This window comes from Paludibacterium flexuosum (assembly GCF_037076605.1).
Taxonomy (GTDB): Bacteria; Pseudomonadota; Gammaproteobacteria; order Burkholderiales; family Chromobacteriaceae; genus Paludibacterium.
Genome location: NZ_AP029060.1, coordinates 1 through 230,686, shown reverse-complemented (window position 1 = coordinate 230,686; position 230,686 = coordinate 1). Strand labels below are relative to the sequence as shown.

The following is a 230,686-nucleotide window of genomic DNA, read 5'->3' as shown; positions in this document are numbered from 1 at the left end:
AAAAAGAATACGAGGCCATCGGTGCCTGGCGGCCGGAACTGACCTTGCCCATGGTCTACCGCAGTCGCCTGCAGGAGGCCGAGGGCCACTTTCGCATGATCGAAGTAGCGGGCGAAGCCAACAGCGAAACCCATATTGCGCTGATCGAGCGGCGCGGGATGCTGGCGCGCTACCACCTGCAACCGCGCAGCGGCAAGAAACACCAGCTGCGCGCCCACCTGGCCGCACTGGGCATCGGCATCTGCGGTGATCCTTGGTACCCGGACTTATTACCCGACAAGGCCGCCGATGACTTCAGCGCACCGCTGTGCCTGCTGGCACGCGCCATTCACTTCACCGACCCGATCGACGGTCAGGCACGCAGCTTCTATAGCCAACGCACGCTCGACTGGCCGGGCGAGGATTAAACACCCATCCAGAAAGACGGGGTCAGGTCTTGTTTTTTGCGTCTCGATGCAAAAAACAAGACCTGACCCCGTCTTTCTCCGTCTTTCGCTACCCTTGACCGCCAAAATTTTGCTGCAGGAAATCCAGCATGGCCGTCAGTTTGGCCTGATGTTGCCGGCCGGGCGGAAACAGTGCCGTCAGTGGCATGGGGTCGTCGACACGCCAGGGCTTCAGCACTTCGACCAGCCGCCCTGACTGCAGGGCTGGCTCGAGCATGAAGGCCGACTGGCGAATGATGCCGCCGCCAGCCAGGGCCAGACTCAGCAGGGACTCGGCACTATCCACGCGCAGGCGGGCGCCGACGTCGATCATCCTTTGCTGTCCGTCGACCCGGAACGGCCATTGATCGGCCTGTGCCACATCGGCCACCACCAGACACTGATGCTGTGCCAGCTCTGCCGGATGTCGCGGCTCACCAGCCTGCTGCAGATAGGCCGGCGCGGCACACACTTTGCGCGGCAACGCGGTAATGGGCCGGGCCACCAGATCATCCACCGGGCCCAGCGGCCCCAGCCGCAAGCCCAGATCAAATCCGTCGGCCGCAATATCCACCAGATGATCCGTGACCGAGACCTCCAGACTGACCTGAGGATACATCGCCAGAAAGCGCGGAAGCGCCGGCAGCAGTTGATGGTTACCAAAGGCGGTCCCCACGGTCAGCCGCAAGGTGCCTTGCGGTATGCGGCGGCCCAGGCGCAGATCAGCTTCGGCCGCCGCCAGATCATCCACAATGCGCCGCGCATGCGCGATAAAGCGTTCGCCCTCGGCGGTGGGCACCACTCGCCGGGTACTGCGGGCAAACAACCGGCTGCCGAGGCGTTTTTCCAGCCGGTCTATCGCTTTGGACAAGGCTGAAGCGGTCAGTCCCAGGCGCTCGGCGGCGCGCGTAAAGCTGCCGGTTTCGGCGAGCTGCACGACCGCCAGCAGTTCGATTGTCTGTGTGCCGATCATATTAATGAAATCCATTCATCAATGAGTTTCCAGATGAACTGATTATAAATTCACGAATAAGGAATACGCTGAAGCTTTGACGGAGGACATCGGATGCAGCAGACATTGCAGACCCTGTTTCAATACAAGGCATGGGCCCATGAACAGCTTCACGCCCTGCTGGCGGTGCACCTGAGCAGCCTGTCGGCGCAGGACCAGACCACAGTCCTGCGTCTCCTGAATCATGTCTGGGTGGTCGAGCAGATCTTTCAGGCCAATCTGCAGGGACTGCCGCACGGCTGGGCTGCCCTCAATACCACGGACACACCGACACTGGCGACGCTGCTTACCCGCCAGCAAGACAGTGACCGCTGGTTCCAGCACTACCTCCACACGCTGGATAACACCGACCTGGCACAACAGCTGGATTTCCGTTTTGTCGATGGCCAGGCCGGCAGCATGCAACGCGATCAAATGCTGATGCACCTGCTGACGCATGGCAATTATCACCGTGGCATGGTGGGCAATGTGCTGGCACGCGCCGGCATCCAGCCACCCAAGGACAGCCTGACGGTCTTTCTGCATCGCCACACTTGAGAAAATGAGAGGCAAACCATGGCGTCATTTGTCGTCGAAGTCTTGTGGCAGCGCGGCGAGCAGCCGTTTCTCGACCGCCGCTACAGCCGGCAGCATTGGCTGCGTTTTGATGGGGGCACCATCGTGCCCGGCTCGTCCTCACCAGCGGTGGTACCGCCGCCCATGTCCGATGCCGCCGCGGTCGATCCGGAGGAGGCCTTTGTCGCGGCCCTGTCCAGCTGCCATATGCTGTGGTTTCTGGATATCGCCGCGGGCCGGCAATACTGCGTGGATCATTATCAGGACAAGGCGCAGGGCTTCATGGGCAAGAACGCCGAAGGCAGGCTGGCCATGACGCGGGTAACTTTGCGCCCGGCGGTGCAGTTTGCCGGCCCCCAATGCCCGGACAGAGAGGAGATTGTCGCCATGCATCAGTTGGCCCACGAGGCATGCTTCATCGCCAACTCGGTTAAAAGCGAAGTCCGTTGCGAACCGGTGCTGCCGGGCATGTAAGACCCAATGGGTGCAATGCCGTCGGCGATTGCACCCTACAGGTTATCCGGGGTGGCGTGGGGGTGCTGCGCATGGGTGATGACCCGTGACATCTCGTCTTTGCCCAGTCGTTGCATCTGTCCGGCGACTGATTCGCGGTCATGTGCCTCTTTGTTCTGACTGGCCTTGGAGATGCCGACGATCTCGGTGATGTCGATTTCGATCACCACGATTTGCTTCAGCAGTGCATCGATATAATCAGGCGCCGAGTCCGTCATTTTCCACGGTCTGGCTTCCTGTACCCGTGCCTCGTGGGTGCGCGTCAGGCGGGCCACAATGCCCCTTGCCGCCTTCTCGTCATCGATCGCGCGAAAGCGACCACGCACATGCACGGCCTGGTAATTCCAGGTCGGGACCTGACGATGGAGCGCGTGTTTGCTGGGGTACCAGTTGGGCGAGACATAGGCATCCTCGCCGCGGAACAACACCAGCACCTCGGCACCGGTGGTCAGCTCGGTCCAGAGCGGGTTGGCACGGGCGATATGGGCCCGCAGCACGCCCCCCTGCGGCGAAGGCTCGAATTCGAACGGCACATGAATGGCATCGAGCCGCCCGTCGACACAATACGACAGGCTGCCCAGCGGGAACTGACGAATCAGTCGCGCCAGCTCTGCCGGGCGCTGTTCAGTGAATTTTTCCGGGATATACATCCAGACTCCATCAACCATGCTTGCGTGATTCGGATAACCTGTCCGCCCGAGCCGCATGCGGCGTGCGAACGACATCATGGTACCGCCGACAAGCACGTGTCCCCAGAGCCACTTCCCTGTTTCTCCGCCGGACCACTTCCCCGGCTATCAATAGCGATATAGCGCCAGCGTGGTCCGCTGCTCATCGGCCAGTTGACGCACCTGCAGAGCGGCGCTGGCAAGTTGTTGCGCCACTTGGTGTCCTTGTCCGGACAGCGTTGCCGTATGCGCAATTTCACGGGTCACTTCGTCATACAGTCCCTGCTGATCACTCAGCGCATTGGTCATGCTGCCGACCATGCCGGCGGCTTCGGCAATGGCATGGCGAATCTTTTCAATCGCAATGCCGGCCTCATCGGCTTGTCCCTTGCTCACCGCCATCATGTCTTCCACGCTCGCCATCTGGCTGGTGGCCTGGGTCGCGCTCTGAATCATCGTCTCGATGGTCCGGGTGATTTCGTGCGTTGACTGGGTGGTGCGCTCGGCCAGTTTGCGAACCTCATCGGCGACCACGGCAAAACCACGCCCGGCCTCACCGGCCCGGGCTGCCTCAATGGCGGCATTCAAGGCCAGCAGATTGGTCTGGTCGGCAATCGCGCCGATCAGGCCAATGACAGTCTGAATTTCGCTGCTGTGTGACTCAACCTCGCGAATGCGGTGCGAGGCTTCGGTGATGGTCGAAAGAATGCCGTGGATATGCTTGAGTGTCTGGCTGATGACTTCGTGACCTTCGTCTGCATGACTCTCGGCCGAGGTGGACAAGGTCAGCGTCTCTTCGGCCTGATGGACGACGCGGAAGATATTGTTGGAAAGCGCCTGCTGACGGTCTGCCATCAGTGTCGATGCCGAGCCCTGCTCATGCGCGGTTTGGCTGACCGCTGCCGCGGTACTGGTCAGTTGCTCTGCGGCTGCCGCGAGAGAAACTGCACGTTGCTGCAACTGGTTGAAATCCTGCTGCAACGCAGTCATCAATCCATTGAACGCGGCAGCCGTCTGCCCGATTTCATCATGCCCCAGGGCAGGGAGCCGCAGTGACAGATTCTTTTCTTGTGCCGTCTGGATGATGCGCTGCTGGACCTGGGCGAGAGAGACGTGAATCTGCTGGCCCAGCCGCAGCAGGGCCGCACTCAGCAATACCGCCAGAGCCATTGCCAGACTGGTCGTCCACCACAGTGTGCGCACTTGCTCCTGATCCGCACGATGCTTGCTCGCCAGCGCATCTTCCTGCAGCGTTTTCACCAGGGATTCGATACTGGCCTGCAGGGGTAAAAAACGGCTGTGATACAGCGCCACGACTTTCTCGTTGGCCACCTTGCTGTCCCTGGACGCCTCGGCAATGATCGACGCCGACTCGCTGCTGTATTGCTGCCACTGCGACAACACCAGCCGGATCTTGTCCTGGTAGGGAACGGCAGTATCGCTGTGATTCAACTGATCGGCCATGCGACCGATGTTGCCATTGGCATCAGCAAAAACCTTGACCGTATCCTGAGAAGCGGGATCGAGGATGATGGTGGACAGGGCGCTGGCCTTGACCTCGATGATGGCCTGGGCATCCAGTGCCTGGTGATAGACCTTGGCATCGCTTGCCGACACCGATTGCATGCCAAAGAAAATGACGCCGGCCAATAAAGCCAGCAGGGTAAACACCGAAAGCACCAGAAGCTGAAGCTTGCTGCGAATCGTCACAATGGCCCCTTTGAACGATGTCAGGTCCTCGCTGCAGGCTGCGTTTTTTATTTGGATGACCAAGCTGACACGCTGTCAGCAAGGCCTGCACAATATGACTTATAGCTTTTTATTCGGCTGATTCAATGACAAATTAAAGACACGTGCGACACAAGGCTCCCGTCAATGGCCGTATGACACATTTGGGTAAGGCGTCCCTACAACAGCTCACCTCAACGCCGATAGCGCAACGCTTCGACCAGCAAGGCAAACGCCGGAGAAGACTGCCGACGGCTGGGATAGTACAGGTGGTATCCGGTCAGGGTGGGCCACCAGTCCTCCAGCACCGTCACCAGTTCGCCTCGCGCAAGATAGGGCGCAAGCAGATCTTCGGGCACATAGGCCATGCCATAACCGGCCAAGGCGGCGCGCAGCATCTGTGGCGTGGTATTGAACACGAACTGGCCATCGATACGCACCTCCAGCGCCTTGCCGTCTTTCTCGAACTCCCAGGCATACAGGCCGCCGTGGGTCGGCAAACGCAGGCCAATGCACGCATGCGTGGCCAGATCCTGCGGGATGAGCGGCCTGGACCGGCCGGCCAGATAATCGGGGGAGCAGGCAACGGCGAGACGATAGTCCGGTCCGATCCGAACGGCGACCATGTCCTTGGCCACCTGGTCTCCACTGCGCACCCCGGCATCGAAGCGCTCGGCAACGATGTCGATCAGCCCATAGTGGATATTGATCTCGACCTTGATCTCAGGGTAATCGTGCAGCAGGTCTTTTAACCTGGGCCACAGGACGGTATCCACCGCATGATCGTGCGAGGTGATGCGCACCGTGCCGGCCGGTTTCTCTTTCAGCTCGCTCAGCGCCGCCAGCTCAAACTCAATCCCTTCGTAATAGGGACCGATATTGGACAACAAGCGCTCCCCCGCCTCGGTGGGAGAGACACCGCGGGTGGTGCGCGTGAGTAGTCGAAGGCCAAGGCGCTCTTCCAGGCCACGAATTGCATGGCTCAGTGCCGACTGCGAGACCCCAAGCTGCGCCGCCGCCCGGGTAAAGCTGCGCTCGCGCGCCACGACGACGAAAGTTTGCAAGGTGTTGAAGTCCATACGCGCCATCATGAATTTTCCTCATATCACTATCTCAATGATAGCGACTACTGGCATGACTGTGGGACTGATAAAGTTCAACCATCGCCATGGCAATGTGCTCGCAGCCCAGGTAAACCCGGGCGTGCAGGCCTTTCCCGGCGTCCCGCACCATGAATCAACCTTGCAGGAAGTACGCCATGAACCAACCCAAAGTAACGGCCGGCCGGGATCAACTGGGTGATTTTGCCCCCCAGTTTGCCGCGCTCAACGACGATGTGCTGTTCGGTCAGATCTGGTCACGAGACACCGAGCTTTCAGCCCGAGACCGCAGCCTGATCACCGTGACTGCGCTGATGGCCAGCGGCATGCTCGACAGCGCACTTGACTTCCATTTGCAGACCGCCAGGCGCAACGGGATCACCCGGGAAGAAATCGTGGCGGTGATCACTCACCTGGCTTTTTACGCGGGCTGGCCCAAAGCCTGGGCCGCCTTCCGTATGGCCCAGGCGATTTGGCAGCAAGACTGACAGGCCTCGCGACAAGAGCGCTTTCTCTGGTACAGAAAGGAATCTGAAATCATGAAATACACAGATCAGAACGAATTTGAAAAAGCCAATGTGTTTGGCACCGGCATGCCCAATGAGGCCTATGCGCAATACTTCTCCGGTGCGTCCTTCCTGAATGCACTGGTTCCGCCGGGAGAGGCCCCGCTGTTTCTGGCCAATGTCACTTTTGCCCCTGGCTGCCGGAATCACTGGCATATCCATCACGCCAGGCAGGGGGGCGGCCAGATGCTGATCTGTACCGCGGGGGAAGGCTGGTATCAACAGGAAGGGGAAGACGCCATCAACCTGAAGGAAGGCATCTGTGTCTATATCCCGGCAGGCGTGAAGCATTGGCACGGGGCCAAAGCCGATAGCTGGTTCAGCCACATTGCGGTCGAGATTCCGGGGCTTGAAGGCCGCAATGAGTGGCTGGAGCCGGTCAGCGACGCGGTCTACGACGCCCTGTGAGACGCGGCGGGCATCAGCCCGGCCGGGCGCCAGACAGCAGGGCTTGCGCTTCACCGACCAACTCTGCCAGAAGATCGGCAAGCAGCCGTACCCGTGGCGAGCGTTTGACGTCAGGATGCATCGCCAGCCAGATCTGACGAACCGTCGGGCAGGCCGGGTTGACGAGCAACGCCAGAGCCTCATCGCCGGCAGCCAGAAAATGCGGCAGCACGGCAATGCCCAATCCGGCGCGAGCAGCATTGAGCAATGCCGCCAGATCGTTGCTTCTGAAGACGAAAGGCCGCGAGCCGGCAAACTGAGCCAGCCATCGCTGCTGCGGCACCTGGACAAGGTGATCGTCGTAACCGAGAAACGCCCACGCTTCTGCGGGTCTGCTGGTATAACCATGGGCAGCATACAGTCCGTATCCCATGTCCCCGATGCAACGGGCAGCCAGGCCCGGCGCCGTGGGGCGCGACATCCTGATGGCCAGGTCGGCCTCCCCCCGTGCCAGATTGGCCTCGCGCGATTCACCAATCACTTCCAGTTCGATGTTCTGCCAGCGTGAGCGGATGGCGGCCAGGCGAGGCACCAGAAAATGCCCGGCCAGCACCGGGGGCGCGGAGATGCGGACTGTTCCCTGCAGGGATGAAACGCCGAGGGCAATCCGCGAGAATGCCTGCGCCTCCTCATCGAGCCGACCGGCCTGGGCGACCAGGGTTTCGCCTTCCGTCGTCAATGTCCACGCTTTGGGCAAGCGGTCAAAGAGCCGGATACCCAGAGACTGCTCCAGCGCCTCGACCCGTCTCGCGACGGTCGAGTGTTCGACCTTGAGCCGCCGGGCGGCACCCGACAGGCTGCCAGTGCGCGCAAGCTCGAGGAAGTAGCGGATGTCATCCCATTGCAGGCCACGCTTCTCAGCACCAGGATTTTTTGTGTTTTTTTGCACAGTAAATGTCAATGTTTTGCGAATTGATGAGCTATTTTGCGCAACGTATGCTGCGCTGGCAAGCTGATTCATCAGGAGCCAAACATGAGCAAGTACGCATCTTTTCCAGCATCCTCCACAACGACGCAGATCGTCATCGGCCAGTATGGCGACGCTGCCACACTGACCACGACCGAGACCGTCCTTCCTCCGCCGGCGGCCGGTGAAATCCGTGTCCGCCATACGGCAATCGGCGTGAATTATGTCGACATCTACCATCGCACCGGCCTTTACCCGTTACCCTCGCTGCCGGCGGTTCTGGGGGTCGAGGCAGCCGGGGTGGTCGAGGCGCTCGGCCCGGATGTCGATACGGTACAGATTGGCCAGCGCATCGCCTACGCCGGGCCACCCACCGGCAGCTATGCCGGGGCACGCAACCTGCCGGCCGCAAGGGCTATCCCCTTGCCTGACGATGTCACCGATGACGCAGTCGCCAGCCTGTTGTTGCGCGGCATCACCACCCACATGCTGCTGAACGATGTTCGCCCCCTGAAAGCCGGCGAGACCGTCCTCGTTCACGCGGCCGCCGGCGGTCTGGGGCTGGTCATCGTGCAATGGGCAAAAACCATGGGGGCCCGCGTCATTGGCACGGTCAGTTCGCCGGCCAAGGCGGCGCTCGCCACCGCACATGGACTGGACCACGCGATCCATTACCGAGAGGAGGACTTCGTGGCGGCGGTCATGCGCCTGACCGATGGCCAAGGGGTCGATTACGCGATTGATGGTATTGGCGGAAAGACGCTGCTCGACACGCTCGGCTGCGTCCGCCCCTACGGCATGGTCGCCAGCGTCGGGCAGGTCGCTGGCGACAGCGGTCCACTGGATCTGTCACTGCTCGGCCCGGCACGTTCGGTCGCACTCATCCGCCCCGGCGTCTTCCGCTTCATGACGGATCTGGCCCGCTACCGCGAAGGTGCCAGGGCGACCATCCGGCAGTTGCAAATGGGCTTGCGGCCGAGCATTGGTGCCGTTCTGCCCCTGAACCAGGCGGCAGAAGCGCATCGCCGTCTCGAGTCGGGCGCCACGGTCGGCGCCACACTCCTGCAACCTTAAGCACATACCGAAGGGGGATTGGCTGATGACAGCCCAGCGGCGTGATCGACTCTCCGGATCCCTTGCAGCAAACGAGAAAGAGAAACTCGACATGAGCAATTCACAAAAAGCCGTTGCCATCATTACCGGTGGCGGCACAGGTATCGGCCGGGCCACCAGCGAGATGCTGGGCGCCGCCGGATGTATGGTGGTGATTGTCTACTCACGCAGTAGTGCAGCAGCACTGGACACCGTTGACACGATCCGCGCGGCCGGCGGGGAAGCCATCGCCATCCAGGCGGATGTCGCTGACGATGACCAGGTAAGGCGAATGATGACCAAGATCGCCGAAGCCTTCGGCAACATCACCTATCTGGTGAATAATGCCGGCATCACCCGACAATTGCCGTTCGCTGAACTGGAAGCCATCAGCGACAACACCTGGGACGAACTCTTTGCGGTCAATGTCAAAGGGGCATTCCATTGCAGCCGGGCTGCCGCCCCATATCTGCGCACCACACCCGGCAGCGCCATCGTCAATGTAGGCAGCATCGCCGGAGAAACAGGCTATGGTTCATCCCTGCCTTATGCTGTCTCCAAGGCCGCCCTGCACGGCATGACCAAATCCCTCGCACGGGCCCTGGCGCCGGACATCCGCGTCAATTGCATTGCCCCTGGGGCTGTCGATACCCGCTGGTGGTCAGGCAATGAGGCCAAGATGCGCCAACTCTCGGGCCACCTTCCCCTGCAACGCATTTCGACAGCGGAAGACATCGCACACACCATCTGGCTTCTGCTCACTTCGCGCTCCATGACCGGACAAGTCATCCGCGCCGAGAATGGACAGACCCTGTGATGGTATGGGTAACGGTGCACCTGAAGCGAGTGCACCGCCGGCATTCGCGCACCACCTTTCTCCGGGCCCTGAAGGCGTATGCCCCCTTCCGCTCCTTGCCTCGTCTGACCGCGCTGATTTGCTGGTCTGTCACCTCCTTCGCTAGGGTATGTGGCGCGGCAGGTTTGCCGTGTTAAAGGGCCCGGGGGTGTGCAACCACCCCCGGACCCGCTGACCACACCAAGGCAGCCGAGGAGTCAGTATGGCTGACAGGCATGGTTAATCACCCCCTGTATGTCACAACTCGCCGTCTGCATCCGTCGCCGTTGCTGCCGTTGTTTGACCTGGTGGCACGGCGGTGTCTGCCGCGGGATGTGTCGGCTGACGGCTGGCCGCAGGCAGGTTGCACGATGTTGCTGGCGAAGTAGGCAATCACTCTGGAGGCCGGGGGCGAAAGCCCTCCGGGGGGGATCCTCCCCGATGAGGCATGGCGGGAGCCATGCATGGACAAACATCGCGAAAGGACGACAGCGCAACATGCAGAAAACCCGCAGAGCCCATGCTCGCAGCCATGCGCATAGCCATTTCCCACCTCACACGGAGGACTTGCACGGCATTCGCATGGCGACTCGCCGTCAATTCGCCGTTGCCAGCGGACATCTCGATGCCTGCCTGGGGGTGATTGAGCAACGGATGCACGGTCGGATCCAACGGGTAGACCATCGCATCACGGCACTGCAAGAGCAGGTCCGGCAATCCGCCGAACAGAGCAAAATCACCACCACCACCCTGGGGGACAGTGTCAGACAGCAATTGAAGCAGCAGGCGTCAGAACAGGTTTCATTGCGTCGAAGCATCGAGCAGTTGCAGGACAGCATCAGCACTTTATGCGAGGGGCAACGGGCTGACGACGATAAACAGCTGAACACCATCATGCAGCTTCGCGAGATGCAGCACGCTGACTACACAGCGTTACGTGAGGCTCAGCGCATCGACTTCAACAAGCTGCAGGACGCCATGACACAACAACGTGAATTGCAGCGTTCGGATTACGCTGCGTTGCGCGAAGCCCAGCGCATCGATTTTGACAAACTGCTCGAAACCATCATCCAGTTGCGCGAGATGCAGCGTGCTGACTGCGCAGCGTTACGAGAGGCTCAGCGCATCGATTTCGACAAGCTGCAGGACACCATGACACAACAACGCGAGATGCAGCGTTCGGATTACGCAGCCTTGCATGAAACTCAGCGCATCGACTTCGACAGGCTGCAAGACGTCATCATCCAGCAACGCGAGATGCAGCGCGCAGACCATCACAGCCTGATGACTGCCCTGGCGCAGCAGTCTCAGGCGTTCAACATCAAGCTCGAGCAGCAGCGCGAATCACAGCACAAGGAAGTCTCCTCCCTGCGCAACAATCTCATCCTGACGGCCATCAGCTGTGGGCTGGCGATTGTGGGTGCCATCGCTGCGATGAATGCCAACCTGATTTCGGCATTCGAGTCTGGCAAAGGACTGGCAGCACAGTCTGGCAAGACCACGCAGGCCATGCAGATTCAGCAGCACCCTCCCATCGCCCTCCCCTGAGTCAACATAAGGAACAAGGTCAATGAGCGCTCAACGCCCTGCCAGTGTCTGGGACATTTTTATGCAAACCACCGAAACGCCCGCCAATATGCAATTGCGCGCCGAGTTGATTCTGGCTTTAAAAACCTTCATCAGCGACAACCACATGAATCAGAGTCAGGCAGCCCGCTTCTTCGGCATCACGACCACGCGTATCTCGGACCTGGTAAACGACAAAGTCGAAGCATTTGGTCTCGATGTGCTGGTGAAATTGGCCACCAAAGCCAACTTGAAGATCGATATGAAAATTCGTGCGCGGCGTACGGCATCAACTGAACGTTAAGCTCTCCGGAACAAGAAAAAGCCCGCCTTGCGGGCTTTTTGCGCTTACAAAGCGGAGTCGGCCACCCGTTCATGAACGATTTACCTGCACCCACCCCTCGCAACAGATCCGCAGCCAGCCATGATTGGCCGGTCCTGACATGCGTCCCGGTCAAACTAAGATCCATCTGCCACCCCCCTGTTCAAGGGGACGACATCTTTCAACCGCAGATAATCAACATGATCATTACCGTTTTCGTCGGCGTAGATCAGATCGACGAAGGCATGATCCCAGCGGATGTCCTGATGCGAAAAAACCTGCCGGGCAATCACTGACTGAACAGTGGTTTCATCAATACCGCTGATGGTCAGGACAAGCTGGGCTTTTTTCTCGGCCAGTGAGGCGGCATCTCGCCCGAACAGCGGACTGTTTTCATCCAGTTTGTGGATCATGGTCCAACCGAGCAGAAACATCGGATGCTCATGCCGAATCAGCGGCAAATCGTAGAACTTGCGAAATGACACCCCCTCGTCGGTCAGCTCATGCTGCAGCAAACGCAGGCGGGCACTGGCATCAATAATGAAATTGGTTCTGGCATTGCCGGCCCGGAACATCAGCACCCGCTCGCCGTTGAAAGTGCGCACAATCGGATGGGGCGTAAAGACAATACGGGAGTGCGGACGGGAGAAGCGGGCAAAGGTCACCCCGGTAATCAGCGCCAGGCTCATCATGCCGATGAAGATTTCCAGCATGGAAATCCAGTGGGTATAAAGAGTCTGCGGGTGCATGTCGCCATAACCCACCGTGGCCAGCGTTTCCACACTGAAGAAAAAAGCGCCGAGAAAACCTTGCGGATATTGATTGGCAATGCCGCCAGACTGAAGCTGATAGAGCGCGGCAAACACCAGGTTCAACACGACAAACGCCAGCGCAATGAACCAATAAAACCGTGGCCAGCTGATCGTCATACAGTAGTGATACAGGTCTTGCGGTGAATGTGCCGGCAGGTTGTGAATGAACAGGTCGCGCCCGCCCACTGAGATGCGCCGCTGGCGCTTGCCCTGGTGAAAGAACATTTCACATCCCTTTTATCATCGTCGGCGAGCTCTCGATTGTGGAGAGAATAGCCCCCCTGGTCAACGACGGCGCCTGCCGGCTCTCGGCAGCGTCGCCCCAGCCTGCTGCAGATTCTCAATTTGATAGCAAATGGTATTGCTTTGATACGGCAATCACCGTTTATCGCTTCAAAAACCCCCTCTTCCCCATGGCGCGTTAATTGCTCTGTCATAGAAAACTCAGATCCAGGCACCGCAAGGTGGCCGGATCCATCTTGCCGTTTTCCTCCTTTGATGGATTCTTATCATGTTCAGAACAATGTCGGTTCGTTCAAAAATGCTGATCAGCGTCGTGGGCATTCTGGCCGCCGCGCTGCTGGTCACCGGCCTGTTGACAGCCCGTCTGGTGCATCGGGCGCTGGCCGATCGCCTGGAGCAATATGAATTGGTACGCACGGTCGAGGCTATCCGCAATGGTCTGGATACGGCGGTATCGGTGCCCATGGCACAAACCCGGCAAATGGCGGGCAATGTATTTCTGCTCGACTGGATGGCACAGGGAGAACCCGCCAGCGGGATTGGCACCTGGCAACGTTATGCCCGTCAGGTGAAGGCCATCAGCGGGGCTGAATCAGTAGACTGGATCTCCGAGGCGACGCTGAATTATTACGACGACGGCAAAGGGCTGTCGCGCAAGGTGGAACCGAAGTCGGCCAGCGATGGCTGGTTCTCGGCATTTCTCAATAGCGGCAAGACCGTGGACTTCAACCTCGGGGTCGAACCGGGCAGCCCGAATGTGATGATGTTCATCAATGCCCTGGCCAAAGATGCCGCCGGACATCGTGCCATTGCCAGTATCGGGCTGAATGTGACCGCCATTGCCAATCAGGTGCGTCAAACCTCGATCGGCAAGGACGGCCAGGTCTTTCTGGTGGACCAGAACGGCGGGATCCAGATTCATCGCGACCTGAGTCTGGTGAAGGTGAGCAACAAGGTCGGCATGCAGACACTGCCGGGCATGGCGGAGGTATCGGCAACCTTGCTGCAGAAGAACAACTTCAATCTCGGGCATTTTGTCGGGCCGGAGGGGCCGATGGTGGTCGCCTCGAGCTATATGCCCAGCACCGGCTGGTTTGTCGTGGTGCAGGTCTCGGAGGCAGAGGCCTATCAGGCGGTCAATACGACGGTGATGTGGCTGGCCGGGGTGAGTGCGCTGGTCCTGCTGGTGGCGGTATTGCTGATCTGGATGGTGGCCAATTCGATTACCCGTCCACTGGATAAGCTGCAGCGTGCAATGGCAGCACTGACCTCGGGCCATGGAGACCTGACCAGCCGCCTGCAGGTAGAAAGTCGTGACGAAATCGGACAAATTGCCAGCAGTTTCAATATCCATATGGAACAGTTGCATCAGCAGTTGCTGACGGTGCGACAACAATCGCAAAACCTGAATGGCAATGTTGATCGCCTGGGAGACATGGCCCATGCCCTGACGCAGGACTCGGTCAACACCACCGAACTGGCCGAATCGACAGCGGCCACCATCGAACAAATCACCGTGAGCGTGACCCACATTGCCGACAATACCCGGCAGACCACCCAGGTGGTCGAGCAGGCCGGACGCCTGTCGAACGACAGCGTCAAAGCCATGCACAGCGTGGCGGGCGAGATCGGTCAAGTCTCTCATTCGATGGTCGACTTGCTCAGCGACATGACGGCGCTCGGTGAACGTTCGCGGCAAATCGGTTCGATTGCCGCCGAGATCAAGGAAATTTCCGATCAGACCAATCTGCTGGCGCTGAATGCCTCGATCGAAGCTGCCCGCGCCGGGGAGCAAGGACGCGGCTTTGCCGTGGTCGCCGATGAAGTGCGTAAACTGGCTGAGCGCACTGGCAAGGCCACGGTGGAAATCGACCAGATGGTCGAGTCGATGGGCCAGGCGGCCGGTCAGGCGATTCAGCGTGGTCAGCAAACCAATCATGCCGTAAGCAGCGGCGTGGCCCAGATCGAAGCGGCACTGGCGTCCATCTCGGCCATCCAGCAATGTATGGACGATGTAAGACAGAAGATCATCGAGATTCGCGACGCCGCCAACGAGCAGTCACACGCGGCAGAGACCATGGCCCAGGCCGCGGAGAGAATGTCGCAGAGCGCCCAGAACGAGAACGGCCAGATCCAGCAGACCGAGCACATCATTCAGGACTTGCAAAAACTGTCCAATGGCCTGGCACAAGTCGTCAACAGCTTTACCCTGTAAAGGTTAGGCGCATTCGCCCGATGCAATGCGCCGATGCCATACCGGATGATGGCGCAATTGAAGATTGCGCCCTACGGATGAGCGCATTTTCGACCGGTGCATTCACGTAGGGTGCATTCGCGTAGGGTGCATTCACGTAGGGTGCATTCGCCGGAGGCAATGCGCCGATGCAATGCACCAATGCAATGCACCAATGCAATGCACCATTTGCAACTCACTTTTATTTTTCATGAAATTCCACCATGCTGACAGGATATCGCAACCGATGGATTCTCCATGACCACCAGCCTGAAACTGTCAGAACTGATCAGCTCGCTCAGTTACGCCCTCGACATTACCGAAGGGCAGCCTGAAGGCCATTGCATCCGCAGTTGCTGGATTGGCATGCACATCGGTGCCGCAATCGGCCTGGACGAGCAACAAAAGTGGGAGCTCTATTACGCCATCCTGCTGAAAGACCTGGGTTGCAGCAGTAACGCTTCTCGCATTTGCGAGTTGTATTTGACGGATGATCGTCACTTCAAACAAGCGTTCAAAATGGTGGGGGCCAATCTGCCGCAGATGTTGAATTTCGTCTTCAACCATACCGGCACTCATGCCGGCAATTGGCCCCAACGGGTGAAATCCATTCTCAATGTACTGCGGCACGGCAAGCAGATGGCCGATGAGCTGATCAATACCCGCTGCCACCGAGGCGCCGATATTGCCCGGCAGTTGCGCTTCAACGAACAGGTCGCCCGCGGCATTCAGTCGCTGGATGAACACTGGGATGGCTCGGGTCGGCCACTGGGTCTTCAGGGTGAGGCCATCCCGCTCAATGCCCGTATTGCCCTGCTGTCCCAAGTGCTGGATGTGTTCAACATTACCCATGGCCGGGAGGCCGCACTGGCGGAGGTCACGGCGCGAGCCGGGGGCTGGCTGGATCCCGCCCTGGTGAAAGTGGCCCAGGGCCTGGCCAGGGATGACGCGTTCTGGCAGCAGCTGGAGGCCGAGGACATCGATTCGGCAGTGCTGGCGCTGGAACCGGCCCATTGCACGGTGCCACTGGACGAGGACTATCTGGACGAAATCGCCGATGGCTTTGGCCGGGTGGTCGACTCGAAAAGCCCATTTACCGCGGGTCACAGCCAGCGAGTAGGCCATTACGCCGACTGCATCGCCGCCGAGCTGGGCATGGACGAGACGCGTCGGCGGTGGCTGAAGCGCGGCGCCCTGCTGCATGACGTCGGCAAGCTGGGGGTCAGCAACACTATCCTCGACAAGCCCGGACGACTGGATGCGGAAGAATGGGCGGCAGTACAGCGTCACGCCGGCTTTACCGAAGATATCCTGCGGCGTATCACCCAGTTTGCCGAACTGGCCCAAGTGGCGGGTGCCCATCACGAAAAGCTGGATGGCAGCGGATATCCCAAAGGGCTAAAGGCGGCACAGATCGCGCTGGAAACCCGCATTATCACCACCGCCGATATCTTTGACGCCATCAACGCCGAACGGCCCTACCACCCGGCCACCCCGGTCGACAAAACACTAGAGATCATGCGATCCAACCTGAACAGCGCCATCGATCCGGTTTGTTTTGACGCGCTGGAAACCGTCCTGAGACAGGAAGGCGCATTAGCCGCATAAGGTGCATTCACGTAGGGTGCATTCACGTAGGGTGCATTCGCGTAGGGTGCATTCGCGTAGGGTGCATTCGCGTAGGGTGCATTCGCGTAGGGTGCATTCGCCGGAGGCAATGCACCAATGCAATGCACCGATGCCATGCGCCAATGCCATACCGGATGATGGCGCAATTGAAGATTGCGCCCTACGAATGGGCGCATTGTCGACCGGTGCATACGCGCAGGGTGCATTCGCGTAGGGTGCATTCGCCGGAGGCAATGCACCGATGCCATGCGCCAATGCCATACCGGATGATGGCGCAATTGAAGATTGCGCCCTACGGATGAGCGCATTTTCGACCGGTGCATACGCGTAGGGTGCATTCGCGTAGGGTGCATTCGCCGGAGGCAATGCACCAATGCAATGCACCGATGCAATGCACCGATGCCATACCGGATGATGGCGCACTTGAAGAGTGCGCCTTACAAGAGTGCGCCTTACAAGAGCACGCCCTACAAGCATGCGCCCTCACCGGTTGCCGCCAGCTTCGCCATCACCGCATTCATCAAGGCCTGCCCCACCCCGAGTGTCATGATCGACTCGGGGTGGAACTGCACGGCGGCCAGCGGCAGCTGGTGGTGCTCAATGGCCATGATCACACCATCCTCGCTGCGGGCAGTGACCTGCAGGCAGGTCGGCAAGTGTGCCGGGTCGGCATACAGCGAATGGTAGCGCCCCACCTCGAAGCGCTCTGGCAAGTCCGCTAGCAGGCGGCCGCCCAGCCGGCTGACCGGCGAGGGCTTGCCGTGCACCGGCAGCGGCAACTGGCCCAGCCGACCTCCGAAATACTCCACCATGCCCTGCAGACCAAGGCAGACACCAAACACCGGAATCGACAGGCCGATCAGGATTTCCAGTGTCTGGCGCATGGCAAAGTCCTCCGGTCTGCCCGGCCCCGGCGACAACAGCACCAGGTCGGGACGCAGGCCCTGGGCCAGTTGCTGACGAGCCAGCGGCGCACGCAGGGTGTGCACTTCGGCGCCGGACACACGCAGGTAGCCGGCCAGGGTATGCACGAAGGAATCTTCATGATCGATCAGCAGTACCTGCTTGCCGGCACCCGGCAGGGACACCGCCCCGGTCGCGAGACTGGCGGTGACGGCAGGACGCAGGATGGCACGCTGGGCCGAGGCCTTGAGGTGGCACTCGGCGTCCTCCGCCGCGGCATCACTGTCGTACAGCAATGTGGCTCCGGCACGTACTTCGGCCACACCATCCTTGAGGCGCAGGGTACGCAGCGTCAGGCCGGTGTTCATGTTGCCGTCGAAGGTCAGGCGTCCGATGGCACCACCGTACCAGCGGCGGGGCGAGTGTTCGTGGGCCTCGATGAAGGCAATGGCCGAGCGCTTGGGGGCACCGGTGACGGTCACGGCCCAGGCATGGCTGAGAAAGGCATCCAGCGCGTCGAACTCTGGGCGCAGCAGGCCTTCGACGTGATCGACGGTATGGATCAGGCGCGAGTACATCTCGATCTGACGCCGACCGATGACGCGCACCGAGCCCGGCTGACAAACGCGTGACTTGTCGTTGCGATCAACGTCGGTACACATGGTGAGCTCCGACTCGTCCTTGCCGGAGTTGAGCAAGGTACGAATCTGGGCGGCATCTTGCAGGGCGTCCTGACCACGGGCAATGGTCCCGCTGATCGGACAGGTCTCGACACGCTGGCCTTCGACGCGCACAAACATCTCCGGCGAGGCCGCGACCAGAAACTCGCCCTCCCCCAGGTTCATCAGGGCGCCATACGGTGCCGGGTTGCTGGCCTGCAGCCGGTCGAACAGCACGCCGGGCTGTTCGCTGCAGGGCTCGGCAAACAATTGGCCCAGCACCACTTCAAACAGATCGCCGCGGGCAAAGGCCTGTCGTGCGCGTTCGACCTGGGCAGCATATTCGCCGGGGGCATGGTCGCAGGCCGCCGGGGTCTGGCTGGCCAGGGAGTGGTACGGGGCAGCGGCCCCCAGGCGCGGCAGGCCGTGGGTGCGCCCCCCCTGCAGGCTGAAGTCATAACGCACGGTACGGGCACGTTGTTGCATGTGGTCCACCAGCAGCAGTTCGTCGGGCAGATACAGGACCAGATCGCGCTGATCATCAGCCCGGGGCAAGCGCAGCGTCATCGGCTCGAACTGGAACACCAGGTCGTAGCCGAAGGCCCCATACAGACCGAGATCACTGTCTTGCGGGCTGGCGAACAGACGGCTCAGGGCGCGCACCAGACTGAAAGCCGAGGGTTGCCGGCTGCGCAGCTCTTCGCTGAAATCCTCGCCGGCCGGCAGAATCTGGCCACTCAGCGTCTGCTCGTCTTGCTGCAACTGACTCAGCGCCGGCTCATCTGCCAGCATGGCAGCCAGCCCGGGCAGCAGAGCCTGACCACGCGCGTTGAGGGCCTCAAGACGAAAAGTTCTGCCACGGGTGGTCAGCACCAGAGGCGGATTAACGAAACCCATATCCCAGCGGGTGTAACGCCCGGGAAATTCAAAGCGGGAAGAGAACCAGACACCACGCGACTGATTCAGCGCCTCGACCAGCGCGCGGCCCGCCTGTGGGTAGGCACATTCTTCGGTCTGGCGCAGCACTTCGATGCCGCCCTGGGTGCAGTAACTGACTTCTTGCATGAGTTTCTCCGGGGTTGGCGCCCGGAGATTTCGGCGGGGGACAGGCAAGACAAAGCCGCTCGAAACTTCCGGGCGGCTTGGTTGGGTTTCAGACACAGGCAGGCCGCTCGATCAGTCGAGCCACCACCAGCCTTGTGTAAGAAATTTGCTATTCATGCGGAATAATCTATCAGGGCATGCCCTGCTGGTAAAGAGGTATTTTCCGATCCCTCATTCGGCACGCGGCGCCGTGACACTGTCGAGCAACGTGTAGCCACGCGCCTTCAGGGCAGCAGCGAATTCGGCCAGCGCCATTTCGGCCAGGGCGGCCTTGCCGTTGAAGCCGAATTCGATGTGCATCTGGCTGATGCGCTGGTTGCCGAAACTGGGCAGGCTGGACAGGCGCAGCGCCGGGTAACGGCGGACGAAATCCTGCATCAGGTCGATCAGATCGCCTTCACGCGCCTCGAGGGCAATCAGGGTGCGGTCAACATCCGGCTGGTCACTGAACAGGTGGCGGTAATCACGATCCAGAACGGACTCGATCATCGGCCAGGCCATGGCCGGAAAGCCCGGCACGAAGTGAACGTCCGCGACCGAGAAGCCGGGCACCTGATTGACCGGATTGAGGATCAGCCGCGCGCCTTGCGGAAAGTACCCCATCTGGATGCGGTGCGGGTAGGCATCGGCACCGAAGCGCTGCTCCAGCAGGATTTTGGCCTCGGGATGCAACTCAAGCGGCTGGCCGCAGGCGGCAGCGGCACAGGCGCGGGTGAAGTCGTCCGGGGTGGCGCCAATGCCGCCGAAGCTGAACACCAGGTCGCCGCTGCCGAAGGCGCGTGTCAGGGCGGCCTGAATGCGCAGCGGATCGTCGCCAAGGTAATCGGCCCAGGCGAGTTTCATGCCACGGGCGGCGAGGAGGCGGATCAGGGCAGGCAGATGCTTATCGCTGCGTTTGCCGGACAATAATTCGTCACCGATGATGATGGCACCGACATCCATGAGACGCTCCCTGAGTATATTTGAATGGCTGATGCTACTCGCCTGCCCCATTGGCATGCAAATTCATCCAGGCGATGCCGACCCACTCGCGCAGCGCAATCCAGCTCTGTCGCTGGGCAGTACCGCTGGGCAACCAGTTGATCAGGGCACTGGGAGACGGATGGCTCAAGCCTGTCGGTGCCGACAGCACGTCAAACCCCTGGCGCACAAACAGGGCGCGTGCCCGGCGCAGGTGCCAGGCATTGGAGACCAGCGCGATACGCTGCACGCCGGCCGCCTTAAGCAAGGGAGCGCTGTAGCGGGCATTCTCTTCGGTGGTGTTGGCACGGCTCTCTGCCCAGCGTACGTCGAGGTGGTAGTCACGCTGCAGGGTTCGGGCCATCACGACAGCCTCGGGTTCGCCACCCAGCGGCGAACCGCCGGTCACCAGCAGCGGCTTGCCGAGTTGCTTGGCCAGCCAGCTGGCATAGCGCACACGCAGCAACGAGTCGGACGAGAGCTCTTCATCACCGTACTCGGGCGCGAAGTCTTTGCCACCGCCGAGGACCACGATGGCATCAATGGTCTGCAGGGCGCCGGGTGACGCCACCACCGGTTCCAGCGGGCGGGTCAGCCACCAGGCCACTTGCGGGGTCGCCAGCAGGTAAATGCCGGCCAGGGCCAGGCCCACCAGCCAGCGGCGCCTGAACCACAGCCCGAGCAGGGCCAGCCAGAGGAGGCACAGGGGCGGGAGTAAAAGAGCCCCGGCGGCCTGATGGATCAGGACGACGGGGCTGAACGTTGCGCTCATTGCTTGCTTACTACCCTACTCACCGAGATAGGCGTTGCGCACGCGCTCATCGTCGAGCAGCTCGCGGGCATCGCCACCGATGGTGATCTTGCCACTTTCCATGACATAGCCGCGCTGACTGACTTCCAGCGCCAGGCGGGCGTTCTGCTCCACCAGCAGCATGGTGACCCCTTCGGCCGCCACCATCTGGATGATTTCGAAGATCTTTTGCACGATGATCGGTGCCAGCCCCATGGAAGGCTCATCCAGCAGCAACAGCTTCGGCTTGGACAGCATGGCACGTCCCATGGCCACCATCTGCTGCTCACCACCGGACAGGGTGCCCGCCAGCTGCTTGCAACGTTCCTTCAGCCGCGGGAACAGGTCGTAGATGCGAACCAGTTCATCCTGGATCTGCGCTTTGTCGTTACGGATGTAAGCCCCCATCAGCAGGTTTTCTTCGACGGTCAGTTTGGGGAAGATGCCGCGCCCTTCCGGCACCATCACCAGGCCATGCCGCACAAAGTCGTGGGAATGAATGGCGGCACAGTCCTTGCCTTCAAACTCGATGCTGCCGCCACTCTTCTTGACCATGCCGATCAGGGTCTTGAGGGTGGTGGTCTTGCCGGCACCGTTGGCGCCGATCAAAGTGACCAGCTCACCCTGCTTGATGTGAAAATCGATCCCCTTGACGGCCTGGATGCCGCCGTAGGCCACTTGCAGATTTTTAACTTCCAAGAGATTCATTCTTGTGGCACCCCCAGGTAGGCTTCGATCACTTTCGGGTTCTTGCGTACCTCTTCGGGCACCCCTTCAGCGATGCGCTTGCCATAGTCGAGCACGGCGATGCGATCGCACAGGCCCATCACCAGTTTGACATCGTGCTCGATCAGCAGGATGGTGACGCCGCCGTCACGGATCTTGCTCATCAGTTGCTTGAGGTCGTCGGTTTCGCGCGGGTTCATGCCGGCCGCCGGTTCGTCCAGCGCCAGCAACTTGGGCTCGGTCGCCAGAGCGCGGGCGATTTCCAGCCGGCGCTGGTGGCCGTAGGACAGGTTGCGTGCCCGTTCTTCGGCCACATCGGCGATACCGACATACTCAAGCAGCTCCCAGGCCTTTTCACGAATGGCGGCTTCTTCGGCCCGGGTGCGCGGATCACGCAGCACCGCGCCCAGCGCACCGGCACGGCTCTTGATATGGCGGCCCACCATGACGTTTTCCAGTGCGGTCATTTCGGCAAACAGCCGGATGTTCTGGAAGGTACGGGCAATACCGGCTGCTACCACTTTGTGCGGCTTGGCGCGGAACAGGTCATGGCCGTCGAAGTCGAACTTGCCTTCGTCGGGCATGTACAGGCCGGTCAGTACGTTGAACAGTGTGGTCTTGCCGGCGCCGTTCGGGCCAATCAGGCCGTAGATCGCACCGCGAGGAATTTCCAGGCTGACGCCGGACAGGGCGTGCAGACCACCGAATCGTTTGTTGATGCCTTCAATTTTCAGCAAAGCTTCTGCCATGATTTACCCCTTCTGTACCCTGGCCTTGGCCTTGGCATCGGAAAACTCGAGTGCGCGGCGCTTGGAAGGCCACATCCCGGCCGGACGTACCAGCATCATCACCACCAGTGCCAGACCAAACAGCAATTGGCGGGCATTTTCCGGATCGACGATCATGCGTCCGAAGGTATTCATTTGCAGCGGTCCGATGGTATCGCGCAGGATTTCCGGCGCGATGGTCAGCACCACGGCCCCCAGTACCACACCCGGGATATGCCCCATGCCGCCCAGCACCACCATGGCCAGAATCATGATCGATTCCATCAGGCCGAAGGATTCGGGCGAAATGAAGCCCTGGAACGAGGCAAACAGGCCGCCGGCGATACCGCCGGACAAGGCGCCGAGGGCAAAGGCCAGCAGCTTGATGTTGCGGATGTTGATACCCATCGCGGCGGCGGCCACGTCGTCCTCTCGCAGGGCGACCCAGGCACGACCGATGCGCGAGTGCTGCAGGCGGGTGGCCATGATGACCACGGCGACCGACAGGAACAGGAACAGATAGTAGTGCAGGTAAACCACCGGGAAGGACAGGCCGCCGATTTCCAGGGTCTTGCCCAGGGTGAAGCCGCCAAGATGGATCGGGTCGATCAGGTTCACGCCTTGCGGGCCATTGGTGATATTGATCGGCTGGTTGAGGTTATTCATGAAGATACGAATGATCTCACCGAAGCCGAGGGTCACGATGGCCAGGTAGTCACCCTTGAGGCGCAGCACCGGGGTGCCGAGCATCAGGCCGAAGCAGGCGGCAAACACCGCGCCCAGCGGGATGGTGACATAGAACGGCCAGTGCAGGCCGAACTGCGGCGAGCTCATCAGACCATAGCTGTAGGCGCCGACGGCATAGAAGGCGATGTAGCCCATGTCGAGCAGGCCGGCAAAGCCCACCACAATGTTCAGGCCGAGGGCCAGCATGATGTACAGCAGGGCGAAGTCGACGATGCGCACCCAGGAGTTGCCGAGGAAGCCGCCGACCACGAAGGGCAACACGGCCAGCACGATGGCACTGGCGATGTAGATACCCAGCTTGTTGCGAATGGTGTTGTTCATGGTGTTCTCCTGATCAGGCGCGATCGGCCAGTTTTTCACCCAGCAGGCCGGATGGACGGAAGATCAGTACCAGGATCAGGACGACGAAGGCGAAGACGTCCTGGTAGTTACTGCCCATGAAGCCACCGGTCAGGTCGCCGATATAGCCAGCCCCCAGGCTTTCGATGATGCCGAGCAAAATCCCGCCCAGTACCGCCCCGCCCAGGTTGCCGATGCCGCCCAGCACCGCTGCGGTAAAGGCCTTCATACCGATCATGTAGCCCATGTAGTAGTGAGCCTGATCGTAGTTGGTGGCAACCATCACACCAGCCACGGCGCCGAGGCCGGAGCCGATGACGAAGGTGGCGGAGATGATGCTGTTGACGTTGACGCCCATCAGGCCGGCCACAGCCGGGTTCTGGCTGGTGGCGCGCATGGCGCGGCCAAGCTTGGTTTTCTCGACCATGAGCAGCAGACCGACCATGATCGCCAGGCACAGGGCGATGATCACGATCTGCAACTTGGTGATGCTGGCGCCGAAGATGGAGATGACGTCATGGTTGAGGATGGGCGGGAACGGAATGTAGTTGCGCCCCCAGATCAGGATGGCCACCTGCTGCAAGCAGATAGACAGGCCGATGGCGGTGATCAGCGGCGCCAGTCTCGGCGCGCCCCGCAGCGGCCGGTAGGCAATCCGTTCGATGGTGAAGCCGATCAGCATACAAGCAGGAATGGCGATCAGGAGACCGATGATCACCAGAATCGGTCCCGGCAGATTGATGCCGGCGCCGACCAGTGTGCTGATGACGGTGATGGTCACCATGGCGCCGAACATCACCACTTCGCCGTGGGCGAAGTTGATCAGGCCCATGATCCCGTACACCATGGTGTAGCCGAGGGCAATGAGGGCGTAAATGCTGCCCAGCACCAGCCCGTTGAGGATCTGCTGCAGAAAAATGTCCACGAGGGAAATCTCCTTGTTCTATTTATCCCGGCGGCAGACAGTGTTGTGCACCGTCCTCCGTGTCGGTCTTCCATGTCCTGCAGGGTGGTTTTTTTCCCGTTACCTTGCCCCGCCATCCATGCAATCCGACACTGGCACCGCATGCTGTCGTTTATTGTGTTCTGTCCGACAGTCGTTCGGATTATGCTTGCGCGCTCAATAAACTGTCAATCTTAACAATTGGTTAAATGGCACATTTTTCGAAACTATTTTTGATTTTTGCATGTCTTTGAATTTATTGGATTTTTATCGCACAAAACACCCACATCGCCAGATGTTTTGTATATCAGAAACCATTGATATGAAGACATTTTAAGGGGGCAAAATATCCGCCATTTTGTTGGAAATGGAATAATTCACCCTGTCTGTCACGCCGTTTGGTGCAATCATTGTTCGCAAACGAAAATCCGCCAGAGAACAGATCGGTACAAGATTCGCTTGTATACAAAATACAAGTACACAAAACAAAAGGCCGCACCAAGGTGCGGCCTGCAGATGGAATATTCATGCCTGGAGCATGTCAGCCAGCCATGACGCAGTTATTGCCATGCATCATGTCATCGGGATGTCTCTCAGACATCAACCCGGGGTTTGTGCGCGCGGCGAGAGGCTGACGCAGCGCACTTTGCCCCCCTCCTCCAGGCCCAGTGCGTCGTACTGCACCGCACTGAGCGATACACTGGCTGCGGCGGCATCGCCATAGACCAGGATCGCCCGGAAGCCGGCAAAGTCGGTATTGCACACCAACAACCGTTCCCCTTGCTCAACAGCCTGTTCGACCAGATTCACCGACCTCAGCTGGCTGTCGCGCACGGCGCGGATCTCCCGACGATAGGCCTGTACGGTCGGGCCACCATCAAAGATGTCGACATAGCCCTCGCAGCGGAAGCCTTCAGCACGCAGCATTTCCAGCGCCGGCCGGGTATCAGCATGAGGCTGGCGGATCACCGCCTGGGCCGCATCGGGCAGCATCTCGATATAGATCGGGTGCTTGGGCATCAACTCGGCGACAAAGGTCTTTTCACCCAGGCCGGTGAGGTAATCGGCATGCGAGAAGTCCATCGAGAAGAAGTGGCGCCCCAGTCCCTCCCAGAATGGCGAAGAGCCCCTGGCATCGGAAACGCCGCGCAGCTCGGCCACCACCACGTCGCTGAACAGGTCGGGGAACTGCGCCATGAACAGCAGGCGACTTTTGGACAGCAGGGAACCATTGCGGTTGGCGCGGTACTCCGGATGCATGAACAGGCTGCACAACTCGGAAAAGCCGGTATGGTCGTTGGACAGAAACAGCGCATCGTGGCGCTTGTAGACCCCGAGCTCTTCCGAGGCGTGCACCACGGTACCGATACGGTAGTTGTACCAGGGCGTCTTGAGACCGACGGCGGCTTCCAGGGCGCAAGTGCCGGCAATGGTCCCGCGCACCGTGTCTTCCAGCACGAAGATATAGCCCTGCTCGACCTGGGGCAGTTCTCCGGCGAAGGATTTGACCGAGCGCTCAATGCGCTCGGCCAGGCAATGCTCGTCGGCCGGCAGCGAAGTCATGCCCACACCGGCCTCTTTGGCCAGGGCCATGAAGCGATCCAGATCGCCGCGTGCGATAGGTCGGATGATCATCATGATTGTCTATTCCCGATTTGGCTTTGGCGGGCCCGCCCTGTCTGCGCAGGCCCGACCGGTTTCACCCCAGTTGCAACTCGGCGACGCGGACCCAGGTCCCGGCGCTCACGCCCAGTGCCTCGATGGCATCGGCCTCCAGCTGCACCACGCCGTCCGCCAGCACGCTGGGCGCCAGTGCCGCCACATAATTGGCGCAACGCTCGTTGCTGACCAGGCGCACCTTGGCACCTGCCGGCTGGCTGCCGACCTGCTCGATGCGATACAGCCGTGAGTGCTGCAGGGTGTGCAGGCGGTCAATTTCGGCGGTCAGGACAGCACCGCCGTCGAAGATATCGATGTACTGATCCATTTCGAAGCCCTCGCGCGACAGGATCTGGCAGGTGCGCTCGGAGCGGGGATGAACCTGGCTGATGGCATCCTGTGCATCGTCGGGCAACAAGGGGACATAGATCGGGTAGTTAGGCATCAGCTCGGCAATAAAAGACTTGCTGTGGCTGATGAAGGCCTGTTCGACCTGGGGGAAATCCATGTCGAAGAAAATGCGACCGATGGCATTCCAGAACGGCGACTGACCGGCCTCGTCATGCAAGCCCTGCATCTCGGCAATGATGCGTTTGCCAAATCGCAGGCGCTGGCCGGCAACGAACATCAGCCGGGCACGCGACAGCAGCTCGGCGCCCAGCTGATTGAACTGCGGATCAACGTGGAAGCCGCACAGCTGCACCATGCCGGTCAGATCGTGACACAGATTGAGCACATGCACGCGGTTATGCACGCGCAAGGTTCTGGAGGCATGCACGAAGATCTCGTTGCGGTAGCTGTAGAAAGGCTCATCAAAGCCCGCCGCCGAAGCCAGGGCGGCGGTACCGACGACCTGGCCATCGTTCTCCAGCACAAAGGCGTAGTACTCGTAGCCGGCGCCGGCAGTGGCCTCGTGCTCGAAGGACGAGACCGAGCGCTGAATACGATCAAACAGCCGATCGCGGTCGGCCGGCAAGCTGGTCACGCCGATACCACTGTCGTAGGCCAGACGTTCAATGACCGGCAAATCCGCGATGCGGACAGGTCGGACGGTCAGCATGGTGTCACTCCCGTTACGTTCTGGCAGCGGACTCGCGTCCGCGCCAGGATTGGACCCAGTTCAAAGTCGATATGCCATGCCCGCCGGGCGGGCACTTACAGCAAGCTATCCAGTGCGGCAGTCAGGCGTTGCAGCCCCTGCTCGATGTCCTGTGCTTCGATCAGCAAAGAGGGGGCGAAACGCAGCACGCCAGGGCCAGCCTGCAACAGCATCAGCCCCTGCTTCTCCGCGGCGGTCAGCACATCCCGGGCACGACCGGCCAGCGGGCCTTGCAGTTCGCACCCCAGCAGCAGGCCCTTGCCGCGGATATCGGCAAACACCTGGCGGGTCTGATTGAGGGCCTGCAGCCCGGCCAGCAGTTGCTGGTGACGCGCCCTGACCCCGGCCAGCACTTCGGGACGGCTGATGATGCCGACGGCACACAGCGCCACGGCGCTGGCCAGCGGGTTGCCGCCATAAGTGGTCCCGTGGGTGCCGGGGGTAAAGCTGGCGGCAACGTGCGCGCGGGTCAGCATGGCACCAATGGGGAAGCCGCCACCCAGCGCCTTGGCCGAGGTCAGGATGTCCGGGGTGATGCCGTAGTCCATGTAGGCATACAGCGAACCGGTGCGCCCCATGCCGCTTTGCACCTCGTCGAAGACCAGCAGGGCCTGATGGCGATCACACAGCTCGCGTGCAGCCTGCAGATAGGCCGGATCGGCCGGCACAACCCCACCCTCCCCCTGAATCGGTTCGATGATCACGGCACAGACATCATCGCCCATGGCGGCAGCCAGAGCGGCGATGTCGTTGTAAGGAACATGATCAATGGCAGGCGGCAGAGGGGCGAAACCTTCGCGGTATTTGGCCTGACCGCCGACGCTGACGGTAAACAGGGTGCGCCCGTGGAAACTGTTGAGGCAGGCAATGATGCGCTGCTTGTGGCTGTGCCCCTGGTCGCAGGCGTACTTGCGCGCCAGCTTGAGTGCCGCTTCATTGGCTTCGGCACCGGAATTGCAGAAAAACGCGCGATCGGCAAAGGTCAGCCCGGTCAGCAAGGCGGCCAGTCGCAGCACGGGCTCATTGGTAAACAGATTGGAGATATGCCACAGCTTGCCGGCCTGCTCGGTCAGCGCAGCCACCATTTCAGGATGACAGTGACCCAGCGCGTTGACGGCGATCCCGCCGGCAAAGTCGATATACTCCCGCCCCTCCTGGTCCCACACGCGCGAACCGCTACCTCGCACCGGCACAAAGCCGGCCGGAGCGTAAGACGGGACCATTACCTGGTCGAACGTGGCGCGTGAAACTGTCTGGGTCATGGATCATCCTTTATGGCTAAAGTCAGTCAGGGAGAAGATGGCATGCAGACGGAATGAGCGCCTGCAGCCACTCATTTTAACCCCGATGCAGGAAAAAAGGCCGCTCGCGAGAGGATTTTTCCGGAGAACAGCAAACAGAAGGGGGCCCGGTCTTTCATTGTGCTTGCCATGCACAATGAAAGACCGGGCCCCCTGGATGACGACTTGATCAGAACTGGTGAGTCATGCCGAAGCGCACGCCATTGACGGCATTGCCATAGGCCTGTTGCCCCCAGAAGGTCTGGGCCTGCAGGCGGGTGGCCTTGTCCATGCTGTAATTCACCGTCAGCTCGCTGTGCAGACGAGTGCGCTTGGCATCGTCGGCGTTGCTCTGGTAACGGCCCAGCACATCGATATCAGCAGCAAACTGGCTGTCGGCACGATTCAGGTCATGGTCCACGCCAAGGTTGGTGCTCAGGCTCCACTTGTCGCCGAACGGATGCTCGGTGCGCAGGCCGAGGACGGCAGCCGTCGCACGACGCTGGAAGGCGTCGTAGCCGGCGAGGAATTCACCGCCGCTGGCTTCGTCATAGGCCGAACGCTCGATCGAGGTGTATTGCAGACCACCGTAGGGGGCCAGCGAGCCGGCGCCATGGCGCAGGCGATAGCTGGCCAGCAGGCTGGCGGCCTTGCCGGTCAGGCGGGCGCTGCCGGTGCCGGCTTCGGTGTTCTCCGCCAGATCACGGGTCATGTCCAGATCCAGACGGCTCCAGGCCAGCGCCATACGGGCCGAGAAGCCTTCGCCATCACGCTGTTGCTGGAAGTTGGCATAGGCACCAAGGGACGGGATGGTATTGCCGTGGGTCTGGTACTGCCCCGGCAGCGTTTGCTGCAGGCTGCTGTCGACGCTCATGCCCAGCTGCCACTGACTGTCGAGACGGTAGCCCAGCGTCGCCAGACCATCGCTCACCTGCTCGCCATTGCCCCCACGGTAGCCGCCCTGGATGCCCAGGCACAGCTGGCCGATCACTTCACTGCCACAACCACTGCCCAGCAAGCCGTCCAGCTGGCTGGCCGCGGTATCGAGCAGCACTTGCTGGCGCTGGGCGCTGGTGCCCATGGCGCTCAGGGTGTTGTCGACGTCGATCATGTGGCCGCCACCCGAGGATGGATCGGTAGCCGATGCCTTCCAGACGAACATGTGGCTGTCGCCACCGGCGGTGGTGGAGGTACCGCTGACGATACGACCATCATCCGACACCGCGAGCGCGGTAGACGTATCGCCACCCAGGGTGCCCAGGTCGTTCATGGTCGCGCCGTCAACCGAGCGGAAGGCATGAACCGTACCGGCGCCAGTATCACTGTAGCCGACGACGGTGCTGCCATCGTGCGAGATCGCTGTGGCTTCAGAGTTGGTGCCACCCAGGGTACCCAGATCCTGCATCAGCAGGGTGCTGTCATAGCGATAGGCGTGCTTGCTGCCATCAGCCATCTCGGAGGTGCCGGTCATCTGGTTGCCCGTTCCGGACATGCCGACGAAGGTGACGTTATCGCCGCCCAGGGTGCCGATATCTTCCATCGGACCAGAGCCATCTATCCTGAAGACATGGTTATTACCAAATGCATCGTCAGATTCGCCGGCAATAACGTAGTTACCGCTAAAGCCATCCGAGACCGCCATGGCGGTCGAGTTGGTTCCACCCAGCGTCCCCAGATCACGCCATGCGCCGTAGCTGGTAGGACTGTAAGGGATGGCCACGGTAGCGTGCGTGGCAGAGGAGGCAACGGTCGCATCACCGACAATCATATTGCCATCCGCCGCTACGGCATTGACGTGCGAGGCCCCGCCCGCCACCAGCGTGCCCATATCCTGAACCGGGGCGCCATTGACCGAATAGAAACCATGCACGGTATCGCCAGGAATGTAGCCCGACCCGACGACGACAGCACCCGTCTTCGAGATACCGCTGACCATCATGGTACTGCCGAATGAACCGAGATCCTCGAAAGCACCGGTGGTGGTATTCACCCGGAAGGCCTTCTCGCGGGCGACGGCATCCAGCCCGGAACCAGCGGCATAGTGTCCGTCATCCGAGAGCACCACATCGGTGACCAGCCCCATGCCGAGCGAGCCAAGATTGCGTACGCCCGTGTCGGCGGTCCAGACAAACAGGCTGTTGTCGGACGGTGCGGTTTCGACGGTGCCCACGATCATCGAACCGTTGCCTGCGATTGCAGTCGGTGTGAGCGGACCATCTGCGCTGGACACATCCGTCATGCTGCCAGCCTGGGCTGCCGTTGCTTGCAACATAGCGCAGGCGGCGGCACAAGCCAGAGCGATTTTGCTTCTTTTGAAAGACATGCTTTCTCCTTGTCAACAAGAGAAAGCATTGTTTTCTGACAGCTGGCTTTACCCTATCAGAGCGCTCCGAAACCCCCCTGACGGCAAGAAAAAACCCGCCAGAACGGGCGGGTTTTTTGTGCGACGGCGAAACGGCTTATTCGCTGGTCTTGAGGCCGAAGGATTCGGCCGTGGCCTGAGCAGCCTTGGCTTCTTCTTCCAGCAGGGCCTTGATCGACAGGCGGATACGGCCGCGATCGTCCTGCTCGATCGCCTTGACGCGTACGACCTGGCCTTCCTTCAGGTAGTCGGACACATTCTTGATGCGCTCGTGAGCGATTTGCGAGATGTGCACCAGACCGTCCTTGCCCGGCAGGATGGAGACGATGGCGCCGACGTTGTTGTCGAGGATCTTGACCACGGTGCCTTCGTAGGCCTTGCCCACTTCGACTTCGACGGTGATTTCTTCGATGCGCTTGCGGGCAGCGTCTGCGCCTTCCTGCGTCACGGAAGCGATGGTGATGGTGCCGTCTTCCTCGATGTTGATCTCGGTACCGGTATCCTTGGTGATCGAACGGATGGTTTCACCACCCTTGCCGATGACTTCGCGGATCTTGTCCGGGTTGATCTTCATGGTGAACAGGCGCGGTGCGTAGGTGGACAGCTCTTGTACACCGCCGACGGCATCCTTCATCAGACCCAGGATGTGCAGGCGGCCTTCCTTGGCCTGGTCGAGCGCGACCTGCATGATTTCCTTGGTGATGCCCTGAATCTTGATGTCCATCTGCAGTGCGGTCACGCCGTTAGCGGTACCGGCCACCTTGAAGTCCATGTCGCCCAGGTGATCTTCGTCACCCAGGATGTCGGTCAGCACGGCGAAGCGGTTGCCTTCGAGGATCAGACCCATGGCGATGCCGGCCACGTGGGCGGTCAGCGGCACACCGGCGGACAGCAGCGACAGGCAGCCACCGCAGACCGAAGCCATCGAGGAGGAGCCGTTGGACTCGGTGATTTCCGAGACCACGCGCATCGAGTAACCGAATTCGGTTTCCGGCGGCAGCACGGCCACCAGGGCGCGCTTGGCCAGACGACCGTGGCCGATTTCACGGCGCTTGGGCGGGCCCATGCGGCCGGCTTCACCGGTGGAGTACGGCGGGAAGTTGTAATGCAGCATGAAGCGTTCGGTGTATTCACCGGCCAGCGCGTCGATGATCTGCTCGTCCTGCTTGGTGCCCAGCGTGGTCACGACCAGGGCCTGGGTTTCACCGCGGGTGAACAGCGCCGAGCCGTGGGTACGCGGCAGCACGCCGGTCTTGATGGCGATCGGACGCACGGTGCGGGTATCGCGACCATCGATACGCGGCTCGCCGGCCAGGATCTGGCCACGAACGATTTCGGCTTCCATCCCCTTGAAGATGCCCTTGATTTCATTGGCCTTCAGGGTGTCGGTTTCTTCGTTGATCAGCGCGGCCTTGACGGCAGCCCAGGCTTCGTCGATGGCCTGGGTGCGGGCTTGCTTCTGACGCAGGCGGAAGGCCTCGGCCAGCTTGGCACCGGCGATGTCGCGGATCTGGGCCACCAGGGCTTCGTCACGCGCTGCCGGCTGCCAGTCCCACATCACCGGGTTGACTTCGTCAGCGAATTCGTTGATGGCGCGGATGGCGGTCTGCATCTGCTCGTGACCGAAGACCACGGCCCCCAGCATGACGGCCTCAGGCAGTTCCTTGGCTTCGGATTCAACCATCAGCACGGCACGTTCGGTACCGGCGACCACCAGATCCATTTGCGAGGTTTGCAGTTCGGTCTTGGTCGGGTTGAGCAGGTACTGGCCATCGGCATAACCGACGCGTACGGCACCGATCGGGCCGTTGAACGGCAGGCCGGAGATGGCCAGGGCAGCGGAAGCACCGATCATCGCCGGGATGTCGGAATCCACTTCGGGGTTCAGCGACAGGACGGTGGCGACGATCTGCACGTCATGGTAGAAGCCTTCCGGGAACAGCGGACGGATCGGACGGTCGATCAGGCGGCTGGTCAGGACTTCCTTCTCGGACTGCTTGCCTTCGCGCTTGAAGAAGCCGCCCGGAATCTTGCCGGCAGCGTAGGTTCGCTCGAGGTAGTCAACGGTCAGCGGGAAGAAGTCCTGGCCCGGCTTGACGTTCTTGGAGCCGACCACGGCCACCATGACGACGGTTTCTTCAACGGAGACGATGACGGCGCCGGAAGCCTGGCGGGCCACTTCACCGGTTTCCAGCTTGACGGTCTGGTTGCCCAGCTGGAAGGTCTTTTCGATTTTCTTGAACACGGCGGTTCCTTTTCTGTTGTGCCTGCGGATCGCGTGGTGCAACGGGAACCCCTAGTGATGACAGCCCGTCAGGACAATCATGACTAGAGGCTCCCCCCGTTGCTGCTTGTGTGACTTGGTTGCGATGCCGCCGGGCGTGAGGGTCAAACCGGCAACAGTTAGAAAAAAGTCGCAGACCAGCTGCGACTTTTTCCTTGCTGCGTATTACTTGCGCAGACCCAGACGGGCAATCAGGGCGCGGTAGGCATCCGCGTCGGTACCCTTCAGGTAATCCAGAAGGCGACGGCGGCGGCTAACCATTTTCAACAGGCCACGACGGCTGTGGTGATCCTTGGTGTTGGCCTTGAAGTGCGGGGTCAGATCGTTGATGCGAGCGGTCAGCAGGGCGATTTGTACTTCGCTCGAGCCGGTGTCGCCTTCCTTGTGCTGGAAGTCTTTAACGATTGCTGCTTTTTGTTCAGCGGTCATTGCCATTACGGTGTTACTCCAATTGCGGTTTGGGGCAGGTGCCCGACAAGCGAGGCGAGCATCGGCAAGCCGAAACCCATCCATGCTTCGTTCACGAAGGGTGCCTTGCGGCGCCCTTCTCATTCGGCGTTGAACGCCATCAGTCTGACTGGTTGCAGCATGCCATCAGCTTGCGCATCGGCCAGACCGAGAAATTTCCGAGTTTCCTGTCGGTAAACCCGGAAGCGCAGCATTGTCTCACACTTTTCGTCAATGCGCACGGCCTGGCCATGACAAAAGCGCGCCGACTGCTTTTCATCCAGCGAAATGGCCGGCAAGTGTTGTACCAGCACGTCAGCAGGCAGCAACAGGGCATCGCGCCCGGGCAGGTCGAGGGCTTCCAGCTGGTCCAGGGTGATGGCGTCTGCCAGCCGGAAACCCGCTGTGGCCGTGCGGCGCAGGCCGGTCAGGTGGGCACCGGCATCGAGGCGCTCGCCGATGTCCTGGGCCAGGGTGCGCACGTAGGTCCCCTTGCTGCAGACCACGTCCATCACCGCTTCGAGACCATCGAAGGATTGCAGGGTCAGGCTGTGAATGGTCACGCGACGGGCCTTGCGCTCGATTTCGACCCCTTCACGGGCATATTCGTACAGCGCCTTGCCCTGGTACTTGAGCGCCGAGTACATCGGCGGCACCTGGTCGATCTCGCCGACAAAAGCCTGCATGGCGGCAAGGAGTTGCTCGCGATCGAAGGTGACGGGCCGTTCGCGCACCACTTCGCCTTCGATGTCGCCGGTGGTGGTCACCTGGCCGAAGCGCACGGTGGCACGGTAGGCCTTGTCGGCATCCAGCAGGTAGGAACAAAACTTGGTGGCCTCGCCGAAGCACAGCGGCAGCAGACCGGTGGCCAGCGGATCGAGCACGCCGGTGTGGCCACCCTTGGCAGCGCTGTACAGCCAGCGGGCCTTCTGCAGCGCACCGTTGCTGCTGATTTCATACGGCTTGTCCAGCAGCAGCACGCCATCGATATTGCGTTTGACGCGACGCACCTGGGTCATTCGGCTTCGCTCTCGCTGTCACCCTCTTCCCGGGCAGGGATGCGGTCTTTTTCGTTGACTTCGTCGATCAGGCGGCTCATGCGCACGCCGCGCTCGATGGAGTCGTCGTAGACGAACTGCAGTTGTGGCGTGGTGAAGATCGACAGGCGACGACCGAGTTCGCCGCGCAGGTAGCCGGCGGCGTGGCGCAGGGCTTCGGCGGTGACCTCGCGGGTCTTTTCGTCCATCACGGTGTAGTAGATCTTGGCGTGCGAATAGTCGCGGGTCACTTCGACGGTGGTCAGGGTGATCCAGCCGGCACGGGGGTCTTTCAGACCTTTTTGCAGCAGCTCGGCCATTTCCTTGCGGATCTGTTCGGCTACGCGATCAGTGCGGGCGAACCCGCGTTTGGCTTTTGCCATGTCACTTCTCCTCAGGCGGCAGGCGCCATACTTGCCCGCCGCGAAAAACAAGGCCCGCCTAACGCTGACGCCAGACGGGCCTTCGGACGTATCGACCGGATTACAGCGTACGTGCCACTTCGACGATTTCGAAGGCTTCCAGTACGTCACCCTCGTGGATGTCGTTGAAGTTCTTCATCATCAGGCCACACTCGTAACCCTGCTTGACTTCCTTCACGTCATCCTTGAAGCGACGCAGCGAGTCGAGTTCGCCCGAGTGGACCACGACGTTGTCGCGGATCAGGCGGTACTGGGCGTGACGCTTGATCAAGCCATCGGTCACCATGCAGCCGGCAATGTTGCCAACCTTGGAGACGTTGATGACCTGACGGATCTCGGCGGTACCCAGGATCTGTTCGCGCTTCTCCGGTGCCAGCATGCCGGACAGGGCTGCCTTCACTTCGTCCACGGCATCGTAAATGATGCTGTAGTAGCGGATATCGACGCCTTCGGCTTCGGCCAGCTTGCGTGCTGCCGCATCGGAGCGGGTGTTGAAGCCGATCACGATGGCCTTGGAGGCAATGGCCAGGTTGATGTCCGATTCGGTGATGCCACCCACGCCGGAGTGCAGGATGTTGACGCGCACTTCGTCGGTGGACAGCTTCTGCAGGCTCTGTGCCAGGGCTTCGTAGGAACCCTGCACGTCGGCCTTGATGATCAGCGACAACGAACGAACTTCGCCTTCGGCCATCTGGGCAAACATGTTTTCCAGCTTGGCAGCCTGCTGCTTGGCCAGACGTACGTCGCGGAACTTGCCCTGACGGAACAGGGCGATTTCGCGCGCCTTCTTTTCGTCGGCCAGTACCATGGCGTCTTCACCGGCGGACGGCACATCGGACAGACCGAGGATTTCGACCGGAATCGAAGGACCGGCTTCATCCACCGACTTGCCGGCTTCGTCGATCATGGCGCGAACGCGACCGAAAGCCGTGCCGGCCAGCAGAATGTCACCCTTCTTCAGGGTGCCGGACTGCACCAGGAAGGTCGCCACCGGACCGCGACCCTTGTCGAGACGGGCCTCGACGATCACGCCCTTGGCCGGCGCATCCTGGGCGGCGGTCAGTTCCAGTACTTCGGCCTGCAGCAGGATGGCTTCCAGCAGCGCATCGATGTTGGTGCCCTGCTTGGCGGACACTTCGATGAACTGGGTATCGCCACCCCAGTCTTCCGGCACGACTTCCTGGGCAACCAGTTCCTGACGGATGCGTTCCGGGTTGGCGCCCTGCTTGTCGATCTTGTTCACCGCCACGACGATCGGCACACCGGCAGCCTTGGCATGGTGAATGGCTTCGATGGTCTGCGGCATCACGCCGTCGTCGGCTGCGACCACCAGGACCACGATGTCCGTCGCCTTGGCACCACGGGCACGCATGGCGGTAAACGCTTCGTGACCCGGGGTGTCGAGGAAGGTGATGACGCCACGCGAGGTTTCGACGTGGTAGGCACCAATGTGCTGGGTAATGCCACCGGCTTCACCGGCAGCCACCTTGGCGCGGCGGATGTAGTCCAGCAGCGAGGTCTTGCCGTGGTCGACGTGACCCATGACGGTCACGACCGGCGGACGCGGCAGCTTGACGACTTCGACCGCGCTGCCTTCGGTGACTTCCAGGAAGGCTTCCGGATCATCGGCCTGGGCAGCCTTGCCCTTGTGGCCCATCTCTTCGACCACGATCAGCGCGGTTTCCTGATCCAGAACCTGGTTGATGGTCACCATCATGCCCATCTTCATCAGGATCTTGATCACTTCGGCAGCCTTGACGGCCATGCGGTGCGCCAGGTCAGCGACGGAAATGGTTTCCGGCACCAGCACTTCATGCACGATCGGCTCGGTCGGCGCCTGGAAGGCATGCTGGCCCTGATGCTTGTTGCGGCCACCCTTCTTGGACTTCCAGTCGTTGCTGGCATCACCGCCACGCACCTTCAGACCGCGACCACCCTTGCTCTTGTCGTCCCAGCGGTCCTTCTTGCCGGCAGAAGCGGGCTTCTTGTCCGGCGAACGCGGACCGGCGCTCGGATTGGCAGGCTGACCGGCAGCAGCCGGTGCGGCGCCGGCCGGGCGCGGAGCGCCGCTGCGCGGGCCGTTGTTCTGACCCGGACGGGCACCGCCAGGGGCGCCCTGGCCTGCCGGACGGGCCGGACGGGCAGCGTCGGTACGGCGCGGCTCGGCGCCGGCTTCGGCGGCAGGACGAGCAGCAACCGGCGCGGGCGCGGCGGCCTGCTGTTGCGCCTGACGGGCCGCCGCAGCACGGCGCTCTTCACGCTCGATTTTTTCTTTCATCAGCGCAGCCTGACGCTCACGGAAAGCGATCTGGCGCTTCTCTTCCGCTTCACGGGCAGCGATTTCTTCCGGCGACAGGATGGATGCCGGGGTCGGACGGACTGCGCGCACCGGCTCGGCGGGGGTTTCCGCCTTGGGCTCGGGCTTTGGCTCCGGCTTCGGTTCCGGCTTGGGCTCAACCTTGGGCTCCGGCTTCGGTTCCGGCTTCGGTTCGGGCTTGGGCTCCGGCTTCGGCTCGGGTTTCGGTTCCGGCTTGGCCTCGGCAACCGGTGCGGCGGCAACGGCGGCAGCCGGTGCGACCGGCTCGGCTTCTTCCGGACGGACGACCACGCGCTTCTTGCGGGTCTCGACCTTGACGGTCCCGCCAGCGGTACGGATTTCGCTGGTCTGCTTGCGTGTCACGGTGATGCGGCTTTCGTCGCGCACACCATGGGAGCGCTTGAGGTAATCCAGCAGCTGTGTCTTGTCTTTTTCCGTCAGGGTTGCGTCCAGCGAACGGTCACCCACCCCGGCTGCGCGCAGTTGTTCCTGCAGGCGCTCGGGGGTCAGACCCAGTTCACTGGCAAATTGCTTTACATTCGTCAATACCATGCGTTTTCCCAAATTCGTCGGTTGCTAACTGAAACCCGGCACTCATTCAAACCAGTGCTCGCGCGCCTTCATGATGATTGCGCGTGCGGTTTCAGCCTCCATGCCAGTCATGTCTACGAGATCATCCACGGCAAGGTCAGCGAGATCGTCGCGGGTGTTCACGCCATTATCGGCCAGCTTCTGCAGATGCTCTGCGCTCAGCCCTTCGAAATCCTGCAAGCCTGCCAGACCGGATTCGGCCTTCTCTTCCGAGGCGATGGCCTGATTGAGCAGGGCATCACGGGCACGGCTTCTGAGATCGTTGACGAGCGTTTCGTCAAAGCCTTCGATCTCCAGCATTTCGGCGATTGGCACATAGGCCACTTCTTCCAGGGTGGCAAACCCTTCCTGCACCAGGACTGCGGCGGTGTCGTCATCGACACCCAGATTCTTGACGAAGAGTTCTCGCAATGCAGCATCCTCCTCCAGATGCTTCTCTTCGGCTTCGGCCACGGTCATGATATTCAGATACCAGCCGGTCAGTTCGGCTGCCAGGCGCACGTTCTGGCCACTGCGGCCAATGGCGAGCGCCAGTTGATCTTCCTCGACCACCACATCCATGGCGTGATTGTCTTCGTCGATCAGAATACGGTTCACTTCGGCAGGCGACAGGGCATTGATGACAAACTGTGCCGGCTCAGGGGCCCACAGCACGATGTCAACACGCTCGCCAGCCAGTTCCTGCGTCACCGACTGCACGCGCGAACCGCGCATGCCGATGCAGGTACCCTGCGGGTCGATCCGCGGGTCGTTGGCCTTGACGGCGATCTTGGCGCGCATGCCCGGGTCGCGGGCGGCTTCCTTGATTTCCAGCAGGCCTTCTTCGATTTCCGGCACTTCCAGCTCGAACAGCTTGACCAGGAATTCGCGGGCGGTACGCGACAGCACCAGCTGCGGGCCGCGACCCAGACGGTCGATACGCAGCAGGAAGGCCTTGACGCGGTCACCGACACGCAGGTTTTCCTTGGGGATCATCTGCTCGCGCGGCAGCACGGCTTCCAGCTTGCCGCACTCGATGATGGCGTTGCCACGTTCGATACGCTTGACGGTACCGGTCACCAGGTGCTCGCGGCGTTGCAGGAAGTCATTGAGCAGTTGCTCGCGTTCGGCATCGCGGATTTTTTGCAGGATGACCTGCTTGGCGGTCTGGGCACCGATACGGCCGAACTCGACGGCTTCCATCGGTTCTTCGATCACGGCACCGACTTCCAGCTTCGGGTCACGCGCCTGGGCATCCGTCAGCGACAGTTCGCGGCTGTCGAATTCCAGCAGCTCGTCCTCAACCACCGTCCAGCGGCGGAAGGATTGATGCTGGCCGGTATGGCGATCGATTTCGACGCGCACATCAATCTCGTCATCGGCAAACTTTTTCTTGGTGGCCGAAGCCAGCGCCGATTCCAGCGCAGAAAACACCACGTCCTTGCTAACGTTCTTTTCGCTCGCCAGCGCATCTACCAGCAACAAAATCTCGCGACTCATGCAATCCTCCGGAATTCTTGTCTTGTTCGTGGCCCAGTGCCGTCCAGATCTTTAGAACTCAGGCTCCAGCCTGGCCTTGTCGATGTTGGCGAACGGAATTTCCACGATGCGGCCTTCTACCTCCAGCTTGAGGACACCGTCCTCGAAGCCGGACAGTCGGCCGAGAAATTTCTTTTGCTGCTCGATCGGCATGCGCAGCTTGATCTTGGCAAGCTGCCCGGTGAAGCGCACGAAATCGGCTTCCTTCTTCAGGGGGCGATCCAGCCCCGGCGAAGAAACCTCCAGCCGGTCGTAATCCACCTCTTCCACCATGAACAGGCGGGTCAGGTGATTGCTGACCGTCACGCAGTCTTCAACGGTGATGCCACCGGGCTTGTCGATAAATACCCGCATGCCACCACCCGGTGCCAGCTCGAGATCAACCAGTTCGTAGCCCATGCCCGGCAACGTATTTTCCAGCAGCAAACGCACATCCATTGCTTTTCCCACAAATAAAAAATGGGCGAATCGCCCATCCATAATCGCCGGGATTGTAACGCATTTCGGCCAAAAAGGAAACCGAGTCGCTATTACTTCCGACTACCCCATATTCATCAATTTTGACGCAAGATAATCCCTTATGTAAATTAGCAGCGCGAATGTCATAAACATAGCCATAACCATAATACGCAAACAACGCCGAGACGACGCCAGCAGCCACACGCAGCGGCATGCCCGTGCGCGCTCGCAGCACGACGGAGAAGCCTTACGATGGATAAGATCTGGTTGAAAAACTACCAGGCGGGGGTCGCCCACGACATCGACATCAATGAGTTCAAATCGATCGTCGAAGTGTTTGAACGCAGCGTGAAGAAGTTCAGCGATCGTCCCGCCATGGCGAATATGGACAAGATCCTCAGCTATGCCGAGCTGGATGCCTTGAGCGCTCACTTCGCCTCCTACCTGCAACATCAGCTCAAACTGACCAAGGGCGCCCGCGTTGCGGTCATGATGCCCAACCTGCTGCAATACCCGATCTGTGTCTTCGGCGCGCTGCGCGCCGGTCTGACCGTGGTCAATGTCAATCCGCTCTATACCCCGCGCGAGCTGGAGCATCAGTTGAATGATGCCGGCGTCGACACCATCGTGATTCTGGAAAACTTCGCCAATGTGCTGGAAGAAGTCCTGCCGCGCACCAAGGTCAAGCACGTCATCGTGACAGCCATTGGCGACCTGCTGGGCTTCCCCAAGGCGCAACTGGTCAATTTCGTGGTACGCAAGATCAAGAAGATGGTGCCGGCCTGGCAGATCCGCGGCCACATCCGTTTTAATGATGCACTGGCGCAAGGTCGCCGCCAGCCGCTGACCCCCGTCGAGATCGGCCACGAGGACATCGCCTTCCTGCAGTACACCGGCGGCACGACCGGCGTCGCCAAGGGTGCCATGCTGCTGCACCGGAACATCGTGGCCAATATGCTGCAGGCCGGTGAATGGGTGAAGCCGGTCATTCGCGAGGGCGAGGAAATCATCATCACTGCCCTGCCGCTCTACCATATCTTCTCGCTGACCGCGAACTTGATGATCTTCACCGAGGTTGGCGCACTGAATGTCCTGATCACCAATCCGCGTGATATCCCGGGGTTCATCAAAGAGATCAAGAAGTACAAGGTCACCGCGATGACCGGGGTCAACACCCTGTTCAATGCCCTGCTGAACCATCCGGATTTTGCCACGGTCGATTTCTCGACCTGGCGGCTGGCGCTCGGGGGCGGCATGGCGGTGCAGAAGGCAGTCGCCGACAAATGGAAGGCCGTCACCGGCGTGACGCTGGCCGAAGCCTACGGTCTGACAGAGACCTCGCCGGCGGCCTGCATCAACCCGCTGGACATGCCGGCCTATAACGGCACCATCGGTTTGCCGATTCCCTCGACCGAGATCCAGATCCGGGACAGTGAAGGACGCGAGGTGCCGATGGGAGAATCCGGCGAGCTGTGCATCCGCGGACCGCAGGTGATGAAGGGCTACTGGAATCGCCCGGACGAGACCGCCAAGGTCATCGACAGCGAAGGCTTCCTGGCCACCGGCGACATGGCGATGATGACCCCCGAGGGCTACGTCAAGCTGGTTGACCGCAAGAAAGACATGATTCTGGTGTCGGGTTTCAATGTCTATCCGAACGAAATCGAGGATGTGGTCGCCGCCATGCCCGGCGTGATGGAAGTCGCCTGCATCGGGGTGCCGGACGAACACTCCGGCGAGGCGGTGAAAATCTTCGTGGTACGCAAGGACCCGAAGCTGACCGAGGACGATATCAAGCAGTACTGCCGCCACAACCTGACCGGCTACAAGGTTCCGCGCCAGATCGAGTTCCGCGACGAGCTGCCCAAGACCAACGTCGGCAAGATTCTGCGTCGCGCACTGCGTGACCAGGAGGTTGGCAAAGTCGCAGCCTGATCGCTGTTTGTCGCTCTCGCACAAAACACTGGGCCCATGCGGACGGGATATTGCAAAAACCCGACCCCATGGGCCCAAAATCATGTTTCTCGCCGCAGCCGATGATAAGATCATCACTTTGATCGCCACTACCCCCTTGCGCCATGACCATTGTTTACGGCATCCCCAATTGCGCCAGCGTCAAGAAAGCCCGCCAGTGGCTGGAAGCGCAGGGCATTGATTACACCTTCCATGATTTCAAGAAGCTGGGTATCGACAGCGAGCATCTGACACGCTGGGTGTCGGCCTGCGGCCTGGACCGGGTACTCAACCGTAAAGGCACCACCTGGCGCGCACTGTCGGAAAGCGAGAAGAGCGCGGCCGACACGCTGGCCGGGGCACTGACGCTGATGGAAACCCACACCTCGCTGATCAAGCGGCCGGTGATCGTGCACCAGGGGGGCATCCTGCTGGGCTTTGACGCACCCGCCTATCAGGAAGCATTCGGCCGATGAACGATACCCTCTCTCTGGCACAAGCCCTGATCCGACTGCCCTCCGGCACCCCCGACGATGCCGGTTGCCAGGACATGATGATTACCAGGCTGCAGGCAATCGGCTTCCAGATCGAACGCCTGCGCCACGGTCAGGTCGACAATTTCTGGGCCCGGCGCGGCAGCAGCGGCCCGCTGGTCTGCTTCGCCGGCCACACCGATGTGGTACCCAGCGGACCGCTGAATGGCTGGGACAGTCCGCCGTTCGAGCCGACCATCCGTGATGGTTACTTGTATGGCCGCGGGGCGGCCGACATGAAGACCTCGCTCGCGGCGTTTGTCTGTGCCATCGAGCAATTCGTGGCTCAGCATCCGGACCACCCGGGCTCGATCGCCCTGCTGATCACCTCGGATGAGGAAGGCGACGCGGTGGACGGTACGGTGCGAGTGGTCGATGCGCTGCAAGCGCGCGGTGAAAGCATTGATTACTGCATCGTCGGCGAACCGACCTCGGTCGACCGTCTCGGCGATACCATCAAGAACGGCCGTCGTGGCTCGCTGTCCGGCACCCTGGTGGTCAAGGGGCAGCAGGGGCATATCGCCTATCCGCATCTGGCGCGCAATCCGATTCACCTGCTGGCACCGGCGCTGGCCGAACTGGTCGCGACAGAGTGGGACCATGGCAACGCGCATTTCCCGCCGACCTCCTGGCAGGTGTCGAACCTGACGTCAGGCACGGGCGCCAGCAACGTCATTCCGGGCACCGCCGAGCTGCGCTTCAACTTCCGCTTCTCGACAGAGAACACAGCCGAATCGCTGCAGGCCAAGGTGCATGCCATTCTGGACCGCCACGGCCTCGACTACGATCTGAGCTGGTCGCTGTCCGGCAACCCCTTCCTGACCGAGCCGGGCAAACTGACGCAGGCGATGGGCGCCGCGATCCGTACGGTCTGCGGTATCGAGACCGAGCTGTCCACCACCGGCGGTACGTCGGACGGCCGTTTCATCAAGCGCATTGCGCGAGAGCTGGTCGAATTCGGACCGGTCAACGCCACGATCCACAAGCTGAACGAGCGAATTGCGCTACAAGATATCAATCCTTTGACGCAGGTCTACTTTAATACGCTGGAAAACCTGCTGATTTGAGGTATCATCTTGCGCGGCAGTCTTTTCTTACCCTAGACCGCCCAAATTTCTGACAGAAAGACGGCATGGAACTCGAAGTTAGCAAAATTTTCATGGCACTGCTGGTGCTGATCAACCCGCTGTCGGCGGTGCCGATCTTCATCGGCCTGACGCCGCACAGCAGCCAGGCCGAGCGCAAGAAAATCGCCAAGCTGGCCTCGATCACCATTGCCGCGGTGGTTTGCCTGTTCTCGCTGGTGGGCCAGGGCCTGCTGAGCTTCCTCGGCATCAGCATCGGCTCCTTCCAGGTTGCCGGTGGCCTGCTGGTGCTGATGATTGCGCTGGCGATGATGAACGCCCAGGAAACACCGACCAAGACCACCGATGAAGAGCGCAGCGAAGCCGAATCCAAGGCGAATATTGCCGTGGTGCCGCTCGCCATTCCGCTGATGTCGGGTCCGGGTGCGATCTCCACGGTCATCATTTACGCCACGACCGCCCATACCTGGATTGATGTGGCCAAAATCATCGTCAGTGGCCTGATGGTGGCGGTGGTCTGCTACGGCGCCCTGAACATGGCCACCCCGATCAGTCGCGTCCTGGGCAAAACCGGCATCAATATCGTCAACCGGGTCATGGGCATGCTGCTGGCCGCCCTGTCGGTAGAAATCATGGTCGACGGTCTGTACCGGCTCTTCCCTCATCTCGGCGCACACTGATTCCCTTGCGCGCGTGCCTGCCGGCACGCGCCGCCCCGCTCCACTTCAGCACAGACTTCCCGCCGCCTCAACTGGTGCTCCGTACCGTTGTTGACCGACAGCGGCCAGACCATGATCGCGCAGACCGTGCCCGCCATGGTGGCCAAACGGTTCTACGATGGGAGTTCTGTCCTCATGCAAACCTCGATCTCTCGTGTCGGCAAAGCGCTGACACTGCTGCTGTTCGTCACGGCGGCGCATGCCGAGCCGCCGATCAGCGCCACCCAGCAACAAATCAATCAGGCCATCCAGCAGACCGATGCCGGCTGGAGCACCCGGGTATCGCCGGTTTCCGAGCTGCCGCTGGAGCAAAAAAAACGGCTGACCGGCGTCCCGCAGGGTGCACCGCCGGTGATGGCCGGCGTGGAAACGAAACGCTATCAGCCGAGCGCCGGTACGCTACCCGGCCTGTTCGACTGGCGTACGGTCGGCGGGCGCAGCTATGTCACGCCAGTCAAGAACCAGGGGAACTGCGGCAGTTGCTGGGCCTTTGCCGTGACCGCCGCGCTGGAGTCGCGCGCGCTGATCTCGGCCAACACGCCGGGCAAAAACCTCGACCTGTCCGAGCAGATCGTACTGTCGTGCAGTCAGGCGGGCAGTTGCGATGGCGGCTGGCCGCATCTGGCCAACGGCTTTCTCACCCGAACGGGCAACGCCGATGAGGGCTATTACCCCTACAGCGCCGCCAACGGGGCATGCAGCCTGGCGCAAAGTGGCTGGCAGGACGCCAGCTACCGGCTGAAAAGCTGGCAATTCGTTACCCAGGGCCAAACCCCCAGTGTTGATCTGCTGAAGAACGCGCTCTACAACAGCGGACCGCTGGTCACCACCATGCGGGTCTTTAACGACTTTTTCTATTACGGCTCGGGGGTCTATCGTCATGTCGCGGGTGATTATGTCGGCAATCACGCCATTGTAATTGTCGGCTGGAACGATGCGGACCAGGCCTTCATCGTCAAGAACAGTTGGGACACCAGCTGGGGCGAGGCGGGCTTCTTCCGCATTGCCTATAGCGAAATCAGCGGTGATTCGCAATTTGCCACCCAGATGACGCTGGCCGACGGCGAAGTGACCGCCCCCGTCCACCCGCCGGCGCCCCCCGCGCCCACGGTCTTGCTCAGCCCGGTCGGCGACAGTGTGCCGATTCGAACGACGTTCAGCTGGGGCGCTGTGCCCATGGCCGATCGCTATTACCTGTATGTACGTGACAGCAGCGGACGGATGGTATGGCAGACGTCACTGTTGGCCAGTGAAGCAGGTTGCACCACCTCGACCGGGATTTGCCTGTACAAGGCCAGCAACTCACTGAATGCCGGCAGCGACTATCAGTGGCAGGTACTGGCAGCCAACGGCCGTGGCTACAGCCCGTGGAGCCGTGCCACCGCCTTCCGCACCGCCGCCACAGGAAAAGCCGGCGGCGGCCAGGACTAAGGCTACACGGGCAAATCGCTGCCCACCCCACTACAGCAGTCAAATGGGCCGCCGGCAACTGGTTGATTGATCCGTTGCCGCGCCCTGCCCCACTTCCGACACTTCAGCTCAGGCTCCTACGGCGGCGCATCATCCCGATGCCGCCGATGACAGGTGAGCCCGTTGTCTCTCTTCACAGAATGGACCCCGACCATGAAGACTCTTTCCCTGCGCAGCGGGCTGCAGTGCATGCTGCTGACGCTATCGCTGATCGCCTTGCCGGGCTGGGCTGCCGCCCCCGAAGAACCGGCCAGACTGAGCGAGCAGCAAGTTGCCCGTGAGCTGGCCAGCATCCAGCTGGCGATTCGCCAGAGCGGCGCACAATGGCAAGCTCGTGCCACGCCGGTCGCCAACTGGACGCCGGAAGCCAAAAAAAGACTGACCGGCCTCAAGCCAGGCGGCAACAAGACACCGTTCATCAATCCCAAATACCAGCAGCGCAAGCCGGGGCTGGCGGCCCTTCCCGCCAGCTTTGACTGGCGCAACCTGAATGGCCACAGCTATGTCACCTCGGTGAAGAACCAGGGCAATTGCGGCAGTTGCTGGGCCTTTGCCGTGACGGCGGCGCTGGAGTCACGGGCCCTGATCAGCGCCAATACGCCGGACAAGAATCTGGACCTGTCCGAACAGATCGTGCTGTCGTGCAGTGGCGCGGGCGATTGCGGCGGGGGCTGGCCGGATCAGGCCTCTAATTTCCTCAAGTCTCCCGGCAACGCCAGTGAGGCCTACTATCCGTATACCGCCGACAATGGCAGCTGCAGTACCGCGCGCCCGGGCTGGCAGTCGCAGAGCTACAAGATCAACAGTTGGCAGTATGTGGTGCAGAACGCCACCGCCACGGTGGATGTACTGAAGAATGCGCTGTACGCGACGGGTCCGCTGGTGGTCACGTTCCGCGTTTTCAATGATTTTTACTATTACGCAGGCGGGGTCTACCAGCATGTCAGCGGCGACTGGGTAGGCGATCATGCTGTGTTGCTGGTGGGCTGGAATGATGCCGATCAGGCCTTCATCGTCAAGAACAGCTGGGGGGAGAGCTGGGGAACAGCCGGTTTCTTTGAAATCGCCTACAGCGAGCTGGCCAGCGACGTGCAGTTCGGCACGGAAATGGTGCTGGCGGATGGCTCGGTCACCCCGCCCGACTCGCCATGCCAGTTCAAACTGGCGCGCAACAGCGGCACCATGAGCGCCGTGGGCGGCTCCAGCAGCGTCAGCGTCAACAGCAGCAAGACCTGCGCCTGGAGCGCCAGCAGCGACGCCAGCTGGCTGCTGATCACCGCCGGCAGCAGTGGAGCCGGTCATGGCACGGTACGTTACCTGGTCGGCGCCAACCGCAGCACCGACAGCCGTACGGCGCACCTGACCATCGGTGATCAGTCTTTCACCCTCACCCAGTCCGGCAACAAGGCCGGCGTACCGATTTGCAGCCTGAGTGCCGACCCGGCCTTTGTTGGCCGTGGATCGCCCAGTCATCTGAGCGCATCCTGCCAGCCTGCGGCCAGCAGCTACCGATGGAGCGCCAATACTGGCCTGAGCAACACTGACAGCAGTGGCGACGTCACGCCGCAGAATGACACGACCTACAGTGTCATCGGCAGCAATGCGGCCGGCAGCGGCAACAGCGCCACGGTGACCGTGACCGTGGGCGAGCCGGTACCGGTCAAACCGACCGGCCTGCTGGCCCCCACCGGCAACAGCAGCGAGATCAAACCAACCTACCGCTGGCAGCCGGTTCCGGGCGCCACCCGGTATTATCTGAATCTGCGCGAAAACAACGGCCCCACCCTCTATACCGGCCAGTTCTCCCCCGATCAGCTGGGTTGTGCCAGCGGGACATGCAGTGTCACGCCGGATGCGGCACTCAGAAACGGCGGCGACTATATCTGGGTACTGCTGGCGGCCAATCATTCTGGCAGCAGCCCGTGGAGTGAGCCTCAGTCCTTCAGGGTCATACTGAACCGCCCCTGAGGCCTGCAGCTGCCGCCCCTGGGGGCGGCAGCTTCTTCATTGCCAGCGACTGTACGACGAGTGGCTGCTGCCGGTGTGCAGTCCGCACGATGCTGCCCGGCTGGCGCTGGCACAGGGGGTCAAGGCACTGGCCGGGGCGCGCTTTATTCATTGCACCGAATTCATCGACAGCTTGTCCCCGTCCCTGGCGTGGCAACACTGGCGGCACGATCAGGGAGAGACGCTGGAAGTACAGCAACGGCAGACCGTGTTCAATCATATGCCGAGATGGCCTTGCAGGCGGCGGTCAGTGGCATGGGCGTAGCGATGGGACGACGTTCGCTGCAGGCGGAAGCACTGCGCGACGGACGCCTGGTCGTGCCGTTCCCGGCCTGTCCGTCAGGCTATGGCTACGATCAGATTTGTCCGGCAGGGGAAGAGAAACGGCCACGCTTTGCCGCCTTCGCCGGATGGCTGGCGGCACAGGTGGTGGCCGTCCATGAAACAGGCCCGACAGCCTGAACGGCTGTCAGGTCGTACGGCGCTCGTACAGGGCTTGTGCCAGGGTGCCGGGATCGACGTGCTCAAGCTCGCCGCCCACCGGCATGCCGCGCGCAATGCGTGACACTTTGAGGCCGCGCTGCTTGAGCAGTTCGCTGATCATGTGGGCGGTCACCTCCCCTTCGGCGGTGAAGTTGGTCGCCAGAATCACCTCCTCGACCACGCCGTCCTGGGCGCGCAGCAAGAGCTTGTCGAGATTGGCCTCGCGCGGTCCCAGACCTTCCAGCGGCGAGATGCGTCCCATCAGCACGAAATACAGGCCATCGTAGCAACGGGCCTGCTCCAGCATCAGCAGGTCTGCCGGCATCTCCACCACGCACAACTGGTTCTGGCTGCGCTCGGGGTCGGCGCACAGATTGCACAGCGGGGTTTCGCTGAAGGTATTGCAGCGCTCGCAATGCACCAGACTGCTCAAGGCTCGATCCAGCGCCCGCGCCAGTTTCTCCGCGCCGGCCTGTTCGCGCTGCAGCAGGTGGAAAGCCATGCGTTGGGCCGATTTCGGCCCAACGCCCGGCAGTACCTTCAACGCTGCGATCAGTTGATCGAGCGAAGGCGGGTTTTTCATCAGAACGGGAATTTCATGCCCGGGGGCAGGCTGAGGCCATTGGTGAAGCCGGCCATTTTCTCCTGCGAGGTCGCTTCGGCCTTGCGCACGGCATCGTTGATGGCCGCGGCGATCAGGTCTTCCAGCATTTCCTTGTCATCGGCCGCATCGCTGAGCAGGCTGTCGTCGATGGCAACGCGCTTGACATCGTGGCCGCAGGTCATGACGACCTTGACCATGCCGGCACCGGACTGGCCTTCCACTTCGATACGCGCCAGTTCTTCCTGCGCCTTTTTCATGTTTTCCTGCATTTGCTGCGCCTGCTTCATCAAGCCGGCCATACCGCCTTTTCCGAACATTGCTTACGACTCCTGAACGGGTTGAATGGTATCCGTGAGCAGTGTGGCATCAAAATCGCGCACGAACTGCTGAACCACGGCATCGTTTTCCAGTGATTGTCGCGCCGCCGCCAGTTGTGTCTGGCGTTCGCGGGCATCCTTCATGGCCGGGGTTTCCAGGCCAAGATCCTCGACCGAGACGGTCACTTGCAGCGCACTGCCGAAACGCTCGGCCAGCACACTCTTGAGTTTTTCCTGATAGTCGCGCGCCGCGAGGTGGCGAAAGCTTTCCGGCACCGCCAGTGCCAGCAGCTGACCATCGTAGGACTTGAGCATGGCATTCTGTGCCAGCATGCGCGCGGCGCCCATGCGCGGGCCCAGCTCGCCGATCAGGCTGATCCAGTCGCCATCAAACACCGCCGGCACGGACGGCGCTGCCGGCGGCTCGGCCACCCAGTCGTCATCGACCGGTCGGGGGGTGGCCAGCTGGATGTCATCGTCGTCATCCCAGGGCGGGCTGTCCTGCGCCTCGGGTTCGCGCACCGCCGGGGCAGCGGCCACCACAGGGGCCGGTGCAGCAGTCTCCCGCGGAGGCTCGGCGGGTCGGGCGACCGCAGCCACCGGCGCGGTCGGCGGTTCCGCCGCAACGGGTGCGGGTGCCGGTATCGCAGCAGGCTCGGGCTCTTCCGGCGCCGCCGGTTCGGCCGCCTGCTCACGTGCGGCAGGACGGGCGCTGCGTCCGGACAGTTGCGCCAGCAGATCACGTGCCGGGGTCGCCGTACTCGCCGCCGCTGTCGCGGCATGGGCCGCCGGTGCCGCCGGCGCATGGGACGATGACTGGGCGCGCGGGATGGCCGGCGCCGAAGACGTCGCGACTTCGCCCGCATGGCGCGGATGGAAGGCCAGCATGCGCAGCAAGGTCATGGAGAAACCGGCCAGTTCATCCGGTGCCAGCGCCAGGTCTCGACGACCGTGCAGGGCAATCTGGTAATACAACTGAACATCTTCCGGCGCCACGCGCGCAGCCAGCTGGGTCAGCGCCTCTCGCTCCGGTTCGTCCTCGGCAATGGCGGCCGGCACGCTCTGCATCAGCGCCACCTGGTGCCACAGCAGGGCCATCTCGGCCAGGGCGCCATCAAAACCGATGCTGCGCTCGGCCAGCTTGCCGGCTTCCTGCATCAGTCTGGCACCATCCCCCTCGGCCAGGGCCTCGGCCAGCACGAAAAGGTAGCGGCGGTCGACTGCGCCGAGCATGGCACGGACGCCCTCTTCCCGGACTTCACCCACTCCGTAGGCGATAGCCTGGTCAAGCAGCGACAGGGCATCGCGCATCGAGCCGGAGGCGGCGCGGCCAAGCAAAGCCAGCGCCGGGGCCTCATAGCTGACGCCCTCCTGCGCCAGCACGTGCGCCAGATGGCCGGAGACCTGCTGGGGCGTCATATTGCGCAGATTGAACTGCAGGCAGCGCGACAGCACGGTGACCGGCACCTTCTGCGGATCGGTGGTGGCGAGAATGAACTTGACGTGTGCCGGCGGCTCTTCCAGCGTTTTGAGCATGGCATTGAAGGCGCTCTTCGACAGCATGTGCACTTCGTCGATGATGTACACCTTGAAGCGGCCGATGCTTGGCGCGTACTGGGCGTTTTCCAGCACTTCGCGGATGTTGTCGATGCCGGTATTGGAAGCCGCGTCGATTTCCAGCAGATCGACAAAACGACCGGCGTCAATCTGCCGGCATGCCGGACACTCGCCACAGGGCTCGGCCCCGACGCCGACTTCACAATTGAGGCTCTTGGCCAGAATGCGGGCAATCGTGGTTTTACCTACCCCGCGCGTACCGGTCAGCAGATAGGCATGATGCAGCCGCGCATCGGTCAGCGCATTGGACAGCGCACGAACCACGTGCTCCTGGCCGACCAGGTCGGCAAAGCGCTTGGGACGCCACTTACGGGCAAGAACTTGATAGGTCATGGAGGCGGATTCTAATGGCAATTGTCCGGGATGGCGAAATGTTTTCCGGAAAAATCAGCTCGGCTGGTCGGCATACACTGCCGCCACATAGCGCGATTTGATCTCCCGGGCGATTTCCTGGGCCACCTTGGCATACAGCGTGCTCTTGTTGTAACGGGTAATCACATAAAAGTTGTTCAGCCCCAGCCAGTATTCGGTCACCCCAGGCGAGACCTCGAGCGGCACCAGCACCGCCTTCACCGCCGGCGCCAGCGGCACTTCCGGCTTCACGCCCATGCCCGCCAGTTCAGCCACGGTGTAGTGCAGATTGAACTTGTCGGCCACCAGGGCATCGACCTGCGGTCCCGGGGTAACATCGGCGGGAATCAGAATGTCGTCGCCATGGATCCAGCCATGCTGCTGGAAGTAATTGGCCACACTGCCGATGGCATCGTCGGGGTTGTTCCAGATATCGCGATGGCCGCTGTGGTCGAAATCGACCGCCCACTGGCGAAAGCTGGACGGCATGAACTGCGGCCAGCCCATGGCGCCGGCGTAGGAGCCCTTGAAAGTCAGCGGATCGAGGCGTTCTTCATGCGCCAGTTGCAGCAGCTGCGTCAGCTCACCACGGAAATACTCGGCACGGCGCGGATAGTTGAAGCCCAGGGTCGACAGCGCATCCACCACGCGGAAACTGCCGGTATTGCGACCGTAGTGGGTCTCGATGCCCAGAATGGCCACGATCATCTCCGGCGCCACACCGTAGGTTTGTTCGGCGCGGGCCAGCGCGTCGGGGTGGGCCTTCCAGAAAGCGACGCCGTCATTGAGCAGTTTTTCGTTGTAGAAATTGCTGCGGAACTGGTACCAGGGGCGTGAGGTTGCCGGCCGGTCCATGACCTCGATGATGCGCGGCTTGAGTTCCACATTGGCAAACACGGCTTCGAGTTCCGGCCGGGAGAACTGGCCGCCGGCAACCTGCTCGTCGATATAGCGCTGCACGTCGGCTCGTGCGAGGAAGGCGGCATCGGCCCGGGCCAGCAATGGGGCGGCAAGCAGCAGCGCCGCCAGGATTCTTTTCTTCATGGCATCCATTCTCTTAGGTTGGACGAGGGGCCTACTCGCCGAATGACAGGGCACTCGACACCAGGCGCGCGGTAATGTCGACGATCGGAATCACGCGCTCGTAGGCCATGCGGGTCGGTCCGATGACCCCCAGCGTGCCGACCACCTGCCCGTTAATACGGTACGGAGCCGCCACGACACTGCATTCATCCAGCGTCAGCAGGCCGGACTCGTCGCCGATGTACAGACTCACCCCCTGGGCCTCGCGGCTCTGGTTGAGCAATTCGAGCAGTTCGGTCTTGCGTTCGAAGACGTCGAACAGCTCGCGCAGGCGGTTCATGTCTTCGGACAGATCCCGCACATGCAACAGATTGCTGCCTCCGCTGATCATCACCGACTCCTGCGGGGTGCGGGCAGCTTGACGGCCGAAGTCGATGGCGGCCGTCATCAGCTCGGTGATGTCGCGCTGCAGACCCTGCAGCTCGCCCTCCAGCCGCAAGGCGATGCCGCTCAGCCCCAGACCGGCATAATGCTGGTTGAGGAAATTACCGGCTTCGACCAGCTCACCGGGCGCGTAATCACGCTGAGTCTGCAGCAGGTGGTTCTGCACATCGCCATCCAGCGTGACCAGAATCAGCAGCACGCGGCGTTCGGAGAGGCGCAGGAACTCCACCTGGCGAAACGCCACGTCGGGTCGCTGTGGCGTGACCACCACGCCGGCGAAATGCGTCAGTTCCGAGAGCAGCGAGGAAGCGGCATGCACCAGCCGCTGCGGACTGTCCGGCTGCAGCCCCGACTCCAGCTCGCGCACGGCATCGGTCTCCAGCGGGGAAACGGTCAGCAGGCGGTCGACGAAGACCCGGTAGCCCCGCGAAGTCGGGATGCGACCTGCCGAGGTATGCGGCGCGGCAACCAGCCCCATGCCCTCGAGGTCTGCGAGCATGTTGCGGATGGAGGCAGAAGACAGCTCCAGCCCGCTGGCCATGGCCAGCGTGCGCGAACCGACCGGCTGGCCATCGGCGATATACAGCTCGACCAGGGTCTTGAGCAGGCGTTCCGAACGTTGATTCAGCATGCTGTGCATTCTGGCATAACCCTCAAGGCGACAACAGTAGTCTGTCTGCAGAACGGGGGGCAAAATGATTTTGTACGATATCAAGTGACAAATCGATTTTGATTACGTACACTATCATCAATGACCGGGCAAAAGTCTTTGTTTGCAGGAAAAAAGCTTGCCGGTTGAAGACTTAGGTGGTGACGTCCGGCAAAATGGCAAGGCCTGGCCGGTTTCGTTTGTCACCCCCGAGGTTTGTGCGATAATCCGCCCCTTACCGGCAAATACATTTATTGGAGATAGCATGGCAGAGCGTACCGAAGACAAGAGCCGCGCCCTGGCGGCCGCCCTTGCCCAGATCGAGAAGCAGTTCGGCAAGGGCTCGATCATGCGCATGAGCGACAACCAGATTACCGAAAACCTGCAGGTGATTTCCACCGGCTCGCTGGGTCTGGATCTGGCACTCGGCGTGGGCGGTCTGCCGCGTGGCCGTGTGGTCGAAATCTACGGTCCGGAATCCTCCGGCAAGACCACCCTGTGCCTGCAGGTGGTCGCCGAGGCACAGAAACTGGGTGGCACCTGCGCCTATATCGATGCCGAAAACGCCCTCGACCCGGTTTATGCCCAGAAGCTGGGCGTCAAGGTGGAAGATCTGCTGATCTCGCAGCCGGACACCGGTGAGCAGGCGCTGGAAATCTGCGACATGCTGGTCCGTTCCAGCGGCGTCGACGTCATCGTGGTCGACTCGGTCGCCGCACTGGTGCCGAAGGCTGAAATCGAAGGCGAGATGGGTGATTCGCACGTGGGTCTGCAGGCCCGCCTGATGTCCCAGGCGCTGCGCAAGCTGACCGGCAACATCAAGCGCACCAACACGCTGGTGATCTTCATCAACCAGATCCGCATGAAGATCGGTGTGATGTTCGGCAACCCGGAAACCACCACCGGCGGCAATGCGCTCAAGTTCTATGCTTCGGTCCGTCTCGACATCCGCCGTATCGGCGGCATCAAGAAGGGCGAGGAAGTGGTCGGCAACGAAACCCGCGTCAAGGTCGTCAAGAACAAGGTCTCGCCGCCGTTCAAGCAGGCCGAATTCGACATCCTTTACGGCGAAGGCATCTCGCGTGAAGGGGAAATCATCGAAATGGGCGTGCAACACGGCTTCATCGAGAAATCGGGTGCCTGGTACAGCCATAACGGCCAGAAGATCGGTCAGGGCAAGGACAATGTGCGCGAATTCCTCAAGGAAAACCCGGCCATCGCCCAGGACATCGAGCGCAAGGTACGTGAAACCGTGGGGGTCACCATCGCCATGAGCGAAGATGGTGGCGATCCGGAAACGCTGGAAGACAGCGTGCTGTAAGGCATGGAAAAGAGTCTGATGGCGCGAGCCGTCGATCTGCTCTCGCGGCGCGAATACTCGCGCCGCGAGCTTGTTACCCGTCTGCGTCCGCACGCCCAGTCGGCAGAAGAGCTGGAAGACGTGCTGTCGCGTCTGGCAGAACGCGCCTGGCAATCCGACGAGCGCTTCGCCGAACAGTTTTCCCGCAGCAAGGCCGACAAATATGGCAGTCTGCGCCTGCGTCAGGCCATGCGTGAAAAAGGCCTGAGCAACGAACTGATCGAACAGGCGCTGGCCGGTCAGGACGATCTGGCCACTGCCCGCGCCGTCTGGCAGCGCAAATTCGGCACCCTCCCCGCCACTCCGCAGGAAAAGGCACGTCAGCTGCGTTTTCTGGCTTCGCGTGGCTTTCCGCAGGAAATCATCCGCAAAATTCTCGCCGGAAGCCTCGAAGACAGCGAATAACCCTTCGCACGGCTTGCCAGCAGGCGCTCGCCTTGCGAAACTATGGCCATTGCATTCAGGGCAGGTATGGCGGACTCATGCCGCCCCAGCCATCGCCTAACATACTCAGACTAAATCGATGAAAACTGCTGAAATTCGCCAGAAATTCCTGGACTTCTTTGCCTCCAAGGGACACCAGATCGTTCCGTCCAGCTCGCTGGTTCCGGGGGATGACCCGACCCTGCTGTTCACCAACGCCGGGATGAACCAGTTCAAGGATGTGTTCCTGGGCTTCGACAAGCGCCCTTACAACCGCGCCACCTCCTCGCAAAAGTGCGTTCGTGCCGGCGGCAAGCATAACGACCTGGAAAACGTCGGTTATACCGCCCGTCACCATACCTTCTTCGAAATGCTGGGCAATTTCAGCTTCGGCGATTACTTCAAGCGCGATGCCATCCACTTCGCCTGGGAATTCCTGACCAGTCCGCAATGGCTGGCCATCCCGAAGGAAAAGCTGATGGTGACCGTCTACGCCAGCGATGACGAAGCCTTCGATATCTGGGCCAAGGAAATCGGCGTACCGGAAAGCAAGATCGTACGCATCGGCGACAACAAGGGCGCGCCCTACGCCTCGGACAACTTCTGGCAAATGGGTGACACCGGTCCGTGTGGCCCGTGTACCGAGATCTTCTACGATCACGGCGCCCACATCTGGGGTGGCCCACCCGGAAGCCCGGAAGAAGACGGCGACCGCTTCATCGAAATCTGGAACTGCGTCTTCATGCAGTTCAACCGGGATGAAAGCGGCACCATGCATCCGCTGCCCAAGCCCTCGGTCGACACCGGCATGGGGCTGGAGCGCATTTCGGCCGTGATGCAGCATGTGCATGCCAACTACGAGATTGATCTGTTCCAGCAACTGATCAAGGCGGCCGCGCGCGAAACCGGCGTGCCCTTCAGCATGGACGTGCCGTCGCTCAAGGTGATTGCCGACCACATCCGCGCCGTGTCCTTCCTGATCGCCGATGGCGTACTGCCGTCCAACGATGGCCGTGGCTATGTCCTGCGCCGTATTATCCGCCGGGCGATCCGCCATGGTTACAAACTGGGTCAGAAGGGTCTGTTCCTGCACAAGCTGGTCAAGGACCTGGTGCAGGAAATGGGGCACGCCTACCCGGACCTGGCCGCACGCCAGTCCGACATCGAAGACGCGCTGAAGCAGGAAGAACTGCGCTTCTCCGAAACCCTGGACAACGGCATGGCCCTGCTGGAAGACGCGCTGACCAGCGGTCAGCAGCGCCTGGCGGGTGCCACCCTGTTCAAGCTGTATGACACTTTCGGCTTCCCGGTGGACCTCACGGCCGACATTTGCCGCGAACGGGGCATCGAGGCCGATCTCGAAGGCTTCGAGCGCGAGATGGAAGCGCAGCGCGCCCGCGCGCGCGCGGCCTCCAGCTTCAAGATGGTCGGCAATGTGGAATACAACGGCGCCGACACCCGTTTCGACGGCTATGAAAAAGCCAGTGTCGATGCCACCGTGCTGGCCCTGTACAAGGGCCAGGAACAGGTCGACAGCCTGCAGGCCGGGGACGAAGGCATTGTGGTGCTGGACAAGACCCCGTTCTATGCCGAAGGCGGTGGCCAGGCCGGCGATCAGGGCGAAATCTCCATTTCCGGTGGTGTCGGTGCGCTATTCGATGTGGTCGACACTCAGAAGATCCAGGCCGCCGTATTCGGTCACAAGGGCCGTCTGGCCAAGGGTAGCCTGAAAGTCGGCGACAGTGTCGCTGCCACCATCGACCTGCATCAGCGTCAGGCCACGGCCCGCAACCACTCGGCCACTCACCTGCTGCATGCCGCGCTGCGTCATGTCCTGGGCAGCCATGTGGCGCAGAAGGGTTCGCTGGTCAACCATGATCGCACCCGTTTCGACTTTGCCCATGGCGAGGCCGTCACAGCCGCCCAGATGGCTGAGATCGAGCGTGTGGTCAACCATGTGATCAGTGCCAACTATCCGGTGACGGCGAGCAGCATGTCCTACGACGAAGCCATCCGGGCCGGCGCCATTGCCCTGTTTGGCGAGAAGTATGGCGATGAAGTGCGCGTACTGAAAATGGGCGACTTTTCCACCGAACTGTGTGGCGGCACCCACGTCAGCCGCACCGGTGACATCGGCCTGTTCAAGATTGTCAGCGAAAGTGGCGTCGCAGCCGGCGTTCGCCGCATCGAAGCCGTCACCGGCGAAGGCGCTCTGCAGCAGGTACAGGCACAGGATGCCCTGCTGCGCGAACTGGCCCAGCGCCTGAAAGCCCAGCAGAGCGACGAGATCCTGCAGCGCGTCAGCGCCCTGCAGGAGCAGGCGCGTGCGCTGGACAAGGAACTGGCCCAGCTCAAGCAAAAGCTGGCGGCCAATGCCGGCGAAGCCCTGGTGGATCAGGCTGTCGAGATCAAGGGCATCAAGGTACTGGCGGCTGAGTTGCCCGGCGCCGACAGCAATGCACTGCGCGAAACCCTGGACAAGCTGAAAGACAAGCTGAAATCGGCCGCCATCGTACTGGCGGCGGTACAGGACGGCAAAGTGGCGCTGGTCGCCGGAGTCACTGCCGATCTCACCGGCCGCATCAAGGCCGGCGAACTGGTCAACAGTGTCGCCCAGCAGGTTGGCGGCAAGGGCGGTGGCCGTCCGGATATGGCCCAGGCCGGCGGCACCAACCCGGCCCCGCTGGCACAGGCGCTGGCCGGCGTCACCGACTGGGTCGCCGCCAAGCTGTAACCCCTTCTGACTGAGCAGACAACCCGTACCTCCCGGTACGGGTTTTTTTATCCCCCGTCCCCGACCGCTGACACCACCGCGCCGACTTGTCACGACGACCTTTAAGCATATAATTTAAAATAAATCGCTTTTTTAAACAATTCAACCAACACAATCAGGAGTGACCATGCCCCACCATCATGAAGTCAGGGCTGAAGATGCCTTTGATCCGCTCATGTGGCTGGCGTCTTTGAGCGAGCTTCCTTTACCGCTTTTGCTCCTCTCCCTGCTGATGCCGATCGCCGTCATCGTGTTCACCTGCCGCGCTGGCCCACTCCCGCCGTCTGCCGCACCCGCGGCCGGAGCGCCACCCGAGCGCGAACCGGCAAGTGCCGCCATGCAGGCGCTGCTCAGCCATGAAATCCGCACGCCGCTGGCCGCCATCAGCCGTCTGCTGGAGCTGGCGCTGGCCAATCCGGCCGACAAGACCGCCATGATCCAGACGGCCTGGCAGGCCAGCACCGCACTGCTGGCCTTGCTGGATGACCTGATCTCGCAAAGCAAGACACAGCAGCCTGCCTGGCCGTTGTGTCCGGCCCCCTGCCAGCTGGAGGCGCTGTTTGACGAGCTGCAGCAGATTTACCAACCGATCGCCGCCAGCCGCGGGCTCCGCCTCACATTCAGCAAGCAGCTGGCGGTGCCGCGGGTGATACTGGACGCACAGCGCTTGCGGCAGATCCTGCACAACTTGCTGTCCAATGCACTGAAATATACTGCGCACGGCGCGATCTCGGTCCAGGCCAGCAGCCAGCCCGATGGCAGCCAGGGCTGCCTGCTGCAGATCTGCGTGCGAGATAGCGGAATCGGCATGTCGGCACAGTTGTGTGCCGAACTGGATCAGCCCTACCAGGCAGCGGGTGCCGCCGCACGGCAACGGCATGGCGGACATGGCCTTGGCCTGCACCTGAGCCGGCAATTACTGCGTCAGATGGGCGGTGAAATGCGTGTGCAGAGTCTGCCGGAGCGAGGCACGCTGATCCGGCTGACGCTGCCCGTGCCCGTGGACAATACGGCGGGCCCCGTCCGCTCCCCCGCCGAAGGGGCCTGGCTGGCAGGTTATCGGGTATTGCTGGTTGAGGACGAGGTGGCAAACCGGGTGCTGCTGATGCATACCCTGCAGCAGTGGGGGATCGCTGTCACCCCCTGCACGAGGGGCATGGAGGCATTGCGGCAATGGTTGCGTCAGCCATTTCATTTACTGCTGATCGACCGACAGCTGCCGGACCTGAGCGGGCCGACAGTCTGCCGGGTCATCCGGCAGCTGGAACGCCGCCGCGGTTGCGGGCCAACCCAGACCATCCTCGGCATGACCACCGGCAGCGAGCGCTGCCACACCGGTCATCTCTTCGATGCCTGGCTGGAAAAGCCGGTGGCGGCAGAGGACCTGCTGCGCCATCTGCAGGAGGGTCTGCAGCCGATCGAACCAGGGGAAATACTGAATCTGTCGGTACTGGGCAAGCTGATCCGCGGCGACCGCAGTTTCGGCGAACAATTTCTGGCGGCGGCACGACAAAGCCTGCAAAGCGATCTGCAACGACTGAGGCGGGATCAGGCCGGCCAGCGGGAGCAGCTGGCGCAGACCCTGCACCACCTGCAGGGTCTGACGCGGCTGATCTGTACACCCGCCTATATGGCGCCGGTCCAGCAACTGATGCAAAGCATCGAAGCCGGCCAGGATGCCGACATCCAGCGCCAGCTTCCCGAACTCATCCGGACACTGTGCCGCGTCAGCCAGGCCCTGGCGCAATGCCCGCCGCAGCAGGGATGGGCAGCGACTACGCCAGCAGATCGTAACCCAGCTTGAGAATCAGCCCCCCGGTCAGGCAAAGGAACAATTTACGCACAAAAACCGTACCCTGACGGATAGCCAGCCAGCTGCCACTGAGTGCCCCGAGGATATTGCACAGGCCCATGGGAATGGCGTAGCGGTACAGGACATGGCCGGCCGGAATGAAAAATACCAGCGCCGCAATATTGGTGGCCAGATTGACCAGTTTGGCCGAGGCCGAGGCATGGATAAAGTCGAAGCCGTAATAGCGGATGAAGAGGAAAATCAGAAAGCTGCCGGTCCCCGGCCCGAACAGGCCATCATAGAAGCCGATGGCGGCACCGAACAGCAGCGCCATGGCCTTCTCGCGCTGGCCGATCTCGCGCGGCACATGCAGCGCCCCGAAATCCTTCTTTTTCAGGGTATACCAGCCAATCAGCAACATCAGCACCAGCACCATGGGGCGCAGCAGATTCTTCGGCACCATCGACACCGCCGCGGCCCCCACAAAGGCCATGACGAAGGCCGCGCTGGCGGCGGGCAGAATCACCGCCCAGGGCAGGCGTACGCGGCGCAGGTAGCTGCGCGCGGCAAAGGTCGTGCCGAGCGCGGAAACCAGCTTGTTGCTGCCCAGCAGCGTGACCGGCAACTCACGCGGCAGCAGCGTGAAGATCGCCGGAATCTGCACCAGCCCTCCCCCGCCGACGGCTGAGTCAATCAGACCGGCAAAATAGGCAAACACGCACAGCAGGGTCAAAGTCACCATCACACTCTCCGAAACAATGGCGTCAGCTTACTCCGATCGAGCTCCCTGATGTTGCAACAGAAGGTTGCATTTTCTGCAATAATTCACCGAATTGCGCAGGGGGAGCCCCATGAAATCACTTTGGAATATCCAGGCCTTCTGTACGGTGGTGGAGAAAAAGAGCTTCATCCTGGCCGCGCGAGCCCTCGGCGCCTCGCCCAGCGCCGTCACCCGGGCCGTTCAGGCGCTGGAAAACGAAATGAGTACCTTGCTGCTGGCGCGATCAACGCGGCAATTCAGCCTGACGCCGGCCGGTGAGCTGTATTACGAGTCGGCACGGCAGATCCTGCAGATTCAGGAAGAGGCCGATGATGAACTGTCACGGCTGAATGCCGCGCCCAGAGGCTGGCTGCGCCTGGCCGCACCACACAGTCTGTCCTGCCATATCCTGCCCCTGGCTTTGCACAGCCTGAGCACGCACTACCCGGAGCTGCGCTTCGATGTGCGCTACAGCGATGTCATGCTGGACCCGGTACAGGAGCAGCTGGACCTGGTGATTCGCGGCGCCTTCCCGGTGGATAGCGAGCTGATCGGTTATCCCCTGTGGGGCTATCGTCGCTACCTGTATGCCAGTCCGGCCTATCTGGCGCGTCACGGCGAGCCCGCCCAGCCGGAGGCACTGGGCGAACACGCCATCCTGATGCATACGGCGCCTCGCATTCTGCGCTCCTGGAACTTTCTTGGCGATACGCGCGCCGTGAGTCTGAACATGCGTGCCAGCCATCGTTTTGACAACGGGCTGGCACTCCTGTCGGCAACCGAAGCCGGACTGGGGATCGCCCGTCTCTCCGACTGGCTGGCGGAACCGCTGGTGCAGGCAGGACGCCTGCAGCGGATTTGCCCGGCCTTCCGCCTGGTCTCGGCACGCGGCGAGGATCCGCAGATTCATGCGGTCGCCGCACAGCGCCGGCTGCCGGCACGTTCGCGCCTGCTGCTCGATGCCTTGCGGCAGCACCGTCCGGACACTGCTTTCGGCTGATCAGAGCCAGCAGGTCTCGGAGGATTCGCTGGCGAGGAAAGTCGTCATCGCCGGCAGATGCCGTGCCAGCGGCCACCAGGTGCAACGCTGTTCACGCGCCACCCGGATCAGGGCACGGGCGCGATTCTCATCACCCAGCGCCAATGCCAGTACAGCCAGCAGCCCCGGACAGCCATAACGGATGCGGATCTCCCCCATCCAGCGTGACAGCATCTCATGCCCGTCGCCCGCCTGACTGCCTACCGCCGCGACGATTAACTGCAGAATCCTTTCCGGCATGCCATTCGGCGCGGTTTGCACCGCCAGCCCGGCCTGCAGATTCGCCTGATCGTGCCGCTCCAGTGATGCCAGTACCAGCCCATGCATGGCGAGGAACAGGGGCGAAGGCGGCGTCTGCTCCATCTGACGCTGGGCGAACAGATGCGCCTCTTCGTCCCGCCCCATGACATGCAGCCCCCACATCTTGAAAATCAGCAAAGGGCTCAGGCCACCATCACGAGCCAAACCCGCATTGAGACGGTCCAGCGCCAGCTCGTTTTCCCCCTGGGACAGGCGATACATGGCCTGGTACAGGCACACCTCGGCCGGCGTTCCGGCCTGCTGCGCCTGGCGCAACAGGCCGGCGGCAACGCCTTCGGTATCACTGGACAGCCGGGTCAGCCAGGCCATCAGCGCCAGCGCGCTGGGTTGCCCCGGCGCCAGACTGAGGACTTTTTCCAGCAAGGGTCTCGCCTCGCTGAAAGCCCGGGCAGGCCAGATCATCCCCTGCATGGTTTGTGCCAGCATGGTTTCCGCCATGGACACCATGGAGGGCACATGCAATGGGTCCTGCATCAATCCCATCTGCAGATACTGCTGCGCCATGTTGAGATCACCATGATCGCGGCGACGCAGACAGCGCCGTGCCATCACATGAGCCACCATGACTTCGCCATTGCCTTCGCTGAGTACATCGGTCCCCGGCTGCGTCAGACGGGCCAGCACACGCTCGGCCACCGCCGCCATGCGTTGCGGCCAGGTTTCGGCATTGCCGGGCAGAAAGGTCTCGCGCAGCAACAATTGCTGACTACTGGCATCCACTAACTCAACGGTCAGCAGGCGCTGGCTGCCATCCTGGCAAAAGTCACCGGTCAGATAACAATCCAGCTCCAGCTGTCGGCACAGAGACAGCAGCTCCTCAGGGCGATCGTGTCCGCGGGTAAGAATGGCCGGTACCAGCGAAATCCCCGGCTGAGGACGTTCAGCAAACGCATCCATCAGGCGGGCATGCAACAGCATGGCTTCACGAGCTTCTCCACCGGAGAAAGGCAAAATGGCCAGTTTGTATCCCTGGGACGGATGGCGCTGACGCTGCACTGGTGTGACTGGCTTGCAGAAACGATAGCCCTTGCCGTACACGGTCTCGATGAACTTGTTGTTCTTGGATTCGCGCAGCAAGCGTCGTAAAGAATAGATACAGCGGGTCAGCGACTCATCGCCCACAAGGTTGTCACCCCAGACTTTGTCAATGATGAAATTCTTGTGAACCAGATTGCCCTTGCCTTCCAGCAAGGTAATCAAAACCTGCAGCTCTTTGGGCGGAATAGACACATCCTGGCCATGAAAACTCATCGCCCCATTGGCATGCAGGACGAAGTCATCAAAAAGATAATCATGGTTCAATACATGATCCCTGCTCATAGCTCACTACCATCCCGGATGATTGATTTTGATTCGGTGATGTAGGGGTCGGAAACCCGCACATCCATTCCGGGCAATCATGAAGAGATTGGTAAGAATCCCCTATCGGAGAACTCTGAAAGCAATGAAGGGAACTGATCGAAAGATCAGTTTCAGAGGTAGTCCGTGGGCTGTCGCGCCTGCTTGACCAACAGGTTTGGTGCTGGTTGCAGCAACTCGGCCAGTCGGATCAGCCGCTGTGCACACTCAACCCGCCCTCCCAGCCGGCAGGAGTGCGCCATGGCGCGCAGATAGTCAGGCCGATGCCAGTCCAGCAGACACAGGGCGCGCAGGACCCGATCGGCCTCCGCCTGACGCTGCTGAAGGTGCAGCATGCCGACGCAATCCTCAAGTGAAAACCCCGACCACTCGATCTCCTGTACGTCCCCCGCCGAGACCTGTACCAGTCTGTCCTGCTCGCCCATCCCGACCTCCGCTTTGCCTGCCATTGGAAAGAACCCTCCCCGGCGCCAGGCTCGGGGAAGTGCAGGCAGCGTAAAGTGACCGTGTCGAAGGAGATTGCAGATTCCGCTCATTGACGAGCGAATCAGGAGTCGCTATGAGCCGAAAGGTCATGCCGGGAAACAGAGTCGATTCAGACGGGCTGAGTCCTGCCCAGCAGCCACTGAGGGCTGACGCCTAGCTGACGACGCGCATCATTCGACAGGTGCGAGGACGAGGCATAGCCGTATTGCATGGCCAGCGAGGTCAGGGAGACCTCCCGACAGATGGCATCCAGGATGGTACGCCGCAGTCGCCAGGTCATCATGGCAGATTTGGCACTTTGCCCCAGGGCGTCATGGGCCAGCCGACGAAAATGCGAGGCCGACAGCCCATAGCGACGGGCGAGCTGAGCCAGGGGCACCGCCTGCTCGTGTTCGGCCAGCAAGTGGCGGATCAGTCCATACCCCTCGCAGCGTCGCAAGCGTTGCAGCAGCGAGTGAAACAAAGGGTCGCGGCCAAACAGCCACATGCGCAGGAACCAGTTCTCGAAAGTCTGGGGAGAGGCATGGCAGGGGATGGTCAGGCAGGCCGGCAGCTTCGCGGCAGGCAGGGGGATGGTGCGCCAGTGCTCGACAAATGCCAGCAGGCGGCAAACCCATGGCAGGGGGATCGCCCAGCCTTGTGGCTCACCAGCCAGAGGATGGACCACCCCCTGATCCGCGACGAAGAGCATGCCGCGCCCCGGAGCGAGGATCAGGCGGCGCTCGCCATCCGGTGTCAGCAGACGGAGGCGGCCATCATGGCAAGTGTTCAGAATCAGCAGCAAGCTGCCGGAAACGATGGGCCAGCACGGATCCTGACCTGACAGACTGATTCGCTTGATCGTATGCATGAAAATCTCCCGCAGTGACATGATTGCAGGCGTCAGACGCCATTCGTAACAGCTTATTGAAACTGTATAAATAATCATGACGATATTGCCAACAATCGCATGTTCAGCAGGGGTCTGCAGCAGACAACGGCATGATTCATGTCGATCAAGCGGGAAAAACATCATGCAGCTGACCGAATGGTCAGCAAGGGCCACCTCACCGCCTCAGCGGGGAACAGACCACAAATCGGCCTCGCACCAGCCCAGTTCGGCCAGATCTCCGGCGCGGGCCGCCTCATCGTCGGCGCGGAAAAAATCGTCCAGCTGCGGCGGTGCCACGCGGGTGCCGGCCAGCATGGCATGAATTTGCCCGCGGTGATGGATCTGGTGCTGGAACAGGTGCGCCAGCAGACGCGCCCGGTTGCCATAGCGAAGTCCTTGCGCATTGCCGCCTAGCAGGGGCAATCCCAGCATGTCATCTCGACACTGACGACAATAGGCGATCAGTCGCTCGCCGGCCTCGCGCAGCAGAGGGTCCAGCTGCGCCAGGGTGATCAGCTCGGTACCATCGGCGGAAAAATCGGGTCGAAAGTCGAACTTGCCGACCAGATCGTGCTCCAGCAGCGACAGATAGCTCTGATCGACGACCAGCAGATGCTGAAACGTCTCACGCAGGGAAGGGAAAAAGCTGCAACGCGGTGCAATATAGTCATCCTGACTCAGCGACGCACAGGCTTTCAGCAAGCGGTGATTGGCCCAGGCATTGTTATAGGCCATGCTCAGAAAATGTTGATTCAGATTCATGCTTCGTCCTCTCGGTTTGCCCCCCATCTTAGCGGGTTTGGCTGGGGAAGGACGAGCATAACGAAAAACCCCAGTCATTGCTGACTGGGGTTTTGAATGGGGTGGCTCCCCGAGCAGGGCTCGAACCTGCGACCTGCGGATTAACAGTCCGTCGCTCTACCAACTGAGCTATCAGGGAATCGCCTGAGAGACACGTATCTTACAGATGCCCCTCGGTAGTGTCAAGCCCCTTTTTATCGGGGCCAGACTCTTTTTATTGCTGCTCGCCGCGGGTCTCGACTTGCTGCAGGGAAACCTCTGCTGCTGCAGGTGCTTGTGCCTGGCGCAAGGCATCGCGACGGCGCAGCCCGGCAACCGGCTCTTCTGCCGGCGCCACGTCAGCCACCGGTGCGCTGGCACGGGTATTGACCATCACCAGCCCACCCAGATCCAGCGGCTTGGCCGGCTCGGCCACGACCGGCGCAGCCTTGGCTTCGACGACCGGCTCGACCTTGGCTTCGACGACCGGCTCGACCTTGGCTTCCACAACCGGCTCGGCCGCCTGTACTTCGGCAATCACCAGCGGCTCGGCCGCGACCGGCACAGCCACCGGCTCGCTTACCGTTTCGGCAACCACCACCGGCGTCGTCTCGACAGGCTCGGGCTGGGCCACACTGACCACCGGCTGAGCCGATTCGACCGCCGGGGCCTCCACGGCCGGGGAGTCTACGATCTGGGCAGCCACCACCGGGCTGTCGACCACGGCCGGGACTTCGTGCTCGACCGCCAGCGGCGCGACCGGCTCTTCCCTGACCACGACAACCGGCTGAGTCACATCCACCGACTCGGCCGACACAACATCAACCTGCGGGGCGGCCTCGACGACCGGGGCAATAACGGGTACCGGTACGGCTTCAACCACCGGCTGGGCGATCACTTCGCCGGAAATCTGTTCCGACACAAGCTGCTCGCCTGCCGCTTGCTCAGCGCCACCCTGCTCTGCATTGTTCTGCTCGCTGTTGTCGCGACGACGACCACGGCTGCGGCGACGACGGCTACGCTCACCGCGCTCGGCATTCTCGGTCTGCTCGGCAGCCACCGGCTCCGCACCAGCTTCGACGACGCCGGTCTTGAGCACTTCCGGCTGGGTTTCTTCCACCGGCAGCGGCTGGCGGCGACGCGATTGCGGTTCAGCCTGACGCGGGGCGCGTTCGCTGCGAACGCTTTCGCCCGTCACATCGTTTTCACGATTCTCGCGCGGCTCACGTTCACGGCGCTGACGCGGTTCATTGCGCTCCGGACGTTCCTGACGTTCGTTGCGTTCCTGACGCTCGTTACGTTCCGGACGTTCGGTTCGCTCCTGACGCTCGCTGCGTTCCGGACGCTCAGCGCGCTCCGGACGAGAAGCATTGCGGCCTTCCACACGCGTTTCTGCCTGAGCGGCACCGGCGTTGCGGCGACGGTTCTCTTCACCAGCAGGCTGCGGACGGCGCTCGTCGCGCTGCTCGCGGCGACCCTGCTGTGCCGGGCGACGGTCATTGCCACGGCGCGGCGGACGCTGAGCCTCGCGCACTTGCGGGGTTTTCTTCGCCGGCTGAGCCTGCGGCGCCTCATCGCTGCCGAACAAGCCCTTCAGCCAGCCACCCAGGCGGGTCAGCAGGCCCGGCTCTTCAACCACGGCACGGGCGGCAGGACGGGCAGCCGATTGCGGTGCCGGCTGTTGCGGGGTAATCCCCTTGACGGCCGCTTCCTGACGCTCGACCTTCGGCTTTTCCTGGCCGAAATTGGTCACGATGTCTTCTTCCTGCACTTCGACACGGCTGTAGCTCGGCGCATCGCCCAGCTCGGTCAGGTCGTCATGGCGCAGGCGCACGATCTTGTAGTGCGGCGTTTCCAGATAGATGTTCGGGATCAGCACCACGCTGACATCCAGGCGCTCTTCGATCATGTGGATCTCGGCGCGCTTCTCGTTCAGCAGGAAGGTGGCCACGTCCACCGGCACCTGAGCATGCACGGCACCGGTATTTTCCTTCATCGCCTCTTCCTGGATGATGCGCAGGATATGCAGGGCGGAGGATTCGGTACCACGGATGAAGCCGATGCCATGGCAACGCGGGCACGGCTGGTGACTGGTTTCACCCAGCGAAGGCTGCAGGCGCTGACGCGACAGCTCCAGCAGGCCGAAACGCGACAGCTTGCCCATCTGGACGCGGGCGCGGTCGTGCTTGAGCACGTCACGCAGGCGGTTTTCGACATCACGCTGGTTCTTGGTGCTTTCCATGTCGATGAAGTCGATGACGATCAGGCCACCGAGGTCACGCAGACGCAGCTGGCGGGCAATTTCTTCGGCCGCTTCCAGGTTGGTCTTGAAGGCGGTTTCTTCGATGTCGGCACCCTTGGTGGCACGTGCCGAGTTGACGTCGACCGAGACCAGGGCTTCGGTATGGTCGATCACGATGGCCCCGCCGGACGGCAGCTGGACGCTGCGCGAGAAGGCGGTTTCGATCTGGTGTTCGATCTGGAAGCGCGAGAACAGCGGCACCTGGTCCTTGTACAGCTTGACCCGGCTCAGGGTATTGGGCATGACATGGCTGATGAACTGACGGGCCTGGTCATGGATTTCTTCGGTATCGATGAGGATTTCACCGATATCGGCATGGTAGTAATCGCGGATGGCGCGAATCACCAGACTGCTTTCCTGCAGGATCAGGAACGGTGCGCTCTGGGCGCCGGCGGCACCTTCGATGGCGCGCCAAAGTTGCAGCAGGTAACCCATGTCCCACTGCAGTTCTTCGAAGTTACGGCCGATGCCGGCGGTGCGGGCGATCAGGCTCATGCCCTGCGGCACTTCCAGCTGGGCGAGCAGGTCTTTCAGCTCCTGGCGCTCTTCCCCTTCGATGCGGCGCGACACGCCACCACCACGCGGATTGTTGGGCATCAGCACCAGGTAACGACCCGCCAGGCTGATATAGGTAGTCAGGGCCGCGCCCTTGTTGCCGCGCTCGTCCTTTTCCACCTGGACGATGACTTCCATGCCTTCGCGCAGGACATCCTGGATGCGCGGGCGGCCGCCATCATAGTTCTGGAAATAGGTACGGGAGACTTCCTTGAACGGCAGAAAGCCGTGACGTTCGGTGCCGTAGTCGACAAAGCAGGCTTCGAGCGACGGCTCAATACGGGTGATGACGCCCTTGTAGACGTTCCCCTTGCGCTGCTCCTTGCCCACGGTTTCGATATCAAGGTCAACGAGCTTTTGCCCGTCGACAATCGCAACGCGCAGCTCTTCGGCCTGCGTTGCGTTAAAAAGCATGCGTTTCATCTTATTTTTCCTTGCGCGGCACTCACGCAAGGGCACAGCAAGTATTTGACGGCCCAGTGGCTAAAATGGGCGCTTTCCGAAAGAAGTGTCTGTATAAAGAACAAGGTAAATCAATATATCAAGCCGACTTCCTGAAGTACGTCACACGGACGATGCTGTGATTTCTGCCGTGCGCCGATCCGTCCTGCGAGGACCTTTCGACGCCGTGTCGCCCGTGCCGGGTCAAACTTTGCCATGGTATCTCCTGACTGGCTTATGCATCAGGGGATGGAATACTGGTGAGTGCGCTATGTGTCCAAATGCATTACCATCGCTGCTTTTCGGTGAGCGAGTTAACCTTGGCTGCATGCGCAGATTGCGGCGTCAGGTCAGGGCCATCGCCCTGCCGGCCGTATTGCTGCACAGCAGCAGCGTCTATGAGCGGACACCGCTCGCGACCTTGCTCTGCAGGTTTTGCCGCGACCATTTTTTTGGTCAAGCGCAGGAAGTATAAGCAAAATGACTGATATTCGCAAAGATTCCGTGTCCTTCCACCAGGTCGGGGAAGATGGCGCCGGACAACGCATCGACAACTATCTGGTACGCCTGCTCAAAGGCGTGCCGAAAAGCCATATTTACCGCATCCTGCGTTCCGGTGAAGTACGGGTCAACAAGGGCCGTGCCGACGCCTCGCGCCGGCTCGAGCTGGGCGATACCCTGCGCATTCCGCCGATCCGGCTGGCAGAGCGCGACGAGCGTCAGGTACCCGGCGCCACCTTCCCCGTCGTGTATGAAGACGAGGCCATGCTGGTGATCGACAAACCGGCCGGCGTAGCCGTGCACGGCGGCAGCGGCGTGTCTTTCGGTGTCATTGAACAACTGCGTCGCGGCCATCCCGAATATCGTTATCTGGAGCTGGTGCATCGCCTCGACCGCGAGACCTCCGGCCTGCTGATGCTGGCCAAGAAACGCTCGGCACTGGTCAAACTGCACGACATGATGCGCGACAACGTGCCGGACAAGCGCTATCTGGCCCTGGGTGTCGGCCACTGGGACGCGCAGAAAAAGCACGTCAAGCTGCCCCTGTTCAAGTTCACGACCGGCGATGGCGAGCGCATGGTCAAGGTCGCCGACGGCGACGAGGGGCTGAGCGCGCACACCATTTTTGCGGTCGAACAGCGCTTCAGCGAGTTCACACTGGTCGAAGCCCGGTTGCGTACCGGCCGGACCCACCAGATCCGCGTCCATATGGCAGCCAGCGGCTGTCCGATTGCCGGCGACGAGAAATATGGCGACTTTGCCCTGAACAAGCAGCTGCAGAAACGTGGGCTGAAACGCATGTTCCTGCATGCACGGCGCCTGAGCCTGCCCCACCCGCTGACCGGCGCCCCGCTGCTTCTCGAAGCCCCGCTGCCCGCCGAATTGCAACGTTTCCTCGACAGCCTGCCCACATCATGAACCAGCCGCTGCAACTGATCGTCTTTGACTGGGACGGCACCCTGATGGACTCCACCGGCCACATCACCCACGCCATCCGTCAGGCCAGCGCCGAGCTGGGTCTGCGCGTCCCGGCGCTGCATCAGGCACGCGCGGTGATCGGCCTGAGCCTGGTCGAGGCGCTGGCCACCGCCTGCCCTGACCTGCCACCCAGCCGCTACCCGGAAATGGTCGCTGCCTATCGCAAGCATTTCTTTACCGGTGATGAACATATCGAGCTGTTTGACGGCGTACGCGAAGCCCTGGCGGCGCTGTCCGCGCGCGATGTGATGCTGGCCGTCGCCACCGGCAAGAGCCGGCGCGGGCTGGAGCGCGCCCTGCAGAGCAGCGGACTGGGCGACTACTTTGCCGCCACCCGTACGCAGGATGACTGCCCGTCCAAACCGCATCCGGCCATGCTGCTGGAGCTGATGGATCAACTGGGCGCCGACCCGGCCTGTACCCTGATGGTCGGCGACACCAGCCACGACCTGCGCATGGCCGAAGCGGCGGGCACACTGGCCGCCGGGGTACTCGGCGGCGCGCATGAGAGAGAGGCGCTGGCCCGCTGCCCGTCCCTCGGCCTGTTTGACGACTTCCGGAGTCTGCACGCATGGCTGATGACCAGGATTGCCTGATCTGCCCCTCCGAAGACCTGCCCGAGCGCGGACGCGGCCAGCGCTTCCTTTTTCCCGCATCGCCCCAGCCCCTGCCGGCCTTTGTCATCCGCTACCGGGGCAAGGTTTATGGCTATCTCAATGCCTGCCGCCACATTCCGGTCCAGATGGACTGGCAGGATGGCGAGTTTTTCGACCTGAGCGGGCACTACCTGATCTGCAGCATGCATGGCGCCCGCTACCTGCCGGACAGCGGCCTGTGCGTCGGCGGCCCCTGCCAGGGGCAAAGCCTGATTCCCGTGATCACCAAAGAGTCAAACGGGATGATATATTATGTCAAACCAATCACCGCGCCTGACCGGCCCGAACCCGGAGTCACCGAGTGAGCGATCAAAACTGGGAACGCACCCTGCTGGAACAACTTGCCAGCGCCGCCCTGATTGAACAGCGCCGCAGCCGGCGCTGGAAAATCTTTTTCCGCCTGGCCTGGCTGGCCGTCTTCGCCGCCATCGCTGCCAGCATGCTGTGGAGCAATGAAGAAAAATCCGTTTCGCGCCTGACCGGCAACGGCCACGCCGCCATCCTCAACCTGCAGGGCGAGATCAGCAGCGAGAACAATACCGCCGACAAGCTGATTCAGGGCCTGGCCGATGCCTATGCCGACAAGGGCACGCGCGGCATCATCCTGCAGGCCAACAGCCCGGGCGGCAGCCCGGTCCTGTCCGGCATGGTCTATGACGAGATCCGGCGCCAGAAGAAGCTGCACCCGGCGATTCCGGTCGTGGTGGTGGTAGAAGAGATGTGTGCCTCCGGCTGCTACTATATTGCCAGTGCAGCCGACCGCATTTACGTCGACAAGGCCAGCATCGTCGGGTCGATCGGTGTGCTGTCCGACGGTTTCGGCTTTACCGGGCTGATGGACAAGCTGGGGGTGGAACGCCGCCTGAAGACCGCCGGGGAAAACAAGGCGATGGGCGACCCCTTCTCGCCGGTGAACCCCAAACAGGAAGCCATCCGCCAGCAGTTGCTGGATGACATCCATGCCCAGTTCATCAAGGCAGTGCGTGATGGCCGCGGTCAGCGCCTGAAAGAAACGCCGGACATGTTCAGCGGCATGGTCTGGCTGGGCGAGCGCAGCATTCCGCTGGGTCTGGCGGATGCCTACGGCACCGTGGCCTCGGTGACGCGCAACGAGTTCAAGACCGATCAGACGGTGGACTTCACACCGCAGGATGACCTGTCCAGCAGGGTGGCACGCCGCTTCGGCGTGGCGTTCAGCGCTGGCATCAAGAGTCTGTTCGACCCGCGCTTGCTGTAACAGCGGCGCATCGCAGAGGAATACGACATGGCACGCAAGTTACCGGAAGATCATGACAACCACGAGCGCTGGCTGGTCTCCTACGCCGACTTCATCACCCTGCTGTTTGCTTTCTTCGTCGTGATGTACGCCATTTCCTCGCTCAACGAGGGGAAATACCGCGTCCTGTCGACTTCGCTGGTCAATGCCTTTCGCTCCGGCAGCAACATCACCCTGAACACCACACCGCCGTCCGGCAGCGCCAACACCCTGGTCCAGGTGCCGGAAACCAAACCGATCGCCAAGGCCATCCAGAGCGATGCCCTGCTGCGCGAGCAGGCCAAACTGGGCAAGCTGGCGGCCGACATGCGCCGGGTGCTGGAGCCGCTGGTCAAGGGCGGACAGGTCAAGATTTCGCAGACCAACAAGGGCATCGAGATCGAAATCAAGGACAGCGCCCTGTTCCAGACCGGCCAGGCACAGCCCTCCAGCGCCTCGATCAGCGTCATGACCCAGCTGGCGGCGCTGCTGACCCACGTGGACAACTCGGTCAGCGTGGAAGGCTTTACCGATAATGTGCCGATCCGTACCGCCAACTTCCCGTCCAACTGGGAACTGTCCGCCGCACGTGCCGGCAGTGTGGTGCGCCTGTTCCAGGAGAATGGCGTCACGCCGCAGCGACTGGTGGCCGTCGGCCGTGCCGAGAACATGCCGGTCGCAGACAACGGCAGCAACGAAGGACGCGCGCGCAATCGACGGGTATCCATCACCGTCCTGACCAACGATGTGTCATCGTCGCCCGGCCAGTCGATCCCGGTTGAACAAATGAAGGCGCTGCAGGATTTTGCCGCTTCGGCACCGCAAGCCGCCCTTCCCGCCGCACCAACGCCCTGAAACCCGGCAACACGGAGACCCAGCATGACCACCCCCATCGGCAAATCGGCTCTGGATCAGTTGTTCTTCAATGCCCGTACCCACAGCCACTGGCAGAAGCGCCCCGTATCCGAGGACCTGCTGCACCAGCTGTTCGAACTGCTCAAGCAGTGCCCGACCAGTGCCAACTGCTCGCCGGCCCGGCTGGTTTTCATTACCAGCAGCGAGGCCAAGGCGCGTTTGCTGCCCTGCCTGGCTGAAGGCAATGTGGAAAAAACCCGCGAAGCCCCCGTGACCGTGATTGTCGGCATGGATCTGAATTTTCATCAGCATCTGCCGCGGCTGTTTCCCCATGCCGATGCCCAGAGCTGGTTCAACGGCCATGATGAGCTGATCCGGGCCACGGCCATGCGCAACAGCTCGCTGCAGGGTGGCTATCTGATTCTGGCGGCACGGGCACTCGGTCTGGATTGCGGTCCGATGTCGGGCTTCGATGCCAACCTGGTCAATGCCGAGTTCTTCCCGGAGGGCAATGTCCACGCCAACTTCCTCATCAACCTGGGCTACGGTGAAGCCAGCAAGCTCTATGGCCGCTCGCCAAGATTCCACTTCGACGAAGTCTGCCAGATCCTGTAAAATCGCCCGCGATTCCCTTCCATGCCCGGCCATGCCGGGCATTTTGCTGGAGACGACCCGCGATGCTCTACCCGCTGTTACGCCCCCTGCTGTTCCGCCTCGACCCGGAAAAGGCCCACGAACTCACCCTGACATCGCTGGAACTGACCCACCGTCTGCACCTGATGCGCCTGGCGGCCCCCGCCGCGGTGCAGGCGCCGGTCCAGGCCATGGGACTGACCTTCGCCAATGCTGTCGGGCTGGCGGCCGGGCTGGACAAGAATGGCGCCCACATCGACGCCCTGTTCGACATGGGCTTCGGCTTTGTCGAGATCGGCACCATCACGCCGCGTGCACAGCCCGGCAACGACAAGCCGCGCATGTTCCGGGTTGTCGAGCACGAGGGCATCATCAACCGCATGGGCTTCAACAATCTCGGCGTCGACACGCTGATTGACCATGTGCGCAGCCGGCGCAGTCGCGGTGTCCTGGGGATCAATATCGGCAAGAATGCCAGCACGCCGATCGAGCGGGCTGCCGACGATTACCTGGCCTGCATGGACAAGGTGTATGAGCATGCCAGCTATATTGCCGTCAACATTTCCTCGCCCAACACCAAGAATCTGCGGCAACTGCAGCAGGGCGACGAGCTGTCGGCCCTGCTGGGGGCGCTCAAGACCCGTCAGGCCAGCCTGGCTGACCGATATGGGCGCCATGTGCCGCTGGCGGTCAAAATCGCCCCCGACCTTGAGAGCGGGCAGATCAGCGAGGTGGCGCGCCTGCTGTGCGAGCACCGGATCGACGGCGTGATCGCCGGCAATACCACACTGGCCCGCGAGGCCATTGCCGGTCATCGCCATGCCGGCGAAGCCGGCGGGCTGTCGGGCAAGCCACTGACAGACAAGGCCACGGCACTGATCAGACAATTGGCCATGGAACTTGATGGCGCTTTGCCTATCATAGGCGTAGGTGGTATTTTGTGCGGTCGTGATGCCACAGACAAAATCCATGCTGGCGCGACACTGGTACAACTGTACAGCGGCCTGGTCTATCGCGGCCCCGGTCTGATTGCCGAATGTGCCCGCGCCATCGCGAATACACCGCCAACACAGGCCTGAACCGGATTCGACTCAAAGGGAGACTTTACATGACCAATAAAACACTGATGCTTGCCATGAGCGCGCTGATCAGCGCCGGCATCCTGACTGGCTGTGCCAGCAACGACTCTTCCATGGTGTACTCGCAAAACCAGATGCGCCAGGCACAGAGCGTGCAGCTGGGTACTGTGGTTTCGGTTCATCCGGTCAAGATGGAAGGCAGCAATAACGAGCTGCTGACCCTGGGTGGCGCGGCGCTGGGCGGCCTGGCCGGCAGCAACCTGGGCAATGGCAGCAAGGCCAATGCCGCCGGCGCCATCGTAGGCGCCCTGGCTGGCGGCTTCGGGGCCAACGCGGCGCAAAAAGCCGTTGGCACCAAGAACGCGCTGGAAATCACGGTCAAACTGGACAGTGGCCGCATGGTCTCCATCGTGCAGGACGCCGATGTGCAGTTCGAGGTCAAGCAGCGCGTGCGCGTGCTGTCTGGCCGTGGCACCGACCGGGTGGTTCCGTTCTGAGCTTCCCCGCCAGATGACAAAACGCCCCGCTAGCGGGGCGTTTTTCATTTTGTCAGACCGGGATCGAAAGGCGTCCAGCGACCACTCTGCAACTTTTCCAGCGGCCGGTAGGCCGCCTTATAGGCCATCTTGCGGCTCTCGCCGATCCAGTAGCCAAGGTAAAGATGGTTCAGCCCCAGCTGACGTGCGAGGTCGATCTGCCACAGGACGTTGTACACCCCGTAGCTGGCCGGGTGATCCTCCGGCTCGTAAAAGGTATAGACCGCCGACAGACCATCATCCAGACGGTCGATCAGACTGACCATCTTCAACACCTCGCCCAGACGGAACTCCGCCAGCCAGCTCTCCACCCCGCTCTTGAGAATGAATTCGGCATACTGCGCCGGATCATCCTCCGACATGCCGCCCCCCCGATGCCGGGCGGCCTGGTAACGACGGTAAAGATCATAATGCTCGGCGCTGTAGCGCAACGGCGTTAATTGCACCGACAGGTCGGCATGCTGCTTCCAGGCCCGGCGCTGACTGCGGTTGGGCTGAAAATCCGCCACCGGCACCCGCACCGGCACACAGGCCTGACACATGTCGCAATAGGGACGATAGGTGTAATGGCCGCTGCGACGAAAGCCCAGCTGGACCAGTTGACTGTAGACACGACGATCGATCGACTCGGCGGGAATGGCCACCTGGGAACGCGCCTCGCGCCCGCTCAGATAGCTGCAGGCATAGGGCGCCGTCGCGTAGAAATGGATGGCCACGAACTGGCCGGCATCACGATGGCTCATTGCGGTATCGGTATTCCCACAGGTTGGTCGGTTGCGCCAGGGCAAGCTGCTCTTTCAGAGTAGCAAGAAACTCGCGACGTGAAACCTGCCGAGCCCCCAGGCTTGCCAGATGATCGGTATACATCTGGCAATCGATCAGACCGCACCCGCCGGCGGCCAGATGGCGCACCAGATGGACAAAGGCCAGTTTCGATGCATCACGGCGCCGGGCAAACATCGACTCACCAAAAAACACCCCGCCGAGCGAGATGCCGTACAAGCCCCCCGCCAGCTCGCCATCCACCCAGGTCTCACAACTGTGGGCATGGCCCAGCGCATGCAGACGGCAATAGGCGTCAATCATCTCCGGCACGATCCAGGTCCCGCGCTGACCATGGCGCGGCGCACTGCAGGCGGTCATCACCTCGCGGAAGGCCGTATCGACACGAATTTCATAGCGGGTATTGCGCAAGGTTTTGCCGAGAGAGCGGCTGACCTTGAGATTGGCCGGATACAGCACCATGCGCGGCGCCGGACTCCACCAGAGAATCGGCTCATCCGGGCCATACCAGGGAAAGATGCCCTGCGAATAGGCCGCCAGCAAGCGTTGCGGCGACAGGTCACCGCCTGCAGCCAGCAGGCCGGGCGGATCCGCCAGCGCCGTATCGGGAGAGGGGAAAACCGGGGAACGACCCAGCCAGGGCAGCATCAGGCCTCCTGACCGGCTCCATCCTTGGCCAGGCATTCCGGGCATTCGCCATACATGTAAAGCGCATGCTCCATGATGCGAAAGCCGTGTTCGCCGGCGATCCGGTCCTGCAGGGCTTCGATCTCGGGATCAAAGAACTCGACCACCCGGCCGCACTGCACACAGACCATGTGATCGTGGTGACCGCCCTGATTGAGCTCGTAGACGGCCTTGCCGGTTTCGAAGTGGTGACGCACCAGAATGCCGGCCTGCTCGAACTGGGTCAGCACTCGGTAAATGGTGGCCAGACCGATGTCGATATTCTCGGCCAGCAGGGCACGATACACATCCTCTGCGGACATGTGGCGCAATCCGGCAGTTTCGAACAAATCCAGGATTTTCAACCTGGGGCCGGTTGCTTTCAGACCGATATCTTTGAGGTGACTGGCTTGGCTCATCGTGATATAAAGTGGCATCAGATTTAGGCCATAATAATGCCTTTTGGCTGGTTTGCCTAATTCATCCCGAATTTTTCGCTACCTGTTGTGGAGTCACATGCGCGCCCTGACCTTCGTCGCCGTCATAGCCCTTTCTGGCTGCACCTATCTCAATCCCGCAAACTGGCATGCCTACCATATGGAGATCCAGCAGGGCAACCTGATCACCCAGGATGATGTCGCCCGCCTGAAGCTCGGCATGACCCGCTCGCAGGTACGGTTCGTGCTCGGTACCCCGCTGATTGCCGACAGCTTCCACGCCAACCGTTGGGACTACAAATACCAGTTGTTCAGCAACGGCCAGAAAGTGGCAGACAAGCTGCTGACCGTCACCTTCACCGATGACAAGCTCAGCAAGATCGATGGCGATGCCATGCCGGCAGAAGTCCCGACGCCCTCGCTGAACGCTTCCGCGCCTGCCGTGGCACTGAAGCCATGAGTGCATTGAAGGTTGTCATCGTCGGCGCCGGCGGACGCATGGGCCGCAGCCTGATCGAAGCCGTACTGGAAAGACCGCAGGAATTCCGTCTCCATGCCGCACTGGATCGCCCGGATGCGCCGCAGATCGGGCAGGATGCCGGGCTGATGTCCGGACTGAACACCGGCGTACCGGTTACCCATGATGTGCAAGCCGCCCTGGCCGAAGCCGACGTGCTGATCGACTTTACCCGTCCGGAGGCCACCCTGACCTATCTCGAAGCCTGCCGGCAACACAAGGTCAACATGATCATCGGCACCACCGGCTTTGACGCGGCAGGCAAGCAGGCCATCGAAGCGGCGGCCGGAGACATCGGCATCGTGTTTGCGCCGAACTTCAGCGTCGGCGTGAACCTGACCTTCAAACTGCTCGATATCGCCGCACGCGTTCTGTCGGAAGGCTACGACATCGAAATCATCGAAGCACACCATCGCCACAAGGTTGACGCCCCCTCCGGTACCGCCCTGCGCATGGGCGAGGTGGTTGCCGATGCCCTGGGGCGCGATCTGGAAAGCTGTGCCGTCTATGGCCGCGAGGGGCATACCGGTGCACGTGATCCGTCGACCATCGGTTTTGCCACCGTGCGCGGCGGCGATATCGTCGGCGACCACACGGTGATGTTCGCCACCCAGGGCGAACGCGTCGAAATCACCCACAAGGCTTCCAGCCGTGCCACCTTCGCCCAGGGCGCCGTTCGCGCCGCGGGCTGGCTGGCGCAACACCAGCGTGGCCTGTTCAGCATGCAGGACGTTCTGGGCCTCCGCTGAGGCATAAGTTTCGATGCGTCTGCTCTCCCTGGTACTGCTGCTGGCCACCGTCATTCTCCTGACGGTGGCGGCGGCGCTCTGCCTGACACCCGACGGACACCCTGCGCCGGTGCTCACCCTGCTGACCGGCACCCTGCCCGATATCGAACGCCAGTTGCTTTGGCAACTCCAGTTGCCGCGCCAGATTCTGGCCTTCCTGGCAGGCGCCCTGCTCGCTGCCGCCGGCAGTGCCATCCAGGCGCGCTTTCAGAATCCGCTGGCCGAACCCGGGCTGGTCGGCATCAGTGGCGGCGCCGCCCTGTCGGCGGCACTGGCCCTGCAATTCGCCCTGCCGGTTCCCCTGGTCTCCCTGCTGGCCTTCCTCGGCGGCCTGGGCGCACTCGGACTGACCTGCCTGATGAGCCGCAATGCCGCCGACGGAGAACGACTCATTCTGGCGGGCATTGCCGTCAACGCGGTCTTCGGCAGCTTGCTCACCCTGCTGATCACCACCCTGCCCGACGGCTCGCTGCGCACCATCACCTTCTGGCTGATGGGCAGCTTCGCCAACGCGGACTGGAACCAGGCCCGACTGTTCCTGCTGACCGCCCCGCTGCTCATCTGGCTGCTGTTTCGCGAATGGCGCCTGCTCAACGCCCTGCAGCTGGGCGCCCCCACCGCCTTCCATCTCGGCTTCGATGTCCGCAGGGGTGGCCTGCGCGTCATCCTGCTGGCCGCCATGGCCACCGCACTGGTGGTCTCGACCTGCGGTATGGTCGGCTTCATCGGTCTGATGGCACCCCACCTTGCCCGCCAGTTCATCGGCAGCCATGCCAGGCGCCTGCTGATTGCCGCACCGCTGATGGGCGGCTGGCTGGCGCTGCTGGCCGACTGGCTGGCTCACAGTGTGCTCTACCCGGTCGAGTTGCCGGTCGGCGTCATCACCAGTCTGGCCGGCGCCCCCTTCTTCCTCTGGTTGCTCTGGCAGAACAGTCAGCGGAGGCCCCATGCTTGAAGCACGTCAACTGGGACTGCAGGTCGGCGACAAGGTCCTGCTGGACGACATCTCGCTGCAGGCCGCCTGTGGTGAGCTGACCCTGATCATCGGGCCCAACGGCGCGGGCAAGAGCACGCTGCTGTCCCTGCTCTCCGGCCTGCAGCGCCCCAGCAGCGGACAGATCCGCCTGGGCAACCATGATCCGGCCGGCCTCGACGCCCGTGCGCTGGCCAGCCTGCGCGCAGTGGTCGAACAATACCCGGGCTGGCAGCCGGGCTTTACCGCGGCAGAACTGGTGATGATGGGCGGCTATCTGCATGACAGACAGGCCGCCGACTGGCGCCAGGCCATGCAACTGATGCAATGCGACCAACTGGCACAGCGCCGGCTCGAGACCCTGTCCGGCGGCGAACGACAGCGCGTCCATCTGGCGCGCGCCCTGTTGCAGCTCACCGGCTCCGGCGCGCCACAGCGCTACCTGCTGCTGGACGAACCGACTGCCGCGCTGGATTTCGGTCTGGCCGATGCGCTGATGCATCAGGTCCGTCACCTGGCACATACCTACCAGCTGGGCGTCATTGCCGTCGTGCATGACCTGAATCTGGCGATGCGCCATGCGGATCGGGTGCTGCTGCTACATGGCGGGCGGGCCGCGGCCTTTGGTCCCGCCAGCGAGGTGATGCAGAAAGCCAGGCTGGAAGCCATTTATGGCGTAAGACTTGCTGAATTAATCAGTAATGATGAACAACTACGTGCTTTTGTTCCTCTGGCAGGAACATCAGCCGATTGAAACCGTCTACCAGAGCGTAACGGACAAGACATCGATGGCGGCAGCCACTGCCGCCATGACAAACCGGCAGCCCGGATGACTGCCGCAGACTAGATCAGGAAAATAAATTGCAAACACGCCACCTTTTCCCGCTGGGACTGAGCATGGTACTCCTGCCCCAGTTCAGCCACGCTGCCACCGACAGCACCGACCGGCTGGTCGAGCAATACACCCGCCAGATGCAAGCCAGCAGCCGCCCGGTCGGCATGACCGTCGTCATTGTCGATGGCAACCGTACCTGGCAAAAATACCTCGGCGAAACCCGTTATGGTAATCGGACAGCTCCCAAAGCCGACACACTGATCCGCATCGCCTCGATCAGCAAGCTGTTCACCAGCGAAGTCCTGGTCGCCCTTGCCGCGGAGGGCCGGCTCAACCTGAACGACCCGCTGCAGAAATATGCACCGCAGGGCGTCACCGTCCCGCAAGGCAGCAAGGGCGAGACGATCCGGCTGGTCAATCTGGCCACCCACACCAGCGGACTGCCGCGCGAGATGCCCGGCATGCGCCCGGCCGATGCCCCGGTGTTTTCCTGGCCGACGCAGCAACAACGCTGGCAATGGATGAGCCAGGGCCGTCTCAATGCCGTGCCCGGCACCCGCGCCGCCTATTCCAATCTGGCCTTTGACTTTCTGGCCGACGCGCTGGCACGTGCCGGCGGCAAACCCTATGCCGAACTGCTGCGCAGCAAGGTCACCGCGCCGCTCGGCATGAGCAACACCACCTTCACCCCGAGTGCGGCACAATGCGCCCGCCTGATGCAGGGCATTGACGCCAGCCCCTGCACCCCCTCCCTGCCGGCCGATGGCAGTGGCGGCATCTACTCCACCCCGCATGACATGGCGCTGTGGCTGCAAGCCCAGCTGCATCCCCGAACCGCCGTGGCGCAGCGTGCCCAGCAGATGGTGTACCGCCGCAAGGACCTGCGGGCGGTCAATGGCATGGACCATGCCGGCCAGGCTGATGCCCTGGGCCTGGGCTGGGTGTACATGGAAGCCCGCAACGGCCAGCCGGCCATGCTGCAGAAAACCGGGGGCGGCGGGGGCTTCCTGACCTACGTTGCCATGGACCCGCAACACAAGGTCGGCGTCTTCGTCGCCATGACCCGCAGCCGCCATGTTTCACCGCGCGTGATGATCAATCAGGCCAACAAACTGGTCGCTGCGCTGGCCGGACAGCGCTGACGCTTTAAGAACCGGCGCATGGCGGCCCGGCAAGACGCGCGGCACACTGAGCCCCCTCACCAAGCTGGAGCCACCATGCGTCCGAATCCGTCTGCCGTCCTGCTGTGCGCCGCCCTGTCGGCAAGCAGCCTGTCTCTTGCTTCATCCATCGTGCCACCTTGCCAGGCCAGCCAGCTCAGCCTGGCACTGCTGGCGCGCGAAACCCCGGGCATGATGAAAGAACGCTGGCTGATCGCCATCACCAATCAGGGACAACAAGCCTGCCGACTATTGGCCCTGGCGCCACGCCTGAGCGCCGAAACCGCAACGGGTCCGACCGAACTGGCTGGCAGGCGCGCGCAAAAAGCCGGCTGGCTGACCCTGCAGTCCAATCATCGGCGTCCACTGATGGCTGCCAGCCGCATTGTCTGGTTCGGTGTCGAGCTGAGCCATGCCGATCCGGCAGACTTCCGGCAATTGCAAATCCGGCTGGCGGGCCTGGATACCTCGCCCTTCACCCTGGCCCTGGCGGGTAACAGTCAGGAAATCCATCACATCGGGGCACTGGCACGCGATATCAGGAAATGGCTGGGACAAAGTCGCTGCCAGCCGGGGAGCGGCTGGCAGGGAAGCGACTGGACGGTCAACCTGCAGCAAACCGTCCAGTGCGAGTGACAAACATCAGGCTTCAGGCAATCTGGTATTCCAGCGGCAGCGCCTTGGCCTCGTAGGTCTGGCAGACATGGCCGGTTTCATCCACGCTCTCCAGCCGCACATCAAAGCCCCACAGGCGGGCCACATGCTTGAGCACCTCCTCGGTACTGCTCTCCTCCAGCGGACGGCGCTGATACATGCTGTGCCGCAAGGTCAGGCTGCGGTCTCCACGCACATTGACCGACCAGACCTGGATATTGGGTTCGCGCGAACCGAGGTTGTACTGCTCGGACAGCTTCTGCCGCACCGCCTGATAGCCTTCGTCATCATGGATTGAGGTGATTTCCAGCTTGTCATCCAGGTCATTGTCGCGAATGCTGAACAAGCGGAAATGCCGGATCATGTTCGGTGACAGGTACTGCGAAATAAAGCTTTCATCCTTGAAATTACGCATGGCGAAATCCAGCACCTCGCGCCAGTTGCCACCGGCAATGTCCGGGAACCAGGCGCGATCCTCCTCGGTCGGCGCCTCGCAGATACGCCGGATATCCTGGAACATCGCAAACCCCAGCGCATACGGATTGATGCCGTTGTACCAGCGCGCCGTCACCGGCGGCTGATAGATCACATTGGTATGCGATTGCAGGAACTCCAGCATCGCCCCATCGGTAATCAGCCCCTTGTCGAACAGCCGGTTCATGATGGTGTAGTGCCAGAAAGTCGCCCAGCCTTCGTTCATCACCTGCGTCTGGCGCTGCGGATAGAAGTACTGCGCCACCTTGCGCACGATACGCACGATTTCACGCTGCCACGGCTCTAGCAGTGGCGCCGACTTCTCGATAAAGTACAGCAGATTCTCCTGCGGCTCCGGCGGGAAACGCAGACTGGCCTTGTCGGCATCGTCGCGCTCACGCCGCGGGATGGTGCGCCAGAGGTCATTGACCTGCATCTGCAGATAATGCTCGCGCTCCTCCTGCCGGGCCTGTTCCTTGGCCAGCGACAGCTTCTGCGGGCGCTTGTAGCGATCGACACCATAGCTCATCAGCGCATGGCAGGAGTCGAGCAGACTCTCCACCGCATCGATGCCATAACGCTCCTCGCAACGGGCGATATAGCTCTTGGCAAACACCAGGTAATCGATGATGGCCGAGGCATCGGTCCAGGTCTTGAACAGATAATTGCCCTTGAAGAAGGAATTGTGGCCATAGGCGGCATGGGCAATCACCAGCGCCTGCATGGTCATCGAGTTCTCTTCCATCAGATAGGCAATGCAGGGACTGGAGTTGATGACAATCTCGTAGGCCAGCCCCATCTGGCCGCGACGGTAGCTTTTCTCGGTCGAGACGAAATGCTTGCCGAACGACCAGTGGTGATAGTTGACCGGCATGCCCACCGAGGAATAGGCATCCATCATCTGTTCGGCAGTGATGATCTCCAGCTGAACAGGATACACATCCAGGCCGAACTCACCCACCGCAATATCGCGGATCTCGCGGTCATAGTCGTTGATCAGATCGAAGGTCCACTCGGAGCCGGTCGAAATCGGGGTCATGGCACGTCTCCTTCAGCGGTTGGTCGCAGGCTGACGCTTGAACAGCTCGCGGAACACCGGATAGATATCCGCCGCCGTATTGATCTTCTGCATGGCGAAGTGGCGGTTGCGTTCCTTGACGTTCAGATACTCGTACCACAGGTTCTGCGGATCACCGTCGGTAATTTCGATATAGGCGTAGTACTGGCAGTACGGCAGCAGCTGTTCTTCCAGAATGCGGGCGCAATTGGCCGAATCACTGTCCCAGTTGTCACCGTCCGAAGCCTGGGCGGCGTAGATATTCCAGTCACTGGTCGAATAGCGCTTCTGGATGACATCACGCATCAGGTTCAGCGCCGAAGACACCACCGTGCCGCCGGATTCGCGCGAATGGAAAAAGTCATGCTCGTCCACCTCCACCGCACTGGTATGGTGACGGATGAACACCACCTCGATCTTGTCGTAATTGCGCTGCAAGAACATGTACAGCAGGATGAAAAAGCGCTTGGCCATGTCCTTCTTGGCCTCATCCATCGAACCGGACACGTCCATCAGGCAGAACATCACCGCCTGACTGGTCGGCATCGGCAACTTGACCCGATTGTTGTAACGCAGGTCAAACGGATCGATGAACGGGATGCTGGCGATCTTCTCGCGCAACTGATGGATCCTGGCACGCCGCTCGCGCACCTCGATCGCCACGTCATCGTCGGACTCGATCAGGGCGTCGAGTTCTTCCTCGGCATCGTTGAGCTGATTGAGCGTCGGCGCCGCCATGGCCACCCGGCGCGCCAGTGCGCCACGCAGTGAGCGCACGATGCTGATATTGGTCGGCGTACCATCATTGGTATAGCCGGCACGCACCGACTTGAGCTCGTCGATGCCCATCAGCTGGGTCTTGATCAGATTCGGCAGCGCCAGATCATCGAAGAACACATTCATGAACTCTTCGCGCGACAGCTCGAAGGCGAAATCATCCTCGCCGGAGCCATCCTTGCTGGCCTTGCCGCCGCCACCGCCACCACCGCCGCCTTGCGGACGGTCGATACGATCTCCCCGGATGTAATCCTCGTTGCCGGGATGCACGTTCTCCCACACCCCGCCACGGCCATGATGGAATTGCGGTTCAGAAATATCCTTGACCGGAATCGACACTTTTTCACCGCTATCGATATCGGTAATGCTGCGCCCCTTGATGGCGCGCGAAACGGCCTCCTTGATTTGCGCCTTGAAACGGCGCAGGAATCGCTCGCGGTTGACCGCGGACTTGTTCTTGCCGTTGAGACGACGATCGATGAGATGGGACATGGCGACCTCGCTTGGGGCGCCCGTCCCGGGCGCCCCCCGTCAGGTTGGTTAGGGCCGTGCGTTCATGACGACTTGCGCACGCGCAGATACCATTCGCACAACAGCCGCACCTGCTTGGCGGTATACCCCTTCTCGACCATCCGATTGACGAAATCCTCGTGCTTCTTGGCATCCTCGGCACTGGCCTTGGCATTGAACGAGATCACCGGCAGCAGCTCCTCGGTATTCGAGAACATCTTCTTCTCGATCACCGTACGCAGCTTCTCGTAGCTGGTCCAGGTCGGATTCTTGCCACCGGCGCTGGCGCGGGCACGCAACACGAAGTTGACGATCTCGTTGCGGAAGTCCTTCGGATTGGAAATCCCCGCCGGCTTCTCGATCTTTTCCAGCTCGGCGTTGAGCGAGTTGCGGTCGAAGATCTCACCGGTATCCTGATCGCGGTATTCCTGATCCTGGATCCAGTAATCGGCAAAGGTCACATAACGATCAAAGATGTTCTGCCCGTATTCGGAGTAGCTCTCCAGATAGGCGGTCTGGATCTCCTTGCCGATGAACTCGACATACTTCGGCGCCAGATACTCCTTGATGAAGGACATGTAGCGCTGCTCGGTCTCGGCCGGGAATTGCTCACGCTCAACCTGCTGCTCCAGCACATACAGCAGATGCACCGGGTTGGCCGCCACTTCGCTGTGGTCGAAGTTGAACACCTTGGACAGGATCTTGTAGGCAAAACGGGTCGACAGGCCACTCATGCCCTCGTCCACGCCGGCAAAGTCACGGTACTCCTGCTGCGACTTGGCCTTCGGATCGGTGTCTTTCAGGTTTTCACCGTCATAGACCTGCATCTTGCTGTAGATGCTCGAGTTTTCCGGCTCTTTCAACCGCGACAGCACGGCAAACTGCGCCATCATTTTCAGCGTGCCCGGGGCGCAGGGCGCACGGCCCAGCGAAGAATTGGTGATCAGCTTGTCGTAAATGCGGATCTCGTCCTTGACGCGCAGGCAATACGGCACCTTCACGATGTAAATACGGTCAAGGAAAGCCTCATTGTTCTTGTTGTTGCGGAACTGCTTCCACTCCGATTCGTTCGAGTGCGCCAGGATGATGCCGTCAAACGGAATCGCGCCGAAGCCTTCCGTCCCCTTGAAGTTGCCTTCCTGGGTGGCGGTCAGCAGCGGGTGCAGCACCTTGATCGGCGCCTTGAACATTTCCACGAACTCGAGCAAGCCCTGGTTGGCCAGGCACAGCCCGCCGGAGTAGCTGTAAGCATCCGGATCGTCCTGGGCGTACTTCTCCAGCTTGCGGATATCCACCTTGCCTACCAGCGACGAGATATCCTGATTGTTCTCGTCCCCCGGCTCGGTCTTGGCCACCGCAATCTGGCGCAGCACGGAAGGATAACGCTTCACCACGCGGAACTGGCCGATGTCGCCATTGAACTCATGCAGGCGCTTGACTGCCCACGGGCTGGGAATCGGCTTCAGGTAGCGGCGCGGGATACCGTACTGTTCTTCCAGAATCGGACCGTCTTCCTCATAGTTGAACAGGCCAAGCGGCGACTCGTTGACCGGGGAGCCCTTCAGGCAATAGAACGGCACCAGCTCGGTCAGCTCTTTCAGTTTTTCCGCGATGGACGATTTGCCACCCCCCACCGGCCCCAGCAGATACAGAATCTGCTTCTTCTCTTCCAGGCCCTGAGCGGCGTGGCGGAAGTAGGCCACCACCTGCTCGATCACCTCCTCCATGCCGTAGAAGTCACGGAAGGCAGGGTAAACCTTGATGATCTTGTTGCTGAAAATACGCGACAGGCGGGAATCGTGACGGGTATCGACCAGCTCCGGCTCGCCGATGGCCATCAGCATGCGCTCCGACGCCGTGGCATAGGCCGCGGGCTCACGCTTGCACAATTCGAGATATTCCTGGATGGTGAATTCTTCTTCGCGGGTACGATCGTAGCGCGAGGCGTACTGACTGAAGATGTCCGGGTGCATGGCTCTCTCCTGGCAAATTGCAGGGAAACGCAGGACTGCATCAAAGCACCCGGCGCCCCTTGCTCAACTTAGAGTGACTGCAGCAAATTCCGTTCTGTTTTTTTAGGGTATAGCACAATGACAGGCTGGTGACGCAAGCCGGAAAGCCCGATAAATCCGTCATTTCAGGCGGCAAACACCGCGACGGCAGGAAAAATCACTGAAGAAACAAAAACAAAGGCACGAAACACAAAGCGAAAAAAATTTGCAACCGTTGCAAGGTCGGGCAAATGTCAAAGACATGATCCAGAGGACGGAATCATGACGTTATCACCTCAACGACGGGTGAGAATCTTGGCGCCGATCTCGTAGAGACGGTGACGCTCCAGCTCGTTGCAGCGGCGAACCTCAACCTCGGCTTCGAAAGGACGACCGGGCACGCTGCCCACGGATGGCGTCAACACCAGCACCATCAGGTGCTCGCCATACTGCGGCACGTAAGAGGTATGCAGCGCGATGCCGTCGACCGAGATGTCGGCACACTCGCCGTAGTGGGTTTCACCGGTATGCAGCGACTTGATGCGGGCCTTGCAGCGCATCGAGACCCGGCGCGAACCGCGCCGGTTATGGTGGGAATCAAACGGCACCGGGCATTCTCCCTTCAAGATAAGCCTGCAGCCAGTACAGGCCGACCAGGCTCTTGCTGTCGCAGATGGCTCCGTTCAGGGTCATGGCGGTCACTTCTGCCAGCGGCAGGGTCACCACCTCGAGAAACTCGCCGTCATCCAGCTGACGGGCAGACTGGCTCAGCCCGCGAGCCAGGAAATAGTGGATCTGTTCATCGGCATAACCGATGCAGGGATGTGCGGTTCCGAGGAAGACCCACTCGCGCGCCACATAGCCGGTTTCCTCCAGCAGCTCGCGCCGGCCGCAGGCCTCGTGCGACTCTCCCTGGTCCAGCTTGCCGGCCGGAATCTCCAGGAACTCGCGCCCCGAGGGATAGCGGTATTGCCGTTCCAGCACCACCTGCTGATCATCGGTGAGCGCCAGCACCGCGACGGCCCCGGGGTGACGGATATACTCACGCCAGCCCTCGCTGCCATCCGGCAGTTGAATCCGATCGCGTCGCACCTTGAGGAAGCCGCCCTCGAACACCAGCTGCGAATCAATCATCTTCTCGGTCAAATCCACGGCAACCCTTTCAAACCAAAAGCAAAAACCGTTCGATACAGCGATGCGCCATTGTACCGAGGCAAGCCAGCGACAAACACAAAATATTGAGTTCATTCTAGGACATGAACGCCAGATGTGCCGAAACCCAGCAAAAATGGTCTCTGGCGGCCAGTGCAAAAATACAACGCTGGCTCCCCCTCGCCCCCCCTCCCCGATGTCATATAACACTTGTCAAAGCAGCGGAAATAAATTAAACAAACGTTTGAATCAATTCCGGCGAGCGCGACCACGCCACAAGACAGCCCGAGCTGCATGCGACCGCGACCGCCCCGACTGAAGGCGCCCTGCCCAACCACAGCAAGACCAGGAGAAACTGATGCCCGCTTATCAAGCCCCGCTGCGCGATTTCGACTTTGTACTGAACGAACTGTTTGCCGTGCAGCAAACCCTGAAGACCCTGCCGGGCTACGAGGACATGGACAAGGAAACCCTGGCCTCCTACCTGGAGGCCGCGGCCACCTTCTGTGAAAACGAACTGGCACCGCTCAACCGTCAGGGCGATGAGCAAGGCTGCCAGTTCGACCCGGCCACGCACAGCGTCACCACGCCGACCGGCTTCGCCGATGCCTACAGGCAATATTGCGAGCTCGGCTTCCCGGCACTGGACTGCGACCCGCAATATGGCGGACTGGGCATGCCGAAGATCCTCGCCTTCCCGGCCATGGAGATGCTCTGCTCGGCCAACGTCGCCTGGTCGATGTACCCCGGTCTGTCGCATGGCGCCTACGCCGCGATCCACGCCCATGGCACCAGCGAACAGAAGAACCAGTACCTGCCCAGGCTGGTCGATGGCAGCTGGACCGGCACCATGTGCCTGACTGAACCGCACTGCGGTACCGATCTGGGCCTGCTGAAAACCCGCGCCGAGCCGAATGGTGACGGCAGCTTTGCCATCACCGGCACCAAGATCTTCATCTCCGCCGGCGAGCACGACCTGGCGGGCAACATCATCCACCTGGTGCTGGCCCGTCTGCCGGATGCGCCGAAAGACGTGAAGGGCATCTCGCTGTTCATCGTGCCCAAGTTCCACGAAGACGGCAGCCGCAACCCGGTCTTCTGCGGCAGCCTGGAGCACAAGATGGGCATCCGCGCCAACGCCACGGCCGTGCTCAACTTCGAAGGGGCCCGCGGCTACCTGCTGGGCGAACCGAACAAGGGTCTGGCCTGCATGTTCACCATGATGAACGCCGCGCGCCTGGGCTGCGGCATGCAGGGCCTGGGACTGGGTGAAGCCTCCTATCAGGGCGCGCTGACCTATGCCAAAGACCGCCTGCAGATGCGGGCACTCAATGGCCCGAAGGCACCGGAAAAAGCCGCCGACCCGATCATTGTGCATCCGGACGTGCGCCGCATGCTGCTGACCCAAAAGGCTTACACCGAGGCCGGCCGAGCCCTGACCACCTTCCTGGCGCTGCAGCTGGATATCGAGGAGAAGCATCCGGATGCCGATGCCCGCAAAGCCGCTGCCGACCTGGTCGCCCTGCTGACCCCGGTCGCCAAGGCCTTCATGACCGACAATGGCTTCAGCGCCACCAACCTGGGGGTACAGGTCTTCGGCGGTCATGGCTACATCCGCGAATGGGGCATGGAACAACTGGTGCGCGATTGCCGTATTGCCCAGCTCTACGAGGGCACCAACGGCATCCAGGCGCTGGATCTGCTGGCACGCAAGGTGCTGTCCGATCAGGGCGCCAAGCTGCGCCAGTTCTCCGGCCTGATCCAGCAGTTCCTCAAGGAAAGCCAGGATCGTGCCGAACTGACCGAATTCACCGCCCCGCTGGTGCAACTGATGAAAGAAGTCGGGGAAGTCAGCGTCAAGATCGGCATGGCCGCCATGCAGGACAAGGATGAAGTCGGTGCCGCGGCAACCGACTATCTGCGCCTGATCGGCCACCTGACCTATGCCTGGCTGTGGGCACGCATGGCCGCCGTGTCCTTTGGCCAGGACGACGACTTCCACAAGGGCAAGATCGCCACCGCCCGCTTCTACTTTGCCAAGCTGCTGCCGGAAACCCACAGCCTGCTGGCCCAGCTGAAGACTGGCGCCAAGCCGCTGATGAAGGACACCGACTTCGCCCTGCAGTAAGCCGGTTCTTTCACAACAAAAATGCCCCGCACACTGTGCGGGGCATTTTCATGACCGGCCGAGAGCGTTACTCGTCCTTGCCGCAGCACGCCTTGTACTTCTTGCCGCTGCCGCACGGGCAGGGATCGTTGCGGCCCACCTTGTCTCCTTCACGGCGGATGGTGGCCGGCGCATTGGCCTTGGCATGCCAGTAATTGAACACCGCCTGCACGGCATCCGGCAGCTGGTCGCGGAAATCGTCCAGTTCTTCCGGACTGAAATCCACCAGATCGTCGCCGTCGTCTTCCTCGAACATGCCGCCCAGCGCCATCACCGGCAGCAGCAGCTCCTCGAAACCCTCGTCGTCGGCCTTGTCGAACCAGTCGGTCGGCACGCTGTCGAGGGCATACAGATAGGCATTGCACCAGGGCCAGTAATCGGCCTCGTCCGAGTCTTCCTCGGCATACAGGATCAGGTCCAGCGGCGCTTTCGCGGCCAGGGCATCCGCCGTGGCGTGGTAGAGCTTTTCCAGCAGGGTCTGCAACTCGGCCTTGTCGGCCTCGTTGGCAAAGGCCGGCGCATCGCCCAGCACTTCCGACCACCAGAACGAAGCCGGTACTTCATCCGGGCCGCTGATCAGCGCCGCGAAAAAGCCTTGCACCTCATCCGGACGCATGGTGCTGCCTGCGGCAGACAGCGGATTGAGCAGATGTTCCAGGCGAGCCAGGTCTTGATCGTCGAATACGGTGGCACTCATGATGCTTCCTCGGTGAAGGGTTGGGGCGAATTGTAGCCAATAACGCCGCCGCTTGTGGGACATTCGTCAAATATCATTGTCATGGCGCATGGGCAGGCCACCGGCAATGGCAAAATTTGCGCTTTGGCCGCCATCACTTAAGATTAAACGCTACAATCGCGCCCTGAGACCGGGCAAACCGGCAAAGCAGAGAAAAACATGGAACAGGACACTTACACCATCTCCGAACTGGCCCGCGACCTGGACGTCACCGCGCGCACCATCCGCTTCTACGAAGAACAGGGGCTGATCGAACCAGAGCGCCGGGGACAGCAGCGCATCTTCACCCGCCGCGACCGCGCACGGCTGAAACTGATCCTGCGCGGCAAGCGCATCGGCCTGTCGCTGGCCGAAATCCGCGAAATTCTCGACCTCTACCAGCGCGCCCGCGACGAAGCACAACAATCCCATCTGCTGCTGCAACTGCTGACCGAACGCCGCGACCAGCTGCTGCGCCAGCGCCAGGACATCGACGAAGTCCTGCAGGAAATCGACGTTCTGTCGGCCCATTGCCGCGAGGTCATCGCCAGCATCTGAGTCCCTGAAGTACACGCTGCTCCGCCCGCGGTCCACGCCGAATACGTATTGACGTTTACGTAAACGTAATGGATGATTAATGCATACACCACAGGGAGAGACACCATGGATCAGCAAAGCCTCGACATGCTGCGAGACAGCGTGCGCGATTTCGCCACGCAGGAAATTGCCCCGCGCGCCGCCGACATCGATCGCGATAATCTGTTTCCGGCCGACCTGTGGCGCAAGATGGGAGACCTGGGTCTCCTGGGCATCACGGTCTCCGAGGCTTTCGGCGGCAGCGAACTGGGCTATTTGGCGCAGATCGTGGCAATGGAAGAAATCAGCCGCGCCTCGGCTTCGGTCGGTCTGTCCTACGGCGCGCACGCCAATCTGTGCGTCAACCAGATCTTCCGCAATGGCAACGAAGCACAGAAACGCCGTTTCCTGCCCAAACTGATCAGCGGTGAGCATGTCGGGGCGCTGGCGATGTCCGAGCCCAATGCCGGATCCGACGTCGTCAGCATGCAGCTCAAGGCCCGCGAGGACGGTGATCACTATGTGCTCAACGGTTCGAAGATGTGGATCACCAACGGGGGCGACGCCGATGTGCTGGTGATCTACGCCAAGACCTCGGACCGGGACATCACCGCCTTCCTGGTAGAGAAAGGCATGCCGGGCTTCTCCTTCGGCAACAAGCTGGACAAGCTGGGCATGCGCGGCTCCAACACCTACCCGCTGTTCTTCGACGAAGTCCGCGTGCCGCGTGCCAATGTACTGGGCGAAGTCGGCGGCGGCGTCAAAGTCCTGATGAGTGGTCTGGACTACGAACGCGCCGTGCTGGCAGCCGGCCCACTGGGCATCATGCAAGCCTGTCTGGACCTGGCCCTGCCCTACCTGAAGGAACGCAAGCAGTTCGGTCGTGCCATCGGCGATTTCCAGCTGATGCAGGGCAAACTGGCCGATATGTATGTCTCGCTTTCAGCCACCCGCGCCTACGTCTACTCGGTCGGTACGGCGCTGGACAATGGTCTGGAAGGCCGCGTAGTACGCAAAGATGCCGCCGGCGCCATCCTGTTCGCGGCCGAGAAGGCCACGCAGATGGCGCTGGAAACCATTCAGTGCCTGGGGGGCAACGGCTATATCAACGACTTCCCGGCCGGCCGCCTGCTGCGCGATGCCAAGCTGTATGAAATCGGCGCCGGCACCAGCGAAATCCGCCGCTGGCTGATCGGTCGCGAACTGATGGCCGAACAAGGCTGAAGGAGCTGCCATGGCCATCCTGGAAACCACGCTGTCCCCGCAGTCTGCCGACTTTCAGGCCAATAGCGCCGCCATGCGCGCGCTGGTCGACGATCTGCAGCAGAAACTGGCGCAAGTGGCACAGGGAGGGGGGGCGAGTGCCGCTGCCAGGCACACCGCACGCGGCAAGATGCTGGTGCGCGAGCGCATCGACCATCTGCTGGACGCCGACTCGCCCTTTCTCGAGCTGTCACCGCTGGCGGCCTTCGACATGTACAACAACGACGCCCCGGCAGCCGGCATGGTGTGCGGTATCGGCCGGGTCAGCGGCGTGGAGTGCATGATTGTCGCCAACGACGCCACGGTCAAAGGCGGCACCTACTACCCGATGACCGTCAAAAAGCATCTGCGTGCTCAGGAAATCGCGCTGGAGAACCGCCTGCCCTGCCTTTACCTGGTCGATTCCGGCGGTGCCTTCCTGCCGCTGCAGGACGAAGTGTTTCCCGACCGCGATCACTTTGGCCGCATCTTTTATAACCAGGCCAACCTGTCGGCGGCCGGCATCGCCCAGATCGCCGTGGTGATGGGTTCCTGTACCGCAGGCGGCGCCTATGTACCGGCCATGAGCGATGAAACCATCATCGTGCGCAACCAGGGCACGATTTTCCTCGGCGGCCCGCCACTGGTCCGTGCGGCGACGGGTGAGGTGGTCAGCGCCGAAGACCTGGGCGGTGCCGACGTACACACCCGGCTGTCCGGCGTCGCCGACTATCTGGCGGAAAACGATGGCCATGCCCTGGCACTGGCACGCCAGATCGTCGCCAGCCTCAACTGGCGCAAGCAGGGCGAGCTGGACCGCATCGCCGCCCGCGCACCACGCCGCCCGGCCAGCGAGCTGTACGGGGTGATTCCCTGCGACAGCAAAAAACCCTTTGATGTCCGCGAGATCATCCTGCGCCTGGTGGACGACTCTGATTTCGACGAGTTCAAGCGTAACTACGGCACCACCCTGGTCACCGGCTTTGCCCGGCTCAACGGCTTTCGCGTCGGCCTCATCGCCAACAACGGCATCCTGTTCTCCGAGTCGGCACTCAAGGGCAGCCACTTCATCGAGCTGTGCTGCCAGCGCGGCATCCCGCTGATCTTCCTGCAGAACATCACCGGCTTCATGGTCGGCCGCAAGGCGGAAAATGCCGGTATCGCCCGGGACGGCGCCAAGCTGGTCAATGCGGTCGCCTGCGCCCGGGTGCCGAAGTTCACCGTACTGATCGGCGGCAGCTTCGGCGCCGGCAACTATGGCATGTGCGGACGAGCCTTCGGGCCGCGCTTCCTGTGGATGTGGCCCAACAGCCGCATCTCGGTCATGGGCGGCGAGCAGGCCGCCGGAGTGCTGGCCCAGGTCAAGCGCGACCAGCTGGGCGATGCCTGGCGTGCCGAGGACGAAGCCGCCTTCAAGGCACCGATCCGTGAACAGTACGAAAAGCAGGGGCACCCCTACTACGCCAGCGCCCGCCTGTGGGATGACGGCGTGATTGACCCGGCCCAGACACGCGAAGTCCTGGCCCTGGCGCTGGATGCCAGCCTGAATGCCCCGATCGAGAGCACACGCTTTGGCGTGTTCCGTATGTGAGGCCATCATGAGTGACACACTGCAACTGGAACGGCGCGGCAACCAGGCATGGATCTGGCTGTCCCGCCCCGAGGTGCACAACGCCTTCAACCCGGCGCTGATTCTGGAACTGACCGATACCCTGGCTAACCTGCAAAACCAGCCCGAGGTACGGGTTATCGTCCTGGCCTCGCAAGGCAAGAGCTTCTGTGCCGGCGCCGACCTGAACTGGATGAAAAGTGCCGGTGAACTGGGAGACGCCGAGAATCTGGCCGATGCCCAGCGGCTGGCACGCCTGTTCCGCACCCTGTACCGCTCGAACAAGCCGGTCATCGCCCGTATTCAGGGCGCTGCCCTGGGCGGCGGCATGGGCCTGGTCGCCGCCTGCGATATCGCCGTTTGCACGCCGGCAGCACGCTTTGCCCTTTCGGAAGTGCGCCTCGGACTGATTCCAGCCGTCATCGGCCCCTATGTCGCCGAAGCCATCGGCGTACGCCAGGCGCGTCGCTATGCCCTGACCGCCGAAACCCTGGACGCCGCCCGGGCACTGAAGCTGGGCCTGGTGCACGAAGTGGTCGAAGACAGTGCCCTGGACAGTACCGTCAGCCATCTGGCGGAACACATCGTGAGGGGCGGACCGGAAGCCCTGAGCCAGGCCAAGGCCCTGCTGCGCAATCTGATCGAAGGCGGTCCGGGCGATGACGAGGTGCTCGACGACTGCGCACGGCGCATTGCCATGCTGCGCCGAGGCCCGGAAGCACGCGAAGGGCTGCAGGCCTTCCTCGACAAACGACCGCCACACTGGCAGGGAGAATCGGCATGATCCGCAAGCTGCTGATCGCCAATCGCGGCGAAATTGCCTGTCGCGTGATCCGAACCGCCCGCAACATGGGCATCCAGACCGTCGCCGTGCATGTGGCCGCCGATGCCGCCGCCCCCTTCGTGCAACAGGCCGATCAGGCCTGGCATCTGACCTCAGACAGCTACCTGGACATCTCCGGCATTCTCGCCATCGCACGCCAATGCGGCGTGGATGCCATCCATCCCGGTTATGGCTTCCTGTCGGAGAACGCCGAATTCGCCCGCGCCTGCCGCGAGGCCGGCATCCTGTTCATCGGCCCGCGCGAACCGGCGCTGGCCACCATGGGCTCCAAATCCGCCGCCAAAGCGCTGCTGGCCCCCAGCGGCATACCATTGGTCCCCGGCTACCACGGCGACAATCAGGACCCGGCCCTGCTGGCGGCCGAGGCCGACCGCATTGGTTACCCGGTGCTGATCAAGGCCAGTGCAGGGGGCGGCGGCAAGGGCATGCGCATCGTTCAGCAGGCCGGCGATTTCGCCGCCGCCCTCGCCTCCTGCCAGCGCGAAGCCCGCGCGAGCTTTGGTGATGACCGCGTACTGATCGAGAAATATCTCAGCGCACCGCGCCATATCGAAATCCAGGTCTTTGCCGACAGCCATGGCCAGTGCGTCTACCTGTTTGAGCGTGACTGCTCGGTGCAACGCCGACACCAAAAGGTGCTGGAAGAAGCCCCGGCCCCCGGGCTGAGCGAGGCCATGCGCCGCGCCATGGGCGAGACTGCCTGCCGGGTCGCACGGGCCGTCGACTATCTGGGTGCCGGCACGGTCGAATTCATCGTCGATGGTCAAAGCGGCGACTATTACTTCATGGAGATGAATACCCGCCTGCAGGTTGAGCATCCGGTCACCGAAATGATCACCGGCCAGGACCTGGTCGCCTGGCAGATCCGCGTGGCGCAAGGCGAACCCCTGCCGCTGCGCCAGGATGAGCTGACACGACACGGCCATGCCATCGAAGCCCGCCTGTACGCCGAAGACCCGCAGACTGGCTTCCTGCCCTCCTGCGGACGCCTGCTGCACCTGCAGACCCCGGTGCCGTGCGATTGGCTGCGCATCGATAGTGGCGTGGTCGCCGGCGACACCATCACCCCGCTGTTCGACCCGATGCTGGCCAAGCTGATCGTCTGGGGACCGACCCGCGCCGAAGCCCTGGCGCGGCTCGATCAGGCCCTGGCGGCGTATCAGGTCGCAGGCGTCGCCACCAACTTTGCCTTCCTGCGCAAAATTGTTACTCATTCAGCATTTGCCGACGGTATAGTGGATACCGGGTTCATCGAACGCTACCAGGCCGAGCTGTTGCCGGCACCGGCGGCGCCAGCAGCCGAAGCGCTGGCACTGCTGGCACTGGCCGACAGCCTGGCCGCTGCGCCGGGTGGCGATGGCCCCTGGGATGGTTCCCTCCCCGGCTGGCGCCTGGGCGGCGCGGCACAACGCCAAAGCCGGCAGTACCAGTGGCGCGAACACACCCTGCCGGTCGTGCTGCAACGTCGCGGCCATGAATGCCTGCTGCAGATCAGCGATGTCACCCTGCGCGCCGAGGCCGTACAGTGGCGCGATGGCGTGATCAGCGCCCGCCTCGGCGGCCGGCGTTGCCAGGCGACCGTGCTGCAGCGCGAGCAGCAGCGCATTGTGTTTTACCAGGGCGAGACCCTGACACTGACATGGGTCGACCCGCTGGCCGCCAATGAGGGCCATCAGCACGGCAGCGGCCACCTGCGGGCGCCGATGCCCGGCCGGGTGGTGGCGCTGTGTGCCGAGATCGGCGCCAGGGTCCGCAAGGGCCAGGCCCTGCTGATCATGGAGGCGATGAAAATGGAGCACACCCTGTTCGCCCCGGCGGATGGTCAGGTCAGTGCCTATCATTTCACCCCCGGACAGCAGGTCGAAGAAGGTGTCGATCTGCTGGATTTCGAAGCACAGGACTGAAACATGAGCGATCAGGTCAGGATTGTGGAAGTCGGGCCGCGAGACGGTCTGCAAAATGAAAGCCGCCCCCTCCGTGTCGAGCAGCGGCTGGCCCTGATCCGGCGACTGGCCGAAGCCGGATTGCCGGTCATCGAGGCCGGTGCCATGGTCTCCCCGGCGCGGGTGCCGCAGATGGCTCAGTCCGATGCGGTGCTGACACAGCTCCCCCTCGACGGCACGCAACGCTATCCGGTACTGGTGCCCAATCTGAAAGGGCTGGAAGCCGCGCTGACCGCCGGTGCGCGCGACATCGCCGTCTTCGGCTCCGCCAGTGAAACCTTCAGCCAGCGCAACATCCAGTGCAGCATCGCCGAAAGCCTGCAACGCTTCGAGGCCGTCATTGAACAGGCACGCGAGCGGGGTATCCGGGTACGAGGCTATGTCTCCTGTGTGGCAGGCTGCCCCTATGAGGGTGAGATTGCCCCCGACAAGGTCGCCCAGGTGGCCCATGCGCTCTATCAGATGGGCTGCGAAGAAATCTCGCTGGGAGACACGATCGGTTGCGGTACCCCGGGCAGTATTCTGGCCATGCTCGATGCCGTGGGCCGCCGAGTCCCCATGCGCCAGCTGGCCGGCCATTATCACGACACCCGCGGCATGGCGCTGGCGAATATCTATGCCTCGCTGCAGGCCGGCGTTCGCTGCTTCGACGCCTCGGTCGGCGGACTGGGCGGATGCCCTTACGCCGAAGGTGCTTCGGGCAATGTGGCCACGGAAGAGCTGGTTTACCTGCTGCACGGCCTCGGCTACCGCACCGGTATCACGCTGAGCGCCCTGATCGACACCGCCTGGTGGATCGGCGAATTACTGGGCAGTGCGCCACGCAGCAAGCTGGCGCTGGCCATGAAACCCCAACACTGACGCACTAGACCATTTCCAGGAGCTGGGATGATGCAAGATCTGCCGCTGTGGGAACCGAGTCCGGCCAGGCTGGCCGGCTCACATCTGACCGCCTTTACCCGTCTGGCACGAACCCGCTGGAACCAGCATTTGCCCGACTATGATGCCCTGTGGCAGTACAGCATCGACCATCCGGCGCGTTTCTGGTCACTGGTGTGGGACTACTGCGGCGTGATAGGCGACAAGGGCGCCCAGGCGCTGATCCACGGCGACAGCATGCAGTCAGCACGCTTCTTCCCCGAAGCCAGGCTGAACTATGCCGAAAACCTGCTGCGCCGGCGCGATGAAGCGCTGGCCGTGGTGTTCTGGGGAGAAGACAAGGTGCAGCGCCAGTGGAGCTGGCGCGAACTGTACGAACAGGTGTCACGGCTGCAGCAAGCGCTGCGCGCCGAGGGGATCCGTCCCGGCGACCGGGTCGCCGGCTGGCTGCCCAACCTGCCGGAAACCTTGGCGGCCATGCTGGCCGCCACGAGTCTCGGCGCCATCTGGACCAGTTGCTCGCCGGACTTCGGCGTCGATGCGGCACTGGACCGCTTCGGCCAGACCCGACCCAGCGTTCTGTTCTGTGCCGATGGCTACTGGTACAACGGCAAAGCCTTCGATTACCGCGACAAACTGGCGCATCTGGCCGGCGAGCTGCCCTCGCTGAACCGCATCGTGGTCGTACCCTATCTGGACAATGCCAATGCCGTGGCCCGCGCACTGCCCGGCGGCATCACCCTCGACGATCTGGTCGCCCCCTACCCGGCCTGTGACATCACCTTCGAGCGTGTCGCCTTCCATCACCCGCTGTTCATTCTGTATTCCAGCGGCACGACCGGCAAACCCAAGTGCATCGTGCATGGCAGTGGCGGGACGCTGCTGCAGCACATGAAAGAACATCAGCTGCATGGCGACTTGCACAAACAGGACCGGCTGTTCTACTTCACCACCTGCGGCTGGATGATGTGGAACTGGCAAATGAGCGCCCTGGCCAGTGGAGCGACCCTGCTGCTCTACGATGGCTCACCCTTTGCCGCCGCCGGCGATGTGCTGTGGCAATACGCCGAAACCGCCGCCGCCACCCATTTCGGCGTCTCGGCCAAATTCATCGACAGCACCCGCAAACTGGGCCTGGTTCCGAGAGAGCGCCATGATTTCCCCTCACTGCGCACCCTCTTTTCCACCGGTTCGCCATTGATGCCGGAAGGCTTCGACTGGGTCTACCAGTCGGTCAAGCGCGACCTCAACCTGGCGTCGATCTCCGGTGGCACGGATATCGTGTCCTGCTTTGCCCTGGGCTCGGCCAATCTGCCGGTATGGCGCGGCGAGCTGCAGTGCCGCGGGCTGGGCATGGCCGTCGAGGTGTTCGACGAGCACGGGACCATCCTGCGCGAACAGAAAGGCGAGCTGGTCTGCACCCGCCCCTTCCCGTCCATGCCGGTCGCTTTCTGGAATGACGAGGACGGCAGCGCCCTGCGCCGCGCCTACTTCAACCGCTTCCCCAATGTCTGGGCGCATGGCGACTTCGCCGAAATCACCGCCCACAACGGCATGATCATCCATGGCCGCTCCGATGCGGTTCTCAACCCCGGTGGCGTTCGCATCGGTACGGCGGAAATCTATCGTCAGGTCGAAGCCTTTGATGAGGTGGAAGAAGCGCTGGCGGTGGGCCAGCAATGGCAGGACGATGAGCGAGTGATTCTGTTCGTGCGCCTGGCACGCGGGTTCCATCTCGATGAGGCGCTGGCAGCCCGGCTGCGCGAACGCATCCGTGAAGGCGCCAGCCCGCGCCACGTACCGGCCCATATTGTGGCCATCGCCGATATTCCGCGCACCGCCAATGGCAAGATTGCCGAACTGGCGGTGAAGCATGTCCTGCACCAACAACCGGTGCAAAACCTTGGCGCCCTGGCCAACCCGGAATCCCTGAAGCTGTACGAAAACCTGGCCATCCTGCGCACTTGATTCAAGACGCAAGCAGGGGGTCAGGTCTTGAATTTTGCGGCCTGCTGCAAAATTCAAGACCTGACCCCCTGCTTGCTGCCCTCGTCTCTGTCAGACCTGGCTAGTGGGCTCGCCGGCGTTCCAGAACGAAAATCTCGTCGTCTTCCCGCGGGCGGCTGCCTTGCCAGATCACCTGCCAGGCCGGATCAGGCAGAATGCTGCGCGGGCGGATGATCAGCCGCAATTCGCAAGCGGACTCGCGCAAGGACAGGTTCATCCCGGCATAGTATTGCCAGCTCACCCGTCCCATCAGATTGCCTACCCCGGTGGAGACACAGCCGGCATCCGCCGGCAGGTGGCGTACCATGTCGACCACCACCGGGCGATAACTCTTGAGGGCATCCAGCCAGGGCAGCCAGAGGCTGCCGATCAGCCCCCACAGCAGGGTGAGGCCGGCAGCCCAGTTGGTGACCGCCTGGCGGCCGCGCAGATTGCGCCGCGTCAGGGCCCAGATCCAGACCAGTGTGGCAAACAGGCCGCACAGCGCCATGGCCACCGATACATGCGGTACATAGTAGGGGCTGAAATAATGTGCCCGTCCGGCCAGTCGCTCCGGCCAGCCAAAGTTCATTGCCGCCCAGCCAAACCAGACCAGCAGGCCGAAAAAGCCAAAGGTCATCAGGGCAAACCAGTTCAACGCCGCCGCGGCCCCGCGACGCAGGGTATCCAGCTCGATCGCAGCCATCAGCGCCAGGGGCAGCAGGAGTGGCATGGTGTTCTTGGTGGCCTGCATGCCGGACAGGGTCAACAGGATGATGATCACGGCAAAGAACAAACCCGGCAGCTGCATCATCGGCTTGTCAAAATGACGACGGCGATAGAGCGTCCACCCCGCCAGCGGCCAGGCAGGCCAGGCATACCACAGCGCGGTTTTCAGGTAATAACCCGAGTCATGGAAGAAGTCCGGACGGGAAAATCCGGCCAGTTCACCCAGGGCATAATCGTGCCACCACAGATCGAACAGTGCCGGATAGTAGCGGGCAAAGGCCACCGGCCAGACCAGCAACAGGGGCAAGCCGAACAGCAGGGCCATGGTCACCGTGATGGCATAACGCTTGTTGCGCCAGGCCGGAAACAGCGGCAGGAGCAGTACCACGGACCAGAGCAGCATCAGATCCAGCAGACTGGAGGACAGGAACAGCACCGTACTGGCCAGGCCCAGCAGGGCGCCGGACAGTGCCGGCAGGCGCAGGCACAGAGCCAGCGCGTAGAAGGCGGCCGCATAACCGGTAAAACTGGCCACGCTGGAGGTCATCTGGTGACCGGTTTCCACCAGACCGATGCAGCCGATCAGAATCAGCACGGCACTGCGGCCGTGCCGCCGTCCGATGAGCTCCCGTGCCGCCCCGCCGACACAAGTCAGCGCCAGCGCCATGAATAACGGGGTCGCCAGCCGCGCCGCATCGTGCGCCGGCAGCAGCCAGGGCGAGAACAGCCGCACGAAGAAGCTGGCCACCCAGTAATACAGCGGGGGATTGCTCAGCCAGGGCTCGCCCTGGAACGTGGGCACCAGCCAGTGGCCATGGGCCAGCATGTCCTGCACCACCGCCAGCACGAACGGCTCGTCCGGCTTCCAGGGGTCATGGCCGATAATGGCCGGCCACAGCCAGATGAACGCCAGCAGCAGGAGCACCCAGGGCTTTTCGGTCGGGCGCGGCAGATTGTTCTGGTGATCAGGGGAATAGGTCAGCATGCGATGTTCAGCCTCGGAATGGCTTGCGGGTCAGGGACCCTCTGAACAGGTTATCTCTTTTGCCTTCAAACGCCGTGGAAATCACTTGCTCAGAAGCCCTACAGCTTAGCATGAATGGCATCAGGAACAAAAAAGGCAGCCTGGGCTGCCTTTTCTGGAGTCTTCGACGCGAATTAGCCGCGCTTGAAGAAGCTGCCGAACTTCTGGTTGAACTTGTCAACGCGACCGGCGGTGTCGACGATCTTCTGCTTGCCGGTGTAGAACGGGTGGCAGTTGGAGCAAACTTCGATGTGGAAGGCTTCCTTGGCCATCGTGGACTTGGTCACGAAGGTGTTGCCGCAGGAGCAGGTCACAGCGACGTCTGTGTAAGACGGATGAATATCATTGCGCATGATGCGTTCCTTTACTCGGGTACAGGGGTTTTGCCTGTACTGCATGACGAAACCGACGATTATCCGCCGATTACCTCATCTTGACAAGACCCCGCCATGGAATCAGCCACGACGCCAGGTTGTCACACCGGCACTGTCTTCCAGGATCACGCCCTCTGCCGCCAGTTGGTCGCGAATTCGGTCGGACTCGGCCCAGTTCTTGGCGGCTCGCGCGGCGCGGCGCTGCTCAATCAGCGCCTCGATGTCTTCGGCGGCCAGCTGGCCCGCCCCGCCCTGCCCGCCTTGCAGGAACGCCACCGGATCACGGTGCAGCAGGCCGAGTACACCGGCGAGCGCACGCAGCAGACCGGACAGCTCGGCCGACTGAGTCTTGTGAACCTCGTTGGCCAGATCGAACAGCACGGCCATGGCCTCGACGGTATTGAAATCATCATCCATGGCCGCCTTGAAGCGCACGGCATACTCATCGTGCCACTCCAGAGGAACGTCCACCGGCGGTACGTTCTTCAGTGCCGTATACAGGCGGGTCAGCGCGGCACGCGCATCGTCCAGATGAGCATCGGAATAATTCAGCGGACTGCGATAGTGGGCACGCAGGATAAAGAAGCGCACCACTTCGGCATCATACTTTTGCAGCACTTCGCGGATGGTGAAGAAATTGCCCAGGGACTTGGACATTTTTTCATCGTCGACACGAATGAAGCCGTTATGCATCCAGTAATTGACGAAGCCATGACCATGCGCGCCCTCGGACTGGGCAATCTCGTTCTCATGATGCGGGAACTGCAGATCCGCGCCGCCGCCATGAATGTCGAAATGCTCGCCCAGCAGGTGCTCGCTCATGACAGAGCATTCGATGTGCCAGCCCGGACGGCCCGGCCCCCAGGGGGACTCCCAGCTCGGCTCACCCGGTTTGGCTGCCTTCCACAAGACGAAGTCCATCGGGTCGCGCTTGTGCGGATCGACTTCGACCCGCTCCCCGGCGCGCAGGTCTTCCAGACTCTTGCCGGACAACTTGCCATAGCCCTCGAAAGCATGCACGGCGTAGTACACATCGCCATTCTTGGCCGCATAGGCATGACCGTTGCCGATCAGGGTCTCGATCATGTGGATCATCCCCGGCACATAGGCCGTGGCACGCGGTTCGTGGTTCGGCCGCTCGACGCCAAGCGCTGCGCTGTCTTCATCCATGGCGGTAATGAAGCGTTGCGTCAGCGCGCCGATGCTTTCACCGTTCTCGGCCGCGCGGCGAATGATCTTGTCATCAATATCGGTGATGTTGCGCACGTAGTTGACGTCATAACCACTGGCCCGCAACCAGCGCGCCACCATGTCGAATACCACCATCACCCGCGCATGACCGAGATGGCAGAAGTCGTAGACGGTCATGCCGCAGACGTACATACGTACCTTGTTGGCCTCGATCGGGGTAAAGACTTCTTTCTGTCTGGACAGGGTATTGTAGAGCTTCAGCATGGTGATTCGACGTTGAGGGAGGTTGACTGACCGAGAATTGTAGCAGAAGTCCGGCGCGCCGGGCCGGGCGTTTCGCCCGCGCCGGCGCGCCGCAGGATCAGGGGGCGTAATCCGCCGCCTTGATCGGGCTCCTGGCCGCCAGATAGTTTTTCAGCACATCGGCATCGACAAAGCCGGTATCCACATAGCCGGGCAAACGATTCAGCCTGGGATAACCATCGCCCCCCGCCGCGAGAAAGCTGTTGGTGACCAGCTTGTACTGACGCTGCGGATCAAGCGGCTTGCCGCCGACCTCAACGCCGGTCAGTTTGCCCTCCTGCCGGATCAGGCGCACGCCGGCCATCTGCGGGTAGCCGCCACTGCCCGGCGTCATGAGCGCCGCCTTGGTCAGCAGGTCCAGCAGCGCATCGCCACGCAGTTCGACCGTCACCACGGTACTGCCGAAGGGGAAGACCTTGAGCACATCCCGATAACTGACGGCACCGGCAGGCAGCGAGTCCCTCACCCCGCCACCATTCATCAGCGCCAGATCGGCACCGGTCTGTGCCATGAAGGCCTCGCCGGCAAAGCGTCCCATACTGGTCGGCTGGCTGCGCACATGCTCACGGGCACCATCCAGCGGGCTGTCCAGCTGACCGACCGGCTGGGAGAGCACCTGCTGACCTTTCTGCTGGTACGGCGTGAGCAGGCTGACCATGACCGGATCCGGCGTAATCGGCGCCCCCCAGGTCACCTTGCTGGTTTTGCCATCCGGACTGGTCACGGCATGCTTGAGATTGACCGGAATCAGGGTGTAACGCACCAGCGTCAGCTTACCCTGCTGGTAGCGGAAGTCGGCGCGCCCCACCGACTTGCCCCACTCCCCGGTCTGCATGATCCAGGTGCCATTCTGCTGATCCGGCCGGCAAGGCGCCCCCGGCTGATGGGCGGTCTCCAGCTGATTGGGACCGGACATGCATACGGCAGTATGGCTGTGCCCGCCGACAATGACGTCAATACCGGGTACCGTGCGCGCCAGTTCCACGTCGCCCGGGGCATTCACGCCATGCTGACCATCGGGGTAGTACCCCAGGTGCGTCAGGGCAATCACCACATCGGCCTTGCGGCGCAGGGCCGGCACCAGTTTGGCGGCTTCACGCTCCGGAGCGACAAAATGTGCGCCGGACAGGTTTTGCGGATTGACCAGCTTGGGCGTATCCGGGGTGGTCAGTCCCAGCACCGCCACCTTGAGCCCCCCCAGGTCGAATTGGGCCGTGGCGGCAAACGGACGGGTCTTGCCCTGATAGAGATTGGCCGACAGCAATGGAAACGCAGCCCAGCCTTTTTGCCGCAGCAACACGCTGCGCGGCTTGTCGAACTCGTGATTACCCAGCGCCATGGCATCGTAGGCAATGGCATTCATGCCACGGAACATCGGCTCGGCGTCCTGCATGTCCGATTCGGGCACACCGGTATTCACGTCACCGGCATTGAGCACCAGGGTGCGCCCGCCCGCCTGTCGCACTTCGGCACGGATCTGGTCGATGAGCGCCTTCTGGGCTGCCAGGCCATACTCACCGTCCGCATCCGGCCAGAAGCGCCCATGCAGATCATTGGTGTGCACGATGGTGAAATCATAGGTTTTGCCTGGCTGAGCGGCCTGCGCCCAGCTGCCGGCCAGCAACCCCAGGACCAACAGACTGGAAAGACGACACTGCATAGCGACGATCCCGTTCAAAGTGAAAAAAAATGGCGAACCGAGGTTCGCCATGTCGAAAGACTTACTTGCTCCAGGTATCACGCAGCCCGACGGCGCGATTGAATACCGCCCTCTTGCCCGGCTGGTGATCGTAGCGATCCGCAACAAAGTAGCCGAGACGCTCGAACTGATAGCGGCTCTCCGGCTGCACATTCAGTGCCGAGGCCTCGAGATAGCCCGTGGTCACGGCCAGCGAGGCCGGATTGAGGAACTGACGGAAGTCCAGGTATTCACCGTCCTCGCCGCGAATGGCATCCGGGCGCGGTTCGGTAAACAGACGGTCGTACAGACGAACTTCGGCTTCGATGGCGTGCTCGGCGCTGACCCAGTGGATGACCCCCTTGACCTTGCGACCTTCAGGGTTCTTGCCCAGCGTGTCGTGGTCGATCGAGCACTTGAGTTCGATCACGCGACCGCTTTCATCCTTGATCACCTCTTCGCACTTGATCACATAGGAATAACGCAGACGCACCTCGCCCCCCGGCGTCAGACGCTGCCAGCCCTTGGGCGGCACTTCGGCAAAGTCGTCCTGCTCGATCCAGATCTGGCGGGCAATCGGCACATCACGCTCACCGAACTCCGGATGATGCGGATGAAACGGTGCGCTACGCGAGGCGGTCACGGCGGCATCGTAGTTGCTCAGCGTCACTTTGATCGGATTGAGCACGGCCATGATGCGCGGTGCTTCCGACTCCAGCGTCTCGCGCACGGCACCTTCCAGCACGCTCATGTCGATGACGTTGCTGCTCTTGGAAATGCCGATGCGCTGGGCAAACAGGCGAATACCGGCCGGGCTGTAGCCACGGCGACGCATGCCTTCGACGGTGGGCATGCGCGGATCATCCCAGCCGCTGACCAGACCTTCGGTCACCAGGGCATTGAGCTTGCGCTTCGAGGTCAGGGTCGAGAGCATTTCCAGGCGCGAGAATTCGTACTGGCGCGGGTGGCAGGGCACGTCGAGGTGATCCAGCACCCAGTCGTACAGCGGGCGATGGTCTTCGAACTCCAGCGTGCACAGCGAGTGGGTAATGCCTTCCAGCGCATCCGAAATGCAATGGGTGTAGTCGTACATCGGGTAGATGCACCACTTGTCGCCGGTACGGTGATGATGCACGCGGCGGATGCGGTAAATCACCGGGTCGCGCAGATTGACGTTGCCGGAGGCCATATCGATCTTCAGGCGCAGCGTACGGCTGCCGTCGGGAAACTCGCCGTTCTTCATGCGCGTGAACAGGTCGAGGTTCTCCTCGACGCTGCGGTTGCGATACGGACTGTCGCGGCCCGGTTCGGTCAGGCTGCCGCGGTATTCGCGCATCTGCTCCGGCGTCAGTTCGCAGACATAGGCGTGACCGGCCTTGATCAGGGCCACGGCATAGTCATACAGCGCATCAAAGTAGTCGGAGGCATAACGCACATTGCCGTCCCACTGGAAACCCAGCCAGCGGATGCTGTCCTGGATCGAACGCACATATTCGTCCGATTCCTTTTCCGGGTTGGTATCGTCCATGCGCAGATGGCAGCGCCCCTGGTAGTCTTCGGCCAGACCAAAGTTCAGGCAGATCGACTTGGCATGGCCGATGTGCAGGTAACCATTCGGTTCCGGCGGGAAGCGGGTCACGATCGAGGCATGTTTGCCGGAGGCGAGATCCTCGTCGATGATGGAGCGGATGAAGTTGCTGACGACAGGCGTGTTGTTTTCCGTGCTCATTATGTGATCAGTAGCCAGAGTTAATGCGTAATGTGCCGATTGTACCCGATTTGCCGCGCCAAGTTCAGACCTGAGACAGAGCACAATATTACTATCGACCTCGTTATGCCAAAGAAGTAGGATAGATCTATCCATGCTTCCTGCAGGGTCATTGCCATGAACGACACCACGCCCCAACCCGACTCGCCCGCTGACGAGCCCGTTGCCGCCCCTACCGCAACCGAAGCCCCTGACGCCCAGACCGCAGCCACCGGCAGTGACAAACCGGTGCGCAGCAAGACCGCATCACGCAGCAAGCCCCGCTCGTCCCAGGCCGAGCGCGCCGCTGCGGCCCGAGCCCAGGCAGCGCGTGAAATCGAAGCCATCAGCCAGTCTCCGATGGCGATGCAGATCGCCCATGCCCCCCGCGGCTCCTCAGAAGACAGCACGACGGCCCCGTTGCCGGCCAATTATCCCTACAAGACCCGCATGCGCCGGCCGGAGTACGAGCACATCAAGGCCGAACTGCAGATCGAACTGCTCAAGGTGCAGAACTGGGTCAGGGAAACCGGCCAGCGGATCGTCATTCTGTTCGAGGGGCGCGATGCAGCGGGCAAGGGCGGCACCATCAAACGCTTCATGGAGCACCTCAACCCGCGCAGCGCCCGGGTGGTGGCACTGGAAAAACCCACTGAAGTCGAGCGCGGCCAGTGGTACTTCCAGCGCTATGTGCAGCATCTGCCGACGGCAGGGGAAATGGTGTTCTTCGACCGCTCCTGGTACAACCGCACCGGGGTCGAGCGGGTGATGGGCTTCTGCACACCGAACGAGTATCTGGAATTCCTGCGCCAGGCACCGGAATTTGAACGCATGCTGGTCAACAGTGGCCTGAGGCTGTTCAAGTACTGGTTCTCTGTCAGCCGCGAAGAACAGCTGCGACGCTTCATTTCGCGCCGGGACGATCCGCTCAAGCACTGGAAACTGTCACCGATCGACATTCAGTCGCTGGACAAGTGGGATGAATACACGGCAGCGAAAAAGGCCATGTTCTTTCACACCGACACCGCCGATGCACCGTGGACCGTGATCAAGGCCGATGACAAGAAGCGGGCGCGCCTCAACTGCATCCGTCACTTCCTGTGGCACCTGCCCTACCCGGACAAGAATACCCGCGTGGTCTACGAGCCGGACTCGTTGCTGACCGGTCCGGCCTCCCATGTGCTGGGCGAGCAGGACAATCACATCATCGACCGCTTCTGAGCATCGGACACATGAAAAACGGCAAGCCAGTGTGGCTTGCCGTTTTTCATGATCGCCGGCGCAGGCCGGACAGACTCAGGCGACCGAGGGCTCGCGCATCAGCAGCGTCAGCAGGTCGGCCACCTTCTGCTTCAGTTCGCGGCGATCGACGATCTGGTCGATGGCGCCCTTCTGCAGCAGGAACTCGGAACGCTGAAAACCTTCCGGCAGGGTCTGCCGGACCGTCTGCTCGATGACGCGCGGGCCGGCGAAGCCGATCAGGGCGCCCGGCTCGGCCAGCACCACGTCCCCCAGGAAGGCAAACGATGCCGATACCCCCCCCATGGTGGGATCGGTCAGAATGGAGATGAAAGGCAGACGCGACTCAGCCAGCAGATCCAGCGCGGCGCTGGTCTTGGCCATCTGCATCAGCGAGTTCAGCCCTTCCTGCATGCGCGCCCCGCCGGAGGCAGAAACGCAGATGAACGGCGCACGGGCCTCGACGGCCGCCTGGACGCCACGCACGAAGCGCTCGCCCACGACCGAGCCCATCGAACCGCCGATGAACTTGAATTCAAACGCGGCAACCACGGCCGGTACCGACAGGATGCTGCCCTGCATGACCACCAGCGCATCGTCTTCCGCCGTATCGGACTGGGCGGCACCCAGGCGGTCAATGTAACGCTTGCTGTCCTTGAACTTCAGCACATCAACCGGCTTGACCTCGCTGCCGATTTCGCGCCGGCCTTCCTGATCCAGCAGCACCTCGAGACGCGCACGCGCATGCAGCGGGTGATGATGCCCGCACTTGGGACAAACCTGCAGATTGGACTCGAGATCGGTGTAATACAGTACGGCTTCGCATGCGGAGCATTTGCTCCACAAACCTTCCGGCACCGCCGACGGTCGATCCGCGCGACCTTCGCGCTTGATCTTCGGCGGCAGGAGCTTGTTCAACCAGCTCATGCAGACTCCTTGGACAATTCGACCCGGCCTGGCCGGGTCGTCACGTCAGGCTCAACACGCTAGAGAGCAAAAACTCTAGCGAATGGCCGATTTCAATTCGGCCACCAGACGCGCGAGCCGCCCTTTGGCAGCTTGCGGCTCGGCGGCCTCGATTTCCTGCACCAGTCGGCTGCCCACCACAATGGCGTCGGCAGTGACTGACAGTGCTCGGGCGGTTTCCGCATCACGAATGCCGAAACCCACTCCGATAGGCACGGGAATTGACTCCCTAAGGGCGGCAATTTTACCCGTAACTTCAGCAATGTCCAGATGACCGGCACCAGTTACGCCTTTTAGCGACACATAATAGACATATCCGCGCGCCAGTCGGCCGATCTGCGCAACCCGCTCCGGCGGCGTGGTCGGGGCCACCAGAAAGATCGGATCCAGACCGGCGGCAGTCAGCGCGCCGGTCAGTGCCTCGGCCTCTTCCGGCGGGCAATCCACGGTCAGCACGCCATCGACCCCCACCGCGCGCGCGCGCTCGGCGAAGCGCTCGAACCCCATGGCGCAGACCGGGTTGAGATACCCCATCAACACGACCGGAGTATAGGAATTTTCCAGACGGAATGCGGCGACCATTTCCAGCACCTGGGTCAGGCTGACATGGTGCTTGAGCGCCCGCTCCGAGGCTCGCTGGATCACAGGACCGTCCGCCATCGGATCAGAAAACGGCACGCCCAGTTCGATGATGTCCGCCCCGCCCTCCACCAGACCATGCATCAGGTCGACGGTGAGTTTGGGGTTGGGATCACCGGCGGTGATAAACGGAATCAGCGCCTTCTCACCCGCCAGACGATTGAAACACTCTGCAATTCGCGACATGTGCGCCCCCGCTTACAGGCTGATGCCGGACAGGCCGGCAATGGTGTTGATATCCTTGTCGCCCCGTCCGGACAGGTTGACCAGAATCACCTGGTCGCGCGACATGGTTGGCGCCGCCTGGGCGGCCCAGGCGAGTGCATGGCTGGACTCCAGCGCCGGAATGATGCCCTCCATACGGCAGCAGTCATGGAAGGCCTTGAGCGCATCATCATCGTTGATGGCGGTATATTCGGCGCGACCACTGTCCTTCAGATAGCAATGCTCCGGACCGACGCCGGGGTAATCCAGCCCGGCAGACACCGAGTGGGTCTCCATGATCTGGCCATCGGCATCCTGCATCAGATAGCCGCGGAAGCCATGCAGCACCCCGGGGGTACCGGCTGACAGCGGCGCGGCATGGCGCAGGCCATCCAGACCTTCGCCGCCCGCCTCGACACCGACCATGCGCACGCCCGGCACATCGATATAGGGATGGAACAGGCCGATGGCATTGGAGCCCCCCCCGACGCACGCCACCACCACATCCGGCTGGCGGCCGATCATTTCCGGCATCTGAACCTTGCACTCTTCACCGATCACGCGCTGAAAGTCACGCACCAGCATCGGATAAGGATGCGGACCGGCAGCCGTGCCGAGAATGTAGAACGTGGTATCGACATTGGTCACCCAATCGCGCATGGCCTCGTTGAGGGCATCCTTCAGCGTGCGCGAACCGGACTCGACCGGCACCACGGTGGCGCCAAGCAGTTTCATGCGATAGACATTGGGCGATTGCCGCTTGATGTCTTCCGACCCCATATAGACCACGCACTCCATGCCGTAACGGGCCGCCACGGTCGCCGAGGCGACGCCGTGCTGACCGGCACCGGTCTCGGCAATCACGCGCTTCTTGCCCATGCGGCGGGCCAGCAGGGCCTGGCCAATGGTGTTGTTCACCTTGTGGGCACCGGTATGGTTGAGGTCTTCCCGCTTGAGATAGATCTGGGCACCACCGAGCATTTCCGACCATCGGCGTGCATGGTAGATCGGCGAAGGACGGCCGACAAAATGCGCCAGCTCGCGACGGTATTCGTCCCAGAAGGCCGGATCGGCCTTGGCACGGGCATACTCTGCCTTCAGTTCCTCAAGGGCCGCCATCAATGTTTCGGCCACATAGATGCCACCATAGGCGCCGAAACGGCCCCCGGCATCGGGAAGATCATACTGACCCATACTTTGCTCCTTGAATGAATGCCGCCATGCGGCGGGCATCCTTGATCCCCTTTGACACTTCCACACCGCTCGACACATCCACGGCAGCAGGACCCACCTGCCGTACCGCATCGGCGACATTTTTCTCATCCAGCCCGCCGGACAGAATCAGCGGCACCGGCAACCTTTCCGGCAACAACGACCAGTCGAATCGCGTCCCGGTCCCTCCGTGGACACCATCGACAAAGGCATCCACCAGCAGGCCTCTTGCATCGTGAAACACGCCGGCCAGGGCCAGCAAGTCCACCCCCGGCCGCATCCGCACCGCCTTCAGATAAGGACGGGCGAAGGCGCGGCAAAAATCGGCAGACTCATCGCCATGAAACTGCAGCACATCCACCGGCACGGCGGCCAGGACCTCCTCGACCGCCTCGCGCGACGGATCGACAAACAGCGCCACCACGCTGACGAATGGCGGCAGCGCCGCCACTACCTGACGCGCAGCGGTCAGCGATACATGACGCGGACTTCTGGGATAGAACACCAGCCCGATGGCATCGGCACCCAGCCGGGCCGCCTCGACACCGTCTTCAGGGCGGGTAATCCCGCAAATCTTCACCCGGGTCATGCCCTCATCTCCATAGTGTCAGCCGCGCCGTCTCCGTCTCGGACGGCAAGTTAAAGTGCGCCGGATAGCCAACCCCGGTCAGGTACAGCCCATCGGGCATGAAGGTCGGCGGTGCCGTCGTGCGATCTCTCGCCGCCAGCAACTGGCGCATGTCATCGACGCTCAGTGCGCCTTTGCCGACATACAGCAGCGCCCCCACCAGATTGCGCACCATATGATGCAAAAAAGCATCGGCCTGCAGATCGAAGCGAATCAGGCCCTGATGCTCGACCAGATCCAGTTTTTGCAGATCCTTGACCGGACTTTTGGCCTGGCACTCCGCAGCGCGGAAGCTGGAAAAGTCATGACGCCCGATCAGACAGGCAGCCGCTGCGCGCATGGCATCCACGTCCAGTGACTGGTGATACCAGCCCACCTTGCCTGCCAGCAGGGCCGGACGCACCGGATGCGTCAGCAGGTAGTAGCTGTAGCTGCGGGAAAAGGCCGAAAACCGTGCATGGAAGTCATCCGCAACCTGACGTGCCCACAAGACACTGATGGCCGCAGGTAGATGGCTGTTGACGCCACGCACCCAGGCATTGTCCGGGCGCGACACGGCGCAATCGAAATGTACCACCTGCCTGGAGGCGTGCACCCCGGCATCCGTACGCCCTGCCGCCATGGTACTGACCGGCACGCCGGCGATGGCACTCAGGGCGCGATTGAGTTGATCCTGTACCGTATTGCCGTGCGGTTGCGTTTGCCAGCCAGCGAACGCCCGACCGTCATACTCCAAGCCGAGCGCAATTCTCATTGATATTCCATCCTTGATCCGACAGCCAATCCCTGCGCCAAATGATTCACTCTACCTCAAGCCATGGTGGTCTGACCACGGGGCCGACATAAAAAAGGCCAGACAAATGTCCGGCCTTCCTGACAGATTCTGCATCGGGCTCAACTGCCCGGGTGACGTGCCATCTCCTGAGCGGATTTGTGATCGCCCATTTCCTGGAACAGCAGTGCCAGGGCTTTCTGATCAATCGGCTGAGGCAATTCCGGTGCCTCGGCCGTATCAAAATCGACCGCCGCATCACGGAACACAACCAGATCATCGGCCAGTTCATCCAAGCCACCCAGCTCGCGCAGAGGGCGTTCCGGCATGGCGGCAGCCGCCGGGGCGACAACCGTCGCACGACGCTCCCAGTCATGATCCGGCGCCAGCTCGCGACCCATGCGTAACACGCCCTGCCACATCTCGCCCCCCGCATCGAAACGGCTGCGTGCCATTTCAGCCTGCTCGATAAACCCCTCACGGTCATTCTGACTGGCCAGCAACAGCAGCAGGCGATAGCGCAGATCGTCCCGGGTAGGGTCATAGCGCAGCCATTGCCGCATCCCCTCGACCGTGGTACCGCGATCCAGCCCCTCTGCCTGCTGAGCCTGCAGGCGCTGATGGCGGCGGCGCAAAGCCAGGGCCGTCACCGCTGCCGCGAGCAGTATGCCCCCGGCGGCGGTGGCGGCCACCATGGAGGAGGAAGGCCTGGCCTTGACGACAGGCGGCGCAGCGACGGATTTTTGCTGCTGCAGGGCCTGCAATTTTTTCTCCAGCGACCGGGCGATGGTGTCGGCATCCGACAGTTGGCGCTCTTGCTGCGCCAGCTTGGCGCGCAAGTCGGCCAGACGGGACTGGCTATCCTCGATGCCGGGTAACGGCGCATTCAGCTGGACGACGGCCGGCTGGCCGGCAGCGGCTGCGGACGCCGGGGAGGCATCCGGCGTCGCGGCATCCTGCCTTGGCGACCACTGTGCCGGATAACGCAACAACACACCGGCGCGCAGACGATTGATATCGCCAGCGATGAAGGCCTCCGGGTTGTTACGGTACAGGCGCTGCATGACCGAGGCCAGTGAGAGGCTGTCAGGACGCAAGCGGCTGGCGATCGACGACAAGGACTCCTTTGGCTGAACGCGCCAGGTCAGGAACCGGCCATCGGCATCGGCGCCTGTCCGCTCGCTCTGAAGATCGGTGGTCGCGGCAGGCTCGGCCTGCTCGGACACAACAATCTGCAGATCCTTCGCGTCCAGCTGGTAATGGCGAACCAGCCGCGCTTCATCCAGCCGGACATCCAGGCGGAAATCCAGCCGCGGCAACATCAGCGCTTCCGTCGAAATCAGCTGCAGCACCCGGCTGCCATCCGGACCACTGATGACGGAGTAGCGCATCGAAGACAGCAGCGAAAGTGTCTCGGCAGAGGGTTTACCCGCGGCAGACAACGGAGAAACACGCACTTTCAGGCGTGCCGTATCGGCGGGTGCCACCCCCAGCAGGGGAGCCTCGGCCAGCAGGGGTTCACGCGCCTGGGACAGGACCTTCAGGTCCCCCAGGGCCACATGACCATGACCGCCATGCACCGAGGGCAACAGCGAGGGTTTCCGATCCGGCGCAGGTGCCGGCGTCCGCTTCTTCTGACCGGCCGCCGCATGACGTTCGCTGACCTGGTACTCGCGCACCGCGCCGCCGGAAGCCCAGCGCAGCGCGACGGCAAAATCCAGCTCCTTCTCGGCAAAATGCTCCGGTCCGAACACCAGAATGCCGGTCGGTTTGCCATCGACGGATTTTTGCAGGGTAAAGTGCAGCTGGCCGGCCGAACTGCTGTAGGGAGACAGCATCGGGTAACGGTTGCGATCGGCGAGCGATACCACGGCATCCTCGCCCGGCATGTCGTCCACAAAGGGAATCAGCGCCGTAAAGGCCTCTCCCGGGGCAGACAGCACCTCGATCGCCCCCAGCCCTGCCTGGGCGGCATGCGGCCAGGCGAACAGGCCGGAGACGGCCACCGCCAGCAACTGGCGTCGTACCGGACGCTTCACTGCTGCCCTCCGGCAGCGGCAACAAAACAGAATGTCAACGTATTCATCTGGCTACTCATGCAACTTGCGCCAACATGTCTTCGGCCCGCTGCTTCAACTTGCCGCCGGCCTCGCGGATCAGTTCGTTGAGCACCTCGCGGGCACCTTCGTTGTCGCCCATGTCGATATAAACCTGGGCAAGATCCAGCTTGGTCGACAAGGCCTCCTCGTCTTTCGACGGCGGCAGGCTGATGTCTTCCACCAGGACCTCTCCGGCACCGCTGACGGCAGGTGCCGATGCCGTCCCGGCCACCGCCTCTTCAACGGGAGCGGCCGGTACCGGGTCGGCGACCGGAGGCATCTCAATGACCGGTTCCTCTGCAACAGGCTCGGGATCATTCAGCATAGACAAATCAGGCTCGATGTCCAATGCCGGTTCGGCCGAAGGCAATGACGCATTGTTTTCAAGGGAAAAATCAAAATCCAGCAGGCTGTTTCCGTCGGAATTTTCAGCTGCAGGGGTTTCGACCTGTCCCTCGGCCGGCAGTTCAGTCTCCGGCAGCGCCAGAGGCGGTTCAGCAGGCGAAACCGGCAACATTTCGGACTCCTCCGAACCCACCGGCGTTTCCAGCGCCGAGAAATCCATCATCGGTGTCGCCGCCGCGGCCGCCACCGCCGCCGGGTTCTCCGGCAGATACAGCGGATTTTCCGGATCGATGGCCGCGCCCATGGCGCGGGTCCGCTCCCAGAGCGCTCCGCGTCCGTCATAGGCGTCGTGCACCTCACGCGCCAACACTTCGAATTTCACCTTGTCGGGCCGAGCCGCATAGATCTCCAGCAGCTTGCTGCGCAGATCCTGGCGTCCCGGATGCTGATCCAGCGCCTTGCGCAGAATGTCCTCAGCCTGATCATCATGGCCATAGGCCAGATACACCTCTGCCTCCGCCAGCGGATCGCCATGACCGCTGGCCTCGGCAGCGGCCGGATCGGGCTGGGCCACGCCGGTCGTGGCCAGCGGGTGCTTGCCCGGAGATTTCGGTGCTTTCTTCTTGCCGTTGGCCGAACGGCGACGCCCGAGCAGGAAGAACAACACGGCAATCAGCGCCACGGCACCCGCTGCCATCGCCAGATTCAGCGGGTTGCGGTAGTTGAAACCCTTGGCCAGCAAATTGGCTGTGGCCGCCTCGGAGGCCTGCAAGGACTTGATCTGCTTGTTGAGCTGATCGATATGCTGGTTGGCTTTCTTCAGCGCTTCGGCACGCTGCTGGACCTGCTGCTGCAGGGTATCGATCTTGGCGTGCGCAGCCGCCTCGGAAGCGGCATAAGCCGCGATCTGTGAGGCCGCGAGCGGCGGTGGCGGGGCCGGATGGGCCTCGGTGGCCGGATGCGCCGCGGCGCCAGCCGGTGCCGGTGCCGGCGCGGCGTGAGCAGCAGCCGTCGGCGGCACGGCAATCTTGTCGGGCGGCGGCAGCGGTTCGCTCAGGGGGACCGCAGGACGAATGTTGCGCGGGGCAGCCACCTGGGTTTGCGGATGCAGGATGGCACGCGCCCGGGCAAGCGTCAGTGCACGCATCGCGGCAGCAGACGGCACCTGCAGTTCACTGCCACTGCGCGGCACCGGCGGAGTGCCCGGCAGAAACTGACGCTTGTTGGCCTGATACAGTGCCGCCATGGCCTGCTCTGGCGCCACGCCTTTGGGACGCACACGGGCGGCCAGCGAAGCCAGACTGTCCTGCTTGCCGACCTTCAGCCGCTGCGGCATCGCCGGAGCGGCATTGGCAGCCGGGGTGGTTTCCACCGGCACATCGACCACATCCCCCTCGCCACGCGACTCGAGTTTCAGATCATAAGCGCTTACCCACTGCCCGCCGGTGGTCTTCAGGGCCAGCACGAATTGCAGATAAGGCGTGCGAATCGGCTTTTGCGAACGGATCAGCACCACCGGGCCGCGCGGACCGGCGCGCAGGGAAAACCGCAGATCGGCCAGCTCGGGCAGATACACCACGTTGAGATTGTCGAAGGCGGCCCGATCGGCCAGACCGACGCGCCAGTGCATGAAGTCGATGGCTTCCGGGCGGGTAATGGCCACCTCGGCCCGCAGCGGTTCGCCCAGCCGGGAATACAGCACGATGGGGCCCAGTTCAGCCCGGGCACAGACGGCAAACAGGATCAGGGCCAGTCCGGCAAGGTATCGTCTCAACACATCGTCTCCTCGCGCGGCAGATCGTCACCCGCCGCGCTGGTCGGGACACAACATATGGCGCACAGACGCCAAATGGCGCTAAATACTGCAATATTAGAATGTGCTGGAACAATTGACCAGCACAAACCTTATGTCATCAATTCAACTTGCCGGCCTTGAGTAGCACTTCCGCGACTTCGACACAATTGAGCGCGGCACCGACACGGACATTATCGGCCGTCAGCCAGAAAGCTAAACCCGCCGGGGTAGCGCGTACGCGACTGACCCAGATGCGGTCGGAGCCGGCCACTTCCATCGGTGTGGCATAGCCATCCTCGCGTTGCGGCTCATCCACCACATGGATGCCGCTGGCAGCCAGCAGCTTGCGGGCCCGATCAACCTCCAGCGGCTTGTCCAGTGCCACATGTACTGCCCAGGCATGACCAAAGAACACCGGCACCCGCACGCAGGTCACCTCCACCGGCAAGGACGGCACACCAAGCAGGCGACGCACTTCGTCGATCACCGACTGCTCTTCGCTGCTGTGCCCGTCCGCCGCCACCTCACCGATGCACGGCAGCAGGTTGAAGGCGATACGCTTGGGATAAACTGCCGTCTCGACCTCACGCTGGGCAAACAGCGCCGTCGTCTGGTCGGCCAGGGTTTCCAGCGCCTGCTGGCCGCTGCCCGACACCGACTGGTAGGTCGATACCGTCACCCGGCCCAGGCCATGGCCGGCCAGCGCATTGAGCGCCACCGCCAGAGGGGTGACCGTGCAGTTCGGCACGGACACCAGCGAGGTGTCTTCCTGCGCGGCCAGACTGGCCCCGTTGATGCGCGGCACGACAAAAGCCACCTGTTCGTCGTGGCGAAACGCCGAACTGAAATCGATGACGCTGGCACCGGCGGCCCGCGCCTCCGGCACCCGCTTGCGCGACAGTTCGCTGCCGGCGACAAAAAACGCCAGGCCGACGTTTTCGAAGGAAAAATCATCGATGGACTGCACATCCAGCTCCAGATTGCCAAAGGCGACCGTTTCCCCTTCGTGCTGCGACTCGTCAACGGCAAAGACACGCTGGGCGGGGAACTGGCGGGTAGCCAGCAGATCGAGCAGCGCCTGGCCGATCAGACCGGTAGCGCCGACAACGGCAACTTGCAGAGCTTGCGACATGATGAAAATCCTGTAAGCAACAGGGGCGCTTGCGCGCCCCTGATCGATATATAAGAGCTGATTTAAGCCGTATTCTAGCGCTCAATCAGAAAATGTTACAAAGTCCGTCCGGATTGATTACCGCTCCAGCAAAATCCGCAGCATGCGACGCAGCGGTTCCGCCGCCCCCCACAGCAGCTGGTCGCCGACGGTAAAGGCCGAGAGATACTCCCCGCCCATACCCAGCTTGCGCAGGCGTCCCACCGGGGTGCGCAGCGTTCCGCTGACAGCGGCCGGACTCAGGGCGCGCATGGTGGCCTCGCGCTCGTTGGGCACGACCTGAGCCCACTGGTGCGCCGAGGCCAGCATGTCGTTGATTTCGTCCAGCGGCACATCACGACGCAGCTTGATGGTCAGCGCCTGACTGTGGCAACGCATGGCACCAACGCGCACACACAGACCATCGACGATCACCGGGTCGTCGCCGCGGCCGAGAATCTTGTTGGCTTCGGCATGCCCCTTCCACTCTTCCTTCGACTGGCCATTACCCAGATCCTTGTCGATCCAGGGGATCAGGCTGCCGGCCAGCGGCACGCCGAACTGCTGGCAGGGGAAAGCGTCGTCGCGCAGGGTCGCGGTCACCGCCCGGTCAATATCCAGGATGGCACTGGCCGGATCGGCCAGCTGGGCGGCCACCGCACCGTGCAGGGTGCCCATGCCGGTCAGCAGCTCGCGCATGTGCTGCGCACCGCCGCCCGAAGCAGCCTGATAGGTCATGGCACTGACCCACTGAACCAGATCACGCTGGAACAGGCCGGACAACGACATCAACATCAGCGACACGGTACAGTTTCCGCCAATATAGTTCTTGATGCCCTCGCCCAGGCCGCGATCAATCACATCGCGATTGACCGGATCGAGGATGATGATCGCGTCGTCGGCCATGCGCAGCGACGAGGCGGCATCAATCCAGTAGCCCTTCCAGCCGGCAGCTCGCAGCTTGGGATAGACCTCATTCGTGTAATCCCCCCCCTGGCAAGTCACGATGACATCCATCGCCTGCAGTTCGGCGATGGCATAGGCATCCTTGAGCGGCGGCAGCTCGCGGCCGATGGCCGGTGCCTTGCCGCCGACATTGGAGGTGGTGAAAAACACCGGCTCATCGATATGGGCAAAATCGCGCTCTTCCTGCATGCGCTGCATCAGCACCGAGCCGACCATGCCGCGCCAACCTACAAACCCTACTCTCATCAGATGTCCTTTCAATCTCGAATTCTGTTGTTGTCTGGCGCTCACAGCGCAGCGACGACAGCGTCACCCATGGCACTGCAGCTGACCTTTTCACAGCCCGGCTCATAAATATCCCCGGTACGCAGACCGGCGGCCAACACCTTTTTCACCGCATTCTCCACCCGTTCGGCAGCGTCATTGCGATTGAAGGTGTAGCGCAACATCATGGCCGCCGACAGGATGGTCGCCAGCGGGTTGGCCAGATCGCGTCCGGCGATATCCGGCGCCGAGCCGTGACTGGGCTCGTACAGACCCTTGTTGTTCTCGTCCAGCGAGGCGGATGGCAGCATGCCGATCGAGCCGGTCAGCATCGAGGCTTCATCGCTGAGGATGTCGCCGAAGATATTGCCCGTCACCATCACGTCAAACTGCTTCGGGTTGCGCACCAGCTGCATGGCGGCGTTATCCACATACATATGACTGAGTTCGACCTCGGGATACGCCTGGCCGACTTCGATCATGATTTCCTTCCAGAACTCGGTGGTCTCCAGCACATTTGCCTTGTCGACCGAGCACAGCTTGCGGTTGCGCTTCATGGCAATGCCAAAGGCCACATGGGCAATGCGACGCACCTCGCTCTCGCTGTAGCGCATGGTGTTGTAGGCCTCGCGCTCGCCCAGCTCGTTGACCGAAATGCCGCGCGGCTGGCCAAAGTAAATGTCACCCGTCAGCTCGCGCACGATCATGATGTCCAGTCCGGACACCACCTCCGGCTTGAGGGTGGACGCCGAGGCCAGCTCCGGATACAGCACGGCCGGGCGCAGATTGGCAAACAGGTTCAGATCCTTGCGGATGGCCAGCAGGCCACGCTCGGGACGCAGGGGACGGTCAAGCTTGTCATACTGCGGCCCGCCGACGGCACCGAGCAGCACGGCATCCGCGGCATGCACCAGCTGGCGCGTCGCCTCGGGATAGGGTTCGCCATGGCGGTCATAGGCGGCGCCGCCCAAAACGCCGAATTCGGTTTCCAGCGGCAGACCGTCCGCCCTGAGGACCTCCAGCACGCGGCACGCCTGGGCGATAATTTCCGGGCCGATCCCGTCACCGGGCAATACGGCAATTTTCATGTCGGTCTCCTCGACTTACAGCAACCAGGGCTTGTCGGCCGCGATACGGGTTTCAAAAGCACGGATCTTGTCGGCGTGCTGCAAGGTCAGGCCGATTTCATCCAGCCCGTTGAGCAGGCAATGCTTGCGATGCTCGGTAATCTCGAAGTGATAACTGCGTCCGGCCGGGCTGTTGACCACCTGCTTCTCCAGGTCGATGGTCAACCGGTACCCGGGGTGGGTGGCACACTCCACAAACAGCCGGTCGACCACCTGCGCCGAGAGCACAATCGGCAGCAAGCCGTTCTTGTAGCAGTTATTGAAGAAAATATCCGCGAAGCTCGGGGCGATCACGGCACGGAAACCATAATCCTCCAGCGCCCAGGGCGCATGCTCGCGACTGGAACCGCAACCGAAGTTCTCGCGCGTCAGCAGGATCTGTGCGCCCTGGAATCGCGGCATGTTCAACACGAAATCGTCATTCAGCGGGCGGCGGCTATTGTCCATGCCGGGCTCGCCATGATCCAGGTAACGCCATTCGTCGAACAGATTCGGACCGAAACCGGCGCGCTTGATCGACTTGAGAAACTGCTTGGGAATGATCGCGTCGGTATCGACATTGGCGCGATCCAGCGGGCAAACCAGCCCGTCGAGTGTGGTAAAGGCTCGCATGCTGGCTCCTCAGAAGGTACGGATGTCGACGAAATGACCGCTGACCGCGGCGGCAGCGGCCATGGCCGGACTCACCAGATGGGTGCGCCCGCCCTGCCCCTGCCGACCCTCGAAGTTGCGGTTGGAGGTCGCGGCACAGCGCTCGCCAGCCTCCAGGCGGTCGGCATTCATCGCCAGACACATCGAGCAGCCCGGTTCACGCCACTCGAAACCGGCATCGATAAATACCTGATGCAGCCCCTCGGCCTCGGCCTGCGCCTTGACCAGCCCGGACCCCGGCACGACCAGCACCTGACGCACGCTGTCGGCCTTCTTGCGGCCACGCACCACGGCAGCGGCCGCTCGCAGATCCTCAATGCGCGAGTTGGTACAGGAACCGATGAACACCTTGTCGACGGCAATCTCGCTGATCGGGGTGTAGGGCGCCAGACCCATGTAGTGCAAGGCACGCTCGATGCTTTCGCGTTTGACCGGGTCACTTTCGCGGGCCGGATCCGGCACCAGACCATCCACACCGATCACCATCTCCGGCGAGGTACCCCAGGTTACCTGTGGCACGATCTCGGCGGCATCCAGCGTCACCACGGCATCGAACACCGCATCGTCGTCGGACACCAGGGTCAGCCAGTCGGCGACAGCCGCCTCCCAGCGGGCGGCATCCGGCGCCAGCGGACGACCCCGGATATAGTCGATGGTCGTCTGATCGACGGCCACCAGGCCTGAACGGGCGCCGGCTTCGATGGCCATATTGCACAGCGTCATGCGACCTTCCATCGACAGAGCGCGCACGGCCGCGCCACCGAACTCAATGGCATAGCCTGTCCCGCCGGCGGTACCGATCTTGCCGATGATCGCCAGTGCCATGTCCTTGGCGGTCACGCCGGCAGGCAATACACCATCGACGCGCACCAGCATGTTCTTGGATTTTTTGGCCACCAGACACTGGGTCGCCAGGACATGCTCGACCTCCGACGTCCCGATGCCATGCGCCAGGGCACCGAATGCGCCATGCGTCGAGGTATGGCTGTCGCCGCACACCACGGTCATGCCCGGCAGCGTTGCGCCCTGCTCCGGTCCGATCACATGCACGATGCCCTGACGGCTGTCGCGGAACGGGAAATAGGCACGCGCACCATATTCACGGATATTGGCATCCAGCGTTTCGACCTGCAGACGCGAAATCGGGTCCTGGATGCCCAGCTCCCAATGATCGGTAGGGGTATTGTGATCGGCAGTAGCGACCACCGACTGAATGCGCCACGGCTGGCGCCCGGCCAGTTTCAGGCCTTCGAAGGCTTGCGGGCTGGTCACCTCGTGCACCAGATGCCGGTCGATGTAAAGCAACACCGTCCCGTCAGCCTCCTGATGCACCACATGACGCGCCCACAGCTTGTCGTACAGGGTTTGTCCGCTCATCTCTGGTTTCTCGACTTTGTCCAAATTTTTAAATACACCCGCCGGCATGCTTCGACTATCAGAATGGTCGGAATGTTGCACAAACGGGCTATTAACTTTTTGATTTTGACCATTCTTGCATAGCAACATCACCGCTTACAAGCAGCAAAACGCCCGGTTTTTGTCGAAAAAACCGGGCATTGGACAGGGTGTCGGAATTGTTGGACGAAACGTCCAAATGCAGCAGAATGAAGTGGTTAAAAGCGGGCTATCGCGGCGAGGCCCCCACGGTCTGACGCAAACCGAGCAAGGCCACCAGCCCCCCGGCAAGCGCGGCGGCCGCCGAAATACCGAAAACCAGCGGCACCCCGCCGTGTGTCCAGAGTGCGCCGGCCAGCAGCCCGCCAAGACTGCCGCCAATCCCGAAAGACGAGATGATGTACAGCCCCTGACCCTTGGCATGGTGCTGCTCTTCGAAATGGCGGTGAATCAGGCCGATTGAAGCCGCATGATGAATGGCAAAGGTTGGCGCATGCAGCAATTGCGCCAGCACGGCCAGCAGCGGATTGCCGATGGCCAGCGCCATGACGCCAAAGCGCACGACTGCCGCCAGCAGGGACAGCAGCATCAGTCGCTCCAGCGGCATGGCACGCATGATGCGCGGCATGAACCAGAACACGCCGATCTCGGCCATGACCCCGACCGCCCACAGCCAGCCAATCAGACTTTTGTCAAAACCGGCCTGCTTCAGGCCAATGGAATAAAAAGTGTAATAAGGCCCGAAGGCAAAAGCCATGAGGAAGGTGCAGGCAAACAGGGCGATCACCGCCGGCCGGCGCAGGGTGCCCCATAGTGAATGCCGACTGCGCACCCGCTGTGGTGCCGCGACCTCGGGCAGACGCCAGGCTGACCACAGCACGGCACACAGCAAGGCGAAGGCCATCCAGGGCAGCGAACTGAGTTTGAGCCAGTCGAGGGCATAACCGGTGGCCACCACCAGGATCAGATAACCGATCGACCCCCAGACCCGTACCCGGCTGTAACGCCCGGGTTCACTGCGCGTCAGATGCGCGGTACTGGCCTCCACCAGCGGCAGAGAGGCCGCCCAGAAAAAGTGCACCCCGGCCAGACACACGAACACCCAGCCAAACGTCTTGTCATGCAGGCAGATCAGCAGAAAACCCAGCGCAGCCAGCAGCGAGGTCACGATGATCAGCGGCCGGCGCTGACCGCGACGGTCGGCCAGCCAGCCCCAGAAGCCCGGAGCAACGATACGCGCCATGGTCGAGAGCGCGATCAGCAGTGAAATCTGCCAGGGCGAGAAAGACAGAGAATCGAGGTAGAGCCCCCAGAAGGGGTTGAATACCCCGGCATAGGCAAAGTAGCAGAAATAGAACGTGGCGAAGGGCAGCAGGGAGGTCACTAAAAGCCATCCTTCAGCCGCATGATGTCGCGCCGGGCACGTTTGGTCGGACGCCCTTCTCCATGCGGGAAACTGGCCCGCTCGGCACGCAGCAGCGCAGCCTTCTCTTCGCGGGCGGCCAGCGACTCGGCACGCTCCTCATACAGCAGATGCACCTCCCTGGCCGATTTGCGCTGGGCACTCAGGCCAAGCACGGTGACGTGGTACTCCAGCTGATTCAGTCGCAGGAACAGACGGTCGCCGACATTCACCGTCCGCGAAGGTTTGACGCGATCATCGTTGACCAGCACCCGCCCCAGCTCGATGGCTTCATGCGCCAGCTGGCGGGTCTTGAAAAACCGCGCTGCCCACAGCCATTTATCCAGCCGGGTCTTGCCACTCTCCTCCACCGGCTCAGCAGGTTTGCGACTCATCGTGCCACCACCCATTGTGCACGGACCAGGCCCTCCAGCTCAGCGTCCAGCTCGGCACCAGCGTGGATCGGTCCGACCCCCTCCGGCGTACCGGTATAAATCAAATCGCCTTTTTTCAGACCATATTCCGCCGACAGCCAGCTCACCAGCTCGGCCACGCCGAGCAGCATCATGGCCGTATCCCCACGCTGGCGCACCTCGCCGTTGATGCTGAAGGAAAAGCGCAGACGGCTCGGATCGGCCACACGGCTGGCTGCCACGAAGTCCGACACACAGGCCGAGGCGCGAAAGCCCTTGGCACGGGTCCAGGGATGTCCCTTGGCCTTGAGTTCGCTCTGCACATCACGTGCGGTCAGATCCAGGCCGATGCCATAAGCGGCAATCAGCGACAGCGCCTGCTCGGCCGATACATGATCGGCATCGGCGCCCATCAGCAGCACCAGCTCGCACTCGTGGTGCACATCCTGCGAATAATCCGGCAAGGAGAAGGTCTGCCCCGGCCCCAGCAAGGCCCCCTGCGGCTTCAGAAAAACCAGCGGCATGGCATCGCGGACATTGTTAAGCTCGGCAATATGGGCGGCGTAATTGCGTCCGACACAGAAAATACTGCCTACCTGGGTCGGTTTGCCCTCTACCATGACATGTGCCATGACATCTCCCTTGGAAAATTATGTCTGATTATCTCACTTGCACCCGTGCTTTCAACAGAAAGAAAATGGTGCATTGCGCAACAGACGACGGGCCGAGGAGCGGAAATTTGCGTAAATGAATGTGTGCTAACGTGTAAACGTCATAATTTCTTGTTACAGTCAGTCCATGACGGCGTCAGATTCCAGCGACGCGCCCGGGCAGCGGCCAGGCCGCCAGCCCTCTCGAACACACGCTTGAGGAGTGGATTTTGAGTCAGGATACGACAGTCTCTCTGGATCAGTTTTTCGAGAATCTTACCGCCGCCAACCAACAATGGCTCCAGCAGTTCACCGAGTCATTGTCCGGCGCCGACCAGAACAATCCTTTCGCTGTCTGGCGCCAGGCGTTCAGCGAAAGCAATCCTTTTTTTGCACTGCAAAATAATCTGTACCAGCAACAGATGGGTCTGTGGATGCAGTTTCTCGGCCAGCAACAGGCGGCCGACGCCCCCGAAAGCAAAGATCGCCGTTTCGCCGCGCCGGAATGGAACGAACATCCCTTCTACAGCTATCTCAAGCAGAGCTACCTCACGACCTCCAACTGGATGACCCAGATGGTCGATCAGGCCCAGCTGGAGGGCGACAGCAAGGAACGCCTGTCCTTCATCACCCGCCAGTATCTGGACGCCATGTCGCCCAGCAACTTCATCCTCACCAACCCGGAGGTGATCCGTCATGCCGTCGAGACCAAGGGCGAGAGCCTGGTCGAGGGCATGAAGAACATGATGGCCGATATTGAAAAGGGCCATATTTCGATGTCGGACGAAAGCCGCTTCGAAATCGGCGTCAATATCGCCGCCACCCCGGGCCAGGTGGTGTTCCGCAACGAGCTGATCGAGCTGCTGCAATACACCCCGACCACCGAGCAGGTGTACGAGATGCCGCTGCTGATCGTGCCGCCCTGCATCAACAAGTACTACCTGATGGATCTGCAGCCGGAAAACTCCATGGTGCGCCACTTCGTCGCCCAGGGTTACCGGGTGTTCCTGGTCAGCTGGCGCTCGGCCGAGCCGTCGATGAAGCACTTCACCTGGGACAATTACATCGAAGATGGCGTGCTGGCAGCCGCCGAAGTGGTCAAGAAGATTACCCGCCAGCCGAAGATGAATGCCCTGGGCTTCTGTATCGGTGGCGTGATTCTGGCGACCTCGCTGGCGGTGATGAAGGCCCGTGGCCTGGACTGGGTCAACTCGGCCACCTTCATGACCTCGCTGATCGACCACAGCGAGCCGGGCGAAATCAAGGTGTACATCGACGAGCACATGGTGGAGCAACGCGAAGCCAAGATGGCCCAGGGCGGCATCATCAGCGGCAAGGAAATCGGCCGCACCTTTGCCTCGCTGCGTGCCAACGACCTGGTGTGGAACTACGTGGTCAACAATTATCTGCTCGGCAAGACCCCGGCACCGTTCGACCTGCTCTACTGGAATAACGATGCCGTCGACCTGCCGCTGCCGATGCACACCTTCTTCCTGCGCCAGTTCTACCTCAACAATGCGCTGGTGCAGCCGGGTGGCGTCACCCTGTGCGGCGTGCCGATCGATCTGGGCACCATCGATATTCCGGTCTACATGTTTGCCGCCCGCGAAGACCACATCGTACTGTGGACCTCGGCCAGCGCCGGTCTGAAGTACTTCAGCGGCGCCCCCTCACGCCGCTTCGTGCTGGGAGCGTCCGGTCACATCGCCGGGTCGATCAACCCGGTGACCAAGGACAAACGCAACTACTGGGTCAACGATGAATTGCCGCTGGATGCCGAGACCTGGTTCGACCACGCAGAAAGCCGTCCCGGCAGCTGGTGGAAGGACTGGGACAGCTGGCTCGCCCCGCAATCCGGCAAGAAGGTCGCGGCGCCCAAGACCCTGGGCAACAAGAGCTTCCCGCCGCTGGAGGCTGCGCCGGGCAGCTATGTCAAGGCCAAGGCCATGCCGACCGCCCTGGCCAACGTTCAGTAACCCGGGGGAGGCCTGCGCCAGGCAGGCCCCCACCCTGCATTTTCATAACAAGAATGTCCGCCTTGTTTGGCACTTGGGGCGCGGCAGTGACAGTGTGGCGGCAAGCGCTGCCTGACTGAGTCGCGGTCCCCATTTCTCAGGAGAAACTCATGCAAGAAGTCGTGATCGTCGCAGCAGGCCGCACTGCCCTCGGTAACTTCGGCGGCTCGCTGGCCAAGATTCCTGCCCATGAACTGGGCGCCACCGTCATCAAGGCATTGCTGGAAAAGACCGGCATCAAGCCGGAACAAGTCTCGGAAGTGATCATGGGTCAGGTTCTGACGGCCGGCTGCGGCCAGAACCCGGCTCGCCAGGCGCTGATCAAGGCCGGACTGCCGGTCGAGATCCCGGCCCTGACCATCAACCAGGTCTGCGGCTCCGGTCTGAAAGTCACCCATCTGGCCGCCCAGGCCATTGCCTGCGGCGACGCCGACATTGTGATTGCCGGCGGCCAGGAAAACATGAGCATCGCCCCGCACCTGCTGCCGGGCTCGCGTGACGGCTTCCGCATGGGGCCGGCCACCCTGGTCGACAGCATGGTCTATGACGCGCTGACCGATGCCTACAACCAGTACCACATGGGCATCACGGCGGAGAACATCGCCGAAAAATATGGCATCAGCCGCGAGGAGCAAGATGCCTTTGCGGTCAGCTCGCAGAACAAGGCCGAAGCAGCCCAGAAGGCCGGGCGCTTTGTCGACGAAATCATTCCGGTGCTGATCCCGCAGCGCAAGGGCGATCCGATTGCCTTCGCCCAGGATGAGTTCATCAAGGCTGGCGCCACGCTGGAAGGTCTGAGCAAGCTGCGCGCCGCCTTCAAGAAGGATGGCACGGTCACCGCCGGCAATGCCTCCGGCATCAACGACGGTGCCGCGGCCGTGATCATGATGAGCGCCGCCCGTGCCGACCAGCTCGGTCTGAAACCGCTGGCCCGCATCAAGGCCTATGCCTCGGCCGGCGTCGAACCGTCGATCATGGGCATGGGCCCGGTACCGGCCACCCAGCGCGTGCTGGCCAAGGCCGGCTGGACGGTGGATGACCTCGATCTGATCGAAGGCAACGAAGCCTTTGCCGCCCAGGCACTGGGCGTCGGTCGTGAACTGAAGTGGGACAATGCCAAGCTGAACGTCAATGGCGGCGCCATTGCCCTGGGTCACCCGGTCGGCGCTTCCGGCTGCCGTATCCTGGTCACCCTGCTGCACGAAATGCAGCGTCGTGATGCCAAGAAGGCCCTGGCGACCCTGTGCATCGGCGGCGGCATGGGGGTGGCGCTGGCGCTGGAACGCGACTGAGTCTGACCCCGGCCTGACCCTGCCCGCCCCCGCCTAGTGCGGGGGCGGCGTTTTTCAGCCCAGCAGTTCGTGCGAACCGACCCGGTCGCCACGGGCCAGTGCCTGGCGCAAAGCCTGATCCATCGCTTGCGCAGCGTTTTCATCCATCAGCTGGATCTCGTCAAGGAGCGGCGCCCCTGTGGCATCGGTCTGGCCTGTATGACCATGCCTTCGCAAAAACCAACGGTCCAGATCCGCCCGCACCCCCTCCCAACTGGCATAGCCACGCCACTCGCCCAGATTGGCATCGAAATAGGCATGCTGACTGCCATCGCTGACCACCACGGTCAAGTGGCGCCGATCACTGATCAGAGCGGCACGTCGGCCGGACATCTGCTGCAGATGCTGACACAGCCCTTGCGGTGAAATATTGCCGTATCTGGGCAGGGCGTCGGTCAGTTGATTGATTTGCCGATCGGCATACAGTTCAAGCAAGGCACGTCGTCTGAATTCGCGCCGCATCCTGTCATTTTGCCCACGGGCACCAAGCAGGGTCATACGACGAAACAGCTTGTCCAGCAAGTGTGCCCCCGCAGCCGGCTCCGGCGACAGCAGCTTATCGAGCGCATAGAGATAGGTAAAACTTTCACAAAAGCCACGTCCATCCAGTTGAAGTGTCCATAACTGGACACGCTGATAGTGCGGTGAAAACTGGAGGTAGTGTTTCATCTGATTCTGGTTGGCCGGAATCGCCTGCTGGAAAAGATCACTACTCCTCTGGCGCAGGCGATGCATGGATTCCTGCAAAAACCCGATACGCGCCGGATCATCCTCATAAACCAGCATTTTGATCAGCTTGTCATACTCTTGCTGCTGTTGAGCCTGCTCGATCAGGGCAAACTGATCATCGCCAAACCCCAGCGAACGCACCTGTTCACGCGCAACCGCCTGCGGCTGCGCTTCCGCCTGGCGGACCCGCGCTACGCCACGCTGATATTCGCTCTCAACCTGAGGCAGATTGCCGCGCAGCTTGGCCAGTTGCGCCAGTTTTTCGTCCACCGCCGCAGCCGCCACCATCGCCGCATGTAACTCTATCTCCGTCGCCGTGCCGAGAGGCTTGGCGTGACTCCAGTCGATGCGCTTCCAGGCCTCATGGACCTGCATCAGGAAAGCCAGATCATTGTCGGACAAAGGCGCCGGCCGGGCCTGCCCGTGCGGGACCACACGCGCCTGGCGCCATTGTTCAAGCCACTTACCGTATAGACCAATAAAGTGCTGTTTGGCCGACTGCTGCAGGCGATCCAATCGATCATACTGCGACACCCAGCCATGCAGGCGACCGGCCTGCTGTACCTGGATCACCTTGTCAGGCAGGTTCAAAAACTCATTATTGATTGGCAACAGGCCATGCCAGTTTTGCAACTGTTGCTTCACCTGAGGGTCGTCGAGCAAGGCCTGCAACTGCTGGCCGGCGCGCTGAAAGCGATGGTCAACATGAATACTGTCCAGCATTTCGTCCCGGCTGCGCAGCGCGGTGAGCGGCGGTGACGTTCGCCGCGCCTGGCGCGCCTCGAGAAATGCCACGGTTTCGACTTCATCCAGCACATCCAGTTGCGCGACACCCTGCTCATCAAGCCGCAAGCGATAAAAGCCGTCTTTCAGCTCGGCCACCGCCACGGGCTCCCCAGGCAGACGCGGATCCTGCCAGCTTTCCAGTTCATGGTTTTTCAACGTGAGCGCCTGACCTTCCAGCTCCACGCGCACCACATACTCGGTCTGCGAGCGCAGCGGCGGCAGCGCCAGCAAGTCCGGGCCGACATCCTGATGCGTTTGCGGATCGAAGGCACGCAACACCGGCAGCCCCTGGGCATTACGCTCACCGGTCAGGCGCGCCAGCGTTGCGACCCCAGCGCCGGTCTCCACCAGCACCACGTCCGGATCCTCCGCCAGGGTGAGCAACGGACGACGGAAATCGCCATCGGTTTTCTTGACCGCCAGCACCATGCCTTCCGCCACCTGCCAGTAACCGTTCTCGTTCTGCTGCATCACCTGGGAGAGCTTCTTCAGCGTGGCCGGCTTGAGCTGGGTCAGTTGCGGGGGCGGCGTGACCGCCATCACCCGCTTGAGACTCGGCCGCAGGGTTTCCACCAGTTCGGCACTGCTGCGCAAGCCAAGATTGGCAATACTGCGCACGCTGCCCAGACTGGCGGCACCATCCAGCAGGGATTTGGCGGCCATCGCCGGATGCAGATTGGAAGCCAGATCTTCCAGCAGTTCGCCGCCGGCGGCAGCCGCCTGTTGCAAGCCCTGCACCGCATGCTGACGCGCCAGCGTACGCGCCTGATGCCAGCCTTGCCAGCGAGCCGCCGCCGTCATGGTGCGCAAGCCCGTGGTTTTTTGCATTTGCCGTGCCGTCAGGCTGGCGGCTGCGCGCACCAGACTACCCACGGCCCTGGCACCGCTGACCAGCGCCCGCCCCAGGCCATAGGCTTGCGGCACGCTGGTGACCGTATCGACCGCGCACCAGACCGCGTTGTCGACACTGACACGCTGACCGGCCAGCAACTGACGCGCCAGATTGATGCAGTTGCCAAACGGCACCAGGTCCAGCAGCGCCTCCGTCAGCGACGGCAGGTTCATGCTGCGTGCCGCTTGTTGCAGGGCCTGGTCGATCTGCGTCTCGATGCCGCTGAGCCGGAACAGCACATCCCAGCTGTCTTCACCTGCTTTGGGCACCAGCCGCTTCAGCACCATCTGCCGCTGATCGGCGGGCAGGCGGACCAATTGTGCCTCGGTAAAATATGCCGCCAGCGACTCCCCCATCCGATCCGGATCTTCAATCGGGGCAATCCGTGCCAGCTTGTGATTCAGGGCATCGATCTCGCAACGAAAGAACAATGGCCCGCTCAATCCGGCGACCCTGAGAATCACGGCGCGTTGCCCTGCCGCGCTGCCAAACGCCAGCTGCGGCTGCAGGACCTCAACCTCAGCGGCCGCCACCGGACGCCCAAGCTGCTCTTCCAGCGCAATCTTGAGCACCGCTTTCAGCGTGCTGCGATGCTTCCTGGCATAGTCGGCCAGCATGGTCTCGTACTGCGCCCGCACTTCGGACAAGTTGATCGTCACGCGCTCCTGGCTGCCTTTGCGGTACAGCTGCACCTGGCGATAACCGCCCTGCAACAGTTGCAACAGGGTCTGATCCCGGGTGGTCTGGAAGGCATGCAGCCGTGGGCCACTGCCCAGTCCGGCAGCAGAAGGATGCTCGACCAGGGCGTGCACCACTTCGCCGGCCTGATAGCCGAATCGCAGGGCCAGGTTGTCGCACAGCGCCTCCTCGGTGGGCATGGGTTCTTCCACCATTTGCTGCAGCCGGGTCAGGGCGGCCTGATCCCGCCCCTGTGCACGCGCCGCATTCTCCATGTCTTTCGCATAGTCCTGCAACACCTTCTGCAGCACCGGTGCGGCCTGATCTTCACGGCGCAGCGCCTGCTCCTGCTCGAGGTCAAGACGACCATGGTGCCGGGCATGAGCGAGCGCCAGGGCAATAACCAGTCCCTGCTGCTGCAGACTGGGGCGCGTGCCCTCGCCGGGTGACGGGGTCGTGGCCGTGTCTTGCGCCGCGACCGGTTCGACAGCGAGGCCATGCGCCAGCTGGCGCATGGCGCGCAAAGCCAGCTGATGGCTGAAATCCAGTGAAGTAAAAGGCCAGCCGGCTTCACGCTCCATCGCCAGCCCGGTACTCAGGGTCAGATGGGTCAGGCTGGCCCAGGGGATTTGGGCCAGCGGCGCTGCCTGGACGGCCGGCACCCGCGCCAGCGGTTCCACCTCGGCCAGCAGGCGCTGGCGGGCAGCGTCGCTGTCCAGCAGCCCGCCAGGCTGCCACAGACCGCGCCGCAATACCGACTGCAACTGACCGCTGTCGATCTGCTGACGCAAGAGGGTGAGTCCCTCTGCAAGGGTCTTGCCGCGCAGGGCACCGGCCAGCGAGCTAAGCAGCGATTGCGGATCCGCGCGAAAACACAACAAGCGGAACACCTGCTGCTCGGCACGGCGCCAGGCCTCGCTTTCTGGCTCGAATCGCAGGTTCTGGACAAGCAAAAAATCCGCGATCAAGCGTTGCCAGGTTTTGGCAGCCACCCGCTCGGCACTCAGCCCGGCATGCTGCTGGCGCACCACGGAAGCCAGATCGGCATACCAGGCCTGCAAGGCAGCGCCCGGATCAGCACTGGGCGTGGGGTGCGAACGCAGCGCCGGATGCTGTTGAATCAGCGCCGCATGGGCCGAACGGATCTGCGCTTCGATCATCGGCTCACTCTGCGCCGCGCTCTGCCAGGGCGGCGGCATCGACACCGCCCGCCCTGCCGGCACAAAATGCCGCGCGTGATCACGCCGCTGGCGGCCAATCTCGACGGCAGCGCCTTCCGGCACCGTCGGCTGCGTCGCCATGCCAGCCGCCACCTGCTCGCAGGCCAGATCAACCCGTGAAGTGCAGACCGCCGCCCCGCCCCATACCGGTTCGCTGGCTGGCCGACCGGCGGTGGACTGCGGCGCCTCGGGAAACAGGCTGGCCGGCGGGGGCGGCGGCGTATCCCGCAAGGGCAATGCCGCCGCCCCCGGCAACACACAGCCCTGCAGTACCTTGCCGATGCCTGCACTGACTGCTGCCCCCAGATGGGACAACATGGCCAGGACCGACTCGTGGTCCGTCGTGGTGACGGCACGGGCGGACGCAGCGCCCGATGCCGCGGTGGCGCGAGCCTGCCCGGCATGCATCCCCCCCTGCCCGCCAAACCACGAGCCCCAGCCCAGCAGCATGACCCCTTTCCATGTCAGCCTGTGCCATGCAATGTCGGCTGTCGCATCAAGAGGACGATAGGGCACCGTCAGCTCGTCCACCGAAAAAGACTGGTCGGCCAGCGAACTGAGTGCACGCCGGACCTGGTTGAACTGCCGGCTCGCCTTGCGGGTTGACTTCCGGCGCCGGGAACGGGTTGCCCCGGGACGGGCGGGGCTCGACAGGGTCGGCTTCGGATCGGCCTCCTGCCGTACCGACGCCGCCTCCGCCGAAGGAGAGGACCAGACAAGACTTCTGGGGGAGAAGAAGTTAGAACTCAGCATGGTGGCGACTCCGTCGCGATGGAAACCGGCTCATGCTGGTTGCTGCGCCAGGGCCCCGACATCGGAAGACTCTGTCATTCGAGCTGCTGACGCAGCATTCCGAATCCCCCCACCCGATCATGATCATCGAGCTGTCGGCATGATTGCCCAAGCAAGGACAGGCATAAAAAAACGGCAAACCGTTGGCACGGCTTGCCGTTTTGTCTCGCCAGATCCGGGACAGACCCGGACGGCTTACATGGTTTCCAGCACCTCGATGCCCAGCAGGCCGAGGCCAGTGGACAGCGTTCGCGCCGTCCATTCGGCCAGACGCAGACGGCTGTCGCGCACTTCGCCCTCGCTCTTGAGGATCGGGCAGGCTTCATAGAAGCGCGAGAACAGCGTGGCGATATGGTACAGGTAGCTGCTCAGGTGGTGCGGGTAGCAGCCCTCGGCCACCGTCACCAGCACGTCCTCGAACTGCGACAGGGCCACGGCCAGCTGTTTCTCGGCCGGCTCGCTGACGTGGATGCGGGCAGCCTTGTTCCAGTCGCCGGCCTTGCGGAACACGCTCTGGATACGGGTGTAGGCATACTGCAGGTAGGGCGCGGTATTGCCCTCGAACGACAGCATGCTTTCCCAGTTGAAGATGTAGTCGCTCATGCGGCTCTTCGACAGGTCGGCATACTTGACGGCGCCAATGCCCACCACATGGGCGATACGGCGCTTGTCGTCCTCGGCCAGATCCGGGTTCTTGGCCGACACCATGGTATAGGCACGCTCGATGGACTCGTCCAGCAGATCCACCAGCTTGACGGTGCCACCGGAACGGGTTTTGAACGGCTTGCCGTCCTGCCCCATCATGGTGCCGAAGGCCACGTGCTCCAGACGAACGTCTGCCGGCGCAAAACCGGCCTTGCGGCTGGTCGCGAACAGCTGGGCGAAGTGCAGACTCTGACGGGCATCCACGACGTAGATCAGGCGGTTGCCATGCAGACTGCGCACACGATAGCGGATGGCCCCCAGGTCGGTGGTGGCATACAGATAGGCCCCGTCCTTCTTCTGCACGATGAAGGGATAGGGATTGCCATCGGCATCCTGGAATTCATCCAGGAACACACACTTGGCGCCCTGGTCTTCCTTGAGCACCCCTGCGGCCTCCAGATCCTCCACCACGCGCGGCAGATCCTCGTTGTAGGCCGACTCGCCCATCACGTCGGACGGCTGCAGCTTGAGGCCCAGCTTGTCGTAAACCGACTGACAGTAATCGAGCGACACGGCGACAAATTTCTTCCACAGCGCCAGCACCTGTTCATCCCCGCCCTGCAGCTTGACCACATAGTCACGGGCACGGTTGGCGAACTCCTCGCTTTCGTCGAAACGAACCTTGGCTTTGCGGTAGAACTCTTCCAGGTCGCGCAACTCGGCCGAGGCGGTGCCCTGGTTGTCGGTTTCCACCAGATAGGCGGTCAGCATGCCGAACTGGGTACCCCAGTCGCCGACGTGGTTCTGGCGGATCACCTGATGACCGAGGAACTCCAGTACACGGGTGATCGAGTCGCCGATGATCGAGGAACGCAGGTGACCGACGTGCATTTCCTTGGCCAGATTGGGCGAGGAATAGTCGATGACCACGGTCTGGGGTGCCTGCTGGGCCACACCCAGCTTGGCATCGGCCAGCGCACGTTCGGCCTGCTCACCGATGAATTCGGCGCTCAGGTGGATGTTGATGAAGCCGGGGCCGGCAATTTCGACGCGATCTGCAATTCGTCGCAAGTCCAGAGCGTCGACCACTTTTTGGGCCAGTTCGCGCGGATTGACGCGCATTTGCTTGGCAGCGGCCATCACGCCATTGGCCTGATAATCGCCGAACTCCGGTTTGGAAGCAGGCTGAACGGTCGCCGGCGCATCCGGGGCGCCCACGGCGGCCAGCGCAGCCTGAACCCGCTCGCTGATCAATTGCTGAATCGTCATAGATAGTTTTCCAATCAACACAAAAGCCAAAATGATTTTCGCTTGCGAACGAAAATGCTGTCTTGATTGTAAGCCTACCCCGGCGCCAGCGGCAACGCGATATCCGGTTTTTTACCGGACATTCGTCAAGGATTTGCCTTGCAATAAGAAAGCACGTCCCGCAGGACGTGCTTCAGGGGCTGCCCGTACGGGAATCGTTCAGGCGGATTCGGCGGCAAACGCCATGCGCATTTCCCTCGCCAGTTTGCGCTCGGCGGCACGCATATACCAGTTGACCGCCAGCACCCCGATGGTGACCGAGGTAATGAACAGGGTCGCCAGGGCGTTCATTTCCGGATTCAGGCCCAGGCGTACACGCGAGAACACCACCATCGGCAGCGTGGTCGACCCCGGTCCGGACAGGAAGGCAGTCAGCACCAGATCATCCAGCGACAGCGTAAACGACAGCAACCAGCCGGATACCAGCGCCTGCGAGATCAGCGGCAGCGTGATGGCAAAGAAGATCTTGCCCGGCGTCGCCCCCAGATCCATGGCCGCCTCTTCCAGCGACAGATCCAGTTCCCGCACCCGAGACTGCACGATGATCGCCACATAGGACACGCATAAGGTGGTGTGCCCGATCCAGATCGTCACCAGACCACGCCCGGCGGGCCAGCCGAGAAACTGCCCCATCTGCACAAACAACAGCAGCATGGAAATACCGATGATCACCTCCGGCATCACCAGCGGCGCATTGATCATGGCCGAGAACAGGGTAAACAGGCGGAAACGGCCGAAGCGGGCCAGCACAAAGCCGGCGATGGTCCCGACCACCACCGAGGCGGTTGCTGTCAGCAGGGCGATACGGATGCTGAGCCAGGCCGCCGAGATCAGTTCGTCATCCTCCAGCAGGGCGGCATACCATTTGGTGGAAAAACCCGACCAAACCGTCACCAGCTTGGATTCGTTGAACGAATAGATCACCAGCAGAATGATCGGCAGGTAGAGAAACAGATAGCCGAAACCCAGCACGGTATTGGAGAGGGTCTTGTTGGGTTTGATCATCTCAGGACTCCTCCATTTCCTTGGTCTGGTAATGCTGGAACAGTGCCATCGGCACCAGCAGCAAGACCACCATGGCGCACGTCACGGCTGCCGCCACCGGCCAGTCATTGTTTTCAAAGAACTCGCTCCACATCTGACGACCGATCATCAGGGTATCGGAGCCTCCGAGCAGTTCCGGAATCACGTACTCGCCGACGGCCGGAATGAACACCAGCAGACTGCCGGCAATGATGCCGTTCTTGGACAGCGGCAAGGTGACCTGGAAGAAGGCTTTCCAGGGCTTGGCGCCGAGGTCATAGGCCGCCTCCAGCAACGACAGATCCATTTTCACCAGATGGGCGTAGAGCGGCATGATCATGAACGGCAGGTAGGAATAGACCATGCCGATATAGACCCCCCAGTTGGTGTGGTAGAGCCGCAAGGGCTCATGGATCAGCCCGAGCCAGATGAGGAAATTGTTCAGCAAACCATCATTCTTGAGAATGGCCACCCAGGCATAGACCCGGATCAGGAAGGAAGTCCAGAACGGCAGCATCACCAGCATCATCAGCGTATTGCGCGTCGAGGGTTCCGAGCGGGCAATGTAGTACGCCACCGGATAGCCGATCAGCAGACAGAGAAAGGTCGAGACCAGTGCCATCCGCAGCGAGCTGAGATAGGTGGCGATATACAGATCATCACTCCACAAAAACTGGTAGTGACTGAGATTCAGCGTGATGTGCAGCACACCATCCTTGATCTCGTGCAGCGGCGTGTAAGGCGGAATGCCCATCTGCTGCTGCGAAAAGCTGATGCCGATGACCAGAATGAACGGCACAAAGAAGAACAGGAACAGAAAGGCAAACGGAATCGCGATCACCCCTGTCCGGCCGGAAGGCACGTAACGTGCGAGCAGTCTGCGCAGTTTTTTCATGATGTCAGCACCACCTGGCTGGATTCACCCCAGCTTGCATAGACTTCGTCGTCATAACTGGGCGCATCACCGCCGGCCAGCACCAGGCTGGAGAGGTTGGCCAGGATGATCTTGCCGTTGGCCAGCTGCACGTGGTACAGCGTATAGCTCCCCATATAAGCCAGATCCTTCACCACGCCGCGGGCATAGTTGTACTTCTGCTCCGGCTTTTCTCGCGTGACACGGACGCGCTCTGGCCGGATCGACACCGTGACTTCCATGCCCAGCGGCCCGGTAATGCCATGGTTGATATACAGCCGGGTATCCAGCTCCGGGCATTCGACAAACACATGGTCCGGCTCGTCCTCCACCACCACGCCATCAAACAGGTTGGTGGAGCCGATGAACTCGGCGGTGAATCGACAGTTGGGATATTCGTAGACCTGATTCGGTGTGCCGACCTGGATCACTTCCCCTTCACTCATGACCGCCAGACGCGTGGCCATGGTCATGGCCTCTTCCTGGTCGTGGGTCACCATGATGCAGGTCACGTCGACTTTCTCGATGATGTTGACCAGCTCCAGCTGGGTCTTCTGGCGAATCTTCTTGTCCAGTGCCGACATCGGCTCATCCAGCAGCAACAGTTTCGGCCGCTTCACCAGGCTGCGCGCCAGGGCAACACGCTGTTGCTGGCCGCCCGACAACTGGTGCGGCTTGCGCTTGGCGTACTTCTTCATCTGCACCAGATCAAGGGCATCGTCCACACGCTCCTTGATTTCGTTTTTGGGTACGCCTTCCTGCTTGAGGCCGAACGCCACATTGTCGTGCACACTCATGTGCGGGAACAGGGCGTAGGACTGGAACATCATGTTCACCGGGCGACGGTAGGGCGGAATCCGGCTCAGGTCTTCCCCATCGACCAGAATTTTGCCGGAGGTCGCCGTCTCAAAGCCGGCCAGAATACGCAGCAAGGTTGACTTGCCGCAGCCCGAGCTGCCCAGCAAGGCAAACAGTTCATTCTTCTTGATGGTCAGACTGACCTGATTCAGCGCTACATGCTCGCCGAAGTTTTTCACCACATCGATGATCTGGACAAAATCCTGGCGCTCATTCTTTGCCGCTGCCACGGCCTGGGTGTTCATGCGTTCGTTCATCATGATTTTTGTACTTTGCGTCCGCTACTTGCAAAAAAGCCCGGGGAGATCCCCCGGGCCCCTCAGACTCAGTGCCCGGTCTTGAGCTGTGTCCACAGGCGGTTCTGCAGGCGCAGCACCTCCGGAGGAACCGGCTTGAGCAGGAACAGGGTCTTGATGACTGCCGCCGACGGGTAGATGGTCGGGTCGTTGGCAATCGCCGGGTTCACGTACTTGCGTGCTTCCTTGTTGGCGGTCGGATAGAACACTTCATTGGTGATGGCCGCATTCACCTTCGGATCCTGGATATAGTTGATCCACTGGTTGGCCAGCGCGGCGTTCGGCGCATCCTTCGGAATCACCATCACGTCAAACCATACCGGCGCACCGGCCTTGGGAATGAAGTACTGGATCTGGTACGGCTTCTTGGCCTCGGCGGCACGACGCTTGGCAATGTTCACGTCGCCGGACCAGCCGAACACCATGCACACGTCACCGTTAGCCAGATCATTGATATAGCCGGAGGAGTTGAACTGGGTGATGTACGGGCGAATGCTCTTCAGCAGCTGGAAGGCCGCCTGCTGATCGGCCGGATTGTGGCTGTTCGGATCTTTGTGCAGATAGAACAGTGCGGCAGCAAACACGTCATTGGCCTGATCCAGCACCGAGACGCCACAGCTCTTCAGCTTGGAGACATATTTCGGGTTGAACAGCATGTCCCAGCTGTCCAGCGGGGCATCCTTGCCGAGCAGGGCTTTCACCTTGGTCACGTTGTAGCCCAGACCATCCGTACCCCAGGCCCAGGGCACACCATGGGCATTACCCGGGTCGGCAATGGCGACTTGCGCCATCAGCGCCGGGTCCAGGTATTTCAGATTGGGGATCTTGGCCTTGTCCAGCGGCTGGTAAATGCCGGCCTGGATCTGCTTGGCCATGTAGTTGGAGGTCGGTGCGACCACATCGTAACCAGAGTTCCCGGTCAGCATTTTGGCCTGCAGGGTATCGTCACTGTCATAGACATCGTAACGGACCTTGTTACCGGTCTGCTTCTCAAAACCCGGGATGGTGCTCTTGGCGATGTAGTCCGACCAGTTGTAGACGTTGAGCGTCCCCCCGGCCAGCGCCGCGCCGAAGGGCAGCAGCATCAGCAGAGAGACCATCACTTTCCTGGAGCTTTTCATCATGTTTGCGGTTTCCTAAGGTTCACCATCAGTTTGTGTCCCGCCGAGGTTGCCACCACGCCGGACCCCTGATTTGCGCCAGTGGCGCCGTACCTGCAAGCCATTCCAAATGGCGTTTATTCTCTAACGGCATACAACATGAGCATTAAAGCAAAAAACATGCTCGGTGAGTCGTTCCATGCGACGAAAAATAACCATTGCGAAGACATTGCCCCGAAATGAGGCAGGCAAACCGGATGCGCCCACAGCATGCACATCGTTCAACCATGTGCCCTGACCCTCCATCCCGCATTTCGGATCACGATTTTGCGCAGAGACACGGCCAAGTGTTTAATGAATCCATACAAAATGACGTCTTTGTCACTACTTTTTAATCATAATTTATTCTGTAGGCAACAATAATTCATACCGCATCGCAACAAAACACTCGTCGCCGGACAAGGGGAACTGATGTTTTGCTGCAACAACCCATAGGGATTTCTGCCACGAAATGAGGCGACGACAGGAGAAATCGACCGTAGCCACTGGCCCGGCGCATTTTCTTGAGGGGATCAGAAGTACTTCGTGTTTCGCTGATACGTGATTCAGCTGAAAAAAAACAAGATATATGCCAACAGCAACACTACTTGCGATTCAGGATCAGGGTGGAAATCCTGCAACACCCTGGTCGCCCTGCCCGGTCTCGGTCACGGAAATGAACAAAAACGGTGCATGCCAGGCAGGCCATGCACCGTTTCGGATCCTCGGCAACCATCAGAGGAAGCGGGCGATCAGCGCCTTGTCCATGCCGGCCATATCCGGAATACGCACCTTGACCCCATTGCCGGGCGCGACCTGGCAGTCGGCACCATCGCGGGTCATGGTGCTCAGCTCGAACACGCGATTACCCCGCGGGTGAATGATTTCCAGGCGGTCGCCCACGGCGAAACGGTTCTTGACGTCCACCAGCGCCCAACCCTCCGCATCCACCTCCAGCACCTCGCCGACATACTGACTGCGGTGAGCCTGCGAATGACCGGTCAGGTAGTTCTGGTACTCGTGGGTGTGATGGCGCTCCAGGAAGCCATCGGTATAACCACGATTGGCCAGCCCCTCCAGCTCGGACAGCAGGGCCGGATTGAACGGGCGACCGGCCACGGCATCGTCGATGGCCTGGCGATAGACCTGGGCAGTCCGCGCCACGTAGTACAGCGACTTGGTGCGCCCTTCGATCTTGAGCGAATCGACACCGATCTGCACCAGGCGCTCGATGTGCTCGACCGCGCGCAGATCGCGTGAATTCATGATGTAGGTGCCATGCTCGTCTTCGACGATCGGCATCAGCTCGCCCGGGCGGCTGGACTCTTCGATCAGGTAAGTCTTGTCGGCCAGCGGGTGGCGCTCGGCGCCGCCACAGGCAGCGAACTGCTTGTCGGCCTCTTCCTGCTCGCGGCGGAAATCGAACTGGATGCGCTGCACATCGCCGGCATCATCTTCGCGGGTGTCGTGCACCTGATAGTCCCAGCGGCAGGCATTGGTACAGGTGCCCTGATTCGGATCGCGCCGGTTGAAATAGCCCGACAGCAGGCAGCGGCCGGAATAGGCAATGCACAAGGCGCCATGCACGAAGACTTCGATCTCCATGTCCGGGCATTCCTGGCGGATTTCGGCGATTTCGTCCAGCGACAGTTCGCGCGACAGGATAATGCGCGACAGTCCCAGCTTCTGCCAGAACTTCACCCCCATGTAATTGACCGTATTGGCCTGCACCGACAGGTGTACCGGCACCTCCGGCCAGCGCTCGCGCACCATCATGATGAGTCCCGGATCGGCCATGATCAGCGCATCGGGTTTCATGTCGATCACCGGCGCCATGTCGGCCAGATAGGTCCGGATCTTGGCATTGTGCGGCAGGATGTTGGAGGCCACATAGAATTGCTTGCCACGGGCGTGCGCCTCCTCGATGCCCTGCTGCAGCTCTTCGAGCTTGAAATCGTTGTTGCGTGCACGCAGCGAATAGCGCGGCTGACCGGCATAGACGGCGTCGGCGCCGTAATCGTACGCAGCACGCATTTTGTCGAGGGTGCCCGCAGGCAGAAGCAGTTCGGGAGATTTCATCGGCATTCGATCGGTGGGTGGCAGCCGGTTCGGCTTTATCAACAAATGACAACAGGCTCCCGAGGGAGCCCGATCAGTGCGCGGCGCATTATGCGCGTCCCGGGGAGTCGGCGTCAAGCGCCACCCCGGCACAAACAGACATTAAACCCCTGTTTTAAAACCACTTATTGACCATGGTTATCAGACTTCGCTCCCCTCCCCGCTGCAGACGCGCTCTCCCGGCTCACCGGCAGGGGTCTCCGGCGCCGGCCGGGCCGGGGCAATGCCCAGCACCCCGAGCAGACGACCGGCGGCAGCGTGCAGGCGCAGCTGCGACATGACCAGATCGGTCTCGCCATCGATCAGGGCCGAACGCGAACGGAAAAACTCATTTTCACTGTCCAGCACGTCCAGCAGCGAGCGTTTGCTGATCTCGAACTGATCCCAGTAGGCATCGCGCACTTTCTCGCTGGCCAGCGCGTGCTGGCGCAGGAAACTGAGCTTGCGCTGCAGTTTGTCGAGCTCGGTCTGTGCCATCTGTACCTGCTGTCTGACCTCGCGGCAGGACTTGTCCTGCTGGGCCAGCGCCGCATTCAGATCTTCGGCGGCGCGCTGCAGCTGCGCCTTGTCCGCGCCCCCCCGCGACAGATTCAGCACCGTGCTCAGTTCGATGATGGCGCGGGAACGGTCGCGCCCGACCGGCCCGGCATTGAGCCGCCCCCACTCCTGACGCGCGCGGGCATCCACTCGCGGCAAAAAGGCACCGCGCCGCACCTGAACTTGCTGCCTGGCGGCCTGTACTGCCGCCAGGGCGGCACGAACCGCCGGGGTATCTCCCGGCTGAATCGCCCTATCCTCTGGCGCCTTCGGTGCGCGATAGGGCTGCAGCCTCGCCGGCGGCGCCTCGCCGACAATGCGGGCATAGCGGGCGGACACATCGGCCAGATTGGCCTCGACCGTCAACAAATTGGCTTCCGCCAGCGCCAGACGCCCGCCGGCCTGCTCCAGGTCGACGCCGGCGGCCACCGCCACCCCGCTGTCGGGACGCACCTTGCTGCGGATTTTCTGGTAGATGCGGCGGTGGCTGTCATGGTTGGTGCGGGCCGCTTGCAGCAGCTCGCGCTGGCGCATCACATCCAGATAGGCCCTGACGGCCTCCAGCGCCTGCTGCTCGCTGACATCGAGCAACTGATAATAGCGGGCGGTTTTGGCATGATCCTGTTGACGCAGCGAATAGACGGTCTGAAAACCCGAGAACAGATTCTGCGTGAGGTTCAGGCTCCAGGCCCAGCGCTCCGACTGGCGCTGCATCCGTGTCGGGCCATCACCCGTCGACTGCTCCCGGCCGCTGACATGGCTCAGCTCGGCCTGTGGAAAGAATCCGGCGCGAGCCAGCGCGACATCGGCCTCCGCCCCCAGGTACTGATGCAGCTTGATGCGGACTTCCGGGCTGTTGCCCATTGCACGGGCGGCCACCTCCGGCAGCGACAGGCTGGCGCTGGCCGGCGGCGTCACCAGCAGGGAAAACACGCACAGAGAAGAAGCGGCATGACAGATTTTCAATCTCGGACCTCCTGTTTGAACGGCAATTGACAACTAACTGTGAAAACGTTTTCAACCATAACGCGATAAGGACGGTAATGAAACGCTTGTGCCCGAAGCCACTGCTGGTATCAGAATCGAGCGACACTCACTTGGGAATCGGCTTAGGACAGGGCCGATGGTTATGGCGCAGCCTCTTGCTGTTTCTGGCCCTCCTGCCCCCATGCCAGGCAGGAGCGGTCAAACACCGGGATCTCTCCCAGGCCTGGGGTCAGTGGATGACGCAATGGTCCAGCCTGGAGGAGGCTGACCAGGTGGCACATGTCAACAGCCTCCTCAACCAGATGCTGAGCTTTGCCGATGACCGCAGCCTCTGGCAGCAGCAGGACTACTGGTCGACACCGGCAGAGACCCTGCGCCGCGGCCAGGGCGACTGCGAGGACTACGCCATCCTCAAATACTTCACCTTGCGCCAGCTCGGCGTGGCCACCGACAAGCTGTGGCTGACTTTCGCCAGAGTACGGGTCGGCGGACCGGACAGCCCGCTGACCCTGCAGCACATGGTGCTGGCCTACTATCCGACACCGGGTACCGACCCCCTGATCCTGGACAATCTGGTCGGCAGCCTGTATCCGGCCTCGATGCGGCCGGACCTGCAGGCAGAGTGGTCATTCAATACCGAGATCCTGCAGATCGGGCAGGAGCGCTACCCGGCACGCCAACTTCCGCAATGGCGCCTCCTGCTGGCTCGCATGACGCCCGCCCGCGGCGTCACCGAGCCAGCCAAGCAATAAAAAAACGCGGACGCAGAAGGGGGATAACAGCGCGCCGCGCGTTGAAAGGATCCGACTCAGGCAGCCAACCCCGCCATCGTGCCATCCTGAAGATAACGCGCCAGGATGGCACTGCTGTCCGCGGCAACAGGCATGGCCAGTCCCTGCACATCAATCCGCAGCGTTTGGCCATCCTGGCCGAACAGCAACTCGACCCGGGTGGCATCGGGCGCCAGCGCACTGAACTGCCAGCGCAGCTTGTCTTGATCGACGTAGTGCTGAATACCGCGAAAATCGAGCTGATCTTCTCCCATGCGGAAGTCGGTGATGCGGTCGGTCTCCATCTCGGTACGGCCCCGATGCGGCACATACCATTTGAAAATGTCTCGCCCGCTGCCGCCGGTCAGCACGTCATTGCCATTGCCGCCGACCAGCACATCCTCCCCGTCGCCGCCCCAAAGCTGATCATTGCCCTCGGCCCCGAACAAGGTGTCGTTGCCCTGGCCGCCATACAGTTGGTCATGCCCTTCCAGCCCCAGCAGGACATCGGCCCCGCCCTGCCCGTACAGCACATCATCACGAACATAGCCCATCAGCGTATCGGCGCCCTCGCCCCCCTTGAGCAGCGCCGACTGGCCGGCATTGGCAAAACGGATGAAATGCCCGGACTCTCCGGTGACAGGCGCAGTCTGGGGACCATGGAGCACGATGTCCTCGCCATACCAGGACGGGGCAAGCACGGGAAGGTCAGGGGCCAGCACGATGCGTAATTGCCCCGAATCGCTGCTGCCCTGCAGGCCGGTCAGGGTAAAGTCCAGCGTGACGGTCTGTACGGAGGCAGGTTGCAGACGCTGTGTGGCGACATAACTGCCGCTCAGCATGTCAATGCTGAGCAAGACCTCGTCGCTGCGCAGGCTGAGCAGATGACTGACCGGGTCGAAATGCGCCAGGGACATGTCCCCGCTCACCGCCTGCCGACCATCAAACAGCCATTCTTTGCCGGCCAGGCTGATGCGGCTGACATACCCCCCTCCCTCGCCCATTTTCCCCAGCGAGCCACCGGCCGAGTAAACATGGCTTTGCCCCTGAAGGATGGAGGACAGCCACTCACCGGTGGAGACCTGCAACGACTTGCCATCGGGGCTCAGACTGTCGAGCATTTGCTGGCGAGTAAAATGCTTGCCATCCAGATCATAGCCTTCGTCCTCCCGATAGCGACCGATGCCGACCACATGTCCCTCGATTTGCTTTTGCTGTAAAAACTGTTGCCACTGGCGGATATCCTGCTGACCGATCGTATAAGTCGGAATGCCATCCGAGATGAAGAACGCTACGCGGTGTGCCCCCTCCCGGCCCGAGCCTTGCCCGAACGACTGTTGAGCCAGGTTCAGCGCGTCTACATAGTTAGTACCCAGGTTGTAAAACACATTCAGATCCATGACGCCGCCGTCCAGCAAGCCTGCCTTGAGCTGATCCGGAGTGACCCACCCCGGGCGCGTCCCCGGATGATCGCTCAGACGATCGGACCACTCGCCATAGGCATTGCCATCAAACATCACCACATTGACCCTGACCGCCCCCATCAGTTGATACCGTTCGATGACATCGGCCACGGCCTGCTTCAGCCAGTGCAGTCGCGGCTTGTAGTCCACCGCCCCCTCCGCGGACTGCTCGAAGGTCTGCATGCTGCCGGACATGTCCAGCACCAGCATCAGGTCGATGGGGCGCGCTGCCGGTGCCTCGATCCGGATCTCTCCTTTCTCGGCGCGCGGCCCACTGCCCGTCCCATGGATATCAACATGAAAAAACACCTCGGTCCCGTCCTGAGTCGTCAATGGCAGGGTGAACGGCAACACCTGCCCTTTCGCCATTGGCGCCAGCGTTTCGGCAAGGCGCAGACTCACCCAGCCATCGCCGTCCACGCTGTAGCGCAAGGGGCCGACCGCCTTCTCGCCCATGGCGCGGGCCTGCGCCTCGTCGGGATCATCATCGCGGATGGCGGGTTGAAAACGCAGGCGGCGTCCGACGTCGTTCTGGTCAAAATTCAGGGTAAAGGGCGTCATCGCCGCCGGGGTGTTCTCTCCTTGATAGCGCAGAGTGAGTGTGGCGGGGGTACCGTCCAGCGAGACAAGCGGCAACTCGTCAGTCCATTGCCACCAGGCACGCATTGGCGGCAGCTTGCTGACGTCGACCTCGATCTCGCCACTGGGCAGGACCCGCGCCCGGCTGTAGTTCATTTCCACCCAATCGCCGGCCTGCAGGCCGTTCTCGCCCGGGTCGGCGTCGGTAACGGTCGGTCCCTTGAACACCAGCACGCTGCCACGCTGGCTTTCGCGGATGTCCAGCGAAGTGGCGGCAATCTCGGCCGGCTGGTTTTCGCCGTGGTAGCGCACGTTCACACTGGCGGCGGTGCCGTCCAGGCTGAGCAATGGCAGTTCGTCACTGAGCACCTCACCGCGCCGCAGCGGCGGCAGCTTGCTGACGTCGACCTCGATCTCGCCGCTGGGCAGGACCCGCGCCCGGCTGTAGTTGAGTTCGATCCAGTCCCCCGCCTGCAGGCCGCTCTCACCCGGGTCGGCGTCGGTAACGGTCGGTCCCTTGAGCACCAGCACGCTGCCACGCTGGCTTTCGCGGATGTCCAGCGAAGTGGCGGCGATCTCGGCCGGCTGGTTTTCTCCGTGGTAGCGCACGCTGATCTTGCCCGTGGTGCCATCCAGGCTGAGTAATGGCAGTTCGTCACTGAGCACCTCACCGCGCCGCAGCGGCGGCAGCTTGCTGACGTCGATCTCGATCTCGCCGCTGGGCAGCACCCGCGCCCGGCTGTAGTTCATTTCCACCCAATCGCCGGCCTGCAGGCCGTTCTCGCCCGGGTCGGCGTCGGTAACGGTCGGCCCCTTGAACACCAACACGCTGCCACGCTGGCTTTCGCGGATGTCCAGCGAAGTGGTGGCAATCTCGGCCGGCTGGTTTTCTCCGTGGTAGCGCACGCTGATCTTGCCCGTGGTGCCATCCAGGCTGAGTAATGGCAGTTCGTCACTCAGCACATCCCCGCGTCGCAGCGGCGGCAGCTTGCTGACGTCGACCTCGATCTCGCCGCTGGGCAGGACCCGCGCCCGGCTGTAGTTCATTTCCACCCAGTCACCGGCCTGCAGGCCGCTCTCGCCCGGGTCGGCGTCGGTAACGGTCGGTCCCTTGAACACCAGCACGCTGCCACGCTGGCTTTCGCGGATGTCCAGCGAAGTGGCGGCAATCTCGGCCGGCTGGTTTTCGCCGTGGTAGCGCACGTTCACACTGGCGGCGGTTCCGTCCAGGCTGAGCAATGGCAGTTCGTCACTGAGCACCTCACCGCGCCGCATTGGCGGCAGCTTGCTGACGTCGATCTCGATCTCGCCGCTGGACAGCACACGTGCCCGGCTGTAGTTCATTTCCACCCAGTCACCGGCCTGCAGGCCGCTCTCACCCGGGTCGGCGTCGGTAACGGTCGGCCCCTTGAACACCAGCACGCTGCCACGCTGGCTTTCGCGGATGTCCAGCGAAGTGGCGGCGATCTCGGCCGGCTGGTTTTCGCCGTGGTAGCGCACGTTCACACTGGCGGCGGTGCCATCCAGGCTGAGTAATGGCAGTTCGTCACTGAGCACCTCACCGCGTCGCAGCGGCGGCAGCTTGCTGACGTCAACCTCGATCTCGCCGCTCGGCAGCACCCGTGCCCGGCTGTAGTTCATTTCCACCCAATCGCCGGCCTGCAGGCCGTTCTCGCCCGGGTCGGCGTCGGTAACGGTCGGTCCCTTGAACACCAGCACGCTGCCACGCTGGCTTTCGCGGATGTCTAGCGAAGTGGCGGCAATCTCGGCCGGCTGGTTTTCGCCGTGGTAGCGCACGTTAATCGAGGCACTGCTGCCGTCCAGGCTGAGCAATGGCAGTTCGTCACTCAGCACATCCCCGCGTCGCAGCGGCGGCAGCTTGCTGACGTCGATCTCGATCTCGCCGCTGGGCAGGACCCGCGCCCGGCTGTAGTTCATTTCCACCCAGTCACCGGCCTGCAGGCCGTTCTCGCCCGGGTCGGCGTCGGTAACGGTCGGTCCCTTGAACACCAGCACGCTGCCACGCTGGCTTTCGCGGATGTCCAGCGAAGTGGCGGCAATCTCGGCCGGCTGGTTTTCGCCGTGGTAGCGCACGTTCACACTGGCGGCGGTGCCGTCCAGGCTGAGCAATGGCAGTTCGTCACTCAGCACATCCCCGCGTCGCAGCGGCGGCAGCTTGCTGACGTCGACCTCGATCTCGCCGCTCGGCAGCACCCGTGCCCGGCTGTAGTTCATTTCCACCCAGTCACCGGCCTGCAGGCCGCTCTCACCCGGGTCGGCGTCGGTGACGGTCGGTCCCTTGAACACCAGCACGCTGCCACGCTGGCTTTCGCGGATGTCCAGCGAAGTAGCGACAATCTCGGCCGGCTGGTTTTCGCCGTGAATCACCACTTCCACAAACCCCGGCTGACCATCCAGCGTCAAGACATCCAGCCGGTGCCGTTCGGTCTCATCACCACGCATGGCTTTCAAGCCGGGGGTCAAGGTCACCAGTACCTGGCCATCTCTCTCGACGCGGTAATACCCGGCTTCGAATGGCAGCAAGGCCTGAGGCTGCAAACCCTGCTCGTCAGGGTCGCCATCGATCACGGTCAGGGTCGTCGACTTTTCAAGACCGCTCTCGGTTTCCAGAAAGACAAGCTGCCCGGGCTCCACGCGAGCCGGGTCGTTGACGCCAAGGATCTGCAGGGGGACCCTCGCGGCAGTGCCATCCAGGGTACGGACGGGCAGCCAGAATTCCGCCACCTCGTCGCTGCTCATTTCACGCCAGGCCGGATCAAGGGCAATGCGCAGGTCACCGCTGACCTGCACCTGATAGCGCCCGGCGGCAAAATCCTGCCAGCCCTGCGCCCGCAGCCCGTTTTGCCCCGGATCAGGATCGCTCACTTCCGGCCCGGGAAAGCGGCGCTCACGGCCACGATCTGTCTCCAGCATGCTGAGTGTTCTGGCGATGACCACCGCCGGGCGGTTGTCGTCCCCGCCCTCCCGGATGCCGGGGGGATCGCTGACCCGGTGGTCTTGCCAGGAGGGACGTCCCAGCGGCCCGTAACCGCCAGGCACCACCTCCTGCAGTCGTTCAACACGCACAAAGTCGTGGCCATGGTTCTCGCCCGCTTCGCCCTGCAGGCCGGCCTCGGGGCGCATTTGTTTGAGTCTGGCCTCGCGCGCCAAAGCTTCCAGCACACTGCGAGGTTTGCGCACCGGCGCTGGCTCCGGCGCCACAGACGGGCTGTCGGTCAATGCGGCCACCTGCTGCGGGTTGTCTCCGCTGATGGCGACCCGCTGGCCATCTTCACGCAGCAGCAGCAGCTGGGCGCCGGGCGTCGCCTCTATGCGCTCGTCGGCACGGAGCCGGTCCAGGCGACGCAGCAGGCGGCGCTGTCCCTGGGCATTGACGGCAAATACCTCTCCACTGACCTGCAGCACCTGGCTGGCCATACTCATTGCATGGATCTCCTTCTCCAATGGATAGAAAACGCTCAACGCTCACTCAAGGACTCGGCCTTGGCGCGCAATACCGGTTTCAGCAAATAGGACAAAACGGTTTTCTTGCCGGTCAGGATGTCCACCTGGGCCACCATGCCGGGGATAATGCGCCAGGCGCGCTGATGGGGCGCCTGGCGGGTCTGAACGCGGACCAGGTAGTAAGCCTGCCCCTTTTCATCGACCAGGCTGTCGGCACTGATCTCCCGCACTTCGCCATCCAGCGCGCCATAGACGGTATGGTCATAGGCGGTAAAGCGCAGCCGAGCCGGCTGTCCGGGGTGCAGGAAGGCAATGTCACGTGGCGACAGACGAGCCTCGACCAGCAGGTCGTCTTCCGCCGGTACCAGTTCGAGAATGTCCTTGCCGGGCTGCACGACGCTGCCGATGGTATTGAGATGCAGCCGTTTGATTTCGCCTGCCACCGGCGCCCGCACTTCGGTGACCCGCACCTTGTCCTTGAGGGCAATACTGCCGGCCGACAGGCCGTCGATCCTGGCCATGACGTCGGAGAGCTCACTGCTGGCGGCGTTGCGGAAGCTCAGCTCGACTTCCTGAACCTTGCGTTCGGCTTCGGCAATCCCGCCCTGTAAGCGGATCAGTTGTGCGGCCAGGGTGTCGCGTTCGCCCCGGGCCCGGGCCAGTTCGCGTTGCAGGCGCATCAGGTCGACTTCCGAGACGGCGCCGGAGGCTTTCAGCGGTGCGGTGACTTCCAGTTCCCGACTGGCAAGCTGGAACTGCTGAACCGCCTGGGCATGGCGCGCGCGCGCCTCGGACAGCTCCTGCCTGCGCTGGCCAAGCTGGGCGCGGGCAATCGACAGCGATGCGTTCAGCTCGCTTTGCCGGGAGTGGTACAGGGCACTTTCCTGCATGGCCACCTCGGGGGCGTGCTGGCGCACGATCTCTGGAATCTCGAAGGGCTGAGGTCCGGCGAGCGCACGCAGGCGAGCCGCCTTGGCCTGCAAGGCCAGGTGCAGGGCGCGGTTTTCGCGCAGCGAGGATTCGGCGCGCGTGCTGTCAATGCGCAGCAGCAGCTGATTTTTCGCGACTTTCTGCCCTTCCCGCACCAGGATCTGTTCGACCAGTCCGCCATCCAGGCTCTGGATGTGCTGGTTCTGGAACGAGGGCACCACCTTGCCTTCGCCGCGGGTCACCTCATCCACTTCGGCCAGGGCCGCCCAGAGCAGGCAGGACAGCAGCAGACCACCGCTGCTCCAGACGAACAGTCTGGGACGAGCAGGATGTTGCAGCTGTCGGCTCCACTCGGCATCGGCGGCAAAGTCAGCGCCCTCTCGCAGATCTCGTCCGGCAGCCCAGTTGCTCAGGCGGTCAAGGTACGGGCCAAGCTGGCTGCGCAGCTGCTGCAGACGGTCGGCATAACGGATCAGTCGGCTTTTCATGCTGTGGCCTCCGTGCTACGACGACCGCCGCTCAATGCGGCCAACACCTCGGCCTTTGGCCCGTCGGCAACAATGTGCCCCTGCTCCAGCACCACGATGCGATCGACCAGTGCCAGCACATCCGGCTGATGCGTCACCAGCAACAGGGTCTTGCCGGCCAGCTCGGCCGACAGGGCGCGAATGATGCGCTGAGCCTGCGCCGGATCCATATTGCTGGTCGGTTCGTCCATCAGCAGGATGCTGGCATCGCTGACCCAGGCGCGGGCAATGCATACGGCACGGCGCTGGCCGCCTGACAGGGTCTCGCCCCGTTCACCCACCAACAGGTCATAGCCTTCCGGATGCTGATCGACAAAGCGGTCCAGTCCGGCAATGCGCATGGCGCGCTGCAGGCGCTCCACCGTCACCCGATGCTGTCCCATTTCCAGGTTGTGACGCAGGGAGCCGTAGAACAGCAGGCTTTCCTGCGGCACGTAGCCGATATGCTGACGCAGCTCGTCCGGGTCGATCTGGCGCAGGTCTATGCCATCCACCCGCACGGTGCCGCCAGTCGGCTGGTACAGGCCCATGACCAGTTTCTGGATGGTGCTCTTGCCGGAACCGATGGCGCCGAGGATGGCGACGCGCTCACCGGGCTGTAGTCGCAGACTGACGTCGGACAAGGCCGGGCGGCTGGCCCCCGGATAGCTGAAACTGACCCCGCAAAGTTCGATGGCGCCACGAAACGGCGCACGCGGGGTATAGACCTGCTCGCTGTCGCGCTCGACCGGCAGTTGCATGACCGACTCCACCGAAGCCAGCGAGGCCCGGGCATTGTGGTACTGGGTCAGCAGGCCGACCAGTTGTCCCAGGGGGGCCGTGGCGCGTGCAGACAACATGCCGGCGGCGATGATGCCCCCCGGGCTGGTCCGGCCATCCAGAATCAGATAGACGCCAAGCACCAGCATGCTCAGGTAGCTCAGTTGCTGGATCAGGGCGGCGAAGTGTCCGGTCAGGGCGGAAAGGATTTTCAGGCGAGCCCCGGTTTGCGCCAGATAGCGGGTCGTGCGCTCCCAGCGCCCTTGTTGCACCCCCTGGGCCGACAGGGCCTTGAGGGTCTCCAGACCGCCCAGACTTTCGACCAGCAGCGCATTGCGCTCGGCCGCCGCGCGCAGGGTGGATTCAGACAGGGTGCGCATGCGTCCGGCGGTCAGCCAGGCCTGCAGCAGCATCAGGCCCGCCGCCAGGACGACCGGCAAGGCAAACCAGGGGGACAGCCACAACAGAATCAGCACGAACAGCAGCACAAACGGCAAGTCGACCAGGGTGACGACCGAACTGGAAGCAATGAAATCGCGTACCGACTCGAAGGCACGCAGATTGGCCGCAAAGGCGCCGACCGAGGCAGGCCGGTGCTCGAGCCGCAGGCCCAGCACCCGCTCCATGATTTGAGCCGACAGCCTGATGTCGATGCGCTTGCCCGCCAGGTCGAGCAGATGCGAACGCGCCAGTTTGAGCAGGAAGTCAAACACCAGCACCAGGGCAGCCCCCAGGGCCAGTACCCACAACGTGGAAAGCGCCAGATTGGGCACCACCCGGTCGTAGACATTCATGGTGACCAGCGGGACGGCCAGGGCACACAGATTGATCAGCAAGGCGGCAAACAGGGCATCGCGGTACAGGGGCCAGCCTTCCGCCACCGCCTGCCAGAACCAGTGCCCTGGCTTCACGTTACGCTGGACAGCTGTTCGCCGGTCTTGCCGATAGCGTGGCCGGACCAGAATGCACAGACCCTGGTACCGGGCAGCCAGTTGGGAAACCGGCAGACGTTGCTCCCCCTCCATCAGGCTCGGTTCGCGCAGGCGGGCCTGGCCATCCGGATCCAGTCCTTCGTACAGGCAGGCCTGATCCTGTGCCAGCAACAGGACAGCGGGCAGCATTTCCGCGGTCAGTGACGCCAGCGGCTGGCGCACGATGCGTGCCACCAGCCCGAGGCGACGTGCCGCGCGCACGAACAAGGAAGGGGTCAGCCGCCCCTGTTCCAGGGGCAGGCCGGAGAAAACGGTTTCAGGCGGGAACGGAAGGTCCCAGTGGTGCGCCAGTGCAAGCAGGCAGGTTCGCAATGGATCTTGCTCTGGCACTGAACTGATTTCTTCCCGGCCCGGGCCGGTTTGGGCAATGGCATCGATCACGGTGGCTCGTTCTATTTTGTAAACGTTATCAAACACAGAGTTAACTGATTGGCGCGAATCATAACCATGCGCTTACAAGTCGTGCAATAGTGCGTGAAATCGTTTTCCAAACCGACTGAACATTCTGACAGCCAAGCTATTGATCGTCCGGCAGAAAGGCAAAAAAAAGCCCGCCGAACGCTGCGGCGGGCTTTAAATTACTTGTTATAAATTATTCAAAAACCAACTGTTCTCCGCGTGCATCGATCAGCACGGTATCCTTCGGTGCATATTTGCCGCCGAGTATGGCCTTGGCCAGCGGGTTTTCGATCTCGTTCTGGATCGCCCGCTTCAGCGGTCGCGCCCCATACACCGGATCAAAGCCAGCCTCGGCCAGCACGGACAAGGCGCTGTCGCTGACTTGCAGGTTGAGATCGAGCTTGGCCAGACGGGCTTCCAGCGCCTTGAGCTGAATGCGGGCAATCGAGCGGATATGCCGTTCGTCCAGGGCATGGAACACCACCACGTCGTCGATCCGGTTGATGAACTCCGGCCGGAAGTAGTTCTTCACCTCGGCCATGACCGCCAGCTTGATGACCTGATAGTCGTCGGTCGACATCGCCTGGATCTGCTGGCTGCCGATATTGGAAGTCATTACCACCACGGTGTTCTTGAAATCCACCGTGCGCCCCTGGCCATCGGTCAGGCGACCATCGTCCAGCACCTGCAGCAGGATGTTGAACACATCGGGATGTGCCTTCTCCACCTCATCGAGCAGGATCACGCTATAGGGCTTGCGTCTGACCTGCTCGGTCAGATAGCCACCCTCTTCGTAACCGACATAGCCCGGGGGGGCGCCGATCAGACGCGCCACCGAATGCTTCTCCATGTACTCGGACATGTCGATGCGGATCAGGTGATCCTCCGAATCGAACAGGAAGCCGGCCAGGGCCTTGCACAGCTCGGTCTTGCCGACGCCGGTCGGGCCGAGGAACAGGAAACTGCCATACGGGCGATTCGGGTCGCCCAGGCCGGAGCGCGAACGACGGATGGCATCCGAGACGACATTGACCGCCTCATCCTGGCCGATCACCCGCTGATGCAGGGCTTCTTCCATATGCAGCAGTTTTTCGCGCTCGCCGGTCAGCATTTTCGAGACCGGAATGCCCGTCATGCGGCTGACCACCTCGGCAATTTCTTCGGTACCGACCAGGGTACGCAGCAGGCGATTGGGCGTGGCGCCCTTGCCTGTGCCTGCCGCTTCGGCATCCTTCAGCTGTGACTCGAGCTGCGGCAGCTTGCCGTACTGCAGCTCGGCCAGTTTTTGCCAGTCGCCGCGACGCTTGAGATCTTCCATCTCGCTCTTGAGACGGTCGATTTCTTCCTTGATGGTCTGGCTGCCCTGGGCGCTGGCCTTTTCGGCCTTCCAGATTTCTTCCAGATCGGAGTATTCCTGCGTCAGACGCGTGATCTCTTCTTCAATCAGTGCCAGACGCTTGGCCGAGGCTTCGTCGCTCTCCTTGCGCACCGCTTCGCGCTCGATCTTCAGCTGGATCAGGCGGCGATCCAGCTTGTCCATCTCTTCCGGCTTGGAATCCAGCTCCATCTTGATGCGGCTGGCCGCCTCATCAATCAGGTCGATGGCCTTGTCCGGCAGGAAGCGGTCGGTGATATAGCGCTGCGACAGCTCGGCGGCGGCCACGATGGCCGGATCCGTGATTTCCACCCCGTGGTGAATCTCGTACTTCTCTTTCAGGCCGCGCAGGATGGCGATGGTGTCCTCGACAGTCGGCTCGTCCACCATGACCTTCTGGAAGCGGCGCTCCAGTGCGGCATCTTTTTCGATGTATTTGCGATATTCATCCAGTGTGGTAGCACCAAGGCAATGCAATTCGCCACGCGCCAGCGCCGGCTTGAGCATATTGCCGGCATCCATGGCCCCTTCGGCCTTGCCCGCGCCAACCAGGGTATGGATTTCGTCGATGAAGATCAGGGTATTGCCTTCGTCCTGGGCCAGATCGGTCAGCACAGCCTTCAGCCGTTCCTCGAACTCGCCGCGATATTTGGCGCCGGCCAGCAGGGCGGCCAGGTCGAGCACGAGCAGGCGCTTATGCTTCAGGCCTTCCGGTACTTCGCCATTGACGATGCGTTGCGCCAGACCTTCGACGATGGCGGTCTTGCCGACACCAGGTTCACCGATCAGCACCGGGTTATTCTTGGTGCGGCGCTGTAGTACCTGAATAGCACGGCGGATTTCATCATCGCGGCCGATGACCGGATCCAGCTTGCCCTGACGGGCGCGCTCGGTCAGGTCAAGGGTGTATTTCTTCAGGGCTTCACGCTGACTTTCAGCATCCTGAGATGCCACAGCCTGGCCGCCGCGTACGGCATCGATCGCAGCCTCCAGCGCCGCGGTCGTCGCACCCTGCTCCTTGAACAGCCGCGCCAGCTCGCTCTTGTCCTGGCTGAGTGCCAGCAGGAACATTTCGCTGGCGACAAACTCGTCGCCGCGTTTCATGGCGGCCTTGTCGGCCAGATTGAGCAGATTGGCCAGATCCCGTGACACGGTGATCTCGCCGCCGGTCCCCTGAACGCGCGGCAGCCGCTCGACAGCCGCCTTGGTGGCATGCTTCAGACCGGGAACATTGACACCGGCCCGCGCCAGCAAACCGGCCACACCACTTTCCGCATCTTCCAGCATGGCCAGCAGCAAATGGGCCGGCTCGATAAAACCGCACTCGCGCGCAATCGCCAGGCTCTGGGCATCGCCCAGCGACTGCTGCAATTTGGTTGTCAGTTTGTCAAAGCGCATCATGCACTCCTGTCAATCGTTGATAAGCAATAGTTTGGGCAGCGCCGGGAACATTTCAAGGGCAGACTCAGCACACTGGGGACGGGAAAAGAAAATGGCCCGGATGACACCGGGCCAGAATCTTCACTGAGGGTTGGCGATCAGGCTTGTTTCGGGCCACTTTTGACCGCCGCGATGGCCGCTCCTGCGGCAGCGCCGACAGCAACGCCTTGCCAGGAACGGGAGCTCGTACCATAAATGGCGCCCTGCAACGCCGAATCAACCACAGCCCCCAACCGCGCCCCGCCACCGCCATGGGCATGTGAGGGCGTGGACGTGGCCGGGTAGCATCCGGCATGGCAGCCCCCGGTGACTTTCTGCAGATCATTAACATGAAGCGTATGCATGGCAATTACCTCCAAATGTTCATGATGCTGGTTTGAAAACACCTGTGCGTTCCAGATACCAGATCACGCAACTCACTGCGCATCCGATCATCACCGACAGAGGAAGCCGACTCACCCAGTTCGCCAGACTCAGACACTCAAAACCGCATCGACTGGCGAAAATCAGCTGGTCAGCCACCACAACCCGAAGAAGTACGGATAAAACGCACTGTTCTTGCATATCTACATTCCCCCAAGGTCAGGCTTAGTCTGAGCGGTTGAGACAAAGCACATCAGAGGAAATTGGAGTGCCGCGGATCAGACTGGTTCGACACCAGGCGGCGGAAACCGAACCAAATGCCAGCGATTCCGCTGCAAAACATGGCCGAGGACATCAGCAGACAGGGACAAGGATGAAAATGAAAAAAGGTCAGACCGCTTGCGGCTGACCTTTTTGATCGAGATGGTGCCGGTAAGAGGAGTCGAACCCCCGACCTTCGCATTACGAATGCGCTGCTCTACCAACTGAGCTATACCGGCATCCAAACTTGGTAAAAAAGCCTTGAACGCGCATCCGCTTGATCAAGGCTTTTTTGTGTCCTGGTCGGGGTGAGAGGATTCGAACCTCCGGCCTCTACGTCCCGAACGTAGCGCTCTACCAGGCTAAGCTACACCCCGTTTCCTGCGTTTCGCAAGAGACACGCAATGTACAGCATTTCGTGTCTTAACACAAGCCTTTTTGGTCGGGGTGAGAGGATTCGAACCTCCGGCCTCTACGTCCCGAACGTAGCGCTCTACCAGGCTAAGCTACACCCCGTCTTCCAAATTGGCAGCTCCGAGAAATCTGACGACTGCCCCGCTTTCTGCGGTACAATCCAGCTCCCAGAGGACGCGCATTATGAAACAATTATGTGGTTTAAGCAACTCTCATTTTATCGACTGAACGACCAATCCGTTCCGGATAGCGCGCAACTTTCTGCTGCGCTTGAAAAATCACCCTTTCAGCCCTGCACCGGTCTCGACTGGTTCAGCGAAGGCTGGGTGAATCCGGCCCATCATCTCGACTTGCCGGTTTTTGGCGCCCGACAGCGCCTGCTGGTCTCGCTCAAGCGCGAGGACAAGGTACTGCCCGGTGCCGTGATCCGCGATTTTGTCGAACTCAAGGCAAGTGAAATTGAAGCGGCAGAGCATCGCAAGGTCGGCCGCAAGGAAAAACAGGCCCTGAAGGAACAGATCACCGACGACTTGCTGCCGCGCGCCTTTACCCGCGCCAGCCGCCTGTCTGCCTATCTGGACACCGAACGCCGCTGGCTGATGGTCGACTCGGGCACGGCCAGCAAGGCCGAAGCGCTGGTCAGCAAGCTGCGCGAGGCGCTGCCGCCCTTCCCTGCCGCGCTGCCGCGCACGCAGATCGCGCCGCATACCGCCATGACTGACTGGCTGGCTGCCGGCGAAGCACCGGCAGGCTTTGAGCTCGATGCCGACTGCGAACTGAAGGACAGCAGCGAAAACGGTGCCGTGGTGCGCTGTGTACGCATCGACCTGACCAGCGAGGAAATCCGCCAGCACATCGCCACCGGCAAGCAGGTGACCAAGCTGGGACTGATCTGGAAGGAACGCGTGCGCTTCATGCTGACCGACACGCTGCAACTGAAGCGCATTCAGTTTCTCGACGTGATTCAGGACGAGGCCAGCCACGCCGGTGATGACAGCGCCAGCCTGTTTGAGGCGACTTTCACACTGATGAGTGAAGAGCTGGGCGACCTGGTTGAAGCACTGATCGAAGCGCTGGGCGGACTGGAAGGCGAACCCGCCTGAGACTGACGCCATGCAAAAAAGCCCGTGCATCTTTCTGCACGGGCTTTTTTTTTGCCGCCATGGATCAGTCGAAGCGCCAGATCGCCATCGAAAGGCCGCCAAAGCGCCAGTCGTCATGCACGCGGCGTGGCGCGATGCCATCACTGGCCGCCCCCAGGGCAATGAAGAGCGGCAGGAAATGCTCATCGCTCGGATGTGCCTGCAGGGCATGAGGCGCTTGCGTTGCCCAGGCATCAAGCATGTCGTCCTGACGCTGAAGCAGACGCTGATCGACCCAGTCAGCAAACTCCAGCGCCCAGGCGGGCGGTGCACTGCCATCCGGCTGCATCATCCACAAGTTATGGGTATAGCTGCCGGAAGCCATGATCAGCACATTCTCGGCACGCAGCGGACGCAGGGCACGACCCAGCGAGCGCAAGCCGGCCTCATCCAGATTGGCAGGCAGAGACAGGTTGATGACCGGGATGTCCGCTTGCGGGTACAAGCGCATCAACGGCGTCCAGGCACCATGATCCAGCCCGCGCACAGCATCTTCCGCCACCTCGAAACCCTGCGCCGCCAGCAGCTGACGCAACTGGCTCACCCGACCGGCGTCTGTGCGGGCCGGATAGTTCAGGGTATACAGCACGCGCGGGAAGCCGCCGAAATCGTGAATGGTGGCTGGCTGCGGGGCAGAGCCGATCAGCAGGCCATGGCTTTGCCAGTGTGCCGAAATGACGATAATGGCGTCCGGACGCGGTTCGGCTTCACCCCAGCGCTCAAGAAAGCGGGTGGTCGGGGTATCCTCCAGTGCCAGGGTCGGGGCACCATGCGAGACAAACAGTGCGGGTTGCATAAACAGGTTTCCGGTTAGTTCTAATTGATTTAATCATAGTACGAACAATCTCACAAACAAACCAACCGGTTGTGCCTGAATTGTTTACCAATAATTAGCAATCCAGGGTTTTCAATTTCCCCCGGAAATCAGCCAGGCACTGATAACCCTTGCGTTGCATCAGTTCGATCAACTCACTCTCAATGCGGGCAAAGGCCGCTACGCCCTCTTCATGCAGGCAGGTTCCGATCTGCACGGCCGTGGCGCCGCACAACAGATGCATGAAGGCTTCCGCCCCGCTCTTGATCCCGCCGCAACCGATGACGTGCTTTTCCGGCATCAGGCGCGAGAACTCGCGCACATTGGCCAGCGCGGTAGGCAGGACATAATCCCCGCCCAGCCCACCCAGACCGCCCTTGGGACGAATCAGCGTGGACTCACTCTCCAGGTCGACCAGCAGGCCGTTGCCGACCGAGTTGATGCAGGTAACAAAGCGCAGACCGTCGAAGCGATTGAGCAAGGCCGCCATCTGGGCAAAGTGCACCGGATCGAAGTACGGTGGCAACTTGACACCGAAGGGATGCGGATAGACCTGGCTGATTTGTTCCAGCGCCTCGGCAGTCGCGGCGAAGTCGTACGCCAGCTGCGGCTTGCCGGGCAGGTTCGGGCAAGAGAGATTCACTTCCGGCAGGCAAGGCAGGTTGAGCGCGCGCAAGGCGGTCAGCATTTGCAGATTGTCGTCCAGCGACATCCCCGAGATCGAAACAAACAGGGGCTTGCGGTAGTCGAACTGCCGGGCGTAATCGAAATAGTATTGATAGCCTTCGTTCGGCAGGCCCATCGAGTTGATGCTGCCCAACGGCGTGGCGCGATAACGCGGCTCGGGATTGCCCTCCCGCGGCAGCAGGGTGCAGCTCTTGGTGATCAGCGCACCGGCGGCCGATCCGGCCACGGCATCCAGTTCTTCGCGGGTACGGCACATGACCCCGGAGGCATTGTAGAGCGGGGATGCCATAGAGAGCCCCAACCATTCGAGTGACAAGTCCACCGCCATGAATTTCTCTCCTGCGTGCAATGAAAAAGACTGGCAGTATGCCACAGCGCACCGGCGTACGATTTGACCTGAGCCATAAGCCTCAGGCGAGGCTGGCGCAGACGCCGGGCAAACAGGTAGAATCACCCCTATTTACCTTCAGGATACTTACGGCAATGAGCATCAAATCCGACAAATGGATTCGCCGCATGGCAGAAGAACACGGCATGATCGAACCGTTCGAAGCCGGTCAGATCAAGAACGTGGATGGCCAGAAGGTAATCTCCTACGGCACCTCGAGCTATGGCTACGATATTCGCTGCGCCGACGAGTTCAAGGTATTCACCAACATCAACAGCAGCATCGTCGACCCGAAAAACTTCGACCCCAATTCCTTCGTCGAAGTCTCCGGCAAGGGCTACTGCCTGATTCCGCCGAACTCCTTCGCGCTTGCGCGCACGGTCGAGTACTTCCGCATTCCGCGCCAGGTGCTGACGGTCTGCCTCGGCAAGTCCACCTACGCCCGTTGCGGCATCATCGTCAACGTGACGCCGTTCGAACCGGAATGGGAAGGCTATGTGACGCTGGAGTTCTCCAACACCACACCGCTGCCGGCAAAGATCTATGCCAACGAGGGCGTGGCACAGGTGCTGTTCTTCGAATCGGATGAAGAGTGTGATGTGTCTTACCGTGACCGTCAGGGCAAGTACATGGGGCAAAGCGGCGTGACGCTGCCGAAACCCTGAGTCGGTGCACCGTCCCCGCCAAAAGCCGCACACCGTGCGGCTTTTGTCATTTTATCAAACACTTAGCAACAAAAAACCCCATTTGTCACTACGCATTTTTGTCCGGGTGTCCTACGATGAACAAGGGTGGTGACTCTGCACACACCACCCTGACGCCTACAGGCGTCTTCTTGAGGCGTTGCGGTTCCCCCTTGCCGCCACGTCTTTTTTTTGCCCGCACAACGACAAAAAACAACCGGCGCCTGGCGCCGGTTGTTTTTGACCCGAGATCACATTCAGAAACAACATTGTGATCCGGCAGCCTCCCTGGCCGCCTTCGCCAACATGGCCAGATCGTCGTCCAGTCCATGATGAATATCCGCCAGCGCCGAACGCAAAATCACAAAAGCCAGATGCGCCGGCTCACAATCGAACACATCGGCCAGCGCCTTGAGTTCGTGACAAGTTTGCAGATCCATCGGCATCTGCAGCGCGTGAGGCACCTCGGCAAACAACAGTTTGCGCGCCGTGGCCTCTCCACGGCAGGCTTCGAGCTCGGCCAGCAGGCCGGTTAATGCTTCTCCCATGATGCTCACCTCCATGTTGCCATTGCCCCCGCTCGAATTCTTTTATAGAAGCATAGCCCGTCTGCGATCGATATTCTGACGGATCGGGGCCGGCTTGATCCGACTCAAATGCTTGATTCGAAAGCAGTTAGCACATTGACGGCATTCATGCCGATCGGCTCGACCGCGTAGCCGCCCTCGAGGCAGAACAGCGCCGGAATACCCAGCCGGCCCAGACGTTCGCCCAGACGCAGGAAATCCTCGCTCTGCAGGGCAAATTTCGAAATCGGGTCACCGACAAAGGCATCCACCCCGAGGGAAATCACCAGCGCGTCCGGCGCAAAACGGCCGATGCGTCCACAAGCCAGTTCAAGCGCGGCAAACCAGCTGTCCACATCACTGCCCGCCGCCAGCGGATAGTTGACGTTGTAGTCCAGCCCCTCCCCTTCGCCGCATTCGTCGGCAAAACCGAGGAAGAAGGGATATTCGGTACGCGGATGGCCATGAATCGACAAGAACAGCACATCACTGCGACGGTAGAAGATGTCCTGCGTACCATTGCCATGGTGATAGTCGACGTCCAGTACCGCGACGCGCCGGGCACCGTTCTGACGCAGATGCTGGGCGGCAATGGCCGCATTGTTGAAGAAGCAATACCCGCCACAGTAGTCACGTGCCGCGTGATGGCCCGGCGGACGGGTCAGGGCAAAGGCCGCACGCTGCCCGGCCAGCAGGGCATCGGCCCCCGACAGCGCCACATCGGCCGCCGCACAGATCGCCGGCCAGGTACCGGCGGTGATCGGCGTGCCGCAATCCATCGAGTAGTAACAGAGCTGACCTTCGACATGCTCCGGTACCGCCTGGCGCATGCGACGGATCTGCCACATCTTGGGCAGCGCATCATAATCCCGCCCGAGCGCCTGCCAGCGCTGCCAGGCGCTCTGCAAAAAGGTGACATAACCGGCATCATGCACGGCGAGTACCGGGTCCAGCCCGTGAGACCGGGGTGGCAAGACCTCGCCCAGTGCGGTCGCACGCACCCGTTCCAGCACCATATCGGCACGGGAAGGCATCTCGAAACAGGGCACCAGCGTACCGGCATACAATTCGGTACGACCATGATGCTGGCGGTGGATATCGGAATAGAAAGTCTGCATGGGGCAATCCTGACAACAACAGCGAAGCAAACGATGTTCGTGCCGGCAGGAAGGCAGGTCAAGCACAGCGAGGCCAAACCTTGCGGCGGCGCAAGGGCCGCTTATTCGCTCACATCACCGTCACGGTAATACCAGCGGCCATCCACGGCGACAAAGCGGCTGGTTTCGTGCATCCGCCCCGCCCGGCCACCCAGCTTGTAGCGGGCGACGAATTCGACCACGCCTTCCTGATCGCCGGGCTGCCCGCCCACCGTGCGCAGCACCTCCAGGCTGATCCACTTCAGACCAGGATCATCCTCGGACAGGTCCAGCCGGTCCGGGCGCGTATCGGCGTGCCAGCTCGCCAGCAGATAATCGACGGCCTGACGGGTATAGGCGACATAGCGCGAGCGCATCAGCGCCTCGGCACTCGGTGCAGGGGTTTCGGGATGGTCGACATAGCGGCCGCAGCATTGCGCATAAGGTGCGGACAGGCCGCAAGGGCACGGGGCATCAACAGTCTTGCGCTTCATGGCCGGGAAGCATCCAGCAGGGGAAGATTGAACAATTGCATGAGGAAATTGGTAAAGGCCGGGTCGGCCGGGCGATTGCGCATCCCCGGCCACAGGCGTTGCCAGTCGCGCAGCTTCATTTCCATGCGCGAATGAGACTCTTCGGCCGTCATGCGGCCACTGTCGCGCTGCGCCGCCAGATAACGATAGGTCGCGAAGGTGGAGTCGTCGATACGGTTGGACCCGGCGACGCGCACGCGGAAGGTATTGAGCTCGTCGGCCGCTTCCAGCCGGGTCAGGTGCCCCTGCTCGACTTCGCCGGCCAGACGATTGGCCTCACGGAAAATCAGCGGCGTCCGTGATGGCGGCTGCAATGCACTGCCACGCACGGTCGCAGAACGGCCACCGGACTGTACCGGTGCAGCGGACTGCTTGAGGCTGCCGCAGGCAGACAACAGCAGCGAAAACAGCAACAGGGTCGTCAGCGCTCTCATGCCCGGAGTGTAATACAATATCATCAGCAAAAGGGAACCATTGCGACCGCACTGGTGAAAGCCGCGTCACGGCTGGCTTTGCCGCCCATCACAACAGCCGGGTTACTCATCCATGACCACTAGCGACATGCCCGGCGCCCCCTGGCGCCAGAAGCTCTACACGCTGTTTTTCGAACCGGACAGCTGGCGTGGCCGGCTGTTCGATCAAGTCCTGATCATCGCCATTCTGCTGTCGGCGCTGACCGTGACGCTGGAAAGTGTTCAAAGCATCCGCCGACAATACGCCGGCCTGCTGCACGGTCTGGACTGGGGGCTGACCATCCTGTTCACCATCGAGTACCTGCTGCGTCTGCTGTGTGCCCCGCGCCCGGCCCGCTATGCCCGCAGCTTTTTCGGCATCGTCGATCTGCTGGCGATCCTGCCGCAGTACATCGCCCTGTTCGTACCGGAAAGCCGCTTCCTGTCTTCGGTGCGCATCCTGCGCCTGTTGCGCATGTTCCGGGTCTTCAAGCTCACGCGCTACCTGGGTGTGGCACAGCAGTTGCGCGACGCCCTGCAGGCCAGCCGGCGCAAGATCACGGTGTTTCTGGTCGTGGTGATGATGATGGTGATGGTGCTGGGCTCGCTGATGTATGTCATCGAGGGGGAAGAGAACGGCTTTACCAGTATCCCGGTGAGCATTTACTGGGCCATCGTTACCCTGACCACGGTCGGATTCGGCGACATCACCCCCAAGACACCGCTCGGCCAGTCACTGGCCAGTCTGGTGATGATTCTCGGCTACGGCATTATTGCGGTGCCCACCGGCATTGTCAGTGTGGAAATCGGCAAGGCCCGCCCGTCGGCATTACGCTGCCCGGACTGCGGGCTGGACAGGCACGACCAGGACGCCCGCCACTGCAAGCGCTGCGGCCACAAACTGGCCCCGCAGTAAAGCTCAGCGGGATGGCGCATGGCGGGCGCTTGCCAGCACAAGGCGTGCCAGCTGCTCACTGGTTTCACTGATCAGCGTCGCCGCATTGGCCTTGGCATAGGCGATGGTCATCGGCCCGCGACAGAGAGAAAACAAACCATCAAAGGCCTGTGACAAGGCAGGATGTGACTCGATACCTCCGGAGATCAGACAGACAGGGATACCCGCCAGACGGGCGCGACGCGCCACTTCGAGAGGCGCCTTGCCATTCAGGGTCTGGGCATCGGTTCTGCCCTCCCCCGTCACGACCCAGTCTGCCCCGGCCAGCGCGGCATCCAGCCGGCAACGTTCGGCGACCGCCTGCGCGCCACGGCACAGCGTCCCGCCAAGCCACTGCAGGGCAAAGCCAAGACCACCGGCCGCTCCGCTTCCCGGCCTTTCTGCCAGGGAGCCCCCCGCCAGAGAGGCCAGCTGCCCCAGCAGCGCCTCAAGGCGCTCACCGTCTTCAGCCCCCGCGCCCTTCTGGCGTCCAAAAACCCGTGTAGCCCCCTGCTCGCCCAGCAAGGGATTGTCGACATCACTCCAGACCTCCAGCGGCACCTGCGCCAATCGCGCATCCAGTCCGGAGAGATCGACGGCCGCCACCGCCTGCAAGCCCTGCGGCGTAGCATCCAGCGCCTGCCCGTGATCATCGAGCCAGACCGCCCCCAGCGCCGCCAGACAGCCCGCCCCGCCATCATTGGTGCCGGAGCCTCCCAACGTCAAAATCAGTCGCCGGCACCCGGCATCCAGACAACCGCGGATCAACTGACCGACACCACGACTGCTGCGACACATCAGGGGCGTGCCCGCGGCCAGCGTCAGCCCGATGATGCGAGCCACCTCGATCACGGCGGTGCCATCCGGCAACAACAGGCAATCGGTCTGCCGCTGGCGCCCGGTGAGATCTTCTGCCGGCAGACGCAACCAGCGCCCGCCCAGCGTATGTTGCAATACCGACAGCGTCCCCTCTCCGCCATCGGCCATGGGCTGCAAGGTGCATTGTGCGCCGGGATCTGCACGCAGAATGCCGGCCGCCATCGCCCTGGCCACCTGTTGCGCGGACAGGCAGCCTTTATAGGCATCCGGAGCGAGTAACCAATGCATGAGGCACCTCGTCAAAGACGGCCTGACTGCCACGGCAGCAGACCCGGGACCCACCGGCAGACAACAAAAAAGCCACCGCAATGAGGGGCGGTGGCTTTCCGTACGGCGGGCTTACTCGCCGCTGGCCGGCGGCACAGCGTCTGCCGCAGGTTCCGGCACCGGCGCAGCCGGCTTGGGCAGGGACTGCAGCTCGGCGGCCTTCTTTTCTTCCGGCTTGACCTCGCCGGACGGCTTGCCTGCCAGGTCAAAGCGCTTGCCGCCACGGGCCACCGACTTGATGTAGCGCGGCTTGCGGCAATGGTTGGCGACCACCCGAGCAATCAGTACCGGATCAAACTGTGGCAGGGCTGCAATCAGGCTCTCGTGAATACCCAGCGCCAGAGGGCGGAACTGGCGAAACACTTCAAACTTGTTGTAGACATGCTCCGCGATCATCTCGGTCTGCTTTTTCTTGCTCAGACTCTGTACAGCGGATTTGAGAGCGGCGCCCAGTGCCGTTTCAGTATTTGGCTTCATGAACTTCAATCTAGTCGGTTAGTGCTTCGGGCAGCATGGCCACCCGTCTGCGGTCTGAACTGTGCATCGATACAAACCGTTGCCACATGGTCGCCATCAGCAGCAATGGCAAAGCGCGTATCTTATGTCAAAACCCGGGAAAAAGCGAAGACGCCCGGTGTTTTTTCGGCCAGCCGAGGCAAAAATGTGCCAGTCGGCCAATCGGCACGCGCGCCGGCCCCCTTCTGCGCGGTATACGCCTGGCGGCGAGGCGTGCTCACGGAGAGATGTCTGCCCATCGGTGTTGCCTAAGTGCAATTCACTGCCTTTTAAAGATCAAGCCAGCCAAATCAACTGCTTCACGCAACAAACCCAGCTAATGGGACCACTATTAGTTTCATGCATAGCAATTAAACCCAGGTTAACTCCCCGCCTAATATTCGATTTTGCGACAATATTTTATGTTTAAATGCTCAAATTTGCTGCTTCCCCAGCAATTCGGGCAAGATCAGGCTGTCTTTCGCCAACACGAGAGGCTGCTCCGTACAGATGGGTTCGGGAGCAGATTTGAGCTGGAGAACTAACGTCTTGTGAGCCGCCTGCGCGGCTCATTTTTTTTGTCCCTGCGCCGCACGCATTGACGAATGAGTATGTTATACCGTAACATTTGCTATCCGTTATAACATAACACTGGAACCGTGATGACGCTGCTGCGCAAACTCCTCGGGCTAAGTGCCCTGCTGCTGGCCGCCTCGACCAGCATCGCCGCCAACCAGACCATCCAGGTGGTGGCCGCGGAAAACTTCTATGGCGACCTGGCCCAGCAACTCGGCGGGACGCATGTCCAGGTCAGCAGCATCATGAGTAACCCGGAACAGGACCCCCATCTGTTCGAAGCCAGCCCGTCGACCGCGCGCGCCCTCAGCCAGGCCAGGCTGGTCATTTACAATGGCGTCGATTACGACCCGTGGATGAACAAACTGCTGGCAGCCGGCAAAAATGCACAGCGCAAAGTCGTTGTGGCAGGCAGCCTGCTGGGCAAGAAATCCGGCGACAACCCGCACCTCTGGTATGATCCTGCCACCATGCCGGCACTGGCCCGCACGATCAGCACCCAGCTGCAGCAGCTGGACCCGGCTCATGCGGCCGACTACAAGCAGCATCTGGCGCAGGTCCTGACCAGCCTGAAGCAGATTGACCAGCGCATCGCTGCCATGAAGACTCGTCATGCCGGCAAGGCCGTCACCGCCACCGAACCGGTGTTCAGCTATATGGCTGGCGCGCTGGGCCTGATCATGCGCAACGAACGCTTCCAGCTGGCCGTCATGAATGGAACCGAACCACGGGCAGGAGATATCGCCGCTTTCGAGCGAGACCTGAAAACCCGACAGGTCCGCGTACTGCTTTACAACAACCAGGCCAGCGACGCCTCCGCCAAGCGCATGCAGCAACTCGCACTGAAGGCCGGCGTGCCGGTGGTCGGCATCAGCGAAACCATGCCTGCCGGCAAACACTATCAGGACTGGATCCTGTCCGAACTGGATACGCTGGACAAGGCACTGAAATAATCCGCATGAACGTACTGCAACTTGACCGGGTCACGGTGTCTTTCCGTGACCGTCGCATCCTGGACGATGTCAGTCTGAGCATCGGCCAGGATCAATTCATTGGTGTGCTCGGCCCCAACGGTGCCGGCAAGACCACCCTGATGCGCACCATCCTCGGCCTGATCACACCAGAGTCCGGCCGCATTGCCGTCCTGGGTAGCCAGGGCCTGCGCGGCAACCCCGACATCGGCTACATGCCGCAGGTACGCAGCCAGAACGCCAGTCTGCGCCTGAGCGGCCGGGACTTCGTTGCCATTGCCCTCAACGGCCATCGCTGGGGCTGGCCGCGACTGGATCGCCAGCAGTGGCGCGAGGTTGATCGGGTGCTGACCCTGGTGGACGCACGCGAGCTGGCCCGCCGGCCGCTGATGGAGCTCTCCGGCGGCCAGCGCCAGCGTCTGCTGCTGGCCCAGGCCCTGATCGGCAACCCGCGCCTGCTGCTGCTGGACGAGCCGCTGGTCAGCCTTGACCCGCGCCACCAGCATGGGGTGATCGAGCTGGTACGCCAGGTTCGTGCCGAGCTGGGGATCACGGTCCTGTTCAGTGCGCACGAGCTCAACCCGTTGCTGCCGGTCATCGATCAGGTGCTGTACCTCGGCCATGGCAAGGTGGCACTCGGCACGGTCGATCAGGTCATCCAGCCGGCGGTATTGTCGCGACTGTATGGTGCCCCCATCGATGTCGTGCGCCACAACGGCCGCATTTTCGTCATGTCCGGCGAAGTGGACGTGGAAAAAGAGGATCACTGTCACGATGCTTGACTACGATTTCATGCAAAACGCCCTGATGGCGGGCGGAATTGTCGCCCTGCTGGCGGGCATCGTCGGCTATTTTCTGGTGCTGCGCGGGCAGACCTTCGCCGGTCATGCCCTGTCGCACGTCGGCTTTGCCGGTGCCACCGGCGCCGCCCTGATTGGACTGTCGCCGATGGGCGGCCTGGTTGCCGTCACCCTGGCCGGCGGCATGGCCATGGGCTATATGGGTGACCGCCTGCAGGGCAGCGACATCGCCATCGGCTCGGTACTGTCACTGTCCCTCGGCCTGGGCATGCTGTTCCTGCATTTCTATACCAGCTACGCCACCCAGGCGACGGCCCTGCTGTTCGGCAACGTCCTCGGCGTCAGCAGCGACACGCTCTGGTGGCTGGCCTTGCTGGCCGTGATCAGCCTGGTCTTGCTGGCCGTGCTGGCCAGACCCCTGCTGTTTGCCAGCCTGCAGCCCGAGCTGGCAGAAGCCAAGGGCGTTTCCCTGCGCCTGGTGTCGATGCTGTTTCTCGGCATCGTGGCGCTGGCCACCGCCGAATCGGTACAGATCGTTGGTGTGCTGCTGGTCTTTACCCTGATGGTCGGCCCCGGCGCCACCGCCCAGAAGCTCACCAGCCGCCTGGGCGCCGGCATCCTGCTATCCGGTCTGATCGCCCTGGGCGAAACCTGGCTGGGGATTACCCTGGCCTACTTCACCGACTGGCCGACCAGTTTCTGGATCACCCTGCTCAGCGCACTGGCCTACCTGCTGGCGTCCCTTCAGGCTTCACGCAACACATAGTCGTGCGTGATCTCGGCGGTCTTGCCCAGCATGATCGATGCCGAGCAGTACTTTTCCGCCGACAAAGACAGGGCGCGCTCCACCACCTCGGGTTTGAGATCGCGCCCGGTCAGTTCGAAATGAAAATGAATGCGGGTAAAGACCTTCGGATCCGTGTCGGCCCGCTCCGCCTCGATCGCCACCTGGCAGTCCCGCACATCCTGACGCGCTTTTTTCAAAATCGTCATCACGTCATAGCTGGTACAGCCGGCCGTGCCCAGCAGTAACAGCTCCATCGGACGCGGACCGAGATTCCGCCCGCCGCCCTCCGGTGCGCCATCCATCACCACCGCATGACCACTGCCTGACTCACCGAGAAAGCACACCCCGTCCACCCATTTCAATGCTGCCTTCATGCTTTTGACCCTCTGAAATTCATGTGCAATGGCACGAAAGTATCACTATCGATTTGGGCGTTCAAAGATTCACCAGTAGAATGGAAAGCTTTCTTTGTTATAAAGAGCCTGTCAGCCCTTTTTTCAGGCGTCTGGAGCATCATGCTGGTACTGGGTATCGAATCTTCCTGCGACGAAACCGGCGTTGCGCTGTATGACAGCCAGCGCGGCCTGCTCGCGCACCAACTGCACACGCAAATGGCCATGCACGCCGAATACGGTGGCGTGGTACCGGAGCTGGCCAGCCGCGACCATATCCGCCGCGTCATTCCGCTGACCGAGGCCTGCCTGGCCGAGGCCGGCCTGACGCTGGCCGACCTGGATGCCGTGGCGTATACCAAGGGACCGGGGCTTGGCGGCGCCCTGCTGGTGGGCACCAGTGTGGCCAATGCACTGGCTTTCGGCCTGGGCATTCCGGTCATCCCCGTCCATCACCTGGAAGGACACCTGTTGTCACCGCTGCTGGCCGAGCCGCGTCCGGACTTCCCCTTCCTGGCCCTGCTGGTTTCCGGCGGACACACCCAGTTAATGGCCGTGCATGGTGTCGGCCGCTATGAAGTACTGGGCGAAACGCTGGACGATGCCGCCGGCGAGGCCTTCGACAAAACCGCCAAGCTGCTCGGGCTGGATTACCCGGGCGGACCGACCCTGTCGCGCCTGGCAGAAAGCGGGGACCCGCTGCGCTTTACCCTGCCGCGCCCGATGCTCAACTCGGCCGACCTGGACATGAGCTTTTCCGGCCTGAAGACCGCCGTACTGACCCTGGTCCGGCAGCAGGAAGCCGCGCTGGGTACGCTCGACGAACAGACGCGCAAGGATATCTGCCGCGCCTTCCAGGAGGCCATCGTCGAAGTGCTGTTGAAAAAATCGCTCAAGGCCCTGAAACAGACCGGCATGAAGCGTCTGGTGGTTGCCGGCGGCGTCGGTGCCAACCGTCAGCTGCGCGCGGCCCTGGACCAGGCCGCGGCCCGTCGCCGTTTCGAGGTCTTCTACCCGCCCCTGGCCCTGTGTACCGACAACGGCGCCATGATCGCCTTTGCCGGTGCCATGCGGCTGAAATACGCCGAGCCGGCAGCCGGCTTCAGCGTCAAGCCGCGCTGGGACCTGTCCAGCCTGCCGGCCGTCTAACCCTGATTGCCGGCCTCCCCGGGGGCCGGCCTGCAAACCGATGATACAAATCAAGAACCTCGCGCTGCGGCGCGGCCTGAAAGAACTGCTCAAAGATGCCAGCCTGACCCTTAATCCGGGCTACAAGGCCGGCCTGGTCGGCGCCAACGGCGTCGGCAAATCCAGTCTGTTTGCCCTGCTGATGGGTGAACTGCATGCCGATGCCGGCAGTGCCGACATCCCGCCCAACTGGGTGATTGCCCACGTCGCGCAGGAAACACCGGCACTGACGCAGAGCGCGCTGGACTTCGTACTGGATGGCGACCACGAACTGCGCACCCTGGAGCGCGATCTGGCCGCGGCAGAAGCCGCCGGCGATGGCATGGCCCAGGGGCATCTGCACGACGAAATGACCCGCATCGAGGCCTACAGCGCCCCGGCACGTGCAGCCCGGCTGCTCAACGGTCTGGGCTTCAGCACCGAGCAGCATGCCCGGCCGATCGCCAGCTTCTCCGGTGGCTGGCGCATGCGCCTGAACCTGGCCCAGGCACTGATGTGCCGCTCCGACCTGCTGCTGCTCGACGAGCCGACCAACCACCTGGATCTGGAAACCGTGTTGTGGCTGGAAGAATGGCTCAAGGGCTACCCGGGCACCCTGCTGGTCATCTCGCACGACCGCGACTTCCTCGATGCCATCTGCAGCCATATCGTGGAAATGGCCCAGCAAACCCTCTCGCTGTACACCGGCAACTACAGCCAGTTCGAGATCATGCGTGCCGAACGCCTGTCACGTCAGCAGTCCGACTTCGACAAGCAGCAGCGGGAAATCGCCCACCTGGAAAACTTTATCCGTCGCTTCAAGGCCAAAGCCTCCAAGGCACGCCAGGCTCAAAGCCGGGTCAAGGCGCTGGAGAAGCTGGAGCGCATTGCCCCGGCGCACGTGCACTCCCCGTTCGACTTTCACTTTGCCACCCCCGACAGCCTGCCCAACCCGCTGCTGCGCCTGGACGAGCTATCGGCCGGCTACGGTGAACGCACCATTCTGTCCCGGGTGTCCCTGTCGGTCGAGGCAGGCAGTCGCATCGGCCTGCTGGGCGTCAACGGCGCCGGCAAGTCGACCCTGGTCAAGGTACTGGCCGGCGAGTTGTCGCCCCTGCAAGGCCAGAGCATCACCTCGCCCACCATCCGCATCGGCTACTTCGCCCAACACCAGCTGGAACACCTGCGACTGGAAGAATCCCCCCTGTGGCACCTGCAAAAAAAAGCCCCGCAGGCACGCGAACAGGAGCTGCGCAGCTTCCTCGGCGGCTTCAACTTCCGCGGCGACATGGTCAATGACCCGGTGGGCCCGATGTCCGGCGGCGAAAAAGCTCGCCTGGCGCTGGCACTGATTGTCTGGGACAAACCCAACCTGCTGCTGCTCGACGAACCAACCAACCATCTGGATCTGGAAATGCGCCATGCGCTGACCATGGCCCTGCAGGACTTTGCCGGCGCCCTGCTGGTGGTATCGCACGACCGTGCCTTGCTGGAGTCCACCACCGACACCTTCTGGCTGGTGGCCGATGGCAGCGTACGCCCCTTCGACGGCGATCTGGAGGATTACCGCCAGTGGCGCCTGGCACAATTGTCCGAAGCACTGCGGCCTGCGGCATCCGAGGAACCAGCCGTCAACCGCAAGGAACAAAAGCGGCTGGAGGCAGAGAACCGGCAACGACTGTCACAGCAGCGCAAACCGTTGCAACAGCAGCTCAACAAGCTGGAAAAGGAACTGGAAACCCTGGGCAGCGAGAAGGCGGCACTGGACAGCTTCCTGTCGTCGGCCGAGGCCTACGAGGAAGCCAACCGCGAGCGCATGACCATCAGCATCAAGCGCCAGGGGGAGGTCAGTACGCGGCTGGCCGAGGTGGAGGAAGCCTGGCTGGGCGTACAGGAGGCTTTGGAACGCCTGGAGAACCCGGGAACAACAGGTTGACCCTCCCGGACGCAGGTCAAGCCATAACATGCCAAATCAGCCCGGTGCGCCACCACCGGGTTGCTCACAAGAACTTTGGGATAAGGCTGTGGATAAGCCTGTTAATTGCCTGTCCGGGCGAGATTTTGTGGCAGCGATCAATTTCTAGCCACCGACTGGATGCACTTAGTCAAAAATGGCGCGCAAAAGTTCCGCGCACCTCAAACAAAGACACAAAATAGTCCGGCCAACGCACATTGCAAAACTATTGTCATACACTTAAGACGTAAACGACTGATTTGGGTTGCCCACAAGAATCGGGGATAAATCTGTGGACAACCCTGTTAATTCACTGTCCGGCCGGGACTTTATGTCGCTGGTCAAAAACTGGCCAGCGACACCCCGGACCCTAGCCCCAGACCACGCCTTGCAGCAATAGCTCTTCGGCATGCTTGAGCGCTGCCGCCAGATCCGGCTGCAAATTGCGCTCCCCCATATCCGCCGCCAGACGCGAGCCGACCAGCAGATCCATGACTTCGGCGCCCGCACCGCACAGCACCAGCACCCGCCCCTGCTCGCGCAGCTTGCTATTGAGGCTGTCGAGCGCCAGCAGGCCGGTGGTATCCAGCAACACCAGCCGGTGCAGCTGCAGAATGATCACACGCGCATCCGGTGCCTGGTGCAGTAACTGATCCACCGTATCGGCCGCCCCAAAAAACAGTGCACCCTCGATCCGGAACGCGGCGCAGCCCGGCGGGACGACCTTGCCGGCAATCGAGTGACGCTCGAACAGCTGGGCGTACTCTGGCTTGAGCAAATGCACCCCGGTATGGCGCGCCATGCTCTGAATGAAAAACACCGCGGCCATCAGCAGGCCGACCTCGACCGCCACCGTCAGATCGAAGGTAACCGTCAGCACGAAAGTCACGATCAGGATGGCGGTATCGCGGCGAGGAAACAGCATGGCCTTGCGCACATCCCAGTCGCCCATCTTCAGTGACACCGACACCAGAATCGCGGCCAGCACGGCCAGCGGAATATACGATGCCAGCGGTGCGGCCAGCAGCAGGATCAGCAGCAGCACCAGGCAGTGAATCAGGGCAGCGACCGGCGTCCGCCCGCCATTACTGATGCTGGTCGCGGTCCGCGCCACGGCACCGGTCACCGGAATACCGCCGAACAGCGGCACCAGCAGGTTGGCAATCCCCTGCGCCATCAGTTCCTGGTTCGCATCATGCTTGTCATTGGTCATGGTATCGGCCACCACCGCACACAGCAGGGACTCGATGGCACCCAGCAAGGCGATGGTAAAGGCCGGAGCCAGCAGATCGGACAGATGATTGAAATCCAGTTGCGGCACGACCAGAGAGGGCAAGCCTTGCGGAATCGCGCCGAACTTGCTGCCGATGGTGGCCAGCGGCAGATGCAGCAGCGAGCACACTACCGTGCCCAGTACCAGTGCCACAAAGGGCGATGGCAAGAGTTTGTTGAGACGGCGCGGCCACAGCAGGATCAGCGCCAGCGTCAGCACGGCCACGGTCGTGGTCAGGGGATCCAGATGCGGCAGAGATTGTTTCAGGGTTTGCGCCACAGCGAAGAAACCGGACGGCATGTGCGCCACCGGCAAGCCGAAGAAATCTTTCAGCTGGGTCAGGAAAATCAGCAGGGCAATCCCGTTGGTGAACCCGGTAATCAGCGGCATGGGGAAGAAGCGGATCACCTGTCCCAGGCGCAGCAGCCCCATGATCAGCAGCATCACACCGGCCATCATGGTACAGATCAGCAAATTGGCGACGCCGTACTTCAGCACGATGCCATAAATGATGACGATGAAGGCCCCGGTCGGGCCGCTGACCGACAGGCGCGTCCCCCCGAACAGGGCAGCCAGCAGGCCACCGATCACCGCGGTGAAAATCCCCGCCTGCGGCGTCACCCCGGAGGCCATGGCAAACGCCATGGCCAGCGGCAGCGCCACAATCCCCACCGTCAGCCCGGCCATCAGATCATGGCGGAAAATTTGCCGGTCATAGCCGGCCAGACAGTCCAGTAACCTTGGACGAAATGCAATCATGACAAGTCTTCTTGAAAATGGATAAACCCGGATCCAGCCCGCCTTCCGCGCCCATGGTCTCGGCAACCAAACCGTGGCGCCTGCAGCGCAATAACTTGTTCTGAGGCGATCGAACGCTGTGCTAAAATCCGCTTTTTAAAATGTCGCCGAGATCAACGATGAAAAAACTGCTGGCTCTCCTTGCGCTGCTGCCTGGCCTGGTGCTGGCGGCGCCGGTGGTCGAACTGACCACCAACCAGGGCAATATCGAGATTACGCTTGATCAGGCCCACGCACCCAAAACAGTTGCCAACTTTCTGGCCTATGTCAAATCAGGTCATTACAACGGTACTGTATTCCACCGTGTTATAGAAGGTTTCATGATCCAGGGCGGCGGTTTCGATGCCAAACTCAAGCAGAAACCGACACGGGCACCGATCGTCAACGAGGCCGACAATGGCCTGAAAAACACCATCGGCACGATCGCCATGGCGCGCACACCGGAACCCAATTCGGCCACGGCACAGTTTTTCATCAACGTCGCCAACAACGACCCGCTCGATTTCCGCTCCCGCACCGATGAGGGCTGGGGCTATGCGGTATTCGGCAAGGTGACGCGCGGCATGGATGTGGTCAACCGCATCTCGCACATGAAAACCATTGATGTCGGCATGATGTCCGACGTCCCTGAAAAACCGGTCGTGATCATCAAGGCGGTGATCAAGGGCTGAGTCCCCCTCTCCACGCTATATCGAAGGAACAAGACATGATCAAACTGAGCACCAACCTGGGCGATATCGTCATCGACCTGTACCACGACCGCGCACCGGTCACCGCCGCCAACTTCGAACAGTACGTGCGTGACGGCCACTATGACGGCACCATCTTCCATCGCGTCATCAACGGCTTCATGATCCAGGGCGGCGGCTTCACCGCCGACATGGCGCAAAAAGAAACCCGCGAGCCGATCAAGAACGAAGCCAACAATGGCGTCGGCAACAAGACCTACACCATCGCCATGGCCCGCACCATGGACCCGCACTCGGCCTCGGCTCAGTTCTTCATCAACGTGGCAGACAACGACTTCCTGAACCACACCTCGGCGACCGCCCAGGGCTGGGGCTATGCCGTATTCGGTGAAGTGGTCGAAGGCAAGGATGTGGTCGACCGCATCAAGACCGTACCGACCGGCCGCAGTGGCATGCACCAGGACGTACCGAAGGAACCGGTGACCATCGTCAAGGCTGAAGTGATCGAAACCGCCTGATCGTCCCCCGCCCCCTGCCCGTCAGGGGGCCTATCCATACCCACCGCCGCGCGGAGCCGCCATGGCCATCCACCTGATTTCCGACCTGCACCTGAGCGAAGAGACGCCGAAACTCAACCAGCTGTTCCTGAGGACACTGGCCGACTGGCAAGGAAAGATCGACGCCCTCTACATCCTTGGCGATCTGTTTGAATACTGGGTGGGAGACGACGACGATTCGGATTTCATCCGCCAGATGCTGGCCGCCATGCAAGCGTTCTCCCGCGTCACGCCGCTGTTTGTCATGCGTGGCAACCGAGACTTCCTGCTGGGCCAGGGCTTTGCCGACGCCAGTGGCGCCACCCTGCTGGAAGAGCCGAGCGAGCTGCAGGTCGGCATCGGCCGCTACCTGCTCTGCCATGGCGATGCCCTGTGCACCGATGATCTGGCCTACCAGCAGTTTCGCGCCCAGAGCCGCCAGCCGGCCTGGCAACAGGCGATGCTGTCACGACCGCTGGCCGAACGCCATGCCATCGCGCGCCAGGCTCGCATGGCCAGCGAGAGCAACAAACAGCAGACAGGCCTGAGCGATATCTCCGATGTCACCGACAGCGCCGTGCTCGCCCTGCTGCAGGCTCATGGCTGGCCAATGCTGGTGCATGGGCACACTCATCGCCCAGCCTGTCATCTGATCGAGCAGGACGGACAGCAAACCCAGCGCTGGGTAATTGCCGACTGGCACGATGATCGTGGCGGCTATCTGCAAATCGACACACACGGCATCAGCGCCCATGCACTGGGGCCTGTCACCGGCGAGCGCTGATCGCCAGGCCCCTGGCGCCCCCACCCCCGGCCGGCACACTCAACTGGAACAGCTCAGGCAGATCTCTGCCGCCCAGGAGGGTGGCAGCGCCGCATAGGCCTCGAACTCGGGTTGCTCGTCAAAGGGATGCATCAGGCATTGCTGCAGACGGGCAATCTCGCTGTAGTCGCGTGCATCACGCGCCCGGGCAATGGCCTGTTCCGCCAGATAATTGCGCAGGATGTATTTGGGGTTGACCGCCAGCATCGCCGGATGACGAACGGCATCGACACTGCCCTCGGCCTGCAGGCGGGCACGATAGCGGGCAAGCCAGGCCAGCCAGTCGGCCGGCTCGGCAAACAGCGCGGTCAGCGCATCATCCTCCCCTTGCAGCGACAGACGACTCAGACGCCGGAAGAACACCGTAAAATCGACCGCCTGCGCCTGCAACAGCAGCAGCAAAGCCTGCAACAGCGACTCGTCGTCATCCTGCGCAGAGACGAACCCCAGCTTGGCACGCCAGCGGCTCAGCCAGGCCTGGCGGAACACGCCCGGAAAATCCTCCAGCACGGCCAGCAGATCGGCCTCCGACACCAGCGGCAGCAGCGCACTGGCCAGACAGGACAGATTCCAGTGCGCCACGCGTGGCTGCTCGTTATAGGCGTAGCGCCCGCCATGGTCGGAATGGTTGCAGATATGGCCGGCATCGAAGGCATCGAGAAAACCGAACGGGCCATAGTCGAGGGTCAGGCCGAGGATCGACATATTGTCGCTGTTCATCACCCCGTGGCAGAAACCAACAGCCTGCCAGGCAGCGACCATCTGTGCGGTACGCCGGCTGATTTCGGCAAATAGCGCCGCATAGGGCTGGTCGGCCGCCAGGCACTGCGGGTAATGATGCTGCAGCACATGGTCGGCCAGGGCGCGCACCACATCGTGCTGGCCGCGGTGATAGAACACCTCGAAAGAACCGAAACGGATAAAGCTGGGCGCCACGCGCGTCACCACCGCCGCGGTTTCGGCGCTTTCGCGCCAAACGGTCTCGTCCGAACCGGCCAGGCACAAGGCACGGGTGGTCGGGATGCCCAGCCCATGCATGGCTTCGGAGCACAGATATTCGCGAATACTGGAACGCAGGACCGCACGGCCGTCCCCCATGCGCGAAAAGGGAGTCTGCCCGGCCCCCTTCAGCTGCAGCTCCATGACACCGTCCGCATGAGGCAAATCACCCAGCAACAGAGCCCGACCGTCGCCCAGCTGCGGCACATACACCCCGAACTGATGTCCGGCATACAGCGCGGCCAGCGGTTGTTCGCCGTCGGCCACGGCCGAACCGGCGAACAGGAGCAGCTGGCTGGCCAGCAAATCATCCGGCAGCCCCAGCTCGGCCGCCAGCGCGGCGTTGCGGGCAATCCAGTAGGGCTGGGGCAGCGGCGTCGGCGCCACCTGGCGGTAACACACGGCAGGCAGCGAACGGAAGCGCTGGCCGAAACGGGGAAATGAGATAGGCATGCCCGGATTCTAGCCGTGGCCGACGCGGAAAAAAACGTGGTTACCGGTAGGGGAATGACTTACTTGCTGCGACCACAGCCCGGCCGGCAGTAATACATGCCGCCGTGCCCGGCCTTCGGTTCATGGCCCTGGCTGATGAGCCAGGCCCGGCGTGCTTCGCGCGCCGCATTGACGGCGGCCGCCGACAGCCGGGTCGAGGCAAAATGACTGACCTGGCGCGTCATCTTGGCCATGGCACCACAGGAAACGTCGCTCAGGCGAATGGCACGGGCAATCGGATCATCCGGATCCTGCCAGGGCTTCAGCCACAGCGCATGCAGGGCACTGAGCCATTGCTCACCCACGCGCTGCATTTCGCGCTGGCTGTCGGCATGAACCTGCCACCAGGCCAGCGAGGCCACCATGGCACCGTCCAGATGCTGCTGCCATTCCTCCTCGCGCCAGTTCATGGCGGAGTCGATGGCATCGGCCACCGAGCGACAGACATCGCGTTGCGCCTCGTCCAGGCAGCGACGATGGTGATCCAGGGTATCAAGATAGCTACGCATGGCGGCAGACCCGTCGATGAAGTGAAGATCAGGAAAGAGCCTGTGCTTCGGCTGGCGACAATGTCCAGATCTCGGCCAGGGAGGACAGCAACAAACGCATGACCGGATCGCCCTCACGGTCTGCAGGATAGACAAACTGCAAATCAAAATGTTTGCGCACGCCGGGAACAACCCACAATGCGCCGCGCGCCGCCATCGCCTGGGCGGCATCCTCACGCACCAGCGCCAGCCCCACCTCCGACGCCACCAGCTCGAGCAGGGTGTCGTGATGATCGCACTCCACCAGCTTGCGCGGTGAAATATTCAGTTCGCGCCACAACTCGGCCGTCAGGCGGTTAAAGCTGGAAAACTGCGAAAGACCGATCCAGGGCAACTTGCCCAACTCTCGTAACTGGCCACCGGCCAGACGCTCGCGCCAGGCGGTCGGCATGGCGATCACGAAAGGCAGCTGCGTCAACAACTGGGTATTCACGTTGGCATAGGGGTTTTTTCCGAGGAAAAATCCCCCTTCCAGCTCATGCTTGCGTACCTTGTTGAGGATGTCGATCGTCACCCCCTGATACAGGCGTAAATCGAGCAAAGGGGTACGCTGACAAAGGTGCGCGACCCAGGGGCCAATACGCAGAATCGACGGCGACAAGGCCAGACCGATGCGTGCCAGCCCGCCGGGCTGCCCTTTCAGGCTACGGGCATGGTCAATCATGTGACGAGCCGAATCGAGGATAGACTGTGCTCGTGGCAGCAGGTCCTGTCCGGCCAGGGTCAGCATCACGCCCCCCGCGGTACGTTCGAACAGCGGCAAACCCACCTCTTCTTCCAGCGCCTTGATCTGCGCCGTCACTGCGGGCTGCGACAGATGCAACTGCTCGGCAGCCTGGGTCAGATGCCCCTGCTGCGCGACAGTGACAAAGGTGCGCAGTTGATAGATTTCCATGGATTGCTTCAGCCGCTTGAGTCGGCCGCCCGAGCACTTCGATTGCGCTGAGCATAGCAGTTATGCAATTTGGCTACAACGACGGTTTCACGCCAAAACAAGCCCGACACCCACAGGCAACCTGTCTGACAATCCATCAGGAATGGAGCAAAAAATCTATTGCAATAGATTGTTTTTAAATGGTTTTTGCATTGCATCATCGGCATGACAAATAACAGGCATCAAAATTTGCGATTAGCCATCCGGACGCCCCCTCTATATGGTTAAACAGCGGTGTAATACCCGCACTACAAAGGAGACGACCATGGATCAAGATGTACTGAAAAAAGTACAGTCCAATCCCAAATTTATCGAACTGGTGCACAAGAAAACCAGTCTGGGCTGGACTCTGAGTGTGATCATGCTGGTGATTTACTACGGTTTCATCGCCCTGCTGGCCTTCTCTCCCAAGACACTGGGTACGCCGCTGGCCGCGGGCATGGTGACCACCGTCGGCATCCCTGTCGGGGTACTGATCATCCTGTCGGCCTTCGTGCTGACCGGCATTTATGTCCGCAAGGCCAACAGCGAATTCGATGCACTCAACAAGCAAGTGGTAGAGGAGGCACAACAATGAAAAACCGCCTGATCCCGATCGGCACCGCCTTGCTGCTGCTGGCTGCACCGCTGGCACAGGCCGGCGAGGCCATCAGCGGCGAGGTCAAACGCCAGCCGCTGAACATTCCGGCCATCACCATGTTCTTCATTTTCGTGCTGGCCACCCTGGGCATCACTTACTGGGCGGCACGACGCACCCGCTCCGCCAAGGATTTCTACGCAGCCGGAGGCGGCATCACCGGTCTGCAAAACGGTCTGGCGATTGCCGGCGACTATATGTCGGCAGCGTCCTTTCTCGGTATTTCCGCCATGGTGTACGAAAAGGGCTATGACGGCCTGATCTACTCCATGGGCTTCCTGGTCGGCTGGCCGATCATTCTGTTCCTGATTGCCGAACGCCTGCGCAACCTCGGCAAATACACCTTTGCCGACGTGGCCTCCTACCGCCTGAGCCAGACCCCGGTGCGCAGTTTCGCCGCACTGGGCACGCTGGTGGTGGTGGCGGTTTATCTGATTGCCCAGATGGTCGGTGCCGGCAAGCTGATTCAGCTGCTGTTCGGCATGAACTACACCTCGGCCGTGCTGCTGGTCGGCATCCTGATGGTGCTGTACGTCACTTTCGGCGGCATGCTGGCGACCACCTGGGTACAGATCGTCAAGGCGGTGATGCTGCTGTGTGGCGCCACCTTCATGGCCCTCATGGTGCTGCAGCACGCCGGCTTCAGCTTCGAAACCCTGTTCCAGCAGGCCACCGCCGTCCACAGCAAGCACCTGGCGATCATGTCCCCGGGCGGTCTGGTTTCCAACCCGATTGACGCCATCTCGCTCGGCATGGCGCTGATGTTGGGTACCGCCGGTCTGCCGCACATCCTGATGCGCTTCTTCACCGTGGCCGATGCCCGCGCTGCACGCAAATCGGTGTTCTACGCCACCGGGTTCATCGGTTACTTCTACATTCTGACCTTCATCATCGGCTTTGGCGCCATCATGCTGGTGCTCAACCAGCCGGGCATGATGGAAACCGTGATCAAGGAGGGCAAGCCCGTCACCCAGCTGATCGGTGGCAACAATATGGCCGCCATCCACCTGGCCGATGCCGTCGGCGGCAATCTGTTCCTCGGCTTCATCTCGGCCGTGGCCTTCGCCACGATCCTGGCGGTGGTTTCCGGTCTGGCACTGTCCGGCGCCTCGGCGGTGTCGCACGACATCTACGCGTCGATCATCAAGAAGGGACAGGCCAATGAGGCCGATGAAATCCGCGTTTCCAAGATCACCACGGTGATCCTGGGGCTGGTCGCCATCGTCCTGGGCATCGCCTTCGAGAAGCAGAACATCGCCTTCATGGTCGGCCTGGCCTTCTCGATCGCCGCTTCGGCCAACTTCCCGGTGCTGTTCCTGTCGATGTTCTGGCGCGGCCTGACCACGCGTGGTGCCGTCGTCGGCGGTCTGGTCGGCCTGATCTGTGCCGTCGGCCTGATCATTGTCGGCCCGACGGTCTGGGTGGATGTGCTCAAGCACAAGGAAGCCCTGTTCCCGTACAAGAACCCGGCCCTGTTCTCGATGACCCTGGCCTTCCTGACCACCTGGCTGTTCTCGATTACCGACAGCTCGGCCCAGGCAGAAAAGGAAAAGGCCGAATTTGACGCCCAGTTTGTCCGTGCCATGACCGGCATCGGTGCCAGCGGCGCATCCAAGCATTAAGACGCAACAGCGCCGCCCGGTTCGGGCGGCGCGCATTTGAATGGCTTTATCAAGGAGAAATTCATGTCCGCCCTGGAATCCATCCTCAAGGAAACCCGCAGCTTTCCCCCGTCCGACGATTTCCGCCAGAAGGCGGCCATCCCGGGCATGGAGGCCTACAATGCCTTGTGTGATCAGGCCAACGACCAATACCAGTCTTTCTGGGGCGACCTGGCACGCGAGCTCCTGACCTGGAAAAAACCGTTCACCCGGGTACTGGACGAAAGCCAGGCCCCCTTCTTCAAGTGGTTTGACGACGGCGTGCTGAACGTGTCGTACAACTGCCTGGACCGTCATCTGGCCAGCAGCGGCAACAAGACCGCGCTGATCTTCGAAGCCGATGATGGCGCCGTCAGCAAGGTGAGTTACAACGAACTGCATCAGCGCGTCTGCCAGTTCGCCAACGGCCTCAAGCACCTTGGCGTCACCAAGGGTGACCGCGTGGTGATCTATATGCCGATGGTGGTGGAAGCCATCGTGGCCATGCAGGCCTGCGCCCGGATCGGCGCCATCCACTCGGTGGTGTTCGGCGGCTTCTCCGCCGGTGCCTTGCGCGATCGCGTACAGGACGCCGGGGCCAAGGTGGTGATTACCGCCAACGAAGGTCTGCGCGGCGGCAAGACCGTCCCGCTCAAGGCCACGACCGATGAAGCCATCGCCATGGGCGGTTGCGAGAGCATCCAGCATGTCGTGGTTTACCAGCGCACCCCCGCTCAGCCCGCCAGCTGGAGCGAAGGCCGCGATGTCTGGTGGCACCAGCTGGTCGCCAGTCAGCCGGTACAGTGCGAACCGGAATGGATGAACGCCGAAGACCCGCTGTTCATCCTCTATACCTCGGGCTCCACCGGCAAACCCAAGGGTATCCAGCACTCCAGCGCCGGCTACCTGCTCGGCGCCATCAACAGCTTCCGCTGGGTCTTCGACTACAAGCCGAACGACGTTTACTGGTGCACCGCCGATGTCGGCTGGATCACCGGTCACTCCTACATCTGCTACGGCCCGCTCGGCATCGGTGCCACCCAGGTCATCTTCGAAGGGGTGCCGACCTATCCGGATGCCAACCGCTTCTGGCGCATGATCGAACAACACAAGGTCACGCTGTTCTATACCGCGCCGACCGCCATCCGCTCGCTGATCAAGCTCGGTGCCGAGGCACCCAAGCAGTTCGACCTGTCCTCGCTGCGGCTGTTGGGCACGGTGGGCGAACCGATCAACCCGGAAGCCTGGATGTGGTACTACGAAGTGGTCGGCGGTGGCCGCTGCCCGATCGTCGACACCTGGTGGCAGACCGAAACCGGTTCGGCCATGATCGCCCCGATGCCTGGCGCCGTGGCGACCAAACCGGGTTCTTGCACCTTGCCGCTGCCGGGCATCATGGCCGACATCGTGGATGAGTCCGGCGCACCGGTCGAGGCCGGCAAGGGGGGCTTCCTGGTGATCAAGCGCCCCTTCCCCAGCCTGGTCCGCACGATCTGGGGCGACGCCGATCGCTTCAAAAAGACCTACTTCCCGGAAGAGTTCGACGGCAAATACTATCTGGCGGGTGACTCTGCCCACCGCGATGAAAATGGCTACTTCTGGATCATGGGCCGGATCGATGACGTCCTGAACGTTTCCGGTCACCGCCTGGGGACCATGGAGATCGAATCGGCGCTGGTGGCCAACCCGCTGGTGGCCGAAGCCGCCGTGGTCGGCAAGCCGCACGAGATCAAGGGGGAAGCCGTGGTGGCCTTTGTGGTCTTGAAGGGACCCCGACCGCAGGGGGACGAGGCCAAGAAGGTGGCCGACAACCTCAAGCAATGGGTGGCGCACGAGATCGGCAAGATTGCCCAGCCGGATGAAATCCGCTTCGGCGAGAACCTGCCCAAGACCCGTTCCGGCAAGATCATGCGCCGTCTGCTGCGTTCGCTGGCACGCGGCGAGGAGATCACCCAGGACGTGTCGACGCTGGAAAATCCGCAGATCCTGCAACAACTGCAGCAATCGGCCTGATCGGCTCAAACCGGCAGGATGGCGCCCGGCAGAGACCGGGCGCGGCATAAAACCACGCAGCACAAATCTTAACGCCCGGCATGTGCCGGGCGTTTTTCATGCGACTACCTCACGAGCAAGACAGCTTATCGTGCCAAAGCAAAGACGTGCTGCACGCCCTGGCCATCGACCAGATTGCCGGAAATCAGATCACCACTGGAGGACAGCTGGGTCAGATAGGCATCCCTGACGCCACCCTGGTCAGCATAGGCCGCATTCAGGGTATCGGTCAGGTCAACCAGCTGGCCGTTTGCAACATAGTAAAAGGCATGGCGGTGGCCATCCTTCTCGAAATCACCCACGATGACGCCACCATTCGCCGACATGGCCGCCGGATGAAAGTCGCCGGCGCCAGGCAGGGTGCCCAGATCGTTCATGCCGTTCTGGGTGTAGACAAACACATGGTCTTTGCCGACGGCAGGCGCGGAATAACCCATGATCACGTTCCCATTATCGGACATGGCCACCACCGTGGCCTCCTTGCCGCCCAGCGTCCCCAGATCCTGCATGCCACGACCGTCAACATAGCGGAAAGCGCGATGGTTGGATGTATTGCCTGCCACGACAGAACCGCTGGTCGACACTGCAACCGGACGCACACTGTGGTTATTGAGGGTGCCCAGATCCTTCATGCCAATTGCATTGTTATACAGGAAGGCATGACCGGTCGTGGTGTAGCCGTCGGATACCCCCGCCACCCAGTCACCAGACGAGGAAACAGCAGTCGCTTCCGAAGTTGCCCCGCCCAGGGTGCCGATATCCTTGACAGTGCCACCCAGGCTCCAAATGAAGGCATGCTGGCTGCCACCCAAACCAACGCGGCCGACGATTTGCTGACCGGAAGGCGAAGCCGCATTGGCAAAGGTCACATTGTTGCCACCATCCAGCTGTTGAAACTTGCCGGAGATGATATCCAGACGATAAGCATGCGTCATGCGATCATCGAAAGCGGAAACCATATTGCCTTGCAGCGAGCTGCCATTTCGCGCCATGGACTGCACCGAATAGTGGTAGTCCTTCTTGCCCATGATGTCGACGTTGCGATCTTCCGTCACCAGCATCACATCATTCGGCAGCGACTTGTCGGCCGGGGTCTGTACCACGCTGGCCAGCCAGCGACCGTCCGGGCCGCGGGTGACCGGGCCTTCGCTGAACACGGTCCCGTTATCGGAAACGAAGTCGTACAGGAAATCAAAGCCACCGGCACTGGCGGTAACCGGTTGATGGCTCTGTGCCAGAGCCGGCAGCGACATGGCGGCCAGGGCCCCCATGACCAGGGTACGGGTAAAATGCTGTTGCAAATGCATGAGTCTCTCCATTAAACGCCACAAAGGAAGAAGCATTGTTTACGACATGGCTGTCGGCCAATATAAGCAAGATCCGAAAGGCCTCTCTGACTCAAGGCGCTCGTCAGCACCCAATACAACGCCCCCGCAAACCTGCAGATTGGCGGGGGCGCAAAACGGTCAGACAACCGGATTACAACAGAATGGCAAAGGCGTGCTGTACACCTTGCTGATCGGTGAAGTCGCCCGAGACAACGTGACCATCGGCCGACAGTGCCGTGAATCGGGACTGGACAACACCATCGTTAGCGAAGGTCCGTGCCAGATCCGCATTCATGTCCACCAGACCGGTGGCGGCGCTGTAGTAGAAAGCGTGGGGCTGCTGATTCACCTGCACAGCACCGATGATCACCTTGCCATCATCCGACATGGCCGCCGGGCGGAAATCCTGCGCCCCGGGCAGTGTGCCGAGGTCTTCCATCACCTGGTTGAAGAGGAAGACATGATCAAAACCGGTTGCCGGGGCGGAATAGCCCATCACCGTCTTGCCATCACGCGACATGGCCACCGTCACGGCATAGCGACCGCCGAGCGTGCCCAGGTTTCGCCAGCCCAGCCCCTTGACATAAACAACCGACTGCGAAGCGGTGCCGGCATCATAAGTCGCCGCCACCACCTGACCACCGTCCGACACGGCAACCGGACGGACCGCGGCGTTACCGGGCGAGCCGAGATCCTGAATTTGCTTGTTGTTGACGCTATCGAACAGGAAAGCGTGGCCGCTGAAAGTACTGCCGTCCGCTTCACCGGCAATATAGTCGCCGCGACGGGAAATGGCGGTCGCTTGCGAACGCCCGCCCAGGCTGCCGATCAGGTCCAGCCCGGTACTGCCGCAGCCCCAGGCAAAGGCACGCTGCTGGTCGCCGGTACCCACACCGCCTACCACGACGTCGCCATTGAGCGAGCTGGCATTGACCACACTGACATCACCAGCGTCCGGCGCCATCTGGTATTGCCCTTTCTGGGCATCACTCATGCAGAATGCATGAGTCTGGTCCGGCAACCAGGTCGGTGCCAGATTACCGATCAGCTTGCTGCCATCCTGAGCGATGGCACTCAGGTGAATGTTGACCGGCTCATGGTTAGGCGTATCGCCTTCGATACCACGTGTCCAGCCCTCATTCCCCTCCTTGCCCCCCACCAGCAAGGCGGTCTGGGGGGTCATCGCCGCTTGTTTCATGGTCCGTTGCAGGCCGCCGCTCCAGAACTGGCTGCCCACATGCGCAACCGGACCAGCCGCAAAGCCATTCACATCATTCGAGGCCTGGTTATAGAGTACGTGAACGATCACCGGGCTTTGTGCCATGACCGGCATGGTCAGGCAGGCCAGTGCACCGGCAATCAGTGAGCGAGACAACTGAAGAGGCAAACGCATCCAAAACTCCATTGAGAGGGTTAAAAACCGGAGAGGCGATGCTCTCGCACACAATGGGTGCCAAAAATCGGATGAGTACGAAAGGAAACACTGACGTCACAGGAAAAAGCAGGCAAATGACCTGTCGGCAGATCAGGACATTCTGACAATAAACTGGCATAGTGACGGCCAGGAGATCTCCATGACCGAACAACGCGCCCAGGCGTATGCCCGGCGCTTCAACCGGGTGTTTGATTACATCGACCAACATCTGGATGAAGACCTTTCGCTGGAACGGCTCAGCCAGGTGGCCAATTTTTCCAAATACCATTTCCAGCGCCAGTTCACCGACTACTGCGGCATCAGCGTCAGTCGCTATATTCAGCTGATGCGTATGAAGCGTGCTTCATTCCGCCTGGCATTCAACCCGCTGGAACGCATCATCGACATTGCGCTGGAGAGTGGTTTCGAGAACCCGGAGTCGTTTACCCGTGCCTTCAAGCAACTGTTCGGCCAAACGCCCAGTGCCTTTCGCCGCAAGCCGGACTGGGAGGCCTGGGCGCGTCGCTACCAGCAACACAAGCGGCAGCGTCCGCTGAACCGGGAGGTTGACATCGTCGACTTTCCCCAAACGGCGGTGGCCATCCTGCCCCACCGTGGCGCCCCCTCTCTGATCCCGAACACAGTACGGCGCTTTATCGACTGGCGACGGGAAAGCGGCCTGTCTCCGCTGGAGAGCAGCCAGACCTTCGGCATTGCCCATGACAACCCCGAGACCACCGCGCCGGAAGCCTTTCGCTTCGATGTCGCCGGCTCGGTCCTGGCGCCGGTGCCGGCCAATGAGCAAGGGGTGGTCAACGGCGTGATTGTCGCCGGGCGCTGTGCCCGCTTGCGCCATCATGGCAGCCATGACCATCTGGGGGAGTCCGTGCTGTACCTGTATCGTGAATGGCTGCCACACAGCGGCGAAGAATTGCGCGATTTCCCGCTGTTTTTCCACTACCTCAGTCTGCTGGTCCATACCCCGGAGCACCAGTTGCAAACCGATATCTATCTGCCGCTGAAATAAGCCGCCCTGCCTGCAGTGCGGTTGAAGCCACCGGCAGATCATCGGATAATGAGGCCCTTTCAGCCGCCTGCCATCCGCCGCATGTCCCGACCCGTCATCCCGCTCGTCAGCGCAGAAGCCATTGATGCCATCCTGCCGCAAACCCAGTGCCGCCAATGCACCTATCAAGGCTGCCGGCCCTACGCAGAAGCCATTGCCCGCGGCGAGGCCGACATCAACCGCTGCCCGCCCGGTGGCGAAGAAGGCATCCGCAGGTTATCGGCACTGACCGGCAAGCCTTATCTCGGCTTTGCACCGGATGCGCCCCAGCCCAGGCCGCGTGCCCTGGCGGTGATCGATGAAGAAAACTGTATCGGCTGTACCCTGTGCATTCAGGCCTGTCCGGTCGATGCGATTCTGGGGGCCGCCAAGCAGATGCATACCGTGATCGGGGACGAGTGCACCGGCTGTGAACTGTGTGTGGCACCCTGCCCGGTCGACGCCATCAGCATGGTGCCGCTGCAACCGCTGACCATGGGACTGAGCGCCGCCCAGTCGCAGCATGCGCGGCAACGCTACCTGCAAAGAGAGGCCCGGCAGGCACGCGACCGGGCCGAGAAGGCCGCCCGGCTGGCCGCCCGTCAGACCGCGCCGGCGACAAGCCCGGACGCCCCGGCAGCGCCCGTGGCGGCCAACACCCTCGACGAGCAGAAAAAGGCCGTGATTGCGGCCGCCATGCGTCGAGCGGCCGAACTGCAGGCGGCCCGCAAGGCCGGGGACAAATCATGAACAGCGCCAAACGTCTGGAGATCTTTCGCCGCTTCGCCGCCGAGACGGCCAAGCCGACCACCGAGCTGAATTACCGCAACCCGTTCGAATTGCTGATCGCGGTGCTGCTGTCGGCCCAGGCGACCGACGTCAGTGTCAACAAGGCCACCGTCGGTCTGTTTGCCGCGGCCCCGACGCCCGAGGCCATGCTGGCGCTGGGCGAGGCCGGCGTCATCGAGCACATCCAGACCATCGGGCTGTTCCGCAGCAAGGCGCGCCATATCATGGCCACCTGCCACCTGCTGCTGGAGAAGCACGGCGGCCAGGTACCGGACCAGCGTGCCGCGCTGGAAGCCTTGCCCGGCGTGGGCCGCAAAACGGCCAATGTGGTGCTCAACACCGCGTTCGGCCAGCCAACCATCGCGGTCGACACGCATATCTTCCGGGTGGCCAATCGCACCGGCATCGCGCCAGGCAAGGATGTCCGCGCCGTCGAGGACGGCCTGATGCGCAAAGTGCCCAGAGAATACCGCCTGGATGCCCATCACTGGCTGATTCTGCACGGACGCTATGTCTGCAAGGCACGCAAACCCTTGTGCCAGCGCTGCCTGATCGCCGATCTCTGCGAATATTCTGCAAAAACGGTATGATAGCCCGCAGGCAGGTCTGTTTTCGGAACAATCCTGCTTGAAAACTGTCTTTCGGCCCCGAAATTCAGCCAATATAACAATCTGGTCATATCGACTCCATCAGCCTAAAGGATAGCCTTGTGACTGCCCGCGTTCGTCTGTTGTGCACCGCCGCCTTGACGCTGACTCTGCTGACTGGCTGTGATCAGGTGCGACAATGGTTCCACAAAGAACCGCCTGCGCCGACCGCCCCGGCGGTCATTCCGGCACAGCAGGACGGCAAGATCGGCATGCTGTTGCCAGACTTCACCCAGCTGGTCGAGCGCGCCGGACCGGCGGTGGTCAATATCCAGGCTGTGCGCAATGGCCCGGCCGGCGAGGAGGAAAGCACCGATGCCGGCGGGCAGGATGACCCCTTCTTCGACTTTTTCAAGCGCTTCATGCCCAACCCCTACGATCAGGGCAGTGAAGGCCAGGACCAGCAAGCGCCATCGGACAGCATCTCGTTTGGCTCGGGCTTTGTCATCAGCCAGGACGGCTACATCATGACCAATGCCCATGTGGTACAGGGTGGCAACCCGATCAAGGTGGTGATGACCGACAAGCGCGAATTCAAGGCCAAACTGGTGGGCCTGGACAAGCGCACCGATGTGGCCTTGCTCAAGATTGACGCCTCCTCGCTGCCAGTGGTCAAAGTGGGTGATCCGGACCAGCTCAAGCCGGGCGAATGGGTGGCGGCCATCGGCGCACCGTTCGGCTTCGAAAACTCGGTCACCGCCGGCATTGTCTCGGCCAAGGGCCGCAGCCTGCCGGATGAAACCTATGTCCCGTTCATTCAGACCGATGTGGCCATCAACCCGGGCAACTCCGGCGGCCCGCTGTTCAACCTGCGCGGCGAAGTCGTCGGCATCAACTCGCAGATTTACAGCCGTTCGGGCGGATTCATGGGGATCTCCTTTGCCATCCCGATCAATCTGGCGATGAATGTCGCCGATCAAATCAAGGTCAAGGGCAAGGTCAGCCGTGGTCAGCTGGGGGTCAGCATTCAGGAAATGACGCAGGAGCTGGCGCAGTCTTTCGGGCTGTCACAGCCTCGCGGAGCACTGGTCGTTCGCGTCGAGCCGCAAAGCCCGGCAGCCCGCGCCGGTGTCCACCCGGGGGATGTGATCCTGCAACTGGATGACAAGACCATCACCAGCTCGAAGGATCTGCCGCAGGTCGTAGGCAGCATGAAGCCCGGCAGCAAGGTCAAGCTGCGCATCTGGCGCAAAGGCAGCGAAGTGCAGTTGTTTGCCACGCTGGGCGAGCTCTCCAATGACACGGCCGCGCAACCGGCGACCGAGCCGAACCAGCCGCAGAGCTATCAGTTCGGCAAGCTCGGGCTGGTGGTCAGCGAAATCCCGCCGGCACAGCTGGCCCAGATCGGCCTGCGCGGCGGTCTGCTGGTGGAAAAGGTCAAGGGGCTGGCGGCCCGTTCGGGACTGATGGGCGGAGATGTCATCATCGGCGTCAACCAGACCGAGGTGACCACCATCAAGGGCTTCGAGCAGGCGCTGTCCAGTGCGCACGGCAATATTGCGTTGCTGGTCCGCCGCATGAGCGACACCTTGTATGTACCGCTGAAACTGAACTGATCTGCAGCCTGCCAGGACAAGCCCGACCAGACGGTCGGGCTTTTTTTCAGGCCAGCCGCAGTGCGGCCAGTGCCTGCTCCAGTACATGGCGGGCCGCCCGTTCATCGCCGCCATCCTGCCGATGCCACAGCACTGACAGTCCGCTCCAGGCGGCAATCCAGCCCAACAGCCGCTGAGGCACCAGCCCGGCCTCCTCGCAGACCAGGGCCAGCAGACGTTCCAGCCTTCCCGGCTGCAGCACGACGTCCAGACAGGGGTTGCAAAACAGATTGGCATAGTCGAAACCACGCTCTCCATACAGCCCCTTGGGATCGATGGCACACCAGCCCCCCACCCCCTGCATGACGTTGCCGTGGTGCAGGTCGCCGTGTAACAAAGTGACCTCCTGCTGACTGCTCAGCAGCGAAGCCGCCAGTCCGGCAGCCTGACGCAACGCGACCTCCCCTCCGGCCTGATACTGCAGCAAATCCTGGAACCATTGCGACAAGGGCATCAGGACCGGCAAGGGTTCTGCCCCAGGCCGATGCAACTCGCGCGCCACCCGACACAACACCCGGGTCGCCTGATCATCCTGCCCCTGTTGTGACATGAGCGGCAGCGAAGGCTCGGGCAACAGGCGCGCCATCAGCAAGGCCGGCCCATGCAGCCCCAGCACCGCCGCGGCACCGCGTCCGTCACGCCAGGCCATCCACTGATTGCCGCGGATTTCCTCTTCGGTCAGGGCAATCTTCAGCATCGCCGGCTGACCGCGCCAGCGTACCGCCTGCAGGACACTGCTGGCGGTATGAAACGGGGCGGCGTCGCGACGCAGTTGCCAATGCGCGATATAGCGCGCCAACAGATCAGATGGTTGTTGCTCGGCAGTCATGAAACATCCTCGTGATGGAACAAGCCCGGCGGGACAAACGGGTGCCGCATGGCACGGCAAGCCCCCCCTCTATCGGTGGCTGATAGCAGAGTGGACTATGAAGGACACAAGAAAATTCCTGCCAACGCAGAAAAAGACTGTCTCGTCAAAGTGGCATGGCAAACCATGATGGTTCGTGGAACGTGCGAACTGCAACTCACTTGGCATGGCTATGGGCGCTGCTGCTATGATGTCATATCGCTGATTCTACCCATCCGACATGAAACCGATTGCCCTGTTCCAACATCACCCCGACGACGGTGCCGGTTACTTTCTTGATTTCGCCCGACGCAGCCATTTGCCTGTCGTCCTGTTTCGCGGCGATATGGGAGAGGCCTTGCCGACCACCATTCAGCCGTTCTCTGCCTTGGTGTCGCTGGGCGGACCGATGAGTGTCAATGACCGGCTGGACTTCATCGAATACGAGACGCTGCTGATGGAAGAAGCCATCGCGCATCAGATCCCGATTCTGGGGCACTGTCTGGGCAGTCAGCTGCTTGCGCGCACCCTGGGGGGCGAGATTCGGGCCAATGCACCGTCCCCGGTGGAAATCGGCTGGCATCGGGTGGAAGCACTGGACGACCGGCATCCGGACTGGACCGGGATGTTCCGGCTCGGAGAGGTGTTTCAGTGGCATAACGAGAGCTGGAGCCTGCCACAAGGCGCAGAACTCCTGCTGGGCAATGCACACTGCGCTCACCAGATGTTCCGTCATGGGCCGCATCTGGGCATGCAATTCCATATCGAAATTACCGCCGACAAGATCCGCGCCTGGTGTCGCAGCAGCAGCCACGAACCGGCCCAATGGGCGCATTTGCCCTGTGCGCAGTCTGCCGAGGCCATGCAGCAGGACCTGACGGACAAGGTGGGCCTGTCCAACCGCATGGCCGATGCCATTTATCAACGCTGGAGTCAGGCACTTTATCAGAAAGGGTAAGCATGGATTTTCTGACCACGGACTTGTGCGATGCCCAGCCGGACAAGGTGCAGGTGCTGGAGCCCCTCTTCCGCGCCTATGGCGGCCGGACACGTTTTGGCGGCCAGATGGTGACGCTCAAGCTGTTTGAGGACAATGCCCTGGTGCGCAGCACACTCTCCGAGCCGGGACGGGGCCGCGTTCTGGTGGTGGACGGCGGCGGCTCTTTGCGCTGTGCGCTGCTGGGTGATCAGCTGGGCGAGCTGGCCGTGCAAAACGGCTGGGCCGGGGTGCTGGTCTTTGGCGCCATCCGGGATTCGGTCGCGCTGGGTAAACTGCCGCTCGGGATTCGTGCCCTGAATACTCACCCCATGAAATCGATCAAGCGCGGGGAAGGTCAGCGGGATCTGTCTTTGCGTTTTGCCGGCGTGACACTCCAGCCTGGTCATTGGCTGTATGCCGATGAGGACGGGATCATCGTCAGCGCCGACGCCCTGCTCTGAACTGCCCGCCCAGGACCTAGCCGGATTCGAGCTGGTGCGAACGCCGGCGCGGATGGGGCTGGCTGCCCTCTTCCACCGAACGTTCATGCACGGGCAGCCCCCCCAGTTGTGCCGGCTCGGCCCAGGGCAGGTGGCTAGCCCACCAGGTATGATGCTCTGGCTGCAGCCACTGCGGCTGATCCAGCGAGCACAGCGTCAGATCCACCTCACCCGGATCGGATTCATGGCGATAACTGAGCGTGGTGCCGCAACGCCGGCAAAAGCCGCGCTCCACCGCGGCCGAAGACCGATACAGCGCCAGCGCCTCGCCGCGCCACTCCACCTCCGAGACCCGGACGGTAAACCAGGACACAAAGGCGGCCCCGCTGGCCTTGCGGCAGGTCTTGCAATGGCAGTGTGTCAGGTAGCCCGGGACGCCTCGCACCACATAGCGAATCGAGCCGCACAAACAACCTCCGGTGAGTTGATCCTGCATGCTGCACTCCTTTGCCGACGGCGGTGACGGTGTCCCTACTATGCATGTCGCATGGAGAAATGCCAAGTAAACCATTTGACGATGGTTGCCTGGGCAATATATTGTCCGTCCATGACATGGAATGACACCCCCTTTCGGGTCACCCCGGAAGACCTGACCTGCGTCCCCTCCTCCGAAGCATTGGGCTATCTCATCCTCGGCGCCAAAAGGCGACTGACCGAGATACTGGAAGAGGAGTTGGCGCCACTGGGCCTGACTGCGGCACAATCGGCCGTGATCATGCAGCTCTACCGCGGCGAAGAAAACACGCCGGCCGGCTTCTGCCGGCTGCTGGATTACGACCCTGGTGCCATGACCCGGCTGCTGTACCGTATCGAGCACAAGGGACTGTTGCGTCGCGCGCAAAACCCGCAGGACCGGCGGTCTTTCCGCTTCGAACTGACCGAGGCCGGACGCGCGCTGTGCCCGGCGATGCTGGAGAGGATTTGCCAGGCTCACAATCGCCTGCTGGCCGGACTCGGCCAGCAGGATGCCGACACCTTGCGGCGACTGCTTCAGTGCATCTTGCGGCGCCACTAAGCCCCCAGACCAGGTTTGACTATGGCGTGATGCCCCCGCCCCCCGGCGTGAGCGGGTAGGCTCGCCAGGCGCAGGCCGGCTGCAGCGGGTCGTCACACTGGCGGCCAAGCCCCAGAAGGGCCGCACCGGCCTGGCGATTCTCGGCGCGGATGCTCAGCACCTGCTCTTGCAACAAATTGACCAGCCGGTCCTGATGTTCGCCCTGCCAGCGCCACTCGAAATGCCCCCCCGGCTGGCAGCGCTCGCTGCGCAAGCGGCCATCCCTGGCCAGGGCCAGACAAAGCACCGGTCGCGCCACCGCATACAGTTGACGCTGACGATTCAGTGCCCACCCCTGTCCGGAAGACTGATCGCAAGCCCGCCCGGACACCTCCCCGCCTTCCCGGTGCCAGGTCAGACAATACTGGGCGTCATGACGCCAGGCACGCACCTGCAAGGGGAGTTCAGGCCGGAACAGCGGTGCGGACCAGTCCACGATGACCGTTGTCGCCAGCGACAGATCATGGCTGCTGGCATAGTGGGCAATCTGCGTGGGCGTGATGCGTGACAGGGCCGCCATGACCCTGGCCTCGGCGCGGATCTGAAAGCGTGTACTGCCCTGTTCGTCCACCGGCACCTGCCAGGTTGCCAGCATGCCGGGCAGGAAATTGGCATGAGACAGCCCGCTGAACAATTCGCTGCGTACCGGCAGCGCCCCCTCGCGGATCTCGTCGTCGCTGCGGAACATCTGCTCGTCCAGACCCAGCTGCCATTGCAGGTCCAGCAGATTGCCGCGCGTTCGGTTGAGCACCCGATACTCCTGCAATGGATAGCGCAGGGTGGTGGAGCGGGTTTCGCCAGACTGCCGGCTCTCCCCCAGGGAAACGCCGGCACTGCTGCCGTGCAGGGACAGTCCGGCCTGGAGCTGCCGCTGCTGCGTCGCACTGCGGCTGATATCGACCGTGGTCCCGCGCGCCTGATTTCTCGGCTCATGCTCCAGCAATTGCAGATGGGCAGGGCCATCCGGCTCGATCGTGATGGAATAGTGGCCGGCATAAGGCCCGAACCAGCTGTGCCGCAAGGTCCGGCCACGATCCAGCGTCAACTGCTGATGCTGCTGCGGGGACAGATGCCAGCCGCTGCCCCCGGCCTCACCGGCGCCCAGCGACAGGCGCAGATACTTGCCGGCCGGCCAGCCGGGCGGTGCCCCCGGGCTGTCGGAAGAAAAATGATCCAGACGCAGACGGGTCTGGAATGTCGCCCTGCCCTCGCAGGCATCTTGCGGGTTCTCCAGACTGATGCGCCCCAGAAACCCCTTGCCGATATCCCGCGCCAGCGGACAAGGCTGCGGACCGTGCACCAGCGTCAGTGACAGGGTATGTGCGGTCAGCGTCTGGCTGAGGCCGAGGCTGCGCCGTATGCGCCGGGGCGAGTGCTGTTGTTCGCGCCAGGCGGCGGCGAGCTGCGGCGCACTGCCCGCCTGACCGGCCAGCACGGCCAGACTGCCATCCGGCTGGCGCGACACCAGCAGAAGCGGCAAGGACACTGACAGCCCCAGCCATCGGCGCGTGAGCATCGCCGCCTCAGCAAGGCCCGCGACCCGCTGATCGAAAACCAGCGGCCCCTGTCCGGGCTGCGGCAAGGGGGGAAAGGGTTGACCCGGCATCAGCGTCAGCGGCCGGGCCGCCTGACCGGCCAGCGCAGCCAGCAAGGCGGCATCCGGCGTCATCGCCATGAGCGAGGTACTGAACAGCAAGGGGGCAGTATGCAGACAACGGGAATAGCGCATGATCGTCTCCTGACAAGAAGAGCGTTCACGCTAGCCAAGCTGACGCACGCAGGCCAGTTGGCGCGGCAGGGGCCGGAAACAAAAACACCCCGCCATCGGGCGGGGTGTCGTCATCGGCCGTCAGCCTCAGGCTGGCTGGGTCGGGATGGCGTGCTGCAGCTCGGTCATCTGGTTCTTGTCATCGACAAAGACCAGACGCGGGCGCAGCCCGGCGAGTTCATGCTCCTCGTACTGGGCAAAGGTGGCGATGATCAGCAGGTCGCCCACCGCCGCACGACGCGCCGCCGAGCCATTGACCGAAATGATGCCGGAGCCGCGCTCGGCCTTGATGGCGTAAGTGGCAAAGCGCTCGCCGTTGGTGACATTCCAGATCTGGATCTCTTCGAATTCGCGGATGTCGGCGGCTTCGAGCAGGTTTTCGTCAATGGCGCAGGATCCGATGTAGTGCAGTTCGGAATGCGTGGCGGTGACGCGGTGCAGCTTGGATTTCAGCATGGTACGTTGCATAGGGCTCTCCTTCAGGCGCGGCGCACGTCGATATTGTCGATCAGGCGGGTCTTGCCCAGGCGGGCAGCGACCAGCACCACAACGTGTTTCTCACCGGCATGGGCAATTTCCAGGGTATCGGCCTGACGGACCTCGACATAGTCGACCTGCCAGCCATGGGCTTCCAGATCCTGTCTGGCACGGCATTCCATGTCGGCATAGTCATGGTCGCCGGCCAGCAGGCGATCGCGGATTTGTGTCAGGTTGCGATACAGGCGCGGGGCCTCGGCACGTTCTTCCGCGCTCAGATAGCCATTGCGCGAGGACAGCGCCAGTCCGTCCGCCGCACGGCCGGTATCGACGCCGACAATCTCGATGTCCACATCCAGATCCGCCACCATGGCGCGGATCACGTGCAGTTGCTGGAAGTCCTTCTTGCCGAAGCAGGCGACATCCGGCTTGACGATATTGAACAGCTTGGTCACCACCGTGGCCACGCCACGGAAATGCCCGGGACGGAATGCCCCGCACAGCTCATTCTGGATATGCGGCGGCTCGACGTTGAAGTCCTGCTTCACGCGCGGGTAGAGCTCGTGCTCATCGGGGAAAAACAGCACATCGACGCCGGCGTCGATCAGCTTCTGGCAATCGGCCTCGAAGGTACGCGGATAGGCACCAAAATCCTCACCCTGACCGAACTGCAGCCGGTTGACGAAGATGCTGACCACCACTTTCGGCGCCTGGCGATGTGCTTCGCTCACCAGCGCCAGATGCCCTTCATGCAGATTACCCATGGTCGGAACAAATGCCACCCGGCCAGCCGTCTTGCGCCAGGCGCGCATGTCGGCGATCGTGCGGATGATTTCCATTTTTATGTCAGTCCTTTCAGAAACAATGTTCGGGCGCCGGGAAACTCTGATCTTTCACCGCGCGCACATAGGCGGCGACAGCGTCCTGAATGCTGTCGGCCCCCTGGAGGAAATTCTTGACGAAGCGGGCCTTCTTGCCCGGATAGACGCCCAGCATGTCATGCAGCACCAGCACCTGGCCCCCGACGTCGACGCCGGCACCGATACCGATGGTCGGTACGGGCACGGCCTGGCTGATGCGGCCGGCCAGTTCGGCCGGCACACACTCCATCAGCACCAGACTGGCGCCCGCTTCGGCCAGGGAGGTGGCATCGTGCAGGATGCGCTCGGCATCGGACTCGCTCTTGCCCTGGACGCGATAACCACCAAAGGCATTGACGAACTGGGGCGTCAGGCCGATGTGCGAGCACACCGGAATACCGCGCTCCACCAGGAAGCGGGTGGTCTCCGCCATGAAGGCGCCGCCTTCCAGCTTGACCATATGCGCCCCGGCCTGGATCAGCCGTGCCGAGCTGGCAAACGCCTGCTGTGGCGATTCCTGGTAGCTGCCGAACGGCAGGTCGGCCAGAATCAGGGCCCGCTTGGCACCGCGCGCCACACAGCGTGTGTGGTAGACCATGTCGTCCAGGCTCACCGGCAGGGTTGAATCGTTGGCCTGCACGACCATGCCGAGCGAGTCGCCGATCAACAGAATATCGACGCCGGCCTCATCCAGCAGGGTGGCAAAGCTGGCGTCGTAGCAAGTCAGCATGGCGATCTTCTGACCTTCCTGTGCCATCTTGCCCAACGTGCTCACAGTCATTTTCATGCCCATCATCCTCGTGGCGTCGGAACTCAGACGCTTTTATTGAAGTAGCTGCGTTGTCCGCGCATCTCGTTGATGCAGCGCAACAATAAATCAAAATCTTCCTGATTATCAATCAGATTCAGGTGGTCGGTATTGACGATCAACAGCGGTGCCGCCTCGTAGTCATAGAAGAACTGGCTATAGGCCTCATGCACTCGCTTGATGTAGCCATCGGGGAAGCTGGCCTGCTCGCGTGCCGCCAGCCGGCTGTTCAGTGTGTCCGGCGAGGCCTCGAGGTAGATCACCAGATCGGGTACCGGATGTTCGACCTGCAGGGCGGCCGCCAGACGGCGGTACAGCGCCAGCTCGTCGCGATCCAGATTGATGCCGGCAAACAGGTCATCGCGCTCGAACATGAAGTCGGCCACCCGCGGCTGATTCATCAGTTCGCCATGCTGCATCTGGGCCGCGATTTCACGCCGCGCCAGCATGAAGCTGAGCTGCGCCGACAGGGCATGGTGCTGGAACTGGCTGTAGAAGCGCGGCAGGAAGGGGTTTTCCTCCGGACGCTCGGCCACCAGCTGCATGCCCCAGTGATCGGCCAGGCGTCGGGCCAGCGTTGATTTGCCGGCACCGATCGGGCCTTCCACCACCACGTAGCGTTTGGTATTCATTCAGGTCTCTCGTTGTCGTCGGCCGGCAGGCGTTCAATGCCCTCCGGCACAAGGCGTGCCGCCAGTTCGCCGACCAGACCATGGGCGCCCAGCGACAAATCGGCCGCCAGTTCCGCCAGCGGCAGCAGGACGAAGGCACGTTCATGCATGCGCGGATGCGGCAGGGTCAGCTCGGTCGTCTCGAGGGTAGTGCCGGCCATCCACAGCAGATCCAGATCCAGGATGCGTGGTGCGTTGCGGAAGCTGCGAACCCGGCCGAAGCCGGCCTCGATGTCCAGCAGGGCATGCAGCAGGTCAAGCGGGGTCAGTTCGGTGTCGAGTTCAGCGACGGCATTGATGAAATCAGGCTGGTCGAGGTAGCCGACCGGTGCGGTACGATACAGTGCGGAGGTCTGCAACAGCCGGGTCGCCGGCAACAAGGCAAGGGCCGCAAAGGCGGCCCTGATCTGTTGTGCCGGGTCCTGCAGATTGCTCCCCAGCGCGACAAAGGCACGCGTCATGCATCGCTCTCCGGCGTGCCCCCGCCGGCACCGGGTTTGCGGCGACGGCGCGGACGACGCTTGCGCGGTGCACGGGCTTCGGCAGTATCACCGACCTTGGCTTCGTTCATCAGCGCTTCACGTTCTTCGGCATCACCGTGCTGGAACTCGGACCACCAGGTCACCAGACTGCGCGGCACTTCACCGGCCTCCGCACGCAGCGCCAGGAAGTCATAGGCGGCACGGAAGCGCGGTTGTTCGAGGAAGCGATAGGGACGCTGGCCGATGCGGCTGTCGAAGCGCGACTGCAGGGTCCAGATCTCACGCATGGTCACGCTGTAGCGCCGTGGAATCGCCAGGGCTTCATCCTGCTCGCCTTCCACCTCGCCGATGGCATGCAGCAGCGCCGGCAAGGCACGCTCGCCGCGTTCCTGCAGCGACTGCCAGCGCTGATTCACCTGACGCCACAGCAGTGTGGCCAGCAGGAAACCGACCGAGATCGGCTTGTCTTCACGAATGCGGGCATCGGTGCTGGCCAGGGCCAGCTTGAGGAAGCGGTGATCATCGCTCTCGTCGCCGAGTACGGCGTCCAGCAGCGGGAAGGCCCCGTGGGACAGTCCTTCGTCACGCAATTTCATCAGACAGGCATAGGCATGTCCCGACATCAGCAGCTTGAGCATTTCGTCGAACAGACGGGCGGCCGGTTCGCGCTTGAGCAGGTGGGCATGCGAACGGATCGGCTTTTGCGTGTGCTCGTCGATCTCGAACCCCAGCTTGGCGGCGAGACGCACGGCGCGCAGCATGCGTACCGGATCTTCCTGATAACGCTTGGCCGGCTGGCCGATCATCACCAGCTTGCGGGCCTTGAGGTCCTTGACGCCGTGCTGGTAGTCAATGATGGTTTCGGTCGACGGATCATAGAACAGGGCATTGACGGTGAAGTCGCGCCGGTGCGCGTCCTCTTCCTGGCTGCCGTAGCTGTTGTCGGCCATGATGCGGCCGGTTTCATTGGTGTCGTTGATGCTGCCGCCGCGGAAGGTGGTCACCTCGATGGTTTCCGGCCCCATCATCACGTGCACGATGCGGAAGCGGCGGCCGATGATGCGGGAACGACGGAAACAATGATGGACCTGCTCGGGCGTGGCATTGGTCGCGACGTCAAAGTCTTTCGGGACGACGCCGAGCAGCAGATCGCGCACGGCCCCGCCGACCACGAAGGCGGCATAGCCGTCTTCCTGCAGACGTGTGGTGACCTTGAGCGCAGCGCGACTGATTTGCTCGCGGCGAACGCCATGCTGCGCCAGCGGAATCACACGCGGGCGGGCCCGACCTTTGCCCAGGCCTGCGGGCAGTTCGAGCATTTTTCGGAAAAGCTTGCGGATCATGAGGGATAGGTTTTGTTGGGTGGATGCGCCGGGGCGTCAATCTCAAGTGCCGGATTATAGCCTGATTCCGATCCGAATAAATACCCGTTTTGTCTTTATCCGATCTCCATTTCCGGGCTTGACAGTAAGATGCTGCCGTCGGATGATGGAACAGCGCCGATTTGAAACAGCTTGCGGGCGCGGTAAAAATGCCAGCTAAAGCGTCTGAAACGGATCAACACCCGCTTCGCGTCATGGCAAAGCGGGTTTTGTTTTGGGCGGTTATCCCGCCGTTTTGCATGACACACATGTAGTTTTGGCCTCCTGACCGGGGCCGGCGCCGAGTTAATCGACAACTTGCAGGGCGCTTGAAAATCCTGCTAAAGCGTCGCCTGGCAGTCGTGGCCGGGCGCGCAAGCCCCTGAACCGACTGGAGAACTGACCATGTATGACTGCCAGACCGACTCTTGCACCGATTTTTCTTTTGCTTTTTTTGATGCCGTGGGATGCGCTAGACCCCTTGCAGGAACCCTGACCGCCACGCCGGCGACCCCTGACGACGCCGCGAGTCTCTCCGCCCTGTCCACATATGCCAATGGTCTTGGCTATCGCAGCGACCTGGCGGCAGACTCGGTGATCGTGCATGGCATCAGCCTGGCCGATGCGCTGGCACTGAACGCCCGGTTTGCCGAACAGCTGATCATCAGTTGCGACCTGCGGCGTGACCCGCCGGTCCGCTTCGGCTGAGCGCGCTCTCCCGGCAACCCGGCCTCATCCCGGCCGGGCTCGGGTATAATCACCGTTTACCCTGATTGCCGCGACATGCTCTTCGAACTGAACCGTACCCCCCCTGCCCGCCTGCTGGCCGATGCCGGCCAGATCATTCATCTGGCGCTGCCGATGATGATCGCCCAGACGGCACAGGTGGCCACCGGTTTTGTCGATGCCGCCATGTCCGGCCATGTCAGCACCGACGATCTGGCGGCCGTATCGATCGGCTCGAGCATTTTCATCACCTGCTACGTCACGCTGATGGGGCTGGTCACCGCACTCAACCCCATCCTCTCGCACATGCTGGGTGCCGGCCAGCAGGAGGAGATCGGCGAAACCGGCCGTCAGGGCATGTGGTTCGGCCTGTTCATCGGCCTGGCCGGCATGGCGCTGATGCTGGCGATTCAGCCCCTGCTGCGCCCGATCCTGCACATGCCCCCCCAGGTCGAAGACAAGACCATGCTGTTCATTACCGGGACAGCGGTGGCCATGCCGGCCGCCATGGTGCATCGCGCCGTGCACGCCTTTGCCGCCAGCCTGAACCGCCCGCGGCCGATCATGCTGATGAGCATTGCCGCCCTGCTGCTCAACATCCCGCTGAATTACATCCTGATCCACGGCCTGTTCGGCATGCCGCGCCTGGGCGGCGCCGGCTGCGGCTGGGCCACGGCCATGGCATTCTGGTTCAATGCCATCGGCCTGTTGGCCTATGTGGCCTGCAGTCGCCATTTCCGCCCCTATGGCCTGACCAGCCGGTTTTCGCCGCCCTCGCTGCGCGCCTTCCGCGACTTTCTGCACCTCGGCATCCCGATCAGCCTGTCTTTCTTTGTCGAGATCAGCCTGTTTGCCTTCATTGCCCTGCTGATCGCCCCGCTGGGTACCCTGACAGTCGCCAGTCACCAGGCGGCGATGAATTTCTCCAGCATCATCTACATGGTGCCGCAAAGCATCAGCAACGCCCTGACCGTACTCATCGGACAGCAGGTCGGTGCCGGCGATGCCCGCGCCGCCAGGCGCATTACCGGCGTCGGCCTGCTGCTTGGTCTGGCCTGTGCCCTGCTGATCATGCTGGCGATCTTCCTCTGGCGCAGCGACATCATCCGGCTCTATACCGACGATCCGCGCCTGATCGCCATGGGGGCCTCCCTGCTGCTGTTCGCTGCCGTCTATCAACTGACCGACTCGACCCAGACGATTGCGTCGGGCGCCTTGCGCGGCTACAAACTGACCCGCATCCCGATGGCGATTCACATTTGCGCCTTCTGGGGAGTCGGCCTGGGCCTGGGCATCCTGCTCGGCCTGACCAGCTGGCTGACGGCACGGCCGCTGGGCGTGTACGGATTCTGGACGGCACTGGTGATCAGCCTGAGTGCCGCCGCCGTTTTTCTGATTGTCTATCTGGCGCGGCAAAGCCGTTTGCACCTTGCCGGCGCCACCGGGGAGTAAGACGTGAGCCTGTCGTTCACCGACAACGCGCCGCTGAAGGCGCTCAACACTTTCGGCATGGATGTCCGTGCCCGACACTTCCTGCGACTGAGCGCGCTGGAGGATCTGCCCGCCCTGCTGGCCAGCGAACCCTACCGCCGGGGACCGGTGCTGTGGCTGGGCGGAGGCAGCAACCTGCTGTTCACCCGCGACCATCCCGGGCTGGTGGTCCAGGTGGCGCTGAGCGGGCGCCACGAGCTCGACAGCGATGACGAGACCGTGCTGGTCGAAGCGGCTGCCGGCGAAAACTGGCATGAATGGGTGCAGTACACCCTGCAGCAGGGCTGGTACGGACTGGAAAATCTCAGCCTGATTCCCGGCTCGGTCGGCGCCTGCCCGGTGCAGAACATCGGCGCCTACGGTGTCGAGGTGCGCGAGCGCATTCACGAGGTGGTATGCGCCGATCTGCAGGACGGGGGACGAACCGTGGTGCTGAGCAATGCCGAGTGCGCCTTCGGCTACCGCGACAGCCTGTTCAAGCATCAGGCCGCCGGCCGCTATCTGATCTGCGCCGTACGCTTCCGCCTGTCGCGCCGCCCGCAAATCCGTGCCGCCTATGGCGATATCGAGCGCGAGTTGCAACAACTGGCCAGCTGGCCCCACCCGACGCCGGCCGACGTCAGTCAGGCTGTGGTCAGCATTCGTTCAGCCAAGCTGCCGAATCCGCTGGTGCTGGGCAATGCCGGCAGCTTCTTCAAGAACCCGGTGGTGCCTGAGGCCCTGGCCGATCAGCTGGCAGCACAGTACCCGCGCCTGCCGCGTTACCCGGCAGCCAATGGCCAGTGCAAACTGGCCGCCGGCTGGCTGATCGAACAGGCGGGCTTCAAGGGATACCGCCAGGGAGATGCCGGCGTACATGAACGTCAGGCGCTGGTACTGGTCAATCATGGCTCGGCCAGCGGCAGCGAGATTCGCGCCCTGGCACAGCGCATCCAGGATGAGGTCGAGCAGCGCTTCGGCGTCCGCCTGGAGCCCGAGCCGGTGATCATCTGACACGAAAAGGGAAAAGGCATGGAAATCGATGTTTTGCTGTTTGATCTGGGCGGCGTCCTGGTGAAATGGGATGGCACCACCCCGCTGGTCGAACTGACCGGGGGCAGGCTCGACCGCGAAGCCGCCCGCCAGTTCTGGCTGACCTCTCCCTGGGTTGGCAAGCAGGACCTCGGGCAGTGCTCGGTCGAGGCATTCGCCGATGGCGCGATTGCTGAGCTGCAGCTGGACATGACGCGCGAAGCCTTTATCGAGGCCTATCTCGGCTGGGTCAGCGGCACCTTCCCCGGCACCCATGACCTGCTGGACAGCCTGAAGGGGCGTTATCGCCTGGCGACCCTGACCAACAACAATGCGGCGCATTTCGACCGCATTGCCCGCGAGCTGGATCTCGGCAAATATTTCGACGACATTTTCGCCTCGCACGAGATCCACATGAAAAAGCCGGATGCCGAGGTCTACCAGTACGTCACCGAACAGCTCGGCGTGGCGCCACAGCGCATTGCTTTCTTCGACGACAATATCGAGTGCATCCTCCCGGCCCGCGCCATCGGCTGGCAGGCCTTCCATACGGTCGGTCTGGCACAGGTCAGGCAGGCACTGGCATCCCTCGGGATACGCTGAATCCGGCTAGCCCCGAGCGGCCAGCACGAACAGAGCCACCACACAGGCAAAACCGCACAGCCAGCACAACGAGCGGGCCGTGGGCAGATTGCGCAGATAGCACAGCCCGTGCCCGACTCGAGCCAGCAGGAAAAGCCCCGCCAGCAGATCCAGCCGCGCCACCGGCACCTTCATGACAAAAGCAACGATCACCGCCGCAGCATAGGGCGAAAATGCCTCCCAGGCATTTTGCTGAGCCCAGTTGGCGCGCTGACGGTGGCCGCTGGCCCGGGCCAGCACCTCGCGCGGCCGACTGTTGTCATAAGGCGCGCCCGCCTTGGCCACACCGGCCCAGATCAGCGGCAGCACGGCGGCAATCAGAATACTCCACAAGGCAAAAGGCATCTTGGTTCTCCGCGGGGCATCAAGGCCCCGAATAGCGATCATTCAAATAACGGGCGTCCTCAAAGGTCAACACCCATTGCGGCCGGTAGACAATCAGAATCGCCATCATCAGGCCGGTGGTAAACGCCTCGGACCAGGCCAGCAGCAGATAGTAGGGCAAGGCCTCATCAAACAGCATGCCCCAGGAATAGGCAGCGGCAGCCCCCAGCACCAGCACGCTCGCCAGTCCGGCCAGCGCCATGCCCACCCCGCCGGCCAGAAAAGCATTCAGGAACAGATAAACAAAATAGTTGGCCGGCAGCAGCCGCTGCGTCAGGCGCAGCCCCAGCCAGCTGGCGCCAATGGGCAGCACGCCACAGCAAAGCCAGACCAGCCCGAGCGATGTCCAATCCCCGCCTGTGGCCAGCACAGCGACCACGATCACCAGGGCGGAGGCCAGCAGCGCCAGTGACGGCCCCATCATCAGTCCGAGCAGGGTCATGCCAAGCAAGTGGTAGCTGAGTCCGGGCAGATAGTCGTCCCGCAGGGTCCACATCACCATTACCAGCACGCAAGCACCCAGCCAGGCATTGGCCTGCGCCGCAGGGATGCGCCGCCAGGCCACGCGGCGTACCCGCCCTGCCAGCACCAGCAGCGCCAGCAGGTTCAGGCCAAGCAGCCATGGCAGTGGGAACAATCCGGCAGGAAAACTCATCAGGACACCAGCAAAAATGATTTGTTTATCATAAGCGATTCATCGAGCAGTGACACCCATGAAATCCGGGCTTTCGGTACAATAGCGCTTTTGCAATCAGGACGAGTGATGGCTACCCTGCCCCCCCTGCATCTCATATCTGCGGATGTCTGCCGCGCACTGAGCGAAGACATCGGCATGGCCGACTGGACGGCCCAGCTGATCGCCGCCCCGACCACGGGCAGCGCTACCGTCATCGCACGCGAGTCGGCCATCCTGTGCGGCAGCGCCTGGTTTGACGAGTGTTTTCGCCAGTTGGACCCGGCTGTCCGGGTCGAGTGGCTCGCCGCCGAAGGGGAACGGGTCACGGCGGGGCAGACCCTGTGTCGTCTGCAGGGGCCGGCACGTGCCCTGCTCAGTGGCGAACGCTCGGCGCTGAATTTCCTGCAGACCCTGTCGGCCGTGGCCAGCTGCACCCGACAGTATGTCGATGCCGTGGCCGGTACCCGCGCGCGGATTCTGGACACACGCAAAACCCTGCCCGGCTTGCGCCTGGCGCAGAAATACGCGGTGACGGTCGGTGGCGGCTGCAACCAGCGCATTGGCCTGTTTGACGGCATTCTGATCAAGGAAAACCACATCATGGCGGCCGGCGGGGTGGCCGAAGCGCTGCGGGCCGCACAGCAGCTGGCACCGGCTCACGTGACGGTTCAGATCGAGGTAGAAACGCTGGCGCAGCTGCAGCAGGCTCTGGCAGCAGGCGCACGCCTGGTGCTGCTGGACAATATGAGCCACCAGACCATGCGCGAAGCCGTGGTCATGGCGGCGGGACAAGCGGAGCTGGAGGCCTCGGGCGGGGTCGATCTGCAGACGGTGCGCGCCATCGCAGAAACCGGCGTCGACCGGATTTCCATCGGCAAACTGACCAAGGATGTCCAGGCCATCGATTTGTCGATGCGCTTTCAGTCCTGAGCGGACAGGCCAGCCATCTCGGACTGGCCTGCCCCCGCTTACCGGCATGGTATACACTGAACTACTGCTTAGCTTGAGTGGCATACCATGGAAAAAGCCGCCGCGCGCGCTCTCCCGGCTGCATTCGGCATCAAACTGGCCAGTACGCTGTTCCTGCTGTCCTTTCTGTTCCTGCTCGGCTTTGACCTGGCCCGCGACCAGTATCGCCGGGAACAGGAGGCCGTTCAGCGGATCACCTCGGCCAGCGAGCGTCTGACCAGCCAGATCAGCGACACCTTGCGTGATGTCGATCTGGTCTTTGATGCACTGGCCGACAATCCGCTGGTGCTGCAGCAACTCGACCGGCAGGTACTGTCCGGCAGCGAGCACACCATGCTGCAGCATGCCCTGGACGCCGGCATCGAACACATCGCCTATCTGTCGCAGATCCGCATCGTCGACCAACACTGCAATGTGGTGTTCTCCAGCCCGGGCGGTGCCCCCGTCTCGCTGCAACCCTCCTCGGCCTGTCTGTGGCTGCATGGGCCGAAACGCCCCAATGACACCCATTTCACGGCAGCCAGCCTGCGTGGCAATACCGGGGTGATCGTGCACGCCCAGGGCATTTACGATCAGCGACACCAGTTACTCGGCATGATCATGGCCGACATCAGTGAAACCTCGCTGCAGCCGCTGTTTGCCGACATGGGCATCGGTGAGTACGGCGAGGTGCGCATTCAGGACCGCCAGCGGCAGTTGGCTGCCTTCTGGCCCAACGATCCGGCGATGCGGCTCAAACCCCTGCCGCAGAATGATGCCAGACAGCCGATTCTGCGCGAGAACAAGCAGCAGCTGTATGAGGCCCCCTCCCCGCGTGACAACCAGCCGCGCCTGTACAGTGAGCGCTCACTCGACAATTACCCGCTGATCATCACCGTGGGCATGACACGTCATCACGAGCGCGGCGACCTGATCTGGCAGTTGGCCACCTACACCATGGCCTGGGGCATGCTGGCCATGCTGGTCATGTGGGCGACGCGGCGACAATTGCGCCACCTGCGCATCCGGGAGCAATTGCTGAGCTGCAGCGAAGCCCTGCATGAGAGCGAGGCACGCTGGCGCGACATTCTGTCCTCACTGCCCGTGGCGGTGCTGCTGGTGGACATTGACGACGAACGGATTTTCTATGCCAATGCCGCGGCCCGGCACATGCTGGCGCTGGGCGGAGAAGACAGTGACTGGCATGGCGCCGAGCCCGGCAGTCCGGCCCCCCAGTTGCATATCAGCCCCCTGGCAGAATGGTTGCGTCAGGGGCATCTGGCGCATCAGCAGGAAGTCGAGATCCGGCTGGAAACCGGCTGCAAACGACTGGTCCGGGTCAGCATGCACAATCTGCGGCTGCAGCAAAAATTGCGCTGCATGATGGTGCTGGAGGATCGCACCAGCTATCAGGATCTGACGGCATCGCTCGCGGACAGCCGACAACGGATTGAAGAGATGGCCCGCACCGACATGCTGACCCGGCTGGTCAATCGCAAGACCGCCGAGCAGAGCCTGATCTACGAAATGAATCGCTGCCAGCGCTATGGTCTGCCGCTGACCATTGCGCTGTTCGGCATCGACCAGTTCCGCGCCTTCAACGAGCAATATGGCCGCCTGGCCGGTGACAATGTACTGATTGCGGTGGCCAACGAGCTGCTCGACAGCACGCGTTCAACCGATATCTGCGCCCGGATCGCCGGTGAGGAGTTCATGGTGATCTTTACCAACACGCCGATGAAGTATGCCCATCGGGTGATGGAACGCATTCGCAGCAAGATCGCCACCACCATTTTTCCGTTTGCCGAACACAGCATCACGTTCAGTGGCGGCATGACCAGCTGGCGCCTGGGCGACAGGCTGGATGACATTACCCGGCGTGCCGACAAGCTGATGCAGCAGGCCAAGGCCGACGGGGTCAATGGCCTGCTGTGCGACGAGGAGACGGACTGAGGATTCAGGCGTAGGGCGGATCGTTGAGGGTCAGCGCCAGCAGGCGCAGCATGGCGGCGGTTGCGCCCCAGATAAAGCGATCCTGCCAGGTGAGTGACAGATAGTAACCCTGCAGGCCGTCGCGCTCGAAAGCATGGCGCTGGTATTGATCCAGTGCCAGAGCGGGAGCCAGAGGGACCTCGAAGATTTCGGCCACCTCCCCCGGGTCTGCCTGCAGACGCATTGCCGGATCAACCAGTGCCACCACCGGTGTCACGGCAAACCGGGTAATGGTGACAAAACGCGGCAAAGTGCCCAGGACCTGCACATGCCGGCGCGCCAGACCAATTTCCTCTTCGGCCTCGCGCAGGGCGGCCTCGACCGGGCCGGCATCCTGCGCTTCCAGCTTGCCACCGGGAAAGCTGATCTGCCCCGGGTGGGTCGGCAGGTGCTCACTGCGGCGCGTCAGCAGCACCGTCGGCCCCGCCTCGTGCCAGACCAGACCGATCAGCACCGCTGCCGGACAGACCTGCTCAAAGGCGTGACGCGGCGGCATGGCTTCGCGCCAGCTGTCATCCGGTCCATGTGCCAGCCGCGCGCCGATCCATTCGGCCGCCGCCTGCCTGTCACTCGGCAACATGTTTATTCCTTGTCTCCCACCACCCCGATCTTCGGCAGGGTCATATCGCCCCAGTGCCCGATCAGGCGGATCGCCAGACCGATAGCAAAGAGCAATTGCAAGCTCAGATAATTGACATACACCAGTTGATCCAGCACATACAGGCCGCCGGCCACCAGAATCGATACCGTGCCATAGAAGTCTTCATGCAGGATGAACGGGATGTCATTGACCATCATGTCCCGCACCACCCCGCCGCCGACTGCCGTGATGAAACCGAGCAGGACCACGCCAAAGGCGTTGAGGTCATACATCAGGCCAACTTGCGCGCCGGTAATGCTGAAGGCGACCAGCCCGAGCGAGTCGGCCACGATGAAGGCACGATAGAAGGTCTGGCTCTCGCGTTTGTGCAGCCCGGTCATCCACGACAGCAGCAGGGTGATCGAAATGATCACCACGTTGGTGTAATCGTAGAACACCACCGGCACCCGGTGAACCAGAACATCGCGAATAATCCCGCCGCCGATACCAGTCAGCAGGGCCACAATCAGGATGCCGAGCAGATCAAGACGCTTTTTCACCCCGACCAGATAGCCGGAAAAGGCAAAAGCGACCGTACCAATGGCGGAGATCCACTCCATTAAATTCAAGCGAGATGCAATATCCATTTTCTTATTCGTCTGACAGCGGTGACAGCGGGATGAAAAAACGCCAGGTAGCGACCTGGCGTTGGCAATGATGTTTTCCTGCCTCAGCGACGCATCGAGTCGAAGAAGGCAGAGTTGGATTTGGTGGCGCGGATCTTGTCCTGCAGAAACTCCATCGCGTCCAGATCATCCATCGGGTAGAGCAGCTTGCGCAGCACCCAGATGCGTTGCAGCTTTTCCTGCGGAATCAGCAGCTCTTCGCGGCGAGTACCCGAACGGTTGATGTTGAGCGCCGGGAAAATCCGTTTTTCCGCCATCCGGCGGTCGAGGTGGATTTCCATGTTGCCGGTACCCTTGAATTCTTCGTAGATCACGTCATCCATGCGCGAGCCGGTATCGATCAGGGCCGTGGCAATGATGGTCAGCGAACCACCCTCTTCGATATTGCGCGCCGCACCGAAGAAGCGCTTCGGACGCTGCAGGGCATTGGCGTCGACACCGCCGGTCAGCACCTTGCCGGAAGCCGGCACCACGGTGTTGTAGGCACGCGCCAGACGGGTGATGGAGTCCAGCAGGATGACCACGTCCTTCTTGTGCTCGACCAGGCGTTTGGCCTTTTCGATGACCATTTCGGCCACTTGCACGTGACGGGTGGCGGGTTCGTCGAAGGTGGAGGAGACCACTTCGCCACGCACCGAGCGTTGCATTTCGGTCACTTCTTCCGGACGTTCGTCGATCAGCAGCACGATCAGTTCGACTTCGGGGTGATTGGCCGTGATGGCATGCGCAATATGTTGCAGCATCACGGTCTTGCCGGACTTGGGCGGCGCCACCAGCAGACCGCGCTGACCCTTGCCGATCGGGGCGATCAGATCAATGATGCGGCCGGTGAAGTTTTCTTCGGCACGAATATCACGTTCCAGATGCAGCGGCTCGGTCGGGAACAGCGGCGTCAGGTTTTCGAACAGGATCTTGTGCTTGGAGTTTTCCGGGGCATCGTGGTTGACCTTGTCAACCTTCACCAGGGCGAAGTAGCGTTCGCCATCTTTCGGCGTGCGGATCTCGCCTTCGATCGAATCGCCGGTATGCAGATTGAAACGGCGAATCTGACTCGGGCTGACATAAATGTCATCGGGGCCGGCCAGATACGAGGTGTCAGGGCTGCGCAGGAAACCGAATCCGTCCGGCAGTACCTCCAGCGTCCCCTCGCCATAAATGCTTTCGCCCTTTTTGGCCTGGTTTTTCAAAAGCGCGAAGATCAGATCTTGCTTGCGCAACCGGTTGGCACCGTCGATCTCATTGGCAATAGCCATTTCGACGAGCTGGGTAACAGGAAGGTGTTTCAGGTCAGATAAATGCATAGCAGCCGGTTTCGACTCGAGTACGATTGGCGAGAGGGATGTTTGTTCTTCAAGAGGTGTGGACAGCAGATACGACACGGGCGACTTCCGCCGCCCGCTTAAGAATTCAGTCGAGAATAAACACTTTAAATGTGGCTGTCAACAAAAGCCGTCAGCTGGCCTTTGGCCAGTGCGCCGACCTTGGTGGCCACCACATTGCCGTCCTTGAAGATCATCAGGGTCGGAATGCCGCGGATGCCGAATTTCGGCGGGGTCTGCTCGTTCTGGTCGATGTTGAGCTTGACCACCTTCAGGCGGCCCTGATACTCCTTGGCCACGTCTTCGAGGATCGGCGCGATCATCTTGCACGGACCACACCATTCAGCCCAGTAGTCGACCAGTACCGGTACGTCGGCTTTCAGGACATCTTGTTCAAAGGAGTTGTCGGTCACATGCTGAATCAGGTCGCTCATGGTTGCTCTCTATTTATTAAGCTTGATCCCGGGATGTTAGCAAGCCAGCCAGCGCGCGGCAACCCTGGTCTGAGCAGGGTTGACACAAACCGGCATGGCCAATTTTTTGTCCTACAATTATGGTCTGCGTTTTCTGCCCGGCTTGGGTATAATGGCAGGCTATGTTTAGTTAGAAGGACTGACGATGGGTTTCCTGCAAGGAAAAAAAATTCTGATCACCGGCATGATCTCCAACCGATCCATCGCCTACGGCATCGCCCAGGCCTGTCATCGCGAGGGTGCGGAACTTGCCTTCACCTATGTCGTTGACAAGCTGGAAGACCGCGTGCGCGAAATGGCTGCCGAATTCGGCAGCAAGCTGGTCTATCGCTGCGACGTGCAGAACGATGCCGAAATCGAACAGCTGTTCGTCGATCTGGGCAAGGACTGGGACGGGCTGGACGGGCTGGTACATGCCATTGCCTTCGCACCGCGCGAAGCGCTCAACGGCGACTTCCTCGACTCGCTGTCGCGCGAAGCCTTCCAGATTGCCCACGACGTGTCGTCCTACAGCTTCCCGGCACTGGCCAAGGCCGCGCGCCCGATGATGCAGGGACGCAAGTCTGCCCTGCTGACGCTGTCGTATCTGGGTGCCATCCGTGCCATCCCCAACTACAACGTGATGGGTCTGGCCAAGGCCAGCCTGGAGGCCGGCGTCCGCTTCATGGCCAGCGCACTGGGTCGTGACGGCATCCGTGTCAACGGGATCTCCGCCGGTCCGATCAAGACGCTGGCGGCCTCGGGCATCAAGGACTTCTCCAAGCTGCTGAACCATGTCGCCGGCCAGTCCTCGCTGCGCCGCAACGTCACGACGGAAGAAGTCGGCAATGCCGCCGCCTTCCTGCTGTCCGACCTCGCCTCCGGCATCACCGGCGAGATCACCTATGTCGACGCCGGTTACAGCAATAATGCGCTGAACGTCCCGGAAGAAGACTGACCCTCCGGCACGCTCCGTCGCCAGCCCCACACCGCCAGCAGGCCGTGTGGGGTTTTGTTTTTCCACCCGCCGCACCGTTGATCTGCATCAAAAAACCATACCAGCACAATGGTTAATTTAGATTCAGAAATAATGTCATTCGGATAACGACCGTTAAACCAACAGGAGCGGACCATGGCACTGATTCAGCAACTTCTTTCGGACGATGTCGGCCTTCTCAGCCTGGTGACCATCGTGTTTGCCACCATCGTTGTCGTCGGCTGTGCCGGCATTCTGATCCGCAAATCCAAACAGACCGGACCGAAGTAAAGCCGCAGGACCTGCGGCCGCCCCGTGGCCACCTCGGCCCGCCACGCCGGAAAGGCAAGGCGGGCTGCTTGCCTAGTCAGCCTGCGTCAGTTGATAACCGAGCCGCGGGAAGTGCAGGTGCAAATGTCCGCCGGCGGGGGTCTCCACCGCCAGGGAGATGCGCTGTGCCGTCAATCCGCACAGCGCCCCATGGACGGCCTCCAGCGGATAGCCTTCCGGCATCACCGACACCGGCATCCCGACCTGCCAGCCCGGTTCGGCAACACCCCCGGCCTTCTCCGGCTGTGCCGACCACGCCAGATGAATCGCCTCAGCAGCGGAGAGTTCGGCATGCTCGCCATGACCGAACGCCGTCATGCGGCCGAACCAGGCCAGCAAAGGACCATCCTGCGGTGCCAGCTCGTTCAGCGCACCGATATTATTCAGGAACCACAGCGGATGGTAGACGCCAAAATCGCCGCCGGACGGCAGCGCGCCGGCAAAGAAAGACTGTCCGGTCAGCAGCGCATCCAGCCAGGCCAGCATCGGGCGCAGCTGTGCCGTCACCTGCGGCAGGTCGGCCACCAGGGTCTGGCGCGAGAAATCATATTGCCGGTGCATCGCCGCGCGATCATCCAGCATGAACTGCGGAATCTGCTCCGCGTGCCGCCCCATGACCAGACGCACAGTCAGCCAGAACAACTCGATATCCACCCAGTGGCTCAACACTTCGGCCAGTGCGCGACCATGCGGCGTCGGCTGCGCAGGCTGGGGGAAACGACGCTCAATTTCGTCGGCGATCAGTGCTGAATCACAATAGATATCGGCACCGATCTGCAGCACCGGCGCGCGCCGGTAGCCATGTGTCAGCTGCATCAGGTCCGGCTTGGGCAACACTGGCGGCATCGCCACCGACAACCATGGCAGCTGACGCTGCCCCAGCATCAGACGGATTTTTTCCGAGTAGGGGGAAGCGGCATAGTGATGCAGAATCAGGGCGGGCTTCATACGCGGGCCGCCTGCAGGATCTGACGCGCCAAATCCGGCGTGACATGACCGCCCTCACCCAGCCGGGTCATGCCGTGGGCCTGCAGCTGGCTGACCACCTGCTCGATCGCCTCCTCACCCAGACCATAGTCGGACAGGCGCGTCGGCAAGCCCATGCGCTCGAAGAAATCGCGCGTCAGCGCGATAGCCTGTTCGATACGCTGCGCCTCCGGGCCCTCGTGCAGCTGCCAGACTCGCTCGGCATACTGCAGCAACTTGGCTCGCTTGCTGTCCCGGCGCAGCGACAGACTGGCCGGCAACACCAGCGCCAGGGTGCGGGCATGATCGATCTCAAAAAGCGCGGTCAGCTCATGGCCGATCATGTGCGTCGACCAGTCATGGGTCACGCCGGCCCCCACGATGCCGTTCAGTGCCAGCGTGGCGACCCACATCAGATTGGCACGCACCTCGTAGTCCAGCGGGTTGGCCTGTACTTGCGGCCCCAGTTCGATCAGCGACAGCAACAGCCCCTCGGCAAAGCGATCCTGTGCCAGCGCCTGCCCCGGTACGGTCAAATACTGTTCGGCGACATGCACGAAGGCATCCACCACCCCGTTGGCCACTTGCCGTTCCGGTACGGTGAAGGTCTTTTGCGGATCAAGAATCGAAAAACGCGGAAACAGCAGCGGATTGCGGAACGGCAGCTTGGCGTGCGTGGCGGCATGGGTCACGACCCCGCCGCTATTCATTTCCGAACCGGTAGCCGCCAGGGTCAGGACCGTCCCCAGAGGCAGGGCCTGGCGGATATTGCCGCCGCGCTGCTTCAGAATGTCCAGTGCATCGCCCTCAAACAGGGCGGCGGCGGCCACAAATTTACTGCCATCAATCACCGAGCCACCGCCCACCGCCAGCAGAAAATCCAGTTGCTGCGTCTTGATCAGGTCAACGGCACGCATCAGGGTCTCAAAATGCGGATTTGGCTCAATGCCGCCGAACTCCTGCACCACGTGGCCGGCCAGGGCCTCGCGCACCTGCGCCAGCGTGCCGGTCTTTTCGGCACTGCTGCCGCCATAGAGCACCAGCACACGGGCACCAGCCGGCACCAGCTCGGCCAGGCGGCCGATAGTGTCACGGCCAAAGACAATGCGGGTGGGATTGTAATAGTCAAAATTCTGCATACGAACTCCTGAGTGGACTGGTCGTCTTGATACCAAAGAATGGCGCCATGCTACGCTCAATTAGACCGGTCGTCTACAAGGATATCCCACGGCCATGTCACACCCCCTGCTCTGCCGGCCAGGACCACGCGCAATCTGCCCAGGCAGCGCTGCATTTCGTCCTCATCCCGATGCCCGCCCCCCAGCCGCAAGCCAGGCAAAACCGGCGAACCGGGATCGACGGCGCACTGACTGGCCGTCACACAGGGCAGATCACCCGCTTCGGCCTGCTGCAGGCACCGTGGCGCCGCACTGTCTTGCGCCTGGCGAAGCCAGATCGCCAGCTCGACGGCCGCCCGCGGACAAGACATGAAAAAGCCCGGCGTTGACACGCCGGGCCTTGGCTGACATCAGGACAGATTACTGCGCAGCGGAAGCGGCTGCCCCGCCCACGCTTTCCAGCACGGTCCACTTGCCCCCCACCACCTTGTAGACGGTGATGCCACCGATCTTCAGGTCACCCTTGCTGTCGTACCCCAGGTGCGGGGTAGTCACGGCATCGGTGTAATCGATGGACGCCAGTACCGGCAGGTACTTGGCCGGATCGGACGAATCAGCCTTTTGCATGGCGGCAATCATCACGCGGGTCGCGTCATAGCCGTACGGCGAGTAAGTGGCGACTTCTTCGTTGAAGCGAGCCTTGTAGCGGGTCGCATAATCCTTGCCCTTGGGCATCTGCTCCAGCGGCAGACCGGCCAGCGAGGCCAGCGTGCCCTCGGCTTCGGCACCGGCAACCTTGAGGAAGTCCGGGGTCTTGGTCATTTCGCCGGAAACCAGCGGCGTGGTGATGCCCAGGCGCTTCATCTGCTTGGCCATCGGGGCCGACTGCGCATCGGCGCCACCGTAGTAGATGATGTCCGGATGCAGGCCCTTGAGCGAGGTCAGGATCGCCGCAAAGTCGGTCGACTTGTCGGTGGTGTATTCACGCTTGACCACCTTGCCGCCGGCGCCTTCCACGGCCTTGGCGAACTGATCGGCCAGACCCTGGCCATAGGCGGTACGGTCATCGATGATGGCGATGTTCTTGGCACCCAGCTTCTTCACCACATACTCGCCCATCACGCTGCCCTGCTGGGTATCCGAGGTCATGGAACGGAAGGTGGTCTTGAAGCCTTGCGCCGTAAAGGCCGGTGCGGTCGCCATGGCGATCTGGGGAATACCGGCGTCGGAGTACAGCTTGGAAGCCGGAATCGAGGTACCCGAGTTGAAGTGACCGATCACACCGCTGACCTTCTCGTCGATCAGCTTCTGGGCCACTTCGGTAGCGGTCTTCGGATCGGCCTGGTCATCCATCACTTCCAGTTCGAACTTGACCGGCTTGCCGCCCAGGGTCGGATGGGTGGCGTTGGCGTCTTCGATCGCCAGGGTCACGCCATTCTTGTACTCGGCACCATAATGCGCCTGCGGCCCGGTCAGCGGGGCAACAAAACCCAGCTTGACCACGGCGGCGCCACTGTCTGCCGCGGCGCCGGAAGCGGCGGCCGGTGCGGACGCATCTTCCTTCTTGCCGCAGGCGGCCAGCGCCAGCGCTGCCATCACGGACAGGGTAACAACAGTCAGTTTGCTTGCTTGCATCGTTCGTCCTTCTCGTTATGTTTTGATCCGCACGGCTATCGAGAGCGCACGGTTTCCCCATGATTCCATGGAAACAAGGCATTATTTCAATGCATTACCTCCATGGCAACTACTACTCTTCCATACTCATCAGACTGGCATTGCCACCGGCTGCCGTGGTGTTGATGCACAAGGCCCGCTCCACCACCAGCCGATGCAATTCATAGCCCTCCGGCCCGGCTTCGATCAACGGCACGATGGCCCCGCTGCGGGCCGCCAGCGTACGGCGCACCGTATCTGCCAGCCCGGCCGGACCGGCAAACAGCACGGCATCCAGCGGCTCGCTGTCCAGCGGGGCATCGGCCGTATCCACCCAACCCGGCATCAGGGCGCACAGCTGGTCGTTTTCCACGCTATGCGGCAACAGGATGCGGTTGTCGCAACTCAGCGCGGCCACCATTTGCCGCAGCAGCTCGCCGCGCTCCGGTGCCAGACACGCCACCACCCCGCGGGCAGCGAAACGCAAGGTATTCTGTTCACCGGTCGGCCCCGGCAGAACAAGATCACCCAGCAAGGGGCTTTGCACTCGGCCGAAGGTCATCAACTCGCGCGCTTTGGCCAGTTCAGCCGACGACAGTCCCCAGTTCGCCAGGGCACCGTTCAGGGCAACCAGACCCGGCAGTGCGGCTTCCTGATGGCGGATCGCCAGCGTCGGGCGCCAGGCGGCTCGTGTCAGCCGGTACAGATAGAAAGGTCCGCCGGCCTTCGGGCCGGTACCGGACTTGCCCTCCCCCCCAAACGGCTGCACACCGACGACGGCGCCGACAATATTGCGGTTGACGTAGACATTGCCCGCCTTGACCTGCCGGGCTACATGCTGGATGGTCTCGTCGATGCGGCTGTGGACACCATGAGTCAGGCCATAGCCCGAGCGATTGACCTCGGCCAGCACCAGATCCAGCTGATCCGCAGCAAAACGGCGGACATGCAGCACCGGGCCGAATACTTCGCGCTCCAGATGGCTCAGATTGTCCAGCTCGATCAGCGTCGGCGCGACGAAATGCCCCTGGGCGGCAGACGCCGGCAAGGCCGTCTGGTGCATGGCACGGGCCAGCGGACGCATCTTCTCGATATGCGCCAGCAGACCGCTGCGCGCTTCCTCATCGATCACCGGACCAACATCGGTCGCCAGCCTGGCCGGATCGCCCACCACCAGCTCGTCCATGGCGCCACGGATCATGGTCAGGATCTTGTCGGCCACCTCATGTTGCAGATAGAGCACGCGCAATGCCGAGCAACGCTGACCGGCGGAGTCGAAGGCCGAGGCCAGCACATCGGTCACCACCTGCTCCGGCAGTGCCGTGCTGTCGACAATCATCGCGTTCTGACCACCGGTTTCCGCCACCAGCACCACATCGCCCCCCCGCTCGGCCAGCGAACGGTTGATCAGCTGTGCCACTTCGGTCGAACCGGTAAAGATCACCCCCTGAACACGGGCATCATTGACCAGGGCCGCCCCCACGACCTCACCACGGCCAGGCAACAGTTGCAGCACCGCACGCGGCACGCCGGCCTCATACATCAGGCGTACCGCTTCGGCGGCAATCAGGCTGGTCTGCTCGGCCGGCTTGGCCAGCACGGTGTTACCGGCCGCCAGCGCAGCACTGACCTCCCCCAGGAAAATGGCCAGCGGGAAGTTCCACGGGCTGATACATACCACCGGCCCCAGCGCGGCCGGGGCCTTGACACTGAATTCGCGCGCAGCCTGGGCACCGTAATAACGCAGGAAATCAACCGCCTCACGAACTTCGGCAATGGCGTTGTTCAGCGTCTTGCCGGCCTCACGCACGGCCAGGGCCATCAGTTCGGGACAATGGGCCTCCAGCAAGTCCGCCGCGCGCGACAGGCAGGCGGCACGTTCGGCGGCCGGGGTGGCCGCCCAGCCGGCAGCGGCCTCAGCCGCAAAACCGACAGCTCGGCGGGCATCCTCGGCGCTGGCATCCGTCACTTGTCCGATGCGTTCGCTCAGGCAGGCGGGATTGCGCACCTCGCGGGCCGGGCCGCCCTCATGACGGTCATCCGCCAGCATCGGCCGAGCCTGCCAGTCACGCTGATCCGCCGCCATCAGGCGTTGCTGCAGATCGGCCAGAACCAGCTCGTTCGACAGATCCAGGCCGGCCGAATTACGGCGTTCGTCGCCATACAGCGCCACCGGCAGCGGAATCTTGCCGTGTGGCAGACCGGTGGTTTCGGCTGCCTGCTCGCACGGGTCAGTCACCAGTTCATCGATCGAGACCGATTCGTCGACAATACGATTGACGAAGGAGCTGTTGGCACCGTTTTCCAGCAGGCGTCGCACCAGGTAGGCCAGCAGCGTCTGGTGCGAACCGACCGGCGCATAGATGCGGCAGCTGCGGCCCATATTGTGGTTGCCGACCACCTGGTCATACAGGGTCTCGCCCATGCCGTGCAGACACTGGAATTCATAGTCCAGTCCGGACGCCAGGGTGAAGACCGCCGAAAGCGTATAGGCATTGTGGGTGGCGAATTGCGGGAACACGGCGTCCTGGGCAGACAGCAGCTTGCGGGCGCAGGCCAGATAGGACACATCGGTGTGAACCTTGCGGGTATACACCGGATAGCCTGGCTGTCCGTCAACCTGGGCACGCTTGATCTCGGCGTCCCAATACGCACCCTTGACCAGACGGATCATGAAGCGATGGCCGGTCTCGCGCGCCAGTTCGATCAGGTAATCAATGACATAGGGACAACGTTTCTGGTAGGCCTGCACCACAATGCCAATGCCCTTGAAGCCGGCCAGGTCCGGATCACGCGCCAGGGCCTCGACCAGATCGAGCGAAATCTCCAGACGGTCGGTTTCCTCGGCATCGATGTTCAGGCCGATATCGTATTGCTTGGCCAGCAGGAACAGTGCCTTCAGGCGCGGCAGCAACTCCCCCATCACCCGATGGTGCTGGGCTCGGGAGTAGCGCGGATGAATGGCGGACAACTTGACGGAGATCCCCGGGCCTTCATACACCCCTCGCCCGTCACTGGCCTTGCCGATGGCATGAATGGCCGTGACATAGTCCTGGTAATAGCGCTCGGCGTCTTCCGCGGTCATGGCCGCTTCGCCCAGCATGTCGTAACTGAAGCGATAGCCGCGTGACTCACGCTCGCGGCCGTTATCCAGCGCCTCCTCGATGGTCTCGCCGGTGACGAACTGGCGCCCCAGCATGCGCATGGCCAGATCCACCCCCTTGCGGATCAGCGGCTCACCGCCCTTGGCGGCCAGTCGGGTCACGGCGGCAGACAGGCCCTGCTCACTGTAGGACGAAACCAGCTTGCCGGTGACCAGCAGGCCCCAGGCGGCGGCATTGACGAACAGCGAAGCACTGTTGCCCAGATGCGAGCGCCAGTCACCGCGGCCAATTTTGTCGCGAATCAGTTTGTCGGCGGTTTCCTTGTCCGGAATGCGCAGCAAGGCTTCTGCCAGGCACATCAGGGCCACCCCTTCCAGGCTGGAGAGGGAGAACTCATGCATCAGCGCATCCACGCCACTGGCACGGGTGCGTGTCTCGCGTACCTTGCTCACCAGACGGCGGGCCAGGCGCTGGGCAGCAAAGACTTGCTCGCGCGTCATGGCGGCCTGGGTCAGCAGGGTTTGCACACACTGCTGCTCGTCACGGCGATAGGCTTCGGTAATGGCTTGGCGCAGCGGTGTCTGCGCCTGGGCAAAGGCTTGGAATGGCATATGGTCTCCCCTGTACGGGCACGTTGACAGCGACCGGGCTGATGCCGGTCACTGGCATCGGAGGCGCCCCCAGCACCGACCGATGCACGTGCTTATTGATCTGTAGCGTGCAGTTTCAAACTCATCATAATATACCAAACAAATATGTTTTGTCCGACAATATAATTTATTCCATCAGTTTGATATAAGGCACTGCAAGACCCCTGGCAAAGCCGCATCAGACAGCGGAAGATGGCGTTGCAGTGGCAAAAAGTGGCGACTTGCGCCATCCTGTGCACACTGCAATCGCCTTTTTTTCCGGGAGAATTGTCATGCAAAACATCCTGTTCACACTCAACGCCAGCCCTTATGGCAGCGAACGCACGCTTTCCGGCCTGCGCCTGGCACTGGCCCTGTCCGATAGCGAGGCCAAACCGAAAATCACGCTATTTCTGCTTTCCGATGCCGTGGTCACCGCCATGCAAGGTCAGACGGTTGCCGCCGGCGCCACGCTGGGAGAAATGCTGCAGGATCTGCTGGCCACCGGCGCCACCGTCAAGGTCTGCCGAACCTGTACCACCGCACGTGGTATCGACGAAGCCCTGCTGATCAAGGGCGTGGGCATCGGCACCATGCCTGAGCTGGCCGAACTGACCCTGGCCGCCGACAAGGTACTGAGCTTCTGATCCCGCCAGGGGCCGAGCGGGTCAGAGCGGTGGCAGCGGACAGTCACGATGACTGGTCCGGTTGTGCGCCATGACCCGCGCCGGGGCGGGCAACTGCAGCAACGTCACGCCACAAGCGCTGAGCAAGACTAACAAGCGGTCATCCTGTCCCAGTATTTGCCCTTCCAGCACGCCCCCGTCAGCCAGAGCGACCCGGGTCGGCAGCGGTGAGCCATCATTGACGCTGGCAGAGAGCTGCTGAAAGCGAGCCTTGCCTTGTTCCAGCGCCGCCCCGAGCCAGACGGTCAGGGGCAACATCACGCCCCCTGCCAGCAACAGCAGCCATCCGCTCAGGCGGCGTACCGCCGGGCCAGGCAGGAACCATCGGCACAGCCAGGATTTCAGCCGGACGGACACAGATGGCAGGCACAGCCGGACCAGGCCTTTCAGGTACCAGCCGACACACAAACACACCATCGCCCCGAGCAGCAGCAGCCAGTTATGCGCGGCAAACAGGAAACCATTGAGTGTCACCACCTGGGGCGACTGGTCAAAGGGCGGCTCGGGCAAGCCGGCCGAGGCCCAGAAACCGAGTGCGAAAGCATGGCCGGCCATCCAGGACAGCAGCGCAATCAACGACAGCACTGCCGAACCGTATTTGAATGATTCGGCCAGCGAGGCCAGGATCGAAGGGGAAGTCTGAGACATCGGGCACTCCTGAACAATGGCCATGCACCCACGCGCCGACATGGCGGCAGATCTGAGCCAACAGGGAATGTCAAACGGCTGGCCGGTGCTGTCCATTCAGCGCGAAAAAAATGGCCTGCCGGGGGATGGCAGGCCAAAGGTAGAGATCAAACTCAAAACACAGGCATTAGCTGGCAGATAATTTAATTTCCGATTTCACCTCCTTGACGCCGTACACGGCACTGGCTGTATCCAAAAGTTGACTTTCGACCTGTTCACTGGCGGCAATGCCGCGCAGGGTCACACGTCCGTTATGGGCCACGACGTCGACTTCGGCGGCGCCGCTGGCGATGATGCCGGAGATGGCATCGGTGACTTGGCGAGCCAGGGTATCGTCTGCCGCCGAAATGGTCGGCAGGGACACGGGCTGAGCCAGAATGGCAGAGGCATCGGCGGCATACCACTCCACCGCATCCTGACGGGTCATGCTCGCGCTGAAGGCAAGCGCAGGCACCAGCAGCAGGCCGAGTGACAGCAAAGCGTGACGCATGAAGGTTCTCCCTATCCGGTTTGACTTGCCCTTCCTATTGCAACAAGCGTGCCAGCCTGATCAAACGCTGATAATTCAATGACTTGCATTTTTCTGTCGCCGTGCGTGGTGCCGATTTGTCGCCATCAGGCGACAAGCCAGGCGACCAAATCATTATCTTGTTGATCTGAAAAGAAAAAAAGCTGTCGTCAATCGACGACAGCCTTTTCCGGCAAGCAGATCACTCAGCCCTGAGCCTTGAAACTGGCGGCATCCAGCTCATGCCGCTGCAACAGCCGGTAGAATTCCGTCCGGTTACGTTCAGCCAGCCGCGCCGCATCGGCCACATTACCCCCGGTCAATCGCAGCAGACGCTCCAGATAATCACGCTCCGTCTGGCGGCGGAACTCGGCCAGCGAGGGAATGGCATCGGACTCTTCGCTCACCGACTTCTGCACCTGGGCCAGGGTGACCACCGGCCCGGAACACAGCACACAGCACTGCTCGACCACATTGGCCAACTGGCGGATATTCCCCGGCCAGCGCGAGGACGACAGAAAGGCCAGCGCCTCCGGGGCAAACACCGGCAGGGGACGCTGGTAGCGTTGCGCAACCTGGCTGAGAAAATGTTGCGCCAGCAGCGGGATGTCTTCGCGCCGCTCGGCCAGCGGCGGCAAATTCAGCGTCACCACATTGAGCCGGTAAAACAGATCTTCGCGGAACTGGCCTTCGCGCATCAGGGTTTCCAGATCGCGGTGGGTGGCAGAAACCACCCGGATATCTACCGCACGAGCCCGCGCCGAGCCCACCGGGCGGACTTCACGATCCTGCAGCAGGCGCAGCAGTTTCACCTGCAGTGCCAGCGGCATGTCACCGATCTCGTCCAGAAACAAGGTGCCGCCATCGGCTTCCAGTACCAGCCCCTGATGCCTGGCCGAGGCACCGGTAAAGGCGCCTTTTTCGTGACCGAACAACTCGCTTTCCAGCAAATTCTCCGGAATGGCGCCACAGTTCACCGCCACGAACGGCCCCTGACTGCGTGCGCTGCAGCGATGCAGCGCACGAGCCAGCACCTCCTTGCCGGTTCCGCTCTCGCCGCGGATCAGCACACTGGCATCGGTGGCCGCCACCATGCGCGTCTGGGCCAGCAGCTCGGCCATTTGCGGACTGCGGGAAATCATGCCGCCCTGCCAGTCCTGCGGCGCCTGTTCGGCCACCTGCCCCCCCGATGCCACCAGGGCCTGCTCGATCTTGGCCAGCAGCTCGCGCCCTTCAAAAGGTTTGACCAGGTAGCCGAAGACGCCGCGGCCAACGGCCTCGAGGGCATCCGGCACCGTCCCGAAGGCGGTGAGAATGATCACCGGCAACGAGGGGAACCGCCGGCGGACCGCTTCGAACAAGCCGAGGCCATCCATGCCGGGCAGGTGCCAGTCGGTCACCAGCACATCGACACGGTGGGATGCCAGGACATTCAAGGCGGCTTCGGCACTGGCGACCGCCTCGACCTGATGCCCGGCAGCCGTCAGGCGCATGCTGACCAGACGCAGCAGATCGGCATCATCATCGACCAGCAGGATCTGTGCACTCATGAGCCGGCCCCCGGTTTGCGGGTGCTTTTACGTGCCATGCTCTTTTCCAGCGCGGTCAACGCGGTAATCTTGGCGTTCAGATCGTCAATGCGCTGCTGCTGATCACGGATCTGGGACGACAATTTGTCGGCGCGCTCGTCCGCCCGGCGTCGCTCGCTCAGTTGCCGGTCCAGCAGCGCGGCCAGTCCGGCCAGTGCAGTGTCCCGCTGTACCTCGGTACCATTGAGCACGCTGTCCACCAGACTGCGCGCCCGCGCGAGGTCGGTCTTGCTATCCGACTGGGTGATAATCTGTGCCGCCAGTTTGAGCCGGTCTGCCGCACACACGGCCTTGGTGCTGTTAAAAGCGACGCGCGGCTCGCGCAGCCCGGACAGGGCCCAGTCGGCATCATGGCAAAACAGTTCCGGCATGCGGGCCTGTTGCGCGCGCGTACTGTTCCAGGCACAGCCGGCCAGCAACAGCAAAGCCGCCAGGGAAGTAGATCTAAGCAAAGTCATGTTGTTTTTCCATTTTCCGGCCACCACAGCTCGAAACAGGCTCCCGGGCCAGTCGATGCCACCAGGCGGACATCGCCCCCCATCAACTGGGCAAAAGTGCGAGCCATGGTCAGGCCAATTCCCGATCCGGCCGACTCTCCTTGCGGAGGCTTACCGCTATAGAACGGGTCGAAAATGCGATCGACCTCGGCCGGGCTGACGCCTGGCCCCTGGTCGCTCACCTGAATGTAAATGCAGTCGCGTTCGCGACGTGCCTGCAATGTGATTTCCCCGCCGATGGGAGAAAAGCGGATAGCATTGATCAGCAGATTGTCGAGAATGGTCTGTACCTTGTGCTCATCCCCCTGCACCTGCTCGACCTCCAGCGCGGAACGAATGCGCAACTGTCGACGCTCGATCAGGGCAAGCCAGTCATGCTCGCGGCACGCCAGCAGTTGTGGCAGGGAGAAGGGACGAAAAATGACCTGCTGTCCAAGCCAGCGTGCCACATCATGCTTGAGCAGGGTTTCCACGCGGGAACGCAGGGTCACCACATTGCTCTGCTGGATGGCGATGATTTCGCGCTGCGCCTGGTTGAGCGGGCCGGGCACTTCGTCGGCCAGCAGGGCGGAGGCCTCACTGATGGCCGCCAGCGGCGTTTTCAGTTCATGAGAGACCTGACGGAAGAAACTGGCTTTTTCCGATTCCAGCTGCTCCAGACGTCGGTCCAGACCAGCCAGTGCGTCGGCCAGATCGCGCACATCACTGGGACCGGCCACTTGCCAGGACTGTCCACGCACACCTTGCGCCAGCCGACCGATGCGTTGCCGCAATTTGCCCAGCGGCGCGAACAGGATGTAGCCCAGAATCATCGCCAGCATCAGGGCCAGCAACAGCGAGAACAATGCCAGACGATTGGCTTCGGCGTGCTGCTGGCGCAGGCTGTCGGCCCACTGGCGCCGCTCGACCTGCACCTGACGCCGCAGGCGCAATTCCATCTGGGCATGGTTGCTGCTCAGGGCATCGAACTGCGCGACCACCCGATCACTTTCCGGCGGAGAAGAGGCATCCAGCCAGGACTGCAGCAATTGCACCCGCTGCTGGTCGTCGCGCAGCAGACTCCCCAGCACCGGGTCCGGTACCTCTGCCAGTGTATTCGCCGGCGTTGCCAGATCCTGAGCAAAGCTCTGCGACAGCTGCAGCAGGGCCGGATCCTGCAACAACAGCCATTGCCGCATGCTGCGCTCGAGGTGCTCCTCCCGGTCTGACAGCGTGCGCAGAGCCTGCTGCCAGCGATCGATATTCGCCATGCGCGCCTCGGCCTGGAAAGCCAGCTGGTCGAGTTGCCACCACATGCGGACCAGTGCCAGTGAAGGCAGCATGGTGACCAGCAGCAATGAGCAAACCAGCAGGGTGCGGAAAGAGACGGGTAAACGCAACATGGACATCCTCACGGAACGTTCGAGCCAGGCAGACACGACGAATCAGAATTTTACGCAAAGATGCAGCATGATTCAGAACAATCTTCCTCAGCCCCGCCCTGTATGGCTGACAGCCGAAGCCATCGCGGCACCACAAAGCAAAAAGCCCAGACCTGTCGGTCTGGGCTTTGCATGGGGAGTCTGGCAGTGTCCTACTTTCACACGGCGAATGCCGCACTATCATCGGCGCTAAGGCGTTTCACGGTCCTGTTCGGGATGGGAAGGCGTGGGACCACCTCGCTATGGCCGCCAGACATAAACTGTCTACAAACTGCAGAAGCCGTTTGGTTTGAATTCGTATGTATCGGGCACAAAGCCCATCAAATGATAGGATCAAGCCTCACGAGCCATTAGTATCGGTTAGCTTCACGCCTCACAGCGCTTCCACACCCGACCTATCAACGTCCTGGTCTCGAACGACTCTTCAGGAGGGTCTAGCCCTCAGGGAAGTCTCATCTTCAGGCGAGTTTCCCGCTTAGATGCTTTCAGCGGTTATCTCTTCCGAACTTAGCTACCCGGCGATGCCACTGGCGTGACAACCGGTACACCAGAGGTTCGTCCACTCCGGTCCTCTCGTACTAGGAGCAGCCCCCGTCAAACTTCCAACGCCCACTGCAGATAGGGACCAAACTGTCTCACGACGTTTTGAACCCAGCTCGCGTACCACTTTAAATGGCGAACAGCCATACCCTTGGGACCGGCTACAGCCCCAGGATGTGATGAGCCGACATCGAGGTGCCAAACTCCGCCGTCGATGTGAACTCTTGGGCGGAATCAGCCTGTTATCCCCGGAGTACCTTTTATCCGTTGAGCGATGGCCCTTCCATTCAGAACCACCGGATCACTATGTCCTGCTTTCGCACCTGCTCGACTTGTCGGTCTCGCAGTTAAGCCACCTTTTGCCATTGCACTATCAGCACGATTTCCGACCGTACCTAGGTGACCTTCGAACTCCTCCGTTACACTTTGGGAGGAGACCGCCCCAGTCAAACTGCCTACCATGCACTGTCCCCGATCCGGATCACGGACCTAGGTTAGAACCTCAAACACACCAGGGTGGTATTTCAAGGACGGCTCCACGCAAACTAGCGTTCACGCTTCATAGCCTCCCACCTATCCTACACAAGTCTGTTCAAAGTCCCATGCAAAGCTACAGTAAAGGTTCACGGGGTCTTTCCGTCTAGCAGCGGGTAGATTGCATCTTCACAAACATTTCAACTTCGCTGAGTCTCAGGAGGAGACAGTGTGGCCATCGTTACGCCATTCGTGCGGGTCGGAACTTACCCGACAAGGAATTTCGCTACCTTAGGACCGTTATAGTTACGGCCGCCGTTTACCGGGGCTTCGATCAAGAGCTTGCACCCCATCACTTAACCTTCCGGCACCGGGCAGGCGTCACACCGTATACGTCCACTTTCGTGTTGGCACAGTGCTGTGTTTTTGATAAACAGTCGCAGCCACCGATTCTCTGCGACCTCTCAAAGCTTCGGACGCGAAGTCCTACACCCTAAGAGGCATACCTTCTCCCGAAGTTACGGTATCAATTTGCCGAGTTCCTTCTCCTGAGTTCTCTCAAGCACCTTAGAATTTTCTTCCTGCCCACCTGTGTCGGTTTGCGGTACGGTTCTCATACAGCTGAAGCTTAGAGGCTTTTCCTGGAAGCAGGGTATCAGTCACTTCAGGTCCGTAGACCCTCGTTATCACTTCTCGGCGTTAACGAACACGTGGATTTGCCTGCGTGTCCCGCCTACCAGCTTGAACCAACTATTCCAACAGTTGGCTGACCTAACCTTCTCCGTCCCCCCATCGCACTGTATGAAAGTACTGGAATGTTAACCAGTTTCCCATCGACTACGCATTTCTGCCTCGCCTTAGGGGCCGACTCACCCTACGCCGATGAACGTTGCGTAGGAAACCTTGGGCTTTCGGTGAGCGGGCTTTTCACCCGCTTTATCGCTACTCATGTCAGCATTCGCACTTCTGATATCTCCAGCATGCCTTTCGACACACCTTCACAGACCTACAGAACGCTCCCCTACCACTTGCACTCGCGTGCAAATCCGCAGCTTCGGTTATCAGTTTGAGCCCCGTTACATCTTCCGCGCAGGACGACTCGACCAGTGAGCTATTACGCTTTCTTTAAATGATGGCTGCTTCTAAGCCAACATCCTGGCTGTCTGGGCCTTCCCACTTCGTTTACCACTTAACTGATCATTTGGGACCTTAGCTGGCGGTCTGGGTTGTTTCCCTCTTGACGATGGACGTTAGCACCCACCGTCTGTCTCCCATGCTCGCACTTTCCGGTATTCAGAGTTTGCCATGGGTTGGTAAGTCGCAATGACCCCCTAGCCATAACAGTGCTTTACCCCCGGAAGTGATACATGAGGCACTACCTAAATAGTTTTCGGGGAGAACCAGCTATCTCCGAGTTTGTTTAGCCTTTCACCCCTATCCACAGCTCATCCCCTAATTTTGCAACATTAGTGGGTTCGGACCTCCAGTGCGTGTTACCGCACCTTCATCCTGGCCATGGATAGATCACTCGGTTTCGGGTCTACGCCCAGCAACTGAAGCGCCCTATTCGGACTCGCTTTCGCTACGCCTCCCCTATTCGGTTAAGCTCGCTACTGAACGTAAGTCGCTGACCCATTATACAAAAGGTACGCAGTCACCCCTTGCGAGGCTCCCACTGTTTGTATGCATCCGGTTTCAGGTTCTATTTCACTCCCCTCCCGGGGTTCTTTTCGCCTTTCCCTCACGGTACTGGTTCACTATCGGTCGATCATGAGTATTTAGCCTTGGAGGATGGTCCCCCCATCTTCAGACAGGATTTCTCGTGTCCCGCCCTACTTGTCGTACGCTCAGTGCCACCATTCAGTTTTCGTGTACGGGGCTATCACCCACTACGGCGAGCCTTTCCAGACTCTTCCACTAACTCAACGGCTAAAACGTACAGGCTCTTCCATTTTCGCTCACCACTACTCACGGAATCTCGGTTGATTTCTTTTCCTGCGGGTACTTAGATGTTTCAGTTCTCCGCGTTCGCTCTACCCACCCTATGTGTTCAGGTGGGAGTGACCCCTAAGGGCCGGGTTTCCCCATTCGGACATCGCGGGATCAAAGCTCTATTGCCAGCTCCCCCGCGCTTTTCGCAGGCTTACACGTCCTTCATCGCCTATGATCGCCAAGGCATCCACCAGATGCACTTACTCGCTTGACCCTATCATTTCAAGGGCCTTGCGCACTCGCTTTGCCGATACCTCTACCGGCAAAACGTCGATACATACAATTACCCAAAGTTGAATCCAAACGAGGATGAAACCATCCTGGCTCAGAATCAATTTTGTATTCGGCTTCTTCAGTTTGTTAAAGATCAATGCGTTTGAAACGCTAATCACAAGACCCCTCAGGCCCTCTGATTACCATTCCACTCGCTGAACAACCGATAGGCTGTGAGTACCAGGATCGACTTTCTCTAGAAAGGAGGTGATCCAGCCGCAGGTTCCCCTACGGCTACCTTGTTACGACTTCACCCCAGTCATGAAGCATACCGTGGTAAGCGGCCTCCTTGCGGTTAGCCTACCCACTTCTGGTATCCCCCACTCCCATGGTGTGACGGGCGGTGTGTACAAGACCCGGGAACGTATTCACCGCAGCATGCTGATCTGCGATTACTAGCGATTCCGACTTCACGCACTCGAGTTGCAGAGTGCGATCCGGACTACGATCGGTTTTTTGAGATTGGCTCCACCTCGCGGCTTCGCGACCCTCTGTACCGACCATTGTATGACGTGTGAAGCCCTGCTCATAAGGGCCATGAGGACTTGACGTCATCCCCACCTTCCTCCGGTTTGTCACCGGCAGTCTCATTAGAGTGCCCAACTTAATGATGGCAACTAATGACAAGGGTTGCGCTCGTTGCGGGACTTAACCCAACATCTCACGACACGAGCTGACGACAGCCATGCAGCACCTGTGTTACCGCTCCCTTTCGGGCACACCCAAATCTCTTCGGGCTTCGGTACATGTCAAGAGCAGGTAAGGTTTTTCGCGTTGCATCGAATTAATCCACATCATCCACCGCTTGTGCGGGTCCCCGTCAATTCCTTTGAGTTTTAACCTTGCGGCCGTACTCCCCAGGCGGTCAACTTCTCGCGTTAGCTACGCTACCAAGGATTCAAACCCCCAACAGCTAGTTGACATCGTTTAGGGCGTGGACTACCAGGGTATCTAATCCTGTTTGCTCCCCACGCTTTCGTGCATGAGCGTCAGTGTCATCCCAGGGGGCTGCCTTCGCCATCGGTATTCCTCCACATCTCTACGCATTTCACTGCTACACGTGGAATTCTACCCCCCTCTGACGCACTCTAGCCTTGCAGTCTCCAATGCCGTTCCCAGGTTGAGCCCGGGGCTTTCACATCAGACTTGCAAAACCGCCTGCGCACGCTTTACGCCCAGTAATTCCGATTAACGCTTGCACCCTACGTATTACCGCGGCTGCTGGCACGTAGTTAGCCGGTGCTTATTCTTCAGGTACTCTCATCCCCGCTCATTATTCACAAGCAGGATTTGCTCCCTGACAAAAGTCCTTTACAACCCGAAGGCCTTCTTCAGACACGCGGCATGGCTGGATCAGGGTTGCCCCCATTGTCCAAAATTCCCCACTGCTGCCTCCCGTAGGAGTCTGGGCCGTGTCTCAGTCCCAGTGTGGCGGATCATCCTCTCAGACCCGCTACTGATCGTCGCCTTGGTGGGCCTTTACCCCACCAACTAGCTAATCAGACGTCGGCCGCTCGAATAACGCGAGGCCCAAAGGTCCCCCGCTTTCCTCCTCAGAGCGTATGCGGTATTAGCACAACTTTCGCTGCGTTATCCCCCATTACTCGGCACGTTCCGACGCATTACTCACCCGTTCGCCACTCGCCACCAGGAGCAAGCTCCCGTGCTGCCGTTCGACTTGCATGTGTAAAGCATGCCGCCAGCGTTCAATCTGAGCCAGGATCAAACTCTTCAGTTCAATCTCTATGCTTTTCGTACTATCTGGCACGCAAGGACTTCAAAAGAACCCCGTAAGGTTTTTTTCTGTCTCTTGCAGTGCAAGTGTCGGTCTCTCCCGGCACTCACACCTATCGGTTGTTCGTTTTGTTAAAGAGCGGTGCTGCTGTTGC

Annotated in this window: 197 protein-coding genes, 4 tRNA genes and 3 rRNA genes (1 of these 204 cut by a window edge); 80 read left to right on the top strand and 124 right to left on the bottom strand. The window is 61.8% G+C overall.

The genetic code is table 11. The annotated features are described in order from the left end of the window. Nucleotides 1-407, top strand: the 3' end of a protein-coding gene (locus tag AACH39_RS01020) for a pseudouridine synthase (RefSeq protein WP_252346056.1). Its footprint begins 508 nt before the window's first position; 407 of the gene's 915 nt are visible here — the last part of the coding sequence; its start codon lies beyond the left edge, outside the window; it ends in the stop codon at nt 405-407. A gap of 88 nt (nt 408-495) precedes the next feature. Here AACH39_RS01020 and AACH39_RS01015 read toward each other — a convergent pair whose 3' ends face one another. Continuing rightward, nucleotides 496-1,413 carry a LysR family transcriptional regulator gene (locus AACH39_RS01015; protein ID WP_215776655.1) on the bottom strand — a complete coding sequence of 306 codons (918 nt, stop codon included), beginning with the start codon at nt 1,411-1,413 and terminating at the stop codon, nt 496-498. Between the two features lie 78 nt (nt 1,414-1,491). Between AACH39_RS01015 and AACH39_RS01010 the strand changes: the two genes are divergently transcribed. Continuing rightward, nucleotides 1,492-1,974 carry a DinB family protein gene (locus tag AACH39_RS01010; protein WP_338620707.1) on the top strand — a complete coding sequence of 161 codons (483 nt, stop codon included), beginning with the start codon at nt 1,492-1,494 and terminating at the stop codon, nt 1,972-1,974. An 18-nt stretch (nt 1,975-1,992) separates the two neighbouring features. Continuing rightward, entirely contained in the window at nt 1,993-2,466 is a 474-nt protein-coding gene (locus tag AACH39_RS01005) for an OsmC family protein (RefSeq protein WP_215776660.1), read from the top strand. Nucleotides 2,467-2,501: 35 nt separating this feature from the next. Here AACH39_RS01005 and AACH39_RS01000 read toward each other — a convergent pair whose 3' ends face one another. The 3 genes from AACH39_RS01000 to AACH39_RS00990 form a co-directional block, all read right to left on the bottom strand. Beyond that, nucleotides 2,502-3,155, bottom strand: a complete 654-nt coding sequence (locus tag AACH39_RS01000) for an FMN-binding negative transcriptional regulator (RefSeq protein WP_338620706.1) — start codon at nt 3,153-3,155, stop codon at nt 2,502-2,504. A gap of 147 nt (nt 3,156-3,302) precedes the next feature. Then, nucleotides 3,303-4,883 carry a methyl-accepting chemotaxis protein gene (locus AACH39_RS00995; RefSeq protein WP_215776663.1) on the bottom strand — a complete coding sequence of 527 codons (1,581 nt, stop codon included), beginning with the start codon at nt 4,881-4,883 and terminating at the stop codon, nt 3,303-3,305. A 212-nt stretch (nt 4,884-5,095) separates the two neighbouring features. Next, the gene (locus tag AACH39_RS00990) at nt 5,096-5,992 is read right to left on the bottom strand and encodes a LysR family transcriptional regulator (protein WP_252346057.1); all 897 of its coding nucleotides are present in this window, start codon (nt 5,990-5,992) and stop codon (nt 5,096-5,098) included. A gap of 167 nt (nt 5,993-6,159) precedes the next feature. Here AACH39_RS00990 and AACH39_RS00985 point away from each other — a divergent pair, with 167 nt between their 5' ends. Both AACH39_RS00985 and AACH39_RS00980 read left to right on the top strand, forming a co-directional pair. Then, the gene (locus AACH39_RS00985; protein WP_338620705.1) at nt 6,160-6,489 is read left to right on the top strand and encodes a carboxymuconolactone decarboxylase family protein; all 330 of its coding nucleotides are present in this window, start codon (nt 6,160-6,162) and stop codon (nt 6,487-6,489) included. Nucleotides 6,490-6,540: 51 nt separating this feature from the next. Beyond that, nucleotides 6,541-6,975 carry a cupin domain-containing protein gene (locus AACH39_RS00980; RefSeq protein WP_338620704.1) on the top strand — a complete coding sequence of 145 codons (435 nt, stop codon included), beginning with the start codon at nt 6,541-6,543 and terminating at the stop codon, nt 6,973-6,975. Nucleotides 6,976-6,988: 13 nt separating this feature from the next. Here AACH39_RS00980 and AACH39_RS00975 read toward each other — a convergent pair whose 3' ends face one another. Beyond that, nucleotides 6,989-7,903 carry a LysR family transcriptional regulator gene (locus tag AACH39_RS00975; protein WP_338620703.1) on the bottom strand — a complete coding sequence of 305 codons (915 nt, stop codon included), beginning with the start codon at nt 7,901-7,903 and terminating at the stop codon, nt 6,989-6,991. A gap of 84 nt (nt 7,904-7,987) precedes the next feature. On the opposite strand from AACH39_RS00975, the gene AACH39_RS00970 reads away from it, so the two are divergent. From AACH39_RS00970 to AACH39_RS00950, 5 genes are all read left to right on the top strand, one after another. Next, a complete protein-coding gene (locus tag AACH39_RS00970) occupies nt 7,988-8,995 on the top strand; it encodes a quinone oxidoreductase (protein ID WP_215776667.1) in 1,008 nt (335 codons plus the stop codon). A gap of 25 nt (nt 8,996-9,020) precedes the next feature. Further along, nucleotides 9,021-9,830 carry an SDR family oxidoreductase gene (locus AACH39_RS00965; RefSeq protein ID WP_338620702.1) on the top strand — a complete coding sequence of 270 codons (810 nt, stop codon included), beginning with the start codon at nt 9,021-9,023 and terminating at the stop codon, nt 9,828-9,830. A 254-nt stretch (nt 9,831-10,084) separates the two neighbouring features. Then, nucleotides 10,085-10,237, top strand: a complete 153-nt coding sequence (locus tag AACH39_RS00960; protein WP_338620701.1) for a hypothetical protein — start codon at nt 10,085-10,087, stop codon at nt 10,235-10,237. Between the two features lie 193 nt (nt 10,238-10,430). Then, nucleotides 10,431-11,396: a hypothetical protein gene (locus AACH39_RS00955; protein WP_338620700.1), complete on the top strand. Its 966-nt coding sequence runs from the start codon at nt 10,431-10,433 to the stop codon at nt 11,394-11,396. Nucleotides 11,397-11,418: 22 nt separating this feature from the next. After that, nucleotides 11,419-11,718, top strand: a complete 300-nt coding sequence (locus AACH39_RS00950; protein WP_215776671.1) for an XRE family transcriptional regulator — start codon at nt 11,419-11,421, stop codon at nt 11,716-11,718. A gap of 155 nt (nt 11,719-11,873) precedes the next feature. Here the strand turns inward: AACH39_RS00950 and AACH39_RS00945 are convergent, their stop codons facing one another. Beyond that, nucleotides 11,874-12,773, bottom strand: coding sequence for an ion channel (locus tag AACH39_RS00945; protein WP_215776672.1), 900 nt, complete (start codon nt 12,771-12,773; stop codon nt 11,874-11,876). Nucleotides 12,774-13,059: 286 nt separating this feature from the next. Here AACH39_RS00945 and AACH39_RS00940 point away from each other — a divergent pair, with 286 nt between their 5' ends. Next, nucleotides 13,060-15,006 carry a methyl-accepting chemotaxis protein gene (locus AACH39_RS00940; protein ID WP_215776673.1) on the top strand — a complete coding sequence of 649 codons (1,947 nt, stop codon included), beginning with the start codon at nt 13,060-13,062 and terminating at the stop codon, nt 15,004-15,006. Nucleotides 15,007-15,282: 276 nt separating this feature from the next. After that, nucleotides 15,283-16,632: an HD-GYP domain-containing protein gene (locus tag AACH39_RS00935; RefSeq protein WP_215776675.1), complete on the top strand. Its 1,350-nt coding sequence runs from the start codon at nt 15,283-15,285 to the stop codon at nt 16,630-16,632. Nucleotides 16,633-17,120: 488 nt separating this feature from the next. Here the strand turns inward: AACH39_RS00935 and AACH39_RS00930 are convergent, their stop codons facing one another. From AACH39_RS00930 to AACH39_RS00840, 19 genes are all read right to left on the bottom strand, one after another. Next, complete coding sequence (locus tag AACH39_RS00930; RefSeq protein WP_338620699.1) at nt 17,121-19,280, bottom strand: anthranilate synthase component I; 2,160 nt, start codon at nt 19,278-19,280, stop codon at nt 17,121-17,123. A gap of 210 nt (nt 19,281-19,490) precedes the next feature. Further along, entirely contained in the window at nt 19,491-20,261 is a 771-nt protein-coding gene (locus AACH39_RS00925; RefSeq protein WP_215776678.1) for a molybdopterin-binding protein, read from the bottom strand. 34 nt (nt 20,262-20,295) lie between these two features. Beyond that, entirely contained in the window at nt 20,296-21,051 is a 756-nt protein-coding gene (locus AACH39_RS00920) for a YdcF family protein (protein WP_215776679.1), read from the bottom strand. A gap of 15 nt (nt 21,052-21,066) precedes the next feature. Next, a complete protein-coding gene (locus tag AACH39_RS00915; RefSeq protein ID WP_215776680.1) occupies nt 21,067-21,777 on the bottom strand; it encodes an ABC transporter ATP-binding protein in 711 nt (236 codons plus the stop codon). Further along, nucleotides 21,774-22,544 (bottom strand): ABC transporter ATP-binding protein, encoded by a 771-nt coding sequence (locus AACH39_RS00910; RefSeq protein WP_215776681.1) that lies wholly within the window; start codon nt 22,542-22,544, stop codon nt 21,774-21,776. The genes AACH39_RS00915 and AACH39_RS00910 overlap by 4 nt, the downstream gene beginning before the upstream one ends. A 3-nt stretch (nt 22,545-22,547) precedes the next feature. Then, the gene (locus tag AACH39_RS00905) at nt 22,548-23,630 is read right to left on the bottom strand and encodes an ABC transporter ATP-binding protein (RefSeq protein WP_215776682.1); all 1,083 of its coding nucleotides are present in this window, start codon (nt 23,628-23,630) and stop codon (nt 22,548-22,550) included. Between the two features lie 13 nt (nt 23,631-23,643). Further along, the gene (locus AACH39_RS00900; RefSeq protein ID WP_215776683.1) at nt 23,644-24,573 is read right to left on the bottom strand and encodes a branched-chain amino acid ABC transporter permease; all 930 of its coding nucleotides are present in this window, start codon (nt 24,571-24,573) and stop codon (nt 23,644-23,646) included. Between the two features lie 618 nt (nt 24,574-25,191). After that, the gene (gene astA, locus AACH39_RS00895; RefSeq protein WP_215776684.1) at nt 25,192-26,229 is read right to left on the bottom strand and encodes an arginine N-succinyltransferase; all 1,038 of its coding nucleotides are present in this window, start codon (nt 26,227-26,229) and stop codon (nt 25,192-25,194) included. A gap of 61 nt (nt 26,230-26,290) precedes the next feature. Next, nucleotides 26,291-27,310, bottom strand: coding sequence for an arginine/ornithine succinyltransferase subunit alpha (gene aruF, locus AACH39_RS00890; RefSeq protein ID WP_215776686.1), 1,020 nt, complete (start codon nt 27,308-27,310; stop codon nt 26,291-26,293). Nucleotides 27,311-27,405: 95 nt separating this feature from the next. Further along, a complete protein-coding gene (locus tag AACH39_RS00885) occupies nt 27,406-28,611 on the bottom strand; it encodes an aspartate aminotransferase family protein (RefSeq protein WP_215776688.1) in 1,206 nt (401 codons plus the stop codon). A gap of 208 nt (nt 28,612-28,819) precedes the next feature. After that, nucleotides 28,820-30,952: a hypothetical protein gene (locus AACH39_RS00880; RefSeq protein ID WP_338620698.1), complete on the bottom strand. Its 2,133-nt coding sequence runs from the start codon at nt 30,950-30,952 to the stop codon at nt 28,820-28,822. Nucleotides 30,953-31,088: 136 nt separating this feature from the next. Beyond that, nucleotides 31,089-33,236, bottom strand: a complete 2,148-nt coding sequence (gene pnp / locus AACH39_RS00875; RefSeq protein WP_215776693.1) for a polyribonucleotide nucleotidyltransferase — start codon at nt 33,234-33,236, stop codon at nt 31,089-31,091. A gap of 204 nt (nt 33,237-33,440) precedes the next feature. Further along, nucleotides 33,441-33,710, bottom strand: coding sequence for a 30S ribosomal protein S15 (rpsO, locus tag AACH39_RS00870; protein ID WP_215776695.1), 270 nt, complete (start codon nt 33,708-33,710; stop codon nt 33,441-33,443). A 113-nt stretch (nt 33,711-33,823) separates the two neighbouring features. Then, nucleotides 33,824-34,741, bottom strand: a complete 918-nt coding sequence (truB, locus tag AACH39_RS00865) for a tRNA pseudouridine(55) synthase TruB (RefSeq protein WP_338620697.1) — start codon at nt 34,739-34,741, stop codon at nt 33,824-33,826. After that, nucleotides 34,738-35,142 carry a 30S ribosome-binding factor RbfA gene (gene rbfA, locus AACH39_RS00860; protein ID WP_215776699.1) on the bottom strand — a complete coding sequence of 135 codons (405 nt, stop codon included), beginning with the start codon at nt 35,140-35,142 and terminating at the stop codon, nt 34,738-34,740. The genes truB and rbfA overlap by 4 nt, the downstream gene beginning before the upstream one ends. 100 nt (nt 35,143-35,242) lie before the next feature. Next, nucleotides 35,243-38,050 (bottom strand): translation initiation factor IF-2, encoded by a 2,808-nt coding sequence (gene infB, locus AACH39_RS00855; RefSeq protein ID WP_215776701.1) that lies wholly within the window; start codon nt 38,048-38,050, stop codon nt 35,243-35,245. A gap of 42 nt (nt 38,051-38,092) precedes the next feature. Next, the gene (nusA, locus tag AACH39_RS00850) at nt 38,093-39,568 is read right to left on the bottom strand and encodes a transcription termination factor NusA (protein WP_215776703.1); all 1,476 of its coding nucleotides are present in this window, start codon (nt 39,566-39,568) and stop codon (nt 38,093-38,095) included. A 51-nt stretch (nt 39,569-39,619) separates the two neighbouring features. Next, entirely contained in the window at nt 39,620-40,045 is a 426-nt protein-coding gene (gene rimP, locus AACH39_RS00845) for a ribosome maturation factor RimP (RefSeq protein WP_215776705.1), read from the bottom strand. Next, a complete protein-coding gene (locus tag AACH39_RS00840) occupies nt 39,987-40,280 on the bottom strand; it encodes a hypothetical protein (protein ID WP_215776708.1) in 294 nt (97 codons plus the stop codon). The genes rimP and AACH39_RS00840 overlap by 59 nt, the downstream gene beginning before the upstream one ends. 38 nt (nt 40,281-40,318) lie before the next feature. On the opposite strand from AACH39_RS00840, the gene AACH39_RS00835 reads away from it, so the two are divergent. From AACH39_RS00835 to AACH39_RS00805, 7 genes are all read left to right on the top strand, one after another. After that, nucleotides 40,319-42,001: a long-chain-fatty-acid--CoA ligase gene (locus AACH39_RS00835; RefSeq protein ID WP_215776710.1), complete on the top strand. Its 1,683-nt coding sequence runs from the start codon at nt 40,319-40,321 to the stop codon at nt 41,999-42,001. Nucleotides 42,002-42,144: 143 nt separating this feature from the next. Continuing rightward, nucleotides 42,145-42,495: an arsenate reductase gene (locus AACH39_RS00830; protein ID WP_215776712.1), complete on the top strand. Its 351-nt coding sequence runs from the start codon at nt 42,145-42,147 to the stop codon at nt 42,493-42,495. After that, nucleotides 42,492-43,619 carry a succinyl-diaminopimelate desuccinylase gene (gene dapE, locus AACH39_RS00825; protein ID WP_215776714.1) on the top strand — a complete coding sequence of 376 codons (1,128 nt, stop codon included), beginning with the start codon at nt 42,492-42,494 and terminating at the stop codon, nt 43,617-43,619. Before AACH39_RS00830 ends, dapE begins: the two co-directional genes overlap by 4 nt. 65 nt (nt 43,620-43,684) lie before the next feature. Then, nucleotides 43,685-44,317, top strand: a complete 633-nt coding sequence (locus AACH39_RS00820) for a MarC family protein (protein ID WP_215776716.1) — start codon at nt 43,685-43,687, stop codon at nt 44,315-44,317. Nucleotides 44,318-44,491: 174 nt separating this feature from the next. Further along, entirely contained in the window at nt 44,492-45,787 is a 1,296-nt protein-coding gene (locus tag AACH39_RS00815; RefSeq protein ID WP_338620696.1) for a C1 family peptidase, read from the top strand. A 192-nt stretch (nt 45,788-45,979) separates the two neighbouring features. Next, nucleotides 45,980-47,794 carry a C1 family peptidase gene (locus AACH39_RS00810; RefSeq protein WP_338620695.1) on the top strand — a complete coding sequence of 605 codons (1,815 nt, stop codon included), beginning with the start codon at nt 45,980-45,982 and terminating at the stop codon, nt 47,792-47,794. A gap of 60 nt (nt 47,795-47,854) precedes the next feature. Next, nucleotides 47,855-48,295 carry a LysR substrate-binding domain-containing protein gene (locus AACH39_RS00805; RefSeq protein ID WP_338620694.1) on the top strand — a complete coding sequence of 147 codons (441 nt, stop codon included), beginning with the start codon at nt 47,855-47,857 and terminating at the stop codon, nt 48,293-48,295. A gap of 7 nt (nt 48,296-48,302) precedes the next feature. Here the strand turns inward: AACH39_RS00805 and recR are convergent, their stop codons facing one another. Genes recR through hrcA form a run of 5 tightly spaced genes read right to left on the bottom strand, consistent with a single transcriptional unit; the run spans nt 48,303 to nt 53,303 of the window. Further along, complete coding sequence (gene recR / locus AACH39_RS00800; protein ID WP_215776725.1) at nt 48,303-48,899, bottom strand: recombination mediator RecR; 597 nt, start codon at nt 48,897-48,899, stop codon at nt 48,303-48,305. After that, nucleotides 48,899-49,237, bottom strand: a complete 339-nt coding sequence (locus tag AACH39_RS00795; protein ID WP_215776728.1) for a YbaB/EbfC family nucleoid-associated protein — start codon at nt 49,235-49,237, stop codon at nt 48,899-48,901. Before AACH39_RS00795 ends, recR begins: the two co-directional genes overlap by 1 nt. A 3-nt stretch (nt 49,238-49,240) precedes the next feature. Then, nucleotides 49,241-51,187, bottom strand: coding sequence for a DNA polymerase III subunit gamma/tau (dnaX, locus tag AACH39_RS00790; RefSeq protein ID WP_338620693.1), 1,947 nt, complete (start codon nt 51,185-51,187; stop codon nt 49,241-49,243). A gap of 54 nt (nt 51,188-51,241) precedes the next feature. Beyond that, nucleotides 51,242-52,249, bottom strand: a complete 1,008-nt coding sequence (gene mltB / locus AACH39_RS00785; protein ID WP_215776732.1) for a lytic murein transglycosylase B — start codon at nt 52,247-52,249, stop codon at nt 51,242-51,244. A gap of 31 nt (nt 52,250-52,280) precedes the next feature. Continuing rightward, nucleotides 52,281-53,303, bottom strand: coding sequence for a heat-inducible transcriptional repressor HrcA (hrcA, locus tag AACH39_RS00780; RefSeq protein WP_215776735.1), 1,023 nt, complete (start codon nt 53,301-53,303; stop codon nt 52,281-52,283). 283 nt (nt 53,304-53,586) lie between these two features. On the opposite strand from hrcA, the gene recA reads away from it, so the two are divergent. The 4 genes from recA (at nt 53,587) to AACH39_RS00760 (ending at nt 59,681) form a co-directional block, all read left to right on the top strand. Continuing rightward, nucleotides 53,587-54,642 (top strand): recombinase RecA, encoded by a 1,056-nt coding sequence (gene recA / locus AACH39_RS00775; RefSeq protein ID WP_215776737.1) that lies wholly within the window; start codon nt 53,587-53,589, stop codon nt 54,640-54,642. Between the two features lie 3 nt (nt 54,643-54,645). Further along, nucleotides 54,646-55,086, top strand: a complete 441-nt coding sequence (recX, locus tag AACH39_RS00770; protein ID WP_215776739.1) for a recombination regulator RecX — start codon at nt 54,646-54,648, stop codon at nt 55,084-55,086. Between the two features lie 118 nt (nt 55,087-55,204). Next, nucleotides 55,205-57,838, top strand: a complete 2,634-nt coding sequence (gene alaS / locus AACH39_RS00765) for an alanine--tRNA ligase (protein ID WP_215776743.1) — start codon at nt 55,205-55,207, stop codon at nt 57,836-57,838. 166 nt (nt 57,839-58,004) lie between these two features. Further along, nucleotides 58,005-59,681 carry an ATP-binding protein gene (locus tag AACH39_RS00760; protein ID WP_338620692.1) on the top strand — a complete coding sequence of 559 codons (1,677 nt, stop codon included), beginning with the start codon at nt 58,005-58,007 and terminating at the stop codon, nt 59,679-59,681. Here the strand turns inward: AACH39_RS00760 and AACH39_RS00755 are convergent. Next, nucleotides 59,653-60,411 carry a TSUP family transporter gene (locus AACH39_RS00755; RefSeq protein ID WP_215776748.1) on the bottom strand — a complete coding sequence of 253 codons (759 nt, stop codon included), beginning with the start codon at nt 60,409-60,411 and terminating at the stop codon, nt 59,653-59,655. The two genes, AACH39_RS00760 and AACH39_RS00755, sit on opposite strands and share 29 nt — an antisense overlap. A 109-nt stretch (nt 60,412-60,520) precedes the next feature. Between AACH39_RS00755 and AACH39_RS00750 the strand changes: the two genes are divergently transcribed. Continuing rightward, nucleotides 60,521-61,429 (top strand): LysR family transcriptional regulator, encoded by a 909-nt coding sequence (locus tag AACH39_RS00750; protein ID WP_215776750.1) that lies wholly within the window; start codon nt 60,521-60,523, stop codon nt 61,427-61,429. Here the strand turns inward: AACH39_RS00750 and AACH39_RS00745 are convergent, their stop codons facing one another. From AACH39_RS00745 to AACH39_RS00720, 6 genes are all read right to left on the bottom strand, one after another. Beyond that, nucleotides 61,430-63,109: a winged helix-turn-helix domain-containing protein gene (locus AACH39_RS00745; RefSeq protein ID WP_338620691.1), complete on the bottom strand. Its 1,680-nt coding sequence runs from the start codon at nt 63,107-63,109 to the stop codon at nt 61,430-61,432. A gap of 152 nt (nt 63,110-63,261) precedes the next feature. Then, the gene (locus AACH39_RS00740; protein ID WP_338620690.1) at nt 63,262-63,597 is read right to left on the bottom strand and encodes a hypothetical protein; all 336 of its coding nucleotides are present in this window, start codon (nt 63,595-63,597) and stop codon (nt 63,262-63,264) included. Nucleotides 63,598-63,743: 146 nt separating this feature from the next. Further along, complete coding sequence (locus AACH39_RS00735) at nt 63,744-64,484, bottom strand: AraC family transcriptional regulator (RefSeq protein WP_215776758.1); 741 nt, start codon at nt 64,482-64,484, stop codon at nt 63,744-63,746. 204 nt (nt 64,485-64,688) lie between these two features. Continuing rightward, a complete protein-coding gene (locus AACH39_RS00730; protein ID WP_215776760.1) occupies nt 64,689-65,267 on the bottom strand; it encodes a DinB family protein in 579 nt (192 codons plus the stop codon). 102 nt (nt 65,268-65,369) lie between these two features. Then, nucleotides 65,370-65,445, bottom strand: a tRNA-Asn gene (locus tag AACH39_RS00725). A 75-nt stretch (nt 65,446-65,520) separates the two neighbouring features. Next, nucleotides 65,521-68,565, bottom strand: coding sequence for an Rne/Rng family ribonuclease (locus AACH39_RS00720; RefSeq protein WP_338620689.1), 3,045 nt, complete (start codon nt 68,563-68,565; stop codon nt 65,521-65,523). Between the two features lie 498 nt (nt 68,566-69,063). On the opposite strand from AACH39_RS00720, the gene AACH39_RS00715 reads away from it, so the two are divergent. The 8 genes from AACH39_RS00715 (at nt 69,064) to AACH39_RS00680 (ending at nt 75,037) form a co-directional block, all read left to right on the top strand. Further along, nucleotides 69,064-70,002, top strand: coding sequence for an RluA family pseudouridine synthase (locus AACH39_RS00715; RefSeq protein ID WP_215776764.1), 939 nt, complete (start codon nt 69,064-69,066; stop codon nt 70,000-70,002). Continuing rightward, nucleotides 69,999-70,658, top strand: coding sequence for an HAD-IA family hydrolase (locus tag AACH39_RS00710; protein ID WP_338620688.1), 660 nt, complete (start codon nt 69,999-70,001; stop codon nt 70,656-70,658). Before AACH39_RS00715 ends, AACH39_RS00710 begins: the two co-directional genes overlap by 4 nt. Further along, the gene (locus tag AACH39_RS00705; RefSeq protein WP_215776769.1) at nt 70,634-71,023 is read left to right on the top strand and encodes a Rieske 2Fe-2S domain-containing protein; all 390 of its coding nucleotides are present in this window, start codon (nt 70,634-70,636) and stop codon (nt 71,021-71,023) included. The genes AACH39_RS00710 and AACH39_RS00705 overlap by 25 nt, the downstream gene beginning before the upstream one ends. Beyond that, on the top strand, nt 71,020-71,955 hold the full coding sequence (locus AACH39_RS00700; RefSeq protein WP_215776772.1) for a S49 family peptidase: 936 nt from the start codon (nt 71,020-71,022) through the stop codon (nt 71,953-71,955). The genes AACH39_RS00705 and AACH39_RS00700 overlap by 4 nt, the downstream gene beginning before the upstream one ends. A gap of 27 nt (nt 71,956-71,982) precedes the next feature. Continuing rightward, the gene (gene motD, locus AACH39_RS00695) at nt 71,983-72,828 is read left to right on the top strand and encodes a flagellar motor protein MotD (RefSeq protein ID WP_215776774.1); all 846 of its coding nucleotides are present in this window, start codon (nt 71,983-71,985) and stop codon (nt 72,826-72,828) included. Between the two features lie 24 nt (nt 72,829-72,852). Next, nucleotides 72,853-73,443: a malonic semialdehyde reductase gene (locus tag AACH39_RS00690; RefSeq protein ID WP_215776777.1), complete on the top strand. Its 591-nt coding sequence runs from the start codon at nt 72,853-72,855 to the stop codon at nt 73,441-73,443. A gap of 62 nt (nt 73,444-73,505) precedes the next feature. Next, nucleotides 73,506-74,540: a quinone-dependent dihydroorotate dehydrogenase gene (locus AACH39_RS00685; RefSeq protein ID WP_215776779.1), complete on the top strand. Its 1,035-nt coding sequence runs from the start codon at nt 73,506-73,508 to the stop codon at nt 74,538-74,540. Between the two features lie 29 nt (nt 74,541-74,569). Beyond that, nucleotides 74,570-75,037, top strand: coding sequence for a glycine zipper 2TM domain-containing protein (locus AACH39_RS00680; protein ID WP_215776781.1), 468 nt, complete (start codon nt 74,570-74,572; stop codon nt 75,035-75,037). 44 nt (nt 75,038-75,081) lie between these two features. Here the strand turns inward: AACH39_RS00680 and AACH39_RS00675 are convergent, their stop codons facing one another. The 3 genes from AACH39_RS00675 to fur are packed head-to-tail and all read right to left on the bottom strand — an operon-like array spanning nt 75,082 to nt 76,944. After that, complete coding sequence (locus AACH39_RS00675) at nt 75,082-75,819, bottom strand: arginyltransferase (protein ID WP_338620687.1); 738 nt, start codon at nt 75,817-75,819, stop codon at nt 75,082-75,084. Next, a complete protein-coding gene (gene aat / locus AACH39_RS00670) occupies nt 75,806-76,507 on the bottom strand; it encodes a leucyl/phenylalanyl-tRNA--protein transferase (RefSeq protein WP_215776786.1) in 702 nt (233 codons plus the stop codon). Before aat ends, AACH39_RS00675 begins: the two co-directional genes overlap by 14 nt. Continuing rightward, nucleotides 76,507-76,944: a ferric iron uptake transcriptional regulator gene (gene fur / locus AACH39_RS00665; RefSeq protein WP_252346059.1), complete on the bottom strand. Its 438-nt coding sequence runs from the start codon at nt 76,942-76,944 to the stop codon at nt 76,507-76,509. Before fur ends, aat begins: the two co-directional genes overlap by 1 nt. A 97-nt stretch (nt 76,945-77,041) precedes the next feature. Between fur and AACH39_RS00660 the strand changes: the two genes are divergently transcribed. The 6 genes from AACH39_RS00660 to AACH39_RS00635 all read left to right on the top strand — a co-directional run bounded on the left by AACH39_RS00660 (nt 77,042) and on the right by AACH39_RS00635 (nt 81,871). Next, nucleotides 77,042-77,422, top strand: a complete 381-nt coding sequence (locus AACH39_RS00660) for an outer membrane protein assembly factor BamE (RefSeq protein ID WP_338620685.1) — start codon at nt 77,042-77,044, stop codon at nt 77,420-77,422. Further along, a complete protein-coding gene (dapB, locus tag AACH39_RS00655; protein ID WP_215776791.1) occupies nt 77,419-78,228 on the top strand; it encodes a 4-hydroxy-tetrahydrodipicolinate reductase in 810 nt (269 codons plus the stop codon). The genes AACH39_RS00660 and dapB overlap by 4 nt, the downstream gene beginning before the upstream one ends. Before the next feature lie 13 nt (nt 78,229-78,241). Next, complete coding sequence (locus AACH39_RS00650; protein ID WP_215776794.1) at nt 78,242-79,222, top strand: iron ABC transporter permease; 981 nt, start codon at nt 78,242-78,244, stop codon at nt 79,220-79,222. Further along, nucleotides 79,215-79,994: an ATP-binding cassette domain-containing protein gene (locus tag AACH39_RS00645; protein ID WP_338620684.1), complete on the top strand. Its 780-nt coding sequence runs from the start codon at nt 79,215-79,217 to the stop codon at nt 79,992-79,994. The genes AACH39_RS00650 and AACH39_RS00645 overlap by 8 nt, the downstream gene beginning before the upstream one ends. Nucleotides 79,995-80,101: 107 nt before the next feature. After that, nucleotides 80,102-81,217, top strand: coding sequence for a D-alanyl-D-alanine-carboxypeptidase/endopeptidase AmpH (ampH, locus tag AACH39_RS00640; RefSeq protein ID WP_215776799.1), 1,116 nt, complete (start codon nt 80,102-80,104; stop codon nt 81,215-81,217). 75 nt (nt 81,218-81,292) lie between these two features. Then, nucleotides 81,293-81,871: a hypothetical protein gene (locus tag AACH39_RS00635; protein WP_338620683.1), complete on the top strand. Its 579-nt coding sequence runs from the start codon at nt 81,293-81,295 to the stop codon at nt 81,869-81,871. A 13-nt stretch (nt 81,872-81,884) separates the two neighbouring features. On the opposite strand, the gene AACH39_RS00630 is transcribed toward AACH39_RS00635, so the two are convergent. The 5 genes from AACH39_RS00630 to AACH39_RS00610 form a co-directional block, all read right to left on the bottom strand. Then, nucleotides 81,885-83,402, bottom strand: coding sequence for a SpoVR family protein (locus tag AACH39_RS00630; RefSeq protein WP_215776804.1), 1,518 nt, complete (start codon nt 83,400-83,402; stop codon nt 81,885-81,887). A 12-nt stretch (nt 83,403-83,414) separates the two neighbouring features. Continuing rightward, nucleotides 83,415-84,689 (bottom strand): YeaH/YhbH family protein, encoded by a 1,275-nt coding sequence (locus AACH39_RS00625; protein ID WP_215776806.1) that lies wholly within the window; start codon nt 84,687-84,689, stop codon nt 83,415-83,417. 62 nt (nt 84,690-84,751) lie between these two features. Continuing rightward, on the bottom strand, nt 84,752-86,680 hold the full coding sequence (locus tag AACH39_RS00620; RefSeq protein ID WP_215776808.1) for a PrkA family serine protein kinase: 1,929 nt from the start codon (nt 86,678-86,680) through the stop codon (nt 84,752-84,754). Between the two features lie 314 nt (nt 86,681-86,994). After that, nucleotides 86,995-87,306, bottom strand: coding sequence for a PilZ domain-containing protein (locus AACH39_RS00615; protein WP_252346060.1), 312 nt, complete (start codon nt 87,304-87,306; stop codon nt 86,995-86,997). Continuing rightward, entirely contained in the window at nt 87,296-87,850 is a 555-nt protein-coding gene (locus AACH39_RS00610; RefSeq protein WP_338620682.1) for an NUDIX hydrolase, read from the bottom strand. The genes AACH39_RS00615 and AACH39_RS00610 overlap by 11 nt, the downstream gene beginning before the upstream one ends. A 358-nt stretch (nt 87,851-88,208) precedes the next feature. On the opposite strand from AACH39_RS00610, the gene AACH39_RS00605 reads away from it, so the two are divergent. After that, nucleotides 88,209-89,978: an acyl-CoA dehydrogenase C-terminal domain-containing protein gene (locus AACH39_RS00605; protein ID WP_215776814.1), complete on the top strand. Its 1,770-nt coding sequence runs from the start codon at nt 88,209-88,211 to the stop codon at nt 89,976-89,978. Nucleotides 89,979-90,045: 67 nt separating this feature from the next. On the opposite strand, the gene AACH39_RS00600 is transcribed toward AACH39_RS00605, so the two are convergent. Further along, on the bottom strand, nt 90,046-90,714 hold the full coding sequence (locus AACH39_RS00600) for a YecA family protein (protein WP_338620681.1): 669 nt from the start codon (nt 90,712-90,714) through the stop codon (nt 90,046-90,048). A 198-nt stretch (nt 90,715-90,912) separates the two neighbouring features. On the opposite strand from AACH39_RS00600, the gene AACH39_RS00595 reads away from it, so the two are divergent. The 7 genes from AACH39_RS00595 (at nt 90,913) to AACH39_RS00565 (ending at nt 99,793) form a co-directional block, all read left to right on the top strand. Next, nucleotides 90,913-91,290 carry a MerR family DNA-binding transcriptional regulator gene (locus tag AACH39_RS00595; protein WP_215776818.1) on the top strand — a complete coding sequence of 126 codons (378 nt, stop codon included), beginning with the start codon at nt 90,913-90,915 and terminating at the stop codon, nt 91,288-91,290. A gap of 105 nt (nt 91,291-91,395) precedes the next feature. Beyond that, the gene (locus AACH39_RS00590; protein ID WP_215776820.1) at nt 91,396-92,532 is read left to right on the top strand and encodes an isovaleryl-CoA dehydrogenase; all 1,137 of its coding nucleotides are present in this window, start codon (nt 91,396-91,398) and stop codon (nt 92,530-92,532) included. A gap of 10 nt (nt 92,533-92,542) precedes the next feature. After that, complete coding sequence (locus AACH39_RS00585; RefSeq protein WP_215776823.1) at nt 92,543-94,141, top strand: carboxyl transferase domain-containing protein; 1,599 nt, start codon at nt 92,543-92,545, stop codon at nt 94,139-94,141. 7 nt (nt 94,142-94,148) lie between these two features. Beyond that, complete coding sequence (locus AACH39_RS00580) at nt 94,149-94,943, top strand: enoyl-CoA hydratase/isomerase family protein (protein WP_252346061.1); 795 nt, start codon at nt 94,149-94,151, stop codon at nt 94,941-94,943. Next, nucleotides 94,940-96,907 (top strand): biotin carboxylase N-terminal domain-containing protein, encoded by a 1,968-nt coding sequence (locus AACH39_RS00575; RefSeq protein WP_338620680.1) that lies wholly within the window; start codon nt 94,940-94,942, stop codon nt 96,905-96,907. The genes AACH39_RS00580 and AACH39_RS00575 overlap by 4 nt, the downstream gene beginning before the upstream one ends. 3 nt (nt 96,908-96,910) lie before the next feature. Further along, entirely contained in the window at nt 96,911-97,807 is an 897-nt protein-coding gene (locus AACH39_RS00570) for a hydroxymethylglutaryl-CoA lyase (protein ID WP_215776828.1), read from the top strand. A gap of 27 nt (nt 97,808-97,834) precedes the next feature. Next, nucleotides 97,835-99,793: an acetoacetate--CoA ligase gene (locus tag AACH39_RS00565; protein ID WP_215776830.1), complete on the top strand. Its 1,959-nt coding sequence runs from the start codon at nt 97,835-97,837 to the stop codon at nt 99,791-99,793. Nucleotides 99,794-99,893: 100 nt separating this feature from the next. Here AACH39_RS00565 and AACH39_RS00560 read toward each other — a convergent pair whose 3' ends face one another. The 5 genes from AACH39_RS00560 to AACH39_RS00540 all read right to left on the bottom strand — a co-directional run bounded on the left by AACH39_RS00560 (nt 99,894) and on the right by AACH39_RS00540 (nt 106,839). Next, nucleotides 99,894-101,525 (bottom strand): glycosyltransferase family 39 protein, encoded by a 1,632-nt coding sequence (locus tag AACH39_RS00560; protein ID WP_215776832.1) that lies wholly within the window; start codon nt 101,523-101,525, stop codon nt 99,894-99,896. A 173-nt stretch (nt 101,526-101,698) separates the two neighbouring features. Beyond that, nucleotides 101,699-101,917, bottom strand: coding sequence for a 50S ribosomal protein L31 (gene rpmE, locus AACH39_RS00555; protein ID WP_215776834.1), 219 nt, complete (start codon nt 101,915-101,917; stop codon nt 101,699-101,701). A gap of 102 nt (nt 101,918-102,019) precedes the next feature. Beyond that, nucleotides 102,020-103,393, bottom strand: coding sequence for a cysteine--tRNA ligase (cysS, locus tag AACH39_RS00550; RefSeq protein WP_338620678.1), 1,374 nt, complete (start codon nt 103,391-103,393; stop codon nt 102,020-102,022). A gap of 97 nt (nt 103,394-103,490) precedes the next feature. Further along, a complete protein-coding gene (gene ushA / locus AACH39_RS00545) occupies nt 103,491-105,092 on the bottom strand; it encodes a bifunctional UDP-sugar hydrolase/5'-nucleotidase UshA (RefSeq protein WP_338620677.1) in 1,602 nt (533 codons plus the stop codon). 61 nt (nt 105,093-105,153) lie between these two features. Then, nucleotides 105,154-106,839, bottom strand: coding sequence for a glutamine--tRNA ligase/YqeY domain fusion protein (locus AACH39_RS00540; protein ID WP_215776844.1), 1,686 nt, complete (start codon nt 106,837-106,839; stop codon nt 105,154-105,156). Nucleotides 106,840-106,995: 156 nt separating this feature from the next. Here AACH39_RS00540 and ppk2 point away from each other — a divergent pair, with 156 nt between their 5' ends. Beyond that, nucleotides 106,996-108,078: a polyphosphate kinase 2 gene (gene ppk2 / locus AACH39_RS00535; RefSeq protein ID WP_338620676.1), complete on the top strand. Its 1,083-nt coding sequence runs from the start codon at nt 106,996-106,998 to the stop codon at nt 108,076-108,078. 75 nt (nt 108,079-108,153) lie between these two features. On the opposite strand, the gene accD is transcribed toward ppk2, so the two are convergent. The 15 genes from accD to AACH39_RS00460 form a co-directional block, all read right to left on the bottom strand. Continuing rightward, on the bottom strand, nt 108,154-109,023 hold the full coding sequence (gene accD / locus AACH39_RS00530; protein WP_215776846.1) for an acetyl-CoA carboxylase, carboxyltransferase subunit beta: 870 nt from the start codon (nt 109,021-109,023) through the stop codon (nt 108,154-108,156). A gap of 75 nt (nt 109,024-109,098) precedes the next feature. Continuing rightward, a complete protein-coding gene (gene trpA / locus AACH39_RS00525) occupies nt 109,099-109,887 on the bottom strand; it encodes a tryptophan synthase subunit alpha (RefSeq protein WP_215776849.1) in 789 nt (262 codons plus the stop codon). Nucleotides 109,888-109,899: 12 nt separating this feature from the next. Beyond that, the gene (gene trpB / locus AACH39_RS00520) at nt 109,900-111,099 is read right to left on the bottom strand and encodes a tryptophan synthase subunit beta (RefSeq protein WP_215776854.1); all 1,200 of its coding nucleotides are present in this window, start codon (nt 111,097-111,099) and stop codon (nt 109,900-109,902) included. Further along, nucleotides 111,086-111,706: a phosphoribosylanthranilate isomerase gene (locus tag AACH39_RS00515; protein ID WP_215776856.1), complete on the bottom strand. Its 621-nt coding sequence runs from the start codon at nt 111,704-111,706 to the stop codon at nt 111,086-111,088. The genes trpB and AACH39_RS00515 overlap by 14 nt, the downstream gene beginning before the upstream one ends. A 4-nt stretch (nt 111,707-111,710) precedes the next feature. Continuing rightward, nucleotides 111,711-112,499 carry a tRNA pseudouridine(38-40) synthase TruA gene (truA, locus tag AACH39_RS00510; protein ID WP_338620675.1) on the bottom strand — a complete coding sequence of 263 codons (789 nt, stop codon included), beginning with the start codon at nt 112,497-112,499 and terminating at the stop codon, nt 111,711-111,713. Nucleotides 112,500-112,639: 140 nt separating this feature from the next. Then, nucleotides 112,640-114,556 carry a FimV/HubP family polar landmark protein gene (locus AACH39_RS00505; protein ID WP_338620674.1) on the bottom strand — a complete coding sequence of 639 codons (1,917 nt, stop codon included), beginning with the start codon at nt 114,554-114,556 and terminating at the stop codon, nt 112,640-112,642. A gap of 55 nt (nt 114,557-114,611) precedes the next feature. Continuing rightward, complete coding sequence (locus tag AACH39_RS00500) at nt 114,612-116,735, bottom strand: FimV/HubP family polar landmark protein (protein ID WP_338620673.1); 2,124 nt, start codon at nt 116,733-116,735, stop codon at nt 114,612-114,614. A 139-nt stretch (nt 116,736-116,874) separates the two neighbouring features. Continuing rightward, entirely contained in the window at nt 116,875-117,888 is a 1,014-nt protein-coding gene (locus AACH39_RS00495; protein WP_338620672.1) for an aspartate-semialdehyde dehydrogenase, read from the bottom strand. A 117-nt stretch (nt 117,889-118,005) separates the two neighbouring features. Next, nucleotides 118,006-119,118 carry an aspartate-semialdehyde dehydrogenase gene (gene asd, locus AACH39_RS00490; RefSeq protein ID WP_215776866.1) on the bottom strand — a complete coding sequence of 371 codons (1,113 nt, stop codon included), beginning with the start codon at nt 119,116-119,118 and terminating at the stop codon, nt 118,006-118,008. A gap of 41 nt (nt 119,119-119,159) precedes the next feature. Beyond that, the gene (leuB, locus tag AACH39_RS00485; protein ID WP_215776869.1) at nt 119,160-120,224 is read right to left on the bottom strand and encodes a 3-isopropylmalate dehydrogenase; all 1,065 of its coding nucleotides are present in this window, start codon (nt 120,222-120,224) and stop codon (nt 119,160-119,162) included. 15 nt (nt 120,225-120,239) lie between these two features. Then, a complete protein-coding gene (gene leuD, locus AACH39_RS00480; protein WP_215776871.1) occupies nt 120,240-120,875 on the bottom strand; it encodes a 3-isopropylmalate dehydratase small subunit in 636 nt (211 codons plus the stop codon). A 9-nt stretch (nt 120,876-120,884) separates the two neighbouring features. Further along, nucleotides 120,885-122,291 (bottom strand): 3-isopropylmalate dehydratase large subunit, encoded by a 1,407-nt coding sequence (leuC, locus tag AACH39_RS00475; protein WP_215776874.1) that lies wholly within the window; start codon nt 122,289-122,291, stop codon nt 120,885-120,887. Between the two features lie 247 nt (nt 122,292-122,538). Continuing rightward, nucleotides 122,539-123,693 carry an MFS transporter gene (locus tag AACH39_RS00470; RefSeq protein ID WP_215776876.1) on the bottom strand — a complete coding sequence of 385 codons (1,155 nt, stop codon included), beginning with the start codon at nt 123,691-123,693 and terminating at the stop codon, nt 122,539-122,541. After that, nucleotides 123,693-124,106 carry a S4 domain-containing protein gene (locus AACH39_RS00465; protein ID WP_338620671.1) on the bottom strand — a complete coding sequence of 138 codons (414 nt, stop codon included), beginning with the start codon at nt 124,104-124,106 and terminating at the stop codon, nt 123,693-123,695. Before AACH39_RS00465 ends, AACH39_RS00470 begins: the two co-directional genes overlap by 1 nt. Continuing rightward, a complete protein-coding gene (locus tag AACH39_RS00460; protein ID WP_215776878.1) occupies nt 124,103-124,756 on the bottom strand; it encodes a fumarylacetoacetate hydrolase family protein in 654 nt (217 codons plus the stop codon). The genes AACH39_RS00465 and AACH39_RS00460 overlap by 4 nt, the downstream gene beginning before the upstream one ends. A 248-nt stretch (nt 124,757-125,004) precedes the next feature. Here AACH39_RS00460 and phaC point away from each other — a divergent pair, with 248 nt between their 5' ends. Together phaC and AACH39_RS00450 are read left to right on the top strand one after the other, a co-directional pair. Next, nucleotides 125,005-126,750 (top strand): class I poly(R)-hydroxyalkanoic acid synthase, encoded by a 1,746-nt coding sequence (gene phaC / locus AACH39_RS00455; RefSeq protein WP_215776879.1) that lies wholly within the window; start codon nt 125,005-125,007, stop codon nt 126,748-126,750. A 149-nt stretch (nt 126,751-126,899) separates the two neighbouring features. Beyond that, complete coding sequence (locus AACH39_RS00450) at nt 126,900-128,081, top strand: acetyl-CoA C-acetyltransferase (protein WP_215776880.1); 1,182 nt, start codon at nt 126,900-126,902, stop codon at nt 128,079-128,081. 54 nt (nt 128,082-128,135) lie between these two features. Here AACH39_RS00450 and AACH39_RS00445 read toward each other — a convergent pair whose 3' ends face one another. The 8 genes from AACH39_RS00445 to AACH39_RS00410 form a co-directional block, all read right to left on the bottom strand. Continuing rightward, nucleotides 128,136-133,178 (bottom strand): hypothetical protein, encoded by a 5,043-nt coding sequence (locus AACH39_RS00445; RefSeq protein WP_338620670.1) that lies wholly within the window; start codon nt 133,176-133,178, stop codon nt 128,136-128,138. A gap of 234 nt (nt 133,179-133,412) precedes the next feature. Further along, nucleotides 133,413-135,131, bottom strand: a complete 1,719-nt coding sequence (gene argS, locus AACH39_RS00440) for an arginine--tRNA ligase (protein ID WP_215776882.1) — start codon at nt 135,129-135,131, stop codon at nt 133,413-133,415. Between the two features lie 198 nt (nt 135,132-135,329). Further along, nucleotides 135,330-136,175, bottom strand: a complete 846-nt coding sequence (locus AACH39_RS00435) for an ABC transporter permease subunit (protein ID WP_215776883.1) — start codon at nt 136,173-136,175, stop codon at nt 135,330-135,332. Between the two features lies 1 nt (nt 136,176). Next, nucleotides 136,177-137,088, bottom strand: coding sequence for an ABC transporter permease subunit (locus AACH39_RS00430; RefSeq protein ID WP_215776885.1), 912 nt, complete (start codon nt 137,086-137,088; stop codon nt 136,177-136,179). Next, complete coding sequence (gene potA / locus AACH39_RS00425) at nt 137,085-138,221, bottom strand: polyamine ABC transporter ATP-binding protein (RefSeq protein ID WP_252346238.1); 1,137 nt, start codon at nt 138,219-138,221, stop codon at nt 137,085-137,087. Before potA ends, AACH39_RS00430 begins: the two co-directional genes overlap by 4 nt. Before the next feature lie 68 nt (nt 138,222-138,289). After that, complete coding sequence (locus tag AACH39_RS00420) at nt 138,290-139,384, bottom strand: polyamine ABC transporter substrate-binding protein (protein WP_338620669.1); 1,095 nt, start codon at nt 139,382-139,384, stop codon at nt 138,290-138,292. Between the two features lie 750 nt (nt 139,385-140,134). After that, entirely contained in the window at nt 140,135-141,478 is a 1,344-nt protein-coding gene (gene yegQ / locus AACH39_RS00415; protein WP_215776887.1) for a tRNA 5-hydroxyuridine modification protein YegQ, read from the bottom strand. Between the two features lie 180 nt (nt 141,479-141,658). Next, nucleotides 141,659-143,020 carry a TolC family protein gene (locus AACH39_RS00410; RefSeq protein WP_338620668.1) on the bottom strand — a complete coding sequence of 454 codons (1,362 nt, stop codon included), beginning with the start codon at nt 143,018-143,020 and terminating at the stop codon, nt 141,659-141,661. Between the two features lie 257 nt (nt 143,021-143,277). Here AACH39_RS00410 and AACH39_RS00405 point away from each other — a divergent pair, with 257 nt between their 5' ends. Next, nucleotides 143,278-143,793: a transglutaminase-like cysteine peptidase gene (locus AACH39_RS00405; RefSeq protein WP_215776890.1), complete on the top strand. Its 516-nt coding sequence runs from the start codon at nt 143,278-143,280 to the stop codon at nt 143,791-143,793. Nucleotides 143,794-143,849: 56 nt separating this feature from the next. Here AACH39_RS00405 and AACH39_RS00400 read toward each other — a convergent pair whose 3' ends face one another. From AACH39_RS00400 to AACH39_RS00370, 7 genes are all read right to left on the bottom strand, one after another. After that, the gene (locus AACH39_RS00400; protein ID WP_338620667.1) at nt 143,850-149,297 is read right to left on the bottom strand and encodes a VCBS domain-containing protein; all 5,448 of its coding nucleotides are present in this window, start codon (nt 149,295-149,297) and stop codon (nt 143,850-143,852) included. Between the two features lie 35 nt (nt 149,298-149,332). Next, nucleotides 149,333-150,736 carry an HlyD family type I secretion periplasmic adaptor subunit gene (locus tag AACH39_RS00395; RefSeq protein ID WP_338620666.1) on the bottom strand — a complete coding sequence of 468 codons (1,404 nt, stop codon included), beginning with the start codon at nt 150,734-150,736 and terminating at the stop codon, nt 149,333-149,335. Beyond that, nucleotides 150,733-152,856, bottom strand: a complete 2,124-nt coding sequence (locus AACH39_RS00390) for a type I secretion system permease/ATPase (RefSeq protein WP_338620665.1) — start codon at nt 152,854-152,856, stop codon at nt 150,733-150,735. The genes AACH39_RS00395 and AACH39_RS00390 overlap by 4 nt, the downstream gene beginning before the upstream one ends. A gap of 262 nt (nt 152,857-153,118) precedes the next feature. Beyond that, complete coding sequence (clpB, locus tag AACH39_RS00385) at nt 153,119-155,698, bottom strand: ATP-dependent chaperone ClpB (RefSeq protein ID WP_215776899.1); 2,580 nt, start codon at nt 155,696-155,698, stop codon at nt 153,119-153,121. An 829-nt stretch (nt 155,699-156,527) separates the two neighbouring features. Beyond that, nucleotides 156,528-156,603: transfer RNA gene (locus AACH39_RS00380), tRNA-Thr, on the bottom strand. Nucleotides 156,604-156,664: 61 nt separating this feature from the next. Continuing rightward, nucleotides 156,665-156,741, bottom strand: a tRNA-Pro gene (locus tag AACH39_RS00375). Between the two features lie 62 nt (nt 156,742-156,803). Next, nucleotides 156,804-156,880 (bottom strand) — tRNA-Pro (locus AACH39_RS00370). A 92-nt stretch (nt 156,881-156,972) separates the two neighbouring features. Here AACH39_RS00370 and AACH39_RS00365 point away from each other — a divergent pair. Further along, nucleotides 156,973-157,881: a recombination-associated protein RdgC gene (locus tag AACH39_RS00365; protein ID WP_215776924.1), complete on the top strand. Its 909-nt coding sequence runs from the start codon at nt 156,973-156,975 to the stop codon at nt 157,879-157,881. A gap of 64 nt (nt 157,882-157,945) precedes the next feature. On the opposite strand, the gene AACH39_RS00360 is transcribed toward AACH39_RS00365, so the two are convergent. Both AACH39_RS00360 and AACH39_RS00355 read right to left on the bottom strand, forming a co-directional pair. Further along, a complete protein-coding gene (locus AACH39_RS00360; protein WP_338620664.1) occupies nt 157,946-158,716 on the bottom strand; it encodes a class III extradiol ring-cleavage dioxygenase in 771 nt (256 codons plus the stop codon). 94 nt (nt 158,717-158,810) lie between these two features. After that, a complete protein-coding gene (locus tag AACH39_RS00355) occupies nt 158,811-159,749 on the bottom strand; it encodes a dihydroorotate oxidase (protein WP_215776929.1) in 939 nt (312 codons plus the stop codon). A 155-nt stretch (nt 159,750-159,904) separates the two neighbouring features. On the opposite strand from AACH39_RS00355, the gene dcd reads away from it, so the two are divergent. Next, nucleotides 159,905-160,474 carry a dCTP deaminase gene (gene dcd / locus AACH39_RS00350; protein WP_215776931.1) on the top strand — a complete coding sequence of 190 codons (570 nt, stop codon included), beginning with the start codon at nt 159,905-159,907 and terminating at the stop codon, nt 160,472-160,474. Nucleotides 160,475-160,749: 275 nt separating this feature from the next. On the opposite strand, the gene AACH39_RS00345 is transcribed toward dcd, so the two are convergent. From AACH39_RS00345 to AACH39_RS00330, 4 genes are all read right to left on the bottom strand, one after another. Further along, nucleotides 160,750-161,040 carry a hypothetical protein gene (locus AACH39_RS00345; protein ID WP_215776934.1) on the bottom strand — a complete coding sequence of 97 codons (291 nt, stop codon included), beginning with the start codon at nt 161,038-161,040 and terminating at the stop codon, nt 160,750-160,752. A gap of 104 nt (nt 161,041-161,144) precedes the next feature. Continuing rightward, the gene (locus AACH39_RS00340) at nt 161,145-162,176 is read right to left on the bottom strand and encodes a histone deacetylase family protein (protein ID WP_338620663.1); all 1,032 of its coding nucleotides are present in this window, start codon (nt 162,174-162,176) and stop codon (nt 161,145-161,147) included. Between the two features lie 101 nt (nt 162,177-162,277). Next, on the bottom strand, nt 162,278-162,688 hold the full coding sequence (locus AACH39_RS00335) for a YchJ family protein (protein WP_215776936.1): 411 nt from the start codon (nt 162,686-162,688) through the stop codon (nt 162,278-162,280). Beyond that, on the bottom strand, nt 162,685-163,161 hold the full coding sequence (locus tag AACH39_RS00330) for a hypothetical protein (RefSeq protein WP_338620662.1): 477 nt from the start codon (nt 163,159-163,161) through the stop codon (nt 162,685-162,687). Before AACH39_RS00330 ends, AACH39_RS00335 begins: the two co-directional genes overlap by 4 nt. Nucleotides 163,162-163,273: 112 nt before the next feature. Between AACH39_RS00330 and AACH39_RS00325 the strand changes: the two genes are divergently transcribed. Next, complete coding sequence (locus tag AACH39_RS00325) at nt 163,274-164,095, top strand: ion transporter (RefSeq protein WP_215776941.1); 822 nt, start codon at nt 163,274-163,276, stop codon at nt 164,093-164,095. A 3-nt stretch (nt 164,096-164,098) separates the two neighbouring features. Here AACH39_RS00325 and AACH39_RS00320 read toward each other — a convergent pair whose 3' ends face one another. Together AACH39_RS00320 and AACH39_RS00315 are read right to left on the bottom strand one after the other, a co-directional pair. Further along, nucleotides 164,099-165,220 (bottom strand): glycerate kinase, encoded by a 1,122-nt coding sequence (locus AACH39_RS00320; protein ID WP_338620661.1) that lies wholly within the window; start codon nt 165,218-165,220, stop codon nt 164,099-164,101. 111 nt (nt 165,221-165,331) lie between these two features. Next, nucleotides 165,332-165,736: a ProQ/FINO family protein gene (locus AACH39_RS00315; protein WP_215776945.1), complete on the bottom strand. Its 405-nt coding sequence runs from the start codon at nt 165,734-165,736 to the stop codon at nt 165,332-165,334. 680 nt (nt 165,737-166,416) lie between these two features. Between AACH39_RS00315 and AACH39_RS00310 the strand changes: the two genes are divergently transcribed. From AACH39_RS00310 to AACH39_RS00300, 3 genes are read left to right on the top strand one after another with little or no spacing between them, the layout of a single operon-like run. Then, nucleotides 166,417-167,283 (top strand): metal ABC transporter solute-binding protein, encoded by an 867-nt coding sequence (locus tag AACH39_RS00310; RefSeq protein WP_215776947.1) that lies wholly within the window; start codon nt 166,417-166,419, stop codon nt 167,281-167,283. A 5-nt stretch (nt 167,284-167,288) separates the two neighbouring features. After that, on the top strand, nt 167,289-168,083 hold the full coding sequence (locus tag AACH39_RS00305) for an ABC transporter ATP-binding protein (protein ID WP_215776949.1): 795 nt from the start codon (nt 167,289-167,291) through the stop codon (nt 168,081-168,083). Continuing rightward, complete coding sequence (locus AACH39_RS00300; RefSeq protein WP_215776951.1) at nt 168,076-168,867, top strand: metal ABC transporter permease; 792 nt, start codon at nt 168,076-168,078, stop codon at nt 168,865-168,867. Before AACH39_RS00305 ends, AACH39_RS00300 begins: the two co-directional genes overlap by 8 nt. Here the strand turns inward: AACH39_RS00300 and AACH39_RS00295 are convergent. After that, complete coding sequence (locus AACH39_RS00295) at nt 168,846-169,262, bottom strand: OsmC family protein (RefSeq protein WP_215776953.1); 417 nt, start codon at nt 169,260-169,262, stop codon at nt 168,846-168,848. The genes AACH39_RS00300 and AACH39_RS00295 overlap by 22 nt on opposite strands. A gap of 141 nt (nt 169,263-169,403) precedes the next feature. Here AACH39_RS00295 and tsaD point away from each other — a divergent pair, with 141 nt between their 5' ends. Together tsaD and AACH39_RS00285 are read left to right on the top strand one after the other, a co-directional pair. Continuing rightward, complete coding sequence (gene tsaD, locus AACH39_RS00290; RefSeq protein ID WP_338620660.1) at nt 169,404-170,429, top strand: tRNA (adenosine(37)-N6)-threonylcarbamoyltransferase complex transferase subunit TsaD; 1,026 nt, start codon at nt 169,404-169,406, stop codon at nt 170,427-170,429. Between the two features lie 40 nt (nt 170,430-170,469). Then, nucleotides 170,470-172,383 (top strand): ATP-binding cassette domain-containing protein, encoded by a 1,914-nt coding sequence (locus AACH39_RS00285; protein ID WP_338620659.1) that lies wholly within the window; start codon nt 170,470-170,472, stop codon nt 172,381-172,383. A gap of 388 nt (nt 172,384-172,771) precedes the next feature. On the opposite strand, the gene AACH39_RS00280 is transcribed toward AACH39_RS00285, so the two are convergent. Next, on the bottom strand, nt 172,772-174,433 hold the full coding sequence (locus tag AACH39_RS00280; RefSeq protein ID WP_215776960.1) for a SulP family inorganic anion transporter: 1,662 nt from the start codon (nt 174,431-174,433) through the stop codon (nt 172,772-172,774). Between the two features lie 158 nt (nt 174,434-174,591). Here AACH39_RS00280 and AACH39_RS00275 point away from each other — a divergent pair, with 158 nt between their 5' ends. From AACH39_RS00275 to AACH39_RS00265, 3 genes are all read left to right on the top strand, one after another. Beyond that, a complete protein-coding gene (locus tag AACH39_RS00275) occupies nt 174,592-175,143 on the top strand; it encodes a peptidylprolyl isomerase (RefSeq protein ID WP_215776963.1) in 552 nt (183 codons plus the stop codon). A 35-nt stretch (nt 175,144-175,178) separates the two neighbouring features. Next, the gene (locus tag AACH39_RS00270; RefSeq protein ID WP_215776965.1) at nt 175,179-175,679 is read left to right on the top strand and encodes a peptidylprolyl isomerase; all 501 of its coding nucleotides are present in this window, start codon (nt 175,179-175,181) and stop codon (nt 175,677-175,679) included. A gap of 61 nt (nt 175,680-175,740) precedes the next feature. Next, nucleotides 175,741-176,481 carry a UDP-2,3-diacylglucosamine diphosphatase gene (locus tag AACH39_RS00265; RefSeq protein WP_215776967.1) on the top strand — a complete coding sequence of 247 codons (741 nt, stop codon included), beginning with the start codon at nt 175,741-175,743 and terminating at the stop codon, nt 176,479-176,481. Nucleotides 176,482-176,520: 39 nt separating this feature from the next. On the opposite strand, the gene AACH39_RS00260 is transcribed toward AACH39_RS00265, so the two are convergent. Genes AACH39_RS00260 through AACH39_RS00250 form a run of 3 tightly spaced genes read right to left on the bottom strand, consistent with a single transcriptional unit; the run spans nt 176,521 to nt 179,454 of the window. After that, nucleotides 176,521-177,972, bottom strand: a complete 1,452-nt coding sequence (locus tag AACH39_RS00260; RefSeq protein WP_215776969.1) for a YdiU family protein — start codon at nt 177,970-177,972, stop codon at nt 176,521-176,523. A gap of 59 nt (nt 177,973-178,031) precedes the next feature. After that, a complete protein-coding gene (locus AACH39_RS00255) occupies nt 178,032-178,520 on the bottom strand; it encodes a hypothetical protein (protein WP_215776971.1) in 489 nt (162 codons plus the stop codon). 28 nt (nt 178,521-178,548) lie between these two features. Beyond that, entirely contained in the window at nt 178,549-179,454 is a 906-nt protein-coding gene (locus AACH39_RS00250; protein ID WP_215776973.1) for a LysR family transcriptional regulator, read from the bottom strand. 304 nt (nt 179,455-179,758) lie between these two features. Here AACH39_RS00250 and AACH39_RS00245 point away from each other — a divergent pair, with 304 nt between their 5' ends. The 3 genes from AACH39_RS00245 to acs all read left to right on the top strand — a co-directional run bounded on the left by AACH39_RS00245 (nt 179,759) and on the right by acs (nt 183,783). Next, nucleotides 179,759-180,070 (top strand): DUF485 domain-containing protein, encoded by a 312-nt coding sequence (locus AACH39_RS00245; protein ID WP_215776975.1) that lies wholly within the window; start codon nt 179,759-179,761, stop codon nt 180,068-180,070. Then, nucleotides 180,067-181,752, top strand: a complete 1,686-nt coding sequence (locus AACH39_RS00240) for a cation acetate symporter (protein ID WP_215776978.1) — start codon at nt 180,067-180,069, stop codon at nt 181,750-181,752. Before AACH39_RS00245 ends, AACH39_RS00240 begins: the two co-directional genes overlap by 4 nt. A gap of 63 nt (nt 181,753-181,815) precedes the next feature. Then, entirely contained in the window at nt 181,816-183,783 is a 1,968-nt protein-coding gene (acs, locus tag AACH39_RS00235; RefSeq protein WP_215776980.1) for an acetate--CoA ligase, read from the top strand. 125 nt (nt 183,784-183,908) lie between these two features. Here the strand turns inward: acs and AACH39_RS00230 are convergent, their stop codons facing one another. Both AACH39_RS00230 and AACH39_RS00225 read right to left on the bottom strand, forming a co-directional pair. Next, nucleotides 183,909-185,129, bottom strand: a complete 1,221-nt coding sequence (locus tag AACH39_RS00230) for a hypothetical protein (protein WP_215776982.1) — start codon at nt 185,127-185,129, stop codon at nt 183,909-183,911. Nucleotides 185,130-185,301: 172 nt separating this feature from the next. Further along, nucleotides 185,302-186,543 (bottom strand): hypothetical protein, encoded by a 1,242-nt coding sequence (locus AACH39_RS00225; RefSeq protein WP_338620658.1) that lies wholly within the window; start codon nt 186,541-186,543, stop codon nt 185,302-185,304. Nucleotides 186,544-186,724: 181 nt separating this feature from the next. Here AACH39_RS00225 and AACH39_RS00220 point away from each other — a divergent pair, with 181 nt between their 5' ends. From AACH39_RS00220 to AACH39_RS00205, 4 genes are all read left to right on the top strand, one after another. Continuing rightward, nucleotides 186,725-187,591 carry an AraC family transcriptional regulator gene (locus AACH39_RS00220; protein WP_215776986.1) on the top strand — a complete coding sequence of 289 codons (867 nt, stop codon included), beginning with the start codon at nt 186,725-186,727 and terminating at the stop codon, nt 187,589-187,591. Nucleotides 187,592-187,672: 81 nt separating this feature from the next. Next, a complete protein-coding gene (rsxB, locus tag AACH39_RS00215; protein WP_215776989.1) occupies nt 187,673-188,359 on the top strand; it encodes an electron transport complex subunit RsxB in 687 nt (228 codons plus the stop codon). Then, entirely contained in the window at nt 188,356-188,988 is a 633-nt protein-coding gene (gene nth, locus AACH39_RS00210; protein ID WP_215776991.1) for an endonuclease III, read from the top strand. The genes rsxB and nth overlap by 4 nt, the downstream gene beginning before the upstream one ends. Nucleotides 188,989-189,107: 119 nt before the next feature. Beyond that, nucleotides 189,108-190,601: a DegQ family serine endoprotease gene (locus AACH39_RS00205; RefSeq protein WP_215776994.1), complete on the top strand. Its 1,494-nt coding sequence runs from the start codon at nt 189,108-189,110 to the stop codon at nt 190,599-190,601. Between the two features lie 46 nt (nt 190,602-190,647). Here the strand turns inward: AACH39_RS00205 and AACH39_RS00200 are convergent, their stop codons facing one another. Beyond that, on the bottom strand, nt 190,648-191,469 hold the full coding sequence (locus AACH39_RS00200) for an aminoglycoside phosphotransferase family protein (protein ID WP_338620657.1): 822 nt from the start codon (nt 191,467-191,469) through the stop codon (nt 190,648-190,650). A gap of 259 nt (nt 191,470-191,728) precedes the next feature. Here AACH39_RS00200 and AACH39_RS00195 point away from each other — a divergent pair, with 259 nt between their 5' ends. Both AACH39_RS00195 and rraA read left to right on the top strand, forming a co-directional pair. Further along, a complete protein-coding gene (locus tag AACH39_RS00195) occupies nt 191,729-192,445 on the top strand; it encodes a type 1 glutamine amidotransferase (protein WP_338620656.1) in 717 nt (238 codons plus the stop codon). 2 nt (nt 192,446-192,447) lie between these two features. After that, nucleotides 192,448-192,927 (top strand): ribonuclease E activity regulator RraA, encoded by a 480-nt coding sequence (gene rraA, locus AACH39_RS00190; protein ID WP_215777001.1) that lies wholly within the window; start codon nt 192,448-192,450, stop codon nt 192,925-192,927. 16 nt (nt 192,928-192,943) lie between these two features. Here the strand turns inward: rraA and AACH39_RS00185 are convergent, their stop codons facing one another. Next, a complete protein-coding gene (locus AACH39_RS00185) occupies nt 192,944-193,402 on the bottom strand; it encodes a GFA family protein (protein ID WP_338620655.1) in 459 nt (152 codons plus the stop codon). A 111-nt stretch (nt 193,403-193,513) separates the two neighbouring features. Here AACH39_RS00185 and AACH39_RS00180 point away from each other — a divergent pair, with 111 nt between their 5' ends. After that, nucleotides 193,514-193,981 carry a MarR family transcriptional regulator gene (locus AACH39_RS00180; protein WP_215777003.1) on the top strand — a complete coding sequence of 156 codons (468 nt, stop codon included), beginning with the start codon at nt 193,514-193,516 and terminating at the stop codon, nt 193,979-193,981. Between the two features lie 19 nt (nt 193,982-194,000). On the opposite strand, the gene AACH39_RS00175 is transcribed toward AACH39_RS00180, so the two are convergent. From AACH39_RS00175 to pcnB, 7 genes are all read right to left on the bottom strand, one after another. Then, a complete protein-coding gene (locus AACH39_RS00175) occupies nt 194,001-195,749 on the bottom strand; it encodes a hypothetical protein (protein ID WP_338620654.1) in 1,749 nt (582 codons plus the stop codon). A 126-nt stretch (nt 195,750-195,875) separates the two neighbouring features. Further along, nucleotides 195,876-196,256 (bottom strand): aspartate 1-decarboxylase, encoded by a 381-nt coding sequence (panD, locus tag AACH39_RS00170; RefSeq protein ID WP_215777008.1) that lies wholly within the window; start codon nt 196,254-196,256, stop codon nt 195,876-195,878. 11 nt (nt 196,257-196,267) lie between these two features. Next, nucleotides 196,268-197,104 carry a pantoate--beta-alanine ligase gene (panC, locus tag AACH39_RS00165; RefSeq protein ID WP_215777010.1) on the bottom strand — a complete coding sequence of 279 codons (837 nt, stop codon included), beginning with the start codon at nt 197,102-197,104 and terminating at the stop codon, nt 196,268-196,270. Nucleotides 197,105-197,120: 16 nt separating this feature from the next. Beyond that, nucleotides 197,121-197,912 (bottom strand): 3-methyl-2-oxobutanoate hydroxymethyltransferase, encoded by a 792-nt coding sequence (panB, locus tag AACH39_RS00160; protein WP_215777013.1) that lies wholly within the window; start codon nt 197,910-197,912, stop codon nt 197,121-197,123. 26 nt (nt 197,913-197,938) lie between these two features. After that, complete coding sequence (locus tag AACH39_RS00155) at nt 197,939-198,565, bottom strand: deoxynucleoside kinase (protein ID WP_215777016.1); 627 nt, start codon at nt 198,563-198,565, stop codon at nt 197,939-197,941. Continuing rightward, entirely contained in the window at nt 198,562-199,065 is a 504-nt protein-coding gene (gene folK / locus AACH39_RS00150) for a 2-amino-4-hydroxy-6-hydroxymethyldihydropteridine diphosphokinase (protein WP_215777019.1), read from the bottom strand. Before folK ends, AACH39_RS00155 begins: the two co-directional genes overlap by 4 nt. Beyond that, nucleotides 199,062-200,405 (bottom strand): polynucleotide adenylyltransferase PcnB, encoded by a 1,344-nt coding sequence (gene pcnB, locus AACH39_RS00145; protein WP_338620653.1) that lies wholly within the window; start codon nt 200,403-200,405, stop codon nt 199,062-199,064. The genes folK and pcnB overlap by 4 nt, the downstream gene beginning before the upstream one ends. Before the next feature lie 447 nt (nt 200,406-200,852). On the opposite strand from pcnB, the gene AACH39_RS00140 reads away from it, so the two are divergent. The 4 genes from AACH39_RS00140 (at nt 200,853) to AACH39_RS00125 (ending at nt 204,278) form a co-directional block, all read left to right on the top strand. Further along, a complete protein-coding gene (locus AACH39_RS00140; RefSeq protein WP_338620652.1) occupies nt 200,853-201,155 on the top strand; it encodes a hypothetical protein in 303 nt (100 codons plus the stop codon). A 75-nt stretch (nt 201,156-201,230) separates the two neighbouring features. After that, nucleotides 201,231-202,625, top strand: a complete 1,395-nt coding sequence (locus AACH39_RS00135; RefSeq protein WP_215777028.1) for an MATE family efflux transporter — start codon at nt 201,231-201,233, stop codon at nt 202,623-202,625. 3 nt (nt 202,626-202,628) lie between these two features. Continuing rightward, nucleotides 202,629-203,657, top strand: coding sequence for a UDP-N-acetylmuramate dehydrogenase (gene murB, locus AACH39_RS00130; protein WP_215777031.1), 1,029 nt, complete (start codon nt 202,629-202,631; stop codon nt 203,655-203,657). Between the two features lie 18 nt (nt 203,658-203,675). Continuing rightward, on the top strand, nt 203,676-204,278 hold the full coding sequence (locus AACH39_RS00125) for an HAD family phosphatase (RefSeq protein ID WP_215777035.1): 603 nt from the start codon (nt 203,676-203,678) through the stop codon (nt 204,276-204,278). A 6-nt stretch (nt 204,279-204,284) separates the two neighbouring features. Here AACH39_RS00125 and AACH39_RS00120 read toward each other — a convergent pair whose 3' ends face one another. Continuing rightward, the gene (locus AACH39_RS00120) at nt 204,285-204,662 is read right to left on the bottom strand and encodes an MAPEG family protein (protein WP_338620651.1); all 378 of its coding nucleotides are present in this window, start codon (nt 204,660-204,662) and stop codon (nt 204,285-204,287) included. Nucleotides 204,663-204,681: 19 nt separating this feature from the next. Further along, nucleotides 204,682-205,356 carry an energy-coupling factor ABC transporter permease gene (locus AACH39_RS00115; RefSeq protein WP_338620650.1) on the bottom strand — a complete coding sequence of 225 codons (675 nt, stop codon included), beginning with the start codon at nt 205,354-205,356 and terminating at the stop codon, nt 204,682-204,684. 108 nt (nt 205,357-205,464) lie between these two features. On the opposite strand from AACH39_RS00115, the gene nadC reads away from it, so the two are divergent. Together nadC and AACH39_RS00105 are read left to right on the top strand one after the other, a co-directional pair. Next, entirely contained in the window at nt 205,465-206,307 is an 843-nt protein-coding gene (gene nadC / locus AACH39_RS00110) for a carboxylating nicotinate-nucleotide diphosphorylase (RefSeq protein ID WP_338620649.1), read from the top strand. 87 nt (nt 206,308-206,394) lie between these two features. Next, complete coding sequence (locus AACH39_RS00105; RefSeq protein ID WP_215777049.1) at nt 206,395-208,278, top strand: diguanylate cyclase; 1,884 nt, start codon at nt 206,395-206,397, stop codon at nt 208,276-208,278. A gap of 4 nt (nt 208,279-208,282) precedes the next feature. On the opposite strand, the gene AACH39_RS00100 is transcribed toward AACH39_RS00105, so the two are convergent. The 4 genes from AACH39_RS00100 to trxA all read right to left on the bottom strand — a co-directional run bounded on the left by AACH39_RS00100 (nt 208,283) and on the right by trxA (nt 211,336). Then, nucleotides 208,283-208,897, bottom strand: a complete 615-nt coding sequence (locus AACH39_RS00100) for a CoA pyrophosphatase (RefSeq protein ID WP_215777052.1) — start codon at nt 208,895-208,897, stop codon at nt 208,283-208,285. A gap of 2 nt (nt 208,898-208,899) precedes the next feature. Then, nucleotides 208,900-209,544 carry a trimeric intracellular cation channel family protein gene (locus AACH39_RS00095; RefSeq protein ID WP_252346065.1) on the bottom strand — a complete coding sequence of 215 codons (645 nt, stop codon included), beginning with the start codon at nt 209,542-209,544 and terminating at the stop codon, nt 208,900-208,902. Between the two features lie 83 nt (nt 209,545-209,627). Then, a complete protein-coding gene (rho, locus tag AACH39_RS00090; RefSeq protein WP_215777055.1) occupies nt 209,628-210,884 on the bottom strand; it encodes a transcription termination factor Rho in 1,257 nt (418 codons plus the stop codon). A gap of 125 nt (nt 210,885-211,009) precedes the next feature. Continuing rightward, a complete protein-coding gene (gene trxA / locus AACH39_RS00085; protein WP_215777058.1) occupies nt 211,010-211,336 on the bottom strand; it encodes a thioredoxin TrxA in 327 nt (108 codons plus the stop codon). A gap of 184 nt (nt 211,337-211,520) precedes the next feature. Between trxA and fabI the strand changes: the two genes are divergently transcribed. Continuing rightward, on the top strand, nt 211,521-212,312 hold the full coding sequence (gene fabI / locus AACH39_RS00080) for an enoyl-ACP reductase FabI (protein ID WP_215777061.1): 792 nt from the start codon (nt 211,521-211,523) through the stop codon (nt 212,310-212,312). A 174-nt stretch (nt 212,313-212,486) separates the two neighbouring features. Next, nucleotides 212,487-212,621, top strand: coding sequence for a DUF3149 domain-containing protein (locus tag AACH39_RS00075; RefSeq protein ID WP_215777064.1), 135 nt, complete (start codon nt 212,487-212,489; stop codon nt 212,619-212,621). Nucleotides 212,622-212,693: 72 nt separating this feature from the next. On the opposite strand, the gene AACH39_RS00070 is transcribed toward AACH39_RS00075, so the two are convergent. The 5 genes from AACH39_RS00070 to putA form a co-directional block, all read right to left on the bottom strand. After that, the gene (locus AACH39_RS00070; protein ID WP_338620647.1) at nt 212,694-213,608 is read right to left on the bottom strand and encodes a glutathione S-transferase; all 915 of its coding nucleotides are present in this window, start codon (nt 213,606-213,608) and stop codon (nt 212,694-212,696) included. Next, on the bottom strand, nt 213,605-214,765 hold the full coding sequence (locus AACH39_RS00065) for an iron-containing alcohol dehydrogenase (protein WP_338620646.1): 1,161 nt from the start codon (nt 214,763-214,765) through the stop codon (nt 213,605-213,607). Before AACH39_RS00065 ends, AACH39_RS00070 begins: the two co-directional genes overlap by 4 nt. 56 nt (nt 214,766-214,821) lie before the next feature. Further along, the gene (locus AACH39_RS00060) at nt 214,822-215,115 is read right to left on the bottom strand and encodes a hypothetical protein (protein WP_338620645.1); all 294 of its coding nucleotides are present in this window, start codon (nt 215,113-215,115) and stop codon (nt 214,822-214,824) included. 49 nt (nt 215,116-215,164) lie between these two features. Continuing rightward, complete coding sequence (locus AACH39_RS00055) at nt 215,165-216,379, bottom strand: branched-chain amino acid ABC transporter substrate-binding protein (protein ID WP_215777100.1); 1,215 nt, start codon at nt 216,377-216,379, stop codon at nt 215,165-215,167. 112 nt (nt 216,380-216,491) lie between these two features. Continuing rightward, nucleotides 216,492-220,112, bottom strand: coding sequence for a trifunctional transcriptional regulator/proline dehydrogenase/L-glutamate gamma-semialdehyde dehydrogenase (gene putA, locus AACH39_RS00050; protein ID WP_338620644.1), 3,621 nt, complete (start codon nt 220,110-220,112; stop codon nt 216,492-216,494). A gap of 311 nt (nt 220,113-220,423) precedes the next feature. Here putA and AACH39_RS00045 point away from each other — a divergent pair, with 311 nt between their 5' ends. Next, nucleotides 220,424-220,777 carry a DsrE family protein gene (locus tag AACH39_RS00045; protein WP_215777107.1) on the top strand — a complete coding sequence of 118 codons (354 nt, stop codon included), beginning with the start codon at nt 220,424-220,426 and terminating at the stop codon, nt 220,775-220,777. 21 nt (nt 220,778-220,798) lie between these two features. On the opposite strand, the gene AACH39_RS00040 is transcribed toward AACH39_RS00045, so the two are convergent. From AACH39_RS00040 to AACH39_RS00005, 8 genes are all read right to left on the bottom strand, one after another. Continuing rightward, nucleotides 220,799-221,464 (bottom strand): hypothetical protein, encoded by a 666-nt coding sequence (locus tag AACH39_RS00040; RefSeq protein WP_338620643.1) that lies wholly within the window; start codon nt 221,462-221,464, stop codon nt 220,799-220,801. A gap of 166 nt (nt 221,465-221,630) precedes the next feature. Beyond that, nucleotides 221,631-221,993 carry a BON domain-containing protein gene (locus AACH39_RS00035; RefSeq protein WP_215777114.1) on the bottom strand — a complete coding sequence of 121 codons (363 nt, stop codon included), beginning with the start codon at nt 221,991-221,993 and terminating at the stop codon, nt 221,631-221,633. Between the two features lie 224 nt (nt 221,994-222,217). After that, nucleotides 222,218-223,561: a sigma 54-interacting transcriptional regulator gene (locus AACH39_RS00030; protein WP_338620642.1), complete on the bottom strand. Its 1,344-nt coding sequence runs from the start codon at nt 223,559-223,561 to the stop codon at nt 222,218-222,220. Further along, nucleotides 223,558-224,058 (bottom strand): hypothetical protein, encoded by a 501-nt coding sequence (locus AACH39_RS00025; RefSeq protein ID WP_215777119.1) that lies wholly within the window; start codon nt 224,056-224,058, stop codon nt 223,558-223,560. The genes AACH39_RS00030 and AACH39_RS00025 overlap by 4 nt, the downstream gene beginning before the upstream one ends. Then, entirely contained in the window at nt 224,055-225,479 is a 1,425-nt protein-coding gene (locus tag AACH39_RS00020; RefSeq protein ID WP_215777123.1) for a HAMP domain-containing sensor histidine kinase, read from the bottom strand. The genes AACH39_RS00025 and AACH39_RS00020 overlap by 4 nt, the downstream gene beginning before the upstream one ends. 178 nt (nt 225,480-225,657) lie before the next feature. Then, nucleotides 225,658-225,772 (bottom strand): 5S ribosomal RNA (rrf, locus tag AACH39_RS00015). Nucleotides 225,773-225,847: 75 nt separating this feature from the next. After that, nucleotides 225,848-228,738 (bottom strand): 23S ribosomal RNA (locus AACH39_RS00010). A gap of 259 nt (nt 228,739-228,997) precedes the next feature. Next, nucleotides 228,998-230,535: ribosomal RNA gene (locus tag AACH39_RS00005) — 16S ribosomal RNA — on the bottom strand. Together the 16S, 23S and 5S rRNA genes form the textbook arrangement of a ribosomal RNA operon. Between the last annotated feature and the right edge of the window lie 151 nt (nt 230,536-230,686).

Bases quoted from the DNA above. Each gene is read 5' to 3' on its own strand.
- AACH39_RS00990 (WP_252346057.1), bottom strand. From the start codon at position 5,992: ATGATGGCGCGTATGGACTTCAACACCTTGCAAACTTTCGTCGTCGTG.
- AACH39_RS00360 (WP_338620664.1), bottom strand. From the start codon at position 158,716: ATGCAACCCGCACTGTTTGTCTCGCATGGTGCCCCGACCCTGGCACTG.
- dapE (WP_215776714.1), top strand. From the start codon at position 42,492: ATGAACGATACCCTCTCTCTGGCACAAGCCCTGATCCGACTGCCCTCC.
- AACH39_RS00300 (WP_215776951.1), top strand. From the start codon at position 168,076: ATGCTTGACTACGATTTCATGCAAAACGCCCTGATGGCGGGCGGAATT.
- AACH39_RS00635 (WP_338620683.1), top strand. From the start codon at position 81,293: ATGCGTCCGAATCCGTCTGCCGTCCTGCTGTGCGCCGCCCTGTCGGCA.
- AACH39_RS00020 (WP_215777123.1), bottom strand. From the start codon at position 225,479: ATGTTGCGTTTACCCGTCTCTTTCCGCACCCTGCTGGTTTGCTCATTG.
- AACH39_RS00120 (WP_338620651.1), bottom strand. From the start codon at position 204,662: ATGCCTTTTGCCTTGTGGAGTATTCTGATTGCCGCCGTGCTGCCGCTG.
- accD (WP_215776846.1), bottom strand. From the start codon at position 109,023: ATGAGCTGGTTGAACAAGCTCCTGCCGCCGAAGATCAAGCGCGAAGGT.
- rpsO (WP_215776695.1), bottom strand. From the start codon at position 33,710: ATGGCAATGACCGCTGAACAAAAAGCAGCAATCGTTAAAGACTTCCAG.
- AACH39_RS00180 (WP_215777003.1), top strand. From the start codon at position 193,514: ATGACATGGAATGACACCCCCTTTCGGGTCACCCCGGAAGACCTGACC.
- AACH39_RS00690 (WP_215776777.1), top strand. From the start codon at position 72,853: ATGACCACCCCCATCGGCAAATCGGCTCTGGATCAGTTGTTCTTCAAT.
- AACH39_RS00985 (WP_338620705.1), top strand. From the start codon at position 6,160: ATGAACCAACCCAAAGTAACGGCCGGCCGGGATCAACTGGGTGATTTT.
- AACH39_RS00450 (WP_215776880.1), top strand. From the start codon at position 126,900: ATGCAAGAAGTCGTGATCGTCGCAGCAGGCCGCACTGCCCTCGGTAAC.
- AACH39_RS00835 (WP_215776710.1), top strand. From the start codon at position 40,319: ATGGATAAGATCTGGTTGAAAAACTACCAGGCGGGGGTCGCCCACGAC.
- AACH39_RS00285 (WP_338620659.1), top strand. From the start codon at position 170,470: ATGATACAAATCAAGAACCTCGCGCTGCGGCGCGGCCTGAAAGAACTG.
- AACH39_RS00075 (WP_215777064.1), top strand. From the start codon at position 212,487: ATGGCACTGATTCAGCAACTTCTTTCGGACGATGTCGGCCTTCTCAGC.
- AACH39_RS00240 (WP_215776978.1), top strand. From the start codon at position 180,067: ATGAAAAACCGCCTGATCCCGATCGGCACCGCCTTGCTGCTGCTGGCT.
- AACH39_RS00040 (WP_338620643.1), bottom strand. From the start codon at position 221,464: ATGTCTCAGACTTCCCCTTCGATCCTGGCCTCGCTGGCCGAATCATTC.
- fabI (WP_215777061.1), top strand. From the start codon at position 211,521: ATGGGTTTCCTGCAAGGAAAAAAAATTCTGATCACCGGCATGATCTCC.
- AACH39_RS00445 (WP_338620670.1), bottom strand. From the start codon at position 133,178: ATGCTGAGTTCTAACTTCTTCTCCCCCAGAAGTCTTGTCTGGTCCTCT.
- AACH39_RS00275 (WP_215776963.1), top strand. From the start codon at position 174,592: ATGAAAAAACTGCTGGCTCTCCTTGCGCTGCTGCCTGGCCTGGTGCTG.
- AACH39_RS00125 (WP_215777035.1), top strand. From the start codon at position 203,676: ATGGAAATCGATGTTTTGCTGTTTGATCTGGGCGGCGTCCTGGTGAAA.
- putA (WP_338620644.1), bottom strand. From the start codon at position 220,112: ATGCCATTCCAAGCCTTTGCCCAGGCGCAGACACCGCTGCGCCAAGCC.
- dcd (WP_215776931.1), top strand. From the start codon at position 159,905: ATGAGCATCAAATCCGACAAATGGATTCGCCGCATGGCAGAAGAACAC.
- AACH39_RS00070 (WP_338620647.1), bottom strand. From the start codon at position 213,608: ATGAAGCCCGCCCTGATTCTGCATCACTATGCCGCTTCCCCCTACTCG.
- AACH39_RS00910 (WP_215776681.1), bottom strand. From the start codon at position 22,544: ATGGCAGAAGCTTTGCTGAAAATTGAAGGCATCAACAAACGATTCGGT.
- pcnB (WP_338620653.1), bottom strand. From the start codon at position 200,405: ATGCTCGAACTGCCCGCAGGCCTGGGCAAAGGTCGGGCCCGCCCGCGT.
- AACH39_RS00625 (WP_215776806.1), bottom strand. From the start codon at position 84,689: ATGTCCCATCTCATCGATCGTCGTCTCAACGGCAAGAACAAGTCCGCG.
- rbfA (WP_215776699.1), bottom strand. From the start codon at position 35,142: ATGGCAAAAGCCAAACGCGGGTTCGCCCGCACTGATCGCGTAGCCGAA.
- folK (WP_215777019.1), bottom strand. From the start codon at position 199,065: ATGACGCGTGCCTTTGTCGCGCTGGGGAGCAATCTGCAGGACCCGGCA.
- fur (WP_252346059.1), bottom strand. From the start codon at position 76,944: ATGAGCCAAGCCAGTCACCTCAAAGATATCGGTCTGAAAGCAACCGGC.
- AACH39_RS00935 (WP_215776675.1), top strand. From the start codon at position 15,283: ATGACCACCAGCCTGAAACTGTCAGAACTGATCAGCTCGCTCAGTTAC.
- AACH39_RS00720 (WP_338620689.1), bottom strand. From the start codon at position 68,565: ATGAAACGCATGCTTTTTAACGCAACGCAGGCCGAAGAGCTGCGCGTT.
- AACH39_RS00335 (WP_215776936.1), bottom strand. From the start codon at position 162,688: ATGAAGCGCAAGACTGTTGATGCCCCGTGCCCTTGCGGCCTGTCCGCA.
- recR (WP_215776725.1), bottom strand. From the start codon at position 48,899: ATGAAAAACCCGCCTTCGCTCGATCAACTGATCGCAGCGTTGAAGGTA.
- AACH39_RS00605 (WP_215776814.1), top strand. From the start codon at position 88,209: ATGCCCGCTTATCAAGCCCCGCTGCGCGATTTCGACTTTGTACTGAAC.
- AACH39_RS00945 (WP_215776672.1), bottom strand. From the start codon at position 12,773: ATGTTCTTTCACCAGGGCAAGCGCCAGCGGCGCATCTCAGTGGGCGGG.
- AACH39_RS00060 (WP_338620645.1), bottom strand. From the start codon at position 215,115: ATGTCTTGTCCGCGGGCGGCCGTCGAGCTGGCGATCTGGCTTCGCCAG.
- AACH39_RS00880 (WP_338620698.1), bottom strand. From the start codon at position 30,952: ATGTCTTTCAAAAGAAGCAAAATCGCTCTGGCTTGTGCCGCCGCCTGC.
- AACH39_RS00740 (WP_338620690.1), bottom strand. From the start codon at position 63,597: ATGGCAGGCAAAGCGGAGGTCGGGATGGGCGAGCAGGACAGACTGGTA.
- AACH39_RS00570 (WP_215776828.1), top strand. From the start codon at position 96,911: ATGAGCGATCAGGTCAGGATTGTGGAAGTCGGGCCGCGAGACGGTCTG.
- AACH39_RS00495 (WP_338620672.1), bottom strand. From the start codon at position 117,888: ATGTCGCAAGCTCTGCAAGTTGCCGTTGTCGGCGCTACCGGTCTGATC.
- aruF (WP_215776686.1), bottom strand. From the start codon at position 27,310: ATGCTGACCGTCCGACCTGTCCGCATCGCGGATTTGCCGGTCATTGAA.
- trxA (WP_215777058.1), bottom strand. From the start codon at position 211,336: ATGAGCGACCTGATTCAGCATGTGACCGACAACTCCTTTGAACAAGAT.
- AACH39_RS00045 (WP_215777107.1), top strand. From the start codon at position 220,424: ATGCAAAACATCCTGTTCACACTCAACGCCAGCCCTTATGGCAGCGAA.
- AACH39_RS00965 (WP_338620702.1), top strand. From the start codon at position 9,021: ATGACAGCCCAGCGGCGTGATCGACTCTCCGGATCCCTTGCAGCAAAC.
- recX (WP_215776739.1), top strand. From the start codon at position 54,646: ATGGAAAAGAGTCTGATGGCGCGAGCCGTCGATCTGCTCTCGCGGCGC.
- AACH39_RS00575 (WP_338620680.1), top strand. From the start codon at position 94,940: ATGATCCGCAAGCTGCTGATCGCCAATCGCGGCGAAATTGCCTGTCGC.
- AACH39_RS00025 (WP_215777119.1), bottom strand. From the start codon at position 224,058: ATGACTTTGCTTAGATCTACTTCCCTGGCGGCTTTGCTGTTGCTGGCC.
- AACH39_RS00705 (WP_215776769.1), top strand. From the start codon at position 70,634: ATGGCTGATGACCAGGATTGCCTGATCTGCCCCTCCGAAGACCTGCCC.
- AACH39_RS00175 (WP_338620654.1), bottom strand. From the start codon at position 195,749: ATGCGCTATTCCCGTTGTCTGCATACTGCCCCCTTGCTGTTCAGTACC.
- AACH39_RS00260 (WP_215776969.1), bottom strand. From the start codon at position 177,972: ATGCCTATCTCATTTCCCCGTTTCGGCCAGCGCTTCCGTTCGCTGCCT.
- tsaD (WP_338620660.1), top strand. From the start codon at position 169,404: ATGCTGGTACTGGGTATCGAATCTTCCTGCGACGAAACCGGCGTTGCG.
- AACH39_RS00950 (WP_215776671.1), top strand. From the start codon at position 11,419: ATGAGCGCTCAACGCCCTGCCAGTGTCTGGGACATTTTTATGCAAACC.
- AACH39_RS00345 (WP_215776934.1), bottom strand. From the start codon at position 161,040: ATGGGAGAAGCATTAACCGGCCTGCTGGCCGAGCTCGAAGCCTGCCGT.
- AACH39_RS00715 (WP_215776764.1), top strand. From the start codon at position 69,064: ATGACTGATATTCGCAAAGATTCCGTGTCCTTCCACCAGGTCGGGGAA.
- AACH39_RS00755 (WP_215776748.1), bottom strand. From the start codon at position 60,411: ATGGTGACTTTGACCCTGCTGTGCGTGTTTGCCTATTTTGCCGGTCTG.
- AACH39_RS00685 (WP_215776779.1), top strand. From the start codon at position 73,506: ATGCTCTACCCGCTGTTACGCCCCCTGCTGTTCCGCCTCGACCCGGAA.
- AACH39_RS00675 (WP_338620687.1), bottom strand. From the start codon at position 75,819: ATGAGCCATCGTGATGCCGGCCAGTTCGTGGCCATCCATTTCTACGCG.
- AACH39_RS00365 (WP_215776924.1), top strand. From the start codon at position 156,973: ATGTGGTTTAAGCAACTCTCATTTTATCGACTGAACGACCAATCCGTT.
- AACH39_RS01000 (WP_338620706.1), bottom strand. From the start codon at position 3,155: ATGTATATCCCGGAAAAATTCACTGAACAGCGCCCGGCAGAGCTGGCG.
- AACH39_RS00250 (WP_215776973.1), bottom strand. From the start codon at position 179,454: ATGGAAATCTATCAACTGCGCACCTTTGTCACTGTCGCGCAGCAGGGG.
- AACH39_RS00395 (WP_338620666.1), bottom strand. From the start codon at position 150,736: ATGAAAAGCCGACTGATCCGTTATGCCGACCGTCTGCAGCAGCTGCGC.
- AACH39_RS00245 (WP_215776975.1), top strand. From the start codon at position 179,759: ATGGATCAAGATGTACTGAAAAAAGTACAGTCCAATCCCAAATTTATC.
- AACH39_RS00230 (WP_215776982.1), bottom strand. From the start codon at position 185,129: ATGCATTTGCAACAGCATTTTACCCGTACCCTGGTCATGGGGGCCCTG.
- rraA (WP_215777001.1), top strand. From the start codon at position 192,448: ATGGATTTTCTGACCACGGACTTGTGCGATGCCCAGCCGGACAAGGTG.
- panC (WP_215777010.1), bottom strand. From the start codon at position 197,104: ATGGAAATCATCCGCACGATCGCCGACATGCGCGCCTGGCGCAAGACG.
- infB (WP_215776701.1), bottom strand. From the start codon at position 38,050: ATGGTATTGACGAATGTAAAGCAATTTGCCAGTGAACTGGGTCTGACC.
- AACH39_RS00735 (WP_215776758.1), bottom strand. From the start codon at position 64,484: ATGCATACGATCAAGCGAATCAGTCTGTCAGGTCAGGATCCGTGCTGG.
- AACH39_RS00315 (WP_215776945.1), bottom strand. From the start codon at position 165,736: ATGAAGCCAAATACTGAAACGGCACTGGGCGCCGCTCTCAAATCCGCT.
- AACH39_RS00730 (WP_215776760.1), bottom strand. From the start codon at position 65,267: ATGAATCTGAATCAACATTTTCTGAGCATGGCCTATAACAATGCCTGG.
- AACH39_RS00580 (WP_252346061.1), top strand. From the start codon at position 94,149: ATGAGTGACACACTGCAACTGGAACGGCGCGGCAACCAGGCATGGATC.
- AACH39_RS00815 (WP_338620696.1), top strand. From the start codon at position 44,492: ATGCAAACCTCGATCTCTCGTGTCGGCAAAGCGCTGACACTGCTGCTG.
- nadC (WP_338620649.1), top strand. From the start codon at position 205,465: ATGGCTACCCTGCCCCCCCTGCATCTCATATCTGCGGATGTCTGCCGC.
- AACH39_RS00420 (WP_338620669.1), bottom strand. From the start codon at position 139,384: ATGATGAAAAGCTCCAGGAAAGTGATGGTCTCTCTGCTGATGCTGCTG.
- truA (WP_338620675.1), bottom strand. From the start codon at position 112,499: ATGAGAATTGCGCTCGGCTTGGAGTATGACGGTCGGGCGTTCGCTGGC.
- AACH39_RS00885 (WP_215776688.1), bottom strand. From the start codon at position 28,611: ATGACCCAGACAGTTTCACGCGCCACGTTCGACCAGGTAATGGTCCCG.
- AACH39_RS01015 (WP_215776655.1), bottom strand. From the start codon at position 1,413: ATGGATTTCATTAATATGATCGGCACACAGACAATCGAACTGCTGGCG.
- AACH39_RS00540 (WP_215776844.1), bottom strand. From the start codon at position 106,839: ATGAGCACGGAAAACAACACGCCTGTCGTCAGCAACTTCATCCGCTCC.
- truB (WP_338620697.1), bottom strand. From the start codon at position 34,741: ATGACCCAGGTGCGTCGCGTCAAACGCAATATCGATGGCGTGCTGCTG.
- aat (WP_215776786.1), bottom strand. From the start codon at position 76,507: ATGCTGCCCTGGCTGGGTCGTTCCCCGGTTTTCCCCTCTCCCGATACG.
- yegQ (WP_215776887.1), bottom strand. From the start codon at position 141,478: ATGAAATCTCCCGAACTGCTTCTGCCTGCGGGCACCCTCGACAAAATG.
- nth (WP_215776991.1), top strand. From the start codon at position 188,356: ATGAACAGCGCCAAACGTCTGGAGATCTTTCGCCGCTTCGCCGCCGAG.
- AACH39_RS00515 (WP_215776856.1), bottom strand. From the start codon at position 111,706: ATGACCCGGGTGAAGATTTGCGGGATTACCCGCCCTGAAGACGGTGTC.
- AACH39_RS00270 (WP_215776965.1), top strand. From the start codon at position 175,179: ATGATCAAACTGAGCACCAACCTGGGCGATATCGTCATCGACCTGTAC.
- AACH39_RS00460 (WP_215776878.1), bottom strand. From the start codon at position 124,756: ATGGCACATGTCATGGTAGAGGGCAAACCGACCCAGGTAGGCAGTATT.
- AACH39_RS00400 (WP_338620667.1), bottom strand. From the start codon at position 149,297: ATGAGTATGGCCAGCCAGGTGCTGCAGGTCAGTGGAGAGGTATTTGCC.
- AACH39_RS00830 (WP_215776712.1), top strand. From the start codon at position 42,145: ATGACCATTGTTTACGGCATCCCCAATTGCGCCAGCGTCAAGAAAGCC.
- AACH39_RS00100 (WP_215777052.1), bottom strand. From the start codon at position 208,897: ATGTTGCCGAGTGACAGGCAGGCGGCGGCCGAATGGATCGGCGCGCGG.
- AACH39_RS00970 (WP_215776667.1), top strand. From the start codon at position 7,988: ATGAGCAAGTACGCATCTTTTCCAGCATCCTCCACAACGACGCAGATC.
- AACH39_RS00820 (WP_215776716.1), top strand. From the start codon at position 43,685: ATGGAACTCGAAGTTAGCAAAATTTTCATGGCACTGCTGGTGCTGATC.
- AACH39_RS00595 (WP_215776818.1), top strand. From the start codon at position 90,913: ATGGAACAGGACACTTACACCATCTCCGAACTGGCCCGCGACCTGGAC.
- motD (WP_215776774.1), top strand. From the start codon at position 71,983: ATGGCACGCAAGTTACCGGAAGATCATGACAACCACGAGCGCTGGCTG.
- AACH39_RS00930 (WP_338620699.1), bottom strand. From the start codon at position 19,280: ATGCAAGAAGTCAGTTACTGCACCCAGGGCGGCATCGAAGTGCTGCGC.
- dapB (WP_215776791.1), top strand. From the start codon at position 77,419: ATGAGTGCATTGAAGGTTGTCATCGTCGGCGCCGGCGGACGCATGGGC.
- leuB (WP_215776869.1), bottom strand. From the start codon at position 120,224: ATGAAAATTGCCGTATTGCCCGGTGACGGGATCGGCCCGGAAATTATC.
- panD (WP_215777008.1), bottom strand. From the start codon at position 196,256: ATGCAACGTACCATGCTGAAATCCAAGCTGCACCGCGTCACCGCCACG.
- acs (WP_215776980.1), top strand. From the start codon at position 181,816: ATGTCCGCCCTGGAATCCATCCTCAAGGAAACCCGCAGCTTTCCCCCG.
- AACH39_RS00320 (WP_338620661.1), bottom strand. From the start codon at position 165,220: ATGCATTGGTTACTCGCTCCGGATGCCTATAAAGGCTGCCTGTCCGCG.
- AACH39_RS00265 (WP_215776967.1), top strand. From the start codon at position 175,741: ATGGCCATCCACCTGATTTCCGACCTGCACCTGAGCGAAGAGACGCCG.
- AACH39_RS00185 (WP_338620655.1), bottom strand. From the start codon at position 193,402: ATGCAGGATCAACTCACCGGAGGTTGTTTGTGCGGCTCGATTCGCTAT.
- AACH39_RS00305 (WP_215776949.1), top strand. From the start codon at position 167,289: ATGAACGTACTGCAACTTGACCGGGTCACGGTGTCTTTCCGTGACCGT.
- AACH39_RS00105 (WP_215777049.1), top strand. From the start codon at position 206,395: ATGGAAAAAGCCGCCGCGCGCGCTCTCCCGGCTGCATTCGGCATCAAA.
- trpB (WP_215776854.1), bottom strand. From the start codon at position 111,099: ATGGGTCAGTATGATCTTCCCGATGCCGGGGGCCGTTTCGGCGCCTAT.
- AACH39_RS00840 (WP_215776708.1), bottom strand. From the start codon at position 40,280: ATGCCGCTGCGTGTGGCTGCTGGCGTCGTCTCGGCGTTGTTTGCGTAT.
- AACH39_RS00620 (WP_215776808.1), bottom strand. From the start codon at position 86,680: ATGCACCCGGACATCTTCAGTCAGTACGCCTCGCGCTACGATCGTACC.
- AACH39_RS00065 (WP_338620646.1), bottom strand. From the start codon at position 214,765: ATGCAGAATTTTGACTATTACAATCCCACCCGCATTGTCTTTGGCCGT.
- AACH39_RS00195 (WP_338620656.1), top strand. From the start codon at position 191,729: ATGAAACCGATTGCCCTGTTCCAACATCACCCCGACGACGGTGCCGGT.
- AACH39_RS00115 (WP_338620650.1), bottom strand. From the start codon at position 205,356: ATGAGTTTTCCTGCCGGATTGTTCCCACTGCCATGGCTGCTTGGCCTG.
- AACH39_RS00220 (WP_215776986.1), top strand. From the start codon at position 186,725: ATGACCGAACAACGCGCCCAGGCGTATGCCCGGCGCTTCAACCGGGTG.
- AACH39_RS00750 (WP_215776750.1), top strand. From the start codon at position 60,521: ATGAAATCACTTTGGAATATCCAGGCCTTCTGTACGGTGGTGGAGAAA.
- dnaX (WP_338620693.1), bottom strand. From the start codon at position 51,187: ATGACCTATCAAGTTCTTGCCCGTAAGTGGCGTCCCAAGCGCTTTGCC.
- panB (WP_215777013.1), bottom strand. From the start codon at position 197,912: ATGAAAATGACTGTGAGCACGTTGGGCAAGATGGCACAGGAAGGTCAG.
- AACH39_RS00200 (WP_338620657.1), bottom strand. From the start codon at position 191,469: ATGACTGCCGAGCAACAACCATCTGATCTGTTGGCGCGCTATATCGCG.
- AACH39_RS00745 (WP_338620691.1), bottom strand. From the start codon at position 63,109: ATGAGCAGGGATCATGTATTGAACCATGATTATCTTTTTGATGACTTC.
- AACH39_RS00920 (WP_215776679.1), bottom strand. From the start codon at position 21,051: ATGAGCGCAACGTTCAGCCCCGTCGTCCTGATCCATCAGGCCGCCGGG.
- nusA (WP_215776703.1), bottom strand. From the start codon at position 39,568: ATGAGTCGCGAGATTTTGTTGCTGGTAGATGCGCTGGCGAGCGAAAAG.
- trpA (WP_215776849.1), bottom strand. From the start codon at position 109,887: ATGTCGCGAATTGCAGAGTGTTTCAATCGTCTGGCGGGTGAGAAGGCG.
- AACH39_RS01005 (WP_215776660.1), top strand. From the start codon at position 1,993: ATGGCGTCATTTGTCGTCGAAGTCTTGTGGCAGCGCGGCGAGCAGCCG.
- AACH39_RS01010 (WP_338620707.1), top strand. From the start codon at position 1,492: ATGCAGCAGACATTGCAGACCCTGTTTCAATACAAGGCATGGGCCCAT.
- asd (WP_215776866.1), bottom strand. From the start codon at position 119,118: ATGAGAGTAGGGTTTGTAGGTTGGCGCGGCATGGTCGGCTCGGTGCTG.
- AACH39_RS00095 (WP_252346065.1), bottom strand. From the start codon at position 209,544: ATGGATATTGCATCTCGCTTGAATTTAATGGAGTGGATCTCCGCCATT.
- AACH39_RS00255 (WP_215776971.1), bottom strand. From the start codon at position 178,520: ATGCGTAGCTATCTTGATACCCTGGATCACCATCGTCGCTGCCTGGAC.
- AACH39_RS00435 (WP_215776883.1), bottom strand. From the start codon at position 136,175: ATGATCAAACCCAACAAGACCCTCTCCAATACCGTGCTGGGTTTCGGC.
- AACH39_RS00680 (WP_215776781.1), top strand. From the start codon at position 74,570: ATGACCAATAAAACACTGATGCTTGCCATGAGCGCGCTGATCAGCGCC.
- leuD (WP_215776871.1), bottom strand. From the start codon at position 120,875: ATGCGAGCCTTTACCACACTCGACGGGCTGGTTTGCCCGCTGGATCGC.
- alaS (WP_215776743.1), top strand. From the start codon at position 55,205: ATGAAAACTGCTGAAATTCGCCAGAAATTCCTGGACTTCTTTGCCTCC.
- rho (WP_215777055.1), bottom strand. From the start codon at position 210,884: ATGCATTTATCTGACCTGAAACACCTTCCTGTTACCCAGCTCGTCGAA.
- AACH39_RS00280 (WP_215776960.1), bottom strand. From the start codon at position 174,433: ATGATTGCATTTCGTCCAAGGTTACTGGACTGTCTGGCCGGCTATGAC.
- AACH39_RS00955 (WP_338620700.1), top strand. From the start codon at position 10,431: ATGGCGACTCGCCGTCAATTCGCCGTTGCCAGCGGACATCTCGATGCC.
- AACH39_RS00590 (WP_215776820.1), top strand. From the start codon at position 91,396: ATGGATCAGCAAAGCCTCGACATGCTGCGAGACAGCGTGCGCGATTTC.
- mltB (WP_215776732.1), bottom strand. From the start codon at position 52,249: ATGAAGAAAAGAATCCTGGCGGCGCTGCTGCTTGCCGCCCCATTGCTG.
- AACH39_RS00155 (WP_215777016.1), bottom strand. From the start codon at position 198,565: ATGAATACCAAACGCTACGTGGTGGTGGAAGGCCCGATCGGTGCCGGC.
- AACH39_RS00915 (WP_215776680.1), bottom strand. From the start codon at position 21,777: ATGAATCTCTTGGAAGTTAAAAATCTGCAAGTGGCCTACGGCGGCATC.
- potA (WP_252346238.1), bottom strand. From the start codon at position 138,221: ATGAACGAACGCATGAACACCCAGGCCGTGGCAGCGGCAAAGAATGAG.
- AACH39_RS00660 (WP_338620685.1), top strand. From the start codon at position 77,042: ATGCGCGCCCTGACCTTCGTCGCCGTCATAGCCCTTTCTGGCTGCACC.
- AACH39_RS00565 (WP_215776830.1), top strand. From the start codon at position 97,835: ATGATGCAAGATCTGCCGCTGTGGGAACCGAGTCCGGCCAGGCTGGCC.
- AACH39_RS00340 (WP_338620663.1), bottom strand. From the start codon at position 162,176: ATGCAGACTTTCTATTCCGATATCCACCGCCAGCATCATGGTCGTACC.
- AACH39_RS00055 (WP_215777100.1), bottom strand. From the start codon at position 216,379: ATGCAAGCAAGCAAACTGACTGTTGTTACCCTGTCCGTGATGGCAGCG.
- rimP (WP_215776705.1), bottom strand. From the start codon at position 40,045: ATGGATGTGCGTTTGCTGCTGGAAAATACGTTGCCGGGCATGGGCTAC.
- AACH39_RS00600 (WP_338620681.1), bottom strand. From the start codon at position 90,714: ATGAGTGCCACCGTATTCGACGATCAAGACCTGGCTCGCCTGGAACAT.
- AACH39_RS00905 (WP_215776682.1), bottom strand. From the start codon at position 23,630: ATGAACAACACCATTCGCAACAAGCTGGGTATCTACATCGCCAGTGCC.
- AACH39_RS00430 (WP_215776885.1), bottom strand. From the start codon at position 137,088: ATGAAAAAACTGCGCAGACTGCTCGCACGTTACGTGCCTTCCGGCCGG.
- AACH39_RS00035 (WP_215777114.1), bottom strand. From the start codon at position 221,993: ATGCGTCACGCTTTGCTGTCACTCGGCCTGCTGCTGGTGCCTGCGCTT.
- cysS (WP_338620678.1), bottom strand. From the start codon at position 103,393: ATGCTGAAGCTCTACAATACCCTGTCCAGACAGAAAGAAGTCTTTACC.
- AACH39_RS00135 (WP_215777028.1), top strand. From the start codon at position 201,231: ATGCTCTTCGAACTGAACCGTACCCCCCCTGCCCGCCTGCTGGCCGAT.
- AACH39_RS00355 (WP_215776929.1), bottom strand. From the start codon at position 159,749: ATGGCGGTGGACTTGTCACTCGAATGGTTGGGGCTCTCTATGGCATCC.
- AACH39_RS00795 (WP_215776728.1), bottom strand. From the start codon at position 49,237: ATGTTCGGAAAAGGCGGTATGGCCGGCTTGATGAAGCAGGCGCAGCAA.
- AACH39_RS00465 (WP_338620671.1), bottom strand. From the start codon at position 124,106: ATGAGTCGCAAACCTGCTGAGCCGGTGGAGGAGAGTGGCAAGACCCGG.
- AACH39_RS00325 (WP_215776941.1), top strand. From the start codon at position 163,274: ATGACCACTAGCGACATGCCCGGCGCCCCCTGGCGCCAGAAGCTCTAC.
- astA (WP_215776684.1), bottom strand. From the start codon at position 26,229: ATGATGATCATCCGACCTATCGCACGCGGCGATCTGGATCGCTTCATG.
- AACH39_RS00940 (WP_215776673.1), top strand. From the start codon at position 13,060: ATGTTCAGAACAATGTCGGTTCGTTCAAAAATGCTGATCAGCGTCGTG.
- hrcA (WP_215776735.1), bottom strand. From the start codon at position 53,303: ATGCTGAATCAACGTTCGGAACGCCTGCTCAAGACCCTGGTCGAGCTG.
- AACH39_RS00560 (WP_215776832.1), bottom strand. From the start codon at position 101,525: ATGCTGACCTATTCCCCTGATCACCAGAACAATCTGCCGCGCCCGACC.
- AACH39_RS00405 (WP_215776890.1), top strand. From the start codon at position 143,278: ATGACGCAATGGTCCAGCCTGGAGGAGGCTGACCAGGTGGCACATGTC.
- AACH39_RS00330 (WP_338620662.1), bottom strand. From the start codon at position 163,161: ATGAGAGCGCTGACGACCCTGTTGCTGTTTTCGCTGCTGTTGTCTGCC.
- ushA (WP_338620677.1), bottom strand. From the start codon at position 105,092: ATGCAGTGTCGTCTTTCCAGTCTGTTGGTCCTGGGGTTGCTGGCCGGC.
- AACH39_RS00980 (WP_338620704.1), top strand. From the start codon at position 6,541: ATGAAATACACAGATCAGAACGAATTTGAAAAAGCCAATGTGTTTGGC.
- AACH39_RS00295 (WP_215776953.1), bottom strand. From the start codon at position 169,262: ATGAAGGCAGCATTGAAATGGGTGGACGGGGTGTGCTTTCTCGGTGAG.
- AACH39_RS00140 (WP_338620652.1), top strand. From the start codon at position 200,853: ATGTATGACTGCCAGACCGACTCTTGCACCGATTTTTCTTTTGCTTTT.
- AACH39_RS00760 (WP_338620692.1), top strand. From the start codon at position 58,005: ATGCCCCACCATCATGAAGTCAGGGCTGAAGATGCCTTTGATCCGCTC.
- AACH39_RS00650 (WP_215776794.1), top strand. From the start codon at position 78,242: ATGCGTCTGCTCTCCCTGGTACTGCTGCTGGCCACCGTCATTCTCCTG.
- AACH39_RS00810 (WP_338620695.1), top strand. From the start codon at position 45,980: ATGAAGACTCTTTCCCTGCGCAGCGGGCTGCAGTGCATGCTGCTGACG.
- leuC (WP_215776874.1), bottom strand. From the start codon at position 122,291: ATGAGCGGACAAACCCTGTACGACAAGCTGTGGGCGCGTCATGTGGTG.
- AACH39_RS00630 (WP_215776804.1), bottom strand. From the start codon at position 83,402: ATGACCCCGATTTCGACCGGCTCCGAGTGGACCTTCGATCTGATCAAC.
- AACH39_RS00225 (WP_338620658.1), bottom strand. From the start codon at position 186,543: ATGCGTTTGCCTCTTCAGTTGTCTCGCTCACTGATTGCCGGTGCACTG.
- AACH39_RS00645 (WP_338620684.1), top strand. From the start codon at position 79,215: ATGCTTGAAGCACGTCAACTGGGACTGCAGGTCGGCGACAAGGTCCTG.
- rsxB (WP_215776989.1), top strand. From the start codon at position 187,673: ATGTCCCGACCCGTCATCCCGCTCGTCAGCGCAGAAGCCATTGATGCC.
- AACH39_RS00310 (WP_215776947.1), top strand. From the start codon at position 166,417: ATGACGCTGCTGCGCAAACTCCTCGGGCTAAGTGCCCTGCTGCTGGCC.
- clpB (WP_215776899.1), bottom strand. From the start codon at position 155,698: ATGCGCTTTGACAAACTGACAACCAAATTGCAGCAGTCGCTGGGCGAT.
- AACH39_RS00960 (WP_338620701.1), top strand. From the start codon at position 10,085: ATGGTTAATCACCCCCTGTATGTCACAACTCGCCGTCTGCATCCGTCG.
- argS (WP_215776882.1), bottom strand. From the start codon at position 135,131: ATGACGATTCAGCAATTGATCAGCGAGCGGGTTCAGGCTGCGCTGGCC.
- AACH39_RS00925 (WP_215776678.1), bottom strand. From the start codon at position 20,261: ATGGATGTCGGTGCCATCATCATCGGTGACGAATTATTGTCCGGCAAA.
- AACH39_RS00710 (WP_338620688.1), top strand. From the start codon at position 69,999: ATGAACCAGCCGCTGCAACTGATCGTCTTTGACTGGGACGGCACCCTG.
- ppk2 (WP_338620676.1), top strand. From the start codon at position 106,996: ATGAACGACACCACGCCCCAACCCGACTCGCCCGCTGACGAGCCCGTT.
- AACH39_RS00585 (WP_215776823.1), top strand. From the start codon at position 92,543: ATGGCCATCCTGGAAACCACGCTGTCCCCGCAGTCTGCCGACTTTCAG.
- AACH39_RS00030 (WP_338620642.1), bottom strand. From the start codon at position 223,561: ATGAGTGCACAGATCCTGCTGGTCGATGATGATGCCGATCTGCTGCGT.
- rpmE (WP_215776834.1), bottom strand. From the start codon at position 101,917: ATGCGCAATGATATTCATCCGTCTTACACAGACGTCGCTGTGACCTGC.
- recA (WP_215776737.1), top strand. From the start codon at position 53,587: ATGGCAGAGCGTACCGAAGACAAGAGCCGCGCCCTGGCGGCCGCCCTT.